Genomic DNA, 230,686 nt, shown 5'->3' on the forward strand with positions numbered 1-230,686 from the left:
GCCTGCCGAACGCGGCGACGCCGGTGCCGCTGGACCTGCCGGCCGACAAGACCCGCAGTATTTTCCGCAGCCAGAGTAGTCCCGGCGGTGGGGGCTACAACGAATTGCGGATCGAAGATCGCAAAGGCGCCGAGGAAATCTACCTGCGGGCCCAGCGAAACTGGACGCAGCATGTGTTGAATGATCAGCAAGTTCAGGTCGACAACCAGCGCAGCGTCGTTGTCACGGGCCTCGCCAAGCATGAGCTGAAGGCCGATGAGCAGCACATCACCCACGGTCAGCGTCAGACCGAAGTGAAGCAGGACGACCACCTTACGGTGACCGGCGACCGGCACATCCGCGTAAGCAATCAGGCGATCAACGCCAGTGCTCAATTCCACGTCAGCGCCGGCCAGCAAGTGGTGATCGACGGCGGGGCGAGCGCGACGATTCAGGCGGGCGGGCAGTGGATCAACATTGGCCCCGGCGGGATCTTCAGCAGCGTGCCGATTGTGGTGGGTGGCGCGCCGATGGCGGCGATGAGCGCGGCGCCGACCGTGCCGGGGTTGCCGGAGAAACTGGTGGCTGCACCGGCTGCGATTCTGACTGCCGCGCAAATCATGAGCCTTAAAGGAGACGCACCGTTCTGCGAAGAATGCGAGCGCTGCAAGGACGGTGTCTGTGCAGCCTGAACAATGGTTGAAGGATGTGCCGCTGAAGCCGTCGGAGCAGGTGTTCGCGATTTTCAGTAGCGCCAGTGCGGTGGATCCGCTGAAGGTTTGGCCTCTGAGTGCGCAGTTGCCGAGTCCGGTCTGGGCGGAAACGATCTATGCCGAGTGGGATGCGGTGATGCCCTACGTGGGAATCGTCGACGCGGACAGTGAGTTTCTGGATTGGGTGGCGACCACGGAGTCTCGCGACTGGGGTTGGCTGGCGGTTTCTTCGGCGGGGCTTGAGGCGGTGGTCGAGCACTTTCGCAGTTTGACCCAGGTGCTGATGCCGGACGGGAAAGCGGTGTTCTTCCGGTTTTGGGATGGGCGGTTTTTGTTGCCGATCCTTGAGTCGCCCGAGGTGGATGCCGGTCAATTGCTGCCGGTCCTCACGCGAGGCTTGATCAACGGTCAGGCCGTCGAGATCGGGGGAAGGGCGCGGGTCTCGAATCGGGAATTTCCTTGGTGGTCGGTGCCGGAAAAGCTGCTGGCGCAGTTCGGCGGTGATGCCCGGATCAACAACGCCTTGCAGTGGTTGAGCGAGGAGCAGCCGGCGTTGTTCGAGGCATTTCCCGCCGATGTCTTGCGGTGCAAGGTTGTCAGGTTTTTTGCGGTTTCAGCGTCGGACGAATCGTCGGCTTCGGCGTTGCTGGACTACTTGCGGGACGAGTCAGAGTGAAATTTCCGGGCAAAGGCTTCGGACGTTTCCTGCGAGTTGCGGCGGTTTGCGTGAACTGGTGGGCGCGGTGGTGCGGGGATAGTCTTTGGCTGTCTCCGCAAGTGTGGAGACAGGGCGTAGGAGCCCTGATTTCAGAGCAGTGCATAAGCGTCGTTGCCAGATTTGCGGCAGTTTTCACGCGACCGTAAGATCCTTTGCGGCGGTTATGCGCGGGCACGCTTCGGCGTGGCTGAGTGCTCTGGTCTCAGTCCTCCTACCCCGCGCATGGCTGCCACCCAATCCTGTAGGAGGGAAATGGTGTGCGCCTCTTTCACTGCCAGAGGATTAAACAATGAGCACGCTTCATCCAGATCCACCCTACGAACCATTCATCCCTCACCCCAACAACCGCCTCATGGCGCTGACCAGCAACTGCAACGATATGCCCACGTTGTTCATCGACACCCATGCCCCACTCGACATCCTGATGGACGCCGCCAACTACCGCATCCGCGCCGTGATCCAGGTCCTGGAAAACATGTGCATGCGCGGTTCGGTCGAGTGCGACTCGGTCATCCTCAGCGACTTCGCCCAGCTCTGCGTGATTCCGCTGCGTGACGGCTGTGATGTCTTGGATGTGATTGGCAAGCGCCTACACGCCATACCGTCCTGACTCGATCGTTCCCACGCTCTGCGTGGGAATGCAGCCCGTGACGCTCAGCGTCACATGGGGTATCAGCCACAACTGCGGTGGACGCCTGGAACGCGGAGCGTCCCTGTAGGTATTCCCACGCGGAGCGTGGGAACGATCATTAGCAAGACCTCACTCTCAGCCCTTTCCAGAGATTCTTCCAGCATCGGTTTGAAAGGATCATTTAGTCAGGCGAGAAGATTTCAGTTTTGCAGATACTGATCCTGCGACTTGATGAAAGCGTCAAACTCTGGGGAGTTATAAATTTCCAGACAAGAATAGAACACTATGTTTTTACCAGTCTGTTTACTGGTTGAGGACGTTTTGAGGTATGCACCTGCCATGTATTTCTCAGTCTCAGCATACGGATCATGCGTGACCTCCAGCGTATCTTCATTCTGCAGTATCACGTGTTGCCCCTTACCCATGGCCGAGTAGGCGCCAATAGCGAGTCCAAGATCCGATTTTATGTCGGACTCAGACTTGAATTGATTCGATATGCAGTTGGCGAGACCGTAATTCTTCAGTGAGACTCTTGCACTGTTTACTGCAGCCTCACCTGAAAGGGCGCTTCCGGAAATACCCAGAATGCCTATTGCGACGAGTAGCTGGAATTTCATCCCTTTAACTCCCAGAAGTTGATTTTTTCCAGCTTTACGTCTGGCCGGTCATAGGTATGGCTATCGGGACGATGGTAGTCGCTGTTGTCTCCAGTGGCGCTACCATTCCATAAAGTCGCATGGCCCGTCGCATCGCTCCATCCCGTGATCTCCATGATAATGACGCCCTTCTTGCCATTGATGAAGTCTGCGTTGCTCAGCGTCAACTCGTGATCGGGAGCCCCCCAATTGTGTTTCAGGAAAGCCAGAAAGTCCGCGACTTTCATGATGTAGGGGAGCTGATCAGCGCCGGCCAGACGATAGATGGATTTGCTGGGAATGATCGTTCCTTTCGGGATTTTGTAACCGCCGTAGTTGAATCCTCTGCTTATCCTCAAAGCACAGGCGTTTGCATAGGCGTCCGGTTTTTCTGCTCTGGCAGCCTCGACATTGCCCCCGACAAGCGCATAAACATCTATTGAGCTTTTAAGGCCGACCTCTGCGTAGGCAGTCCACAGCGTGCTGAATTTTGGCCTTTTGACGACGATGTTGGAGCTCACGCCGCCTGAACTGATATTGACCTGGGCCATTAGATCTCTCCTTCCATATCAAATGCTTCCCCTTGAAAAGCATTCGGGATGATCGCGATTCCTTTCGCTCCGACAGTGCCCGACAACGTCTTTTCTGTCGCGCCACTGATCGTGACAGTTACCGTTTCACCGGGTGAATAGCCGGATGTTTTTACGTGAATATTGAGGTCGGTATAGAAACGCGACACAGAGTCCACGGGAGTTTGGCTTTCCCCGTACGAGAAGGTTATTCGTTGTATGGTTTTGGGCTTTGGAATAAGGCTGCTTATCGCAGAGAAGCTCGCAGCACTATGTTCACCGCCACCATAAACAGACGATTGACCGAACAAGAGCGTGTTGGATTTTGGTGGACAGCCGCAGGCGATGTAATCACCTTCGAGTGCGACCGGTCCGGCGGGTAATGTAACTGTTCGAGGGCCGACTGCCACAATAGGGCCTTTGCCTGCACTGCATGCCGGACAGCTGGCCATGTGGCCGATGGAGGATGTGCTTACGGCGTAATCAATGTTGATTCCGGCGTTCCCTTCCAGCACTGCGCCACCGGTTGAGGTCGGAGCGCCGATTCCGATCACCTTTCTTCCCATGTAAATGTCCCTCTTTACAGGTTTTAAGTGCGACCGATCTTCGCATTCCCTTTGTTCAAGAGATGAAGAGTATCTATGGCGAGTTGTTTCTTGATGTTGCTTTTGCCTTAGATCCCATCTATCTCAGGGGGCTCTCACGGATGTACCCGACAGCAAGACCACCCACTCAGCCCCCAACCCCTGACTTGCCGCCCGGTAAAAGGTAAACTTCACGGCCCTCGCAGGAGCAGCCATGAATTATCGTCACGCCTTCCATGCCGGCAATCACGCCGATGTGTTCAAACACCTGACCTTGACCCGCCTCATCGCCCTGATGTCGCGCAAGGAGCAGCCGTTTGCCTATCTCGACAGCCACGCCGGCATCGGTCTGTATGACCTGCAGGGCGATCAGGCCAACCGTACCGGCGAGTACCTGGAAGGCATCGCGCGCTTGTGGGATCAGCCGGATCTGCCCGCGCTGACCGCGGACTACATGAAAGTGCTGCACGAGATGAACCCGGATGGCCAGTTGCGCTATTACCCGGGCTCGCCGGAGCTGGCGCGGCGTCTGACCCGGCCGCAGGATCGGGTGATGCTCAACGAAAAGCACCCCGAAGACGGCGTCCTGCTCAAGGACAACATGGCCGGTGATCGTCGGGTGAAAGTGCATCTGGGCGAGGGCTGGCATGTGGCCCGTGCGATGTTGCCGGTGCAGGAGAAACGCGCGGTGATGCTGATTGATCCGCCGTTCGAACAGCTCGATGAAATGCAGCGCTGTGCGGCGTCGATGAAAGAGGCCATCGGCCGGATGCGTCAGACCGTGGCGGCGATATGGTATCCGGTGAAGGATCAGCGTGCGCTGCGTCGTTTCTATCAGGATCTGGCCGGCACCGGTGCGCCGAAGTTGCTGCGGGTCGAGCTGCTGGTGCATCCGCTGGACACGCCGAACAGCCTGAACGGCTCTGGCCTGGCGATTGCCAATCCGCCGTGGGGGCTGGAGGAAGAATTGCGTGAGCTGCTGCCGTGGCTGTCCAAGAAACTTGGGCAGACCCAGGGTGGGTGGCAGATGGATTGGTTGATCGCCGAGAGCTGATCAACCGTCAATGATCGTTCCCACGTCGAGGCGTCGAACCGTCAGCGTGGGAATGCCTCAATGGACGCTCTGCGTCCGCTGTTGGGACGCTCTGCGTCCCGGGCTGCATTCCCACGCGGAGCGTGGGAACGATCAGTGGTCGCGGTCAGACGACGCGGTCAGTTACCCGCCAGGCTTGGTGGCATGCAAACGCCAGTGCCGCCAATCCCGCAGTAGCCTTCCGGATTTTTCGCCAGATACTGCTGGTGATAAGTCTCGGCGAAGTAAACGGTCGGTGCCTGTTCGATTTCGGTACTGATTTCACCCAGACCCGCCTTCGACAGCTCAGCCTGATAGACAGCCTTGCTCTTCAGCGCCGCATCCAGTTGCTCCGGATGGGTCGCGTAAATCACCGAGCGGTACTGAGTGCCGATGTCATTGCCCTGGCGCATGCCCTGCGTCGGGTTGTGCAGTTCCCAGAACATCGCCAGCAGCTCTTCGTAGCTGACCTTGGCCTTGTCATACACCACCAGCACCACTTCAGCGTGGCCGGTCAGGCCCGAGCAGACTTCTTCGTAGGTCGGGTTCGGCGTGTAACCGCCAGCGTAGCCGACCACGGTGCTGACCACGCCTTCGCGCTGCCAGAAGCGGCGTTCTGCCCCCCAGAAGCAGCCCAGGCCGAAGATCGCGAAATCGACGTCTTCGAAAAACGGGCCGAGCAGCGGCGTGTCTTCGAACACGAAGTGCTTTTCAGGCAGGGTCATTGCGGTTTCGCGGCCAGGCAGAGCTTGTTCTTTTGTCGGTAGCACGTTTTTGTTCACCAGAATTTCCGAGCGCAGAACCATGATCGTTCCTCTCAGTCAGGATGGGATGTAAAAAGTCTGACCGCCAGTGTGCCCAATGATGCCCGGTTAATCACTAGGCAAAATGTGCGGGTACTGTCTTGGGGTTTACAGGCAGAGCGGGCCGCGCGGGTAGCGCTTGAGCGCCTGGATCAGCTCGCCGCCCGGAATCGGCCGGTCGAACAGGTAGCCCTGGCCGACGTCGCAGCGGTGTCGGCGCAGGAACGCCAGCTGCTCGGCGGTCTCGATGCCTTCGGCCACGACCTTGAGTTTCAGGTTGTGGGCCATGGCGATCACGGCGGAGGTGATTTCCATGTCGTCCTGGTTGTCCGGGATTTCATGGATGAAGCTGCGATCGATCTTGATGATGTCGATCGGGAATTTCTTCAGGTAACTGAGCGACGAGTAACCGGTGCCGAAGTCGTCCATGGCCAGGGTCAGGCCCAGACGCTTGAGCTGGTCGAGCTGCAAGTGGGTGTCTTCAGTGGCTTCCAGCAGCAGGCCTTCGGTCAGTTCCAGCTCCAGCAGATTGGCCGGCAGCGCTTCTTCCTTGAGGATGTTGGCGATCGAGGCCACCAGATCCGGGTCGGAGAACTGCTTGGGCGACAGGTTGATCGCCACTTGCAGATTGCCCATGCCGGCGGCGGTCAGCGCCTTGCTCATGCGGCAGGCCTGGCGGGCGATCCACTTGCCGATCGGAATGATCAGGCCGGTTTCCTCGGCGACGCTGATGAATTGGTCCGGGCGGATCATGCCGCGCTCCGGGTGGTTCCAGCGCAGCAATGCTTCCATGCCGAGCAGGCGACCGCTGCGCAGGCACAGCTTCGGCTGGTAGAACACATCCAGTTCGTTCTGGGTCAGGGCGCGGCGCAGGTTGTTCTCGACGAACAGTTTGTAGCTGGCCTCGGCGTTCAGCGCTTCGGTGAACACCTGGACCTGATGTTTGCCGTTGGCCTTGGCCTTGTGCAGGGCCAGACCGGCGTTGCGCATCAGGGTCTGCGGGTCGCGGCCGTGCAGCGGCGCGCAGGCCAGGCCCACGGAGCCGGTGACGCTGATCAACTGGTTGTCGACGAACATCGGTTTGTCGAGGGTCATCAGCAGCTGGCTGGCGATCTGTTGGCCGGCTTCGAGGTCGGTGTTGTCGAGCAACACCGCGAATTCATTACTGGCGAACCGCGCCAGGCTGCCGCTCGGGCTGAGGCTGTTGCGCAGGCGCCGGGCCAGGCTGATCAACAGTTTGTCGCCGGTCTGGTGGCCGAGGCTGTCGTTGATCCGTTTGAAGTTGTCGATGTCCACCAGCAGCAGACTGATCGGGGTATCGCTATCTCGGGCGAAGCGTTCATCCAGGTTGCGGATAAATGCAGGCCGATTGCCGAGGTTGGTCAGGTTGTCGGTGTAGGCCAGGCGCTCGATGCGCTGCTGCGCCAGTTTGGTCTGGGTGATGTCTTCGTAGATGCCAATGTAATGCGTCAGCTCACGGTTGTCGCCATAGACCTTGGAGATCGACAACTGACCCCAGTAGGGTTCGAGGTTCTTGCGGCGGCTCTTGAACTCGCCCTGCCAGCTGTTGCTCTTGGCCAGCGCCGAGGGCGCGTCGAACAGCAGCTCGCTTAAGTTTTCCAGGGCTGGCAACTCCGACAGGCGCTGGCCGTGGACTTCCTCGGTGGTGTACTGGGTGATCGCGGTGAAGCTCGGGTTGACGTACTCGACCACGCCGTCGCAGTTGACCAGCAAAAAGGCGTTGGCACTCTGCTCGACCGCGCGCTGGAACAGGTGCAGCGCGCTGGTGGCAGTGCGGCGGTTGTGATTGTTGATGACTTGGGCGAACTGGTCGGCGAGTTCACCGGCAAAGGCGATTTCGTCGGACTGCCAGGCGCGGGTGACGCCGGTCTGCTCCAGGCACAACACGCCGACCACCTGGCCGTCGACGCGGATGCTGGCGTCGAGCATGGCGTTGACGTCACGCGGGCGCAGGGCTTCGGCCATTTCCCGGGTACGCGGGTCGCGCATCGCATTGTGCGCGTCGATGGCGCGGCTGCCGTGCAGGGCTTCCATGTAATCGGGGAAGCCGCTGACGTCGATCACGTCCGGCAGGATGTATTCCTGGGTGGCGCGGTGGTACGCCGAGATCGGCACCAGTTTCTGGCCTTCGAGATTCCACAGGCTGGCGCAGTCGATTTCATAGATATCGCAGGCGCAACGGGTAATCAGTTCGGCGGCTTCTTGCAGGGAGTTCTGGCTGCTGTAGCGCTGGCGGGCCAGCAGCAGGATCAGGTCCTGCTGGGCGCGCACCCGCTCCAGATGCTGCAGTTGTTCCTGCTGGGCACGCTGATTGAGCTCAAGGGCGATTTGCAGGCGTGAATTCTGGGTTTCCAGGTCGACTGACGGCAGCGTCGGTGCTTCGTCGAACACGTTGTCGACCGCCAGCAGGTAACCGCGCAGCAAGTGGCGGTTGTGCTGTCTGTAGGCTTCGCCGAGTTCAAGAATGCTCAGCGCGCCGGCGGCGGTGTGCAGGGTGTAGCGCACCAGATAATGCGGGCTTTCGCCGAGTTGTTGCTGGATCGCGTCGTGCAACTGATAGCGCGCTTCGGGCTCCATCAGGCTGGCGTAGGGCGAGCCGACCAAAGCGCAGAGTTCGACGGCAGGCTGGCCGAACTGGCGTTCACAGTTGGGATCGAGAAACAGCATCGCCCAGCTGGCTTCATTCAGGCGCTCGAAACGCAGCATGCCGAGCCGCGAGGGCACAGGCAACTGCGTCACTACCTCGGCCACCATACGGCTGGCGGCATCGGGTTGGCTCTTCATGAAGGGAACTCGCTTGGAAATTTGCTGAACGCGCCGGGCTCTCGCCCTCTTTACTGTTGCCTGCGGCAAGGTTGCATCATTGCGGCACCGACTGACAAGAGACATGAAGGCCAAGTGCTATAAGAATATGTCGGCTGCAGTGAACATTTCTCCAGCACTTGCCGGAAACTAATGCTATCAACCGTGGAGATGGCCGTTCCAGAGCCTTCGGGCATCCGGAACGGTCGTGCCGCTGGATTCATCGCAACGGAATATCGATGGATTGCAGGTGCCTGCCATCCCGGTCGTGATAGTTGACCTGGATCCGCCCGGCCTCGACCACCATGTGCGCAAAGTTGTCCTGGCTGATGACCTGGCTGGTCAGCGCGTGCCGGTATTCGCCTGCCTCGGTCTGCGCCAGCGGTTGATCTAGCGTGAAGGTCGCGGCGGTGGCGTAGGGCAGCAGTTTGCTGTTGCTCAGCGGTGAAGACACGACGGTGTGTACTTCAAAGTCCGGGTCTTCGCTGTGGCTCAGGCGACTGGTCAGCGAACCATGCACATCGCCGGAAATGAACACGACGTTCCTGAGCCGATGTTGGCGAATGGTTTCCAGCAAGCGCAGGCGCTGTTCGGGGAAGCCCGCCCAGGCATCATCGCCGTTCATTTTGCGGTCGGGGTAGAACATGACGCTGGTGACCACGAACTTGACCCGTGCCGTGCTTTCGACCAGCCACGTGCACAAGGCCTGTTCCTGTTGTTCATCGAGGATGCGACGGTTGTTGTTCGACAAGTCGCGGCGAGTTCGACTGTCCGTCACAAACCATTCGATATCGCCGTCGCTGAATTGATACCAGTAGTGCTTCAGTGAAGTGCAGTCGATTGTGCCGTTAGTTGTTGATGAATAAGCAGGGCTATGACTGGCTTGATAGAGTTCGTAAGCCTTCATCGCATTGCTAAACAGTGTTTCATCGGACTCGTGGGCGTTCATTGGCCAGTTATCTTCTATTTCATGATCATCCAGAATCATGTAAGTCGAAGTCTCCGACATCAGTCGTCGGATATTGGGCAGGGAAAACGCCGCACGGTACTTTGCAATGAAGTCGTCATAGTCACGGTCCGGGGCGAACAGGTTCAAATCGTCCGCGTAGATCTGATCGCCACACATCATGATGGCGCTGATCGCCGGTTGTGCGCCTTCGATCAGTTGGCTGATGGACGCGAAGATCCGGTCGCCCAGGTGCGGGAGCACCGGGATGCCGGAGGTCATGCGCAGGTAGCGACAGGAACCAAGGATGTAGGCGCGCGGCTGCAAAAGCTGGCTGCTGCGGGTGCGCAGGCGATAGATATCCCGTGGCCATTGCAGCGGCAGCTCCGCCACGCTGTGGATAGTGTGGACGGGACTCATCGGGCTGAACCAGCCGGTTTGGTATTCGTACTCGGTGTCGGCTTGCAAATGATCGAGCACCAGCACTTCAGTCATGTCGCGGGTTGAATCCAGTTTTACAAACTGGCCCGTCTGCCATTGTTGCGAATCCAATATCCGGTAACGGATGCCGGCAAATACGGCAGCGTTATGTTGCAGTCCGCCACGAATGAAAATTCGCGCCTGATTAGTTGTTGTGTGGCCAACGATCGGGCCGACAGTAGGTTTCAGCATGTTCGAATCCATTCGAATAAGTGTTGGTGATTGATAAAGTTGCCTGGCTTTTCGGTGCAACTTTGATGCGCCAAGGTTAGTTGCCTGTCGCTGAAAAATATCGATTTGAAGTGGACTAAAGTCGTGGCCTATATCAGCGCAAGTTGTGGGAAAAGTGCAGGCGAACGTTATTTCAGGCAAAAAAAAGCCCCGCCAAACTGACGGGGTTGAGGTACGAGCGTGTGGCGCTCGAAAACGTGGAACACGGTCGGCCCTCCGTTGCCGGAGGGCCGAGCGCTTTACAGCAGGATGGTGCGGATGTCCGCCAGCAGGTCGCTCAGACGCTTGGTGAAGCGTGCAGCAGCGGCGCCGTTGATCACACGGTGATCGTAGGACAGCGACAGAGGCAGCATCAGTTTCGGCTGGAAGGCTTTGCCGTCCCAGACTGGCTGGATGGTTGCCTTGGAAACACCGAGGATCGCCACTTCCGGCGCGTTGACGATCGGCGTGAAGCCGGTACCGCCAATGTGGCCGAGGCTGGAAATGGTGAAGCAGGCGCCTTGCATCTCGTCCGACGAGAGCTTCTTGGTCCGGGCTTTTTCAGCCAGGGAAGCGGCCTCGGCGGCCAGTTGCAGCAGGCTCTTCTGGTCGACGTTCTTGATGACCGGTACGAGCAGGCCATCCGGGGTGTCGACGGCGAAGCCGATGTTCACGTATTTCTTGCGGATGATCGCCTTGCCGCTTGGTGCCAGCGAGCTGTTGAAGTCCGGCAGTTCCTTGAGCAGGTGTGCGCAGGACTTGAGCAGCAGCGGCAGGATGGTCAGCTTCACGCCGGCCTTCTCTGCGACAGCTTTCTGTGCGGTTCGGAACGCTTCCAGCTCGGTGATATCCGCCGAGTCGAATTGCGTTACGTGCGGCACGTTCAGCCAGCTGCGGTGCAGGTTGGCGGCGCCGACCTGCATCAGGCGGGTCATCGGCACTTCTTCGATTTCGCCGAAACGGCTGAAGTCGACGACCGGAATCGGCGGGATGCCCGCGCCACCGGTTGCGCCAGCAGCAGCGGCCGGTGCTTCCTTGGCCTTCTGCATCATGGCTTTGACGTAAACCTGCACGTCTTCTTTCAGGATGCGACCGTGCGGACCGCTGGCGCCGACAGCGCTCAGCTCGACGCCGAACTCTCGAGCCAGTTGACGCACGGCAGGGCCGGCGTGAACCTTGGCGCCCGGCTTGGCTGGAGCAGCAACTGGAGCGGCAGCAGCAGGTGCAGCGGCAGCCGGAGCAGCAGCGGCTGGTGCCGGAGCGCTCGGAGCAGCAGCGGCAGCTGGAGCCGGGGCAGCAGCCGGAGCGGCGCCTTTGACTTTCAGCTTGAGGATCAGGTCGCCGGTGCCGACTTCGTCATCCAGCTTGATGGAAACGCTTTCCACCACGCCAGCGGCAGGCGACGGGATTTCCATGCTCGCCTTGTCGGATTCCAGAGTGATCAGCGACTGGTCGGCTTCAACGCTGTCGCCAGCCTTGACCAGCACTTCGATGATCTTGGCCTTGCCGGCCGAACCGATGTCCGGAACGTGGATGTCCTGAACGCTGTCGGCAACCGGTGCGGCCGGAGCAGCGGCAGGCGCCGGAGCAGCGGCAGCGGCCGGAGCAGCAGCCTGGGCCGGAGCGGCCGCAGCAGGGGCCGCAGCACCCGCCACTTCCAGATCCAGGATCAGGTCGCCAGTGCCGACTTCGTCGTTCAACTTGACGCTGATGGCCTTGACCACGCCAGCGGCAGGCGACGGGATTTCCATGCTCGCCTTGTCGGATTCCAGGGTGATCAGCGACTGATCAGCCTCGACGGTGTCGCCGACCTTGACCTGGATCTCGATGATCTGGGCCTTGCCCGACGAACCGATGTCCGGCACGTGCACTTGCTGAACCGAAGCGGCAGCAGGGGCAGCAGCTGGTGCAGCCGGTGCAGGAGCGGCAGCCGGTGCAGCTTCGGCCTTGGCGGCAGGAGCAGCAGCCGGAGCAGGGGCCGCAGCTGCGGCGCCCTCGACTTCCAGTTCCAGCAGTTCGTCGCCTTCTTTCAGGCGATCGCCCAGCTTCACTTTCAGGCTCTTGATGACGCCGGCTTTCGGGGCCGGCACTTCCATGCTGGCCTTGTCCGATTCCAGAGTCAGGATGCTCTGGTCGGCTTCGATACGGTCGCCGACCTTCACAAACAGTTCGATTACTTCACCTTCACCGCTGCCGATGTCAGGTACGCGAATGAGTTCGCTCACAGAGTTTCTCCTCAGCAGTCTAGTGGGTTGCGTTTTTCCGGGTCGATGCCGAACTTGGTAATGGCCTCGGCCACGACTTTAGGTTCGATATCACCACGGTCAGCCAGTGCTTCCAGGGCTGCCAACACCACGAAATGACGGTCGACTTCGAAGAAATGACGCAGTTTCTTGCGGCTGTCGCTGCGGCCGAAACCGTCGGTGCCCAGGACTTTGAATTCCTTGGACGGTACCCACTGACGGATCTGCTCGGCGAACAGTTTCATGTAGTCGGTAGAGGCGATGACCGGACCTTTACGGCCGCTCAGGCATTCTTCGACGTAGCTGCGCTGAGGCTTCTGGCCAGGTTTCAGACGGTTGCTGCGCTCTACGGCCAGGCCGTCGCGACGCAGTTCGTTGAAGCTGGTGACGCTCCATACATCGGCGCCGATGTTGAACTCTTCACGCAGGATCTTCGCCGCTTCACGGACTTCACGCAGGATGGTGCCGGAGCCCATCAGCTGTACGTGGTGCGCCGCATCGCGGGTGTCTTCTTCCAGCAGGTACATGCCTTTCTTGATGCCTTCTTCGGCACCGGCCGGCATCGCTGGCTGCTGGTAGGACTCGTTCATCACGGTGATGTAATAGAAGATGTCCTGTTGCTCTTCGGTCATCTTCTTCATGCCGTCCTGAATGATCACCGCCAGCTCGTAGCCGTAGGTCGGATCGTAGGTGCGGCAGTTCGGGATGGTGGCAGCCAGCAGGTGGCTGTGACCGTCTTCGTGCTGCAGGCCTTCACCGTTCAGGGTGGTACGGCCGGCGGTGCCGCCGATCAGGAAGCCACGGGTGCGGCTGTCGCCAGCGGCCCAGGCCAGATCGCCGATACGCTGGAAGCCGAACATCGAGTAGAAGATGTAGAACGGCAGCATTGGCTGGTTGTGGCTGGAGTACGAAGTACCGGCAGCGATGAAGGAGCTCATGGCGCCTGCTTCGTTGATGCCTTCTTCAAGGATCTGACCTTTCTGGTCTTCCTTGTAGAACATCACCTGGTCTTTATCGACTGGCTCGTAGAGCTGGCCGACGGACGAGTAGATGCCCAGCTGACGGAACATGCCTTCCATACCGAAGGTACGGGCTTCGTCCGGGATGATCGGAACGATGCGCGGGCCGATTTCCTTGTCCTTGACCAGTTGCGCGAGGATTCGCACGAACGCCATGGTGGTGGAAATTTCACGGTCGCCGGAACCGTCAAGGATCGCCTTGAGGGTGTCCAGATCCGGAGTCGGTACGCTGAAGCTCTGTGCGCGACGCTGAGGTACGAAACCGCCCAGTGCAGAGCGGCGCTCGGCCAGGTAACGGGCTTCGGCGCTGTTTGGCTCCGGCTTGAAGAACGGCAGGTTTTCCAGCTCTTCGTCTTTCACCGGGATGTCGAAGCGGTCGCGGAACAGCTTCAGGCTGTCGACGTCGACTTTCTTGGTGTTGTGCGCGGTGTTCTTCGCTTCGCCCGCACCGGTACCGTAACCCTTGATGGTCTTGGCCAGGATGACGGTCGGTTGTTCTTTGTGGTTGACCGCTTCGTGGTACGCCGCGTAGACCTTGTACGGGTCGTGGCCGCCACGGTTGAGTTTCCAGATCTCGTCGTCGGACAGATCAGCAACCATCGCCTTGAGTTCAGGCGTGTTGAAGAAGTGTTCACGAACGAACGCGCCGTCTTTGGCTTTGTAGTTCTGGTACTCGCCGTCGATGACTTCGTCCATGCGACGTTGCAGGATGCCGTCGACGTCCTTGGCCAGCAGTGGGTCCCAGAAACGGCCCCAGATGACTTTGGTCACGTTCCACTGAGCACCGCGGAACACGCCTTCGAGTTCCTGGATGATCTTGCCGTTGCCGCGAACCGGGCCGTCGAGGCGCTGCAGGTTGCAGTTGATGACGAAGATCAGGTTGTCCAGCTTCTCGCGGCCGGCCAGGGAGATGGCGCCCAGGGATTCCGGCTCGTCGCACTCGCCGTCGCCCAGGAAGCACCAGACTTTCTGTTTGCCCGGCTGGATGAAACCGCGGTGTTCCAGGTACTTCATGAAGCGAGCCTGGTAGATCGCCTGGATCGGGCCCAGACCCATCGAAACGGTCGGGAACTGCCAGAAGTCAGGCATCAGCCAAGGGTGCGGGTAGGACGACAGGCCCTGACCGTCGACTTCCTGGCGGAAGTTGTTCATCTGGTCTTCGGTGATGCGGCCTTCCATGAATGCACGGGCGTAAACGCCTGGCGAGGTGTGGCCCTGGAAGTAGATCAGGTCGCCGCCGTGTTCGTCGGTCGGGGCCTGGAAGAAGTAGTTGAAGCCGATGTCGTACAGGGTCGCACTGGAAGCGAAGCTGGAGATGTGACCACCCAGGTCAGAATCTTTCAGGTTCGTACGCATTACCATGGCCATCGCGTTCCAGCGTACCAGCGAGCGAATGCGGCGTTCCATGAACAGGTCGCCAGGCATGCGTGCTTCGTGGGTAACGGGGATCGTGTTGCGGTAAGGCGTGGTGATGGCGTAAGGGAGCTGCGAACCGCTGCGGGTCGCCAGTTCACCCATACGGGTCATCAGATAGTGAGCACGGTCTTCGCCTTCTTTGTCGAGAACCGATTCCAGGGCGTCCAGCCATTCCTGGGTTTCGACGGGATCGAGGTCTTGCATGGCTTGCTCCAGGGCGGAAAGGCTTCCAGAATCGGTTGCCTGAGTTTGCGACTGGCCTTGTGGGCAGACGATTTAAAATTCTTGGATTGCCGACAGGTTGTTCCGGCGGCGTGTAGTTTTACTACAAATCATCCGGCATTTCAGCCTTTCGAATGTATAGACGAGTAGTAAAACTACAGATGAAAGGCTTGTGGCCTCCGACTGCGTTGTGAGAATAATCGTTAAGGTTGGTCTTTATCCATCCGAAAAAGGTGAAAGTTTGATGCTGGCTGCCAAAGAAAAAGAAATTTCAGCTATTTCTCACTTTTGTTCGACAGTCCTTCGCGTAGCGGTTTTTCGATCATCACTACAAGCGGCCATTTACACGCCGATCAAGGATAGACCATGACCCTGCCCGCGCTTGCCGAACTGCCCGCCATTCTCCTGCCGTTGGTCAGCCGATCGGAGCAGTCGTTCCGTGCGGCCGTCGGTCAACTGGAAGACGATCACGGCTTCTCGTCCTGGACGCCGGAACGCTGGGCGCAGTTCGCCCGCGTCAGCGCCGCCAGCGATTTCGTCATTGAACAGAGCGTTCGTGACCCTTTGATGTTGTTGTCGCTGGTGCAGTCCGGCGAACTGGACCGGCCGTTCGCCAAAGGTGAGTTGTGCGGGCAGATCGCCGCCGCCGTCAGCCTCGCCCAGACCGAAGATGAACTGGGCCGGGCCCTGCGTCGTCAGCGCACCCGGCATCAGGTTCGCATCATCTGGCGCGACCTCAACCGCCAGGCCGATCTGGTGCAGACCTGCCGCGATCTCTCGGACATGGCCGACGCCAGCATCGATCAGGCCTATCAATGGTTGTACCGTCGCCATTGCGACCAGTTCGGCACGCCGACCGGCCGGCGCAGCGGCGAACCGCAGCAAATGGTCATCCTCGGCATGGGCAAGCTCGGCGCGGTCGAGCTGAACCTCTCTTCGGACATCGACCTGATCTTCGCCTACCCCGAGGGCGGCGAAACCGTCGGCGTGAAGCGCCCGCTGGATAACCAGGAATTCTTCATCCGCCTCGGCCAGCGCCTGATCAAGGCCCTCGACCCTATCACCGTCGACGGCTTCGTGTTCCGCGTCGACATGCGCCTGCGCCCGTACGGCTCGTCCGGCGCGCTGGTGCTGAGCTTCAATGCGCTGGAGCAGTATTACCAGGATCAGGGCCGCGACTGGGAACGCTACGCGATGATCAAATCGCGGGTGGTGGCCGGCGATCAGGTGGCGGGCGAGCAGTTGCAGGAAATGCTGCGGCCGTTCGTTTACCGGCGCTATCTGGACTTCTCGGCGATCGAAGCACTGCGCACCATGAAGCAGTTGATCCAGCAGGAAGTGCGACGCAAAGGCATGGCCGACAACATCAAGCTGGGCTCGGGCGGTATCCGCGAAGTCGAGTTCATCGCCCAAGCCTTTCAACTGATTCACGGCGGTCGCGACCTGAGTCTGCAACAGCGCCCTCTATTAAAGGTGTTGAGCACGCTCGAAGGGCAGGGCTATCTGCCGCCGGCGGTGATCAGCGAACTGCGCGAAGGTTACGAGTTCCTGCGTTACACCGAACACGCGATTCAGGCGATTGCCGACCGCCAGACCCAGATGCTGCCGGACAGCGCTCAGGATCAGGCGCGTATCGCATTCATGCTCGGTTTCCACGACTGGGAGGCATTCCACGAGAAGCTGATGTTCTGGCGCGGCCGGGTGGCGTGGCACTTTGCGCAAGTGATCGCCGATCCCGATGAGGACGAAGGCGTCGAGAGCGAAGTGGTGGTCGGCGGTGAATGGCTGCCGCTGTGGGAAGAGGCTCAGGACGAGGAAGCGGCCTGTCGCCAGTTGGAAGAGGGCGGTTTCGCTGACGCGACCAAGGCCTTGAAGGCACTGGCGAGCCTGCGTGCCAGCCCGCAGTTGCGGGCGATGCAGCGTCTGGGGCGCGAGCGTCTCGATGCCTTTATTCCGCGTCTGCTCGCCCAGGCGGTGGAGCATGAAAATCCCGATCTGGTGCTTGAGCGGGTGTTGCCGCTGGTCGAAGCGGTAGCCCGGCGCTCGGCTTATTTGGTGCTGCTGACGGAAAACCCCGGCGCGCTGCGGCGTTTGCTGACGCTGTGCGCCGCCAGTCCGTGGATCGCCGAGCAGATCACCCGTTTCCCGCTGCTGCTCGATGAACTGCTCAACGAAGGCCGGTTGTTCAAGCCGCCGCTGGCGCCGGAACTGGCCGCCGAGTTGCGCGAGCGCCTGACGCGGATCCCGGAAGACGACCTCGAACAACAGATGGAAGCGCTGCGCCATTTCAAACTGGCGCATCGCTTGCGCGTCGCCGCCTCGGAAATCGCTGGCAGCCTGCCATTGATGAAAGTCAGCGATTACCTGACCTGGCTGGCCGAAGCGATTCTGGAACAAGTGCTGGCCCTGGCCTGGCGCCAGACCGTGGCCAAGTACGGCACGCCGCTGCGCACCGATGGCACGCTGTGCGATCCCGGCTTCATCATTGTCGGTTATGGGAAAGTCGGCGGGATCGAGTTGGGGCATGGTTCGGATCTGGACCTGGTGTTCATCCACGATGGCGACCAGCAGGCCGAAACCGATGGCCCGAAACCGATCGATGGCACGCAGTTCTTCACCCGGCTCGGCCAGCGGATCATTCACTTGCTGACCGCGCAGACCAACTCCGGTCAGCTGTACGAAGTGGACATGCGCCTGCGTCCGTCCGGGGCGTCCGGGCTGTTGGTCAGTTCGCTCGGCGCGTTTGCGCGCTATCAGGAAAATGAAGCCTGGACCTGGGAACATCAGGCGCTGGTGCGGGCGCGGGTGCTGGTGGGCAGCAAGGATGTCGGCCAGGCGTTCGAGAACGTCCGGGCCCAGGTGCTGGGCAAGGCGCGGGATCTGGCGAAACTGCAACAGGAAGTGAGTGAGATGCGCGCCAAGATGCGCGACAACCTCGGCAGCAAGAGCACCGCCGCCGGTACCGGGGCGAATGCCTTCGAGGCCACGGCGCCGTTCGACCTCAAGCAGGACGCCGGAGGTATCGTCGATATTGAATTTATGGTGCAATACGCGGCTCTGGCGTGGTCGCAAACCCACCCGCCGTTGCTGCGCTGGACGGACAATATCCGCATTCTGGAAGAGCTGGAGCACGAAGGGCTGATGCCTGCCGAAGACGCCAGCCTGTTGCGTGAGGCCTACAAGGCCTATCGTTCCGCCGCCCACCGGCAGGCCTTGCAGAAGGACGCCGGGGTGATACCGGGCGATCAGTTCGCAGACGAACGGCGGCAGGTGATGCGGATCTGGCGTGAGCTGGGGCTAAGCTGATTCTCGAGACGGGGAGGCGTAAAGCCTCCCCGGTTCGTTTATGGAAACCACATGAATATTCTGATCGTTGGGCCCAGTTGGGTCGGTGACATGGTGATGGCGCAGACACTGTTTCAGTGTCTCAAGCAGCGCCACCCGCAGTGCGAAATCGACGTGCTGGCCCCCGAGTGGAGCCGGCCGATCCTCGAACGCATGCCCGAAGTGCGCAAGGCCTTGAGCTTCCCGCTCGGCCACGGCGCGCTGGAGCTGGCGACCCGTCGGCGGATCGGCAAATCCCTGGCCGGCCAGTACGACCAGGCGATCCTGCTGCCGAACTCGCTGAAGTCGGCGCTGGTGCCGTTCTTCGCCGGCATCCCGAAACGCACCGGCTGGCGCGGCGAATTCCGCTACGGCCTGCTCAATGACGTGCGCACGCTGGATAAAGAACGTTATCCACTGATGATCGAGCGTTTCATGGCGTTGGCCTACGAGCCGAACGCCGAGCTGCCGAAACCTTATCCGCGCCCGAGTCTGCAAATCGATCCGGTGACCCGCGAGGCCGCATTGGCCAAGTTCGGTCTGACCCTCGACCGTCCGGTGCTGGTGTTGTGCCCCGGCGCCGAATTCGGTGAAGCCAAACGCTGGCCGTCCGAGCATTACGCCAAGGTCGCCGAGGCGCGTATCCGCGAAGGCTGGCAGGTCTGGCTGTTCGGCTCGAAGAACGATCACGCGGTCGGCGAAGACATTCGCGCGCGGCTGATTCCGGGCCTGCGCGAAGAGTCAGTGAACCTCAGCGGCGGCACTTCGCTGGCCGAGGCCATCGACCTGATGTCCTGCGCCGACTCGGTGGTCTCCAACGATTCCGGCCTGATGCACGTGGCCGCCGCGCTGAATCGTCCGTTGGTGGCGGTCTACGGTTCGACCTCGCCGGGTTTCACCCCGCCGCTGGCCGAGCATGTGGAAATCGTCCGTCTGGGCCTCGATTGCAGCCCTTGCTTCGACCGCACTTGCCGTTTCGGCCATTACAACTGTCTGCGCCAGCTGATGCCGGACGCGGTCAACGATGCCTTGCAGCGTTTGCAGGGCTCTGTGGTCGAGGTTCATTAACTTGCGGGTATTGCTGATCAAGACTTCATCGCTGGGCGACGTGATTCACGCGTTGCCGGCGCTGACCGACGCCGCCCGGGCGATTCCCGGGATCAAGTTCGACTGGGTGGTGGAAGAAGGTTTCGCCGAGATTCCGACCTGGCACCCGGCCGTAGGCAAAGTGATTCCGGTGGCGATCCGCCGCTGGCGCAAAAACATCTGGAAAACCATCACCAGCGGCGAATGGAAGCGCTTCAAGCAATCCGTTCGGGCGAATAAATATGATCTGGTGATCGACGCTCAGGGCCTGCTGAAAAGCGCCTGGCTGACCCGCTACGTCAAAGCCCCGGTGGCCGGTCTCGACAAGGGCTCGGCCCGCGAGCCGATCGCCGCGCGCTTTTATGACCGCAAACTGGCGGTGGCCCGAGGTCAGCATGCTGTCGAGCGTGTGCGCCAATTGTTCGCTATCGCCTTGGGTTATGACTTGCCCAAAGGCCTGGGCGATTACGGCCTCAACGTCGAGCGTCTGGTCGAACTGCCGCGCAAAAATGCCTACGTGGTGTTCCTCCACGGCACCACCTGGGACACCAAGCACTGGCCGGAAGCCTACTGGCGCGAGCTGACCGAGCGGGTCGGCTACCTCGGCGTCGGGATCAAGCTGCCGTGGGGCAGCCCGCTGGAGAAGGCCCGGGCCGAGCGCATCGCCGCCGGTTTCAAACACGCCGAAGTGCTGCCGAAGCTGAACCTGGCCGGGGTCGGCAAGGTGCTCGCCGGCGCCCAGGCCTGCGTCGCGGTGGACACCGGCCTCGGTCACCTTGCCGCCGCTTTGGATGTGCCGACGATTTCCCTGTTCGGCCCGACCAATCCGGGCCTGACCGGCGCCTACGGCAAGCTGCAGATTCACCTCGGCAGCGATTTCCCGTGCGCGCCGTGCCTGCAAAAGAAATGTACGTATCAACCGACCGCGCAGGATGCCCGTCAGTTTGACCTGAAACGCGAGTGGCCCCTGTGCTTCACGCGTCTGAATCCCGAGCGTGTTGCCAGCCGACTGAGCACGTTGTTGATGGCTGAGGAGCTGCGCTGATGCAATTGGCTTTTGTCCTGTACAAATATTTCCCGTTCGGTGGCTTGCAGCGCGATTTCATGCGCATCGCCCTCGAATGCCAGAAGCGCGGGCACCAGATCCGCGTCTACACCCTGATCTGGGAAGGCGACGTGCCACCCGGTTTCGAAGTGCTGGTGGCGCCGGTCAAGGCGTTCTTCAATCACCGGCGCAACGAAAAGCTCAGCGCGTGGATGGAAGCGGACCTGGCCAAGCGCCCGGTGGACCGCCTGATCGGCTTCAACAAGATGCCGGGGCTGGACGTCTACTACGCCGCCGACGGTTGCTTCGAAGACAAGGCGCAGAACCTGCGCAATTCGCTGTATCGCCGCTGGGGCCGTTACCGCCACTTCGCCGAGTACGAGCGCGCAGTGTTCGCCAAAGACGCGAAGACCGAAGTGCTGATGATTTCCGAAGTGCAGCAGCCGCTGTTCATCAAGCATTACGACACGCCGCTGGAACGCTTCCACCTGCTGCCGCCGGGCATCGCCCAGGACCGTCGCCGCCCTGCGGATGCCGACCAGATTCGCGCCGGTTTCCGCGCCGAATTCAATCTCAAGGACGACGAACTGCTGCTGGTGCAGATCGGTTCCGGGTTCAAGACAAAGGGTGTTGATCGCAGCCTGAAAGCGCTGGCCGCATTGCCTGCCGAGCTGAAGAAACGCACCCGGCTGTTTGTAATCGGCCAGGATGACCCCAAATTGTTCCAGATGCAGAGTGCGACGCTGGGCCTGGGCGACAACGTGACGTTCCTCAAGGGGCGCAGCGATATCCCGCGTTTCCTGCTCGGCGCCGATCTGTTGATCCACCCGGCGTACAACGAAAACACCGGTACGGTGCTGCTTGAAGCGCTGGTCGCCGGGTTGCCGGTGCTGGTCAGCGCGGTCTGCGGTTACGCCCATTACATCGCCGAGGCCGACGCCGGGCGAGTGCTGGACGAACCGTTCGATCAGGCGCAACTGACGCAATACCTGACTGACATGTTGAACGACGACGCTGCACGGGCGGCCTGGAGCCGCAACGGTCTGGCCTTCGCCGAGACGGCCGACCTCTACAGCATGCCGCAGCACGCGGCCGATGTGATTCTGGCGGAGCACGCTTAAATGAAGTTGATGCTGGCTGAACCGTTCAAGAGCCTGTGGGCTGGCCGCGATGCATTCGTGGAAGTCGAGGGCTTGCAGGGCGAGGTGTACCGCGAGCTGGAAGCCCGCCGGACGTTGCGCACGGAAGTCGACGGCAATGGCTTTTTCGTCAAGATTCACCGGGGCATCGGTTGGGGCGAGATCTTCAAGAACCTGCTGACCGCCAAACTGCCGGTGCTCGGCGCGGGTCAGGAATGGAAAGCCATCCAGCGTTTGCAGGAAGTCGGCGTGCCGACCATGACCGCCGTCGCTTACGGCGAGAAGGGCAGCAACCCGGCGGATCAGCATTCGTTCATCGTCACCGAAGAGCTGGCGCCGACCATCAGTCTCGAAGACTTCAGCATCGACTGGGTCAAGCAACCGCCGCAGCCGAAACTCAAGCGGGCGCTGATCGCCGAGGTCGCGCGCATGACCGGCATGATGCATCGCGCCGGGGTCAATCACCGCGACTGCTACATCTGCCACTTCCTGCTGCACACCGACAAACCGGTCACGCCCGAAGATTTCAAACTCTCGGTGATCGACCTGCACCGCGCCCAGACCCGTCCGGCGATCACTCAGCGCTGGCGCAACAAGGATCTGGCGGCGCTGTACTTTTCCGCACTGGACATCGGCCTGACCCGCCGCGACAAGCTGCGCTTCCTCAAAGGTTACTTCCAGCAACCGCTGCGCCAGATCCTGGCTGAAGAAGCGCCGTTGCTGAGCTGGCTCGAAGGCAAGGCCAACAAGCTCTACGCGCGCAAGCAACGGTACGGGGATGCGCTCTGATGGCGGGTTGGAATCTGGAGCCTGAGTACAGTGAACTTGCGCAGTATTTCGGTAGCCTCGAAGCGGTATTTGCCCTTCAGGGCGAGCGCCTGACTCGCGATCCATTGTCCGAAGTCATTCGCGTGCAACTCAACGGCGTCAACTATTACGTCAAGCGCTACACCGGTGCCGGCAAGGGCCTGCGGCGTTATCTGGGCAAGCCCCGGGTGAAGATGGAATGGCAGAACCTCAAACGCTTCGCCAAGTGGGGCATTCCCACCGCCGAAGTGGTGGCGTGGGGGCTGGAGCGCAACGGCATGGCCTACGATCGCGGGGCGATGATCACCCGTGAACTGCCGCGCACCGAAGACTTGTCGGCGCTGGCCGAACGCAACGATCCCAAGCTCAAGGATCGTGCCTGGGTCGACGGCGTCAGTCGGCAGCTGGCTGCTTATACGCGTGTCATGCACGACCACCGCTTCACCCATAACGATCTGAAGTGGCGCAATTTGCTGATCGACGATCAGGCGCAGCTGTTTCTGATCGACTGCCCGAACGGCGATTTCTGGCGCGGTTTCTGGCTCAAGTATCGGATCACCAAGGATCTGGCCTGCCTCGACAAGGTGGCCAAGTATCACCTGTCGAACACCCAGCGCCTGCGCTTTTACCTGCAATACCGTGGACGTGATCGGCTGAATGCCGCCGACAAGCAACGGATTCGCCACGTGGTGAGATTTTTCGAGGGACGCGAATGACTGATTTTCTGGCCGCTGAAGACCGTGCGCTGCTGGAGCGCCACGGTCTCGGCACGTTCGATGCGCTGTGGTCCAAGCAGCTCGACGCCGTGGATGAGCCCAACACCGATGGCGGCGGCTGGAGCAGCGTGTTTCGTCTGGATCTGGAAGGGCATGGCTATTACCTCAAGCGCCAGTGCAATTACCTGACCCGCACCCTGCACGCGCCCTTCGGCGAGCCGACGTTCGCCCGGGAATTTCGCAACATCAGTCGTTACAACAAGCTCGGCATTCCGGCGTTGCAGGCGGCGTTCTTCGGTGAGCGCAAGGTCAACGGCGAAGTCCGTGCGATCCTGCTGACCCGGGCGCTGGACGGCTGGGACGATCTCGATTCGCTGTTGCAGCGCTGGTCGGACCTCGATGCCGCGCAGCAATCGGCGATTCTCAAGTCCTGCGGCCTGTTGGCGCGCCATCTCCACGGCATGCGTCAGGTGCATGGCTGCTTCTATCCAAAACACATTTTCCTGCGTGCCGAGGGCGACGGCTATCAGGCCCAGTTGATCGACCTGGAGAAGACTCGGCCGTTGCTGTTCGGTATGCGTGACCGGGTCAAGGATCTGGAGCCGCTGCTGCGCCGTGCGCCGGAGTGGAGCGAAGCGCAATTGCGTGAGCTGCTGGCGGCGTATCTCGATCAATCGACGGACAGTTCGCTGGTCGATAGCTGGGTCACGCGGCTGACCGCGCGGCGCAGTCGCAAGGAGACCCGCTGATGCAGCTGTCCGACCTGAAAAATGCCGGGCGTACGCCGAGTCTGCCGCTGACGGTTTCGCTGGCCGATGCGGCGGGCGCTGCCGATTTGCAGTTGCTCAGCCTGTTGCGGGTGTTGCCGGGGCAGCGTTACGTCGGTGCCGGTGTGTGGCGCGGGCGTCCGGTGCTGGCCAAATTGCTGGTCGGCAGCAAGGCAGCGCGGCATTTTCAGCGTGAACTGGAGGGCGTGAAACTGCTCGCCGCCCAGGGCATGACCACGCCGTTGCTGCTGGCCGATGGCTTGAAGGACGGCGAGGGTGGCTGGCTGCTGTTCGAGTTCCTCGAAGGCGCCGAGAGCCTGGGCGATGCCTGGAGCAAGGTCGAATCCTTGCCGGTGCTGGCCGACGAACAATCGGCGGTGCTGGCCGAAGCGCTTGGTGCCATCGGTCAGTTGCACGGCAAAGGCCTGTGGCAGGAAGACCTGCATCTGGACAACCTGCTGCGCCACGGTGGTCAGCTGTATCTGATCGATGGCGCCGGTATCTGTGCAGAAAATGCCGGCCAGCCGTTGTCCCGGCACAAAGTGCTGGAAAACCTCGGGGTGTTCTTCGCCCAGTTGCCCAAATCGCTCGAGCCGTTCACCGAAGAATTGCTGGTGTATTACCTGCTGAGCAACAGCGAACACGCGCTGCCGCTGGAAGCCCTGCAAAAGCAGATCGACAAGGTGCGCGCCTGGCGCTTGAAGGATTACCTGATCAAGGTCGGTCGTGAATGCACGCTGTTCAGCGTCAAGCGCGGCGCGTTCGGTCTGCGGTCGATCCGCCGCGAGGAAGAGCCCGCGATGCTGCCGGTGCTGGAACAGGCCGATGCCTTGCTCGATCAGGGCCATTTGTACAAGACCGGCGGCGCGGCCAGTGTCGGCAAGGTCGAGGTTGCCGGGCGTCCTCTGGTGATCAAGCGTTACAACATCAAGAATTTTGCCCATTGGCTGAAGCGCTTCTGGCGTCCAAGCCGCGCCTGGCATTCCTGGCGCGAAGGCAATCGCCTGGCGTTTCTCGGCATTGCCACACCAAAACCGCTGGCAGTACTGGAAACCCGGTTTTTCTGGCTGCGCAGCAAGGCCTATCTGATCACCGAACACTTGGCGGGGCCGGACATCATCGAGCGCTTTGCGCCATATGTTGAAAGCGGTGAAGCGCCTGAAAGCGAATTGCAGGCACTGGATCAGCTGTTTGCACGGTTGATCGCCGAACGCATCAGCCATGGCGACTTCAAGGGTCATAACCTGTTCTGGCAAGAAGACCGCTGGGCGCTGATCGATCTGGACTCGATGTGCCAGCACGGCTCGGTGGGCAGCTTCGCCCCGGCCTATGCCCGGGATCGCGCGCGGTTCATGCGCAACTGGCCTGAGAGCAGTGCGCTGTATCATGTGATCGATCAGCGATTGCCCAAGGATGTAGTGGGCACTGCATGATTGTTTTCGCCAGCGCGTAAGACATTTCTGCAGTTGAATTCGGGCAAGGCATGTGGCGACAAATCCTTGTGACTTGTCCTACGGCCTTCCCGGAACCCATGAACTGCCCCTCGCAAAACCCCGATGCTAGTTTGCCCCGACGTTCCCGGAGGGCAAATCTTGAGCATCAAAAACGCTATCACGATCGGCGCATTTTCCCTGGCACTGTCCGGCTGCGGCACCGCCGTCACGGTGTTGCAGGACGATGAAGGCGCCACGCGCGGCCTGCGCAAACAGAAGACCTACTGTCAGTCGATTCCGCGCATCTACAGCGGGCTCGCCCACGATTTCTGCCTGCTGCACGCGCCGCCCGATCCTACTGGCATTCTGGTGCCGGTCGTCCTGCTCGACCTGACCCTGTCCGGGGTGTTCGACACGGCGTTTCTGCCTTACACGATCTATCGCCAGGCAGTGGACGGGAATATCAGTGTTTATTGGCGACCAAGCCGTGGATAGGCCCATGGACAAGGGTTCTGTGGGTTGAACGACATGGGGCAATTCGCACAGGGTCATTCCCGCCACGTTTACGCTATAATCCCGCCCTTTAGCTGTCTCTCGCCCGGTGCGAGGGCACATCATTTTTCAAGGCGCATCGCGCCTGAATGCAGACTAAAGAGGCTAGACCCCTGTGGCATTGACGATTCTTGGCCTGTCCGGCGCCCTTAGCCATGATCCTTCAGCAGCCTTGTACATCGACGGCAAGCTGGTCGCGGCGGCTGAGGAAGAGCGCTTCGTACGCGATAAACATGCAAAGAACCGCATGCCCTACGAATCGGCGAAGTTCTGCCTGGAGCAGGCAGGCATCAAGCCGTCCGACGTTGACGTGGTGGCGATTCCGTTCGCCCCGATCAGCATTTTCGGCAAGGCTCGCTGGCAGTACGCCAAGCGTTACTGGTACGCCCCGGACCGCGCACTCGACGCGATCCTGATGGGCAACCGTCGCTACAAGCGCTATCGCAACAAGATCGTCTGGTGCCTGGAGCAACTGGGCTTCGATCCGAAGAAAATCAAGATCGAGCCGGTTGAACACCACCTGGCCCACGCTTCCAGCGCCTATCACTGCTCGGGTTTCAAAGAGAAAACCGCGATCCTCGGCATCGACGGCAAGGGCGAGTACGCCACGACCTTCTTCGGTTATGGCGAAAACGGCAAGATCCACAAGATCAAGGAATTCTTCGATCCGGACTCCCTCGGTGGCCTGTACGGCGCGATCACCGAGTTCCTCGGTTTCGACATGCTGGACGGCGAGTTCAAGGTCATGGGCATGGCGCCGTACGGCGACGCCAGCAAATACGATTTCTCGCGTCTGGCCTCGTTCGAGAACGGCGAACTGGTGATCAACACCGACTACGCCAACGTGATCGGCCTGCGTCGCTATAAAGAGAAGGGCAAGGGTTACTACTTCTCGCCGAAGCTGATCGAGTGGCTGGGTCCGAAGCGCGAAGGCGACATCGCCGACGAGCCGTACATCCACTACGCCGCCAGCATTCAGGCGCTGTTCGAAAAAATCGCGCTGCAGATGATCGACTACTACCTGGGCGACGTGCTCAAGGAAACCGGCAAGCTGGCCTACGCCGGTGGCTGTGCGTTGAACGTCAAGCTCAACCAGAAAATCATCGCCCGCGACGACGTCAAGGAGCTGTTCGTACAGCCTGCTTCCGGCGACGCCGGTACGGCGGTTGGCGCAGCGGCCTATGTGTCCAACGCCCGTGGCGTGCCGGTCGAGAAGATGGAACACGTCTACCTCGGCCCGTCGTACAGCAACGAAGACGTGATCGCCGCGTGCGCCCGTCACGAGAACAAGCCGACCTGGCGCAAGCTCGACAACATGCCGGAGCAGATCGCCAAGATCATGGTCGATGGCAACCCGGTGGCCTGGTTCCAGGGCCGCATGGAGTTCGGTCCGCGTGCACTGGGCGGTCGTTCGATCATCGGCTGCCCGAGCGTGGCTGGCGTGGCTGACCGGATCAACCACCAGATCAAGTTCCGCGAGCGCTGGAGGCCTTTCTGCCCGTCGATGCTCGACACCGTTGCGCCACAGATGATCAAGATCGATCACCCGGCGCCGTTCATGACCTTCACCTTCGAAGTGGCTGAAGAGTGGAAGACCCGCGTGCCGGAAGTCGTCCACGAAGACGGTACTTCCCGGGCCCAGGTGCTCAAGCGCGAATACAACCCGCGCTACTACGACATGATGAAGGCGCTCGAAGTGCTGACCGGCAACGGCGTGTCCCTGAACACCTCGCTCAACCGCCGTGGTGAACCGATGATCTGCTCGCCGACCGACGCCCTGAACATGTTCTTCGGCTCGGATCTGCAGTACCTGATCATGGAAGACATCCTGGTGGTCAAAGAAGGCGCAAACGCTTATGACACGCTCGGCTGAACGCCATGTGCTGCAGTTCTGTCACGGCTATGACGGGCCGTTCCTCGACTGCGCGCGGCAGTACGCCAGCCTGTTCGCGGGCACCGGTTATCGGGTCACCACGGTCTTTCTGACCGGGGCTGCCGATAGCGAGGTGGCCGCGGCCTGCGCCTCCGATGAAGTGTTGTTCATGGAATACAGCTCCAAGGCCATTCGTGGCCTGAAGCTGGGCGCCATCGGCGATCTGCGCAAGATCGCCGCTTCACGCAATTTCAGTTTCTGCATCGCCCATCGCTTCAAGCCGATCTACATCGCCTTGCTCGGCACTTCGCTGCCGGTGATTGGCGTGCACCACGCGTTTGGCGATTACAAACGCGGCTCGCGCAAACTCTTTGCGCAGATTTTCCGCAAGCGTCTGAGCCTGCTCGGCGTGTCCGATGCGGTGCGCGACGACATGCGCCACTGTCTGCCGAAATGGCCGGCGGCGCGTATCCAGACCCTTTACAACCGCATCGATGTCTCGGCGTTGCAGATGAGTCAGGTGTCCGCCCGTGAAGCCCGCGAGACCCTCGGTCTGTCGGCGGATGCGTTCATTGTCGGCAACGTCGGTCGTCTGCACCCGGACAAGGATCAGGCCACGCTGCTGCACGGTTTTGCCGCGGCATTGCCCGGTCTGCCGGCCAACAGCCAACTGGTGATTCTCGGCAAGGGTCGTCTTGAGGACGAACTCAAGGCGCAGGCCCGTGAGCTGGGCGTTGGTGATCGCGTGCTGTTCCTCGGTCAGGTGCCGGATGCGCGCAATTACTTCCGCGCGTTCGATGTGTTTGCCTTGAGCTCCGACCACGAACCGTTTGGCATGGTGCTGCTGGAGGCCATGGCCGCCGGCGTGCCGTTGCTGGCCACGGCGTGTGGCGGGGCGAAGGAAGTGGTCGAAGGCGTGGGCATTCTGTTCCCGCTGGGTGACGCAGAACATCTGGCCCAGGGCCTGAAACATCTGGCCGGTATGGACGAGCAGCAGCGTCGCCAATGCGCGGAGATGATGTTCGAACGCCTGCGCGAGCGCTTCTCCGACCGCGCCGTACGCGACACCTTCTGGCATTTGCCGCAAGTTACCGATCTGGCACCGAGGGGCTGATGCTCAACCGATTTCAAGGCTGGCGCGAACGTGGCTGGTCGCCCGTTGACGCCTCAACTTATGCACAGGCCTGGCAACGTTTCGGCGGCAGCGTCGCGACTCATCCCATGGTCGTCGAGCGTCTGGCGAATCTGGCCGGCATCCCGGTGCGCTATCTGGCCTGGGAACAGCAGGGCGAAATCAAAGCCGCGATCCCGACCTGGGGCCGCGACCTGGCCTTGTCCAAGGACGTGCTCAAACGCAACGGCAAGAAAGGCCTGTTCGACCTCGGCAACGCCGAGCTGATCCTGCCGGCCGCCGCCGATGCCCAGGCCCCGCTGCGCCATCGCGGGCGCTACCTGTCGGCGCTCAACGAAAACCGCTTCAGCGGCCTCAAGTTGCAGACCGAACAACTGGCCATGGCCCGCACTCCCGAAGAGCTGTCGAAGAAGTTTCGCTACAACCAGCGCCGTGAACTGCGCCTGCTGGAAGAGGCGGGCGGGGTGGTGCGGCCGGTCAGCGATTTTTCCAGTGCCGAACTGGCAGCCATTTATTGCGTCCTGTTTCAGCGCCGCTGGGGTTTCCCGGCCACTGGCGCGGCGCGCATGGCCGAAGTCATCGAGCTGTTGCGCGAGCTGTTGATCGGCTCGGTGATCTTCCTCAACGATGCACCGATCGCCATCCAACTGGTGTACCGCGTCGAAGCCCCGGAGTGGATCAGCGTCGAGTACATCAACGGTGGCGTCGATCCTGAAACCCGTGAATTCAGCCCTGGCAGCGTCCTGAGTTTCCTCAATACGCAATCTGCCTGGGAGCATGCGCGGGCACTGGACAAGCCGCTGCGCTTTTCCTTCGGTCGCGCCGACCGTGAATACAAGGATCGCTGGTGCAATCCTGTGCCGGTCTTCACCGTATGAGTCAGCCCATGAGCCGCAAACAGCAACTGCTCAAGCGTCACCGGCGCAATAAGCGCATCGGCCTGTTGATCGCACTGATCGTGTTGATCGCCCTCGGCGTGCTGGTGGCCTGGTGGTTGCCGCTGGTGCTGGCGGTGATTGGCTGGATCGCCCACGAAGCCTGGTTCGCCGATCACCTGTTCTATTCGCCGAAAGACGATTACCAATACAGCTTTCCGCCGTTCACACCGCAGCCAAAAGTGCATTTGAACGGCGAGCAATTGCGCCTCGACGAGGGTGTGATGCTGGTGGACGACGCCACGCTGATCCTCGCCGTGAAGGTCAAAAGCAGCTTTCTGGGACGCTTCTTCGATCCTCGGGTCGAGTTGGCTGGTGGCACCCATCCCGATGCGCAGACGTTCGAACGCGGCGTCAATGGCCTGCGTTATCTGAACCTCAGCGGTCAGGCGCAGGCCTTGTCACAAGGCCAGTTGCGTCTGCGCGGGCGCTTTTGCCGGGTGTCCGGTGAGCCGGTGCTGTGGGCGCTGGAGCAACCGGACTACCGCCAGCAGCGGGTGATGGTCATCGCCCCTCACGCCGACGATGCCGAACTGGCCGCCTACGGTCTGTACAGCCAGGCCAAAGAAGCCTGGATCGTGACCCTGACTGCCGGCGAGATCGAAGCCGAACACTATCAACAGATGGGCCTGAACAAGGTCGAGGCGGCGCGGCTCAAGGGCCGCTTGCGTGCCTGGGACAGTCTTGCCGTACCGCGCTGGGCTGGCGTGCCGCAGGAACATTGCGTGCAGCTCGGTTATTTCTGCCTGCAACTGGCGGCGATGCAGGCTGCGCCCAATCAACCGATTGGCTCGCGGGAAGCCGATCTGAACGACACGCGGATGTTTCGTCAGCTGAATCCGTTTGCCTTGCCCGGCGATGCCGACGGCGCGCCGACCTGGAACAACCTGCTGGCCGACCTGCGTGACGTACTGGCCCGCGCGCGCCCGGATGTGATCGTGTTGCCGCACCCGACGCTGGATCCGCATCCCGACCATATCTGCGCCCAGGAAGCGGTGCTGGAAGCCTTGCGCGGTCTCGATTACCAACCGACCCTGCTCGGTTACGCCAATCACTTGCACGACAATGACCGCTGGCCGATGGGCGACAGTGGGCAGGGCATTGCCTTGCCGCCGACGTTCGACGCAGGCGTGGCGATGCAGCCGCTGTGCCTGCCGCTGTCGATCGAATTACAACGGGACAAGGCCATGGCGCTGAGCATGATGCATGACCTGCAGCCACCGGCCCCGTTCAAGCGTCGCCTGCGCCGGCTGTTTCAGCGACTGCTGGCCGGTCGGATGCCGTCGGTCTACGGCGAGAACGAATTTTTCAGAAAAGCGGTCAGGCGCCAGGAGCTGTTCTGGCTACTCAAACAGGGCGAAACGGGCGTCAACCGGGGAGATTTATGAGTCAACGGTCAAAGGTGTTGCAGCTGCAGCCCGACTACAACGTCAAATCCCATGATTTCGCCGACCTCGCCGAGCAAATCGTCAAGGCGCTGCCGACCGATCGTTACGAAGTGACCGCCGCTTTCCTGCGCGGCAAGCCAGGGCCGGGCGAAGCCGTCAGCCGTGCTGACCGTTCGGTGTATTTCGAGTTTTCCGACAAGTCCCTGAAGGGCATGCGCCTGCGGGCGATGTGGCAGCTGTACAAGTTCTGCCGCCGGGAAAAATTCGACGTCGTGATCTGCAACCGCTTCAAACCGGTGAACATGATGCTGACGCTGAACCGCTGGTTGAAAGTGCCGCTGTGCATCGGCATTTCCCACGGTTTCGGCGAGTACGACCGCTTCTACCGTCGTCGCCAGACTCAGCGCCTGATCGATCGGCACTGGCGCTTCGTCGGCGTGTCGCCGGCGGTCAAACAGTATTTGCTGGACTGCGATTGCGGTTTCACTGACCAGAACACGTACGCGATCACCAACGCCATCGACATCGAGCAGGCCGAAGGTTTGCAGCACAGTCGCGAACGCGCTCGCGAGTTGCTGGGCATCGACCCGAAGGTGCGGCTGATCGGGGCGCTGGGGCGACTGGTATCGGTCAAGGGCCACACTTACCTGTTGCAGGCTTTCGCCCAACTCAAAGACAAATACCCGAACACCCAGCTGGCAATCATCGGTGCCGGGCGCCTGCAGGCGCCGCTGGCCGCCGAGATCGAACAGTTGGGCCTGAGCGGTCGGGCGCACCTGCTGGGCTTCAAGGAAAACGCCCTGCAGTACGTGCGCGCGTTCGATATCTGGACCATGCCGTCGCTGGCCGAAGGCCTGGGCCTGGCCTTGCTGGAAGGCATGAGCGGGCATCTGCCGGTGATCGCCTCGAACGTGCCGGCCATGCTGCCGCTGATCGAAGGTGCCGGTGGCTTGTCGATCACGCCCAGGGACGTACCGAGCCTGGTTGCGGCGCTGGACACCTACCTCGCGCTGTCGGATGACGAGCTCAAGGCCAAGGGCGAGCAGGCCTACCGTTATTTGCAGGAGCAGCACGACATCGAGGTCTTCCGCCAGGAATACCTGAACCTGATCGACTCCGGCCTGGAGCAGGCCCGCAAGGAACAGCCGTGAGCGAAGAAAGAGCCATGAGCGAAGAAAGAGCCTTCAGCGAGTCCGCAGTCGTGAGCGGTGAGCAACCTCTCGTCACTGTCATCATCGCCTCCTATAACCATGGCCCGTACATCGAGGAAAGCATCCTCAGCGTCATCAACCAGAGCTACCAGAACATCGAGCTGCTGGTGGTCGACGACGGTTCGAAGGACGACAGTGTCGAGCGCATCACTGCCTTGCAGGCCAAGCACGGCTTCGACTTCCGGGTGCAGCAGAACCAGGGCCTGACCAATACGCTCAACGGCGCGATCGCACGGGCCAAGGGCAGCCTGATCGTGCCGTTCGGCTCCGACGACATCATGTACCCCGACCGGATCGCCACTCAGGTCGCTTACATGGACGGCAAACCGGAAGTGGGCATCTGCGCCGGCAACATCGAGCTGATGGACGCCGACGGCAATCTCTACCCGGAAAAGCGTCAGCGCCGGGACGTGCCGTTCCGTCGCGCGGATTTCGATGACATGTTCCTGGAACGCAAGCCGTATCCGCCGGCACCGACCCTGATGATCCGTCGTGAGGCTCTGGACAAGGTGGGCGGGTTCGACCCGACGATTCGTCTTGAGGATCTGTACATCGAGCTGAAAATTACCCGCGCCGGGTACTTCATCGATGGCCTGAACGTGGTGATGGCGCGCTACCGCAAGCACGCCACCAACTCCTACAAGAATCACCGTTTCATGATCGAGAACATCCTGCGCACCTACGCGCTGTTCAGCGATCATCCGCTGTACGACGAAGTGCGCTACAAGTCGCTCAACTCGATGTTCCTGAAAACCGCCAACCGCGATCGCAAACTGGCGCGGGAGCTGTTGGCGCAAATCCCGTTCAAGGCCTGGAACAAGAAAACCTGGCGCGGGTTGGGCCGGTTGCTGTTTTCACCGTTGGAAAAAGACTGAGCCATGGGCTGGATTCAGCGCTGGCGCGAGCGACGCGCGAAACGGGCTATTCGCAAATTGCCGAAGATCGAACGCGGCACGGCGCGATTCCGGCAGGCCTACCCTGACTATGGTTTCGGTCGGGGCAGTTATGGCTTGCCGCTGGTGCATGACTGGAAGGAAGGCTCGACGCTGAACATCGGCGCCTATTGTTCGATTGCCGAAGGCGTGCAGATTTTTCTCGGTGGGCATCACCGTGCCGACTGGGTGACCACGTTTCCGTTTCCGGCGATGCTGCCGGAGGCGGCCCACATCAGCGATTACAGCGGCACCCATGGTGACGTGACCATCGGCAACGATGTCTGGCTGTGTTCCGGTTGCACGATCCTGTCGGGCGTCACTGTCGGCAGCGGTGCAATCATCGCGGCGGGTGCGCTGGTTACGCGGGATGTCGAGCCCTACGCGGTCATGGGGGGCAATCCCGCGAAGTTCCTGCGTTGGCGGTTCCCCGAGGAACAGCGTCACCAGCTGTTGCAGAGTGCCTGGTGGGACTGGCCGGAAGCCGAATTGAACGGGCTGGCCGGCACGCTGTGCAGCGATGACGTCGAGGGATTCCTCAGTTACGCCCGACAGCGTCGATCGACATAGCTGCTCAGCGATCCTGAACGGCTTTCTCGGCCAGCTTCTTCGACCCGGACCTTTTCTGGCGCAACCACTGCAGAAATGTCCTGCCCGCTTCAATGCCCGGTTTTTCGATGTACAGGAATGTCAGGCTGGCGATGACGATCAGCAGGCAACTGCACACGGCCATCAACAGCAGATAGAGGATCGGGTTTTGCGGGTTGAAGGGTATGAAGTGCGGCAGTTGCTGCACCATGATCCAGAGCACATAACCGTGTAGCAGGTAGGTGCTGTAGCTGATCTCTCCCAGCCAGCGGACACTGCGCAGGCGCAGGGCGCCAAACAGCGGATTGCCCGAGGCCACGATCAGGAAGAACACGGTCAACAGCAGCAACGGCATCAGGTTGAAGGCGCGTTTGTACAGCGTCATCACCAGGACCAGAGCCAGCAGGGCTATTACGGTGGCGAGACGTGTCTGACCCCATGCCGCCAGCTGCGGGCGACGCACCCAGTAGGCTGCGGCAATCCCTCCCAGAAAACTCGCCAGGAAGTGCTTTTTCAGCGAATGTTCCCAACCGACCACCTGATACAGGGTGTAGATCCCGATCAGGCAGAGCACCACTTGCAGCCAGTGTCCACGATAGATGAACACCAGCCCCAGCAGCGGCAGTGCCAGGTAGAAAAACACCTCATAGGCCAGCGTCCAGGTCACGTTGGAAATCAACATCCCGCTCTGCGGGTACTGATTGATGTCAGGTCGGTCGAAGGTCAGCCAGGCCAGTATCTGCCCGGCCAGTTGTGTACCGGAATCCTTCAGTTCCCAGCCTTGCAGGTAGAACACCGTGACAAACACGATCAGCATCAGCGGCAGATACAGTGGGTAAAGCCGAAATACCCGTGACACCGCAAAGGCCTGCCAGTCGTGATCACGGCCCTGTTTGAGCAGACGACTCCAGAACAGAAAACCGGTGATCATGAAAAACAGCGCAACGCTGGCCTGACCCAGTTGCGAGTAGAAGTTGCTGGGCGGAAAGTCGATCACACCGGTACGCAGGTAAAACCAGGTGATGATGGCGTGATGGATGAATACGCCAAAAGCCAGGTAGCCACGCAGGCCGTCAATACTGCCATAGCGGCTTTCGCCGGCATGTTGCAGATGCGTGGCCGCTTTGGGTAGCAGGCGAAGGAGCAGAGCCGAAGTCGCGATAGCAATCAGATACGCTATCGCGGCATAGACTGGGTTTGTATCCGTCATGATCAATGGGCCCGGACCGGGCGACCTCCCTGTTGCACCTGCCGGTGCAGATTGTCGACCGCAGCTTTGGAGGCCGTCACCGAATAACCCTGGAGCAGGGCATCGAAGTGATCCTCGAACAGCCAGCGCTTGTCTTCCGTGTAGCGCTGCATGTGACGCAAGTTGCGTTGGCGCAATGAAAGGCTCAGGGGCGACGGATAGATGCGCAGGTCGGCCAGATCGATCAATCCGAATTCGCCATCCTCCAGCACCAGTACGTTGCCCAGGTGCAACGAGCGGAAATACACGCCCTGTTCATGCAGTTGGGCCATGAACTTGCCAAAGCGTTCCACCAGGGCCTGGCGTACTGCGGGAGCCGTGATGCCTTGCAGCACCTGACGCAGGGTATGGCCCGGCAAAGGCGAATAATGGACGGCACTGCTGCCGTCTTCGAGACGATAAAGACCCAGTATCTCCGGGGTCGGGATGCCTGCCCTGCGCAATTGCTCGCTGTTCACGGCAAATCGCTCGGAGTAGGGATTGAAGGTGCCGGAGGTGTACCAGCGGCGACGGCGGAATAGTTTCAGGAAACTGCCATCTTCCAAGCGCAGAACTTTGGGCCCCAGGCCGTCTTCTTCGATGATCCGGGCATTTTGGCTCAGCTGCTGCATGTCGGCTGCCGAGCGTTTTACCACCGGCCTGTCCAGCAGGCGGCGGGCACGCAGGTTAACGCTCAGTGCGGCAATCAGTGCCAGCGGTATCCACAGCAGGAACCAGTGCTCCTTGGGCCGCGAAAGGATGCCGCCACCCTCGGTCAGTCCCGCACCGATACCGAATACCAGCAGGGTCGAGGCGATGATCAGCAAGGGCTGTACACGCTGGCGCCAACTGCTCAGCAGTCCCCAGGCGAGGAAGAACAGCCACGGCAGCAGGCCCAGCAGGCCGACGTAATAGAGGACACCCAGCGCAAAACTGTGCGGCTCCTGAAAGTTGTATCCGACACCGGGATCGATCGACAGGTTGGCGTTATAGCCGTGGCCGATCCACGGATGATCGGAAATCTTGTTCAAGGCCAGTTGCCAGATTTCGAAGCGATAGGAGTCGCCACGTTCGATGATCATTTGCGAAAACACGGCCATGACCACCGCACCGCTGGTGGCCAGCGCGCCCAGCAGCAGCAGCGAACGACGGTTCCAGCAGATGAAGCACAGCCAGAGTGCCGCCGCGGTCAGGGCGACCAGCGGGGTTCTGGAACCGGTGCCGATCACCGCCGCGAACATGATCGCCATCGCCGGCATACTGAGCCAGAGCAGCTGGCGACGCTTGCAGGTCATGCTGATGCTGAGCCAGTAGGCACAAAAGAAACCGAACAGATGAGAACTGAGCAGCGGGTTGTCGAAGGCGCCACCACCGACCAGGCGCATCCCGGGCTCATAGGTGCGGGCAAAATGGATCAGGAAGACACTGGTGGCCACTAGCGCAACCAGTGCCGCCGTGAACAGCAAGGGCTGGAGGATATCGTTGCGATAGCGCACCAGCAGGTAGCAGCCGGCGAACAACAGCAAGGTGTGCAGCGGCGGCTTGAACATACCGCCGATCGGTTCATCCCCCGGTCCCCAGCACAGGCTGAGCAGCGCCCAGGCGACGAACAGCAGCAGTGCGATGATCAGTGGCTCCTGGAGCAACTCCTTGAACGCCCGCGGGCGCAAGCAGATGGCGATCAGCGTCGGAATGCTGAACAAGCCGTAAAACAGTTTGTGATGCAGGCTGCGACCCGGCAGGAAAAACAGTGCGCACAAGAGCAGGAAGTAGCCGGCGGGGAGTATCCACAGACTAATGAAATCGAAAATTCGATTGGACGTACTGCTGAAGCCGCGAAGTTGCATGCTGAGAGATTCAATCCTGAAGTTGATCGGCCATTTCGATGATGGCTATTTGATGCTGAAAAAGATGCCTAACAATAGCAGCCTTTGCCCGATTGCCAGAACCCTGAAGAAGCTGTGCTAAAGTCAGCGTCCTTTTTATCGACTTTCGCGTGATATGACCGACTCCAGTCCCGCCGCAAGCCCTTCGAGCTTGAAAATCTACTTCCGCCTGCTCGGCTATGTCCGGCCGTACATCAGTCTGTTCCTGATCAGCATCGTCGGTTTTCTGATTTTTGCCTCGACCCAGCCGATGCTCGGCTACATCCTCAAGTACTTTGTCGACGGTCTGTCCAATCCCGAGGCGGTGCTGTTTCCCACCGTGCCTTACCTGCGCGATCTGCAACTGTTGCAGGCCGTACCGCTGCTGATCATTCTGATCGCTGCGTGGCAGGGTCTGGGATCTTATCTGGGCAACTATTTCCTGGCCAAGGTTTCCCTGGGCCTGGTGCACGACCTGCGGGTGCAGTTGTTCAACAACCTGCTGGTCCTGCCCAACCGTTATTTCGACAAGCATAACTCCGGTCACCTGATTTCGCGTATCACCTTCAACGTGACGATGGTCACGGGGGCGGCAACAGATGCGATCAAGGTCGTAATCCGTGAAGGCATGACGGTGATCTTCCTGTTCGCCTCCCTGCTGTTCATGAACTGGAAGCTGACGCTGGTGATGGTCGCGATCCTGCCACTGATCGCCGTGATGGTGCGCACCGCCAGCAAGAAATTCCGCAAGCAGAGCAAGAAGATCCAGCTGGCCATGGGCGACGTCACCCACGTCGCCTCGGAAACCATCCAGGGCTATCGCGTGGTGCGCAGCTTCGGTGGTGAAGCTTACGAGGAGAAACGCTTTCTCGACGCCAGCCAGAGCAACACCGACAAGCAACTGCGCATGACTCGCACCGGCGCGATCTACACGCCGATGCTGCAACTGGTGATCTACAGCGCCATGGCGGTGCTGATGTTCCTGGTGCTGTTCCTGCGCGGTGACGCGTCGGCCGGTGACATGGTCGCCTATATCACCCTGGCCGGCCTGCTGCCCAAGCCGATCCGCCAGTTGTCCGAAGTCAGTTCGACCATCCAGAAGGGTGTGGCCGGTGCCGAAAGCATTTTCGAGCAACTGGACGTCGAGCCGGAAGTCGATACCGGCACGGTCGAGCGCGATTCGGTCAGCGGTCGCCTCGATGTGCGCAACCTGAGCTTCACCTACCCGGGCACCGAACGTCAGGTACTCGACGACATCAGCTTCTCGGCCGAGCCTGGGCAAATGGTGGCGCTGGTGGGGCGTTCGGGCAGCGGCAAGTCGACCCTCGCCAACCTGATTCCGCGCTTCTATCACCACGACAAGGGCGAGATCCTGATCGACGGTGTGGAAGTCGAGCAGTACAAGCTGCTCAACCTGCGCCGCCACATCGCCCAGGTGACCCAGCATGTCACGCTGTTCAGTGACACTGTGGCCAACAACATTGCTTACGGTGACCTGGCCGGGGCGCCGCGTGAAGACATCGAGAAAGCCGCGCGTGATGCGTATGCGATGGACTTCATTGCGCAGTTACCGGAAGGCCTCGACACCCAGGTCGGAGAGAACGGCGTGCTGCTTTCCGGTGGCCAGCGCCAGCGCCTGGCAATCGCACGCGCCTTGCTCAAGAACGCGCCGGTGCTGATCCTCGACGAGGCCACCTCGGCTCTCGACACCGAGTCCGAGCGGCACATCCAGGCCGCCCTGGATCAAGTGATGAAGGGCCGTACCACGCTGGTAATTGCTCACCGCCTGTCGACCATCGAGAAGGCCGATCTGATTCTGGTCATGGATCAGGGCCGGATCGTCGAGCGCGGCACTCACGACGACCTGCTGGCACAGAACGGCTACTACGCGCGTCTCAACGCCATGGGCCTCGACGCCCCGGCCGAAGACATCGCCTGATCCCGCCGAAAACCCCGGGCGCGCAATGCGCCCGGCGATTTGTATCCAGTCCTATACCCTTCTTGACCAAACCGGCATAAAACCGGCCATCGCGCTTGTTAAGGTTCCTGAACGAACTCTGACTTCAAATCGAAGGGGCCATCCTCTTCGCGCGGGTGCTGGCATGCTGCAACGTTATCTCTGGAAATTGCTGCCCAAGCCGCAGCGGGCCTTTCTGCTGGGGCGCCTGTCGGTGGTCGACCGGCAAGTGGTGAACAAGTCGATGTCGGCCAGTCTGGCCTTTCCCGCTGCCTTCGAGCAGCGCGACTGTCTGTTTATCCACGTGCCCAAATGCGCCGGCAGCAGCTTGTGCGCGGCGATGTTCGACGGCTGGCGTCCCGGACACTTGCCGTTGTACTGGTACGAAGAGCAATTTCCCGAGCAATATGCCGCGGCCTACAAATTTGCCTTTGTGCGCGATCCGCTGGAGCGCGCCTATTCGGCTTACGCCTTTTTGCATGGCAACACCTTGGGCGGGCGCGATCACGCCGCTCAGCAGATGGTTCGGCAATATCGGGATTTCGACGATTTTGTCGCACGCTGGCTGCATCCGGAGACGATCTCGCGGCAGCTGCACTTTGCCCCACAGACCGACTTTCTCACCGATTCACTGGGTCATCTGGCCCTGGACTTCATCGGTTACCAGGAACATCTGGAACAGGATTTCAAACAGGTTTGCGACCGCTTGGGGATGGTGTGTCAGTTGCCGCACGTCAACAGCTCCCGGCAGCGCCAACCGCTGAAGGCGCGGGAGTTCTGCTCGACGCGAACCCGTCGGTTGGTGCGTCGGGCCTATCAGCGCGACTACGAGTTGCTCGGTTATGAATGAGGCGCTGCACAGTCTGGTGACACGGCCTGCCATCAGCCCCTACAGCCTTGCGCTGTCCCGCCAGGCGCGAGCCGCGCTCAAGGGACAGCGGTCGCGTTGCCTGTGGCTGACCGGGTTGTCCGGCGCCGGCAAGTCGACTCTGGCCAATTCGCTGGAGCTGCACCTGCATCAATTCGGGATGCACACCTTTCTGCTCGATGGCGACAACGTGCGCAATGGTCTGTGCCGGGACCTGGGCATGGACGATGCCGGTCGCCGGGAAAACATCCGGCGCATGGCCGAAGTCGCCCGGCTGATGGTTGATGCGGGGCTGATCGTCATCGTCGCGGCGATCTCGCCGTTTCGGGCCGAGCGGGATGCTGCGCGGAAACTGTTTGCCGAGGGCGACTTCATCGAAGTGCATGTGAGCACTTCGCTCACGGTGTGCGAGCGCCGTGATCCGAAAGGTTTGTATCAGGCAGTGCGCCAGGGTCGTATCCAGCATTTCACTGGCATCGACAGCCCTTACGAGGCGCCGTTGGCGGCGGAGTGCCGGATCGACACGGAAGCGGTCGAGCCGAGCGAGGCCTGCGAGCGGTTGGCGGCTTTTCTGCTTAAAAAATGAGCAAAAAAGCCAGCTGTTTCATCCTGTTGCAGCCGCCGCACAAGCCTTCGCCAACCCTGTGTTAATATCGCGCCCCTGTTCATTTTGTATGTGGGTTGCTCCATGAAGTTGTCCATGCCGCGATTCGATCAAGCCCCTGTCTTGGTGGTCGGCGATGTCATGCTCGACCGTTACTGGCATGGTGGTACCTCACGGATTTCCCCTGAGGCGCCGGTTCCTGTCGTTAAAGTCGAGCAAATCGAAGACCGCCCGGGCGGTGCCGCCAACGTTGCCTTGAACATTGCCGCGCTGGGTGCGCCGGCGTCGCTGGTCGGTGTGACCGGTGACGACGAAGCCGCCGACAGCCTGAGCAACAGCCTCAAGGGTGCGGGCGTGCGAGCCTTGTTCCAGCGCATCGCGCACCAGCCGACCATCGTCAAGCTGCGGGTCATGAGCCGGCACCAGCAATTGCTGCGTATCGACTTCGAAGAACCGTTCGCCACCGACGCACTGGCCCTCGGCGCGCAGGTCGATGATCTGCTCGAAGGCATCAAGGTGCTGGTGCTGTCCGACTACGGCAAAGGCGCCCTGAAAAACCATCAGGCGCTGATCCAGGCCGCGCGTGCCAAAGGCATTCCGGTGCTGGCCGACCCGAAGGGCAAGGATTTTTCGATCTACCGTGGCGCAAGCCTGATCACCCCGAACCTCAGCGAATTCGAGGCCATCGTCGGCGGCTGCGCCGATGAGCACGAGCTGGTGACCAAGGGCGCGACGCTGATGCACGACCTGGATCTCGGCGCACTGCTGGTGACCCGTGGCGAACACGGCATGACCCTGCTGCGTCCGGATCATCCGGCGCTGCATTTGCCTGCGCGGGCCCGTGAAGTGTTCGATGTGACCGGTGCCGGCGACACAGTGATTTCCACTCTGGCGGCTGCGATTGCCGCTGGCGAAGAACTGCCGCACGCGGTAGCGCTGGCCAACCTGGCGGCGGGCATCGTGGTCGGCAAGCTGGGTACCGCGGCGATCAGCGCCCCGGAACTGCGTCGCGCCATTCAGCGTGAAGAAGGTTCCGAGCGTGGCGTGCTGGGTCTGGAGCAACTGCTGCTGGCAGTCGCCGATGCCCGGGCGCACAATGAGAAGATCGTGTTCACCAACGGCTGCTTCGACATCCTGCACGCCGGCCACGTGACCTACCTCGAGCAGGCGCGGGCCCAGGGCGATCGCCTGATCGTCGCGATCAACGACGACGCCTCGGTCAGCCGCCTGAAAGGGCCGGGCCGGCCGATCAACAGCGTTGACCGGCGCATGGCGGTTCTCGCCGGTCTCGGTGCGGTGGACTGGGTGATCAGCTTCGCCGAGGGCACCCCGGAAAACCTGCTGCGCGAGGTCAAGCCGGACGTGCTGGTGAAGGGCGGCGATTACGGTATCGATCAAGTGGTCGGCGCCGATATCGTCAAAGCCTACGGTGGCACCGTTAAAGTGCTGGGGCTGGTGGAAAACAGCTCGACCACGGCGATTGTGGAAAAAATCCGCAAGTCCGAGTGATGCAAACATGAAGACCGCGCCTGCGACGACTCTCTGGAGTCACTCGCAGGCGCGGTCTTTTGCCGTTCAGGAGTTCACTTTCTTGCGCGGCACGATCTTCTTCAGCAGTTGCTTCGCCTTGCCGCGCAACCGTGCCAGCCCCGTGTCCTTGGGCGGCGGGGTCAAACCCTGCTGGCGCAGCCAGTCCTTCCAGCGAATCCGCTCATCGCGCACCAGCCAGCCGTCCTGCCGGGCGAAACTTTCCGCCAGGTACAGGCCGCGAGTGCCCGCCGGGTACAACTGACCTTTCTTCAGCGTGTACAGCTCGGGCAGCGGTTCGCTGTCCTGCAACGGCATCAAGTACAGATCGGGGCGTTTGCGGTCGAGCCGGGCGACCAGTTGATCGCCTTCCAGCCGTTCATCGACATGAAACAGGCTGAGGTTCTTGGCTTCCTTGGGCACGTCCAGCCGCAAGTCGTAGATCAATTGCAGCGACGCGGTCGGCAAATGCACGTAGGCCCTCGGCCGTTCGAGCAATTGCAGATTGGCGCAGCGCACCGGCCGGGCCGAACCGGACAGCGGCGTCAGGCGAAAGGGCAGGGCCTCGCGATAATGCAGCGCCGAGGCGTACGGCGCCGGCAGCCAGGTGTCGTTGAAGCGCCCGCCGAGCCAGCCTTCCGGGGTTTCCAGCAGGCACTCTTCGGCAATCTCCTGGATCGCCGTGTGCAGCGGAATGTTCAGCTCATGGGCTGGTACGTAACCGGAAATCAACTTGAGCACCACATCGCCGCGATCCTGCCGACGCTGGCGCACCAGCACCCAGTAATCGCGATTCTGCCAGTGCAGGGTCAGGCGTACCGAGACGCCGAGGTTGGCCAGCTCCAGCGCAAACCGCTCGGCGTCGGCCACGCTGACCGGTTTGCGCCGCTGCAGGGTCTGGGCGAAATTCAGCGGCATGCCCACGCTCTGGTAGGTCAGGCCTTCCGGCGTGGCTTCGACGAACAGCGGCAGCGTCTTGAAGTTGCTCGGGTTCTTTCTGATGAGCGTACGCGGCATGTCGGCTCCTGCTTAAGGCCGCGAGGCGGCGTCAGTGACCACGAAGGACCTGGGCAACGGTCGCAACGTTATGGGCGAGGTGCAGCGGATTGATTGTCCCGACGATGGCACTGGCCACGCCGGGCTGGGCGAACAGCAACTCGAAGCTGGCGCGTACCGGATCCACGCCGGGACTCAGGCACACATGACCGCTGGCCAGGGCCTTCTTCACCAGAATGGCTTTGCCGTGGGCAGCAGCATAGTCAATGACCGCCTTCTCGTTTTGTTCGTTCAGATTGTAGGTGACCATCGCGCAGTCGCCTTGCTCCAGTGCTTTGAGGCCACCGTCGACGGTTTTGCCGGAAAAGCCGAAGCCGCGAATCTTGCCCTCGGCCTTGAGTGCCGCGAGGGTTGCGTAGACTTCGCTGTCGTTGAGGATCGCCAGATCGTTACCGTCGGAGTGCACCAGCACCAGGTCGATAAAATCGGTTTCAAGACGTTGCAGGCTGCGCTCCACCGACATTCGTGTGTGAGCGGCGCTGAAGTCGTGGGTCGACTGGCCGTCGACAAATTCTTCGCCGACCTTGCTGACGATCACCCAGTCCTGACGCTGACCGCGCAGCAGCGGGCCGAGGCGTTCTTCGCTGCGGCCGTAGGCCGGGGCGGTGTCGATCAGATTGATACCCAGCTCCCGCGCCTGTTTGAGCAGCATGCGCGTTGCATCGTCGTCGGGGATCTGGAAGCCGTTGGGGTATTTCACGCCCTGGTCGCGACCGAGTTTGACGGTGCCCAGGCCCAGCGGCGAAACCAGCAGGCCGGTGCTGCCCAGCGGGCGATGCAGATCGTGCAGGGTCGGCAGGCTCATGGCAGCAGTTGCTCCCAGGCGGGAACGCCCATCGGTGGTTTTGGCAATTCTGGTAGCGGAGCCGAGTGGCTCGGCTGGATGCCGTCGCGTTGCAGGGACGCGATCACCCGGTCAGCGAAGTCCGGCGCCAGGGCCAGTTTGGTTGGCCAGCCCACCAGCAGGCGACCTTCTTCAGCGAGGAAGGCGTTGTCCGGACGGGTCAGGCCGGTTTGCAGTGGTTCGGCGCGATCGACGCGCAGGGTCGCCCATTGCACGGTGCTCAGGTCGATCCATGGCAATAGCTGACCGAGTTCTTTCTGGGCGGTGGCGATCTGTTCGGCCGGCTCACGGGCCACGCCTTCGGATTCGGCAATGTCGCCGCCCAGATACCAGACCCACTGACCGTCGGCGGCCGGGTGGGTGGTCACGGTGATGCGCGGCTTGGTGCCGCCACCGAGGCAGTGCGCGTACAGCGGCTTCAGGCCCGGGCCCTTGGCGATGATCATGTGCAGTGGCCGGCGTTGCATGGCCGGATGAGTCAGGCCCAAAGCAGTCAGCAGGTCGGCGGTACCGGCACCGGCACTGAGCACGATGCGCTGGGCGCAGATCTCGCGGCCATCGACTTTCAAGCCAACCAGCACGCCGCTTTCCAGCAGCGGCTCGATGGTCTGGCCGGCCAGCAGACCGTCACCCGACAGGTCGGCCAGACGCTGGATCAGGCTCGGTACATCGATCACCAGTTCGGCGAGGCGGTAGACCTTGCCCTTGAAGCGTTTGTCTTGCAGGGCCGGCGGCAGTTGATCGCCCTTGACCTGATCGACCCGGCCACGCACCGCTTTGCTGGCGAAGAAACTGGTGAGGTTGCCGGCCAGGGTGCCCGGCGACCACAGGTAATGGGCTTCGGACAGCAGGCGCACGCCGCTCAGATCCAGTTCGCCGTTACCGGCCAGGGCTTCACGCCAGCGGCGCGGCATGTCGGCGATGGCTTCCGAGGCGCCGGTCAGCGCACCGTGCAACGCGTACTTGGCGCCGCCGTGAATGATGCCCTGGGACTTCACGCTCTGCCCGCCGCCGAGGCTGGCGCTTTCCACCAGCACGGTCGAGAAACCCTGGCGACGCAGGCGCGCGTTCAGCCAGAGACCGGCGACACCCGCGCCGACAATCAGCACGTCGGTGGAAATTGGAGATGGCATGCAACGACCTCAGTGTTCAAGACGAGGGCGCAGTATACAGACTCGGGGAAAAGGGGATTTGTCGATGATCAACAGAGGGAAGGCATGAGCCCTTGCCGGCACGATTGCCTGCAAGGGCTTAGGTCAGGATTAATGGCCGGCGGTTTTCGAGAACAGCTGAATCACCACCACGCCGAGCACGATCAGCGCCATCCCGAGCATTGCCGGGACATCCAGCTTCTGCCCATAAATGAAAAGCGCCGCGACGCTGACCATCACGATGCCCATGCCGGCCCACACCGCGTAGGCCACGCCCACCGGCACGCTGCGCACCACCAGGGTCAGCATCCAGAACGCGATGGCGTAGCCGACGATGACCAGCACCAGTGGCAAAGGCGTGCTGAAACCTTTGACGGCTTTCATCGAAACGGTCGCGATCACTTCGGCACAGATGGCGATGGCCAGGTAGACGTAAGCGTTCATGTTCAAATCCTCGTGTGTAGCGTTGCTTTCTGAGGCGGCATTCTAGTGATTCACCAGATGGGGTAAAGTCATTACCTATCTGTTTACAAGATGGGTTGGCCGATGAGCATGCAGTGGAATCTGGAGCAGTTGCGGGTGTTTGTCGCGGTGGCTGAACAGCGTTCGTTTTCCGCCGTGGCGCGTCAGCAACGCAAGGCGCAGTCGGCGATCAGCAGCGCGATTGCCATGCTCGAGGACGACCTCGGTGTCAGTCTGTTCGAGCGTAGCAGTGGTCGCCAGCCGAGTCTTACCGAAACGGGTGAAGCTTTGCTTGAAGAGGCGCGTGAAGTGTTGCGCCAGTGCGAGCGCCTGAACGGTCGGGCCGTGGCCATGATGCGCGGGCAGGAAGCGCAACTGCGGGTGGCCCAGGACGAGGCGATGCCTTATCAGGCGCTGGTGGAAAGCTTCGGCGCGCTGGCCGAGCAGTTTCCGAGTCTGGAGGTGCAACTGACCAGCGCCGCCCAGGGTGAAGTCTCGCGCAAACTGGTGGCGCGTCGGGCCGATCTCGGGCTGCTGTTCTATCACGACGAAATCCCCGAAGCGCTGGAGCGTCGGGTGCTGGGCAGCGTGGAAATGGTCACGGTCTGCGGTGTCAATCATCCGCTGGCAGCGCAATCCCGGGTCAACTGCCAGCAGCTTGCTCAGCATCGGCAATTGCTAATGTCGACTCAGACCAGCGTCTATCCCGGCAGCGAACCGGCCAGTCCACAGGTGTGGCGCGCCGACAGTTTCTACGTGATGGCCGAATGGCTGGTGCGTGACCTCGGCTGGGCCTGGCTGCCACGCCACGTGGTGCAGTACTCGGCGTATCAAGGTTTGATGGTGGAACTCGACAGCGAATGGACGCCGCCGGCGCTGGTGGTGGAACTGGTCTGGCGCCGCGACGAACCCCTCGGGCCGGCCGCCCGTTGGCTGGCGGAGCGATTTGCCATACACCTGCGGGCGATCGGCGGCAAAAGCCGATAAACTCCGCCGCCATGAATAGAACTCTCTACACCGCGCTGTTTTACCTGGGGCTGCCATTGGTGGCGATTCGGCTGTGGCTGCGTTCGCGCAAGGCGCCGGCGTATGCCAAACGGATTGGCGAACGTTTCTCCTACGGCATGCCGACGCTGCAACCTGGGGGCATCTGGGTTCACGCCGTGTCGGTGGGCGAAAGCATCGCCGCCGCGCCGATGATTCGCGCGCTGCTGCAACGTTATCCACAGCTGCCAATCACCGTGACCTGCATGACGCCGACCGGTTCGGAACGCATTCAAGCGCTGTTCGCCAACGAGCCGCGCATCCAGCATTGCTACTTGCCTTACGATTTGCCCTGCGCGGCGGCGCGTTTTCTGGATCGCGTGCAGCCGAAACTGGCGGTGATCATGGAAACCGAACTGTGGCCCAACCACATTCACCAATGCGCCAAACGCGGGATTCCGGTGGCGCTGGCCAACGGGCGCCTGTCCGAACGTTCGGCCAAGGGCTATGGCCGATTCAGCAAACTGACCGCGCCGATGCTCGCCGAGATGAGTCTGTTCGCCGTGCAGACCGAGGCCGAAGCCCAGCGCTTCCGCGATCTCGGTGCGCGTGCGGAGACAGTCGAAGTCACCGGCTCGATCAAGTTCGACCTGACCATCGACCCGCAACTGCTGCAACGCGCTGCTGAACTGCGTGGCCAATGGCAGGCGCTGGAGCGACCGGTATGGATCGCCGCCAGCACCCATGAAGGCGAAGACGAGGTGGTGCTGAACGCTCACCGTCGTTTGCTGGCCAACCATCCCGATGCGCTGCTGATTCTGGTGCCACGCCATCCGGAGCGTTTCAACTCGGTATTCGAGTTGTGCCAGCGTGAAGGTTTTGCCACGGTGCGTCGCTCTACTGGCGCAAGCGTCGATGCACAGACTTCGGTGCTGCTCGGCGACACCATGGGCGAATTGCTGTTTCTCTATGCCCTGGCCGACAGCGCGTTCGTCGGCGGCAGTCTGGTGCCCAACGGCGGTCACAACCTGCTGGAACCGGCAGCGCTGGCGAAGCCGGTGATCAGCGGCCCGCACCTGTTCAACTTCCTCGACATCGCCGCGCAATTGCGCAGCGCCGGGGCGTTGGCCGAGGTCGATGACGCCGAAGGTCTGGCGACAGAAGTGCAGCGTCTGTTCGAACTGCCGCGCGATGCACAGCGCATGGCAGAAGCCGGGCTGAGTGTGATGCGCCGCAATCAGGGCGCGTTGCAACGTTTGCTCGATGGCCTGGGAAGGTTGATCGACCGCCCATAAAAAAAACGCAGCCTCAGGGCTGCGTTTTTTGTTTAAGGCCGGGCCTTGAGCTGGGCTTCCGCAGCCTTGGCCAGATCTGGCGGCAGGAAATCCTTGTCCGGGTTGTAGTCGGCTTTCAGATAACGCGTCAGGTCCTGCAAGTCGCCAGGGTTCAAAGTCCCCGCTGCCTGCTTCAGGCGCAGGTTGTCGAGGATGTAGTCGTAGCGGGTGTTGTTGTAGTTGCGCACCGAGGTGTACAGCTGACGCTGGGCGTCGAGTACGTCGACGATGTTGCGCGTCCCCACCTGATAACCGATTTCCGTGGCTTCCACCGCGCTCTGGTTGGAGATGATCGACTGCCGGCGCGCCTGTACCTGCTCGACGTCGGTGTTCACCGCGCGGTGCAGGTTGCGGGTGTTCTCGACGATCTGCCGGCGCAGGCCTTCACGTTGCTGTTCGGTCTGATCCAGTTGCGCGTAAGACTGGCGCACCTGGGAACTGGTCAGCCCGCCGTTGTAGATCGGGATGTTCACCTGCAACGCCAGGGTGCGTTGTTCGACGTTGCCGCCATACGGCGTGCCGAAAGCATTCGGGTTGCTGAAGCCAAACGAATCGTTGTCGCCTTTCTCGTATTTCGCCACGGCGTCGAGGGTCGGCAGGTGGCCGGCCTTGCGCTGTTTCAAGGTCTGTTCGGCGGAGCTGACCGCGTAGTTGCTGGCCAGCAGATTGAGGTTCTGTTTCGCGGCGGTATCGACCCAGGCCTTGGCGTCGTTCGGCGCCGGCGGCAGGATCGGCAACGTGTGGACGATGCCCTGGATCGAGTTGTACTGACGGTTGGTCAGGGTGATCAGCGCTTCGAACGCATCATCGACCTGACGCTGGGCGACGATCCGGTTGGCGCGGGCGGTGTCGTAACTGGCTTGCGATTGCAGCACGTCGGTCTTGTCCGACAGGCCCACATCGAAGCGCTCGTTGGACTGGTCGAGCTGGCGCTTGAACGCGGCTTCCTCGGCCTTGGTCGAGGCCAGGTTGTCCTGGCTGCGCAGCACGTTGAAGTAGCTTTCGGCGGTCTGCAGGATCAGGTTCTGCTCGGTGGCCGAGAGTTGCAGCGCGGCCTGCTCGTTGACGTCCTTGGCGGCCTGGTACTGGAACCAGCGATCGGCGCGGAACAGCGGTTGCGCCAAGGTCGCCTGATACGACTGGGCGCTGCGGTTGGCGACGGCCGACGGCTGATCGATGTCGGTGCGCACATTGGCGACCTGGGCGCCACCGGACAAGTTCGGCAGCAGCCCGGCGCGGGCCTGGGGCACGACTTCTTTCTGCGCGCCGTACTGGGCGCGGGCGGCGGCCAGGTCGGCGTTGTTGTCGACCGCTTCCTGATAGACGCTGACCAGATCAGTCTTGGTCGATAAAGGCGCTTCTGCTGCCCAGACCGTGGCGGTGGACGCACAAGACACGGCAACAGCCAGTGAGAGTTTGCGCAGCATGAGGCGATCCCTAGCATGAATATTATGGAAATAATCCGGGCGCCAAAGGTAAGGCGCGGCCCATGCAGCGTCAAGGCGCAGCATGGCGTAGCGAGTGTAGTTGCGCAGGCGGCAGGCAACAATCTGCCAATTGCGCCATTCATCATGGTGTTTGCAGCGGTGTTGGCGTTCTTTGCCGGTTGTGTCTAGACTGGCCGGGTTCTTGTCGGGGTGCCTTGCTATGAGGCTGAGATCGAATAATTTCGGATCCCGTTGAACCTGATCAGGTTAGCGCCTGCGTAGGGAACAAGATTTCTCGTCACCCGGCGAGTCCTCTTGTGCTTCGTCCGGGATATTGTTCGACAATCGAACGCTCGACGACGATGCACAGCACCAGTCCTGGTGCGTCCGTGCCTTTCAGGTTCTGCTCCGACAATCCACTGCCTGGATGCTGTCTGGAGAGCCCGTGATGACTACAAAATCTAAAAACGCGATCAACCTGAGTGACTCGGCCAAGGTCGACGAGCAGTCGGTTAAGCCGTTCACCCGTTCGCAAAAAGTCTACGTTCAGGGCTCCCGCCCGGACATCCGCGTGCCGATGCGCGAAATCACCCTCGATGTGACCCCGACCGACTTCGGCGGCGAAATCAACGCGCCGGTCACCGTCTACGACACCTCCGGCCCTTACACCGATCCGAACGTGGTGATCGACGTGCGCAAAGGCTTGGGCGACGTGCGTTCGGCGTGGATCGACGACCGTGGCGACACCGAGCGCCTGCCAGGCCTGAGCTCGAACTTCGGCCAGGAGCGTCTGGCCGATCCGGAGCTGACCAAGCTGCGCTTCGCCCACGTCAACAACCCGCGCCGCGCCAAGGCCGGGGCCAACGTCAGCCAGATGCACTACGCGCGCAAAGGCATCATCACCGCCGAGATGGAATACGTCGCCATCCGCGAAAACATGAAGCTGCAAGAGGCCCGCGCTGCCGGTCTGTTGAAGCAGCAGCACGCCGGCCACAGCTTCGGCGCGAGCATCCCGAAAGAAATCACTCCTGAGTTCGTGCGCGAAGAAATCGCCCGTGGCCGCGCAATCATTCCGGCCAACATCAACCACGTCGAACTGGAGCCGATGATCATCGGCCGTAACTTCCTGGTGAAGATCAACGGCAATATCGGCAACAGCGCGCTGGGTTCGTCCATCGAAGAAGAAGTGGCGAAACTGACCTGGGGCATTCGCTGGGGCTCGGACACCGTGATGGACTTGTCCACCGGCAAACACATCCACGAAACCCGCGAATGGATCATCCGTAACTCGCCAGTGCCGATCGGCACCGTGCCGATTTATCAGGCGCTGGAAAAGGTCAACGGCGTGGCCGAAGACCTGACCTGGGAGCTGTTCCGCGACACGCTGATCGAGCAGGCGGAGCAGGGCGTCGACTACTTCACCATCCACGCCGGCGTGTTGCTGCGCTACGTGCCGCTGACCGCCAAGCGCGTGACCGGCATCGTCTCCCGTGGCGGTTCGATCATGGCCAAGTGGTGCCTGGCGCACCACAAAGAGAACTTCCTCTACACCCACTTCGACGAAATCTGCGAAATCATGAAGGCCTACGACGTCAGCTTCTCGCTGGGCGACGGCCTGCGTCCGGGCTCGATTGCCGACGCCAACGACGAAGCGCAATTCGGCGAACTGGAAACCCTCGGCGAGCTGACCAAGATCGCCTGGAAGCACGACGTGCAATGCATGATCGAAGGCCCGGGCCACGTGCCGATGCAGTTGATCAAAGAGAACATGGACAAGCAACTGGAGTGCTGCGACGAGGCGCCGTTCTATACCCTCGGCCCGCTGACCACCGACATTGCGCCGGGCTACGACCACATCACCTCCGGTATCGGTGCGGCGATGATCGGCTGGTTCGGTTGCGCGATGCTCTGCTACGTGACGCCGAAGGAGCACCTGGGTCTGCCGAACAAGGATGACGTGAAGACCGGGATCATCACCTACAAGATCGCCGCTCACGCAGCGGACTTGGCCAAGGGGCATCCGGGCGCGCAGATCCGCGACAACGCCTTGAGCAAGGCGCGGTTCGAATTCCGTTGGGAAGACCAGTTCAACCTGGGTCTGGACCCGGACACTGCCCGTTCGTATCACGATGAAACCCTGCCGAAGGACTCGGCGAAGGTCGCGCATTTCTGTTCGATGTGCGGGCCGAAATTCTGCTCGATGAAGATCACTCAGGAAGTCCGCGAATACGCAGCCAACCAGCGGATCGACGCGGTCGACGTGGACGTCGCCCAGGGCCTGGCGGAACAGGCCGAGCGGTTCAAGAAGGAAGGCAGTCAGCTGTACAAGAAGGTTTGATCTGACCTGAATTCTGCGGCGTCTGTGCTGGCCTCTTCGCGAGCAAGCCCGCTCCCACACTGGATCTCCTGTGAACACAGATTTTGTGAACAGCGGGATTTGAATGTGGGAGCGGGCTTGCTCGCGAAGGCGTCAGAACTGGTGCCAAAGATCTCAATGACAAAAAATACTCCTCCGAGATAACACCCTTGAGCATTCAACCCGGTACTTATTCCCCCGACCTCGCCGTGCCCGCCAACCAGCGTGTGTTCGGCGGTCGCGATCTGTTTTCCCTGTGGTTTTCCCTCGGCATCGGCCTGATGGTCTTGCAGACCGGTGCATTGCTGGCGCCGGGGCTGGGCCTGTCGGGATCGCTGCTGGCGATCTTCCTCGGCACCCTGGTCGGGGTCCTGTTGCTGGCCGCCGTTGGCGTGATCGGCAGCGACACCGGCCTGTCGTCGATGGCCGCGCTGAAACTCAGCCTCGGCAGCAAAGGCGCGAGCCTGCCGGCGCTGCTCAACCTGCTGCAACTGATCGGTTGGGGTTCGTTCGAAATCATCGTCATGCGCGATGCGGCCAGCCTGCTCGGCACCCGTGCGTTCAGCGAAGGTTCGCTGTGGGCCAGTCCGATGCTGTGGACTTTGTGCTTTGGTGCGCTGGCGACCTTGCTCGCGGTCAGCGGGCCATTGACGTTTGTGCGCAAGATTCTACGCAAGTGGGGCATCTGGCTGATTCTGGCCGCGTGCATCTGGCTGACCTGGAACCTGTTCGCCAAGGCAGACCTCGCCGCCTTGTGGGCACAGGCCGGGGATGGCTCGATGCCGCTCGCCGTGGGCTTCGACATTGCGATTGCGATGCCGCTTTCGTGGCTGCCACTGATCGCCGACTACTCGCGTTTCGGCCAGCGGGCGAAGAACGTATTCGGCGGCACGGCAATCGGTTTCTTCATCGGCAACTTCTGGCTGATGAGCCTCGGCGTGGCCTACACCCTGGCCTTCGCGCCGAGCGGTGAAGTCAACGCGCTGCTGCTGGCGCTGGCCGGCGCAGGTCTGGGCATTCCGCTGTTGCTGATTTTGCTGGACGAGTCGGAAAACGCTTTCGCCGATATTCACTCGGCCGCGGTTTCCAGCGGGATTCTGTTGCGCCTGAAAGTCGAGCATCTGGCGCTGGCCATCGGCGTGATCTGCACCCTGATCGCCTTGCTTGCGCCATTGGCGCAATACCAGAACTTCCTGCTGCTGATCGGTTCGGTGTTTGCGCCGCTGTTCGGCGTGGTGCTGGTGGATCACTTCATCCTGCGCAAGCGCAGTGCCCAGGTGGCGTCCGCCGCGTTGCGCTGGCCGGCACTATTGGCCTGGCTGGGTGGCATCAGCACCTATCACTTGCTGGCCAATCTGTATCCGGATGTCGGTGCGACCCTGCCGGCGCTGGTGCTGGCAGGGCTGCTGCAACTCGTGCTCGGTCGGGCTTTCAGTTACGGCCGGGAAACAGCTCGGGTTTGAGAATGCCGTTCAGGCGCGGGTAAGGGATCTTCAGTTCGACGTGGCCCAGCGCATACGGCGCGATGGTGGTCACGTCGTACTTGAGGATCACGCCGCCGTAGGTCAGCGCCACGTTCGGGGTTTTGACGAATGGCCAGCTCTTCACGAACTCCGGTTCCTGATCGAGCTTGGTGCTGATCAGCCAGCTGTTGTGCGCCACCTGCGCGGCTTTCCAGAACGCCTCTTCCTGACCCGGCAGCAGCATGTCCGACAGGGTCAGCACCTTGTGCTGCTGACGCGAATAGTTGATGAAACCGCGTCCCGGCGTACCGTGGGCACCGCCGGTGTCCAGGTAGCTCGAGGTTTCGATGATCACCAGACCGTCATGCTGCTCGCGTACTTTCGCCTGCAAATAGCTGCTGTTGCGCGGGCCGGCGTTGGCCAGGAACTGCTCGCGATACGCTGCCAGCGTCGGCGCCACCGGCGCGTTCGGTGCGGTGCGGGTCATTTGCAGCAGGCGTTTTTCGATGATGCCGTCCAGCGCCGGTTCTGCCGGGAAGCGCAACGTATCGATGTTCACCAGCGGGCAGTCCGGGTTGGAGCAACCGGGTTTCAGCGTTTCCGAGGCGTCGCGGGTGGTTTCCAGCGGCGTGCGGTAGTTGGGCTGGAACAGACTGGCGCAAGCGCCCAGGGTCAGGGCGATGGCGGCCACGGAGGCGATTTTGAAAAGCGACATGGGCGTCCTTTCTGAAGCAGGGGAAGGCAAAAAGTTACCGCTTCGACTCTCAACGAAGCGGTCAGTTCGCCACTAAGCTAATTAGAGTGGGTTTCGCCTCCACCGTCCATCCCGCTGACAGTAAAGGGGCTGCATCAAACGTCACGGGCGCGTTAGGATGGCGCGAAGTCGAGGTCGCAGGTAAGGCGCCTCGTATTGGATTTGCAGTAAAGAGGATGCTCATGACCGATTTTGCCAAAGCCATTCCGACCGCCGTCGATATCGTGCGACGCGAGCAGTGCTACAAGGGCTTCTACAAGCTCGACCGTCTGCACTTGCGCCACGAACTGTTCGCCGGTGGCATGAGCCGCGAAATCAATCGTGAAGTGTTCGTGCGCCACGATGCGGTGTGCATGCTGCCCTACGATCCGCAGCGCGACGAAGTGGTGCTGATCGAGCAGTTTCGCGTCGGCGCTCTGGGCAAGGCGGACAACCCTTGGCTGGTGGAACTGGTCGCCGGTCTGATCGACAAGGACGAACAGCCGGAAGAAGTTGCTCACCGGGAGGCACAGGAGGAAGCTGGGCTGGACATCAAGGCCCTGTGGCCGATGACCAAATACTTTCCATCGCCGGGCGGCAGCAACGAATTCGTGCATTTGTATCTGGGGCGTTGCAGCACCGAAGGCGCGGGCGGCCTGCATGGGCTGGAGGAAGAAGCTGAAGATATTCGCGTCACGGTCTGGGCTTTTGAAGATGCCTTGCAGGCCGTACGTGACGGACGGATTGCCAATGCGGCGAGCATCATCGCCTTGCAGTGGCTGGCGCTCAATCGCGCCGAAGTGAGGGGGCTATGGTCGTAAACAAGCTGCGCGATCGCTACCGCGTCGACCTCGTGGGCCTGCAAGCCGCCTGCGAGGCGAACTACGCGCGCCTGATGCGACTGTTGCCGGACATGCGCAGCGACCCGGAGGCACGGCGCATCGCCGTGACCCAGGGCGACCAGATGCTCGGCGTGCTGACCCTGGAAGTGCTGCAGGCCTGTCCGTACACCACGACCCTGCAAGTGCGTCAGGAACACAGCCTGCCGTGGCTGCCGGTGCCGCAACTGGAAGTGCAGGTCTATCACGACGCGCGCATGGCCGAGGTGATCAGCGCCGAGCATGCGCGACGTTTTCGCGGCGTCTATCCTTACCCGAATGCGGCCATGCATCAGCCGGACGAAAAGGCCCAGCTCAATCTGTTCCTGGGCGAATGGCTGAGTCATTGCCTGGCGTGCGGACACGAATACGCGGCGGTCCGATAACCGCCGCAAGTTGTGAACTGCGTCCGGTTCGCCGGTTTCTCTTTGCGCTGTCCCCCCGCATAATTGCCGCACCTATCCAGTCCCGCGATCCCGGGGGAGAACGCCTTGCCGAGCGTATCGACTTTGACCACCGCCGACACGGCGTTGCTGGTGCAACTCTCTGACAGTCATCTGTTCGCCGAGGCGGACGGAACGCTGCTGGGCATGAACACCCGCGAGAGCCTGCAAAAAGTCATCGAGCTGGTGCTCGAACAGCAACCGCGGATCGACCTGATCGTTGCCAGCGGCGACCTGTCCCAGGACGGTACGCTGGAGTCCTACCAGCAATTCCGGCAGATGACGGCACAGATCGATGCGCCGGCCCGCTGGATCCCCGGTAACCACGACGAACCGCAGATCATGGCTCAGGCGACTGTGAAGAGCGCGCTGCTGGAGTCCGTGGTGGATGTCGGCAACTGGCGCGTGACCCTGCTCGATTCGGCGGTGCCCGGATCGGTGCCGGGGTATTTGCAGGATGACCAACTGCAATTGCTCGCCCGCTCCCTGAGCGAAGCGCCGGATCGCCATCATCTGGTGTGCTTCCACCATCATCCCGTGTCGATCGGTTGCGCCTGGATGGAGCCGATCGGCTTGCGCAATCCCGAGGCGTTTTTCGAAGTGCTCGACCGTTTCCCGCAGGCCCGTGCGGTGCTGTGGGGACATGTCCATCAGGAGATCGACCGCGAACGCAACGGCGTAAGGCTGATGGCGTCGCCGTCGACCTGCATTCAGTTCGAGCCAGGCAGCGAAGACTTCAAGGTCGGCGAACAGGCACCGGGGTATCGCTGGTTGCGATTGCTGCCGGATGGGCGGATCGAGACCGGTGTAGAGCGTGTCACGGGTTTCGATTTTCAGGTTGATTACGGCTCCGACGGTTACTGATTTCTTCGTCCGTGCGGGTTCACCTCAGGTGCGGATCAATCGAAGCACTTGCGTCACGAGACCGGCTGCATATCGTTGGGCTCGAATGCGCTGCTCTGAAGTTTCCTCATCGTTGCCGTAGATGAACTGGCCATACAGCACCGGGCCGGTCAAAAGGTATCCTTCCACACCATTTCCTTCCGCAAATTTTCTTTGCAGAGCGTCCAGGCCTGCTTCCAGAGCATCAGCATGTTTGCCACTTTGGAGCTTGATCAGGAACTGATCGGATATGTATTGCGCAGGGCCGGCGTATTGCATGACGTGAATCAGATCGCCTGCGTCCTTGGGTTCTCCACGGCTGTCGAATGCAAGCGCCTTGAGGATGATGAACGCTACCAGATCCGCATACCGGACATCTTCAATCGCAATGCCTTTGCCATCCAGCAGCGTTGCGGTCACGCGTTTTTCTTCGAACCAGTCATGAGTGATTTCCGCATGCTCTATAGCGAGGGCGGAAACCTCTTCACCATCGATGGATATCGTCGAGAACGGTTTTTGCTCGATAGCGCCTCTGAGAAACTCGACGAGTACAACATGCCGGTCGGAAATACGCCGTTGCCAGCGCCAGGCGGATGCCCACCCATTGTCTTCCGTGAAGCGTTCAAAGCCCCGTTCGGCCAACTGCTGGGCCAATGATGCATAGCCTCCGCCCTCGGCGATCACTTGAAGGTTGAGGACCACGTCTACATCCGATGTGCCTGCATGTGGCGGAATGTTCGGAGGCGCTTCGGGCGTGAGGTAACGCGGGACGAGGCCGCCAACCAGTCGAATCGTTGCTTTAAGGGTTCCGAATGCGCCCAGCAGCGTGACGAGAACCTGCTCGCAAGCATTGGTATGGTCGCTGGAGTAGCCTTCAGCGGTTTTAGGCTTGGGGGCCACAGCCATCATCAGATCCTTAGAATGTCTGCACGAAACCGGGCGGCCAGTTCCTTGTTTCTTCCGCGACCATTCAGCAGGTCGATGTATTGAATAAAGGGGCTGGCAAACCATGTTCCCTCATGCTTTTGGCGGAACAGCATTTCTGCGCCGCTGCGCTCAATCAGTACGATGTTCGAGCCTTTCTCGGCGGGTTTCAGTGCCAAAGCTGCCACAAAATCGCTGACGGACTCCGAAGGGATTGCGATCTCGGCGACATCGACTCCGGTCAAAAGAGGTGATAGTGCGTTTGCAGCAGTCGCCCCCGTCACTGCCCAGTCGTCCGGGATGCCTGACTTCATCGCTGTCAGCGAGACTTGAGTGAGGAGATTTTCAGGGCTCGAGGAGAATAGATACCAGCGAGATTTCGTTTCTTTGGATTTCTGGCGGGCGGCAGCCCAGGCGTCGAGCAGCTTTCCCGGTTGGCTGAGTTTACGGCGCTGGTCCCGGCCGCGTCCGTCGGATGTAACCAGCCATTCGAGTTTTTCGAGCTCCTTGAGTACAACGGAGACCGAGTAGACGGATGTTTCAGATGCCTCAGCAAGCTGATAGCCGGTGAACCAGTCTCCCTTCAGGTGGAGAAGAGCGTGTATCACTTTCTCTCTGGAGCGGCTGAAGAGAGAGAAGGTGCCCACCTCTTTTTTGCCTGCGTAAGGGCGCTCGATGTGGATCAGCCACCGATCATGGCGTAGATGCATGGAGCCGCTTGAGTCGTAGTAACCGATGTTTCTTACTTTCAACTCTTCGCGGGCACCTTTGCTCAGGTGTTTCGCAATAACCATGGGTATCACGTTTTTTTCATGAGCATTTGCGCGAAGCCGGGCGCGATAACCCTCCAGTGTCCACGCCGCATCTCGAACATCGCGGGGATAGCCTTCGTTCAGAATCTCGATCGGGACATGCCACTGTTCTTCAGATGCAGTGGCTTCTACTACGGCATCCAGCACGCTTCCTTCGCTTTGAGCCTGCTCGCAGATGCGTATGACCGAAACACCGGTCGCTTCCTCAAGCGCCGAAACGAAACCGGCCAGCAGGCTCTTTTCGTGATGATCAGATACTTTGTTTTGCATGCTTGATCCCAATTTTTTCGGGGGTGATCAGCCAAGGTTATCGATGCAGAATAGGTTATCAGTACGGATAAACAACGAAAGTTCCTTATTTGTTATCAAATTTTGCTTTGTTATCTGATCAGCTAACAAGGCTATTTTTGATAACGAATGGACAGCTGGCCCAACCCACCAAGACTCCCTGTAAACTCCGCTATCTTCAGCCGACGCCCAGGGAGCTCAAATGTCCGGTTCGATTCTCTATATCCATGGTTTCAACAGTGCGCCGGCCTCGAAAAAGGCCTGTCAGCTGGTCGAGGTAATGGAGCGGCTGGGTTTGAGCGATCAACTGCGTGTGCCGGCGCTGCATCACCACCCGCGCCAAGCCATCGGTCAGCTGGAACAGGCAATCGCCGAACTCGGCCGGCCATTGCTGGTGGGAAGCTCGCTCGGCGGCTACTATGCGACTCACCTGGCCGAGCGCCATGGCCTGAAAGCCCTGCTGGTCAACCCGGCCGTCAGTCCGCACCGGATGTTCGACGGATACCTGGGCACCCAGAAAAACCTGTACACCGACGAAACCTGGGAGCTGACCCACGACCACGTGACGGCTCTGGCCGAGCTGGAAGTGCCGGCGCCGCAGGATCCGCAGCGTTATCAGGTATGGTTGCAGACCGGGGATGAAACGCTGGATTATCGCCTTGCCCAGCAGTATTACCGGGCCTGTGCCTTGCGCATCCAGGCCGGCGGCGATCACAGTTTCCAAGGATTTGTTACACAATTGCCGGCATTGCTCAGCTTTGCCGGGATTGGCGCCGATACCTATCAGGCAATCGATTTCACCGCACTGTGAAGTCTTGCCCCATTTTCATTGAATCACTGACGACGAGACCCTATGGCCACTCCCAGCGCTAGCTCCTATAACGCCGACGCCATCGAAGTCCTCTCGGGCCTCGACCCGGTGCGCAAACGCCCCGGCATGTACACCGACACCAGTCGGCCGAACCACCTTGCCCAGGAAGTCATCGACAACAGCGTCGACGAAGCCCTGGCCGGCCACGCCAAATCGATCCAGGTCATCCTCCACGCCGATCACTCGCTGGAAGTCTGCGACGACGGCCGTGGCATGCCGGTCGACATCCACCCGGAAGAGGGCGTTTCGGGCGTCGAACTGATCCTCACCAAGCTCCATGCGGGCGGCAAGTTTTCCAACAAGAACTACCAGTTCTCCGGCGGTCTGCACGGGGTGGGTATTTCGGTGGTCAACGCCTTGTCGACCCAGGTACGGGTGCGGGTCAAACGTGACGGCAACGAATACGAAATGACCTTCGCCGACGGCTTCAAGGCCACCGATCTGCAAGTGATCGGCACCGTCGGCAAGCGCAATACCGGGACCAGCGTGTATTTCGCGCCGGATCCGAAGTACTTCGATTCGCCGAAATTCTCCATCAGCCGCCTCAAGCACGTACTCAAGGCCAAAGCCGTTCTGTGCCCGGGGCTGTTGATCAGCTTCGAAGACAAAGGCACCGGCGAAAAGGTCGAGTGGCATTACGAAGATGGCCTGCGCTCCTACCTGGTAGACGCGGTGAGCGAATTCGAGCGCCTGCCGGACGCGCCGTTCTGCGGCAACCTGGCCGGCACCAAGGAAGCGGTCGAGTGGGCCCTGTTGTGGCTGCCGGAGGGCGGCACTTCGGTCACTGAAAGCTACGTCAACCTGATCCCGACGGAGCAGGGCGGCACCCACGTCAACGGTCTGCGTCAGGGCCTGCTCGATGCGATGCGCGAGTTCTGCGAATTCCGCAGTCTGCTGCCGCGTGGCGTGAAGCTGGCGCCGGAAGACGTTTGGGAGCGCATTGCTTTCGTCCTGTCGATGAAGATGCAGGAGCCGCAATTCTCCGGCCAGACCAAAGAACGTCTGTCGTCCCGTGAAGCGGCGGCTTTCGTTTCCGGTGTGGTCAAGGACGCGTTCAGCCTGTGGCTCAACGCCAATCCTGAAACCGGTCTGGCGCTGGCCGAACTGGCAATAAGCAACGCCGGCCGTCGCCTGAAAGCGAGCAAAAAGGTCGAGCGCAAACGCATCACCCAGGGGCCGGCATTGCCGGGCAAGCTGGCCGATTGCGCCGGGCAGGATCCGATGCGTTCCGAGCTGTTCCTGGTGGAAGGTGATTCCGCCGGCGGTTCTGCCAAGCAGGCGCGGGACAAGGAATTCCAGGCGATCCTGCCGTTGCGCGGCAAGATCCTCAACACCTGGGAAGTCGACGGCAGCGAAGTGCTGGCCAGTCAGGAGGTGCACAACATTGCCGTGGCCATCGGTGTCGATCCGGGCGCCGAGGACATGAGCCAGCTGCGCTACGGCAAGATCTGCATCCTCGCCGACGCCGACTCCGACGGTCTGCACATCGCAACATTGTTGTGCGCCTTGTTCGTCCAGCATTTCCGCCCGCTGGTGGATGCCGGTCACGTCTACGTGGCGATGCCGCCGCTGTACCGCATCGACCTGGGCAAAGAGATTTTCTACGCCCTGGACGACGCCGAGCGCGACGGGATCCTTGACCGTCTGGTGGCCGAGAAGAAACGCGGCAAGCCGCAGGTCACCCGATTCAAAGGTCTGGGTGAAATGAACCCGCCGCAGCTGCGTGAAACCACCATGGACCCGAACACCCGCCGTCTGGTGCAGTTGACCCTCGGGGACGACTTCGCCGAGACCTCGGAAATGATGGACATGCTGCTGGCGAAGAAACGCGCCGGCGACCGCAAGACCTGGCTTGAATCCAAGGGCAACCTCGCCGAGGTTCTGGCCTGATGCGGTTTGGCTGGGCCTTGGCGGGTGCGTTGCTGCTGGGTTCGATGACGGTGTCGGCAGAGCCTGTGCAAGAGCTGCGCGTGCTCGCCGAACACCCGGTCGAAGGCATGCGCGGCGGCAACCTGTCGGGGCTGGCCTTGTGCGGCAATGACCTGTGGACGGTTTCGGACCGCGACGATGATCAGATCTACCGTCTCGATATCCGCGACCGGGTCTGGCAGGCCACGGCCGTGCGCATCGATCCGCCGAAAGTGCCGGACAGCGGCTTGCCGTGGGGCATCAGTTCGCGCACCTGGGCGGCGTCGTTCATTCGGGGCGGCGATCTGGATTTCGAAGGCATCAGCTGCGACAGCGCCGGCAACCGCTACATCGTCAGCGAAGCTCACGCGGCCGTGCTGCAAGTGCCGCCGCAGGGGCCGTCGTCGTGGCTGAAAATCTCGCCGATGATGGTTCGCGAGGCGCGGGCCAGCGGGATGCTGCTGCAATTCAACGCGATATTCGAAGGCCTGGCGATCAACCCGGCGGGCGATCAGATGTGGCTGGCTGCCGAGCGGCAAAGCCGTGGCTTGTTGCTGATCAAGCGCCAGCAGACAGTGTGGGATTGTGACGGTCGCTGCGTGCTGCTCAGCGAAGGCGGGATGGAAATGCAGCCGCCACAGTTCCCGAAAGCCCGTCCGGTCAATCGGGATTTTTCCGATATCTCCCTGTTCAACGGCAAGCTGTTTACCCTTGAGCGCAACGCGTACCAGATCTGTCGACGCGATGCGCAGACGGCCAAGGTCGAGCTCTGCTGGTCATATGCGGCCGAGCTGTTGCAGGCCAATCGTCGTTACGAGCAGAACTTCGGGCTGGAAGAGGCACTGGTGGTCGATGCTCAAGGTGCATGGATCGGCGTCGACAACAATTTTGGCCCGCGCGCCGATGGCGAGGTTCGCCCGATCATCTGGCGTTTCGCCGCGCCTGAGGGTGGCTGGAGCGCCAAGCCATGAGCCAGCAACCACCGGGCAAACGCACCGGTCGGGTGCTGATGATTCTGGCGTGGTGCGCGGCGCTGTTTCTGGCCACGCGGTTTTTCGGCCAGTGGGAAGAACGCCAGCGCAATCCCAATGTGGAAGTGGCTTCGCAGCAGGGCAATGGTTTTATCGAAGTGAAACTGATCGGCAACGCCCAGGGACATTTTGTCGCCAGCGGCCTGATCAACGGTCGGCCGGTGGAGTTCATGCTCGACACCGGCGCGACCGACGTGGCAATCCCGGCCGAGGTGGCGAAAAACCTCCGGCTGGAAGAAGGTTTCGGTGTGACCCTGAGCACGGCCAATGGCCTGAGCCAGGGCTATCGCACCCGTATCGACCGCCTGCAACTGGGCGACATCGTGCTGCGGGACGTCCGCGCACTGGTGGCGCCGGGGTTGCATGGCGATCAGGTGCTGCTCGGCATGAGCGCCCTGAACAAACTTGAATTTACTCAGCGCGGCGGCACCATGCTGCTGCGCCAGACAACGAACCGATGAGGCCCGCATGAGCGACAACCTTGCAGACAGCTTAGATGGCGTAGAACGCCGGTCGCTGGCTGACTTCACCGAAAATGCCTACCTCAACTACTCCATGTACGTGATCATGGACCGTGCCCTGCCGCATATCGGCGACGGTCTGAAACCGGTACAGCGGCGTATCGTCTACGCCATGAGCGAGCTGGGGCTGGATGCCGATTCCAAGCACAAGAAGTCGGCGCGTACCGTCGGCGACGTGCTCGGCAAGTTCCACCCGCACGGCGACTCGGCGTGCTACGAGGCGATGGTGCTGATGGCCCAGCCGTTCAGCTATCGCTACACGCTGGTGGACGGCCAGGGTAACTGGGGTGCGCCGGATGATCCCAAGTCCTTCGCCGCCATGCGTTACACCGAAGCGCGGCTGTCGCGTTATTCCGAAGTGCTGCTCAGCGAACTGGGCCAGGGCACCGCGGACTGGGGCCCGAACTTCGACGGCACCCTGCAGGAACCGCTGGTGTTGCCGGCACGTTTGCCGAACATCCTGCTTAACGGCACCACCGGTATTGCCGTGGGCATGGCCACCGACGTGCCGCCGCACAACCTGCGCGAAGTTGCCACTGCGTGCGTGCGCCTGCTCGACGAGCCGAAAGCCACGGTCGAACAGCTCTGCGAGCACATCCAGGGCCCGGACTACCCGACCGAAGCGGAAATCATCACCCCGCGCGCCGACCTGCTGAAAATGTACGAAACCGGCAAGGGCTCGGTGCGCATGCGCGCCGTGTACCACGTCGAGGACGGCGACATCATCGTTACCGCGCTTCCCCACCAGGTCTCCGGGGCCAAGGTGCTGGAGCAGATCGCCGCGCTGATGCAGGCCAAACCGTCGAAAGCGCCGCAGATCGCCGATCTTCGCGACGAATCCGACCACGAAAACCCGTGCCGCATCGTGATCATCCCGGTCAACAGCCGCGTCGATCACGAAGCGCTGATGCAGCACCTGTTCGCCAGCACCGAGCTGGAGTCGACCTACCGGGTCAACGTCAACATCATCGGTCTGGACGGCAAGCCGCAGCTGAAAAACCTCCGTGCGTTGCTGGTGGAGTGGCTGGAATTCCGCGTGCTGACCGTGCGTCGCCGCCTGCAATTCCGCCTCGACAAGGTCGAGCGTCGCCTGCACCTGTTGGACGGTTTGTTGATCGCTTACCTCAACCTGGATGAAGTGATCCACATCATCCGTACCGAGGAGCATCCGAAAGCCAGGCTGATCGAGCGTTTTGACCTCAGCGAAATCCAGGCTGACTACATCCTCGACACCCGTCTGCGTCAGTTGGCGCGACTGGAAGAGATGAAGCTGCGCGACGAGCAGGACGAACTGCTCAAGGAACAAGCCAAGCTGCAAGCCCTGTTGAGCAGCGAAGCCAAGCTGAAGAAGCTGGTTCGCAGCGAGCTGCTGAAAGATGCTGAAACCTACGGCGATGACCGTCGGTCGCCAATCGTCGAGCGCGCTGAAGCCAAGGCGCTGACCGAGCACGATCTGCTGCCGAACGAGAAAGTGACTGTTGTGCTGTCGGAAAAAGGCTGGATCCGTTCGGCCAAGGGCCACGAGATCGATGCGACCGGCCTGTCGTACAAGGCTGGCGACGGCTTCAAGACCTCGGCGGCGGGGCGTTCGAACCAGTCCGCTGTGGTCATCGACTCCACGGGTCGCAGTTATTCGCTGGCCACCCACACCCTGCCATCGGCACGGGGCCAGGGCGAGCCGTTGACCGGTCGCCTGACGCCGCCGCCGGGCGCCACGTTCGAATGCGTGCTGATGCCTGAAGAGGACTCGCTGTACGTGATCGCCTCCGATGCCGGCTACGGTTTTGTGGTGAAAGGCGAAGACCTGCAAGCCAAGAACAAGGCCGGCAAGGCCCTGTTGAGCCTGCCGAACAACGCCAAGGTGATCGCGCCGCGTCCGGTCGCCGACCGCGAGCACAACTGGCTGGCCTCGGTGACGACCGAGGGTCGCCTGCTGATCTTCAAGATCAGCGATCTGCCACAATTAGGGAAGGGCAAAGGCAACAAGATCATCGGTATTTCCGGTGAACGTGTGGCCAGTCGCGAAGAATATGTCACGGACATCGCCGTTCTTCCGGAAGGCGCCACCTTGGTGCTGCAGGCCGGAAAACGTACCTTGTCGCTGAAAGCCGACGACCTCGAACACTACAAAGGTGAACGTGGTCGCCGTGGTAACAAACTGCCACGTGGCTTCCAGAGGGTGGATGCGCTGCTCGTCGAAAACCTCAATTAGGCGTCCTAGAGCGCCGTATCTACGATTTAACCCGTAGATCGGCGCTTTGGCGCTGGAGTCGGAACGCATATTCACGGATGATATGGCCTTTCCAAGCGCCGGCGTGGCCGAGCGTTCTTCATATTTATTGAGTATTTTCACTGTGGTCAGCCTTGTGGCGGCCACCTGGACGGGATGATGACTTCTCTGCGCCCCCTTATTTTCCTGCTCGCCGGCGTTCTTGGCCTGGCGGGTTGCAGCGTTCACCAGCCGGTGTCGCTGTATCAGCTGGACAGCGGAAGTCCGGCTCAGCCTGCGCAAAGCTCAGGCATGGCAGTTTTGCTGGGCCCTGTGATCGTTGCCGATTACCTGCAACGTGAAACCCTGTTGCAGCGTCAACCGGACGGCAGCCTGCAAGCCTCGGTCGATGGCCGCTGGGCCGGCAGCCTGTCTTCGGACATCGATCAGTTGCTGTTGCGTCAGGTCGCCGGGCATCTGGACAGTCAGCGCGTCGTGCTGGCGCCGGCCACCGTGGGCTTCACCCCTGACGTGCAGGTGCTGTTGACCATTACGCGTCTGGACTCGGGTCAGTCGCAACCGGCGATCCTCGACGCGCAATGGCGTCTGATCGACCGCCGTGGTCAGGTGCGCGACAACCGCATCGTCCATCTGCAGGAACAGCATGCCGGCACTACCGCCGCGCAGGTGCAGGCGCAAGGCGTGTTGTTGCAGCGTCTGGCGGAGCAGCTGTCGGTAGCGCTCAAGCCGTTGGCCAATCAGCCACCGGTCGCCGAGGCGCCGCGCAAACCGGCACCGAAACCGGCAGCACCGGCGGCGGAAGCCGAAAAGCAGCCGAAGATACCGATGGCTTCGCCGATTCGTACGGATATGGAAGTGTTCCGCTTCTAGGACTGGATCGAGTCAGAACAGAGCCCGCCTTGTGCGGGCTTTGTTGTGTCTGGGATTCTGGGTAGAAGATCAAAAGCTCCCTCACCCCAGCCCTCTCCCGGAGGGAGAGGGAGCCGACCGAGGTGTCTGGCGTCATACATCGACCTGAAAGATCTTGGCGATAATGGATTTTGCGCAGTGCGGTATTACGATTATGGATTCGGCACAGCACGCTCAGGTCGGCGTAGATCCCGAGCATCCCCCGATCGGTCCCCTCTCCCTATGGGAGAGGGCTAGGGTGAGGGGGCTCTCAAGGCCAGGCGCGATCATGAAAACGCCACGCACAAAAAAGCCCGCAGGCAATCACTCGTCTGCGGGCTTCGTTGTAACTGGTCTAAGGCTTAAGCCCGACGCTCATGCATCCGCGCCAGCTGCCGCTCAAGCATCGACGGATAAGGCTCCATCAACCGCTCCACACAGCAAGCCCCCTCAGGGCTGGCAATCGGCCGGATTCGTGCACGCTGGCGGATCAGCGCGTCGTCACCGATCTTGCGTTCCACCAGCAGCAGGTTGCGGCTGTGTTGCGACAGGGCCAGGGCGTCCTGGGCGGAGTCGGTCAGCAACAAGTCGATCTGGCTCAGACCAAACAGCTCATCGCCGAGGGTCAGGCCCAGCTGCAATTGCAGGGTGATGCCGCTGTCGGCGACTTCGATCTGCAACTGGTGGCCCAGCGCCCGCAGCAGCTCGCCGCAGCAGATGGCGTTGGTCAGGTAATCGTCGCCGCTGTCTTCGGTGTGGAACAGCATCAGCGTACTGCCGTCGTTCAGGGTTTCGATTTCGCCCTGATACAGCGACGCGGCCTGTTCCAGGCAGTCGCGATAGCGATCCTGCAACTCTTCCAGACGTGCGCGCGGCAAACGGCGAAGTTGTTCCTGCGAACCCAGTTGCACCGCCAGCACCGCCGTATGTTGCGGCACGCTTGGGGTCGGTCGGCGCACTGCCGGTTGCGCTGCTTCGTCCAGCGACTCGTCACGCAGATCGGCGAACGGGTCTTCGTCATCGTCGTCTTCAACGGTGCTGACCACATGGCGTGGCGCAGGCTTCTGCGCGGCCATCGGGCGGCTCTCGTCGAAACTCGGATCACGCAGGTTGCGCACTTCGAATTCCGGCTCGTCGTCCTCGAACTCGGGTTCCGGCTCGGGCTCCGGTTCAGCCGGCTCCGGGGCATAGTTGGCGTGCAACTGGCGGGCAAGATCACCGATCTCGTCCTGACGCTCGATCCCCGGCGTGTATTCGTCGATCCGGCGCAGCCACACACGCAATTGCAGCAGCGGCGTGGAAATGTGCCGGCCCAGACGCAGGCTCAGGGCCAGGGACAGTGCCAGCAGGATCGCACTCAGGATGCCCATGCTTTGCAGGCTGATGGTCATCGGCTGCTGGAACTGATCCATGTCCAGGCTGATGCGCAGTTGCCCGGCGGTCACGTCCTGGAAGGTGATCTTGCTCTCGTACATGCCCTCGGCTTCGCCGAGCAGGCCGTGCTTGGGCCGCTGACCGGACTCGGCGAGGATGCGGTTGTCCACGCTGTAGATGGCGGCGTGGGCCACCAGCTTGTTCTTGGTCAGGTTGTTGAGCAGCACGTTGAGGCTGAGGATGTCGTTGGACACCAGCAGCTCGGTGGCGGAGGTGGCGGTCTGCGTGGTCAGGCTTTCGCCCAGCGCATCGGCCTGCTCGTGCATGGCCTGCTTGAACTGCAGGCCCATCACGCAGGCATAGATCACCAGGGCCAGGGCGACCAGGATCACGTTATGGCTGGCAATGCGCAATGCAATCGGTACACGGCGGTGGCGCAGTGCACGGAAGATCAGCAGGAAGAAGTTATCGGTTTTAACTGGCGTGGGCCGGTTCACTGAGCTCGGCTCTTTTGTCCGTGAAGTTGACGCGCAGTATAGCGACAGGCCCTAGACCGGCAAAGCGCTGGCGGTGCCCGATGGTCACTGAAAGTGGGTAGAATGCGGTTTTTTTTCCAGTTGCGGGGGTGCGCGTTGCGCGAAATCGTCCTGATTAACATCACGGGAGTCGACCGTCCGGGTCTGACAGCGGCCATTACCGGTGTTCTGGCCCAGGGTGGTGTGAATATCCTCGACATCGGTCAGGCGGTGATCCACGACATGCTGTCGTTCGGCATCCTCGTGGAAATCCCCGACTCCGAGCAAGGCAAGTCGGTGCTCAAGGACATCCTGTTCAAGGGCTATGAGCTCGACCAGCAGGTGCGCTTCACCCCGGTGTCCGAAGAGGATTACCAGCAATGGGTGGGCAATCAGGGCAAGAAACGCCACATCGTTACCCTGCTGACCCGCAAGGTCACCGCCGGCCAGTTGCAGGCCGTGAGCTCGATCACCGCCAAATACGGCCTGAACATCGACCATATCGACCGTCTGTCGGGTCGCATGCCGCTGGACACCCCGGCTGACAAGGGTAAGGGCTGCATCGAGTTCTCCGTGCGTGGCGAAGCGGCCGACCCGCAGGCGCTGCGCGCCGAGTTCCTCAGCGTGGCTCAGGAACTGAACGTCGACATCGCCTTCCAGGAAGATTCGCTGTTCCGTCGCAACCGTCGTCTGGCGGTGTTCGACATGGACTCGACCCTGATCGAAGCCGAAGTCATCGACGAGCTGGCGAAAGCCGCCGGCGTCGGCGATCAGGTTTCGGAAATCACCGAGCGGGCAATGGCCGGCGAGCTGGATTTTCGCGCCAGCTTCAAAGAGCGTCTGGCGCTGCTCAAGGGGCTGGATGTCAGCGTGCTCGACTCGATCGGCGCCTCCCTGCGTCTGACCGAGGGTGCCGAAACCCTGTTCGCCGAACTCAAGCGTCTGGGCTACAAGACCGCGATCCTGTCGGGCGGCTTCACCTACTTCGCCAAACAGTTGCAGGCCAAACTCGGCATCGACTACGTGTTCGCCAACGAACTGGAAGTGGTCGACGGCAAGTGCACCGGCGTGGCGATCGAGCCGATCGTCGATGCCCAGCGCAAGGCCGATCTGCTGAAGCAGTTGGCTGAAAAAGAAGGTTTGCGTCTGGAGCAGACCATCGCCGTGGGCGACGGCGCCAATGACCTGCCGATGCTGGCGATTGCCGGTCTGGGCGTGGCGTTCCGCGCCAAGCCGCTGGTCAAGCAGTCGGCGAAGCAGGCGATCTCGACCCTCGGTCTGGATGGCGTGCTGTACCTGCTGGGCTTCCGGGATCGCGACGGGCAGCTCTGAAAGCTCTGCCGCCTGAGCTGCCCCCTTCGCGAGCAAGCCCGCTCCCACATTGGAATGCATTTCAAATGTGGGAGCGGGCTTGCTCGCGAAGGGGGCGCCCCGGATTATCAGACTCCACTCAAAGGGACTTCCACAACGAGTCGAAATCCTCCTCGCTCCCGCCATTCCTGGCCGCCTCCAGCGAGCGATAGGCAAACTGATTGAAACTGTGAGTGCTGGCCACCCGCCGATCCAGCCCGGCGCGGTGCTCTTCGCCCTGGGTGTTGATCAGCACTTTATTGCCTTCCTGAAACGGCAGCCGTGGCGCGAGTAATGTCGCCGGCAAATCGATCGCACTGATCTCCGGCAACAGCAAACCGCGCAGATACTGGCTGTGATCATCCCGCGAACGCACCAGTTGCAACCCGCACGGCCGGGCATGGGGCGCCACCAGTTCGATGCCCATTTGCGTGCCGGCGCCGCGCACCTGGCGGATCCAGCGCACCACGGCAATGCTCCAGCCCTGGTTGAGGCTGTCCTGAATCCCGACCATTTCCCCAGCCTGCAATTCGGCCGGTACGTCCTTTGGCCAAGCAAGGCAATAACCGCCGGGGCTGTGGTTGATCACCGGCAAGGCATAGGTCGGGTAATGCGGCGGACTGTCGGCGTCGCCTTCATCGTCGATCAGCGGTTCGTAGCGGATTTCCTCGTAGGGCAACAATTCATCGGACGTGCTCTGTGGTGCGGCATCGAACGCCTGGCTCCAGCTGTCCTTTTCGCCCTGAACCACCGCGCGGCTGAAATTCGCCGCACGGGCGCCGGGGTGCTTGAGCAGTTCGCTGAAGGTGCGTTCGCCGCCGAGGTAGAAGTGCAGGGCGCTCATGCCGACGCACACGGTCAGGTTGCCCTGGCCGACGGTGCGCTGGAAGCTGCGCTCGGCGGCTTCGCCCCAGGTCGCGTGCAGGTGTTGCAGGGTGTCGAGGGTCAGGCCGGCCGGCACGGGCAGCGGCGTCGTTGTGTCCTGATGCTGAAGGTGCGCCTCGATGGCATTCACCAGCGGTTGCGGATCAAAACCGAGCAACCCTGCCTGTTGCTCGCTGCGAAACTGCGAGCGGTAACGCGGGCCGGCGTCGATGTCTGCCGAGACAGCGAACAAGCCCGCGCCCGGATTGGCGGGCTGCAGTTTAAGCCACGCGCTCCACGGTTCCACTACTTGGGCCAGGCGCGCGATCTGATTCTGGCGCAACTGATTGCAGCGGGCGCTGCCCAGCAACAGGGCGGCGAGGTAGGTCTGCTCGACGCTCAGCTCTGCGGTCAGACTGGCGAGGTCGTCGCGCACCCGGCGATGTTGCAGTTGCAGCTCGCAGGCACAGCGAAACAATTGATGCAGTTCGAACCACAGCTGTTCCGGTGCGGCGCTGTACAGCTGCGTGGCGCGAACCAGTTGCCCTTTCAGCGCATGAGTCGCCCGTTGCAGCGCTTCGCTCACCAGCGCTGCGCGATCCCGGGAATACTTGGGCGCGATCCGCCCAATGATCTGTTTGTAACCGATGGCCAGCTGACTTTGCAGGGCCTGGCACAGGTTGCTGATCTTGCGTGAGCGCTCATCGAGCATGATTGCCTGATGCAGAAAGTGCCGTTCCAGATGCTGGCAGACGAAATAAACCTCAGGCCGCAGAAGCTCCAGCAGATGCAGGCGATTGTCGCTGGGGGTCAGCAGTTGATTGAGTTCGCCGAGGCCTTGATACAGCAGGCGCGCGGTTTCGCCGATGTTGGCCTTGGGCAGGCCGGCGATCCAGCGCTTGAGGTCGCGCGGGGTGGCTTCACAGAACGACAGGCGCAACTGCGTGGGTGTCGGGGCGCTCAGTTTTGGTTGGGATCGTGGCTCACTCATGCCGTGACCAGCTCCGGCGGCGAATAGGGCAATGCCAAAAACTCTAGCAGTTATGCTCTGTTTCGCAGGCGATTGTCAGGCTTTTTTACCGCTGGTCTGCTGGCCTGGTGCCATTTCGGCAGGCGCTACTAGGCTCTCAGGCGTGCGATCGGAAACGCACGGTTGCACGGCTTGCCGCAACGTCGGGCAGGTCTCTGAAAAACTTCAAGGAGATGAGGTTCATGTCTAAATACGCAGTGGCAAATCAATGGGGCGGTAGTTCGGCACCTTGGCATCCGGGTGGAACCTGGGTGTTGGGCGCGCGGGACAACCAGAACGTCGTCGCGATCGAGATCAAGTCCGGCGACGGTGGCAAAAGCTTCACCGGCACCATGACCTACGCCGGCGAAGGCCCTATTGGCTTCAAGGCTCAGCGCACTGGCCAGAACCAGTACAACGTTGAAAACCAGTGGGGTGGCAACGATGCCCCCTGGCATCCAGGTGGCAAGTGGGTGATCGGCGGGCGGGATAACCAGAACGTTATCGCGTTGAGCGTCACGTCCAGTGACGGAGGGAAAAACCTCAGCGGCACCAATACCTACGCCAACGAAGGGCCGATCGGCTTCCGTGGGCAGATAGAGTAACGGCGCCACTCAGGTCGTGTCCGCCCCTTCGCAGACGTGCGAAAGGGCGGATCAACAGGTTCAGGCGTTCGACTGTGCCAGGGTCTGACCCATCTGTACCGGCGAGCCGGCTTTCAATTCTTCAACCCATTTCACCTGATCCGGCCCGAACAGCACGATCGCGGTCGAACCCAGCTTGAAGCGACCCAGTTCCGCACCTTTTTCCAGATGAATCGGCGCACGGGCGGCTTCGTCGTAGCGGAAGGTTTTCAGTTCGCGCTTCGTTGGTGTGACCAGACCGGCCCACACGGTTTCGATCGATGCCACGATCATCGCGCCCACCAGCACCACGGCCATCGGCCCGCGCTCGGTGTCGAAGATGCACGCTACACGCTCGTTGCGGGCAAACAGCTCCGGAACGTTTTCCGCGGTGGTCTGGTTGACCGAGAAGATCCGGCCCGGGATGTAGACCATTTCGCGCAGGGTGCCGGCCAGCGGCATGTGCACGCGGTGGTAGTCCTTTGGCGACAGGTAAACAGTCGCGAATTCACCGCCCATGAACGGCGCCGCATTGGCCGCGTCGCCACCCAGCAGTTCCAGCACGCTGAAGCTGTGGCCCTTGGCCTGGAAGATGCGACCGTGTTCGATCGGGCCGAGCTGGCTGATCGCACCGTCGGCCGGGCTGAGGATCGCGCCCGGGGTCTGATCCAGCGGGCGTGCGCCGTCTTTCAGGGCGCGGGTGAAGAAGGCGTTGAAGTGCTCGTAAGCGGTGACGTCTTCAACCAGTGCCTGCGACATGTCCACCTGATAACGCTTGGCGAACCAGGTGGTGAAGGCATTCTTGAACCAGCGCACGCGGCACTCGGCGACGCAGCCGGCCAGGCGCGACAGCAGGTGATGAGGCAGCAGGTATTGGCTGATGATAAACAAACGCTCTTTCATGACTGTCCTTAAAAATCCTTAAAGCTCGACGGGGGTGTCGGGGTGGTTGCCCCATTCGCCCCAGGAACCGGCGTAGCCCTTGACCCGCGGATAACCGAGGGCCTTGGCCACCAGATAAGTGAAACCGGACCGGTGATGGGTCTGGCAGTGGGTAATGATTTCTTTGTCTTTGGTGATCCCGAGGTTTTCGAGGATCTGCGGCATGTCGGTACGGATGCGCAGCTGACGCGCCTGATCCATGCCCGCCGTCCATTCGAAATTGACCGCGCCGGGGATGTGCCCGCCCTTGGCCGCCAGGACTTTCTCGCCGGAATATTCCAGCGGTCCGCGAGCGTCCCAGATGGCCAGGTCAGCAGCGCCGAGACGGCTTTGCAGGTATTCGCGGGTGGCGGTCGGTTCCTCGTGCAGCGTCAGGGCAACCGGGCCGCCCGCCGCCGGAGGAATCTGGATCGACATCGGCGAGCCTTCCGCCAGCCACGCCGGCAGACCGCCGTCGAGGTAGTGGTATTTGTCATGGCCGATCACGTCGAGCAGCCAGATGAAGCGCCCGGCCCAGCCACCGCCTTCGTCGTCATAGACCACGTAGACCGCGTCTTTGCGATGGCCCAGCTCACCGAACAGTTCTTCGAGTTTTTCCTTGCTCGGCAACAGGCCCGGAGCCGGCGCCTGACCCAGCTGGGTGCGTTTCGGATCAACAAAACGTGCGCCGGGAATATGTCCCTCGGCGTAGCGGGCGGCACTGGTCAGATCCACCAGAATCAGATCGCGGGATTCGAGGCGCGGCAGCAGGTCGCTCGGCTCGATCACCAGGGCCAGGCCAGAGAAATCAGACATGTGAGGTCTCCAGAGCACAAAGGGGAAGGATTGTAGCTGTCATTGGCCGCGCTGGCTAAAACTGTGCAGGGCTTTCTCGATGCACTGCGCGGTTTTGCCGAAGGCCTGCACAGTGATGTCGGCGAACGGCCCGCCGCCCTGGTCGGCGACCACGATCATGATCACCCGGCCGTTGTTCACCAGCGAGCGCAGGAATAGATGTTCGCCACGAAACAGCGTGCGCAGCGAGGGTGGCAGCAGGGCGGAAAACTGGGCGTTGTTGTCCGGGGTGATCCGCACTTGCGCCTGCTGCGCGAGCAAGCGTTGCAGCACCGAACTCTGGCTGACGACGAAATTGAGCGCAGCGGCTTCCTTCGGCAATCCCGAGGTTTGATGGACGCGCAGATTGGCGTGGCTGCGGTCGGCCATCAGGATCATCACCCGGCGCATACCGCTGGCGACCAGCGCATCGCGGGCGGCGACGGTCAGGCTCATGGCATTGGTGAAGCGGCTTGGCACAGCCAGCAACTCGGCGCATTGCCGGCGCCACTGGGTCAGGTCTTCAGCGGAAGGCGCCGCAGCCGGGAGCATTCCGGCGGGCAGGCGACGGGTGCCCCACGGCCACAGCAGCGAAACCGCCGGGTGCCACAGGTCCGGCATGGAATGATGGCGAGCGCTGACGGCGGCCTGTTGGTGCAGCTGCTGTTGCACCTCGTCCATCGAGATTTGCAGGTAGAGGCTGGTCAGGAATTGCCAGCGCTCACTGTGCGGACTGTCCCAGGCCTGTTGCGCCGAGAGCGCCAGACCGTTGGCCAGCAGCACGGTGTTGGCCGGCTGGTTGAGCCAGCGGCGCAGGGTCGGGTCGTCGTCGAGGCGGTTTTGCTGGCGCAGCGGATGATCGACGTCGCGGGCAATGCGCAGGACTTTGACCAGTTCGCGCTGCTCGGTCAGCAGCAGGCGATAACCTTGCTGGACCCAGATCGGCAGACGCCAGGCTTCGACCAGCGCTTCGCCGATTTTCAGCAGGCGCACACCGAATAGCTGCTTTTCCACGACTCGCGCTGATTCGCCCTTGTGGATAACCCGCACTTCCCACTCTTCAAGCAATTTGGGAAAGGTCAGCGCCAGCGGCCACAGCGGCGACAGAAACAGCAGGCTGCCCCAATGAATGTCCTGCCACAGGCGCGCGAGACGGCTGGCGAAAAAACCGTTGGCCTGTTGCGTGGCGTGCTGGCTGATCATCTGCAACTGGCGCAGGGCCTGGGGGATCTGTGCGGCAGGTTCGGCGGGCAGGCGAGCGAGCAGTTCTTCGGTACGGCCAAGGCCGAGACGATTGATCGCCACTTCGAGGTTTTCCGCAGGCGCGGTCATGTTGCCGTGGGTGTGGCGGTTGGCTTCGCGGATGATGCTCAGGGCCAGCGCCGGACTGTCCTGCATCAGGTCGGCGATGTCGCGCAACGAGCTGCGGTCATCGCGAATCGCCCGGCAGACCCGGTCATGGGCGTCTTGCGGCACCGGCAGGCGAACGCTGTCGAGCAGCTTCACCCAGCCATCGAGTGTGGTCGGTTTTACGTGTGGGACGTTCGTTTCATTAGCCATGTCTGGACGAGATCTTCACTGACTGTAGACGCGCCCGGCATGGGCTAAATTGGCTTTTCGCCTGAACTGGCTATAGTCTGGCGCAGTTTTGCCGATAAGTAGAAGAAGAGATTTTTTAACTTCCGAATATGACCTTGAACCCGACTTAAATAAGTACTTTCTACCTATGGCTAAAATTATCGGCATCATCGTCGTATTCGCGAGCGTGCTCGGCGGATACGTGCTCTCCCACGGCAAGATTGCCGCTCTGATCCAGCCCTTCGAGGTGATGATTATCGGCGGTGCTGCACTCGGTGCATTCCTGCAGGCCAACCCCGGCTACATGACGATGCACGTGCTCAAGAAATCCCTGAGCATGTTCAGTTCGCGTTTCAGCCACACGTTCTATCTGGAAGTGCTGGGCCTGATCTACGAGATCCTCAACAAGAGCCGCCGCGAAGGCATGATGGCCATCGAAGGCGACATCGAAGACGCCGCCGCGAGCCCGATCTTCGCCAAGTACCCGGCGGTACTGAAAGACGAACGCATGACCGCGTTCATCTGCGATTACCTGCGCATCATGTCCTCCGGCAACATGGCTCCCCACGAGCTGGAAGGTCTGTTCGACATGGAACTGTACAGCCTGAAGGAAGACCTCGAGCATCCGTCCCACGCGGTGAACGGCATTGCCGACGCCATGCCGGGTTTCGGTATCGTCGCGGCGGTACTGGGTATCGTGGTGACGATGGCCTCGCTGGGTGAGGGCGATCAGAAGTCCATCGGTCTGCACGTAGGTGCGGCACTGGTCGGTACCTTCTTCGGTATTCTCGCGGCGTACGGTTTCTTCGGCCCGCTGGCGCACTCCCTGGCGCACGATGCCAAGGAAGAGCTGAACGTCTACGAAGCCATCAAGGCCTCGCTGGTGGCTTCGGCTTCCGGCATGCCGCCATCGCTGGCTGTCGAGTTCGGTCGCAAGGTTCTGTACCCGGCTCACCGTCCAAGCTTTGCCGAGCTGGAACAAGCCGTTCGCGGTCGTTAAGTCATGGAAAATAACCAGCCGATAATCATCAAGCGCGTCAAGCGCATCGCCGGCGGGCATCACGGCGGAGCGTGGAAGATCGCCTTCGCCGACTTCGCGACGGCGATGATGGCGTTCTTCCTGGTGTTGTGGCTGCTGTCCACCGCGACCCCGGAACAGAAGATCGCCATCGCCGGTTACTTCAAGGACCCGGTCGGTTTCTCCGAGAGCGGCACGCCGTACATCATCGATCTGGGCGGTACGCCGACCCTCGCGCCGGAAAACACCCTCAACCCTGAAGTGAAGTCGCAGCCGCAGCCGGACAAGGTCACGGTCGACACCGAACAGGTTGAAGGCATGGCCGAGCAGGTCGAGAAGGAACGCCTGGAACTGCTGCTGCAAGAACTGCAGAACAAGGTCGACGAGAACCCGCAACTGCAGAAATTCAAGGACCAGATCCTGTTCGAGATCACGCCGAACGGCTTGCGCATCCAGATCATGGACGCCGAGAACCGGCCGATGTTCGACTCCGGTTCTGCACGCCTGAAACCGTACTTCGAAGACATCCTGCTGGCCATGGCCGACACCATCAAAGCGGTGCCGAACAAGATCAGCATCAGCGGTCACACCGATGCCAAGCCTTACGTGGGCAATGGCGACTTCGGCAACTGGGAGCTTTCGGCCAACCGTGCCAACGCCGCCCGGCGTGCACTGGTGGCAGGCAGTTATCCGGATGCTCAAGTGGCGCGGGTTGTTGGTTACGCCTCGTCGGCGCTGTTCGACAAGGAGAACCCGTTCAACCCGGTCAACCGCCGCATCGACATCGTGGTGCTGACCAAGAAGGCCCAGGCGGCCATCGAAGGTTCGCAAGGTGCCGACCCGTCGCAACCGGCAGATCAAGGCCAGAACGGCGCCGCGCCGGCCACCCCGGCCACCCCGGTCGACCCGAACGCCTTGCCGGCGGATCAGCAGCCGGTACCGGCCCACGAGTTGCGCGAACGGCTGAACCTGTTCGACGACCCGCTGCCGAAACCGACGGAACCGGGTGCAGCGGCACCAGCCCCGGCGCCTGCTGCACCGGCTCCCGCGCCGAAACAGTGACCCACAAAAAAGCCGCGAGATGATCGCGGCTTTTTTGTGTCTGGCTACTTAATGGTTCAGTAGCCGTTTTCCGGCAAACTGGCGATGATCGAGCGGTAGCTGTTCATTCGCTGCTGCTGCACGCGGCCGTCTTCCAGGGCCTTGAGCAGTGCGCATCCCGGTTCGCGGTCGTGTTTGCAGTCGCGGAAGCGGCAGGTGCCGAGCAAGTCGTTGAACTCGATGAAACCGGCTTCGACGTCGGCGCGGCTGACGTGGCCGAGGCCGAATTCACGGATGCCCGGGGAGTCGATCAGTTCGCCGCCGCCGGGGAAGTGGAACAGGCGTGCGGTGGTCGTGGTGTGCGTGCCCTGGCCGGACAGCTCGGACAGCGGGCCGACGCGGGTTTCGACTTCCGGCAGCAGGCTGTTGACCAGCGACGACTTGCCGACACCGGACTGGCCGACGAACACGCTGATGCGCCCGTCGAGCTGCTTCTGCAATTGCTCCATGCCGTTGCCGTGGTGCGCCGAGACTTCCAGCACCGGGTAACCCAGCGTGCGATAGACCGCCAGCAGGGCATTCAGCGCCGGGGCGTTCTGCTCGTCGATCAGGTCGAATTTGTTCAGCAGCAGCAACGGGCGGATGCCGGCGTGCTCTGCGGCGACCAGATAGCGGTCGATCAGGTTCGCATGGGGCTCGGGCAGCGGGGCGAAGACGATGACGATCATGTCGACGTTGGCGGCCACCGGTTTGAGCTGGCCACGGCTGTCCGGGCGGCAGAGTTCAGTAGTGCGCGGCAGTTGCGCGACGATCACGCCGATGCCCTGGTTGCCGGCGCGCCAGACCACTTGATCGCCGGTCACCAGCGCTGGCAGGTTGGCCCGCAAGTGGCAGCGGAAGACCTGGCCGGCCAGTTCGCCGTCAACGGCCTCGACCTCGACCTGCACGCCGAAGTGGGCGATCACCAGGCCGTGCTGTTCCGGGCCCAGATCGCCGCCTTCGAGCGCCTCGACAGCCGAGGACTCGCGTTTGGCGGCGCGGGCGGCGCGCTCGCCCTGAATCTTTTCGATGCGCCAGTTTTGACGACGATTGAGTTGGCGTTTGGCCATGGGTGTTCCGTCTGAAGAATGCAGCGATTAGGTAAAACGGCCGCGAGTTTAGCACGCCCGGCAGGCTGCCTAGGCTAAACTGCGCAGCATTGCTCAGGAGCCGAAATATGCAAAACCCGCAGAATCTGATCTGGATCGACCTCGAAATGACCGGTCTGGATCCGGAAAACGACGTGATCATCGAAATGGCCACCATCGTCACCGACAGTGACCTGAACACCCTGGCCGAAGGCCCGGTGATCGCCATTCACCACAGCGACGAAGTCCTCGCCCGCATGGACGAGTGGAACACCCGCACTCACGGCAACTCGGGCCTGACCCAGCGCGTGCGTGAAAGCCGCGTGAGCATGGCCGAGGCTGAAGCCGAAACCATCGCCTTCCTGGAGAAGTGGGTGCCGAAGGGCAAGTCGCCGATCTGTGGCAACAGCATCTGCCAGGATCGTCGCTTCCTTTATACCCACATGAAGTCGCTGGAAAGCTACTTCCACTACCGCAACCTCGACGTCTCCACACTCAAGGAACTGGCCGCGCGCTGGGCGCCGGACGTGCGTGACAGCTTCAAGAAGGGCAGCACTCACCTGGCGCTGGACGACATCCGCGAATCCATCGCCGAGCTGCAGCACTACCGCAAGCATTTCATCAAGTTCTGAGATCGGCACCCACGCCGAGGTGCCCTCTTTTGGTGCCTCGGCGAAGTGAGTAGACTGCGCGCCTTCCTGCCAGGATCGCCACCATGTTGCTGATGCTCTACCTCGTCGCCATTACTGCCGAAGCCATGACCGGCGCCCTGTCTGCGGGCCGTCGCGGCATGGACTGGTTCGGCGTGGTGCTGATCGCCTGCGTCACGGCTTTAGGCGGCGGTTCGGTGCGCGATGTGCTGCTCGGGCATTATCCGCTGACCTGGGTCAAACACCCGGAGTACCTGGTGCTGACGACTGTCGCGGCGATGATCACTGTGTTCACGGCTCGCTGGATGCGTCACCTGCGTTCGCTGTTTCTGGTGCTCGACGCGGTCGGTCTGGTGGCATTTACCCTGATCGGCTGCATGACTGCCCTTGAAATGGGCCACGGCATGCTGGTGGCCTCGGTCAGCGGCGTGATCACCGGGGTATTCGGCGGCATTCTGCGCGATATCTTCTGCAACGACATCCCGTTGATCTTCCGTCGCGAACTGTATGCCAGCGTCTCGTTCGCTGCGGCGTGGTGCTACATGCTCTGTCTGTTCCTGAACGTGCCGAGCGAGCAGGCGATTCTGATCACGCTGTTTGGTGGCTTCCTGTTGCGCCTGCTGGCGATTCGTTTTCATTGGGAAATGCCAAAGTTTGTCTATAACGACGAGCATTGAAACCTTGCGCAAATGAACCCATAGCTGGTCTGCCAGCAAATGACTTCTTTGCTATCTGGATTGTCCGGGGCGGCCGCGTTACGTTCTTCGAGAGCTTTTTTCTTTGGATTTACATTTTATGATGAATGTATCTCGAAGTTAATATGGCCGATTTTTTAGAATTGCCGATTCTGTATTGGTTTTAGCTACAGGTTCTTACACTTAACTTTTTGCCGGTTTGGGGTTGCATGTTATTCATGGCTTACTTCGTTTTTGCTTTGCGAGGTATGGAATGACATCAAGCACAAGGAGTAAAAGTATGAGTGAGCTTAACGAAGTATCAGGAAATCAGTTGGCCGGTCCTGGAAGACTGGACAGTATTGACTTGAAAGTGAAGTTGAATTCTTCCTCGTCCACGCGAAATAAAGTGCTGTACGGCAACGGCCGCATGCAAGTAAAGGTTCAGGTGCTGGTGTCAGGTTATGATGAAAACGGGGATCGCATTCTGGTTCCAGGAGACGTCATGAATACGGTTGAACTTATTCACTACAACACCGGGAGAGCCTTGCGCGACGGCTGGAGTGCCAGTATCGATCAAGGTCGATATACGCTGGAAGCGCCAGTGATTAAGGATGAGCCGGATAACGGTATCCATCCGCAAGTGCGCACATTCTGGGTATCGTCCTCGGGTAGCGGCTCGACGCAAATCGCGGCAAGCGTTTTTTTGAACGGAGTGACTATCCGAAGCAATGCAACCGGTCTTTCCGGTTTTCAGGACAGCAGTGTCACTCTGGACGCTCAGGTGCCGGTTACCTATTCGGTCGACCAGTTTCGCTGGACTTCGACCAGGCGCGGCAATGAGGAGCCGGGAAACCGGATCTGGAACTACTATCTCGGACTTGTTTATCAGGGACAGCAGATCAATCTGGTGGACTGGGTTGCTTCAAAAGGTACGGATGATGTCATGTTTGCCTATGGTAACTGGGTACATGCGTGGAAAACCAACTATCTGAAGGGAGTCATGGTAAGGCCGAACAAGACTGATATCACTGTGGCGCTACCTGTTAATGACAATACTTTTGTAAATTATACATTTCGAGATCACGCTCTGGATTCTTCGTCAAAGACCAAAGAGTATGTCGTGATAGTCAATGATCGTCACGGCGAGTTGACCGTCGTGCAGGCGCTTTCCGAGTTTGCGTACACTGCGGCAGATTCCAGCGCCGATGGCGTGTTTCCGTTTGTCGCAATCGATCAATATGGCACAGAGCACAAGTTGGCCATTCGGACCGACTCTGAAAAGCGTGAGTTCTTTCTGGAACGGGGATAAGTCCGCGGCGAGTGCAGTCACTGCTTGAGTTCTTTTCGTCGAGACCTTGCCGATTAAAAATACAACGGTGTCGACTCCTGTATTGGTTGATGGTGAGCGTGGCAGCGCGCACGTCTGATGTCGCCCGATTTGTTTTACGGTTAATGCAGCCGTTTTTTCGCAGTTTTAAATGATTGCGGAAAAGCGGTTCTTTATTGTGCGTAATTGATTCGATTTTGAAACAAATGACAGGATGTTATTTATGAGTAACCACTCTCCGGAATCCGTGCATTCGAATGCTTTCAATTTTGGTGATTTTGTAGCCGGCGGGGTCGATCCCAGAACCGGCGTTTATACCTGTTCGTTATCCCTTGGGTCTATTCAGTCCGTCGATCTCAACGGCCCTTCATTCAATCTTGCGCTGAATTTCAATCCCTTGAATTCACACAATGCCGGTTATGGCGCCGGCTGGTCCTTGTCGATCACCCGTTATGACTTGCGCAGCAGAGTCATGACGTTCTCTAGCGGCGAGAGCTACAAAGCTGTGGAGTCGCGGGGAGCCTTGCATTTCAAGGAAATGAAGCTGGAAAGTGCCAAGGTTCTGAAAACTGCTGATGGACGATACGAGATCCGATACAAGGATGGTCGACGTGAAGTGCTCAAGGTCCATGGGGCGACTAATATCGCGGTTCCCGAGACGATATTCGCAGCCAATGGCGTGAGTATTTCCCTGAAGTACAGGACGTTCAATGAGCAGCCGATGCTGATCGAGATCAGCGACTTCCAAAGAACGTTGCTCAAGATCGCCCGCAAAGACACAAGAGTGATTCTGACCCGGCATCCGGAGACGCCCTCCAGCGCTGAGTTTGCTCTGACGCTCAGAAACAATCAGGTCAACGCCATCGATTTGCCGGAAGGTGGGGGCTGGAAGCTGCAGTACGCAGACGGTTATCTGACCCGAGTTGAATCGCCCCTGGGTGCCGTGGAAAACATTCGCTACAAGGAAGTCGGCCATCGATTCCCGACCGTCGAGGGCGATCAAAGCCTGCCGTGCGTCATTGCCCACGATATCTACGCCAGACACGGGCAACCGAAGGTCAGCAAGATTTACACCTACTCGGACCATAATTACCTTGGGCACGGCGTTGCAGCGGATCCCCAGGACGATGGCGATCCTCTTTTCCGCGCCGTGGGGGGCTATCAGTATTCCAGCGAAGAGCGGCTGATTGTCGGGAACAAAGTCCACACCCGTATCAAGCGAACCTATAACAAGTTCCATTTGTTGATTTCCGAGGTGACCACTTGCGGTAATGCGCAAACGTCGGTTTCAACCCGATATTACTGTGACGTAAAGCTACCTTTCACTCAGCAGCCTGCGCAGTTCCGGATGCCTCAAGTCCAGACCCTGACTTACGAGGACCTGACGACAAAAGAGAAGCGTTCCGAGACCTCTGTCACTGAATACGATGCCATCGGCAACCTGCTCAAACAGGTTGGGGTGGACGGGGTGACAACGCGGTTTGAATACTATCCGGCGACCCAGACTCCCGATTGTCCGGCCGATCCGCTGGAGTTTGTCCGCTTCCTGAAGCAGAAAACCGTGGCCCCCGCGACGGGTGGCGGTGCGTCCACCGTCACACGTTACCGCTATGCCTTACTCCCCATGCTCGAGGGAGGGACGCTGGCCAGTGTGGTGCCTGTGGAGGAAAACTTCTTCGAGTGGGTCGCAGATCGCGAAGTCCATCGTTCGACCATTGCGCTGACTTATCTGGAAACGCCGGACAACCCGCTTACACACGGCCTCCTGAAGCAGCAGAAGGTCACCCGTAACGGCACGACGACTTGTATCAACTATGCCTACGCGACCGACGATTTCTCCCTGAGGCTGAAGACAACCTTGCAGGGTTTCGACGGTACCGCGAGTTCGACCGAGCAAACGCTTTCCACCCTGAGCGGTTTGGCGCTGTCAGAGCGCGATGCCGACGACAGTGTGGTTACATTCGAATACGACAAGCTCGGGCGTCGTGTCCGCAAGACGCTTGTCTCTGGCACGGCGCATGTCGCGTCGTACCAATGGCGTCACGAAACGGCCAAGGTAGACGTGCCGGCCACGGTGGTTCTGACCGATCCGTCGGGAGGTATGCAAAAAGTTACCTACGACGCGTTGGGGAGGGTCATCGGCGTTGAAGAAATGGATTGTGACAACCCGGATCCGGCAGGTGCATTTCCAATGCGAGTGTTCTATGCCGCGCTCCATGATCAGGTCGGACGATTGACTGAGCAGACCCGCACCGATTGGTGGGACGGTGTTGCGCGCCCTGTGAAGTCGCAGCTGTTTTACGATAACTGGGGTCAGGTCAAGGAGACTCGCCATGCCGACGGACGAGTCGAGTACAACGAGTTCGATCCGGTGAAGCGCCAGCGCAAGCATTGGCAGCAAGGCCTGGGTAAAACCGTCACTGTCTTCAATGCCTTCGGCAAGCCGGACAGCCTTGAAGTCTTCGACCTCAAGGCGCAAAGCCTGGGCAAAACCGTCTTTGAGTACGACGGATTGGGGCGCACCATCAGTCAAACCGATCCGGCGGGGAACAAGACCAGTTATGAGTACGATGCGTACGATCGTCTGTTTCGCAGTGTTTTGCCTGACGGGCATGCGGTACAGACCGAGTTTGCCGTCCATAGCTCCGAGGCATTGCCGGTCGCCATCAGGGTCGCCGGGAAACTGTTGGGGCAGCAGGTCTTCGATGGTTTGAACCGGCTGACAGAGCATTCGGTGGGCGGGCGCAAGTCGGTTGCGGTTTATTCGGCCGGCAAGACTCAGCCCGCATCGCACACGAGCGCCGCAGGGGAAACGACCGGGTTTGTCTATTCATCGGGACCGGGTGGGGCCTTGATTGAGCGCAAAGCGCTAACAGGCAGCGGAGTACTCACCCGTTTCACCTATGACGAACGAAACGGCAGAATGGAAAGTTGCGTCGAGCAAGGACGTGAGAATCTGTTCGAATACTTTCCTTCCGGGCGCCTGAAGTCGGAAACAACCCGCTTTGCCGAACGGCGCCAGACGACCTCCCAAACCTACTCGCTGGCGGGGCGCCCTCTGGAATACGTGGACGTGGTGGGCACGCGGCACAAAACCGAGTACGACATCTGGGGGCGCGAAACCTTGCACAGGCAAGGCCCGGTAGAAACTCGATACTTCTATGGCAAGGCTGGTTTGCTTGAGCGGATCGAAACCCGGGATACCCTGTCCCGGCATCAGCTCCTCACGCATCTGACTTACGATGATATCGGTCGTGAGCTGACCCGCCGTTTCGAAGTCAACGGATTGCCCTCGCAAACACTGACCTCCAGTTACACCGTGGCGGGCAAGCTGGCGCAGAAGGTTCTCAGACGCGGCTTCATGGTGTTGCGCGATGAGCGGTTCTCTTACGACGCACGCGGGCGAGTCATCCAGTACGACTGTGAAGGGCTCCAGCGACCGCGAGACCCTTATGGCAAGGAAATTATCCAGCAAACATTCACGTTCGATGCGCTGGATAACATTCTCGCCCTGCAAACCACGTTCCCTCTGGGCGTCAACGTGACGACGTTCAGTTTCAGCGAACAGGATCCGGCCCAGTTGGTCGGGGTTCAACATTCTCATGCCGACTATCCGGCACCGGTCACCCTGGAATACGACGCCAACGGCCGGATGTTCAAGGACGATAAGGGCCGTACTCTGGCCTACGACACGTTTGGCCGCCTGACTCAGGTTATCGATTCACGTGGGGAGGTCCTGCGTGGTTACCGATACGACGGCTTCGATCGGCTGGTCGAGCTGTCGCAATCCGGAAAGTCGGCGGTGCAGCGCTTCTATCACCACAACAAAATGAGCAACGAAGTCAGTGGTCCTGAATCACGCAGTGTCGTGCGACACGGCCGTCTGATATTGGGACAGCAGCAACTGGGAGCGGATGCGGGTATCCGGCTTTTCGGGGTTGACCAGCAGCAGAGCGTGCTGAGTCGCTCGCATGGCGAACAATCGCTCGACAGCGCCTACAGTCCCTACGGGCATCGGCCTGTCGAGGGAGGCCTGTTCAGTCAGGCGGGTTTCAATGGCGAGCAACTGGATGAGGTCACCGGTCTGTATCTGCTGGGCAATGGTTACCGGGCCTACAGCCCGACACTGATGCGCTTCATCAGCCCGGACAGCCTGAGCCCGCTCGATGCAGGCGGCTTGAATGCTTACGCGTATTGCCTTGGCGATCCGGTTAACCGAGTGGATCCCACGGGGCATGTTTCCTGGCAGTCGATTGCCGGGATTGCGCTGGGGTTTATCGGGAGTATTGCAAGTATCGCGACACTGGGGGCGGCCACGCCATTGGCATTACTGGCCGTGGGACTGGGAGTCGCCTCGGGCGTTACGGCCATTGCCAGCGAGTTGGCGCATGAACTGGATCCGCACTCTTCGGCTGGCGACATTCTGGGTTACATCAGCCTGGGGCTTGGGTTGGCATCTCTTGGCGCCGGGCTGGCGGGTCAGGCTATCAGAGGTGCCAGCAGGTTGGCGGGGGCTTTCAAGTCAGGATTGAGCAACAATCCGCGCGAGGCCGCCAGAGCCATGGCGAGTGGAATGGGGGGGCGAAGCACTTCAGGAACGAGTGCGGGGGCACGAAAATGGACATACAAGACCCAGGGCTTCAGGGGGACGGTGGATGGGCAAAAAACAGGAAGAGGCGCCATTCCCGGTTTTGAAGAGCTTGATGACATTTCAAGGGATAAATTCTTCCGTTTCAAGGATGCAATCAAGGACGCAGGAAAGTCTCCAAGCGAAGCTGCCAATGGGCTTGGGGGCAAGACTTATTACAATGAGATGGTCCCTTTCAAGTCTCCCAATCCGCGTCAACTCCGCGACCCAGGTTACTTCAATGACACGGGTTACACAGAAATCAGACTTAACCAGGCCACGCGCCTGTTTTTCTTTGCGAACCATGACACCCGTACGGTGACCATGCATGCGTTTGGTCATACCGTGAGAGGCGCTTGATGGGCGTGGCATGCCATGGCCGGGAGAGCAACGCTCACTCGTGCTTTTGCCGGACATATTCTGAGGAATGATCCGGTCGCGCCTTCAACGGTTCCAGCAGGAATCGCTGAAGGCGCCTTTTCATTTTCTGGTCAGGCAGTCAACGCGCCGCGGGGTGGCGGTCTGGGCATGCAGGCTCATGCGGTAGACATACATACGACAGCCCGCAGCAAGCGCAGCGGTATGATGGTTTTCTCGAGGGCCAGACAATTCAGGTTTGGCTGACTGACCTGCGCGTTCGATACGGTTCGCGTAGAACTCCGTTATCAGTGCAACCCAATCTCAAGGATGAGAGTTTCATGGCTGACAAATCACCCAGGATCAAACCTGGCTCCAGCAAAATAAATGACTCCGCTGCCGATGGTTCTCATCGGGTGCCCAGCGGGGATTCTCCCCCCTCAGCCCTGCCGCATCGCCCGGATCCGCTACCGTCTCTTTTCCTGCCGGATCCTGTCACGACGGCGCAGATAACCAATCCCAGGCCGAGCGTGGAGCTTTTCGCGATTAATGAAGTGGCGGGAGTTGCCTCGCCCACTTCTTTCGCGGACTACCGGGTGCCCGCCCGAAAAAATCTCGGCGAGGTCGATGCGCAGGGCGTTCGTGAGTTCAAACACCGCCAGTATGTGGCTGTTTCCGACGATCATTTCGTACAAGTGGTTCGGGATGCCGAAAGCGGTCTTTTTCGCGCCACGGTCGCCAGAGAACTCAAGGCTTCCGGTCCGCTGATGGAGCCGGACGCCGAGGGCAGGTACTGGCACCCTATAGCATCAGGGAGCCCGTTGGATCGAGGCGATGCCCCGTCGGGGCTGGCGCGCAGTGTAGATGAGCGTCTGGCAACGTTGTTTCCGACCATGGCCCAGGATGCTCGGACTTCCATGCACCGCGAGCGATTGACGGGTGATCCGCTGCTGGCAGTGGCCCGGCTGGAAGCGCAACACTTCACTCTGGTGAAGGATCTTGGCGCGTGGACCGGGCAGGTGCCGTCCCGGCACCCGGTCACGGGTTTGCCTCTGACAAATACCGAAATTGCTGCGCAGACAGCAAGCCGAGAGCGTTTTGCTCAGGAGCTTCAGGACAATTGGTCCCGGAAGGCAACCAGCGCCAATCCGTACACTCCATCGACGCTGGATTACGATCTCGATGTACTTGGCAGCCTGCCTCGTTTGTCGGCGGATTTCAGCCATGTTCGCGAGTTGAGTCTGACCAGCACTGCCCCGTTGGAAGCCAGCGCCTTTCTCGCGAGTTTTCCGGGTGTGCGGTATCTCACCCTGTCCGGCTTTGCGTTGAAATCGTTTCCCGCTGAGGTGTACCAGATGAGGGAACTGGTGACGCTGACCTTGGACAACTGTGACATACGGCTCAGCGAAGCCAGCGTTGAAGGCCTTGCCCACATTGAACAACTGACACTGTTGGACTTGAGCAACAACCCGCTCGGACTGTCGCCCGATCTCAGATTCATGAGGCGCCTGGACAGTCTTTATCTCTCGGATACAGGGCTGAACGAGGTGCCTGTCGGGCTATTTGAAAGCGAAAGTCTGGCATTTGCCGATCTGCGCAATAACGAAATTGCACACTTGCCAGACGAACTCTTCGAGGTGCCGGATGTTCGGCAAGTCAATTTCAACTTTCGAAACAATCCGCTGGATGAGGCTACGCTGCAGCGAGTCAGTGTCTATATGGAGGCCGCTGGCCTGGACAGGAAAGTCCTGATTCAAGTTGATGGAGAAGTCCAGATGCAGCCACAAATTGCAGCATTCGAGGGTGAGGACAGTGGTGTGGAGAGCTCGTGAAGGAAAGCTTTACGGCTTTTTATCCAGATGCTGGCGCAGTGCCCATTCGACATGTTCTCTAACCAACTCTGACGGATGATCCCGTCGCGCCTGCAATGCTTCCAGCACCGGAATCGTTGAGGGCGCATTTCCCAGCCCCACCGCCAGATTGCGCAGCCAGCGTTCATAACCGGCACGGCGCAGCGGCGAACCCTCGGTGCTGCTGAGGAATTTGTCTTCATCCCACAAGAACAGCTCGGCCAGTTCGGCGTTGTCCAGATTGTGCCGTGGCTTGAAATCGCTTTCGCCGGACGGGCGGGCGAAGCGGTTCCACGGGCAGCAGATCTGGCAGTCGTCGCAGCCGAACACCCGGTTACCGATCAGCGGTCGCAGGTCTTCGGGGATGGCGTTCTTCAGTTCGATGGTCAGGTAGGAAATACAACGTCGCGCGTCCAGCACATACGGGCCGACGAAGGCATTGGTCGGGCAGATGTCGAGGCACGCGGTGCAGCGTCCGCAATGCTCGGTGCTGTGGGGTTCATCCACCGGCAGGGGCAGGTCGACGAACAGTTCGCTGAGAAAGAAGTAACTGCCGGCCTTGCGGTTAAGCACCAGGGTGTTTTTGCCGATCCAGCCCAGCCCGGCCTGTTCGGCGATGGCCTTTTCCAGCACCGGGGCGCTGTCGACGAAGGCGCGGAAGCCGAACGGGCCGATCTCGGATTGAATCCTGTCCGCCAGTTGTTGAACGCGTTTACGGATCAACTTGTGATAATCGCGGCCCAAGGCATAACGGGAGATATAGGCCTTTTCCGGTTTCGCCAGCAATTGCGCCATTTGCGTGTCGCCCGGCAGGTAGTCCATGCGCAGCGACACCACGCGCAAGGTGCCCGGCACCAGCTCCTCGGGGTGCGAGCGTTTGCTGCCGTGAGCGCCCATATACTCCATTTCGCCGTGGTAGCCGGCCTCGAGCCAGCGTTGCAGGTGCTGGTCGTGCTCGGCCAGGTCCAGACCGCTGATACCGACTTGCTGGAAGCCCAGCTCGCGGCCCCAGTCCTTGATGGATTGGGCGAGGGCAGGCAGATCTGTGGTGATGGCGGACATGAGGCGAGAGAAACCGGAGCTGAGGTGCGTATAATTCTGCCAGACATCGGAGCCCGAAGACGCATGCCGCACACTAAAGATCAATTACCCGACGCGCTGTACCGTGCCGCGCAGGTGCGTGAACTCGATGCACGACTGATCGCCGCGGGCACGCCGGGCTTCGAATTGATGCAGCGTGCCGCCCATGCCACGTGGCGCGCACTGGTACGCCAATGGCCGGCCGCGAATGAAATGACGGTGCTGGCCGGGCACGGCAACAACGCCGGCGATGGTTATCTGGTGGCGGCGCTGGCCCACCGTGCGGGTTGGCAGGTTCAGGTGCTGGCTGTCGGCGAGCCGCAGCGTTTGAAGGGCGATGCCGCCGTGGCGCACGCCGAAGCCGTAGCCGACGGCGTCTCGATTGCCCAGTGGGATCTGTCCTGCGAGTTGCGCGGCATCGTCGTTGACGCGTTGCTCGGCACCGGCCTGAGCGGCGAGGTGCGTGAGCCTTACGCCGCTGCGATTGCGGCGATCAATGCCAGCGGACTGCCGGTGGTGGCGGTCGATATCCCTTCTGGATTGTGCGCCGATACCGGTCATGCGCTGGGTGAGGCGGTGCACGCCGACCTCACCGTGACTTTCATCGGCCTGAAACTCGGGCTGTTCACGGGCGCGGCGGCGGATCACGTCGGCGAACTGCTGTTTAACGATCTGCAGGCCTCGGCCGAAAACTTCAGTGACATTCCTGCCGCCGCTCAACGGCTCAACGCGGTTAACCTGCCGCGTCTGGCGGCCCGCGCGCCGGCCGCGCACAAGGGGCGTTTCGGCCATGTGCTGCTGATCGGCGGCGATCACGGCTTTGGCGGGGCAATTCTGTTGAGCACCGAAAGTGCTTTGCGCAGTGGCGCCGGTATGGTGTCGCTTGCGACCCGTCCGGAACATGTGCCGGCGGCGCTGAGCCGAGTACCGGAAGCCATGGCGCTGGGCACTTCTTCGGCCAATCAATTGATGGGGCTGCTGGAAAAGGTGTCCGTGTTGGTGGTCGGGCCGGGGCTGGGTCAGGCGAGTTGGGGAAGGGCGCTGCTGTCGGCTGCTGCCAATGCCTCGCTGCCGCAGGTGTGGGATGCCGACGCGTTGAACCTGTTGGCCTGCGGTTTCGTCAGTCTGCCCAAGGATTGTGTGATCACGCCGCATCCGGTTGAGGCGGCGCGCCTGCTGGGGATCAGCACCGCCGAGGTGCAGGCAGATCGTCCGGCGGCGGTGCTGGCATTGAGCAAAAAATATACAGCTGTGGTGGTGCTCAAGGGGGCGGGCAGTCTGATTGCTCATCCCGATGGTCGTCTGGCGCTGTGTCATCAAGGCCATCCGGCGATGGCCACCGCCGGGCTCGGCGATGTATTGGCCGGTCTGATCGGCGCGCTGCTGGCCCAGGACATGAAAGCGTTCGACGCGGCTTGTCTGGCGGTCTGGCTGCACGCCAACGCTGGGGCGCAACAAGGTAAATTCGGCCGTGGGCTGGCGGCCAGTGATCTGATTCCAGCCATTCGTCAGTTGTTGGAGGAGCATGCACCGTGTCTGAAGTAACCCTGTACCTGGCCGATGAACAGGCCATGAGCGACTTTGGCGCACGCATCGCCCGTATCACCCAGGGCCATGGTCTGATCTTTCTCGAAGGCAATCTCGGGATGGGCAAAACCACGCTGTCGCGGGGCATCATTCGCGGTCTGGGGCACGTGGGGGCGGTGAAAAGTCCGACCTTCACCCTGGTCGAGCCCTACGAGATCGGTGACGTCCGGGCGTTTCACTTCGACCTGTATCGTCTGGTCGATCCGGAGGAGCTGGAGTTTCTCGGGATCCGCGACTATTTCGAAGACGACGCCCTTTGCCTGATCGAATGGCCCGATAAAGGTGCAGGCTTTTTGCCAAAGCCTGACCTGACCATTACCATTAGCCCGCAAGACAGCGGACGCTCGCTGACCATTTTATCCCAGGGCTCGCGCGGCGAGGCCTGGTGTGCCGCTTTGGCATTGGAAACCAATTGAATGATGGGGTTAGGTATGCGCTTTCGCGCGTTGGTGGCTGCCGCTGGACTGATGTTGATGGCAGTAACCGTCAACGCTGTGGCCGAGACGAAGGTCAACAGCGTGCGCCTGTGGCGGGCGCCGGACAACACGCGACTGGTGTTCGACCTGACAGGCCCGGTGCAGCACAGCGTCTTCACGCTGACCGCGCCGGATCGTCTGGTGATCGACATCAACGGCGCCACCCTCGGCGCGCCGCTGAATGTGCAGACCGCCAACACGCCGATCACCGCCATGCGCTCGGCCCAACGTACGCCGACCGACCTGCGGGTGGTCATCGACCTGAAAAAAGCCGTCACCCCGAAAAGCTTCTCGCTGGCGCCGAATGCGCAGTACGGCAACCGTCTGGTCGTCGACCTGTTCGACAACCCGGCTGACGCCGCACCAGCGCCGACGCCTGCGCCGACCCCAACGGTTGCGACCGTGCCTGCGGTGCCGGTCACCCCGGCCGAGCCTGCAATCAAACTGCCGCCGGCCCCGGCCGGCAAGCGCGACATCATTGTGGTCATCGACGCCGGCCACGGTGGCGAAGACCCGGGTGCGTCCGGTTCTCGCGGTCAGCGCGAGAAAGACGTGGTACTGCAGATCGCCCGTGAATTGCAGCGTCAGGTCAACGGCATGAAAGGCTTCCGCGCCGAACTGACCCGTACTGGCGACTATTTCATCCCGCTGCGCGGCCGTACCGAGATTGCCCGCAAGAAAGGCGCCGACCTGTTTGTCTCGATCCACGCTGACGCCGCGCCGTCTGCGGCGGCGTTCGGTGCGTCGGTGTTCGCCCTGTCCGACCGTGGTGCCACCTCGGAAACCGCCCGTTGGCTGGCCGACAGCGAAAACCGTTCCGACCTGATCGGCGGTGCCGGCAACGTCAGCCTCGACGACAAGGACCGGATGCTGGCCGGCGTTCTGCTCGACCTGTCGATGACCGCCTCGCTGACCTCCAGCCTCAACGTCGGCCAGAAGGTCCTGACCAACATTGGCCGGGTCACTCCGCTGCACAAACAGCGCGTGGAGCAGGCCGGGTTCATGGTGCTGAAATCGCCGGACATCCCGTCGATCCTGGTGGAAACCGGCTTCATCTCCAACGCCAACGAAGCGAACAAGCTTTCGGCCGCGAGCCACCAGCAGGCGCTGGCGCGTTCGATCAGCAGCGGCGTGCGTCAGTTCTTCCAGCAGAATCCGCCACCGGGCACTTACATCGCCTGGCTGCGTGATTCGGGCAAGATCGCTCAGGGCCCGCGTGATCACCGGGTGGGCCCGGGTGAGACCGTGGCGATGATTGCCGTGCGGTATCAGATTTCGCCGGCCACGCTGCGCAGCGCCAACAATCTGAAAAGCGATGATCTGAAAGTCGGTCAGCACCTGACCATTCCCGGCACCGAACTGGCGTCCAAAGAATGAATCAGGTCCTGAACGCTGCCCGCATTGAACTGCTCAGCCCGCGGCTGGCGAACCAGATCGCCGCCGGTGAGGTGGTCGAACGCCCGGCCTCGGTGATCAAGGAGCTGCTGGAAAACAGCCTCGACTCCGGCGCCAAACGTATCGACGTCGATGTCGAGCAGGGCGGCGTCAAACTGCTGCGTGTGCGTGACGACGGCAGCGGCATTTCCGCCGATGACCTGCCGCTGGCGCTGGCGCGTCACGCCACCAGCAAGATCCGCAACCTGGAAGACCTTGAGCAAGTAATGAGCCTGGGCTTCCGGGGCGAGGCTTTGGCATCGATCAGCTCCGTGGCACGTCTGACCCTGACCTCGCGCACCCGCGATGCCGATCAGGCCTGGCAGGTCGAGACCGAAGGCCGCGACATGGCGCCCCGCGTGCAGCCGGCGGCCCATCCGGTCGGCACTTCGGTGGAAGTCCGTGACCTGTTCTTCAACACCCCGGCGCGACGCAAATTCCTCAAGACCGAAAAAACCGAATTCGATCACCTGCAAGAAGTGATCAAGCGTCTGGCGCTGGCGCGTTTCGACGTGGCGTTCCATCTGCGCCACAACGGCAAGACCATCCTCAGCCTGCACGAAGCCCACGATGACGCGGCCCGCGCCCGGCGTGTGGCGGCAATCTGTGGTTCGGGCTTCCTTGAGCAAGCGCTGCCGATCGAGATCGAACGCAATGGCCTGCATTTGTGGGGCTGGGTCGGTCTGCCGACCTTCAACCGCAGTCAGGCGGATTTGCAGTATTTCTTCGTCAACGGCCGAGCGGTGCGCGACAAACTGGTGGCCCACGCGGTGCGTCAGGCTTATCGCGATGTGCTGTTCAATGGCCGGCACCCGACGTTCGCGCTGTTTTTCGAGGTCGACCCGGCAGCAGTAGACGTCAACGTACACCCGACCAAACACGAAGTGCGTTTCCGTGACGGACGCATGGTGCATGACTTCCTGTATGGCACTTTGCACCGTGCCCTCGGCGATGTGCGACCGGAAGATCAGCTTGCCGGATCGGTCACTACCGCGATCGTCCGGCCAACCGGCCTTGAAGCTGGTGAATTCGGTCCGCAGGGCGAAATGCGTCTGGCGGCCAATGCGCTGCTGGAGCAGCCGCAGGCGCAACCGGTGTTCAATACCTCGTCGGGTGCCAGCGCCGGCGGCGCTTATCAGTATCAATACACGCCGCGTCCGCAATCGACCGTGCCGGTTGCCGAGGCGCAGGCTGCGTACCGCGAGTTTTTTGCGCCGCTGCCCGAAGCGAACGCCAATGCGCTGCCGGCCGGTCAGGAAGACATTCCGCCGCTTGGCTACGCGCTGGCGCAGCTCAAGGGCATCTACATTCTGTCCGAGAACGCCCAAGGCCTGGTTTTGGTGGACATGCACGCCGCTCACGAGCGCATCATGTACGAACGTCTGAAGATCGCCATGGCCAGCGAAGGCCTGAGCGGTCAGCCGCTGCTGGTGCCGGAGTCGCTGGCGGTCAGTCAGCGCGAGGCTGATTGCGCTGAAGAACATGCAGCTTGGTTCCAGCGCCTCGGTTTTGAATTGCAGCGCCTTGGCCCGGAAACCCTGGCCATCCGGCAGATCCCGGCCTTGCTCAAACAGGCCGAAGCCAACCGTCTGGTCGGCGATGTGCTGTCGGACTTGATGGAATACGGCACCAGCGACCGGATCCAGGCGCATCTGAACGAACTGCTCGGCACCATGGCCTGCCACGGCGCGATCCGCGCCAACCGGCGCCTGGCCCTGCCGGAAATGAACGGCCTGCTGCGTGACATGGAAAACACCGAGCGCAGCGGTCAATGCAACCATGGCCGGCCGACCTGGACCCAATTGGGCCTGGACGATCTGGACAAACTGTTTCTGCGCGGTCGTTGATGAGCCAGCTTCCTCCAGCGATTTTCCTGATGGGCCCGACCGCTGCGGGCAAGACCGACCTGGCCATCGAGCTGACCAAGGTGCTGCCGTGCGAGCTGATCAGCGTCGATTCGGCGCTGGTCTATCGCGGCATGGACATCGGCACCGCCAAACCGTCCAAAGAACTGCTGGCCGAGTTTCCGCACCGGTTGATCGACATTCTCGACCCGGCCGAAGCCTATTCGGCAGCGGATTTCCGCCGCGATGCACTGGAGGCCATGGCCGAGATCACCGCGCGTGGAAAAATTCCGCTGCTGGTGGGCGGCACGATGCTCTATTACAAGGCTTTGATCGACGGTCTGGCGGACATGCCAGCGGCTGATCCCGAAGTTCGCGCGCAGATCGAAGAAGAGGCTGCACGCCTTGGCTGGCAAGCCCTGCACGATCAGCTGGCGGCAATCGATCCGGAGTCGGCGGCACGCATCCATCCGAACGATCCACAACGACTGAGTCGTGCGCTGGAAGTTTACCGGGTCAGCGGTCAGAGCATGACTGAACTGCGGCTGAAACAATCTGTACAAAGTACCGAAGCGGCCGCATCGGGACTGCAACAATTGCCCTATACTGTCGCGAACCTGGCGATTGCTCCAACTAATCGGCAGGTACTGCACGAGCGCATTAAACAAAGATTCACAAATATGCTGGAACAGGGATTCATCGACGAGGTCGTAGCCCTGCGTAATAGAAGTGACCTGCATGCCGGGTTGCCGTCTATACGTGCGGTAGGCTACCGCCAGGTCTGGGACTTCCTGGATGGCAAGCTGACGTCGGCCGAGATGCAGGAACGGGGCATTATCGCCACGCGCCAATTGGCCAAACGCCAGTTCACCTGGCTGCGCAGCTGGAAAGATTTACACTGGCTCGACAGTCTGGATTGCGACAATCTGCCACGCGCCTTGAAATACCTTGGGACGATCTCCATATTGAGCTGAGTCCTTGCAATTGCCGTCTATCCTTGGGGGTGTGGCGGCAAAAGCCATCTGTTTACCTATTTTTTATATTGAATCCTTAAAGGAGTGCGGCACATGTCAAAAGGGCATTCGCTACAAGACCCTTACTTGAATACTTTACGTAAAGAGAAAGTGGGGGTTTCCATCTACCTGGTGAACGGGATCAAACTGCAAGGCACGATCGAGTCGTTCGACCAGTTCGTTATCCTGCTGAAGAACACCGTCAGCCAGATGGTTTACAAACACGCTATCTCTACAGTCGTGCCGGTTCGTCCAATTCGTCTGCCAAGCGCAACCGAATCCGAAGCAGGTGACGCTGAGCCAGGTAACGCCTGATAGGAGTCTCCTTTGTTCTTTGAGCGCCACGGTGGTGGTGAACGAGTCATCCTCGTTCACTTGGATGGACAGGACCCTGAGGCGCGCGAAGATCCGCAGGAGTTTCAGGAACTGGCAAATTCGGCTGGCGCCGAGACCGTTGCGTTTTTTAACGTGCCGCGTCATCGGCCAACCGCCAAATACCTGATTGGCAGCGGCAAGGTCGAGGAATTGCGCGACCTGGTCCACGCCGAAGAAGCCGATCTGGTGATCTTCAATCACGTCCTTACGCCCAGTCAGGAACGTAACCTCGAACGTGTTTTCGAGTGTCGCGTGATCGACCGTACCGGTCTGATTCTCGATATTTTCGCCCAACGCGCCCGTACCCATGAGGGCAAGCTCCAGGTAGAACTGGCCCAGCTTGACCACATGAGCACCCGGCTGGTTCGCGGCTGGACTCACCTTGAGCGTCAGGGTGGCGGTATCGGCATGCGCGGCCCGGGTGAAACCCAGCTCGAAACCGACCGGCGACTGCTGCGGGTTCGCCTGCGTCAGATCAAGGGCCGGCTGGAAAAAGTGCGCAGCCAGCGCGAACAGTCGCGTCGCGGCCGCTCCCGTGCGGATATCCCTACCGTGTCTCTGGTGGGATACACCAACGCCGGTAAATCCACGCTGTTCAATAACGTGACCAAGTCCGACGTGTACGCGGCTGACCAGCTGTTCGCCACGCTCGACCCGACCCTGCGCCGTCTGGATCTGGACGACCTGGGGCCGATTGTCCTGGCCGACACGGTGGGTTTCATCCGCCACTTGCCGCACAAACTGGTCGAGGCATTTCGGTCTACGCTCGAAGAGTCGAGCAACTCCGACCTGCTGTTGCACGTGATCGATGCGGCCGAACCGGATCGCATGTTGCAGATCGAGCAGGTGATGGTGGTGCTGGGCGAGATCGGTGCCCAGGACTTGCCGATCCTCGAGGTCTATAACAAACTCGATTTGCTTGAAGGCGTTGAGCCACAAATCCAGCGCGATGAAAACGGCAAACCCCAGCGGGTCTGGCTGTCGGCGCGTGATGGCACCGGTCTGGAATTGCTCGAGCAGGCGATTGCCGAGTTGTTGGGCAGTGACCTGTTCGTAGGAACCTTGCGCCTGCCTCAGCGGTTCGCGCGTCTGCGTGCGCAGTTCTTCGAACTGGGCGCGGTACAGAAAGAAGAACACGACGAAGAAGGGGTCAGCTTGCTGGCCGTTCGATTGCCACGCTCGGAGCTCAATCGACTGGTGAGTCGTGAAGGCGTTGTGCCGACGGAGTTCATCGAGCAACACACTTTGCAATAAAAGCCTGGCAAAGCGGTTGTGCCGCAACGGCAGGCATTCTGTAGCATTGGTCGGCGCGCCGTGGGTGCGTCTTTGCTTTATCAGATGGAGAGCGCTATGGCTTGGAATGAGCCGGGTGGCAACTCGAACAATCAGGATCCTTGGGGTGGCAAGCGTCGCAACAACGGCGACCGCAAGGGACCGCCGGATCTCGACGAGGCCTTCCGAAAGCTGCAGGAAAGCCTGAACGGGTTGTTCGGTGGTGGAAAAAAACGCGGTGATGACGGTGGTGGCTCGGGCAAGAGCGGCGGCTTCGGCGGCCTGCTCGGCATCGGCCTGGTCGTGCTGGCGGCCGTCTGGCTGTACAGCGCGGTGTACGTCGTGGACGAGCAGGAGCAGGCCGTGGTGCTGCGCTTCGGCAAGTACTACGAGACTGTCGGTCCCGGCCTGAACATCTACTTCCCGCCGATCGACAAGAAGTACATGGAGAACGTCACGCGTGAGCGTGCCTACACCAAGCAGGGCCAGATGCTGACCGAAGACGAGAACATCGTCGAAGTGCCGCTGACCGTGCAGTACAAGATCAGCAACCTGCAGGACTTCGTGCTGAACGTCGACCAGCCGGAAATCAGCCTGCAACACGCGACCGACAGTGCGCTGCGCCATGTGGTGGGTTCCACCGCGATGGACCAGGTGCTGACCGAAGGTCGTGAGCTGATGGCCAGCGAGATCAAGGAGCGTCTGCAACGTTTCCTCGATACCTATCGCACCGGTATCACCGTCACCCAGGTCAACGTACAGAGCGCAGCGGCACCGCGTGAAGTGCAGGAAGCCTTCGATGACGTGATCCGCGCCCGTGAAGACGAGCAGCGTTCGCGCAACCAGGCTGAAACCTACGCCAACGGCGTGGTGCCGGAAGCCCGTGGTCAGGCACAGCGCATCCTCGAAGATGCCAACGGTTACCGTGACGAAACGGTCTCGCGCGCCAAGGGTGAGGCAGATCGCTTCACCAAACTGGTCGCCGAGTATCGCAAGGCGCCCGAGGTCACTCGCCAGCGTCTGTACCTGGACACCATGCAGGAAGTCTTCAGCAGCACCAGCAAGGTACTCGTGACCGGCAACAAGAACGGCCAGAGCAACCTGCTTTACCTGCCGCTGGACAAGATGATTCAGAACAGTTCGGGCAGCAATGCACCGGTCACCGGTTCGGCTGCCGTCAGCAACAACACGGATGCTGCGCCGCATGTCACTGACCTGCCGCAGTCGCGTACAAGGGAGACCCGCTGATGAGCAATAAATCGCTGATCGCCCTGATCGTTGGCGTTGTTGTGGTACTGGTTGGCTGGAACTGCTTCTACATCGTTGCTCAGACCGAGCGCGCGGTGTTGCTGCAATTCGGTCGCGTGGTTCAGGCTGACGTTCAGCCGGGTCTGCACGTGAAGGTTCCTTACGTTAACCAGGTGCGTAAATTCGACGCACGTCTGATGACGCTGGACGCACCGACACAACGCTTCCTGACGCTGGAAAAGAAAGCCGTGATGGTCGATGCCTACGCCAAGTGGCGCGTGAAAGATGCCGAGCGCTTCTACACCGCAACGTCCGGCCTCAAGCAGATCGCCGACGAGCGTCTGTCCCGTCGTCTGGAATCGGGCCTGCGTGACCAGTTCGGTAAGCGCACCCTGCACGAAGTGGTGTCCGGTGAGCGCGATGCGCTGATGGCTGACATCACCGCGTCGCTGAACAAGATGGCGGAAAAAGAGCTGGGTATCGAAGTGGTCGATGTCCGGGTCAAGGCCATCGATCTGCCGAAAGAAGTGAACCGCAGCGTGTTCGAGCGTATGAGCACCGAGCGTGAGCGTGAAGCTCGCGAGCACCGCGCCAAGGGTAACGAGCTGGCCGAAGGCATCCGTGCCGACGCCGATCGTCAACGCCGCGTGCTGCTGGCTGAAGCCTATCGTGAATCCGAAGAGATTCGCGGTGACGGCGACGCCCAGGCCGCTGCGATCTACTCCAAGGCCTACGGTCAGGATCAGGAGTTCTACGGTTTCTACCGTAGCCTGCGTGCCTACCGTGAAAGCTTCGCGAACAAATCCGACGTCCTGGTCCTCGACCCAAGCAGCGACTTCTTCCGTTACCTGGAAAAGTCCAAGCCTTGATACGACGTTGACCTGAATCATTCCGCCCGGCGGCTAAAACCTCGGGCGGGGTGATCCTTTGGGAAAACGTGTGTATGATGCGGCAGCCGGGAAATTCCCGGCTTTTTTGCGTCTGCACGTTTGATTGCTGTTTTTGTTGCAGAAGATCGGGTTGAATGGCCCGACAGTTTTTCGAGGAAAGTGATGGGCGAAGCCGGTAACAGGCCTTTCGCCGCGTCGTTCATGCGCGTGCGTTTTGAACGGGCCGGTCATTTTCTGCTTCACTCAAGGCTCGCCCTCGGGCTGGCCGCCCGGATCTAAGGGGAATGGCGTAATGGCAACGGTAGACCGCTGGCTGCTGCCAGATGGCATCGAAGAAGTACTGCCACCGGAAGCGGCGCGCATTGAAGTCGCGCGTCGTCAGGTGTTGGATCTGTTCCAGAGCTGGGGTTACGAGTTTGTCGTGACTCCCCATATCGAGTACCTGGAATCCCTGCTGACCGGCGCGGGCCAGGACCTGGATCTGCGTACCTTCAAGGTCATCGACCCGCAATCGGGCCGGCAGATGGGTTTCCGTGCCGACATCACGCCGCAAGTGGCGCGCATCGATGCGCACACCCTGCGTCGCGAAGGCCCGAGCCGTCTGTGCTACGCCGGCAGTGTGCTGCATGCCCAGCCGCGTGCCTTGTCGTCCTCGCGCAGCCCGATCCAGTTGGGCGCCGAGTTGTACGGCGATGCCAGCCCGAGCAGCGACGTCGAAGTCATCAGCCTGATGCTGGCCATGCTGCAACTGGCCGACGTGCCGGACGTGCACATGGACCTCGGACATGTCGGCATCTACCGCGGTCTGGCCCAGGCGGCCGGCCTGTCGGGTGAAGTCGAGCAGCAGTTGTTCGATGCGTTGCAACGCAAGGCCATCGACGAGGTCATTACCTTGACCGAAGGCCTGCCGGCCGATCTGTCCGGCATGCTGCGTGCGCTGGTCGACCTGTGCGGCGGTCGTGAAGTACTGACCGCTGCCCGCGAGCGTCTGGCCAATGCGCCGGCCCCGGTACTGGCGGCACTGGAAGACTTGCTGGCGATTGCCGAGCGTCTGTCGGTGCGTTTCCCGGAGCTGCCGCTGTACTTCGACCTCGGCGAGCTGCGCGGTTATCACTACCACACCGGTGTGGTGTTCGCGGTGTTCGTGCCGGGTGTTGGCCAGTCCATCGCCCAGGGCGGTCGCTACGACGACATCGGCGCCGACTTCGGTCGCGCCCGTCCGGCCACCGGCTTCTCCACCGATTTGAAAACCCTGGTGACCCTGGGGCGTGCTGAGATCGAGCTACCGTCTGGCGGTATCTGGATGCCTGACAGTACGGATGCGGCACTCTGGCAGCAGGTTTGCCAGTTGCGCAGTGAGGGTCAGCGTGTCGTTCAGGCGTTGCCTGGACAACCTTTGGCCGCCGCCCGTGATGCGGACTGCGACCGGCAATTGATCCAGCAGAACGGGCTTTGGCAAGTATCGCCACTGGCTTCTTGAGTTTTCCTGCCGGCTGACGCCGGCACCAAGTTTGCGCGAATGAGGACAAGTGTTATGGGTAAGAATGTCGTAGTCCTGGGCACCCAATGGGGTGATGAGGGCAAAGGCAAGATCGTTGATCTGCTGACCGAACATGCTGCCGCCGTAGTGCGCTACCAGGGTGGCCACAACGCCGGTCACACTCTGGTGATCGACGGTGAAAAAACCGTCTTGCACCTGATCCCGTCGGGCGTGCTGCGCGAAGGCGTGCAGTGCCTGATCGGCAACGGCGTGGTGGTTGCACCTGACGCCCTGCTGCGCGAGATCACCAAGCTGGAAGAGAAAGGCGTACCGGTGCGCGAGCGCCTGCGCATCAGCCCTTCCTGCCCGCTGATCCTGTCCTTCCACGTGGCGCTGGACCAGGCCCGTGAAAAGGCCCGCGGCGAGCTGAAGATCGGTACGACCGGTCGCGGCATCGGCCCGGCTTACGAAGACAAGGTTGCACGTCGTGGCCTGCGTGTTGGCGACCTGCTCAACATGCCGCGCTTTGAAGACAAGCTGCGTGAACTGGTGGACTACCACAACTTCATGCTGGTCGGTTACTACAAAGAGCCTGCCATCGAGTACGAAAAGACTCTGGCCGAGTGCAAGGAATACGCCGAGCTGCTCAAGCCGCTGATGCTGGACGTGACTGCCGAGCTGCACGACCTGCGTCGCGCCGGCAAAGACATCATGTTCGAAGGCGCCCAGGGTTCGTTGCTCGACATCGACCACGGTACCTATCCGTACGTGACCAGCTCCAACACCACCGCGGGTGGCGTTGCGACCGGTTCGGGCGTTGGCCCGATGTTCCTGGATTACATCCTGGGCATCACCAAGGCTTACACCACTCGCGTAGGTTCGGGTCCATTCCCGACCGAGCTGTTCGACGAAGTCGGTGCGCACCTGGCCAAGCAAGGTCACGAGTTCGGTGCTACCACCGGCCGTGCCCGTCGTTGCGGCTGGTTCGACGCCGTTATCCTGCGTCGCGCTATCGATGTGAACAGCATCTCGGGCATCTGCCTGACCAAGCTGGACGTACTCGACGGTCTGGAAACCATAAACATCTGCACCGGCTACAAGGATGCACAAGGCAACGCTGTTGCCCCGACTGACGCTGACAGCTACGTAGGTCTGCAGCCTGTGTACGAAGAAGTGCCAGGCTGGACCGAATCGACCGTGGGTGCCAAAACCCTGGAAGAGCTGCCGGCTAACGCTCGTGCCTACATCAAACGCGTTGAAGAGTTGATCGGCGCGCCGATCGACATTATTTCGACGGGTCCGGACCGCAACGAAACCATCGTTCTGCGCCATCCGTTCGCTTGATAAGTCGTTGATGTAAAAACACAAAGGCCCCTTCATCGGGGCCTTTGTCGTTTATGCCTGTTGGACGGCATGACCTTTGCTGTGATTCTGTCTACAAGAGTGCCATCAAATTAATGGCGTCAGAAGTAGAGGGATTCAAAGTGTCAGCCGTTCTCTCACTGTTACAAAGCCGTCTGTTGCGGCCCGTGTTCGTTACCCTTGGTATCGCCCTTTTGGTGCAAGTGCTGGTGGCCGTCGCCCTGACGCGGAGCACCGTCACCGCGCTGGAAGCCGATCTCGGCACTCGCCTGGGCGCCGACAGCCAGAAGTTGTCCGGTGAGCTTGAGCAGGCCGGGCGCGAAGTCACGTCGAGCCTCGACAACCTCTCCTCAAGTACTCGTCAGCGTCTTACCGCCGGTCTTTCCTCGCGTCTGAAGGAAGAGCAGGCGCAGCTGCGTGCGACTCTGGAAAAAGACCTGAAGGATTCGGCCAATGACATGGCCCAGTTGCTGGCCTCGGTGGCGCCTCGCGCCATGTGGGACAGCGACGTGCCGACCCTGTCCGAGTTCGCCCGCCGGGCCCAGCGCAATCCCAACGTGCTGTTCGTGGTGTATGACGACGCCACCGGCCAACATCTGACCCGCTACCTCAACCGCGAAAACCCGATCAACAAGGCCCTTTTGGAAAAAGGCCAGGGTGAGCGGGCGCTGGATAAAGTGCTGGATGCGGCGAAGAACGATCCGTCGGTCTACTACCTCGAAGCCTCGATCAATCCCAATGGCGTGGAAATCGGCAAGGTGCTGATGGGCGTCTCGACCGCCTCGGTTGAAACCGATCTGGCGGCGCTCGATCAGCGCTTCACGGCGTTGATTGCCAGCAGCGATCAACTGGTCGGCGACAGCCTCAAGGGCGCCGCTGCCGACAGTGCCACCGCCATGCGTGCGCGCCTGCAATCGGCGCAATCCACGGCTGCCGAAATGAAGGCCAACACCACCAGTACCGTGCAGGACGCAGCAGCAACCCTGCGTTGGCGTATCGGCATGGGCCTGGCGCTGGTCGGTGCCGGCGTGCTGTTGCTGCTGGCGGTGGTGCTCGGTCATCGAGTGGTCAATCGCCTGAAAATGCTTAACGCCGCCATGGATGATCTGGCAGCAGGCGAGGGCGATCTGACCAAGCGCGTGCAGATCAACAGCAAGGACGAAATCGGCGACATGGCGTCGGCGGTCAACCGCTTTGTGGACAAGTTGCAGCCGATCGTGCGCGAGGCCGGGGATGTGGCTCAGCGTACCGGTCTGGAAATCGGCGCCATGACCCTGCGCAACGCCGGTGCCGATGCTGCGGCCGGGATGCAGCGTGATGAAGTGGCCGAAAGCCTGCGGGCGCTTTCGCAAATGGCCGACGAAGCGCAATCGGAAAGTCATGCGATGCAGGCGGCGCTGAAGCAGGTGGTGGATATTCGCCAGGCCACTGACGAGAACACTCGCACCTCGGCCAAGGTCGGCAGTCTGATCGAGGCGCTGGCGGGGCAGGTCGATACCGGGGCGAAAGTTATCGAACGGCTGGCGCAGCAGAGCGAGCAGATCGAAGTGGTCCTGACCGTGATTCACGGAATCGCCGAGCAGACCAACCTGCTGGCGCTCAACGCGGCCATCGAAGCGGCCCGAGCCGGCGAGACCGGTCGCGGGTTTGCGGTAGTGGCGGATGAAGTCCGTGCGTTGGCGAGCAAGACCCAAAGCTCCACCGGCGACATTCAGGCGCACATCGTGGCCTTGCAGCAGGGTGCCCGTGAGGCGGTGGAGGCGATCGGCCAGGCCGGGCGTCAGGCCAGCGAAGGCTTGCTGGTACTGCGTGACAGTGCGCGGTTGCAGCAGTCGGTGCAGGCGTCGGTCGAGCAGGTGCATGCGGCGATTGGCCTGGCGACTCAGGCAGCGGCGCATCAGGCGCAAGGCGCGCAGGCTGTACGTGGGCGGGTCGAGACGATTCATGCCCAGGCCGAGAAAGCCGCCCAGGCGGTGGTCGAGACCACGGCCAGCGGCAAGGTGCTGGATGGTCTGGCGGCGCAGCTCAAGGCGAGTCTGGGGCAGTTCCGGGCCTGATAGTCCGGGCAAAAAAAATCGCAGCCTCGGCTGCGATTTTTTTATCGGCTCAAATACATTCGGGTCGTCAGCAGATACACCGGCAGCCCGGACACCACAATCAACAACGCCGCATAAGGCGCCGCCGCTGCGAACTCGACATTCGCGGTGTGCGCCCAGACTTCGGTCGCCAATGTGTTGAGCCCGGTCGGGCTCAGAAGCAGCGTCGCCGTCAGTTCTTTCATGGCATCCAGAAACACCAGCGCAAACGCCGCGCCAAGTGCCGGAAAGATAATCGGCAGGGTCACTCGGCAGAACGCCGTGAACGAAGAGGCGCCCAGCGTGCGGGCGGCTTCTTCGAGTTGCGGTGCGGCCTTGTTCAAAGCCGTGCGGATCGGCGCCTGAGCCAGCGGCAGAAACAGCAGCGCATAAGCGATCAGCAATAGCGCGGAGGTCTGGTACAGCGCCGGCACGTAATGCAGGGCGAAATACACCAGCGTCAGGGCGATCACTAATCCCGGCAGGGCGTGCAGCAGATAGGGCAAGCGCTCGGCCCAGATCGCCAATTGGCCTTTGTAGCGCACCACCAGCAACCCGACCGGCACCGCCAGTACCAGACACAATCCCGCGCCACCCAGCGATAGCGCCAGCGACGACAGCAAAGCTTCGGTGATCGCCGCAACCGGGAATGCCGCTGACGATCCCACGGCAAGCCAGTAAGCCAGCATGCCCAGCGGAATCCCGCTGCCGACAATCGCCAGCATCAGGCAATACAGCTGACCGGCAATCGTCCAAGGCCCGAGTCGCACTTGTTCAGCCCGACGCGCCGCTCCCTGGCCAGTGCGCACATGACGGCCCTTGCCGCGCACGCGCAACTCCAGCCACAACAGCATCAGGCACAGCGCCAGCAACACTGCCGACAGCATTGCCGCGTTGGCATTGCTGAATTCCAGTTCGAATTGCTGATAGATCGCGGTGGTGAAGGTTTGCAGACCAATGATCGACAGTGCGCCGAATTCCACCAGCATGTGCAATGCGATCAGCAAGGAACCGGCCAGCAGCGAAGGCCAGAGCAGGGGCAGGGTGACCCGGAAAAACACGCCCCAGCGATTCTGGCCCAGCGTCCGTGCCGATTCCTCAAGAGAGGGATCGAGATTGCGCAGGGTTGCCGCGACCGGCAGAAAGATCAGCGGGTACTTCGACAGGCTCATCACCAGGATCGCCCCGCCGAGTCCTTCGAACTGCGCACTGAGCGAAACCCAGGTGAAGCTGCTGACAAATGCCGGCACCGCGAACGGCAGGCAAAGAATCACGCCCCACAGCCGTCGGCCCGGCAGATTGCTGCGCTCCAGCAACCACGCCAGCGACAGGCCGATCAGGCCACAGGTCACGGTTACGCCAACCATCAGCGCTAGCGTATTGCGCAGCAGGCCGAACACATACGGGCGCCACAGCAAGTGCAGCGCCTCGGACCAGCCCGCCTGCCAGGCTTTGAGCCCGACGTAGGCCAGCGGCAACAGGCTCATGACCACCAGCAACAACACCGGCAGCATCAGCCAGATCGACGGCCGCTTGCGCCGTGGCACGTAACCCCCGCGTGTAGCGGGGGCGGATAACGATGCGGTCATCAGTTCAGGCCAACTTCGCGTTCCAGCTCCAGCGCTTCCTCGGCATTACCCAGATCGGCCGGCGTGACGTCCGGCGCTTCCAGTTCACTGAAAGGCTTGAGGCCGCGATCCGATTCCATGCCTTTGTGCAGCGGGTATTCGGCGGTGGTCTGGGTGATCACGCGCTGGCCTTCTTCGCTGGCCATGTAGGCGAGGAATTGCTGGGCTTCTTTTGGATGTTTGCTGGATTTCAGCACGGCTGCGCTGGACACGGTGATCAGGCCGCCAACGTCACCGCCGGTGAAGTAATGCAGTTTCGAATCAAGCTGGCCTTTTTCCCGTTGCAGGGCGAACCAGTAATAGTTGTTCACCAACACGGTGGCGACTTCGCCGTTTTCCACAGCCTTGAGGGCGACCATGTTGTTGCTATAGGTCTTGCCGAAGGCACGCAGACCGGTCAGCCATTCTTCGGCGGCTTCGCGGCCGTGTTTTTTGATGATGGCGACAGCCTGTTCCTGGAACGCGCCGCTGGTCGGTACGAAACCGACCTTGCCTTGCCACTGCGGGTCGGCGAAATCCAGCACCGATTTCGGCAGGTCCTTTTCGTCGATCAGTTTCGGGTTGAAAGCCACCACGCGAACCCGGGCGGTAACGCCGATCCACGTGCCGTTGCCGGCGACGTATTCTTTCGGCAGAACAGCCAGGGTCGCGTCGTCGGCCTTGGCCAGCAGGCCTTGCTCGCCGAGGTTGTTCAGCGGCGGGGATTCTTCGGTGTAGATGACGTCGGCGGGGGAGCGGTCGCCTTCTTCGATGATCTGGCTGGCCAGCTGATTGCTGCTGCCCTTGCGTACATTGACGTGAATGCCGGTCTTGGCTTCGAAGGCTTTGGCGATCGCGTCGCCGACTTCCTTGTGTTGACCGTTATAGAGAGTCAGGGAAACCGCGTCGGCAGCCTGGGTGAGGGGGGTGGCGAGTGCCAGGCCGAGCAGGGTGAAGGTCAAGCCGCGGCGCAGGGTATTTCGAAACATCATTCGCAGGGTTCCTCACTGTCGCATTGCAAAAACTTGCAACAATGATAAACGATATTGTTTCTCAAGTGCGCCTTGCGGGGAGGAGGTGGGTCTGGTAGGCGTTGGGGCTCAGACTTTTCCAAACCCCGGAAACGCAAAAACCCGCTTTCGCGGGTTTTTGTGAAATTCAAGATCGTGACCTTGAATTTGAATTGGTGCCCAGAAGAAGACTCGAACTTCCACGACCGTAAGGTCACCAGCACCTGAAGCTGGCGTGTCTACCAATTTCACCATCTGGGCTTCATCTTCAGCGTTGCCGCTGTTGATGTGGCGCACTATACGGAGCGCCTTTTGATCTGTAAACCCCTGATTTGATTTTAATAAATCATTTTCAGAAAAAAGGCGGGGCGCAGAATGCAAAAAAACCGCTTTCGCGGGTTTTTGTGTGAGTCTTGAAACTGATCTAGTCTCAAACTCGAAATTGGTGCCCAGGAGAAGACTCGAACTTCCACGACCGTAAGGTCACCAGCACCTGAAGCTGGCGTGTCTACCAATTTCACCACCTGGGCATCTCGTCAACGTGTGTACGTCGTCGATGGCGCGCACTATACGGAGCGCCTTTTTAACTGTAAACCCCTGCCAGCAAAAAAAAATGATTTTTTTTACCAGCGGTGTTCAAAACGCCCTCCAGGCGTCGATACAAGGCTCCAGACGCGCCTTATATAGTCGGAAATTTCCCGTTTGATGGCGCCTATGCCAAACTAACCCGCATATAGACAAGGTGAAAACTCTCTAATGGCCGATTGGCAGTCCCTCGATCCCGAGGCCGCTCGTGAAGCGGAAAAATATGAAAACCCTATTCCCAGCCGCGAACTGATCCTTCAGCACCTTGCTGATCGAGGTTCGCCTGCTGCCCGCGAGCAACTGGTCGAAGAGTTTGGTCTGACCACAGAAGACCAGATCGAAGCCCTGCGCCGCCGCCTGCGCGCCATGGAGCGCGACGCTCAACTGATCTACACCCGCCGTGGCACGTATGCGCCGGTGGACAAGCTCGACCTGATCCTCGGTCGCATCAGTGGTCACCGCGACGGCTTCGGCTTCCTGGTGCCGGATGACGGCTCCGACGACCTGTTCATGAGTCCGGCGCAAATGCGTCTGGTGTTCGATGGCGACCGTGCCCTGGCCCGTGTGTCCGGCCTGGATCGTCGTGGTCGTCGCGAAGGCGTGATCGTCGAAGTGGTGTCCCGTGCCCACGAAAGCATCGTCGGCCGTTACTTCGAAGAAGGCGGTATCGGCTTCGTCGTTGCGGACAACCCGAAGATCCAGCAGGAAGTGCTGGTTACCCCGGGCCGCAACGCCAACGCCCAGATCGGTCAGTTCGTCGAGGTGAAAATCACCCACTGGCCGACTCCGCGCTTCCAGCCGCAAGGCGACGTGATCGAAGTCGTCGGCAACTACATGGCGCCGGGCATGGAAATCGATGTCGCCCTGCGCACCTACGACATTCCGCACGTCTGGCCTGAAGCCGTTCTGAAGGAAGCCGGCAAGCTCAAGCCGGAAGTCGAAGAGAAAGACAAAGAGAAGCGCGTCGACCTGCGCCATCTGCCGTTCGTCACCATCGACGGCGAAGATGCCCGCGACTTCGACGACGCGGTCTACTGCGAAGCCAAGCCAGGCAAGCTGCGCCTGTTCTCCGGCGGCTGGAAGTTGTACGTGGCGATTGCCGACGTTTCCAGCTACGTGAAGATCGGTTCGGCCCTGGACAACGAAGCCCAGGTGCGCGGCAACTCGGTGTACTTCCCCGAGCGCGTGGTGCCGATGCTGCCGGAGCAGCTCTCCAACGGCCTGTGCTCGTTGAATCCACATGTCGATCGTCTGGCCATGGTTTGCGAGATGACCATCTCCAAGTCCGGCGAAATGACCGACTACTGCTTCTATGAAGCGGTGATCCATTCCCACGCTCGTCTGACCTACAACAAGGTCAGCGCGATGCTGGAAACGCCGAAGGCTACCGAAGGTCGCAAGCTGCGCGGTGAATACACCGACGTCTTGCCGCACCTCAAGCAGCTCTACGCGCTGTACAAGGTGTTGCTGGCTGCCCGTCACGTGCGCGGCGCGATCGATTTCGAAACTCAGGAAACCCGGATCATCTTCGGTTCCGAGCGCAAGATTGCCGAAATCCGTCCGACCACCCGTAACGACGCGCACAAGCTGATCGAGGAATGCATGCTGGCGGCCAACGTGGCCACTGCCGAATTCCTGAAGAAGCACGAAATCCCTGCGTTGTACCGCGTCCACGACGGCCCGCCACCGGAGCGTCTGGAAAAACTGCGTGCGTTCCTCGGTGAGCTCGGCCTGTCCCTGCACAAAGGCAAGGATGGTCCGTCGCCGAAGGACTATCAGGCCCTGTTGGCCAGCATCAAGGACCGTCCGGATTTCCACCTGATCCAGACCGTGATGCTGCGCTCCCTGAGCCAGGCGGTGTACAGCGCTCAGAACGAAGGCCACTTCGGCCTGAATTACGAAGCCTATACCCACTTCACCTCGCCGATCCGTCGTTACCCGGACTTGCTCACGCACCGGGCGATCCGCAGCGTGATCCATTCGAAACAGGACACCCCGCACGTTCGTCGTGCCGGTGCGATGACCATTCCGAAGGCGCGCATCTATCCGTACGACGAAGCAGCGCTGGAGCAGCTCGGCGAGCAGTGCTCGATGAGCGAGCGCCGCGCCGACGAAGCGACCCGCGACGTGGTGAACTGGCTCAAGTGCGAGTTCATGAAGGACCGCGTGGGCGAATCGTTCCCGGGCGTGATCACTGCCGTGACCGGTTTCGGGCTGTTCGTCGAACTGACCGATATCTACGTCGAAGGTCTGGTGCACGTCACCGCACTGCCGGGCGACTACTACCACTTCGACCCTGTGCACCACCGCCTGGCGGGCGAGCGCACCGGTCGCAGCTTCCGTCTTGGCGATACCGTTGAAGTGCGCGTCATGCGCGTCGATCTCGACGAGCGCAAGATCGACTTCGAGATGGCTGAAAAAACCATCAGCGCGCCGATCGGCCGCAAGAAGCGTGGCGCCGAGACAGCCGCTCCAGCAGCGAAGGTTGTGGAAGAAAAGGCTCCGGCAAAAACCGCCAGCCGTCGCCCGGCCAAGGAAAAGGTTGCCGAGGCTTATCGTCCAAGCGATGCCGTGGCGAAAAACGCCGAACTGCGCAAAAGCCGTGAAATGAAGAAGGCCTTGCTGGCCGACGCCAAAAACGGTGGTAAAGCGGCGTCCGGGGAAAGACCGGACGGTCGGCGCCTGAAAAGGCCTCCGGCGGCAAGCCAGCCAAACCGAGCAAACACCGTAAAGGCCCGCCGAAAGCGGGTTCCGCTCCAGCCAAAAGTGGCGGGGCGCGTAAACCGAAGGCGAAGTCATGAGTCAGTTGGAAAAAATCTACGGCGTTCACGCGGTAGAAGCGTTGCTGCGTCACCACCCTAAACGCGTCAAGCAGATCTGGCTGGCTGAAAGCCGCAACGATCCGCGCGTGCAGACGCTGATCGAACTGGCCAACGAAAACCGGGTCCAGATCGGTCAGGCCGAGCGCCGCGAAATGGACGCCTGGGTCGAAGGCGTGCACCAGGGCGTGGTGGCGGACGTCAGTCCGAGCCAGGTCTGGGGTGAAGCGATGCTCGACGAGCTGCTCGATCGCACCGAAGGCGCGCCGCTGTTGCTGGTGCTCGACGGCGTGACCGACCCGCATAACCTGGGCGCCTGCCTGCGTTCGGCGGATGCTGCCGGTGCGCTGGCGGTCATTGTGCCAAAAGACAAGTCGGCCACCCTGACACCTGTGGTGCGTAAAGTGGCTTGCGGCGCGGCGGAAGTGATTCCGCTGGTGGCCGTCACCAACCTTGCGCGCACCCTGGAAAAGCTCCAGCAGCGTGGTCTGTGGATCGTCGGCACGGCGGGTGAGGCCGAGGTCAGCATCTATGACCAGGATCTGACCGGCCCGACCATCCTGATCATGGGCGCCGAAGGCAAAGGCATGCGTCGCCTGACCCGTGAGCATTGCGATTACCTGGTGCACCTGCCGATGGCCGGTAGCGTCAGCAGTCTCAACGTTTCTGTTGCGACCGGCGTGTGCCTGTTCGAAGCCCAGCGCCAGCGCGGCGCCAAGGCCAAGGCGACTGTCAAAAAGGCTTAAGCCTTACGCCGATTCAAATGTGGGAGCGGGCTTGCTCGCGAAAGCGGAGTGTCAGTCGACAAAAATGTTGCCTGATGTATCCCCTTCGCGAGCAAGCTCGCTCCCACAGCGTTTTATGGCGGGGCAAAATTTTGGTGACTGTTCAAATAATCACCAATTGCCTTGCACCTCTTCAGTCCCTTCTCTACAATTGCGCCCCTTGCTGTGGCGGCAGGCATGCATGTGCCCCGCGCCAGCAAGTCCATAAGTGTCATTCACTCCTTGTCTGACCGTTTTTGAGCGGCAGGCTACAACCCGTAAGGAGCATTCATGCGTCATTACGAAATCATCTTTCTGGTCCACCCTGACCAGAGCGAGCAAGTCGGCGGCATGGTTGAGCGTTACACCAAGCTGATCGAAGAAGACGGCGGCAAAATCCACCGTCTGGAAGACTGGGGCCGTCGTCAACTGGCCTACGCAATCAACAATGTTCACAAGGCTCACTACGTGATGCTGAACGTTGAGTGCACCGGCAAGGCCCTGGCCGAGCTGGAAGACAACTTCCGCTACAACGATGCAGTGATCCGTAACCTGGTCATCCGTCGCGACGAAGCCGTTACCGGCCAGTCCGAGATGCTCAAGGCTGAAGAAAACCGCAGTGAGCGCCGTGAGCGTCGCGAACGTCCTGAGCACGATGGCAGCGCCGATGGCGATGACAGCGATAGCGACAGCGACAACAGCGATAACGCTGACGAGTAATCCACGGACCTTTTAAGGAGCCTATCAAATGGCACGTTTCTTCCGTCGTCGTAAATTCTGCCGCTTCACCGCTGAAGACGTGAAGGAGATCGATTACAAAGATCTCAACACTCTGAAAGCCTACGTATCCGAGACCGGCAAAATCGTTCCAAGCCGCATCACCGGTACCAAAGCTCGTTATCAGCGTCAGCTGGCCACCGCTATCAAGCGCGCCCGCTTCCTGGCCCTGCTGGCCTACACCGACAGCCACGGCCGCTGAGACCGGGCAGTCGACAAGTAGCAAAGGATTGAATGCATGCGTGCCTTAGCTGAGTTCATCATGCGCGGCCGTATGCAGGCCACTCTCGTAGTGGCCGGGTTTGCAACATTGCCGTTGTTGTATTGGTTGGGTGCCGCCGCCGGGAGCCTGGTGCTTCTGCGGCGCGGATTGACCGACGCCCTGGGCGTCGTGTCGCTGGGACTGCTGCCGGCATTGATCTGGTGGTTGTATGCCGATGACCCACGGGCACTTCTCGTGCTGCTGGGTTCTTCGGGGCTTGCGCTGGTGTTGCGCGCAAGCGAGTCCTGGGTCCGTACGCTGCTGGTCAGCGTAGCCATGGGGCTGGTGTTTTCAGTGGTGCTCGGGGCGGCGTTTGCGCCCCAGATCGAGATGCTGGCGCAGGCCTTGGTAAAGGTCATGCCCGCGCTTCTCGGTGATGCCTACCAACAATTGTCGGTAGACGAGCAGGCGCATTTCGCGTCGCTGATCGCACCGGTCCTGACCGGCCTGATTGCGGCTTTGTTGCAGATCGTCAGCGTGCTGAGCCTGATTGTCGGGCGTTACTGGCAGGCGTTGTTGTACAACCCGGGTGGTTTTGGTCGCGAGTTTCGCGCCATCCGGATCCCGCTGGGGCCGGCGATGTTACTGCTGGCGTTGATGCTTCTGGGCCCGAATCTCGGTGCACAGATGGCCATGTTGACGCCGTTGTGCAGTGTACCGCTGGTGTTCGCCGGGCTGGCCCTGATTCACGGGCTGGTGGCGCAAAGGCGACTGGCCGGTTTCTGGCTGGTGGGGTTGTACGTGACGCTGTTGCTGTTCATGCAGCTGATCTATCCGTTGCTCGTGGTTCTGGCCATTGTCGACAGCCTGATTGATTTTCGCGGTCGGGTGTCGAAAGACACCGATAACGCGAACGGTGAAGGTTAAAAGTTAAGAGGATTTCCACATGCAACTGATCCTTCTGGAAAAAATCGCCAACCTGGGCAACCTGGGCGACAAAGTAAACGTTAAGGCCGGTTACGGCCGTAACTACCTGCTGCCTTTCGGCAAAGCCACCGCTGCGACCGCTGCCAACCTGGCTGCGTTCGAAGAGCGTCGCGCTGAGCTGGAAAAAGCCGCCGCAGACCGTAAAGCATCGGCTGAAAGCCGTGCTGCCCAACTGGCCGAGCTGGAAGTGACCATCACTGCCACCGCTGGCGACGAAGGCAAGCTGTTCGGTTCGATCGGTACTCACGACATCGCTGACGCACTGACCGCCTCCGGCGTTGAAGTTGCGAAAAGCGAAGTTCGTCTGCCGAACGGCACCATCCGCAACGTGGGTGAATTCGACGTGGCTGTGCACCTGCACGCCGAAGTTGAAGCCACCGTACGCGTTGTCGTGGTAGCAGCTTAAGCAACACCCTGATCGACTGGCGGCTTGTCCGTCAGACGGTTAACATCGGGCACGATCCTGTTTACAGGTCGTGCCCTTTGTCTTTCTGCACTCCCTGCTTTTCCTGATTAAAAAGTGGCCATGAACGAAATCTCCGCTCCCGAGCAATACGATCTGCAAACCGCCGCGCTGAAGGTGCCGCCGCATTCCATCGAGGCCGAACAGGCCGTGCTCGGTGGTCTGATGCTGGACAACAACGCCTGGGAACGCGTGCTCGATCAAGTCTCCGACGGCGATTTCTACCGACATGACCACCGTCTGATTTTCCGTGCGATCGCCAAACTGGCCGATCAGAACATGCCGATCGACGTCGTGACCCTTGCCGAGCAACTGGACAAGGAAGGTCAGACCTCGCAGGTCGGCGGCCTCGGTTACCTTGGCGAGCTGGCGAAGAACACGCCGTCTGTCGCCAACATCAAAGCCTATGCGCAGATCGTCCGCCAGCGTGCGACGTTGCGTCAGTTGATCGGTATCAGCACTGAAATTGCCGACAGCGCCTTCAACCCCGAAGGTCGCACCGCCGAGGAAATCCTCGACGAAGCCGAGCGGCAGATCTTCGCGATTGCCGAGGCCCGGCCAAAAACCGGCGGCCCGGTGGGCGTGAATGACCTGTTGACCAAGGCCATCGACCGCATCGACACCCTGTTCAACACCGCCGACTCGATCACCGGCCTGTCCACCGGCTACACCGACCTCGACGAGAAGACCAGCGGCCTGCAACCGGCCGACCTGATCATCGTCGCCGGCCGTCCGTCGATGGGTAAGACCACCTTTGCGATGAACCTGGTGGAAAACGCCGTGTTGCGCAGCGACAAGGTGGTGCTGGTGTACTCCCTCGAGATGCCAGGTGAATCGCTGATCATGCGTATGCTGTCGTCCCTCGGTCGTATCGACCAGACCAAGGTGCGTTCCGGCCAGCTGGAAGACGACGACTGGCCGCGCCTGACCTCGGCGGTCAACTTGCTCAACGACCGCAAGCTGTTCATTGATGACACCGCCGGCATCAGCCCGTCGGAAATGCGCGCCCGGACCCGGCGTCTGGTGCGCGAGCACGGCGACATCGGCCTGATCATGATCGACTACCTGCAGCTGATGCAGATCCCGGGTTCCAGCGGTGACAACCGGACCAACGAGATTTCCGAGATCTCCCGATCCCTGAAAGCCCTGGCCAAGGAATTCAACTGCCCGGTAGTCGCCCTGTCGCAGCTCAACCGCTCCCTGGAACAACGTCCCAACAAGCGTCCGGTGAACTCCGACTTGCGGGAATCCGGAGCGATCGAGCAGGACGCCGACGTGATCATGTTCGTGTACCGGGACGAGGTGTATCACCCGGAAACCGAACACAAGGGCATCGCCGAGATCATCATCGGCAAGCAGCGGAACGGCCCGATCGGCTTCATCCGCCTGGCCTTCATCGGCAAGTACACCCGCTTCGAAAACCTCGCGCCGGGCAGCTATAACTTCGACGACGACGAGTAAGTCTGTCGTCGTCTGAAAGCCCCTGATATTTCCGACCACAGCCGTCGGAATTGGTCATTTTTTGTGCTATATTCCGCGCCCGCGATTTTGCACCTCAACACCGGTCATCGACATGCAAGCAGCCAAGCCGTTATTTGACTATCCAAAATACTGGGCCGAATGTTTCGGGCCGGCGCCATTCCTGCCGATGAGCAGGGAGGAGATGGATCAGCTTGGCTGGGATTCCTGCGACATCATCATTGTTACGGGAGATGCCTACGTCGATCACCCGTCGTTCGGCATGGCGATCATCGGCCGGCTGCTGGAGTCGCAAGGCTTCCGCGTCGGGATCATCGCGCAGCCGAACTGGCAGTCCAAAGACGACTTCATGAAGCTTGGCGAGCCGAACCTGTTCTTCGGCGTCGCGGCCGGCAACATGGACTCGATGATCAACCGCTACACCGCGGACAAGAAAATCCGTTCCGACGACGCCTACACCCCGGGTGGCATGGCCGGCAAACGTCCGGACCGCGCGAGCCTGGTTTACAGCCAGCGCTGCAAGGAAGCCTACAAGCACGTGCCGATCGTGCTCGGCGGCATCGAAGCCTCCCTGCGCCGCATCGCCCACTACGACTACTGGCAGGATCGCGTGCGCAACTCGATCCTGATCGACGCCAGCGCCGACATCCTGCTGTACGGCAACGCCGAGCGGGCGATTGTCGAAGTCGCCCAGCGTCTGTCCTACGGTCACAAGATCGAAGACATCACCGATGTGCGCGGCACCGCGTTCATCCGTCGCGACACGCCGGCGGGCTGGTACGAAGTCGACTCCACGCGCATCGACCGTCCGGGCAAGATCGACAAGATCATCAACCCGTACGTCAACACCCAGGACACTCAGGCTTGCGCGATCGAGCAGGAGAAGGGCCCGATTGACGATCCGGAAGAAGCCAAGGTCGTGCAGATCCTGGCCAGCCCGAAAATGACCCGCGACAAGACCGTGATTCGCCTGCCGTCGATGGAAAAGGTGCGTAACGACCCGGTTCTGTACGCCCACGCCAACCGCGTGCTGCACCTGGAAACCAACCCGGGCAACGCCCGTGCGCTGGTGCAGAAGCATGGCGAGATCGACGTCTGGTTCAATCCGCCGCCGATTCCGATGACCACTGAAGAAATGGACTACGTGTTCGGCATGCCTTACGCACGTGTTCCGCACCCTGCGTACGGCAAGGAAAAGATCCCGGCCTACGACATGATCCGTTTCTCGGTGAACATCATGCGTGGCTGCTTCGGCGGCTGCACCTTCTGCTCGATCACCGAGCACGAAGGCCGGATCATCCAGAACCGTTCCGAAGAGTCGATCATTCGCGAAATCGAAGAGATCCGCGACAAGGTGCCGGGTTTCACCGGCGTCATTTCCGACCTCGGCGGCCCGACCGCGAACATGTACCGCATCGCCTGCAAGAGCCCGGAAATCGAATCCGCGTGCCGCAAGCCGTCCTGCGTGTTCCCGGGCATCTGCCCGAACCTGAACACCGACCACTCGTCGCTGATTCAGCTGTACCGCAGCGCCCGTGCGTTGCCGGGTGTGAAGAAGATCCTGATTGCCTCCGGCCTGCGTTACGACCTCGCGGTCGAGTCGCCGGAGTACGTCAAGGAACTGGTGACCCACCACGTCGGTGGTTACCTGAAGATCGCCCCGGAACACACCGAGGAAGGTCCGCTCAACCAGATGATGAAACCGGGGATCGGTACCTACGATCGCTTCAAGCGCATGTTCGAGAAGTACACCAAGGAAGCCGGGAAAGAGCAGTACCTGATTCCGTACTTCATCGCCGCGCACCCGGGCACCACCGACGAAGACATGATGAACCTGGCCCTGTGGCTCAAGGGCAACGGCTTCCGTGCCGACCAGGTGCAGGCGTTCTACCCGTCGCCGATGGCCACCGCCACCGCGATGTACCACTCCGGCAAGAACCCGCTGCGCAAGGTCACCTACAAGAGCGACGGCGTGACCATCGTCAAGAGCGAGGAGCAGCGTCGTCTGCACAAGGCGTTCTTGCGTTATCACGACCCGAAAGGCTGGCCGATGCTGCGTGAAGCGCTGACCCGCATGGGCCGCGCCGACCTGATCGGGCCGGGCAAGAACCAGTTGATCCCGCTGCACCAGCCGGCCACCGACAGCTACCAGAGTGCCCGTCGCAAGAACTCGACACCGGCTGGCAGCCACAAGGTCGCGAAAGAGAAGACCACCAAGATCCTCACCCAGCACACCGGTCTGCCTCCACGCGCCAGCGACGGCGGCAATCCTTGGGACAAGCGTGAACAGGCCAAGGCCGCGGCATTCGCCCGCAACCAGCAGGCCGCCAAGGAGCGCAAGGAAGCCGCGAAAGGCAAAGGGCCGAAACCGGCACGCAAGCCGGTCGTACCGCGCTAAAACGCACTTGAGCTGAACAGAACGCCAACCTTCGGGTTGGCGTTTTGCTGATCGTTCCCACGCTCTGCGTGGGAATGCCTCTAGGGACGCTCCGCGTCCAGTGACGCAGAGCGTCACGGGCTGCATTCCCACGCAGGAGCGTGGGAACGATCACGGGAGAGGGTCAGGGGAAGGGGCTCTTCGCAACATTTGCGTGCAACTGTGCCAAACCATTTCACCGCATCGCCCGATTTTGGTGCTGTACTGCCCTAAGCATTCCGGGAAAGCGCCCAAGCCTCTGCATGGCATAAGTCTTGCGCGCTTTCGAATACGCTTGGGCTCGCAGGAGGCACGCCGTGTCGATTCATGTCGCATTGCATCACGTCACGCATTACCGCTACGACCGCGCTGTCGAACTCGGCCCGCAGATCGTGCGGCTGCGCCCGGCTGCTCACAGCCGCACGCGGATTCTGTCTTATTCACTGAAAGTCTCGCCCGAGCAGCACTTCATCAACTGGCAGCAGGACCCTCAGGGCAACTACCTTGCACGGCTGGTGTTCCCCGAGAAAACCGCCGAGTTGCGAATCGAGGTCGATCTGCTGGCCGAGATGGCGGTGTTCAACCCGTTCGACTTTTTCCTCGAGCCCTACGCCGAGAAAATCCCCTTCGCCTACGCCGCCGATGAACGCAAGGAGCTGGCGCCGTACCTCGAAACCCTGCCGCTGACGCCGAAATTCAAGGCCTATCTGGACGCCATCGACCGCACACCGCTGCCGGCCGTGGATTTCCTGGTGGCGCTCAACCAGCGTCTGAGCGAAGACATCAATTACCTGATCCGCATGGAGCCGGGCGTACAAACCCCGGAACACACTCTTGAACACGCCTCCGGCTCCTGCCGCGATTCGGCGTGGCTGTTGGTGCAACTGCTGCGCAATCTCGGGCTGGCGGCGCGTTTCGTCTCCGGTTACCTGATTCAACTGACCGCCGACGTGAAAAGCCTCGACGGCCCGTCCGGCACCGAAGTGGACTTCACCGACCTGCACGCGTGGTGCGAGGTGTATCTGCCCGGCGCCGGCTGGATCGGCCTTGATGCGACCTCCGGATTGTTCGCCGGGGAAGGGCATATCCCGCTGGCCTGCAGTCCCGATCCGTCCTCGGCGGCGCCGATCAGCGGTCTGGTGGAGCCTTGCGAATGCGAGTTCAGCCACGAAATGTCCGTGGAGCGGATCTGGGAAGCACCCCGGGTCACCAAGCCCTACACCGATGAGCAATGGCTGGCGATCCAGGCGCTGGGCCGGCAGATCGATGCCGACCTGCTGGAAGGCGACGTGCGCCTGACCATGGGCGGCGAACCGACCTTTGTGTCCATCGACGACCCCGACGGTGCCGAATGGAATACCGCTGCGCTGGGCCCGGACAAGCGTCGGCTATCCGCCGAACTGTTCCAGCGCATGCGCAAGCATTACGCGCCCAAAGGGCTGGTGCATTTCGGCCAGGGCAAGTGGTATCCGGGGGAGCAGCTGCCGCGCTGGTCGCTGAATTGCTACTGGCGCCGCGACGGCGTGCCGATCTGGCACAACAACGCGTTGATCGCCGATGAGCAGCAGGATTACGGCGCCACGGGAGAACTGGCCGGGCGCTTTCTGGCGAGTGTCGCCGAACGCCTGAAACTGCCGACACGCTTCGTATTCCCGGCCTACGAAGACAATTTCTACTACCTCTGGCGCGAAGGCGCCTTGCCGGGCAACGTCAGCGCCGAAGACTCGCGCCTGGAGGAACCGCTGGAACGTGCGCGACTGCGCAAGGTGTTCAGTCAGGGGCTGGACAAGGTCATCGGCCAGGTGCTGCCGCTGGCGCGCACCGCCAAGGGCGATCAATGGCAGAGCGGGCGCTGGTATCTGCGCGATGAGCATTGCCGGCTGGTGCCGGGGGATTCGCCGCTCGGCTATCGTCTTCCATTGGGTTCGCAGCCCTGGGTGAAAGCGGCAGAGTATCCGTTCATTCATCCGAACGATCCGAATCAGGACTTCCCCGAACTGCCCGAAACATCGCAGCTCAACGAACACGGCGAGCCCGCTCTGGCGGACGAGCGTGTGCCGAAGATCGACGAGTCCGCCGACTGGCTGACCCGCACCGCGTTCTGCGCCGAGGCCAGGGAAGGCCGGTTGTACCTGTTCATGCCGCCGCTGGAGCGGGTCGAGGATTATCTGGAGCTGGTGGCCGCCATCGAAGCCACCGCCGAGGAGCTGCACTGTCCGGTGTTGCTGGAAGGCTACGAGCCGCCGAGCGATCCGCGCCTGAGCAATTTCCGCATCACCCCGGATCCCGGCGTGATCGAGGTCAACGTGCAGCCGTCGGCGACTTGGGACGAGTTGGTCGAGCGCACCGAATTTCTGTATGAAGAAGCGCGCCAGACCCGACTGTCAACCGAGAAATTCATGGTCGACGGTCGACACACCGGCACCGGTGGCGGCAACCACTTCGTGCTCGGCGGTGCGACACCGGGCGATTCACCGTTTCTGCGCCGTCCGGACCTGCTGCGCAGCCTGATCAGCTACTGGCACAACCATCCTTCGCTGTCCTACCTGTTTTCCGGCCTGTTCATCGGCCCGACCTCTCAGGCGCCACGAGTCGATGAAGCGCGCAACGATGCGCTGTATGAGCTGGAAATCGCTTTCGCGCAGATGCCGGCGCCGGGAGAAGAGTGCGCGCCATGGCTGGTGGATCGGCTGTTGCGCAATCTGCTGATCGACGTCACCGGCAACACCCACCGCGCCGAGTTCTGCATCGACAAGCTGTATTCACCGGATGGCGCCACCGGGCGCCTCGGTCTGCTGGAGTTGCGTGCGTTCGAGATGCCGCCCCATGCGCGCATGAGTTTGGCTCAGCAGCTGTTGTTGCGGGCGCTGGTGGCGCGGTTCTGGCGCGAGCCTTATGCGCCGCCGAAACTGGTGCGCTGGGGCACGGAACTGCACGACCGCTTCCTGCTGCCGCATTTTATCGAGCAGGACTTTGCCGACGTCATCGTCGAACTCAACAACGCCGGTTATCCACTGCGCGCCGAATGGTTCGCGGCGCATCTTGAGTTTCGTTTCCCCAAGGTCGGCGACTACGCCGTCAACGGTATCGAGCTGGAATTGCGTCAGGCCCTTGAACCCTGGCATGTGCTGGGCGAGGAGGGCGCGGCGGGCGGTACGGTGCGCTACGTCGACTCATCGCTGGAGCGATTGCAGGTCAAGCTTACGGGGCTGCCGCCGCAGCGTTATCTGCTGACCTGCAATGGCATCCCGGTGCCGTTGCAACCGAGCGGGCGGGTGGGCGAGTTTGTCGCCGGCGTGCGTTTCCGCGCGTGGCAACCGGCCAACTGCCTGCAACCGACGATCCCGGTGCATGCACCGCTGGTGTTCGACTTGCTTGATACCTGGATGCAGCGCTCGCTGGGCGGTTGCCAGTACCACGTCGCGCACCCGGGCGGGCGCAATTACGAGACGCTGCCGGTCAACGCCAACGAAGCGGAGAGTCGACGCATGGCGCGTTTCTTCCGCATCGGACATACGCCGGGGAAACTTCCGATACCCAATGTCGAAGCGAACGACGAACTACCGATGACACTCGATTTACGACGTTTCTGAATCAGGCACGACGCCCGGATTTTTCGTATATCCGGGCGTCATGTGCCTGCGTTAGTCTGACCGCTCCTTGCCGGCTGCCGAGCTTTCCATGCCTGACCTGCTTGACCGCTACCCGCTGACAGCGGGCACCTATCACGAACTGCTCGACGACAGCGGGGCGGTGCGCCCGCACTGGCGGCGACTGGTCGACCAATTGCAGCGCAGCACCCCGGCGCAACTGGTGCAGCGTCAGGCGTTGCTGACCCGGCAGATCCAGGAAAACGGCGTCACCTACAACGTCTATGCCGACCCCAAGGGCGCGGACCGTCCATGGGAGCTGGATCTGTTGCCCCACGTAATCGCCGCCGATGAGTGGCAACAGCTGTCGGCCGGGATTGCCCAGCGTGCGCGGCTGCTCAATGCGGTGCTGGCGGACCTGTACGGCCCGCAGCGGCTGATCAGCGAAGGGCTGCTGCCGGCGGAGCTGGTGTTCGGTCACAACAACTTTCTCTGGCCCTGTCAGGGCATTGCGCCACCGGACGGGGCCTTTCTGCATCTGTACGCCGTGGATCTGGCGCGCACGCCGGACGGGCGCTGGTGGGTGACGGCGGATCGTACCCAGGCGCCATCGGGCGCCGGTTATGCGCTGGAAAACCGCACTATCGTGTCCCGCGCCTTCCCCGAGTTGTATCGGGATCTGAAAGTGCAGCACCTGGCCGGCTTCTTCCGCACCTTGCAGGAAACCCTGGCCCGTCAGGCCCCCTGCGACGATGACGCGCCCCTGGTGGTGTTGCTGACCCCAGGTCGTTTCAACGAAAGCTATTTCGAGCATCTCTATCTCGCCCGCCAGCTCGGTTATCCGCTGGTGGAGGGCGGCGACCTGACAGTGCGTGATGCCACGGTCTACCTGAAAACCCTCAGCGGCCTGCGCCGGGTGCACGCGATCATGCGTCGGCTCGACGATGACTTCTGTGATCCGCTGGAGCTGCGCACGGATTCGGCGCTCGGCGTTCCGGGATTGCTGGAGGTGGTACGTCAGGGACGGGTGCTGGTGGCCAACGCCCTGGGCAGCGGCGTGCTGGAGTCACCGGGGCTGCTGGGCTTCCTGCCGAAGATCAATCAGTACCTGTTCGGCGAAGAGCTGATCCTGCCGTCCATCGCCACGTGGTGGTGCGGCGAAGCGCCGGTGTTGGCCCAGGCCCTGGAGAAACTGCCTGAGCTGTTGATCAAACCGGCGTTCCCGTCGCAAAGTTTTGCGCCGGTGTTTGGTCGGGATCTGAGCGAAAAACAGCGTGAAAGTCTCGCCGCGCGCATGCAGGCCCGCCCTTATGCCTATGTCGCGCAAGAACTCGCCCAGTTGTCCCAGGCGCCGATCTGGCAGCCCGAGGACGGGCAACTGCAACCCCGGGCAATCGGCATGCGCATGTACGCAGTGGCCAGTCACGATGGTTATCGGGTGCTGCCCGGTGGCCTGACCCGGGTCGCCGCGGAAGCCGATGCCGAAGTGGTGTCGATGCAGCGCGGTGGCGCGAGCAAAGACACCTGGGTGCTGGGGGATCGACCGCCGAGCGGTGAGCAGTGGAAAGCCCAGCGCAACATCGGCGTGCCCGATCTGGTGCGCCGTGATCCGTATCTGCCGTCGCGGGTGGTGGAAAACCTGTTCTGGTTCGGACGTTACTGCGAGCGTTGCGACGACAGCGCGCGGCTGTTGCGCATCATGCTCGCGCGTTACGTCGACGGCGATGACCCGCAAGCCTTGCAGGCCGCCGTGGATCTGGGCGAGCGGCTGATGCTGCTGCCGGATGAGGGTGAGCTGCCGGAGCGTTTGCTCGCGGCACTGCTCGGCGAGGACTGGTCGTTCAGCCTGCGTTCCAACCTGCAACGCTTGCAGTGGGCGGCATCGCAAGTGCGCGGCAAGCTGTCCCGGGAAAACTGGCAGGCGCTGGTGGAGTTGCAGCGAGAGGCTTCGGAGCTGGACACCGACGAGCCGGATTTCGGCGAGCTGCTGGATTTTCTCAACCGGTTGGTGATGTCGCTGGCGGCGTTGTCCGGGTTTGCCCTCGACGACATGACCCGCGACGAAGGCTGGCGCTTCCTGATGATCGGCCGGCGGATCGAGCGCCTGCAATTTCTCAGCAGCAGCCTCGCGGGTTTCCTGCGTGGCGCCGGGGCGTTCGATCAAGCGGGGCTTGAATGGTTGCTGGAGCTGGGTAACAGCAGCATCACCTATCGCTCGCGTTATCTGGCGGTGGCGCAGTTGATTCCGGTACTCGACCTGTTGCTGCTGGACGAGCAGAACCCTCATGCGGTGCTGTTCCAGTTGAAACTGGTGACCCGCACCCTCAAGCGGCTGAATGATGATTTCGGTGTGCCGAGGGAGGTGGGGTTGCCGCCGCTGGTCGAGCGTCTGGCGCGTTTCGACCTGAGCTGTCTGGAGAATCCGCTGTTTGGTGAATCCAGCGTGCGCGCGGCCCTCGACGGTCTGGCGGACTTGCTGCAGGAAGTCGCCGACGCCAGCAGTCAGGTGTCGGATCGTCTGGCCCTGCGCCATTTCGCCCATGTCGATGATGTCAGCCAGCGCACGGTGTCCGTCTGATGAGCGCCCATTACCAGATCCTTCACGACACCTGCTATCGCTACGACAGTCCGGTGTCCCTGGCCCAGCAACTGGCGCATCTGTGGCCGCGCGAATGCGAGTGGCAGCGCTGCACCGAGCAGCAATTGCTGATCAGTCCGGAGCCGACCACCCGCCGTGACGAGCAGGATGTCTTCGGCAATCCGCTGACTCGCCTGGCTTTCGAACGGCCTCACGATGAGTTGCAGGTCAACGCACGGCTGACGGTCGAAGTGCTGGCGCGGCCCGTGGTGGATTTCCATCAGTCACCGGCCTGGGAATTGACCCGTAACGCGCTGACCTACAGCAGCCAGCCGCTGTCCGCCTCGCTGCTGGAAGCCTGTCGCTATCGATTCCAGTCGCCTTACGTGCATCTGAAACGCAGTTTCGTCGAGTTCTCGGAAAGTTGTTTCCCGGTCGGCAGACCGTTGATGTTGGGTGTGCAGGCCCTGATGCAGAAGATCTTCAGCGAATTCACCTTCGATGCCGAAGCGACGCAAGTCGCGACGCCGCTGGTGGAGGTGCTGGAGCGCCGGCGCGGGGTCTGTCAGGACTTCGCGCACCTGATGCTCGCCTGTGTGCGATCACGCGGGTTGGCGGCGCGTTACGTCAGCGGCTACCTGCTGACTCAACCGCCACCGGGGCAGCCACGGTTGATCGGCGCCGATGCGTCCCATGCCTGGGTTTCGGTGTTTTGCCCGGTGCTGGGCTGGGTGGATTTTGATCCGACAAACAACGTGCAGCCGGCACTGGAGCACATCACCCTGGCCTGGGGCCGGGATTTTTCCGATGTCTCGCCGTTGCGCGGGGTGATTCTGGGTGGTGGCAATCACGACCCGGAAGTCCGCGTCACCGTGTTGCCCTTGGAGGAGTGAAGATCAAATGTGGGAGCGGGCTTGCTCGCGAAAGCAATTTGTCAGTCACATCCATAGTGAATGTCACGACGCTTTCGCGAGCAAGCCCGCTCCCACAGGGATTGTGTTCAGTGGTCCTGCAGTGTTGCTCAGGCGTCGGGTGCCTGGTCTTTCGGTGCCTCAACATCATCATCGGTCGCCACTTCACCATCAGGGTTCAGTGCCGCTTCTTCAGCCATCTGTTTCTTGCGCTGAAGCTTTTCCTCTTTCTTCTGTTCCTTGGCCAGATCACGTTGACGTTTGGCGAAGGAGTAATTGGGTTTGGCCATGGGCGATCCTCTGGGGTCGAAGGTGAGGTTGAGCGGCGCGTATTCTGCCCTGTATCGGTGCCCGGCGGTTAACCGGGTTTCTGGTCGACCCATTTTGGGGTGACGGTGGGCTTCCAGTTGTCGAGGGCTTCGAGCAGCGTTTGCGGCGATTCACTCACTTGCAGCATGTCACGGTGCGGCGCACGAACGAAGCCTTCGCCGACGATGTGATCGAGAAATGCAGTGAGTTTGCTGTAGAAACCGTTCACTTCCAGCAGGCCCAGCGGCTTGCCGTGGTAGCCGAGCTGGCCCCAGGTCCAGACTTCGAACAGCTCCTCCAGGGTGCCAAGGCCACCGGGCAGGGCGATGAACGCATCGCTGAGTTCAGCCATCCGCGCCTTGCGCGCGTGCATGCCGTCGACCACTTCCAGACGCGTCAGGCTCTTGTGACCGATTTCCTTGTCCATCAGGCTCTGCGGGATGATGCCGATCACTTCGCCACCGGCCGCCAGCGCGGCGTCGGCGACAATCCCCATCAGGCCGACGGCGCCACCGCCGTAGACCAGCGTCAGCTTACGCTCGGCGATAGCCGTGCCGAGGGCGATCGCGGCTTCGGTGTACGCCGGGGTGGTGCCGGCGTTGGCACCGCAAAATACACAAACGGATGTGAGAGACATGCCTTCCTCCTGGGTCAATCGGTCACAGGGTAAAGGCTGGCACGCCTTGATCCAAGGGCTAAACTTCGCGTTTCGGGGTTTCATAGGTGCCGCTGGCACCACAGGCGTAGGCGGCGAGCAGACTGCACAACAGGCTGTTGAAGGACATGACGGATGCTCCAGATGAACGTTGAGCCCTGAAGATACGGCCCGGCCAAACGTCTGGCTGTTAGATTGTTTCGATGAGTGTCATAGCCTGAAAGTTGTATACAATTTTTGACTCAAGTCATAGGAACTTGCGAAGATTTCAGGCAGTCTTCCAACCATTCGTGTTTTTGTTAACCCTGCCTTGGAGATTCACCATGTTTTCCAAAGTTGTTGCGGTATCCCTGCTGGCGCTGGCCAGCAGCCAATTGATGGCTGCCGAGTGCAAAACCACCGTTGATTCCACCGACCAGATGTCCTTCAACACCAAGGCCATCGAAATCGACAAGAGCTGCAAGACCTTCACCGTCGAGCTGACCCACTCCGGCAGCCTGCCGAAGAACGTCATGGGCCACAACCTGGTGATCAGCAAAGAAGCCGACATGCAGCCGATCGCCACCGACGGCCTGGCCGCCGGCATCGACAAGAACTACCTGAAGGACGGTGACGAGCGCGTTATCGCTCACACCAAGATCATCGGCGCCAAGGAAACCGACTCGGTGACCTTCGACGTGTCCAAGCTCAAGGCTGACGAGAAGTACGGCTTCTTCTGCTCGTTCCCGGGCCACATCTCGATGATGAAAGGCACCGTGACCCTGAAGTAAGCAACACAAGGTCAAAAAAAAGCGTCCCGAAGGACGCTTTTTTTATGCCCTGGATTCAAGGCGCAAACGGCATGACCCGTTTGTGATGGGTCTTTTTGTAGGTGTTGACGATGATGTCGAACGCCTCCTGACGCACCGGCTCGCCGTGCAGGAAAGCGTCGATCTCGGCGTAGGTCACGCCGTGGGACGCCTCGTCCGGCTTGCCTGGCGAAAGGTCTTCCAGATCCGCCGTCGGCACTTTTTCCACCAGCGATTCCGGTGCGCCGAAGCTGCGGGCGATGGCCCGGACCTGGTTTTTCACCAGACCGCTGAGCGGGGCCAGGTCGCAGGCGCCGTCACCGAACTTGGTGAAGAAACCCATCACCGCTTCCGCCGCGTGGTCGGTGCCGATCACCAGGCCGTGAGCCGCGCCGGCGATGGTGTACTGGGCGACCATGCGCATCCGCGCCTTGGTGTTGCCGAGCACGAAATCCACCGACACCGCATGCTTGCCTTCGAAGGCTGCGACTTCGCTGGCCAGGGATTTCACCGCCGGGCCAATGTTGACGGTGTGGCGCTCGTCCGGGGCGATGAAGTCCACCGAGGCCTGGGCGTCGTGTTCGTCGAACTGCACGTCGTACGGCAGGCGCACGGCGATGAACTTGTAGGCCTCGTCGCCGGTGCGCTCGCGCAGTTCACGCATGGCGCGCTGGGCCAGCAGCCCTGCGGTCAGCGAATCGACCCCGCCGCTGATGCCCAGCACCAGGGTCTTGAGCCCGGAACTGGTCAGGCAATCCTGGATGAAGGTGATGCGTCGGGCGACTTCCGCTTCGAGGGCCTGGTAATCGGCGAACGGCGGCTGAACGTTGAGCTGTTCAGCAATCTCACGCTGTACGGCTTGCATGAATTCACTCCTTGCTAGAAAGGCTGGAAACGGCAGGAACCTGGAAAACGTGTCGCAAATAGGCGACGAAATTCGGGTCTTTGCAGTGGGTCTTGCCCGGCTCGTCGGAGATCTTCGCCACCGGTTGGCCGTTGCAGGCGGTCATTTTAAGCACGATGCTCATCGGTTCGACACCCGGAATGTCACAGGTCAGGTTGGTGCCGATGCCGAAGCTGACATTGATCCGGCCGCGCAGCGCCCGGAAGATCTCCAGCGACTTGGGCAGCGTCAGGCTGTCGGAGAAGACCAGGGTCTTGCTCATCGGGTCGATGCCGAGCTTGTGATAGTGGGCGATGCATTTTTCGCCCCACTGCACCGGATCTCCGGAGTCATGGCGCAAACCGTCGAACAGCTTGGCGAAGAACAGATCGAAGTCGCCGAGGAACGCGTCGGTGGTGATGCAGTCGGTCAGGGCGATCCCCAGCAAGCCGCGATACTCGCGAACCCAGCAATCGAGGGCGGCGATCTGGCTGTCGATCAGTCGCGGGCCGAGTTGCTGGTGCGCCATGATCCATTCGTGGGCCATGGTGCCCAGCGGTTTCATGTCCAGTTCGCGGGACAGGTGCACGTTGCTGGTGCCGACGAAACGCCCGGGGAAATCGTGCTTGAGCACGTTCACCACTTCTTCCTGCACGCGGTAGGAAAACCGTCGGCGCGTGCCGAAATCGGCTACTTGCAGTTCAGATAATTCATCGGCCGAGGCGTTGGCCGTCAGCCAGTCGAACTTGCGGTAAAGCTGTTCGCGGGCCTGTTCCAGCACTGTTTCACGGTAGCGATAGCGGTTGCGCACTTCGCTGACGATCGCCAGCAGCGGCACTTCAAACAGGATCACATGCAGCCACGGCCCGCGCAGGCGGATGAACAGCTCGCCGTTCTCGATGCCGGTGTGCAGGTAGCGCAGGTTGAAGCGGAACAGACCGAGGAAGCGCAGGAAATCCGGCTTGAGGAACGAGATGCGCTCGAGAAAGCTCAACTGATCGGCGCTCAGGCTCAACTCGGCCAGACGCTCGACCTGGAAGCGGATCTCCGCCAGATACGGGCGCAGATCTTCACTGTTACGGCAACGGAACTCCCATTCGACTTCGACGTTGGGGTAGTTGTGCAGCACCGCCTGCATCATCGTCAGTTTGTAGAAGTCGGTGTCGAGCAGGTTCTGCACGATGCGATCGGCAAACACACTCTCGCTCATAACGGGGTCTCCAGACGGGCCGCGCGTTGGCGCGGTATCAATCAATGGCGCTAGTGGCGCATATCCGGGGTGGGGATTGCCAGCGATTTTTATCCCGGCGCAGCGCCTCAGACCGCATCAGGACTGTCGATCTGCTCCAGCATCCACTTCACGAAATCCCGCACCTTGGGCACTTCTGCCGCGTGTTCCGGGTAGGCCAGGTAATAGGCATCGGTGCTGGGCATTGCATGCTGCCAGGGAATGACCAGTTTGCCGTCGGCCAATTCCTCTTCCACCAGAAACCTCGGCAACAGGGCGACGCCGCAGCCGACCTGCGCGGCGCGGATGCACATATAAAAGGTTTCGAAACGCGGGCCGTGGTAGCTGTGTTCGGTCTGGTAGCCCTGGCTGTCGAACCAGTCGTGCCACGCTTGCGGGCGCGAAGCATTCTGCAGCAGGACCAGATCGGTGAGTTGCGTTGGATCAGTCAACGGAGTGTCCGGCAGGCTGCTCGGCGCGCAGACCGGCACCAGCTCTTCGCCGAACAGCTTCAGGCATTCGGTGCCGGGGCGTGAACCCTGGCCGAAATAGAACGCCAGGTCGCTGCGCCCTTGCAGCAGGTCATCGGCCTCTTGCTCGTTGCACAGGTCCAGATGAATCGACGGATGACGCAGGCGCCAGCCCTTGAGGCGCGGCACCAGCCAGCGCGCGCCGAAGGTCGAGGGCGTGGAGACGCGCAGGACTTCGGTTTCGCCGCCGTAGGAACGCAGGTAATGGGTCGACATCTCGACCTGGGTCAGGATTTTTCTGACTTCCACCAGATACAGATCGCCAGCCGGGGTCATCTGCAAACGGCGGCGTACCCGACGAAACAACAAGTGCTGCAGCAATTCTTCGAGCTGCGCCACCTGCTTGCTGACAGCGCTCTGGGTCAGGTTCAGTTCCTCGGCGGCCCGGGTGAAACTCAGGTGTCGGGTCACGGCCTCGAAGCACTGCAACGCGGTGATCGACGGCAAGTGGCGTTTGTTCAGCATGGGCGATCCTTTTCTTGTCTTTCTGCGCAGCATGAATAAACGGAATGATATCTCGCGTAAAGGTCGTTTGTTGCACAGCCTTCCTGACGCTACAACTAAAGGTCTGCCCGGTCGTGAAAACGCGCCCGCACACATTCAGTTTTTTGCTCGAGGAGTGACCCATGGTTGCCGCATTGCTTGATCGTCTAGGTGTGAACCCGGCCCTGTACCAGAACGGCAAAGTGCCGGTGCATTCGCCCATCGACGGCAGCCGCATCGGCGCCGTGAACTGGGAAGGCCCGGCCGAAGTCGAGCAGCACATCAGTCGCGCAGATCATGCGTTCGAACAATGGCGCAAGGTGCCGGCCCCGCGTCGCGGTGAGCTGGTGCGTCAGTTCGGCGAAGTGCTGCGTGAATACAAAAATGATCTTGGCGAACTGGTTTCCTGGGAGGCCGGCAAGATTACTCAGGAAGGCCTCGGTGAAGTGCAGGAGATGATCGACATCTGCGACTTCGCCGTCGGCCTGTCCCGCCAGCTTTACGGTTTGACCATCGCCTCCGAGCGCCCGGGCCACCACATGCGTGAAACCTGGCACCCACTGGGTGTGGTCGGCGTGATCAGTGCGTTCAACTTCCCGGTCGCGGTGTGGGCGTGGAACACCACGCTGGCGCTGGTCTGCGGCAACCCGGTGGTGTGGAAACCATCGGAGAAAACCCCGCTGACCGCTCTGGCCTGCCAGGCGCTGTTCGAGCGCGTACTGAAGAATTTCAGCGATGCTCCGGCGCACTTGAGCCAGGTGATCATCGGTGGCCGCGATGCCGGCGAAGCGCTGGTGGATGACCCGCGTGTCGCGCTGATCAGCGCCACGGGCAGCACCCGCATGGGCCGTGAAGTGGCGCCGAAAGTCGCCGCGCGTTTCGCCCGCAGCATTCTCGAACTGGGCGGCAACAACGCGATGATCCTCGGCCCGAGCGCCGATCTGGACATGGCTGTGCGCGCCATCCTGTTCAGCGCCGTCGGCACCGCCGGTCAGCGTTGCACCACGTTGCGTCGTCTGATCGCCCATGAATCGGTGAAAGAAGAAATCGTCACCCGCCTGAAAGCCGCGTACGCCAAGGTCCGTATCGGTCACCCGCTGGAAGGCAACCTGATCGGCCCGCTGATCGACAAGCACAGCTTCGAAAACATGCAGGATGCGCTGGAGCAGGCGTTGAGCGAGGGCGGTCGGGTGTTCGGCGGCAAGCGCCAACTGGAAGATCAATTCCCCAACGCCTACTACGTATCGCCGGCCATCGTTGAAATGCCGGAGCAGAGCGACGTGGTGTGCAGCGAGACTTTCGCACCGATCCTGTACGTGGTCGGTTACACCGATTTCGAAGAGGCGCTGCGCCTGAACAACGCCGTGCCGCAAGGCCTGTCGTCGTGCATCTTCACCACTGATGTGCGCGAGGCCGAGAAATTCATGTCGGCGGTTGGCAGCGACTGCGGCATCGCCAACGTCAACATCGGCCCGAGCGGCGCGGAAATCGGCGGGGCGTTTGGCGGTGAAAAAGAAACCGGTGGTGGTCGTGAGTCGGGCTCGGATGCATGGCGCGCGTACATGCGCCGTCAGACCAACACCGTGAACTACTCGCTGGAGTTGCCGCTGGCGCAGGGCATTACCTTCGACTGACAGTTTTCTCAAAGCTATTGATCGTTCCCACGCTCTGCGTGGGAATGCTGCACCGAACGCTCCGCGTTCGCTTTCGGGACGCAGAGCGTCCCTGACTGCGTTCCCACGCAGAGCGTGGGAACGATCTTTTAGGTGTGTTTGGCAGGTTTCTGTTGGAGTCTGGCAATGCCGTTACGCGAAGAATGTCTGTGGGAAAAACTCACGCCGCAACGACCGGATAACACGGCGCTCAGGGGCGAGGTCAAAGTCGATGTCTGCGTGATCGGCGCCGGGTTTACCGGGCTGTCGGCGGCGCTGCATCTGCTGGAAAAGGGCAAGAGCGTCTGCGTGCTCGAAGCCCATCGTGCCGGGCATGGTGGCTCCGGGCGCAACGTCGGGCTGGTCAACGCCGGGATGTGGATTCCGCCGGACGAGATCGAGGCCGGCTTCGGCGAGGCGGTCGGCAGTCAGCTCAACCGCATGCTCGGTGCGGCGCCGGCGCTGGTGTTCAGCCTTGTGGATAAATACAACATCGATTGCCAGTTGCGCCGCGAAGGCACCCTGCACATGGCGCACAACGCCAAGGGTGAAGCGGATCTGCGCAGTCGCGAAGAACAGTGGAAACGCCGGGGTGCGCCGGTCGAACTGCTGACCGGCAAGGCCTGTGAACAGGCAACCGGCACGCAGAAGATTGCCGCCGCGTTGCTCGACCGGCGTGCCGGTACGCTCAATCCGATGGCTTATGTCACCGGGCTGGCCAACGCTGTCATCGGCCTTGGCGGGCAGATGTTCGATCACTCCCCGGTCGCGCGTCTCGAACGCCAGGGCCAGCAATGGTCGGTGCAGACCGAGCAGGGTTCGGTGCTCGCCGAACAAGTGGTGATCGCTTCCAACGCCTACACCGAAGGCGACTGGACCGAACTCAAGCGCAACTTCTTCCCCGGTTACTACTATCAGGTCGCTTCGGTGCCGCTCACCGAAGACGCCGCCCATGAAATCCTTCCGGGCGGGCAGGGCTCGTGGGATACCCGTCAGGTGCTGAGCAGTATTCGCCGTGACAAGGATGGGCGTCTGTTGCTGGGCAGCCTTGGCAACGGCAATCAGAAACCGGCCTGGTTTCTCAAGGCTTGGGCCGACCGGGTGCAGCAGCATTACTTCCCTAATCTCAAATCCGTGGAGTGGGAATGCACCTGGACCGGGCGCATCGCTTTCACTCCCGATCACCTGATGCGCCTGTTCGAGCCGGCCCCCGGACTGGTGGCCGTCACCGGTTACAACGGTCGTGGCGTGACCACCGGCACCGTGGTCGGCAAGGCGTTCGCCGACTACCTGTGTAACGGAAATCCTCAGGCGTTGCCGATTCCCTTCGCACCGATGCAGCCCCTGGCGGGTGTGGGCTTGCGCAGTTGTCTGTACGAGGCCGGGTTCTCGCTGTATCACGCGGGCCAGTGCCTGCGGATCGTCATTTGAGTGTTGAAATATGTTGCCGGAAGCGGCGCTTTTCGATGTAGCGACTAGCCTGTAATGGTGCGGGTTGTAGCAGTCCCGCACCAGCAGTGTGCAGTTCGGTGACGCGGGCTGTTACAGGCTGGTTGCACGTCGTTTGGCGCCGCGGTTGCAATGATGGCGCGTGCTGGTTGCGCCTGAAAAAATAATTGGTTTCACCTTCCGCGGTTTAGACGGTTGCACGCCCAATGAAAATGGGAACGAAACAGTCGAAATAACAAGAAAGCAGCGACTTTTTGAAGAATAAAAAACCGATGGCACGGCCCTTGCTCTGAGCATTCAAGTGAAGTCGCAGTGCCAACTAAAAAAAACCTTGGAGCACCACCTCATGTCCCAGACGTTTTACAAGAAAGGCTTTCTGGCCCTCGCAGTGGCTACTGCGCTGGGTGTTTCTGCGTTTGCACAAGCTGATGTGAAAATCGGTGTGGCGGGTCCGATGACGGGCGCCAACGCGGCATTTGGCGAGCAATACATGAAAGGGGCACAAGCGGCAGCCGACGCGGTCAACGCGGCGGGCGGCGTCAACGGGGAGAAGATCGTCCTGGTCAAGGGCGATGACGCTTGCGAGCCGAAACAGGCGGTGACGGTCGCCAAGGACCTCACCAACCAGAAGGTCGCCGGTGTGGTCGGCCACTTCTGCTCGTCCTCCACCATTCCTGCGTCCGAGATCTACGACGAAGCCGGCATCATCGCGATCACCCCGGGTTCCACCAACCCGCAAGTGACCGAGCGCGGCCTGAGCGCCATGTTCCGTATGTGCGGCCGTGACGACCAGCAAGGCATCGTGGCCGGCGACTACATCGTCGACGTGCTCAAGGGCAAGAAAGTGGCCGTGCTGCACGACAAAGACACCTACGGTCAGGGCCTGGCCGATGCGACCAAGGCTCAACTGGAAAAACGCGGCGTGAAGCCGGTGCTGTACGAAGGCCTGACCCGTGGCGAGAAAGACTTCAGCGCCGTGGTCACCAAGATCCGCGCGGCCGGTGCCGACGTGGTCTACTTCGGTGGTCTGCACCCGGAAGCCGGTCCACTGGTCAAGCAACTGCGTACCGAAGGCCTGAAAGACGTGAAGTTCATGTCTGACGACGGCATCGTGACCGACGAACTGGTGACCACCGCTGGCGGCCCGCAATACGTCGACGGCGTGCTGATGACCTTCGGCGCCGACCCGCGCCTGCTGCCGGAAAGCAAGACTGTAGTGGATGCCTTCCGCAAGGCCGGCACCGAGCCTGAAGGCTACACCCTGTACGCCTACGCTTCGGTTCAGGCACTGGCCGCCGGCTTCAACGGCGCCAAGTCCAACAAGGGCGAAGACGCTGCCAAATGGCTGAAAGCCAACCCAGTGAAAACCGTGATGGGCGAGAAGACCTGGGACGCCAAGGGCGACCTGAAAGTCTCCGACTACGTGGTTTACCAGTGGGACGCGACCGGCAAATATCACCAGCTGGAAAAACAGAAGTAAGGGCTGACGCGATCGGCTGACCTCTGCAGAACACCTGTGGGGGCCAGCCCGGTCGTGGCTGACATTGCTCCGACGTAAATCTGTATTTTTCCTAGAAGAACCGCGCGCCCCAGGGTGTGCAGGTTCTCACTGCGTGAGATTGCGTTATGGATGGTATTTTCCTGCAGCAACTGGTCAACGGCCTGACCCTCGGGTCGGTCTACGGCCTGATCGCCATCGGCTACACAATGGTCTACGGCATCATCGGCATGATCAACTTCGCCCACGGCGAGGTTTACATGATTTCCGCTTACCTGGCGGCAATCAGTCTGGCTCTGCTGGCTTACTTCGGTATCGAATCCTTCCCGCTGCTGATGCTCGGCACACTGGTCTTCACCATCGTCGTCACGGGGGTGTATGGCTGGGTCATCGAACGCATCGCCTACAAACCACTGCGCAACTCCACCCGACTGGCACCGCTGATCAGCGCCATCGGTATCTCCCTGATCCTGCAAAACTATGCCCAGATCAGCCAGGGCGCCCGTCAACAGGGTGTTCCGACGCTGCTCACCGGTGCCTGGCGCATCGACGTCGGCTCGGGCTTCGTCCAGCTGACCTACACCAAGATCTTCATTCTCGTCGCGGCGTTCGTCGGGATGGGCCTGCTGACCTACGTGATCAAGTACACCAAGCTCGGCCGCATGTGCCGCGCCACCCAGCAAGACCGCAAGATGGCTTCGATTCTGGGGATCAACACCGACCGGGTGATTTCCTATGTGTTCATCATCGGTGCAGCGATGGCGGCCCTGGCCGGCGTGCTGATCACCATGAACTACGGCACGTTCGACTTCTACGCAGGCTTCGTCATCGGCATCAAGGCGTTCACCGCCGCGGTGCTCGGCGGGATCGGCTCGCTGCCTGGCGCCATGTTGGGCGGGATCATCCTCGGGATCTCCGAGTCGCTGTTCTCGGGCCTGGTCAACTCCGACTACAAAGACGTGTTCAGCTTCTCGCTGCTCGTACTTGTTCTGGTCTTCCGGCCTCAGGGCCTGCTGGGCCGTCCTCTTGTGTCGAAGGTGTAAGCGATGTCTTCAACCACTACAAAATCCATTGATGTCAAAAAAAGCCTGGTTGAGGCGATTCTCGCCGGTCTGATTGCCCTGATCGTGTTCGGGCCGATTGTCGGCGTGGTACTCGACGGCTACAGCTTCAACCTCGAACCGACCCGCGTGGCGTGGATCATCGCCATCGTCATGGCTGGCCGTTTTGCCCTCAGCCTGTTCCTGCAAACCCCCAAGGGCCTGCGCATTCTCGAAGGATTCGAGAGCACCGGTTCCGGCGTGCATGTGTTGCCCGCCGATCACAAATCCCGCCTGCGCTGGATCATCCCGCTGCTGATCGTGCTGGCCGTGGCCGTGCCGTTCGTGTCCAACTCCTACCTGCTGGGCGTGGTCATCCTCGGTTTGATCTACGTGCTGCTGGGGCTGGGACTGAACATCGTGGTCGGCCTGGCCGGCCTGCTCGACCTCGGTTACGTGGCGTTCTACGCCATCGGCGCCTACGGTCTGGCGCTCGGTTATCAGTACCTCGGCCTGGGCTTCTGGACCGTGCTGCCGCTGGCGGCGATCACCGCTGGCCTTGCCGGTTGCATCCTCGGTTTCCCGGTGCTGCGCCTGCACGGCGACTACCTGGCGATCGTGACCCTGGGCTTCGGTGAAATCATTCGTCTGGTGCTCAATAACTGGCTGTCCCTGACCGGCGGCCCGAACGGCATGCCGGCGCCACTGCCGACCTTCTTCGGCCTGGAATTCGGCAAGCGGGCGAAGGATGGCGGGGTGCCGTTCCACGAGTTCTTCGGCATCGCCTACAACCCGGACGTGAAGTACTACTTCATCTATGCGGTGCTGTTCCTGGTGGTACTGGCCGTGCTGTACATCAAGCATCGTCTGGTGAAGATGCCGGTCGGCCGCGCCTGGGAAGCCCTGCGTGAAGACGAAATCGCCTGCCGCTCGATGGGCCTCAACCACGTGCTGGTCAAGCTCTCGGCGTTCACCATCGGTGCGTCCACGGCGGGCCTGGCGGGTGTGTTCTTCGCCACTTACCAAGGCTTCGTCAACCCGACCTCGTTCACCTTCTTCGAATCGGCATTGATCCTCGCCATCGTGGTGCTCGGCGGCATGGGCTCGACCATCGGTGTGGTGATCGCAGCGTTCGTGCTGACCGTCGCTCCGGAACTGCTGCGCGGCTTCGCCGAATACCGCGTGCTGCTGTTCGGGATCCTGATGGTGTTGATGATGATCTGGCGACCTCGCGGGCTGATCCGCATCAGCCGTACCGGGGTCACTCCACGCAAAGGTGCCATTCACTATGAGAGGACTGCGCCATGAGTGAAGTCGTACTCTCTGTTGAAAAACTGATGATGCACTTCGGTGGCATCAAGGCCTTGAGCGATGTCAGCCTGAAGGTCAAACGCAACTCGATCTTCGCCCTGATCGGCCCGAACGGCGCCGGCAAGACCACGGTGTTCAACTGCCTGACCGGGTTCTACAAGGCTTCCGGCGGCAAGATCGAACTCAACGTGCGCGGCCAGCAGACCAACGTCATCCAGTTGCTGGGCGAGTCGTTCAAACCGACCGACTTCGTCTCGCCGAAAAACTTTGCCAGTCGCCTCTACTACAAGATGTTCGGCGGCACTCATCTGGTGAACCGCGCGGGCCTGGCCCGGACGTTCCAGAACATTCGCCTGTTCAAGGAAATGTCGGTGCTGGAAAACCTGCTTGTGGCCCAGCACATGTGGGTCAACCGCAATATGCTGGCCGGCATCCTCAACACCAAGGGCTATCGCAAGGCTGAAAGCGACGCGCTGGACTGCGCGTTCTACTGGCTGGAAGTGGTGGATCTGGTGGACTGCGCCAACCGTCTGGCCGGTGAGCTTTCCTACGGTCAGCAACGCCGTCTGGAAATCGCCCGGGCCATGTGCACGCGGCCGCAGATCATCTGCCTCGACGAACCGGCCGCCGGCCTCAACCCTCAGGAAACCGAAGCGCTGAGCGCGATGATCCGGCTGCTGCGCGACGAGCACGATCTGACCGTGGTGCTGATCGAACACGACATGGGCATGGTAATGAGCATTTCCGATCACATCGTGGTGCTGGACCACGGCATCGTCATCGCCGAGGGCGGACCGGATGCCATTCGAAACGATCCGAAAGTGATCGCTGCCTACCTGGGCGCCGACGAAGAGGAAGTCGTATGACGCAACCCATCCTCGAACTCAAGGATCTGGACGTGTTCTACGGCCCGATCCAGGCCCTCAAAGGCGTTTCGCTGCAGATCAACGAAGGGGAAACCGTCAGCCTGATCGGCTCCAACGGTGCCGGCAAATCCACCCTGCTGATGTCGATCTTCGGTCAGCCACGGGCGGCGGGCGGGCAGATCCTGTATCAGGGCGTGGACATTACCCACAAGTCATCGCACTACATCGCCTCCAACGGCATCGCGCAGTCGCCGGAAGGGCGGCGGGTATTTCCCGACATGACCGTCGAGGAAAACCTGCTAATGGGCACCATTCCGATCGGCGACAAGTACGCCAAGGAAGACATGCAGCGCATGTTCGAGCTGTTCCCGCGGCTCGAAGAGCGCCGCACGCAGCGCGCGATGACCATGTCCGGCGGCGAGCAGCAGATGCTCGCCATCGCCCGGGCGCTGATGAGCCGGCCCAAGCTGTTGCTGCTGGATGAGCCGAGCCTGGGCCTGGCGCCGATCGTGGTGAAACAGATCTTCGCCACCCTGCGGGAACTGGCGAAAACCGGCATGACCATTTTCCTCGTCGAGCAGAACGCTAACCATGCGTTGAAACTGTCCGACCGGGCGTACGTGATGGTCAACGGCGAGATTCGCCTGACGGGCACCGGCAAGGAGCTGCTGGTGAACGAGGAAGTGCGTAACGCTTACCTCGGCGGTCACTGATCGTTTGAAGTTGTCCACAAGCCCCGATGCGTGAGTGTCGGGGCTTTTTTGCGTCTGCTTGTTCGCTGAAAACCAGGACTTTCGGAAAATTGTGGAAAACAAAATCGCCAACCTGCCAAAGCGCGACATAAAGCCGCTGCAAATGGCTGTTTTTCCACAGTTTTGACTTGTCCCCGTTTGCTGTGGAGCTGGCTGTGAATAACGTGGGTGTAGCTGGCTGAAAGCCTTTGAATTCGTGGCTTGCAGCGCTGTGGTTGTTTTTTGAGCAGTGTGTTTTTGCTGAGAGGAAGGCCTGTTTGTCAACCTTTTTATGGGGGCGCAAAACAGCGCTGATGGCTGTGGTCAATCCTGTGGATAAGTCTGTGATTAAACTCTGGAAAGACTCGGCTAAGGGCCGTAATTGCTGGCCTCGCGCAATCATGGCCATGACCGGCCGGTCGTGCAAAATGCCCTGCCCGGCACAACTGGTTGTTCAGGGTCAAGCAAAAAACTTTCCAGATCGCCCGCAAAGCCTTGTGTGGCGCGGCTTTGCGCTTTTCCACTTGCCCCGGAAACTGTGGAAGGGCTTGTGGATAACGTGCGTGCACATGGCTGCAGGCCACGGCGCGTATAGCGTAGCGGCCGTTGATCAATTAATGAGCAGGATTCGGTGGTTGCCGGTTAAAGCGGGGCCGGGCATGCTGCCCGCTGATTTTCTATTCCAATGGCTGCCCCGGCGGCCGAAGCAAGGAGAACACGATGTCCAACACCCTGTTTATCACCGGCGCGACCTCCGGTTTTGGTGAAGCCTGTGCCCGTCGTTTTGCCGAGGCCGGCTGGAAACTGGTGCTGACCGGTCGTCGTGAAGAACGCCTCAACGCGCTGTGCGCCGAACTGTCGAAGCAGACCGAAGTGCATGGCCTGGTGCTGGACGTGCGAGATCGCAAGGCGATGGAGGAGGCGATTGCCAACCTGCCGCCGTCGTTCGCCAAACTGCGCGGCCTGATCAACAACGCCGGGCTGGCGCTGGGCGTGGACCCTGCACCGAAGTGCGACCTCGACGATTGGGACACCATGGTCGACACCAACGTCAAAGGCCTGATGTACAGCACTCGTCTGTTGCTGCCACGCCTGATCGCCCACGGTCGCGGCGCTGGCATCATCAACCTCGGCTCCATCGCCGGTAACTATCCGTACCCGGGCAGCCACGTTTACGGCGCGACCAAGGCGTTCGTCAAACAGTTCTCGCTGAACCTGCGTTGCGACCTGCAGGGCACCGGCGTGCGTGTCAGCAACATCGAGCCGGGCCTGTGCGAGAGCGAGTTCTCGCTGGTGCGTTTCGCCGGTGATCAGGCGCGTTACGACGCGACCTACGCCGGTGCCGAGCCGATCCAACCGCAGGACATCGCCGAGACGATTTTCTGGGTGCTGAATGCGCCGGCGCACATCAACATCAACAGCCTGGAGCTGATGCCGGTGAGCCAGACCTGGGCCGGTTTTGCCATCGAGCGTAACAAGGCTTGATACGATTTTGCCCTCTTCGCCAGCCGGCTGGCGAAGAGGGCAAATCGGCCAAATTCTGGCAGTAAGGTAGACTCACCCCTCAACAACCCCACCGCACCCAGCGGTTTTCAAGGTTTTGCGAGGAGTCAAAGTGAGTAACCGAGGTGAGCAGTCGCTGCTCAAACAATCGACCATCCTGATGTTGGCCGTGTCGATCGCCGGGATCGTCACCGGTTTTGTTTCGGGTTCCCAGTCCATCCTGTTCGATGGTTTTTTTTCGCTGATCGCAACCTTCATCAAAGTCCTGATGCTGATCACCGCGAAGCTGATCGCCAAGCAAAGCAACCAGCGTTTCCAGTTTGGCTTCTGGCATCTGGAGCCGATGGTGCTTTTGATCGAGGGCAGTTTCCTGCTGTTGATCGCGATCTACGCTTTTCTCAACGGTGTGTTCGGCATCATCAACGGTGGTCGTGAGATCGAACTGGGGCTGGTGATCATCTACGCGGCGGTATTCACCGTTGTCGAGTTCGCCTACTTCTTCTACGTCCGGCACCGCAATCGCAAGCTCAAGTCGAGCCTCATCCAGTTCGACAACATCAGCTGGCTGGTGGACGCGATGTTGTCGGTGGGCCTGTTGATCAGTTTCCTCGCGGCGTTGCTGCTCAAGTCCCAGGGTTATGGCGAGTGGGCGAAGTTCGTCGACCCGCTGATTCTCATCGTGCTGGCTCTGACCATGCTGCCGCCGGCGTTCAAGATCCTCGGCCCGGCGCTGCGGGACGTGCTCGGCATTGCGCCGGACACGCTGGACGATCAGGTGCGCCAGGTGATGGACGCCGCGAAGGTCGAGCATGGTTTCGACGATTACGTGTCCTACGTGCAGAAGCACGGGCGGGCGCGGTTCATCGAGATTCATGTGGTGTTGCCGGCGGATTACCGGCTGCAGAGCGTCGGCCAGCTGGATGTGCTGCGTGAGGAGATTTCCGCGAAGCTGGGCAAACCGGACGCGGCGCGTTGGCTGACCATCAGCTTCACTGGCGACCGGAAGTGGATTGCCTGAGGACCAATCGCCAGCAGGCTGGCTCCCACATTGGAATGCAAATCCTGTGGGAGCCAGCCTGCTGGCGATTGCGGAGGGTCAGTTAGCGTAGATATTCAGTCAGACCGGCATAACACGTCGCCAGGTGATACGGCGTGGTCGACGGCATGTCCTTGCGGCTGACCTCACCCTGATCGTCACGGCACTCGTGCCAGCCGCCGACATGCAGGAAACGCTGTTGCAGCGCCTGCAACTGGCGCAGCACCGCGCTTTCACTGCCCGGACACAAGGTCAGGGCGCGCAGGTATTCGGCCTGGGCCCAGATGCGCTGGGTCGAATCCTTCCCGTGTCCTTGCGGATCAAGCATGGCCAGCACCGCACCGGTGTCGGCCTCGACGCCCTGTTGTTCGGTGAAGGCAAACGCACGATCCAGTGCCGCGTGCAGCTTCGACCCGCGCAACAGCGGCGAGGATTCGAGCAGGAAGTACCATTCAAACTGATGCCCTGGCTCAAACCAGTTATCCACAGCCCCCAGCGGCTTTTCCATCAACACGCCCTGTTGCGGTTCGATGAAGCGCTTGTGCATGGCTGTGCATAACTCGCTCAGCGCCTGCTGGGTCTGGGGATCTTCGCGCACGGCCAACGTGGCCAGGAAGGCTTCGGCCAGGTGCATCAGCGGGTTTTGCAGCGGGCCGGTTTCCAGCGTGATCCAGTCGCGGTCGAGGCAGGCTTCGTAGAGGCCGTCGCCCGTTGCGAATCGTCGGCCGATAACTTCGAGCGCGGCGTTCAGGGTCGATTCCACCAACGGTTCACGGGATTTGTCCCAATAGTGGGCGCAGGCGAACAGGATGAAGGCGTGGGTGTAGAGATCCTTGCGCTGATCCAGCGGTTTGCCCTGCGGATCGATGCTGTAGAACCAGCCGCCGTGCTCGGCATCATGAAAGTGCCGTTGCAGGGAACGGAACAGAGCAGCCGCGCGGGCTTCGGCGTTATCCACAACCCCGATCAGGCTGGAAAACAGGTACAGCTGTCGTGCGCAGGCCATCGCCCGGTAGCGCTGCGGTGGCAGCGGCTGATGCGCGGCGTCCAGCGCCTCGTAAGGCAACGCCATGTCGGCGTTCCAGCCCGGTCCTTGCCAGAGGGGCACGATCACGTTCAGAAAGTGCTGTTGCACTTCGCCGAACAGGGCGGTCAGTTCAGGCAGGGAGGTGGAGCGGGAAGCGTGGGGCATGGGCGGACGTCGTCACGGCAGGGGCGATTGCGCGACATGGTAGCAGAGAGTGGCGATCGATCGTTCCCGCGCCATGCGCGGGAACGATCAGAGGTGCCATTCAGCCGGCCAGCAACCACGCGCCGGTCACCGCCGAAGCCGCTCCGGCCAGTCGAACCAGCGGCGCGGCCGCCTGAGGCAGAAAACGCACGACGGCATAACCCGCCGCATGCAGCGCAGCTGTCGCGACCACGAAACCGGCGGCATACGCCCAAGGGCTCGACATGTCCGGCAGCTCCAGGCCATGGGCCACGCCATGGAACAGCGCAAACAGCGCCGTTGCCGCCACCGCCATCACCAGTGGCGGACGCACGGCCAGCGCCACCGCCAGACCCAGCGCCAGCACCGAGGCGGCAATCCCGCTTTCCAGCGCCGGCAACTCCAGCCCTTCAAAGCCGAGCAGGCCGCCGATCAGCATGGTGCCGACGAAGGTGCAGGGCAGCGCCCAGCGCGCCGCGCCTTGCTGCTGCGCCGCCCACAAACCGACGGCCACCATCGCCAGCAAATGGTCGAGGCCGCCGATCGGGTGGCTGATGCCGGCCACCAGGCCAGAGTCGCCGTGGCCGGGGTGGGCGAAGGCCAAGGCCGGTGTCAGCAGCAGTGCGACGGCGCCGAGAATGCGTTTGAGTGTCATGGATAAGCTTCCTTGTTGATCAGTGAATCAGGCTGCGGTCAGCAGGCCCTGGCGTTCGATGAAGGCAATGATTTCTTCCAGGCCCTGACCGGTTTTCTGGTTGCTGAACACGAACGGCTTGCCGTTGCGCATGCGTTGGGTGTCGCTGTTCATCATCTCCAGCGAGGCGCCGACCAGCGGCGCGAGGTCGATCTTGTTGATCACCAGCAGGTCGGATTTGCAAATGCCGGGCCCGCCCTTGCGTGGGAGTTTGTCGCCGGCCGAAACGTCGATCACGTAGATGGTCAGGTCGGACAGTTCCGGGCTGAAGGTGGCGGAAAGATTGTCGCCACCGGACTCCACCAGAATCAGGTCCAGCCCCGGAAAGCGCCGGTTCAGTTGATCCACCGCTTCGAGGTTGATCGAAGCGTCTTCGCGGATCGCGGTGTGCGGGCAGCCACCGGTTTCCACGCCGATGATGCGTTCCGGTGCCAACGCTTCGTTGCGCACCAGAAAGTCGGCGTCTTCGCGGGTGTAGATGTCGTTGGTCACCACTGCCAGGTTGTAGCGTTCGCGCAGGGCCAGGCACAGGGCCAGGGTCAACGCGGTCTTGCCGGAACCGACCGGGCCGCCGATGCCGACGCGCAGGGGTTGTGTGTTCATGTGATTCTCCAGATAAAAGGCCCTAGGAACGGAACAGGCGGCTGTACTGGCGCTCATGGGCCATGCACGCCAGGGACAGACCGAACGCGGCGCTGCCGAGGTGTTCGGGATTGATTCGGGTGGCATCCTGCTGCGCCTGTTGCAGCAGCGGCAGCAGTTCACTGGTCAGGCGCTGGGCGGCTTGCTGGCCCAGCGGCAGGGTTTTCATCAGCACCGCGAGCTGGTTTTCCAGCCAGCTCCACAGCCACGCGGCGAGGGCGTCCTGCGGGCTGATCTGCCAGGCGCGAGCCGCCAAGGCCCAGCACAGGGCCAGGTGCGGCTCGGCGCAGTGTTCGAGAAAGTCCCGCGCGGGCTGATCGAGTTCGGGCAGGCCGTTGAGCAATTGCTGCAACGAGTAGCCCATCTGCCGGCTCTCCAGATGCAGTTCGCGGGTTTCGCGGCTGGCGCGGTGGCTTTCGCAGAGCTTGCGCAACTCATCCCAGTTTTCATCCGCGGCGGCCTGGCAATGGGCGAGCAGCATGGGCGCCTCGAACCGCGCGAGGTTGAGCAGCAATTGATCGCTGATCCAGCGACGGGCGCTGTCCGGGCTGTCGACGCGGCCGTTATCCACCGCCATTTCCAGGCCCTGGGAATAGCTGTAGCCGCCAATCGGCAATTGCGGACTGGCCAGGCGCAGCAGCGCCCAGGCCGGGTTCACAAACGGACGCCGAACTGGTGGAGTTTCGGCGCGTAGTTGAAGTCTTCGTCACCGTGTCGCGAGTGATGATGGCCGCCGCCGTAGGCGCCGTGTTCCGGCTGGAACGGCGCTTCGATCGATTCCACGGCGGCGCCGAGCTGTTCGAGCATCGCCTTGAGCACGTAATCGTCGAGCAGGCGCAACCAGCCGTCACCGACTTGCAGCGCTACATGGCGATTGCCCAGGTGATAGGCGGCGCGGGTCAGTTCAAAGGCGTTGGCGCAGGTGACGTGCAGCAATTGTTCGGGACGGGCGCAGACCCGGACGATCCGGCCATCTTCGGCTTGCAGGCATTCGCCGTCATACAGCGGCGGCTGACCGCGCTCCAGAAACAGTCCGACGTCTTCGCCTTCGGCACTGAAACAGCGCAGGCGGCTTTTGCTCCTGGCTTCGAAGGTCAGGTGCAACTCGGCGGCCCAGACGGGTTGGGGGTCGATTCTGCGATGAATCACCAGCATCGGAAAGCTTCCAGCAGTGGACAATGCTCAGGCTAGAGCAAGGGGCTTGCCAATCGGACGAAGCGTAGGAAAACCCTGTCGGAGACTAGTGGATGTTTCAAGATGTTGCAGGATTGTGGGGTGTTTTGGTGCATGAAGTTTTTTACATGCACCAAACCGGAGCCAGTGTGGGAGCGAGCCTGCTCGCGATGGCGTGCGCTCAGTCAGCATCGAGTTGACTGATACACCGCTATCGCGAGCAGGCTCGCTCCCACAGGGTGATTGGGGGGCTGGAGGATTACTCGGTACTGCCGAGCCCTTGCCAATGCTTCAACCCGATAAAGATGAAGCGCAACTGCTGGGTGATCTTCGCCTGGGGCGTCAGATGCTCGGGCAGGGCTTCGGCGGGCGGGTCGATGATGTCCGGCAGGGTGGCGAACACCGATTTGACGATCAGGTCGGCCATCACGCTCAGGCCCTCGCGATTGAGGTGCTGCAGCTTGGGCATCAAGGCCAGGTCCGCCGCCAGGTCGGAGCTGATGTCCTCCCGCAAACGGCCAATGGCCTGACGCACCGGCAACGATCCGCCGTACTGCTCGCGGGCCAGAAACAGAAATTGCGAACGGTTGGCGCTGACCACATCGAGAAAGATTCGCACCGACGCATCGATGATGCCGCCCATGACAAATTCGTTGTGGCGTACCAGGCGGATGGTTTCGCGGAAGGTCTGGCCGACTTCACTGACCAGCACCAGGCCGAGTTCGTCCATGTCGGCGAAATGCCGGTAGAAACCGGTGGGCACGATGCCGGCGGTTTTCGTCACTTCACGCAGGCTCAGGCTGCCGAATCCTCGGCCGCTTTCCATCAGGTGGCGGGCAGCGTCCATCAGGGCGTTGCGGGTCTGTTGTTTCTGTTCGGCGCGGGGCAGCATCGCAAGGGAGTGTTCTTAGGCAAGACAAGCGCCGCACTCTAGCAAATCGGCTTTGTCGGCGTCGAACGGCAGGGGGGGATGAAAGCGGGAAATCGCGACTTCTTTATACAGGCTGCTGAAAAGTCAAAAGCCCAATCCGGGGATTGGGCTTTTTTTCCAGGCCGCCATGGGCTTAGCTCAAAGCGCTGTTGCGTTCGATCACACGGTCACCACCACCTTCGGCCAGCGTTTGACCTTGTGGGGTTTTGTCGTAGCCGTCAGCAGCCAGGGTTTGACCTTGTGGGGTACGGTCGCCACCGTCAGAAGCCAGGGTTTGACCTTGTGGAGTGCGATCCGAACCGTCTTGAACCAGACCTTTCTCTTCCAGACGATCACGGCCGCCTTCAGCTACGCTTTGACCTTGTGGGGTTTTGTCATAGCCATCTTGAACCAGACCTTTTTCTTCCAGGCGGTTGCGACCGTTTTCAGCCAGGGTCTGGCCTTGTGGAGTGCGGTCCGAGCCATCAGCGGCAACAGTCTGGCTGAACACCGAGTGGCTGGATTTCACTTGCGGGGTAGCCTGTTCGGCAGCTGGCAGGGCGAAAGCGGTGCTGGCCAGCATCGAGAGGGTAAGACTGAACAGAAGTTGGCGTTTCATGATGGGTTGCTCCTTGGGAGGGCGATAAAGTGGGTACGAGGGCAATGCTACTCTCGATAAGTCGATATAAAAGTTCATAAACACAATGGTAATAATCAACAGAATTGATTGTTCGCTTGGGAGGCTCTAGCTCGGGCGTTTCAGGCGGGCGGTTTTGCACTGCGGTGGGTATTTTCCACCCACTCGCGCCCCGCAAAAGTGCGGGTCCGGTAACGCCAAATCGACCGATCGGTCAGAATGACGACCGTTTTTTCCCCTCGCTGGGGCTTTGGATTAAACCTGCGGGCTGTTTGTCAGTCACAGATTTCATGAGGGCCATCACGGCCCGTCGTTTCAGCTGCGTCGTGCCAATGGATGCAGTCGTCTTCAGGAGCTTTGTGCAATGACGCGCACGCGTAAAATCTTCGCCTGGACCTTCGCCACCCTCGTGCTGCTTCTGGCAGTGCTGGTGTTGATTATCGTGTTCTTCGACTGGAACCGGATCAAACCGCCGCTCAACGCCAAAGTTTCGGAAGAACTGCATCGACCGTTCGCCATCAACGGCAACCTGTCGGTGGTCTGGCGGCGTGAACTCGACGAGGGTGGTTGGCGCGCCTGGGTGCCGTGGCCGCATGTGGTGGCCGAGGACCTGACGCTGGGCAATCCGGACTGGTCGAAACAGCCGCAGATGGTCACCCTCAAACGGGTCGAGCTGCGCATTTCGCCACTGGCTTTGCTGGCGCAGCGGGTGACGATTCCACGGATCGACCTGACCGAACCCAACGCGCAATTGCAGCGCCTGGCCGACGGCCGCGCCAACTGGACCTTCAAGTTCGACCCCAAGGACCCGAATGCCGAGCCGTCGAACTGGGTGGTCGACATCGGCGCCATCGGCTTCGACAAGGGCCACGTCACCCTCGATGACCAGACCCTCAAGACCAACCTCGACCTGCTGATCGACCCGCTGGGCAAGCCGATTCCGTTCAGCGACATCGTCGGCGACAAAGCGGCGAAAACCGCACAGGACAAGGGCGGTGCACCGCAGGATTACGCCTTTGGCCTGAAAGTCACCGGCCAGTATCACGGCCAGAAACTCGCCGGCCAGGGCAAGATCGGCGGCTTGCTGGCCCTGCAGGACGCGAGCAAACCGTTCCCGTTGCAAGCCCAGGCGAAGATCGGCGATACCAGCGTCGAACTCGCCGGCACCCTGACCGATCCGCTGAATCTCGGCGCCCTCGACCTGCGCCTGAAACTGGCGGGCGCCAGCCTCGGCAATCTGTATCCGCTGACCGGCGTGACCCTGCCGGACACCCCGCCGTACGCTACCGACGGCCATTTGATCGCCAAGCTGCATGAGCCGGGCGGCGCGCAGTTCCGCTATGAGCAGTTCAACGGCAAGATCGGCAGCAGCGACATCCATGGCGATCTGGCCTACGTCGCCAGCCAGCCACGGCCCAAGCTGAGTGGTGCGTTGCTGTCCAATCAACTGTTGTTTGCCGACCTCGCGCCGCTGATCGGTGCCGACTCCAATGCCAAGCAGAAAGCCCGTGGCGGCGAAAGCAAACAGCCGGCGGACAAAGTCTTGCCGGTGGAAGAATTCAAGACCGAGCGCTGGCGTGACATGGACGCTGACGTCGAATTCACCGGCAAGCGCATCGTCCACAGTGAGGAACTGCCGTTCACCGACCTCTATACCCATCTCAAACTCAACGACGGCGAACTGAGTCTGGAGCCGCTGCGTTTCGGCGTGGCCGGTGGCAACCTCGACGCGCAGATTCGCCTCAACGGGCGCACCGAGCCGCTGGAAGGCCGGGCCAAACTGACCGCGCGCAAGTTCAAGCTCAAGCAACTGTTCCCGACCTTCGAACCGATGAAGACCAGTTTCGGCGAGCTCAACGGCGATGCCGAGATCGCCGGTCGCGGCAACTCGGTGGCCAAACTGCTGGGCGGCGCCAACGGCAATCTGAAGATGCTGATCAACGACGGCGCGATCAGTCGCGAGTTGATGGAGCTGGCAGGGCTCAACGTCGGCAACTACGTGGTCGGCAAGATCTTTGGCGACAAGGAAGTGAAGATCAACTGCGCGGCGGCGGACTTCGACATCAAGACCGGCCTGGCGAGTACGCGGCTGTTTGTGTTCGATACCGAGAACGCAATCATCTACATCGATGGCACAGCGAACATGGCCACCGAGCAACTGGATCTGACGGTGACGCCGGAGTCCAAGGGCTGGCGTCTGATTTCCCTGCGTTCGCCGCTGTACGTGCGTGGCAAGTTCATCAAGCCGGATGCCGGGGTGAAAGCGGTGCCGCTGATTCTGCGCGGGGCGGGGATGGTGGCGTTGGGCGTGATCGCTGCACCGGCGGCGGGACTGCTGGCGCTGGTGGCGCCGAGTGGTGGCGAGCCGAATCAGTGCGCGCCGTTGCTGGAACAGATGAAGGCGGGCAAGGCGCCGGTGACCGTCAAACCCACCAAGTAATCGCTGCAACCCGATCGTTCCCACGTCGAGGCGTCGAACCGTCTGCGTGGGAACGCCGCAATGGACGCTCTGCGTCCGCTCTTGGGACGCGGAGCGTCCCGGGATGCATTCCCACGCAGAGCGTGGGAACGATCGGTCAGCGGGGGAGCGGGGATTAGAGGTCTTTCAGGATATCGGCCATGTCATCCGCATGCTCTTCTTCCTGAGCCAGGATGTCTTCGAAGATCCGGCGCGTGGTCGGATCCTTTTCACCGATGTACTGGATGATCTCGCGATAGCTGTCGATGGCGATCCGTTCGGCCACCAGGTCTTCGTAAACCATTTCCTTCAAGGTGTTGCCGGCCACGTATTGCGCGTGGGACATCTTCGACAGCAGGTCAGGATTGAACTCGGGCTCGCCGCCCAGTTGCACGATGCGCTCGGCCAGACGATCGGCGTGTTCGGCTTCCTGAGTGGCGTGCTCGAGGAACTCGTCGGCGGCGACGTTGGCTTTCAGGCCGTTGGCCATGAAGTAGTGGCGCTTGTAGCGCAGGACGCAGACCAGTTCAGTGGCCAGCGATTCGTTGAGCAGGCGCAGCACTTCTTCACGGTTGGCGCTGTAGCTTTCGGTCACTGCGCCATTTTCCACGTGCTGGCGTGCGCGCTCGCGCAGGGTTTGAACATCAGACAAATGCAGGTCACTCATTTCAGTCTCCTGGAGGCTAATCCGATTGGCGTCACGTTCTGCTGACGTGATCGTTACCAGGTTGTGAGTGATGAACGCTGCAAAAAGTTTTGTCGGATTCAGCGCGGGACATGCCCGGAAAGCTGCGCCTCTTCACGCAGCCAGGCAAAAAACGCTTTCACCGGTGGATGCCGCTCGCGGCCCGGCACACACAGCGCGCTGTAACCGGCGCCGTCGACCTGCACCTCGCCCTTGTACGGCACCAGCAGACCGCTGGCGACGCTCTCCGAGACGAGGATGTTGCTCGCCAGCACCAACCCCTGACCGGCGATGGCCGCTTGCAGGGCGTAATGTTCTTCGTCGTATTCGCGGACGGCCGGTTGCTGATTCAACCAGTTCTCGCCTGACTGCGCGCACCACGCCTCCCAGCCGTGGGCGTAGAGCTTTGAGTTGTGCCAGCGCACGCTGATCAGCGCCGGGGTGCGACGGGCGGCCAGCGCCACCTGTTCCGGCGAGCCGTACACGCCGAACGATTCATCGAACAGGCACAGCCCGTAGAGGTTCGGGTAATCGTCGAGGCTGTAGCGCAACACCAGATCGACGCTGGCGTCCTGATGCAGGTCGATCACTTCGCAATGGGTGTCCAGCCGCACATTGATGTTCGGGTGTTTAGCGTAAAACCGTCCCAGACGTGGCACCAGCCACAACGCAGCGAACGCGGCGGTGGTCGACAGCGTCAGGCTGCTGCCACTGCGTTGCGGGCGCAGGGTATCAACGCTTTGCGCCACTTCCAGAAATGCCCCATGCAGGCTGCGAAACAGCCGCTCGCCGCCCTCGGTCAGGCGCACCTGACGCGGCAGGCGTTCGAACAGCGCCACGCCGAGCCAGTCCTCCAGCGAGCGGATCTGATGGGAAATCGCCGTCGGCGTCACCGCCAGTTCTTCGGCGGCCGCCTTGAAGCTCAACAGGCGCGAGGCTGATTCGAACGCGCGCAGGGCGGTCAGGGGCAAGGCAGCGAACATGAAAACTCCACGGATGAAATCAATTCATCCCGACTGATTTTTGCTCATTTGAGGCGGCGACTTAATGGCAGCAATCTGGCGCCACACAGTCACTCAAGTCTAGTCCCAAGGAGATTCAGATGAGCAAGATTCTTGCGATCCATGCCAGCCCACGCGGTGAACGCTCCCATTCGCGTCGTCTGGCGGAAAGTTTTCTCAGCGCCTGGCAAGTCCGTCATCCACAGGCTCAGGTCACTCGCCGTGAAGTCGGGCGGGCGTTGATTCCGGCAGTGAATGAAGCGTTTGTCGCAGCGGCGTTTTACCCGGAGCCCGAGGCTCGGCCGCTGACGATGCAGGCCGATCTGGCGCTCAGCGATCAACTGGTGGGCGAGTTGTTCGATCACGACCTGCTGCTGATTTCCACGCCGATGTACAACTTCAATGTACCCAGCGGCCTCAAGGCCTGGGTCGATCAGATCGTGCGGTTGGGCCTGACGTTCGACCATACCCTGGACAATGGCATCGCCCAGTACACGCCGCTGTTGCACGGCAAGAAGGCGCTGATCGTCACCAGTCGCGGCGGTTTTGGTTTCGGCCCGGGTGGCGAGCTGGAGGCGCTGAACCACGCCGATCCATGGCTGCGCACCGCGCTGGGCTTCATCGGCATCAACGACGTCACGGTGGTCGCGGCCGAGGGCGAGGAATCCGCCGAACGCACCTTCGCGGTGTCGGTGGCCGAGGCCGAGCAGCGCTTGCTCGACCTCGCCCGGGAGTTCTAGGTGGCCTGGCTGTTTCTGCTGATCGCAGCCGGGTTCGAGGTCACCTTCGCCATGGGCATGAAGTACGCCGAGGGTTTCACCCGGCTGTGGCCGTCGCTGATCACCGTGGTTGCGGCGGTGGGCGGGATCTATTTCCTGACCCTGGCGATGCGCGAGTTGCCGGTGAGCATCGCCTATCCGATCTGGACGGCCATCGGCTCGCTCGGCACGGTGTTTCTCGGTTTCGCGCTGCTGGGCGAGAGCCTGACGCTGGTGAAGTTGTTGTCGGTGGGACTGATTGTGGCGGGGGTGGTGGGGCTGAAGTAGGCTGGTCGTGGAGTTGTCATCATCGAGGAGGATGCTTGGCGGGCGTTTTGCAGGCCCTGCATCCACTCACCGACCACAAGGATGTTTGCCCATGTCGCAAGATTCGGCCACACGTTACCCACTGGTGCTGGTGCCGGGAATGCTCGGTTTCATCCGTCTGGTGCTGTACCCGTACTGGTACGGGATCATCAAAGCGTTGCGCCGGGGTGGTGCGACGGTGATTGCGGTGCAGGTGTCGCCGCTCAATTCCACCGAAGTGCGCGGCGAGCAGTTGCTGACGCGCATCGATGAAATCCTGCGCGAGACCGGTGCGGCCAAGGTCAATCTGTTCGGCCATAGCCAAGGCTCGCTGACGGCGCGTTATGCGGCGGCCAAGCGTCCGGATCTGGTGGCATCGGTGACCTCGGTGGCCGGGCCCAATCACGGTTCGGAACTGGCCGACTATCTGGCGAAGCATTATCCGGCGGACAGCGCCAAGGGCCGAATCCTCGAGGCGCTGTTGCGTTTTGTCGGCTGGCTGATGGCGCTGCTGGAAACCGGCTACCACGGGCCGAAACTGCCGGTGGATATCCATGCCTCGCACCATTCCCTGACCACTGAAGGCGTGGCGCTGTTCAATCAGCGTTATCCACAGGGCCTGCCTGATACCTGGGGCGGGCACGGGCCGGAAGAGGTCAACGGCGTGCGTTATTACTCGTGGTCCGGCACCTTGCAGCCGGGCAAGACCGATCGTGGTGGCAACCTGTTCGATGGCACCAATCGCAGTTGCCGGTTGTTTGCCAAGACCTTTGTGCGCGAGCCTGGGCAGTGCGATGGCATGGTCGGACGCTACAGCTCGCACCTGGGCACGGTCATCGGCGATGACTACCCGATGGATCACTTCGACATCGTCAACCAGTCGCTGGGACTGGTCGGCAAAGGCGCGGACCCGGTGCGGCTGTTCGTCGAGCATGCCGCGCGGTTGAAAGCCGCCGGGGTCTAGCAGTCAGACCGCGTCATCGTTCTTCGCGAGCAAGCCCGCTCCCACAGGGGAACGCATTCCAAATGTGGGAGCGGGCTTGCTCGCGAAGAGGCCAGATCAGGCGACGCTGAGTTTGCGGCCGAGCACCGTCGTCCAGCGCTCGGAAAGAATCACCCCGCCCAGCGTCAGCAAGCCACCGACCAGGTGATACATCGCCAGCTGTTCCTTCAATACCACCGCTGCAATCAGCGCGGTGATCAACGGCAGCAGGTTGAAGAACAACGTGGTCCGGCTCGGGCCCAGGCGCTGTACGGCCTGCATCCAGGCCAGCGGCGCGAGCATCGAGGCCAGCAGGCACGCGTACAGCACCAGCGGAATGTTCTGCAGGGTCAGGCCGGTTTTCGGCGACATGACGTACAGCGGAAACAGCACCACTACCGCCACCAGCACCTGCAAATACAGCAACACCAGCGGCGGCAGGCGCAGTTGCCATTTTTTCAGCAGGGTGCTGTAGATCGCGTAGGCGAGGGTGGCGACCAGCATCATCGCGTCACCCAGGTTCACCCCGTGTTGCAGCAGTGCGCCGAGGCTGCCGGACGACACCACCACCAGCACACCGGCGAATGACAGCACCGCACCGACCAGCGCACCGGCGGTCAGGCGCTGGCCGAGGCTGATGATCGCCATGGCCAGCGACATCAACGGCATCAGCGACAGGATGATGCCCATGTTGGTGGCGCTGGTCATGGTCGCGGCGAAGTACGCCAGGCTCTGATAGACCGCCATGCCCAGCACGCCAAGGATGAAAATCTTGCCCAGGTTCGGGCGGATCTGCGGCCAGTGCGCGATTACCTTCCTGAGCATGAACGGCGTGAACAGCAGGCCGGCGAGCAGCCAGCGGTAGAAGCCGATCTCGGCGGGGAAGATCGCGCCAACGGCCAGCTTGTTGATCACGGTGTTGCCGGCCCAGATGAAAATCGCCAGCAGGGGAAACGCGTATTGCATGGGAGGAGAAACCAGTACGTTGATGAACGGTGATTATCCCCTGTCTGGATGCAGGCCTATACTGCGAACCGGACAACCCGCCCCTGATTCCGGACAGCATGAACAGTAAACACATCGATCTGCTGGATTTCAGCGAACTGCCGTCAGCGGTGTATTTCCGCTATGCCGACTTCAACGCCCATGAATACGCCGCGCCGCACCGCCATCCGTGGGGCACGCTGGAGTACGCGGCCCACGGCGTGCTGCACATGGATGTCGACGGCAGCCGCTTCATGTCGCCGCCGCAATACGCGGTGTGGGTGCCGCCGCAGGTGGAGCCCAGTTTCTACAGCCATCAACCGGTCAACTATCGGGCGGTGTGTCTGGCGCCGGATGTCTGTTCCGATTTGCCGGCGCAGGCCTGCACCCTGGCAATCAGCGATATTCTCAAAGCGATCCTCAAGGACTTCGCCGCCCGTGATGTGAAGATTCCCGCGTTCGAAGCCGACCAGCGCCTGGCCCAAGTGTTGGTGGATCAATTGCGCCAGGCGCCGGTTCACCAATGCTATCTGCCCTACGCCAGCAGCCCCGGATTGCTGACCATCCTCGAAACCCTGCAGGCCGAGCCCGGCAACAACCAGCCGCTGGCGCACTGGGCGGCGCAGGTGCATGTCAGCGAGCGCACCCTGGCCCGGCAATTCGTGCGGGAGCTGGGGATGAGTTTCGGCGAATGGCGTCAGCGGCTGCGTTATCTTGCGGCGATCGAGGCGCTGGAGTCTGCGCGCAGCGTGCAGGAAATCGCTTTTGATCTCGGCTACAGCAGCGGCTCGGCCTTCATCGCCATGTTTGCCCGGCAGGCTGGATGTACCCCGGAGCAGTATCGGCGCAGCCATCTTGAGGCTAGGAAGGTGTAACAAGCTTTGACTACACTCCAGCAGAGGCCACCTCCATCGAGGCGGCGCCAAGGAGAAAACTCCATGAAGATGCTGCGTGTCCCTTTGTTGATGATCGGTCTGCTGCTGTGCTCCCAGGGTTTCGCCGCCACGGCGCAACAGAACAAGATGACCACCTGCAACGCCGACGCCACGGCCAAGAGCCTCAAGGGCGACGAGCGCAAAGCCTTCATGAGCACCTGCCTCAAGGCAGCCCCGGCGGCCAACGACGCCAAGGCCCTGACCCCGCAGCAGGAAAAGATGAAAACCTGTAATGCCGATGCCAAGACCAAGGCGCTGACGGGTGATGCGCGCAAGACGTTCATGAGTGATTGTCTGAAGAAAAAATAAGATCGACAGATCGCAGCGAGCGGCAGGGCATCCGCTCGCTTCGGCGCCGGATCGCTGGCAGACTGCCAATCCTTTTACGCCGTTCGTTTTGAGGCTGTATGCCAACGTTTTCTGAGCGTCATGTAGTGTTCTGGGTCAGTTGCATCATCATTTTCGGCGGTCTGTTGCTGGTGTTGCCATTGCGTTTGCTGCCCAGTCTGCTGGCCGGCTTGCTGGTGTTCGAACTGGTCAACATGCTCACCCCGCAACTGCAACGTCTGATCGAAGGCCGGCGCGCGCGCTGGCTGGCGGTGGCGCTGCTGGGCACGCTGGTGGTGAGTGTGCTGGCGCTGATCTTTGCCGGGGCCATCAGTTTCCTGCTGCACGAGGCGGAAAACCCCGGGGCTTCCCTCGATAAATTCATGGGCGTGGTCGACCGCGCGCGCGGGCAACTGCCGCCGTTTCTCGACAGCTACCTGCCGGCCAGTGCCGCCGAGTTCCGTGTGGCCATCGGTGAATGGGCGAGCAAACACCTGTCCGACCTGCAACTGGTGGGCAAGGACGCGGCGCACATGTTCGTGACGCTGCTGATCGGCATGGTGCTGGGCGCGATCATCGCCTTGCAGCGCGTGCCGGACGTCACCAAGCGCAAGCCGCTGGCGGCCGCGCTGTTCGACCGTCTGCACCTGCTGGTTCAGGCGTTTCGCAACATCGTGTTCGCGCAGATCAAGATTTCCCTGCTCAACACCTTCTTCACCGGGATTTTCCTGGCGGTGATCCTGCCGATGTTCGGGATCAAGCTGCCGCTGACCAAGACCCTGATCGTGCTGACCTTCCTGCTCGGTCTGCTGCCGGTGATCGGCAACCTGATGTCGAACACGCTGATTACCATCGTCGGTCTGTCGCTGTCGATCTGGGTGGCGATTGCGGCGCTGGGCTACCTGATCTTTATCCACAAGCTGGAATACTTTCTCAACGCGCGCATCGTCGGCGGGCAGATCAGTGCCAAGTCCTGGGAGTTGCTGCTGGCAATGCTGGTGTTCGAGGCCGCGTTCGGCCTGCCGGGGGTGGTGGCGGGGCCGATCTATTACGCGTATCTGAAGAGTGAGTTGAAGCTGGGCGGGATGGTTTGATCCAGGCTTGATCGTTCCCACGCTCTGCGTGGGAATGCCTCAATGGACGCTCTGCGTCCGCTTTGGGACGCAGAGCGTCCCGGGCTGCATTCCCACGCAGAGCGTGGGAACGATCTTCGTGCGGTGTCAGTTCACCGAGCCATAGCGTTTCATGGCCTCGATCGCCAGACCGCTACCGATACTGCCAAAGATATTCCCTTCAACATGCCGCGCGTTCGGCAGCATCGCCGAGACGCTGTTGCGCAGTGCCGGAATACCGCTCGAACCACCGGTGAAGAACACCGTATCAACCTGACCCACCGCCACATTGGCGTCCGCCAGCAACCGGGTGACGCTGCCGCGCACGCGCTCGAGCTGCGACTCGATGGCCGACTCGAACAGCGCCCGGGTCAGTTCCACGCTCAGGCCCGACTCGATGCGGTCCAGCGGCACATGACGGCTGTCGTTGTGGGTCAGCTGGATCTTGGTTTCTTCCACTTCCATCGCCAGCCAGTGCCCGGCGCGCTGCTCGATCAGCTTGAACAGACGGTCGATGCCGCCGGTGTCTTCGATGTCGTAGCGCATGCTGCCCAGGGCCAGGGTCGATTTCTGCGAGTACACCGAGTTGATGGTGTGCCAGGTCGCCAGGTTCATGTGGTGGCTGGTCGGCATGAATGCACCGCTCTTCATGCGGCTGCCGTAGCCGAACAGCGGCATCAGGCCTTGCAGGCTCAACTGTTTGTCGAAGTCGGTCCCGCCGATGTGCACGCCGCCGGTGGCGAGAATGTCATCGTGACGGTTATCCACACCGCGACGCTCGGGCGACAGGCGCACCAGCGAGAAGTCCGACGTACCACCGCCGATGTCGACGATCAGTACCAGCTCTTCCTTTTCGATGGTCGACTCGTAGTCGAAGGCCGCGGCAATCGGCTCGTACTGGAACGAAACGTCCTTGAAGCCGAGCTTGCGCGCCACTTCCACCAGGGTGTCTTCGGCTTCCTGGTCGGCCAGCGGATCGTCGTCGACGAAGAACACCGGACGGCCCAGCACCACCTGCTCGAACTCACGACCGGCGGCCGCTTCGGCGCGGCTCTTGAGCTGGCCGATGAACAGCCCGAGCAAGTCCTTGAACGGCATCGCGGTGCCGAGGACGCTGGTGTCGTGTTTGATCAGCTTGGAACCGAGCAGGCTCTTGAGCGAGCGCATCAGCCGGCCTTCGTAGCCTTCCAGGTACTCGTGCAGCGCCAGACGGCCGTAAACCGGGCGGCGCTCCTCGATGTTGAAGAAGACCACCGACGGCAGGGTGATCTTGTCGTCTTCCAGCGCGATCATCGTTTCCACGCCGGGGCGCAGCCAGCCGACGGTGGAGTTGGACGTGCCGAAGTCGATGCCGCAGGCACGGGCTGGAGAGGCGTCTTTCATGGTCTTTCGGTTCCGGTCAAAAAAACGGCCGCGCAGTGTATGTCAGTGCGCGACAGATTCGAAGGCCGGTCATCTGCTATTTCACGTCTAAGCTTGCTTGAAACTCGCCGCTTTGCCCCAAACTTGCTGGCATGGGCCGGCAGACATACCGGCGGTCGCAAGAACCGCCGTCCACTGCCGATAAACTTCTGCTGCGCCACCCGGTCACAACCTTGAGATCGGTCAACCAGCCTTGCGCGAATCGGCGCATGCTGGCATCGGCGCGAAATCGATAACGGATGGTGATTCCTTCGATGGACTTCAAAGACTATTACAAGATACTCGGCGTGGAGCCGACGGCTGACGACAAGGCAATCAAGGCTGCCTATCGCAAGCTGGCGCGCAAATACCACCCCGATGTCAGCAAGGAAAAGGACGCCGAGGCCAAGTTCAAGGACGCCTCGGAAGCCTATGAAGCGCTGAAAAGTGCCGACAAACGCGCTGAATACGATGACCTGCGCCGTTACGGCCAGCACGGTCAGCCGTTCCAGGGTCCACCGGGTTGGCAGAGCCGTGGCGGCTTTGGCGGCGGCGGTGGCGACACCGGTGACTTCTCGGACTTCTTCAGTTCGATCTTCGGCAATCGCGGCCCCGGTTTCGGTGGCGGCGCTGGCCGGCAATCCCGCAGCGCCGGACGGCGAGGGCAAGACGTGGAACTGGAACTGCCGATCTTTCTGGAAGAGACGCTTTCGAACGAATCGAAAAAGATCAGCTTCCAGGTGCCGCAATACAACGGCTCAGGCCAGCACGTCAGCAACACCAGCAAGAGCCTGAACGTGAAGATCCCGGCGGGCGTGACCGACGGCGAGCGCATTCGCCTCAAGGGCCAGGGCGCACCGGGCATCGGTGGCGGCGCCAATGGCGATCTGTACCTGACCATCCGTTTCGCGCCGCACCCGAAATTCGACGTTGAAGGCGAAAACCTGATCATCACCTTGCCGCTCGCTCCCTGGGAGCTGGCGCTGGGCGCCGAAGTGGCCGTGCCGACCCTGACCGGCAAGATCAACCTCAAGGTCCCGGCCGGCAGCCAGAACGGCCAGCGCATGCGCGCCAAGGGCCATGGCTTGCAGAACAAGGCCGGCGAACGCGGTTATCTGTTCGTCCAGCTCAAGGCCGTGATGCCGAAAGCCAACGGCGATGACGTCAAGGCGCTGTGGCAGGAACTGGCGAAGAAGGCCGCCTTCAATCCGCGAGAGAACTTCTGATACTGACGACGGAGTAGCCCATCATGAGCAGCCCCCTGATCGTTCAACTGGACATGGCAGAATTCTGTGAGGCGGCCGACCTGTCGGACGTCTACGTGATCGAAATCGTCGAACACGGCATCCTCGAACCTCAGGGCACGCAGCCCAGGGAGTGGCGCTTCACCGACTACGAACTGGCCCTGGCCAAACGCGCCGCCAAGCTGCGGCGCGACCTTGACCTGGAATGGGAAGGCGTCGCCCTGGCGCTGGACCTGCTGGAAGAAGTGCAGGAGCTGCGGGCCGAGAACCGCATGCTCCGTCAGCGTCTGGCGCGGCTGGTGGTCGAGTAGCGCTTCAAACCTGTCTGGGCAGCGTCACGCTGAACAGCGTTCCGTCGGCTTCGCTTGAACTGACTTCGATCGCCCCGCCGTGGGCGGTCACCACTTCCTTGACGATGAACAGGCCCAGACCGAGGCTGGTCGACGGTTGGCCGAGTTCTTCGTCGGCACTGCGCACCAATGGATCGAAAATCGTGCCGATGGCCTCTTCGGGGATGGGGTTGCCGTAGTTTTGCACGCTCAGGTGAACGCTTCCCGAATCGCCCCGCAGCGTCACCAGAACTTCCCGCGGGTCTGAACCATGCTGCAAGGCATTGCCGATCAGATTTTGCAGCAATTGATCGATCCGTCCGGCATCCCAGACGCCGCGGGTGTCGCCCTCGGTTTTCAGTGTTGGATCACATTCCGGATTGCCGGCGCAGGCTTCGGCGATCGCCGCTCGCGCCGCGTCGGCCAGGTCCATCGGTGCCGGTTCGATCGGCAGGCTTCTGCCCAGGCGGCTGCGCACCAGTTCCAGCAGGTCGCTGACCATCGCCGCCATGTGCCGCGCGCCTTGCTTGATGTTCAGCGCACAGGTCAGCGCATCGCCTTCAAGCGCTGTTTTGCGCATCAGCAATTCGGTGGACATGCTGACCGCTTGCAGCGGCGCGCGCAGGTCGTGACCGAGGATCGCGAGGAAAATGTCCCGCGAGCGGTTCACCTGCTCGGCGTAGGCGGCCGTCGATTCGGCCAGGGCTTCGTCGATGGCTTCGTTGAAGCGGATCATGTCCTGAAAATACGCCATGTCCGGGGATTCCAGACTGTTGACCCAAAGGCGAATCACACAGGCCCGCAGATGGCGGAATTCCGATGTCATCTGCACCAGATCAAACCCGACGGTATGCCGCAACTCGCCATGGCTGGCGCCGGCCTCGTCCAGGCTTGGGGTTTTCTCCGGGCCTTCGCCCTTGGCCTTGGCGATTTGCTCGCTGGCGGTCTGTGCGGTGTCCATGTCGCGCGCGGCGGCCAGCAGGATCGCCCGGGCATGATCACGCAACGCTGCCCGATCCATGGTGTCGGCCGCCGGAGTGATGGTCCTGGCGAACTGTTCCCACTCCTCGACGATGTGATCCGCGTGTTGCCGGATGAATTCGGATAAACGCATGTCCGGGTTCCTGGAAATTCAAGGCGGGGCGTTCGAATATTAGCCCCTTTGCACGGGAATGAAAGCGCCGCTTGGAGCTGAAATTTTCGCTGACAACTTGCCGTGCCACGATACATATCTACCGCAGCCACAGAGGCTTGGCATGGTCTGCTTTCGCTCCATTTCAAGGAGTGAAACTATGCCCGGAATCCCTGTCACCCGATCATCACCCGATAACGCCCCCCTCCCGCCAGTTCCGCGCGCGACGCAAAGTCTGCACGCCGATTTCCTTCAGAAGGCCAGCCCGGACTGGCTGATCAACGCCTCGGCTCGGCAGCGGGAAGGGGTGAACAGTGTCGATCCCGCCAAACCTGACTGGTACAGGCGCGCATCGCGCGATCAACGCAAGGCGGTGGGCGATGCCGTGACCGCCAGCCTCGCCGCCCAGACCCGTCTGGACAAGGCCATGTCAAACTTTCAGGACATCGACAGCTTCGCCGCGCCGTTGCTGACCAAGGCCCTCAAGGACCGCTTCAACGTGACGCTGGACGTCAGCAAGACCTGGCTGGTGCTGAACAAACCGGTGGAGATCGGGATTTTTTCCATCGATATCGATTTCTTCGAAGTCCTGAAGCTGCCCTTGCTGCAAGCGGCGCTGCACAACTTCGAAGCCCGCGAGTGTAAAAGTGGGGCTTTTCATGAAACATCGGGATTTCGCAGTGAAACCTCGAAACCCGGCACGCTTGCGCCGTTGAACACGCACCTGACCGTCGAGCAATTCACCGGCCTGTGCCGCTCGCTGGACATCGGGGAGAAATACCAGGCTTACCTCAAGGATTTCCTGCGCCCCAAAGACGCGGTGGCCGAGCACGTGCTGCGCGACAAATTCATCGACGCCCATAAAACCGCATTGCGTGCAGCTGCGGAACTGGCGTTAGTCAAGGGTGATATCGGCCGTGAGGATTACGCCTCGATTCGTTCGATCCTCAACGGCGAACTGGCACCGCGTCAGGGCCAGCGGCAGATCTGGTTCCGTGATCTGGGCCTGATGGGCCGGCGCATGACCGGCTGTGTAATGTTCACGATCTGCGAGAAGTATCGCTACAGCGACGACGCGATCCTGTACATCCCGGGTGATCCCTACCACCCGCTCAAACGCTACAAGGGGCGGGAAATCGCGACGATGTTCAAGCAGCGGTTCACCGCTCCCGATGCGACTCAGGCTCATCCTGCAGACCCCAATAGCTACCAGCGGTTTTTCAGCCAGTTCGTCGCGTATGCCGACCGACCGCGCTACTTCGGCCAGTTCACCGACGACACGCCGAACCGCACGTTTTCGCAAAAACTCGCTCCTTACGAGCCGCTGCTCAATGAGTTTTTCAAGGCACTCAATCCGATCAACGCGGCACTGATCGGCATTCACGAGTTACCGCCTGCGCCGCCGGTCGAACAGGTGCCCAACGCAGATCCGTATCTGAACCCGGTTGACCTGTCGCGCAAGGGCGGCGGGATCTGGTCGGACAACATCGACCTGTGGAATTACCAGTTCGAGCAGCATCGTGACCGTTTGATCGCCGATGCCCGTAGCCATGCCGTGCCCACGGCGGATGTCGACGCCAAAGTGCGCTCGGAGAAGCTCGCCACATTGTTGAACATCGGCATGCTGGTGCTGATGGGCGTCTCGATGTTCGTGCCGGTATTGGGCGAAGTGATGATGGTGGTGATGGCCGGGCAACTGCTCGAAGAAACCCTTGAAGGCGCCATCGAGTGGAGCGAGGGTGATCGCAAGGCCGCCAAGGCGCATCTGATCGATGTCGCGCAGAATCTGGCGTTGATTGCCTTGATGGCGGGCGCCGGCAAAGGGCTCGCCCGGCTGACCGCCGCCCGATCGACACCGGTCATCGAGCACCTGCACCCGGTGGAAATGCCGGACGGCACGACTCGCTTGTGGAAGCCTGATCTGAGTGGCTACGAGAGTCCGGTCACACTGGACGAGAATGCTGTACCGAATGCGCTGGGGCAGTACGAGTCGGGAGAAAAAACCTGCATACGCCTCGATGGCAAGACTTATCAGCAGACTTACGACGAGTCGCTCAAAGCCTGGCGCATCCAGCATCCGAGCGATCCGCAGGCCTATCAGCCGCCCTTGACGCACAACGGCGCCGGCGCATGGCGGCATACTCTGGAACGACCGCAGGACTGGGACCGGTTGACGCTGTTGCGGCGTATCGGCCACCGCACTGACCCGTTTGCTGACGAGCAATTATTGACGATGGCCGATGTGGCGGGTGTCAGCGACAACGCCTTGCGCAAGATGCACCTGGACAACGCCTTGCCGCCGCCGGAACTGGCGGATGCCATGCAACTGTTCAACGCCGAGCGCGATGCCGGATTGATCGTCGAACAGGCAGCCGGCACTCAGGCAGTCGACAGTCGACTCATGCATCTGTTGCCGCTGCTTCCCGACATGCCGCGCTGGCCGTTCGGGCGCAGGCTGCAGATCTTCGACAGCCCGGACTTCTCGGGGCGGGCAATCGGTTACGGGACGAAACGCGGCGGCAAGGCGCCGATTCGCATCAGCCGGGCCGAGGTGCTGAACGGTGAGCTACCGGCCCGGATACTCGCGGCACTGGATGAGGCAGAGACGGTGCGTCTGCTGGGTGGCGAGCCTGCACGGGTTCGCGCATCGAGGGCACAGGAGTTTTCCAGACAGATTGCCGACTACGCCCGCGCGCACCAGCCCGCGTTGTTCGACCGTCTTCTCAAGGCAAACGATCCAGTCGACCCTCGGGCGGTAAAGCTGCAACGAGTCGTCCCCGGGTTGACCGGGCGAGAGGCAACGGCTGCATTGGGACAGGCCGATGCCGAAGAGCTGGCGCGACTGGACAGCGCCGCTAAGGTCCCGTCGCATTTGCAGGAACTCGGTCGCTGGTATCGCCAGCAGGGACGCCTGACCCGGGCTCTGGCCGGGTTGCGCAGTGAAACCATGGCCTCGCCCGACAGTCGTCATCTCGCGTTGCAGACATTGGGTCGGCTACCGGGATGGTCCGATGACGTGCGTCTGGAAATCCGCGAGGGCAGCATCAGCGGGCCGATGCTGGATGCCATCGGCAGCGAAACGGCCTCTGCGCACAAGTATCTGGTCAAGCATGGAGATGCCTTTCAAGCCGACAATGAGCGTGGTGAGCCGCTCAATAGTATTCCCCACACGGGTGATAACTTTTTCAGCTCGTTGATGCATGCCTTGCCCGATCCGGCACGTCATGCGTTGGGTTTTCCGAGTGTCGGGCAGAGCATCGAGTTGCAAAACGCGATCATTGAACGAGCGCTCGCCGAGCGCAGTCAGTCGGCCTGGATTCTGCGTGCGGGCGCGGCAGAAAAACCATGGTTCAAACCGCCGCAACGCATTGCCCCCAAACTGCTCGGTTATCCCGCCAGCGGCGATGGACCGGGGCCGAACCCGGCATTGACCGGTCATGTCCAGAGCGTCTACCCGGGGCTGACCGATGTTCAGGCTCGCGGCTTCATTCTCGAGCAATGGCGGCTGGGCAAGACCGACCAACAGATCTTTCATCTGCTCAATAACCGGTTGAGCGAGTGGCGGGAACTGGAAACAGCACTCGATCAGTGGATGATGTCGCAGAACCTGCGCCTGCGCAGTGCCCGCGACGAGTTCGTCAGCGTGGTGCAAAACATCAAGGACTGTTGGCGCAATGCACCGTTGGTCGAACACGATCCGCGAGCGGCCCGCCTGACGCTGATCAGTGACGCGCCGCTGCCGTCATTCGCGGCGGACTTCTCCCATGTTCGCGAACTGACGTTGCGCGTTCCGGTCGTGGGCGACACGCTTGCGGCGTTTCCCAATGTCGAGAAACTGGCACTGACCGCGCGCGTTGCGGAATTCGACAAAGTGCTCGCGACCTTGAAAACCCTGCGTCACATGACCCGTCTGAAGCTCTCGACACCGATTACCGGCCAGGTGGCGACGCGTCTTCGCGAGTTGACCCGACTTGAAGAACTGGAGCTGCACTGTACCGCCAGCGGCATGAGCCCGGTCGTACCCATGACGCTTGAGGTCGGCGGCCTGCGCCAACTGCGCAGGCTGGAAATCGGCAGTCCGCATATGCACCAATGGCCACACGGTGTTCTGGATTTGCCACGGCTGGAGCGCCTGAACCTGCGATCAACGGCAATCAACACCCTGCCGATGGAAATCTATGAGGGCCATCAGCGGCTGTTGTCCGGCCTGTCACTGGACTGGTCGAGGTTCCCGCGTCGGGTGTTCAAACCGATCTACGAATTTGTCCGCAACCAGCCCCGGCATCTGCTCGATCTGGACGAAATGGTCGCGGATTATTGCCGCGGCGAACTCAAGCGTTTTGTCGGCATGGAGCCGAGCCTGTTCGATGTCTTGAGTACGGGTTTCAAGGCGCAATGGGCTGACGTCGGCAGCCGCTTTGCGGCGATCGAAACCTTGAGTGAACAGTTCAGTGAACTCAACCGTCTGGACGGGTGGTTCGGCGCCGAACCGACGCTTCAAAATGGCGGGACCGCGCGGTTGGCGGTCGCCGATGCGCTGAAGGCCAGTTGGCGCAGCGGATTGTTCCAGCGTTACGGCGCGCGGACCGAAAGTATATTTTTCAACCTGTACGTCAGCTTGCCCAACGATGCGTCGGTGCTGGATATTCTCGGCTCGCCGGTGGACAGTCTGCCGACGCTTTCGGCAGAAGGATTCACCCACGTCAGAAGTCTGCATCTGGCCGGATTGCAGGCACCGGTCGAGCAGTTGTGTGGTTTCATCAGCACCTTTCGCGGGGTCGATACCCTCGATCTGAGCCATTGTGGCTTGAGTGAATTGCCGTTGGATGCAGATACCCTGCCGGCACTCGAAACCCTGAACCTGCACGACAATCCGCTGAGCAGTATCGACGTGCGCGGGATGAATCGCCTGATGGCGCTGGATCTCAGCGCGACGGCCCTGCGCGAATGGCCGGTGGGGGCAGAGCTTCTGCCGGAGCTGACCTGGCTGGATCTCAGCAACAGTCAGTTGACCTCGCTGCCGGAGGCGTTGCTGGCGCGTGACGCGTTGTTGCTCGATACCAGCCTGGTCGGAACACCGCTGACCGAGCAGGCCAACCTGTTGCTGGTCATCGCACGTCAGCGCATCGAACAGGCCAGAGGCCTGCTGCCAGGATCGTTGCAGCGCTTTGCGCTGGAAGAACCGCGCCATCGCACGCCGCCTGTCGAAAGTGGCTCGGTGATCGCTCGACGTTTGTTGCCGCTGCCGCCGCTGTCGACAGGCGAAGGTCCGGCCGGGTGGGTTGCCCGTATCCAGCGCCTGCGCTCGCGGTACGACAGCGCTCAGGCGCAGCTGGCGATTGAACGGCTGCGAGGCGCGGGGCTGACCGAAGTTGAGATCGGTGCACGAATCGACGCTTGGGAGCAGACATTCGAGTCGCTGACGCGACGTCTGAACGATTGGTTGTTCACCCATGAAACCCGGGGCATGGATTGGGTCGTGTCATCGCGCACTCGTCAGCTCGCCGCACAGCGGATCATCGAATGCTGGCGTGAGGGCACGGTCGACTGGAATGGCGTGGTTGACCGAGAGCTGAATCTCGACGGCCTGCAGGTGGGCAACCTGCCCGCACTGGACGCAACGTTCGCGGCGGTGCGGACCCTGAATCTTGCGGGAGTGAAGCTCACCACCGATGGCTCCAATGACTTTCTCAGGGCCTTCACGCAGGTGCGAAGGCTCAACATCGGCGGCAATCACTTGCTGGCAATTCCCGAGCCAGTGGGGCACATGCTGCAAATTGAGCGACTGGAGCTGTCATTCACCGGGCTTGTGGATTCCGCAGCGCTGGATCAAACGCTGGCGGGCCTGCCGCAGCTGCAGCGGCTGGACCTGAGCCACAACGGCCTGCGCACGTTCAGCGTCGCCCGACTGGAGCGACTGGAGCGGCTGAACCTGCGTGACAACCTGCTCACGGCATGGCCGGAAGGGGTGCTGCAAGCTCCCCGATTGCAAGCGATCGATCTGAGCAACAATGAAATCTCGTCGATTCCCGTCGAGTTGTACGACAGCGACCATGCCGGTTTGCTAGCCGGCAGCAATCTGTCGGAGAACTACGAAATGTCGCAACAAAGTCTGATCCAGCTGCGTGATTACGCCGATACCCATGGGCGTGGCGACGTGCTGGGCCTGACGTATGCCGACATCGACCGGATGATCGATGACATGGACAGTACGACCGAAAGTGACGGTGATGGCGCGGGCTTCGAGAGTGATGCAGAACCGGATGAAGTGGTTCCGACACTTGCTGAAAGCGTGCTTGAACTCCAGGCCACACCCTGGATTGAAAACATTCCTCATGAGGATGCCGCTCGCTGTCGGGCGATGTGGCAGCGGTTGGCCGCCGAGCCCGACAACGCCGCCTTCTTCCATCTGCTTTCGCAGATGCCGCATACAGAGGAGTTCCGGGTGTTTCGCGCCGATCTGACACGACGCATCTGGGAAATCGTCGAAGCGGCCGATGGCAGTCAGGAGCTGCGCGACACACTGTTTTCCATGGCGACCACGCACACGACATGCGTCGATGGCCGCACCCTGGCGTTCAGTGAAATCGAGGTCAAGGTGTTCGAGTACAACGCCTTGCGACATTTGCAACCCGGCCTCTTGGCGAAGGGGCGCGCCTTGCTCGACTTGTCGCGGCAGCTGTTCCGCCTGGGCGAGGTGGAAAAACTTGCTGCCCGCAACATGGGACGTCATGCCGATCCTGCGGAAGTTCGATTGCAATATCGAATCGGTCTGACTTCAGGTTGGGAGGACGGCCTGCAACTGCCCGGGCAGCCAAGGCACATGCGATTTGCCCGACCCATCAGGGGCGAGGAGCTGGCGACGGCGCGTGACGCCGTCGTGACGGCGGAAAAAAGCGAGCGGTTCTATGAAGAGCTGATCAGTCGCGAATACTGGGTGCAGTACCTGACCGAGAAGTACCCGGACGAACTCGGCGCACTCAAGCGCAGTGCGGATGAAAAGCTGCAACGACTCGAGGATGAATATGAAGACGTGACCAGCACGGCGTATCAGGAGGCGGTGCAGATGCTCGAGATCGAGCGCGGTATCGAGCGCAACCAGCAACTGATTGCCCTGTCGCACCTGGAAACAGGCGAACCGCTGACGGTCACTCTCGACGAGGAGCAGCCTGGCTCTTCACGTTATTCGATGGACACTTCAACCCGCTGAAGTGTCGGCAGTCCCGGTCATCGAAAGCCTCGACGACCGGGGCGCTGACTCAGAACAGAAAGTAACGTTGCGCCATCGGCAGGGTTTCGGCCGGTTCACACCAGAGCAACACGCCGTCGGCCTTGACCTGATAGGTCTGCGGGTCGACGTCGATGTTCGGCAGGTAGTCGTTGTGGATCAAGTCGGTTTTCTGCACGTCGCGGCAACCTTTGACCACGGCGATTTTCTTCTTCAGGCCCAACGCTTCGGGCAATCCGGACTCCTGCGCTGCCTGACTGATGAAGGTCAGGCTGGTGGCGTGCAGCGAGCCGCCGTAGCTGGCGAACATCGGGCGGTAGTGCACCGGTTGCGGGGTCGGGATCGACGCGTTGGCGTCGCCCATCAGGCTGGCGGCGATGGCGCCGCCCTTGAGGATCAGCGTCGGTTTCACGCCGAAGAATGCCGGGCGCCACAGCACCAGATCGGCCCACTTGCCAACTTCCACCGAACCCACTTCATGGCTGATGCCGTGGGTGATCGCCGGGTTGATCGTGTACTTGGCGATGTAGCGTTTGGCGCGGAAGTTGTCGTTGCCTTCGCCGTCCTGAGGCAGCGGGCCGCGCTGCTTTTTCATCTTGTCGGCAGTCTGCCAGGTGCGTGTGATGACTTCGCCGACGCGGCCCATGGCCTGGCTGTCGGAGCTGATCATCGAGAACGCACCGAGGTCGTGGAGGATGTCTTCGGCGGCAATCGTTTCGCGGCGGATGCGGCTTTCGGCGAACGCCACGTCTTCGGCAATGCTCGGGTCGAGGTGGTGGCAGACCATCAGCATGTCGAGGTGTTCGTCGATGGTGTTACGGGTGAATGGCCGGGTCGGGTTGGTCGAACTCGGCAGCACGTTGGCGAAACCGCAGGCCTTGATGATGTCCGGCGCATGGCCGCCACCGGCACCTTCGGTGTGATAGGTGTGGATGGTCCGGCCCTTGAACGCGCCGAGGGTGGTTTCGACGAAACCGGACTCGTTGAGGGTGTCGGTGTGGATCGCCACTTGCACGTCGTACTGGTCGGCGACGCTCAGACAGTTGTCGATGCTCGCCGGGGTGGTGCCCCAGTCTTCATGCAGCTTGAGGCCAATGGCGCCGCCCTTGACCTGTTCGATCAACGGCTCCGGCAGGCTGGCGTTGCCCTTGCCGGTGAGGCCGATGTTCATCGGGAACGCATCCGCTGCCTGAAGCATTCGCGCCAGGTGCCACGGCCCCGAAGTGCAGGTCGTTGCATTGGTGCCGGTGGCCGGCCCGGTGCCGCCGCCGATCATGGTGGTGACGCCGCTCATCAGTGCTTCTTCGATCTGTTGCGGGCAGATGAAGTGGATGTGCGTGTCGATGCCGCCGGCGGTGAGGATCATGCCTTCGCCGGCGATCACTTCGCTGCTGGCGCCGATGGCGATGGTCACGCCGGGCTGCACGTCGGGGTTGCCGGCCTTGCCGATGGCGGCGATGCGCCCGTCCTTGAGGCCGACGTCGGCTTTGACGATGCCCCAGTGGTCGATGATCAGGGCGTTGGTGATGACGGTGTCGACCACTTCAGCGGCCAGCAACTGGCTCTGACCCTGGCCGTCGCGGATCACTTTGCCGCCGCCGAATTTCACTTCTTCGCCGTAGGTGGTGAAGTCCTGTTCGACCTCGATCCACAGCTCGGTGTCGGCCAGGCGCACCTTGTCGCCGACGGTGGGGCCGAACATGTCGGCGTAGGCTTGACGCGAGATCTTCATGTGTTCGCCTTGGAATTCAATTGGTTTTGAGATCGTTCGCTGCGCTCACTTTCGCGAGCAGGCTCGCTCCCACAGGGGATCGGATTCCAGCTGGAGGAACTCGGTTTAATGTGGGAGCGAGCCTGCTCGCGATGGAGACACCGCAAATTTCAGAGGTCACCCATGACCCGCCCGGCAAACCCGAACACCCGCCGGTGCCCGGCGTAATCCACCAGTTCCACCTCGCGGCTCTGGCCCGGTTCGAAGCGCACGGCCGTGCCCGCCGGGATGTTCAGGCGCATGCCACGGCTGGCCGCGCGGTCGAAGGTCAGGGCGTCGTTGGTTTCGAAAAAATGGTAGTGCGAGCCGACCTGGATCGGCCGGTCGCCGCTGTTCGCCACTTTCAGGCTGACAGTGCGACGACCGACGTTGAGTTCGATGTCGCCGGGCTGGATTTTGTATTCGCCGGGAATCATCAATTCGCTCCTTGCAGGACTTTGTAATAGAGGGCCGTCGGGCGATAGGTACCGTTCGGGTCGCAGGCGTAATCGGGAATTTCCCCGGCGCGGGTGTAACCCAGGGCCTTGTAGAAATCTTCAGCCGGGGAGCCGGCCTCGGTGTCGAGGTAAAGCATGCCGCGCTTGTACTGACGCGCGGTCTGTTCCAGCGCTTGCATCAACTGCTGACCGAGGCCGCGCCGCCGGGCGTGTTCGCGCACCAGCAGTTTCTGCACCTCGGCGCGGTTCAGGCCGTTGGCCTTCTGGCACAGGCTCAACTGGACGCTGGCCTGCACCTGTTCGTCCTTGACCACCACCCACAGCAAGACGCTGCCCTTGTTCAGGTTGTCCTGCACATCGTCGAAATAAGCGCGGGCCTGTGTGGCATCGAGATTGGCCATGAAACCGACGCTGGCGCCATAACCCACGGCGTCGAGCAGCAGGTCGATCAGACCCTGACGATAGTGCGCAAAACTTTCAGCATTGACGCGTCGCAGTTGGGCGGGGTTCATCGGTGTCACTCCTTGTGGGCGGGCGGCGGCTCCGCGCCAGGATTGAGGGTCAGTTGCATGAAGGTCAGGTCGAGCCAGCGGCCGAACTTGGTGCCGACTTGCGGCATCTGCCCGGTGGTGATGAAACCGGCGCGCTCGTGCAGGCGAATCGACGCGGCGTTGCCGCTTTCGATGGCGGCGACCATGACGTGCTTGTCGCAGGTTTTCGCGCGTTCGATCAGCGCGGTCATCAGTTGCGGGCCGAGGCCGTTGCCGCGCTGGTCGCTGCGCACGTAGACCGAGTGCTCGACGGTGTGGCGGAAACCGTCGAACGGCCGCCAGTCACCGAACGAAGCGTAGCCGAGGGTGGTGTTGTCGGCGTCGACGATCACCAGGATCGGATAACCCTGAGCCTGACGGGCGCTGAACCAGGCCTGACGGTTGCCGAGGTCGACGGCGGACTCGTTCCAGATCGCCGTGGTGTTGAGCACGGCGTCGTTGTAGATGTCACGGATCGCCGGCAGGTCAGCGTGCAGGGCATCGCGGATGGTGTAGGTCATGGCACGGCCTCAGACGATCGGTTGGTGGACGGTGACCAGTTTGGTGCCGTCGGGAAACGTCGCTTCGACCTGGATCTCCGGGATCATTTCCGGGATGCCTTCCATCACCTGATCGCGGGTCAGCAGGGTGGTGCCGTAGTGCATCAGTTCGGCCACGGTCTGGCCGTCACGAGCGCCTTCGAGCAGCGCTGCCGAGATGTAGGCCATGGCTTCCGGGTAGTTGAGCTTCACGCCACGGGCCAGTCGCCGCTCGGCCACGAGGCCGGCGGTGAAGATCAGCAGCTTGTCTTTTTCGCGTGGGGTCAGGTCCATCGTTTGAAATCCATTTGGGCAGATTTGTGTGGTTCTTTCGGTTTGAGGGGTGTCAGTTGGAACCGCCCCTCACCCTAGCCCTCTCCCGGAGGGAGAGGGGACTGATCTCGGTCGTTTTCAGTGGCCAGTTCAGTCAGTAATTTTTTTGAGACTGCAAAATTCTTTCCAGACAGCTCGGTCAGGCTCCCTCTTCCCTCCGGGGAGAGGGCGGGGGGTGAGGGGCTGGCCCTCAAGTACTCCAGATTCTCGGCGGCTGAGCTTCACGGCCGAGCAACACAGGCCTGAGCAATCGCCACAATTCAATAAGCCACGCTCGCGCAAGCAACGCTTCACCGGCCAGGCAACGAGCGACCAACAGACCGGGCAATTGCGTCAGATCCCCGCGCACCTCGTGGCCCAGCGAGCGGCATCGCTCCAGCAGTTCAGCATCAATCTCACCGGTGACCAGCAACGTCGCAAACACCGGATTGCCATCCAGCCCAATCGGCGAATCAAGCAAGCCGTCATCGCCGACGATGCGCTGGCGCTCATGCCACAACAACCGCCCATCACGGCGAATATCCAGATGCGCCTGGAAGTGCCCGAGGTCGAAACGCTCGCCACTGGCCGGACGCCCGAGGGCCACCACGTCCCAGTAAAACAGTCGCGCATCACCTTCAAGCTCGATCGAGGTCGTGAGTTCAGCCTGGGCGGCGCTGTAGACGATGGTCTCCTGAGGCAGCCATTCCAGTGTCGCGCCATCAGCGACATGCAGGTCCAGCGACTGATAAGCGGGGCCCGCCGCGCGATACCACTTGGCCGCGCCGGGGCTGGTGATCTGTGCCCAGGCGCCTTGTTCGACGCGGGCGCTGATGTCCAGCCGGTCACCGCCGGCGATCCCGCCCGGCGGGTGGACGATGATGTGCTGGCAGACCTCGGGCCCTTCGGCGTACAGGTGCTTTTGCACCCGCAACGGGCCGAGGTGCCGGCGTCGGGTCGGCCGCGTGCAATCGCCGAAGCGGGCGTAGGCCAGCTCCAGCTCGGCGTGCCAGCTCGGGGTAAACAGGGCAGTCGCAACAGGTAAGTTCATGTTTTCTAATTATCGTTAGGACGCTACAGATTAGACCGTAACCTCAAATAGTCACCAGCCCGCGCACACCTTCGGCTTCCATATTTTCGCCACGGCCCTGCTGCACGATCTCGCCCCGGGACATCACCAGGTACTGATCGGCCAGTTCGGCGGCGAAATCGTAGAACTGCTCCACCAGCAGAATCGCCATGTCGCCCCGGGCGGCGAGCTTCTTGATCACTGCGCCGATTTCCTTGATCACCGACGGCTGGATGCCTTCGGTGGGTTCGTCGAGGATCAGCAGACGCGGACGGCTGGCCAGTGCGCGGCCGATGGCGAGCTGCTGTTGCTGACCACCGGACAAGTCGCCGCCGCGCCGCTGTTTCATTTGCAGCAGCACCGGGAACAGCTCGTAGATGAACGCCGGAACCTCTTTGGCTTCGCTGCCGGGGAAACGCGACAGACCCATCAGCAGGTTTTCTTCCACGGTCAGCCGGCCGAAAATCTCCCGTCCCTGCGGCACGTAGGCGATCCCGGCGTGCACCCGCTGATGCGGCTTGAACGTGGTGATCGGTTTGCCTTCCCAGTTCACCGCGCCTTCCTTGGCCGGCAACAGGCCCATCAGGCACTTGAGCAACGTGGTCTTGCCCACGCCGTTACGGCCGAGCAGGCAGGTCACTTCGCCGACCTTCACGTCAAAGCTCAGGCCGCGCAGGATGTGGCTACCGCCGTAGTACTGGTGCAGCTTGTCGACTTGCAGCATGTTCAAACTCTCCCCGGTGATCGTTCCCACGCGGAGCGTGGGAACGATCGGATTCCTCTTCAGCGGCCGAGGTAAACCTCGATCACGCGCTCGTTGTCCTGCACCTGTTCCAGTGATCCTTCGGCCAGCACGCTGCCCTGATGCAACACGGTGACGTGGTCGGCAATCGAGCCGACGAAACCCATGTCGTGTTCCACCACCATCAGCGAGTGCTTGCCCGCGAGGGACTTGAACAGCTCGGCGGTGAACTCGGTTTCGGCGTCGGTCATGCCCGCTACCGGTTCATCGAGCAGCAGCAATTGCGGGTCCTGCATCAGCAACATGCCGATTTCCAGAAACTGCTTCTGCCCATGAGACAGCAGCCCGGCGGGGCGATTGACCGAAGTGGTCAGGCGAATCGTGTCGAGCACTTCGCTGATCCGGTCTTTCTGCTCGCCGCTCAACTTCGCCCGCAGACTGGCCCACACCGACTTGTCGGTTTTCTGCGCGAGCTCCAGGTTCTCGAACACGCTCAACGCTTCGAACACCGTCGGTTTCTGGAACTTGCGACCGATGCCGGCCTGGGCGATCTGCACTTCGCTCATCTGCGTCAGGTCGAGGGTTTCGCCGAACCACGCCTTGCCGTGGCTCGGCCGGGTCTTGCCGGTGATCACGTCCATCAGCGTGGTCTTGCCCGCGCCGTTGGGGCCGATGATGCAGCGCAGTTCGCCGACGCCGATGTACAGGTTCAGGTTGTTCAGCGCCCGGAAGCCGTCGAAGCTGACGCTGATGTCTTCCAGGGTCAGGATCGTGCCGTGACGGGTGTCGAGGCCCGGACCGACGCGTTGCCCGAGGCCGATCGAGTCGCGGCTGGTGCCTTCGTCCTTGTTCGGCTCCACCGGGAAAAAGGCCGGTTCCAGCATGAATTCAGCGCTCGCCGTGACTCTCATGATTCACCTCGTTTCTTCAGCAGACCGATCACGCCTTTGGGCAGGTACAACGTCACGACGATGAACAGCGCGCCGAGGAAGAACAGCCAGTATTCGGGGAAGGCCACGGTGAACCAGCTCTTCATGCCGTTGACCACGCCGGCCCCGAGCAGCGGGCCGATCAGGGTGCCGCGCCCGCCAAGGGCCACCCACACGGCGGCTTCGATCGAGTTGGTCGGCGACATTTCGCTCGGGTTGATGATCCCCACTTGCGGCACGTACAACGCACCGGCCAGACCACACAACACCGCGCTCAAGACCCAGACGAACAGCTTGAAACCGCGCGGGTCGTAGCCGCAGAACATCAGGCGATTTTCCGCATCACGCAGCGCGGTCAGCACCCGGCCGAACTTGCTGCGGGCCAGGCGCCAGCCGATGAACAGGCTCGCCACCAGCAACAGCACCGTCGCCAGAAACAGCACCGCACGAGTGCCGGGTTCGGTGATGCCGAAACCGAGGATCGTGCGGAAATTGGTGAAGCCGTTGTTGCCGCCGAAGCCGGTCTCGTTGCGGAAAAACAGCAACATCCCGGCGAAGGTCAGGGCCTGGGTCATGATCGAGAAATACACGCCCTTGATCCGCGAACGGAAGGCGAAGAAACCGAACACCAGCGCCAGCAACCCCGGGGCCAACACAACCAGGCACATCGCCCAAAGGAAGTTGCCGGTGCCGCTCCAGTACCACGGCAATTCGGTCCACGACAGGAAGGTCATGAACGCCGGCAAGCCATCACCGGCGGCCTGACGCATCAGGTACATGCCCATTGCATAACCGCCGAGGGCGAAGAACAGGCCGTGACCCAGCGACAGCAGACCTGCGTAACCCCAGACCAGATCCAGCGCCAGGGCGACGATGGCGTAGCAGAGAATCTTGCCGACCAGCGTCAGGGTGTAGGCCGAAACGTGCAGCGCACTGTCCGCCGGCAACAGCGACAGCAGCGGCAGGGCGATCAGCAACGCGAGAACCACCACGCCGACAGCGAGGGTGACTTTCGGGCCGGCCTTTTGTGTGGCCGTGACTAGTAGAGGCTGGTTCATCAGTCGATCACCCGTCCTTTCAGTGCGAAGAGGCCTTGCGGACGTTTCTGGATGAACAGAATGATCAGCGCGAGGATCAGGATCTTGCCGAGCACCGCACCGATCTGCGGTTCGAGAATCTTGTTGGCGATGCCCAGGCCAAATGCGGCGAACACGCTGCCGGCCAGTTGGCCGACACCGCCGAGCACCACCACCAGGAACGAGTCGATGATGTAGCTCTGGCCGAGGTCAGGGCCGACGTTGCCAATCTGGCTCAGGGCCACGCCACCGAGCCCGGCGATGCCCGAGCCGAGGCCGAAGGCGAGCATGTCGACGCGCCCGGTGGGCACGCCGCAGCAGGCGGCCATGTTGCGGTTCTGGGTGACGGCGCGCACGTTCAGACCCAGGCGGGTCTTGTTCAGCAGCAGCCAGGTCAGCACCACTACGAACAACGCAAAGGCGATGATCACGATGCGGTTGTACGGCAGCACCAGATTCGGCAACACCTGAATCCCGCCGGACAGCCACGCCGGGTTCGCCACTTCAACGTTCTGCGCACCGAACACCAGACGCACCAGCTGAATCAGCATCAGGCTGATGCCCCAGGTGGCGAGCAGGGTCTCCAGTGGGCGGCCGTAGAGGTGACGGATCACCGTGCGCTCCAGAGCCATGCCGATGGCAGCGGTGACGAAGAACGCCACCGGCAGCGCGATCAGCGGATAGAACTCGATGGCATTCGGCGCGTAGCGCTGGAACATCAACTGCACGACGTAGGTCGAGTAGGCACCGAGCATCAGCATCTCGCCGTGGGCCATGTTGATCACGCCGAGCAGGCCGAAGGTGATCGCCAGCCCCAGCGCCGCGAGCAACAGAATCGAACCGAGGGACATGCCGCTGAAGGCCTGTCCGAGCAGTTCGCCGACCAGCAGTTTGCGCTTGACCTGGGCCAGGCTGGTTTCGGCGGCGGTGCGCACATTGGCATCGGTCTCGACGCCGGGTTCGAGCAAGCCTTCGAGGCGGGTGCGGGCCAGCGGGTCGCCGGTTTCACCAAGCAGGCGCACGGCCGCGAGGCGCACCGCCGGGTCGGTGTCGACCAGTTGCAGATTGGCCAGCGCCAGGCTCAGGGCGGCGTGGACGTTTTCGTCTTGTTCGCCAGCCAGTTGCTGGTCGAGGAATTTCAGCTGCGCCGGTTTGGCGCTTTTCTGCAATTGCTGCGCGGCGGTCAGACGGGTTTTGGCGTCGGCGGCGAGCAATTGGTGGCTGGCCAGTGCGGTGTCGATCAGACCCCGCAGGCGATTGTTCAGGCGCAGGGTTTTGGGTTGGCCGTCGACGGTCAGTTCGCCTTGTTGCAGGGCGTTGATCAGTTCGACACGGGCCGGATCGGGCTGCGCGGCCCAGGCTTCCAGCAATTTGGCTTGTTGCGTGGGGTTGGCGGCGACGAAGTCTTCGGCGTCGCTGGCGTGGGCGGCTATCGGCAGCAAAAGTGCGAGGGCCAGGATCAATCGGTAAAGGGCAGTGGGCATATGAAATGGCCTTGCGTAGTGATCGTTCCCACGCTCCGCGTGGGAATGCAGCCCGGGACGCTCCGCGTCCCAAAAGCGGACGCAGAGCGTCCATTGAGGCATTCCCACGCAGAGCGTGGGAACGATCAGGTTGAGCGGGTTAACTCAGTTGCTCTTCACCGCATACTCCGGCTTCTTGTCGTTACCCGGAATGAACGGGCTCCAAGGCTGCGCCCGAATCGGCCCCTCGGTCTGCCACACCACGTTGAACTGACCGTCGCTCTGGATCTCGCCGATCATCACCGGTTTGTGCAGGTGGTGATTGGTCTTGTCCATGGTCAGGGTGTAGCCGGATGGCGCGGCGAAAGTCTGGCCGCCGAGGGCTTCGCGGACCTTGTCGACGTCGGTCGATTTGGCTTTTTCCGCCGCCTGCGCCCACATGTGGATGCCGACGTAAGTGGCTTCCATCGGGTCGTTGGTCACCGCTTTGTCGGCGCCCGGCAGGTTGTGTTTCTTCGCGTAGGCTTTCCAGTCGGCGACGAATTTCTTGTTCGCCGGGTTATCCACGGACTCGAAGTAGTTCCACGCCGCGAGGTTGCCCACCAGCGGTTTGGTATCGATGCCGCGCAGTTCTTCTTCGCCCACCGAGAACGCCACCACCGGTACGTCGGTCGCCTTCAGGCCCTGGTTGGCCAGCTCTTTGTAGAACGGCACGTTGGAGTCGCCATTCACGGTCGAAATCACAGCGGTCTTGCCGCCGGCCGAGAATTTTTTGATGTTGGCTACGATGGTTTGATAGTCGCTGTGGCCAAACGGGGTGTAGACCTCTTCGATGTCCTTATCCGCGACGCCTTTGGAGTGCAGGAATGAGCGCAGGATCTTGTTGGTGGTGCGCGGGTACACGTAGTCGGTGCCCAGGAGGAAGTAGCGCTTGGCGCTGCCGCCTTCTTCGCTCATCAGGTATTCAACCGCCGGGATCGCTTGCTGGTTTGGCGCGGCGCCGGTGTAGAACACGTTCGGCGACATCTCTTCACCTTCGTACTGCACCGGGTAGAACAGCAGGCCGTTGAGTTCTTCGAACACCGGCAGCACCGATTTGCGCGACACCGAGGTCCAGCAACCGAACACCACCGCGACCTTGTCCTGAGTCAGCAACTGCCGGCCCTTTTCCGCGAACAGCGGCCAGTTCGACGCCGGGTCGACCACCACCGGTTCGAGCATCTTGCCGTTCACCCCGCCCTTGGCGTTGATCTCGTCGATGGTCATCAACGCCATGTCCTTGAGCGACGTTTCGGAGATCGCCATGGTGCCGGACAACGAATGCAGAATCCCGACCTTGATGGTCTCGGCGGCCTGTACGGTCCAGGTCATGCCCATCGCGGCAATGGATGCCGTGAGTGTGAAAGCCTTGATCAAACTGCGACGCTTCATTGTGCGATCTCCATGAACGTTAAAGTTTTTTATGGTTGGCAGATGCGAACGACTGAAGGGTGTTTTGCAAGGGCTGTGCCCGGTCGGGTTTGGGCAGGGAAATGTCGGTTTAGAGCGGTTGCGCGCAGAGTCGGCGCACCATGAGGGGACGTGTTGCATGCAAAGGTGCAGCGGGGTGCGCCAGATTGGGGCGCACCCGGAGGATTCAGCGGCGGCGCATCAGGCCGATGAAGAACAGCCCGCCGAGGGCGGCGGTGGCGACGCCGATAGGCAGGTCTTCGGGGGCGATCAGCGTCCGCGCGGCGACGTCGACCCAGACGAGGAAAACGCTGCCGAGCAACACGCACACCGGCAGCAGGCGACGGTGCTCGGCACCGATCAGACGCCGGGCAATGTGCGGCACCATCAGCCCGACAAAACCGATGGAGCCGCTGATCGACACCAGCACCCCGGTCATCAGTGAAGCAATCACGAACACCCGCAGACGCACCGCCCGGGCATTCAGGCCGAGGGTGACGGCGGTCTGTTCGCCGGCCATCAAGGCATTGAGCGAACGGGCCATGCCGATCAGCAGAATCAGTCCGAGCAACACGCTCAGCGCCGGCACCGCCAACAACTCCCAGCGCGCCAGACCCAGGCCGCCGAGCATCCAGAACATCACCGCCGAACTGGCACGGTGATCGCCCATGAACAACAGCAGATTGGCGATCGCCATCATCACGAACGACACCGCCACGCCGCACAGCAGCAGCCGATCACTGTCCAGCCGACCCTGGCGGTTGGCGATGCCCAGCACCAGAAACATGCTCAACAACGCGCCGATGAACGCGGCAATCGGCAACGTCAGCAGGCCGACGATTTCACCGACGTGCAGTACCACGATCACTGCGCCAAGCGTGGCACCGGAGGTGACGCCGAGCAGGTGCGGATCGGCCAGCGGATTGCGCGTGACTGCTTGCAGCACCGCGCCGATCAACGCCAGCCCGGCGCCGACCAATGCACCGAGCAACATGCGCGGCACGCGGATCAGCCAGACGATGTGTTCCTGGCCGGCGCTCCAGTCCGGCACGCCGAGGCCGAACAGTTTGTGCAGCAGAATCCGCCACACCACGTCCACCGGCACCCGCGCAGGGCCGAAGCCCAGCGACACCACGCACGACACCAACAGCACCGCGCCGAGTGCGATCAGCAGCCAGCCGTAGCGACGATTGTTCATTCGCCGTGGAACCCTTTGGCCAAGGTTTCAACTGCGAGCACGTTGTCGATCCCCGGCGTGGCCTGCACGTAAGGGATGACGATGAAGCGCTGGTTCTTGATCGCGTCCACCGATTGCAGCGCCTTGTTCTTCAGCAGGAATTCAATCTTCTGCTCGGCGGTGATTTCGCTGTAGTCGACGATCACGATCACCTGCGGATTGCGCTCGACCACGGTTTCCCAGTTGACCCGGGTCCAGCTCGCTTCGACGTCATCGAGAACGTTGCGCCCACCGGCCGCGTCGATCAGCGCTTGCGGCATGCCGAGGCGGCCGGAGGTCATGGCGCGGTCTTCGCCGCTGTCGTACAGGAACACCCGTGGTTTTTCAGCGGGCAGGTCTTTGCGGATTTCGGCGACCTGACTTTGCATGTCAGCGATCAGCGCGTTGGCGCGATCCTGCACGTCGAAAATCTTTCCGAGGTTGCGCAGGTCGTTGTAGGTGTCGTCTAGCGTGGCGGCGGGGCGCTTCATCACGAAGGCGCAGGATTCGGTCAGCTCATAGACGTTGATGCCCAGCGGTTGCAAGGTCTGCGGCGTGAGATCGCCACCGACGCGCATGCCGTAGTCCCAGCCGGCGAAGAAGAAATCGACGTTGGCGTTGAGCAGGGTTTCCACCGACGGGTACTTGGCTGCCAGCTCCGGCAGACCGTCGAGAAGATTCTGCATTTCAGGCGTTACCGACTTCCAGCCACTGACGCCGCTGTAGCCGGCCATCTTCGACTTGAGGCCGAGGGCGAGCATCATCTGGGTCATGTTGATGTCGTGGCTGACCGCGTGTTTCGGCGCTTCCTTGAAGGTGACTTCACGGTTGCAGCTCTGGATCGTCAGCGGGTACTGGGTGGCCTCGGCGAAGGCGTGGGTGGTGCCCAGCAACAGGGCGAGGCAAAGCAGGGAGCGCACAGTCATGGTCGGGTTATCCAGGTGATTCGCGGGTAGCCGTGGAGGGGGTGTGGGTCGATCAATGCTTCGACGCCGAACACGTCGCGCAGCAGTTCGACGGTCAGGACTTGTTGCGGGGTGCCGCTGGCGACGATGCGACCGTGATTGATCACATACAAACGATCGCAGAACGCGGCGGCCAGGTTCAGGTCGTGGATGCTCGCCAACGTGCCAATCTGCAGGCGCTTGACCAGTTGCAGCAGTTCCAGCTGATAGCGCGGGTCGAGGTGGTTGGTTGGCTCGTCGAGGATCAGCAGTTGCGGTTGCTGGGTCAGGGCTCGGGCGAGGATCACCCGCTGTTTTTCTCCACCGGACAGGGTGGCGAACGCGTGGTCTTCGAAGCCTTCGAGGCCCACGGATTTGAGGGCCTGGGTGGCGAGATTGCGGTCTTCCAGCGTGTCGCCGTCGAACAGGCCTTTGTGCGGCGTGCGGCCCATGGCGACCACTTCTTCGACGGTCAGGCCGAAGGCGTCGGGGAATTCCTGCAGCACCACGGCGATGCGTTGCGCGCACCAGCGTGAGGATTGTTTCCACACGTTGTGGTGATCGAGTCTGACCTCACCGTGTTCCGGCTGACTGAAGCGATAGGCGCAGCGCAACAGGCTGGTCTTGCCGCTGCCATTGGGCCCGATCAGCCCGACGAACTCACCGGAGGCCACTTGCAACGAGGCGTCACGCAGCTGGAACTGGTGATGGCAGTGGCCGTGGCCCAGAGGTGTCCAGGCGAGATGGGTGAGGGACAGTGAGGTCATTTCGTTCCTGTTCTAGAAGGTGTAGTCAGCTGTGACAAAGAACGAACGAGGCTCACCCAGAATCCACTGCTGGCCCTCATTGTATTGGCTTTGCGCGTACGTCCGGTCAAACAGATTGTTCACCTGCAACCCCAGCGTGGTGTTGCGCAGGGCTTTCCACGACAGCGTCGCATCGACCACGGTGTAGCTCGGCAGCTCGTTGCGGTTGGCCATGTCGGCGTAGCGCGCATCGACGTAACGCACACCAGCACCGGCCTTCAGATCATCGGTCAGCGCCTTGCTCAGCCACAGATTGGCGGTGCGCCGTGGTACGTCCACCGGACGATTGCCATTGCGCGACACCGGCACGCCGCCGACTACCTCTTCAAAATCGTCGTATTTGGCTTTGACGATCGCCGCGTTGGCTTGCAGTTGCCAGGCGTTCGGCAGTTGCAGATCGAGGCTGGCTTCCAGGCCGTTCGACGATTGCTGCCCGACCTGCTGCTTGAGGGTCGGGTTGCCCGGGTCGTCGGTCAGCAGCTTCTTCTTCACGATGCGATACGCCGCCAGCGTGAATTCGCCGCGCTGATCCCAGAACAGCTGCTTCAGGCCGATCTCGGTTTGCCGGGCGGTCGACAGGTCATATTGCTGCTGGCTCGGGCTCAGGGAAATCAGGCCGCCGATGCCATCGGTGCTGGTGGCGACCTGGCCGTAGAACGAGGTGTCCTGCGTCAGCGCGAACACCAGGCCGGCCTTCCAGTTGTTGCCGGTCAGGGTCTTGTCGCTCTGGCTGCCGTCGACCAGGTTGTTGCGATCCACGTGCACGTAGTCGCGGCGCACGCCGGTCACCAGCGACCAGCGCTCGCTCAGTTGCGTGCGGTTTTCGGCGAACACCGACATCTGTTTTGTGGTGCTGTCGAACTGATCGCGATACGGATCGGCGCTCTCGAAATAACCGGTTTGCGGGTGATACCGATCCAGCGGCTGACCGTTCGGCAATACGTCGTTGAACGGCGAGTTGCTGTCGAGCTGGAAGCGGATGCGGTTGTAATCGACGCCGGTTACGGTCTGGCTGTCGAGGCCGAACAGCGAGTGCTTGAAGGTGAAGGTCTGGCGGTCGCCGACCTGTTCCTGTTTGTGGCCGATGCCGAAGTAGCCGCTGCGGCTGAGCTGCTGACTGTCAGTGTCGAAGTTGTAGTTCTCTGCGTTCTGCCAACGGCGCTGGGCTTTCAGGTAGTACAGCTCGTTGCTGGCGCTGACCGCATCGTTGATCTGCCAGTCACTGGTCAGGCGCGTCCATTGATCGTTGTAGTGCTGCTTGTCGTCGCGCACGTTGTAGTTCTTTTTGCGCAGGCTGTCTTTCAACTGGCCGTTGATCAGTGGCGTGCCGAAATAGTTCTGCGGGCGCTGATCGCCGTAATCGTGAGCGAGGGTGAAGGTCAGATCGTCCGTGGCCTGCCAGCGCAGGGCGGCGCTGATGAAGTCGCTGGATGAATCGCCGCGATCGACCCAGCCGTTGCTGCGCAGGCGATTGAGATTGAGGCGATAGCTCAGGGTATCCGTCAGCGAACCGCCGCTGTCGAACGCCTGCTGCTGGCGGTCGAACGAGCCGTAACCGATCCGCACATGGTTTTCGATTTCGCCGTCGAACGGCTTTTTCGGGATCACGTTGACCACCGCGCCGGTCGCGCCTTCGCCGTACAGCACCGAGGCCGGGCCGCGCAGGACATCGACGCGTTCTACCGACCAGGTGTCGACCGGGAACGTCACGGTGCCCATGCCGGTGTACATGCGGTTGCCGTCATACAACTGCATCACCGAGCTCTGCCCGGTAAAGCCCCGGGCCTGCAACGAAGTGCCGCCGTCGCCCGGCGTGCCGGTGCGACTGATGCCGGTGCTGCGCGACACCGCGTCCTGCACGCTGCGATCGCCACGGGCGCGGACTTGCTCGCCGCTGAGGCTTTCGACGCTGGCCGGGGTTTCCATCGCGCTGAGGTTCAGACGCGAGCCAGCGCTGGTCGGCGTGGTCAGGCTGACGGTCTGGTCGTCATTGGCCGGAGCGGTGATGGTGCCGGTGGGCAGCGTCAGCGGGGCGTTGTCGGCGTGGGCGCTGTTGTTCAGGGCGAACAGACAGAGGCTGGACAAGAGGTACTTGTTCATCGGGGCGGTGAATCACTTCTTCAAAAGAAAAGCCCGCAGGCTCATGACAGTGCATGGCTGCGGGCAGAGCAGCAAATTTGCGTTATACAGTAACACTAAAAATTGCCGGAGTTTAAGCCCCGGCAGTTTAAAGATCTGTCTAAATCGCGCATCTCGCCTGTTTCATGATGAAGTTGAGGCAGATTCAGCTTGTCGGCCCAGACGCGACAACAGCAGCCGATCCAGCAACCACACCACCACCAGCGAAGCCCCCACCAGCGGAAACACCACCGCCAGCACCAGCATGATCGCCACCCCGGTTTTCCACTTCGGCAGGTCGTGGCGCAGCGGCGGCACGCCGAACTTGCCCTGTGGCCGGCGCTTCCACCAGATCACCACGCCGCTGACGGCGCTGAGCAGGATCATCAGGCAGATCAGCAGCACGACGATCTGATTGAAGGTGCCGAACATCTTGCCTTCGTGGAGCATCACGCCGATCTCGGTGGCCCGGGCAACAGCGCCGTACTGCTCGAATCGCACGTCGGCCAACACCTTGCCGGTGTACTGATCGACGTGCAGGGTCGCATCGTTGCGCGGATCGTCGGCGAACACGGCGATGGTGAACACGCCGGTGGCGGTGGTCGGCAGGGTGATGCTGTAGCCCGGCTCGACCTTGCGCTCAACGGCGATGTCCTGCACGTCCTGCAGGCGGATGGTCGGGGCGGCGGGGCCGTGTTGCATGCCGCCGTGGGCCATGTGTTCGGCGTGGTCGCCGGACATCGGCATCGGGGTGTTTTCCATCGCCCACGGTACGGTCTGGCGCGCGGCGTTGTTGAGGCTGCCGGCCTCTACGTCGGAGGTCGGCACGTTGTCCCACATCGCCGCCGGGAACACGTTCCACACCTGGGCGTATTGCTTGCCCCAGAAGCCGGTCCAGGTCATGCCGCTGAGCAGCATCACCAGCAGCAATGCGGCGCCCCAGAAACCGGTGACGGCATGCAGGTCACGCCACAGCACGCGGCCGCGACTGCTCAGGCGTGGCCACAGAATCCCCGCTGCCTGACCCCGTGGCCACCACAGGAAAACCCCGGACACCACCAGCACCACGCCCCAGCCGGCGGCCATTTCGATCAGTCGGTCACCGACGGTGCCGATCATCAGCTCGCCATGGATCGCCCGGGCGATGGCTTGCAGGTTCTGCTTGGCATCCTGCTCGCCGAGGATGTCGCCGTGGTAGGGATCGACGAACACGTTCAGCTCATGGCCGGCATTGGCCACGACAAACTGCGCGCTGCGCTCGGCATTCACCGGCGGCAGGTACTGGGTGACCTGGCCCTGTGGATAAGCGCTTTTGACCTTTTGCAGCAAGTCGTCGGCCGGCACGGTGTGATGCCCGGCGGGGACGTTCAGCAGACTGCTGTACATCAGCGAATCGAGCTGCGGCTTGAACAGGTAAATGATGCCGGTCAGGGCCAGCATCATCATGAATGGGGCGACGAACAATCCGGCATAAAAATGCCAACGCCAGGCCAGGTTGTAGAAATTCGGTTTGGGCTGTTTCATCACGTGTGCTCCGCTTGGCTTGGATCTTCTAGTTGTCTGTTGCCGCCCGCTCCCTGAAGGGAGCGAGCGCCCTTGAGGGTTAGAAACTCATGTCCACCTTGGTCCAGAGCGTGCGCCCCGGTTCATTGATCGCTTGCGGGTCGTTGGCCGGGTAGCCGAACCCGGCGTTACCCGCCAGGTTCAGGTGTTCGGCGTAAGCCTTGCCGAACAGGTTGTCGACGCCGGTACTGACCTTCCAGTTTTTGTTGATCCGGTAGGCACCGTTGAGCGAGAACACGCCGAAGCCCGAACTCTTGTCGTAATCCTTGCCGACCACGTTGCCCTTGTTCTGGTCGATACGGTTTTGCGCGGCGACCACCCTCCACAGTGCGCCGGCGCTCCAGTTGTCTTCGGTATAGGTCAGACCGAAGCGCGCATCCAGCGGCGGCATCTGCGGCAGGGCCTTGCCGTCGCTGCTGTTCTTGCCCCAGGCGTAGGCCAGGGTCGCATCGGCTTTCCAGTTGTCGGTGAGTTTGTAAGCGGCACCGAGTTCACCGCCCATGATCCGCGCGTCGATGTTCTCGGCGCGGGAAGTGCTCATGCCCATCATCCCCGGGGTGTAATCGAACAGGATGTAATCGCGCACCACACCGATGTAACCCGAGGCCCAGGCTTCGAGCTCGGCGCTCTTGTAGTTCACGCCGAAGTCGAGCTGAGTGGTCTTTTCCGGCTTGATCGAATCGAACGCATTGACCGAACCGGCCGGGCCGGACTTGGGCGAAAACAGCTCCCAGTAATCCGGGAACCGCTGGGCGTGGCCGAGACCGGCGTAGAGCGTGGTCGGGCTGTCGGCCAGGTCATGCTCGTAACGGACGAAGCCGCTCGGCAGGGTGTCGGCGCGGGTATCGCCTGCGGTCGGGTTCGGACGGGACATCATTCCCGAGCCGGTGGTCTGCCGGAAATCCTTGGCCGAGGCACGGTCGACCCGGGCGCCGGTGATCAGCCGGTCGCGGTCGGCGGCGTACCAGGTCATCTCGCTGAACACCCCGTAGTTATGGAAGTCGGCGTCCTTGGTGTACGGCTGATCCTTGTAGGTATCGATGCCCATGCCGCTGCGCTGCCGGTGTTCGTTGGTCTGCGCGTCGAGGCCGGTGATCAGCTGGATATCGGCCCAGCGCCAGGTGGCCTTGATCCGCGCGCCGAGGGTGCGGCGGTCGACGTTGGACGCCATGGGACCGGCCATCATCCCGGTGCCGGACGGCGTGCGCAGGGTGTAGTTGTCCATCACGTGGTCGGCGTAGTTGTAGTAGACCTGCGCTTCGAGCTTCTCCAACACGTCGGTGATGTTGGATTTCTCGACGCGCAGACCGAGGCTTTCGCGCAGGAATTGCGAACCGTCCATGCCGCGTCCGGCGTAGCGTGCTTCGCCGTCGCCCTTGCCGGCGGTGAGTTCGATCAGGGTGTCGGCATCCGGGGTCCAGCCCAGCGCAACATCGCCGTTCCACTTGTCATAGCGCGAGGCAACGATGTCGTTGTTGCCGTCGCGGTAGTCGTCGGAATGCGCGGTGTTGCCGATCACTCGCACGTAACCCAGCGAGCCGCCGGCCGCCGCATCGACGACCTTGTCGAAGCGCCCGTGAGAGCCAGCCAGCACGCTGGCGTTCACGCGGGTGCCGAGTTCGCCGAAGCTTTCCGGCTCGCGGTCGAACAGGATCGTGCCGGCCGACGCGCCCGGCCCGTAGAGCACGGTTTGCGGGCCTTTGATCACGGTGAGTTTGTCGTAGGTCTCGGGCGAGATGTACGAGGTCGGCGCGTCCATCCGGCCGGGGCAGGCGCCGAGCATCATGCTGCCGTTGGTGAGGATGTTCAGGCGCGAACCGAACATGCCGCGCAGCACCGGGTCACCGTTGGTGCCGCCGTTGCGCACCAGAGCGAAGCCGGGAATGGTCTTCAGGTAGTCGCCGCCGTCGCTGGCCGGCACCGGTTGGCGCGGGTCTTTCGGGTTGGTGACGATGGTCAGCGGGGAGCTCGGGGCGATGGCGGTGATCACCGTCGGGCTCAGTTCGTCAGTGTGGCCGGCGTGTTCGTCGGCGTGAACCAGCGGGGACAGCAGGACGCCGCAAAGGACGGCGGTAGCGTGCCTGAAACGAACGCGGGATTCGTTCAGGGCAAAGGACGCCGGGGCAGAACCCGGGCGTGGGACAGCAGAAAACCTGGACATGACAATTTCCATCAAACAGTCGTAAACGACACGGCCGGCAGCCTGAGGCTGTCTTCTCAACCGTGTGCAATCAGAGGTGGGTGTTTACGCTGCGACGGGCGGGGCGCGGGTGCGGGCGCCGGGGAAGAAGGTCTGCCGGGCATGGCCCAGACGCGGGGAGGGTGGGGTGAAGGTGTTGACGAGTGGAATGCTGAAAGTGGCGAAGCTGCCGCCACCGGTCAGCGCCGGGCAGTTGAACAGCAGGCTGCAATAACCGCACTTTTCCCACAGCACATGGTGCGAGGATTGCGGCGGGCAGTGTTCGGCCGAGGGTTTTGCTTCATGCGCGGAATGATCCATGCCCGCCATGTCCATCGACATGTCCATGCTCATCGGCATGGAGGTCGAGGCGTGCTGATCCATCGGCATCGACTGGGAAATCAGCGGGCCGATGAAGATCATCAACATGGCGAACAGGGCGATCCAGCTGCCGCGGGTCAGGTGTTCAGTCTGACGGCGTTGCAGGGAGGGCCTGGCGCTCAGGGGGCGCATGGGCGGAGTCTGCCGGAACGGTTACTGGGCGTGCGCGTGGGCTTGTGTGGCTTCCGGCGGCTTCTTCTGCACGGCGACTTCGACAGTCACGTCACCGGCCTTTTCGAAGTGCAGGGTCAGCGGGAAGCGCTTGCCGTCGGTCAGCAGACTGCGGTCAGTCGGATTCATCAGCATCACGTGATAGGCCATCGGCGCGAAGGTCACGTTTCCACCGGCCGGGATGGCCACGTTCGGCACCTGTTGCATCTTCATCAGATCACCCTGCATCACATGCTCGTGCAGTTCGGCCGTCGGGGCGATCGGCGAGTCGACACTGAGCAGGCGGTCATCCGTCTTGCCGGCATTGTGAATGATGAAATACGCGGCAACGGTCGGCGCGTTCGGCGGCAGTTCCTGCGACCACGGGTGGGCGATTTCCAGCTCGCCGGCCTTGTATTCGTGGGCATGGGCGAAGCACGCAGGCAGCAACAGCGCAGCGATGACGATGAATTTGTTCAACATGGCAGTTCTCCAGAACGATTTGAAACGCAGGTCAAATGCGGGAACAAATCAGACCAGAGGAGAGGCGCGGGGATTGAGGCTCGGCCATTGCTGGCGCGGTGTCGGAGTTTGCAGCAAGGCGGGCGCCACGCTGCGATTGCTTTCGTATCGAGCGAAATACAGCTGCGGCGAATGCCCCGGCAACGCCACCACCGGCGCCGATCCGGAACAGCACCAGCAATGCTGCATGGTCGAATGATTGTCACCGCTCTGCGGCGCTTTCTGATCGAGGCTGCCGATGTCGATCGCCACCATCTTCGTCCCGCTGCCGGTGCAGAAACTGCTCCACAGCAACTGCTCGGCCGGCGTCTGCGCCGCCTGCGCCATCGCTCCCGTCAACGGCATGGCGAGCATGTTGAACAGCACTGCAAAGCAGGCGATCCAGGCAAATGCGAGCCGGTGTCGGTTCATGGGACAGATCCGTAGGGTGGGCGATCAGGCGCGGCTATTTAGCCTGATCAGGGCCGATAAGTAAAAAAGCGTCGTGCGGTTTGGTGTCGCAGCGCTACATGCAATTGTGCGAGTAGCATGCTTGCCAGTTCCGTCTCGCCGTTATGAAAGAGTGTAGCGGCTTCGATTCGCAATGCCTGTGCGAAATCCGGATCAGATTGAATTCTCAATCGGATGGTCTGCTTATAGTCTCGGAGCGCCACGCGGTTGAATCGTCCATCGCCTGAGTCCAGTTCCGAACATGCCTTGACGTAGTGCACCAGTTCAGCAGGCGTGTGGAGAAAGTCCTTGATGTCGAAGCGGGTGAATTTTCCGGTCATTGGAACGTGCTCACAAATTCGATGAAACGCTAAACGTAAGCCAGGGCCGCTCGTGCAGATAGTCAGCGATTCTTTAAGTTCTTGTGGGCAGTGTCCTAGCACTCAGTAGGACTTGAGCTTTTTGTTTTTCACGGTCGGACTCCGGCCGCGAGGGCCGCGATGGCTTCATCAACCGTCCAAAACTCCCGATCAACCCCCGCCAACTCCGGTCGCCTCAACACCATCACCGGCACCCCAAGCGCCCGCGCCACTTCCAGTTTCGGCTCGGTTGCGGTGCTGCCGCTGTTCTTGCTGATCAGCACGTCGATCTGCCGGCGTTCGAACAGCGCCCGTTCATCCTCCAGCAGAAACGGCCCACGGGCGCCGATGACTTCGCAGCGTTCGTTGCCGGGGTAGACGTCGAGGGCGCGCAGGGTCCAGAACTGGTGCGCAGGGATTTCGTCGAGGTGTTGCAGCGGTTCGCGGCCGAGGGTGAACAGGGGGCGGCGGAAGGGTTCGAGGGCGGTGATCAGTTCGGCCCAGTCGGCGACTTCGCGCCAGTCATCGTCGGGTTGCGGTTGCCACGCCGGGCGGCGCAGGGCCCAGCAGGGAATGCCGGTGAGTTGCGCAGCGATGGCTGCGTTCTGGCTGATTTGCGCGGCGTAGGGATGGGTCGCGTCGAGCAAAAGTGTGATGCCTTCGTCGCGAATGAACTGCGCCAGACCTTCGGCGCCACCGTAGCCGCCGACGCGCACCTGACACGTCAGATCGGTCGGCACCCGGCCCACTCCGGCCAGGCTGTAAATGTGTTCCGGCCCCAAAGTGCGCGCGATGGCCAGTGCTTCAGTCACGCCGCCCAGCAACAGAATCCGTTTCATACAAAAGCCCCCGCGTGGCCGACGATGCCGCCCTGACGATCAATCGCAAACACCTCGACCTGGACCTGCGCCGGCACCACGCTACGGGCGAATTCCAGAGCATGGCGACAGACCTCATCACCGAGGGCAACGCCCGCTGCACTGGCCATCGCCAACGCCTGCTGACTGGTGTTCGCCCCGCGAATGGCTTGCTGCAACGCATCGTCCGCACCAATCGCCGCCGCCCACTCGGCCAATTGCGGCAGGTCGATGCTCGAATGGCGCGAGTGCAGATCCATGTGCCCGGCCGCCAGTTTGCTGACCTTGCCGAAGCCGCCGCACAGGCTGAGTTTATCCACAGGCACTTTGCGCAGGTGCTTGAGCACGGCGCCGACGAAGTCGCCCATTTCGATCAGGGCGATTTCCGGCAGGTTGTAGACCCGGCGCATGGTGTCCTCGCTGGCGTTGCCGGTGCAGGCAGCGATGTGCAGATAGCCGTTGGTTTTCGCCACGTCGATGCCTTGATGGATCGAGGCGATGTACGCCGCGCAGGAAAACGGCCGGACGATGCCGCTGGTGCCGAGGATCGACAACCCGCCGAGAATCCCCAGGCGCGGGTTCATGGTTTTCAGCGCCAGGGCTTCGCCGCCCTCGACATTGACCGTCACCTCGAAGCCGCCGCGATAGCCGGTTTCTTCGGCGAGCAGCGTCAGGTGATCGCTGATCATCTTGCGCGGCACCGGGTTGATCGCCGGCTCGCCGACGCCCAGCACCAGCCCCGGGCGGGTGACGGTGCCGACACCTTTACCGGCAATGAAGCGGATTCCCGGCTCGGCCATCAGTTGCACGCGGGAGTAGAGCAGGGCGCCGTGAGTCACGTCCGGATCATCGCCCGCATCTTTGATCGTCCCGGCTTCAGCGCCTTCATCAGTCAGCCGACAGAACTCCAGGCGCATCTGCACCTGCTTGCCCTTGGGCAACACGATCTGCACGGCGTCCGCCACCACGCCGCCGAGCAGCAGGCGGGCAGCGGCGAGGCTGGTGGCCGTGGCACAGCTGCCGGTGGTCAGGCCGCTGCGCAGGGGCGCGGGTTGTTCGGCGGTTTCGTCACGCATCGAGGGGTTTGACCAGATCGAGCAGGGTGATCGGCAGGGCCTGGCGCCAGGTGTCGAAATCGCCCAGCGGCTGCGCCTGGGCAATGTGGATGCGAGTCAGCTCGCCGCCGTGGCGTTCGCGCCAGCTCATCAAGGTCATTTCGCTTTGCAGGGTTACGGCGTTGGCGACCAGTCGGCCGCCGGGTTTGAGTTGTTCCCAGCAGGTGTCGAGCACGCCTTCGCGGGTCACGCCGCCGCCGATGAAAATCGCGTCCGGACGCTCAAGACCGGCGAGGGCCTGAGGAGCACTGCCGCGAATCAGTTGCAGACCGGGAACGCCCAAGGCGTCACGGTTGTGTTCGATCAACTGTTGTCGGCCGTCATCGGCCTCGATAGCCAGAGCGCGGCAGCTCGGGTGAGCGCGCATCCACTCGATGCCGATCGAGCCGCTGCCGGCGCCGACGTCCCACAACAGTTCGCCCGGCGTCGGGGCGAGGCGAGCGAGGGTGATCGCGCGCACGTCGCGCTTGGTCAGTTGCCCGTCATGTTTGAAGGCTGAATCCGGCAGGCCGGCGAGGCGCGACAGGCGCGGTGTCTGCGGATCGGCCAGGCACTCGATGGCGATCACGTTGAGGTCGGCAATGAGCGGATTGTTCCAGTCGTTGGCTGTGTCGTCGATCCGGCGCTCGGTGTCGCCGCCCAGATGTTCCAGAACACTCAGACGACTGGCGCCGAATCCTCGCTCGCGCAGCAATGCCGCAACCTCCGCCGGACTTTGTCCGTCATTGCTCAGCAGCAACAGGCGCACGCCGCTGAACAGTTGTGCGTTGAGGGCCGCAAGCGGGCGAGCCACCAGCGACAGCACGCTGACATCCTGCAACGGCCAGCCCAGTCGGGCCGCCGCCAGCGAGCAGGACGACGGCGCCGGCAGAACCAGCATCTCGGCCCCCGGCACCTGCCGCGCCAGACTCGCGCCAACGCCGTAGAACATCGGATCACCGCTGGCCAGCACACACACCGCTTCGCCACGGCGTTCGAGCACCGGGGCCAGGGAAAACGGGCTCGGCCACAACTGGCGCTCGCCACGGATGCACACCGGCAACAGATCCAGCTGACGCTGACCGCCGATGATCCGCGAAGCACCCAGCAAGGCGCGCCGGGCATTCTTGCCCAGGCCCTTGAAGCCGTCTTCACCGATTCCTACTACTGTCAGCCAGGGTGACATCTGTAGCCCCTCAAAAAAGTGTCCGCAAACGCGCCGTTCCGACGGGCAGACTTTTCATGCCGTCGGACAAAGCAGGCATAATACCGCGCCTTCGCCCGCGAAGCGCCTTTCCCACAGAGCTGCCAGCCCTTGAACGAACGTCCGATGTCCAACGCCATACGCCCCTCGGCCTGTCCGGGGTTGCTGCGTATCGTCCAGGCACTGGATGGCGGGATCTGCCGGATCAAGCTCGATGGCGGTTCGATTACGGCCGATCAGGCCGATGCGGTCGCCAACGCCGCCGAGCGGTTTGCCGGCGGGGCGATCGAGGCGACCAACCGGGGCAATCTGCAGATTCGCGGGATCGGCGAGCAGTCCGCCGCGCTGATCGACAGCCTGTTGGCCGCCGGTCTCGGGCCGCGAACCGCAGCGGGTGACGATGTGCGCAACCTGATGCTCAGCCCCTCCGCCGGCATCGACCGGCAGATGCGTTTCGATACTCGTCCACTGGCCGGGCAGATCCTCGAAACCCTGCAAAGTCATCTGCGCTTCCACGAGCTGAGCGCCAAGTTCGCCGTGCTACTGGACGGCGGTGAAGCGCTGGCGATGCTCGAACATCCCCACGATCTGTGGTTGTCGGCATTCGAAGATCGCGGCGACACGCTGCTGGCGTTCGGCCTGGCGGGTTGCCCGACGGATCGACCGCTGGCCGCTGTGGCGCTTGAGCACGGACATGCGCTGGTGGTCGCGGTGTTGGAACTGTTCCTCGAACTGGCCCGTCCGGAGCAGGCGCGAATGCGCCATCTGCTGGATGAATGCCCGGCGCCGGTGTTCCTGGAAAAACTCGCTCAGCGAATCAACCTGAAGTCAGCCGCTGATTGGCAGCGCGAAGCCGGACCGGAAGGTTTGCACCTCGGCATCCACCCTCAGCAATCGTCCGCTCAGGTCTATGTCGGTGCCGCACCGGCGCTCGGTCGCCTCGATCCGGACATGCTGCGTGGCGCCGCACAACTGGCCAGAACCTTCGGCGACGGCAGCCTGCGTTTCACCCCTTGGCAGAGTCTGTTGCTGCCCAATGTGCGGGAAACTGATGCGGTTCAAATGCTCGACGAATTGAGCAAGCTGAACCTGCTGACCCGCATCGAAGATCCCTTGGCGCACCTGATCGCCTGCACCGGCGCCAACGGCTGCGGCAAAGGCCTGGCCGACACCAAACACGATGCCCGCCTGCTGGCTACGCTGTTGCCACACGCCGTGGATGTGCACCTGTCCGGCTGCCCGCGTTCCTGCGCGGCCGCGCACCGGGCTGCGGTGACTCTGCTGGCGGTCGGCCCCGGTCACTACGATCTCTATTTTCGCGATGCAGCCCTGCCGGGTTTCGGCGCGCTGCACGCTCACAACCTTACTATCGAAGCGGCGGCGAAATTGCTCGCCGCCCGCTCACGGAGCCCCCTTGATGCTTGATTACATCCGCGACGGTCAGGAGATCTATCGCAACTCCTTCGCGATCATTCGCAGCGAGGCCAACCTGGCTCGCATCCCGGCCGACCTGGAAAAACTCGCGGTGCGGGTGATCCACGCCTGCGGCATGGTCGAGGCTATCGACGGGCTGCAATTCTCCGAAGGCGCGGGCAAGGCCGGGCGCGATGCGCTGGCTGCCGGCGCGCCGATCCTGTGCGATGCGCGGATGGTTTCCGAGGGCGTGACCCGTGCGCGCCTGCCGGCCAACAACGAGGTGATTTGCACCTTGCGCGATGACAGCGTGCCGGAGTTGGCGCGCGAGCTGGGCAACACTCGCTCCGCTGCCGCACTGGAACTGTGGCGTCCGCATCTGGAAGGCAGCGTGGTGGTGATCGGCAACGCGCCGACCGCGCTGTTCTATCTGCTGGAAATGCTCGACGCCGGCGCCCCGAAACCTGCGCTGATCCTCGGCTTCCCGGTGGGCTTCGTCGGCGCCGCCGAATCCAAGGCCGAGCTGGCCGCCAACAGCCGTGGCGTGCCGTTCGTGATCATGCAAGGCCGCCTCGGCGGCAGCGCCATGGCCGCCGCTGCAGTCAATGCCCTCGCCACGGAGATCGAATGATGCAGGCTCAAGGACGTTTGATTGGCCTGGGCGTCGGCCCCGGTGATCCGGAACTGATTACCGTCAAGGCCCTGCGCCTGCTGCGCGAATCGCCGGTGGTGGCGTACTTCGTGGCCAAGGGCAAGAAGGGCAACGCCTTCGGCATTATCGAAGCGCACCTGCAGGACGCGCAGAATCTACTGCCGCTGGTGTACCCGGTGACCACCGAAGTGCTGCCGGCGCCGCTGTCCTACGAACAGGTGATCAGTGATTTCTACGATGACGCTGCCGAGGAAGTGGCCGCGCATCTGGATGCCGGTCGCGACGTGGCGGTGATCTGCGAAGGTGATCCGTTCTTCTACGGCTCCTACATGTACCTGCACGATCGCCTCGCCAGCCGTTACGAAGCCGAAGTGGTGCCGGGCGTCTGCTCGATGCTCGGCGGCGCTTCGGTGCTGGGCGCACCGCTGGTGTATCGCAATCAGAGCCTGTCGGTGCTGTCCGGCGTGCTGCCTCACGATGAACTCAAGCGCCGTCTGGCCGATGCCGACGCGGCGGTGATCATGAAGCTGGGGCGCAACTTTCCGAAAGTGCGCGACGTGTTGGCAGAGCTGGGCCTGGCTGAGCGTGCGCTGTACGTCGAGCGCGCGACCATGGCCAACCAGAAGATCGTACCGCTGGATGAGGTCGAGCCGATGTCGTCGCCGTACTTCTCGCTGATCATTGTTCCCGGCGAACGGTGGCAAGGCTGATGACTCACTCCACACCGGCCATCGTCATCCTCGGCCAGGGCGCACTGGGCACGGCCCGTCGCCTTCAGCAGGTTTATCCGGCTGCGCAGATTCACGGCCTCTCCGGGCGCGTCGATGGCGCCGACCTGACTTACAGCGACTTCGGCGCGACCCTGCGCGAGCTGTATCAACAGGACACGCCGATCATTGCCCTGTGCGCGGCCGGCATTGTCATCCGCACCCTGGCGCCGCTGTTGCTGGAAAAAGGCGTCGAGCCAGCGGTGCTCGCCGTGGCTGAAGACGGCAGCGCTGTGGTGCCACTGCTCGGCGGCCTGGGCGGAGTGAATGTCATGGCCCGCGAGATTGCGGCTGCGCTTGAAGTGGCAGCGGCGATCACCACCAGCGGCGAGTTGCGCTTTGGCACTTGCCTGCTCAATCCTCCCGGCGGTTATGCCCTTGGCGATCTGGAGCAGGGCAAGCGCTTTGTCTCCGACTTGCTCGCCGGCCACAGCGTGCGCATCGACGGTGCTGCGCCGTGGCTTGAGCAGGCGCAACTGCCGGAAGATCCACAGGCGCAGCGCTCGATTCATGTCGGCAGCGATGCCCGCGTGGCGAGCGCCAGTGAGTTGCTGATTTATCCGCGCAGCGTGGCGGTGGCGGTCGGTGCCGATGTGGCCGGTCTGCCGGATGCAATTCGCGATGCGTTGCAGCAGGCCGGTGTGGCGATTCAATCGCTGGCCTGTCTGGTGGCGGCCGATACTCAGATGGCCAGTCCGGCGTTGCGTGACGCCGCGCTTGAACTGGCTGTGCCGTTGCGCTTTGTCGCGCCGGCGAGTGACATCGGTGAGCTGGTTCGCGATGCAGTCCCCGACGCTCGAATCATCACAACATCCCGCGACCTTGCCATCGCCGTGGCCGAACAGCCGCTGGATATTTCGCAGGTCGGTCGTCCGCGTGGACGCCTTGCCGTCATCGGCCTTGGCCCCGGTGCTGCCGAGTTGATGGTACCGGCGGTGAAAGCCGAACTGGCCCGTGCCACCGACGTGCTGGGTTATGAAACCTACGTGCGCATGGCCGGTCCGTTCCGCGACGATCAGGTGCAGCATTGCACCGACAACCGCGAAGAAATGCAGCGTGCCCGTCACGCCTTCAGGCTGGCCGCTCAGGGTCGTTCGGTGATTGTGGTTTCGTCCGGCGATCCGGGCGTGTTCGCCATGGCGGCGGCAGTGCTCGAAGCGTTGCACGAGTCGACGGACCCGGCGTGGCACAGCGTCGATCTGGAAATCCTGCCGGGTGTTTCGGCGTCGCTCGCCACCGCCGCTCAGGCCGGTGCGCCGCTGGGCCACGACTTCTGCGTGATGTCGCTGTCGGACAACCTCAAGCCGTGGTCGATCATCGAAAAACGTCTGGATCTGGCCGCCGAGGCGGATCTGGCATTGGCCTTCTACAACCCGATCTCCCGTGCCCGTCCGTGGCAACTGGGGCGAGCGCTGGAAATCGTCGCGCAACACCGCACGCCGCAAACGCCGGTGGTGTTGGGCCGCGATATCGGCCGTCCCGGACAGGCGTTACGCACCACCACGTTGGGCGCATTGACTCCGGATCAGGTCGACATGCGCACCATGGTCCTGATCGGTTCGTCCACTACGTGCACCTTCCCTCGCCCGGAAGGCGGGGAGTGGGTGTATACACCGAGGTGGTACGGGGACAAGCCCGTAGCCTGATACCGTTATATTAGTTTTCGATAAAACCCAAAAAGGCCGCGAATTCGCAATTCGCGGCCTTTTTGGTTTGTGCGCTTTCTGAAGTTTGTATTTGTTTCAATAGCGTTTGTTTGAATGGTCTAGTGTTGTTGGATGTTTCGTTGGACATTGTTTGAATGGCTTTGTGTTTGTCTTTGGGTATTGTTTTGCACTAGTTTCGGTTATGTGAAGTTTGTTCGGGTTTTAGTGTTTGCTTGTTGCAAGTTGTTTGCTCTCGCGGCGTCGGCGCGCGCGTGTAATTTATTATGTCGAGGAAATGTTTCAATGCAGGAAGCTAAAGTTCATGGCGGGTATGTAAAGTTTGTCAATCTGTTCAAATTGTCTGATCTTGAACAAGCGCTGTTACCCTACAAGAATACCGTTCGTTATGACGAGGTGATCCGTTACTACTTTGCCTGTGTCGGTTTGCTCGACTCGCCACGGCTCTTGCAACCCCTCGCGCTGTTAAAGCGGGCGCTTGGAGAGTTCGACGGGCATCGGGTGCGACGTGAAGTTGAAAAAGCACCTGCGCCGAGCCCGAAGACGGAAACAGCGCCCGATCTTTCAGAAATCAGCGCCAGGGTCAGCGACTTCGAGTCGCGGCTGAACTACAGCGTTGAACTGATGAAGACACCTGCTACGCAGGTGCCGAAGATCCTGCACTTCGTCTGGCTGGGTGGCGGAGTCGGTGACATCCAGCGCGATTACATCAATGTCTGGAAACAGGTATTGGCCGGTCAGGGTTATCAGATCAACGTCTGGTATGACAGTGATGCGTTGCTGGCCTGGCAGGCCAATCGCTTGATGGTCGAGGCGGCCAAGGCGGACGCCATGGAGCACGGGGGCGTCGACAGCCTCTCCGACAAGGTTTTGGGCGAGATGTATGTCGCCCGCGCTATCGCTTTGAAGCAACAGATGAGCGAACACATTGATGCGGCGGTTGCGAGGGGCGAATCCGCCGATGAAGCAAGATTGCAGTTGTTGAGCCGTGCTTATGGGCAGAACGTTCAGGATTTAAGGGCGTTGAAAGCAAAGAACCGTGAAAGTATCGATGCGCTGGTCGGAGGTAATATTCGAGTGCGCGATCTGGCGGGTTCGGAAATACCTTTGAAGTTGCGGGATGTTTACCAGCGGGAAATGCGCATGCGGGGCAACCTGGCGGCTGCGTCGGATATCGTAAGAGCAGAGGTCTTGCACTTCGAAGGTGGCAGCTACAGCGATGTTGATAATTTGCCGCCGTTGCTGAAGGAAATTGCAGGTATCGATATCAGCGACTTTGGTGCTGATGCGCGCCTCGGTGTCTTGCAGTTGATGCTGGATCAGAATCCCGACTGGATGCCCGGTCGACAGGCGCTACGGGGGCGGTACAGAGACAAGCTGCTGCAAATACCCGAAGAGCATCGCCCGGTGCTGCAGGCGTTTGCCAAAAGCCGGCCGCTTTTGACTCAGGTGTTTCAGCCTCCGCAGGATCTGCTTGTCCGACCGTATGCGCTGCGCGCAGTGGCAATGGAAAACACGATCAGCAATGCCTACATGATGGCTCATGCCGGTTCGGCGGTACTTGAGTCCGTGCTCAAGCGCTTCAGGTTCAACTACGAACTGCTCGATGACACCACCCGGTTGGCGATTGAAAGAGATATCAGACTTCAAGAGCATGAAGCGATGAGTCCGCTGGCCAACGAAGTACTGGAACGATCTTACGGGCCTTTGGTTGAGTTGCCGGGAATGGAGTCCCTTTTTGCGGCTTATCTGGCGGATGCCGTTGCCGGATACCACAACGAAGGTATCCGTCCGGGAAACGAGGGGACGATCTATTTGACCGGACCCGCCGGAATCAAGGATGGCACCAGCGATTTCGAAAAGACATTTTTAACGCCCGAAGGGGCGCAGGCGTCACGGCGGGAAATGGCCATCGCACCTCTGCAGACGGTCAATCAGGTCACTGAAGAGGAGCTGGATCACTCCTGGAAAGAAAACGAAACCGATACCCGAAAGTGGCTCGATACTGAACAGCAAAGCTGGCGCGACGGCCGATACAAAACCCGCTACGCCGGGAATGTCGCCGAATTGCTCAAGCAGACCACCGTCGAATTCGAACTCGGCTGGCCACTGGTCGAAGGACGTCATGTCCTGAATACCGAGCTGTTGCAGCGTATGGCCGATCACCTCGGGGAACCGTTTACCAACGCGATGATGAGCGGCCATGATGGGCCGGTCGTGTTCGCCGACAGATTGCCGCTGAGCTTCGATGATCGTCAGGCCATACGTCATCAGAACACTCGCCTGCGGCCACCGGCATTCCCGAAAAATCCGATTGCCCAGAGTATCGCGCTGGATGAACTGCTGATCGGGCTGGGTACCCGTTCCTGGCAACTCGCGCAGCTCAACCCGCTGCAGCGTTTGACGATCGGCGCGTTGCTGGGCGCCGATTCACTGGATGCCCAGCGATTTTCCGCATTGAACGGTGCGCTGGACAATCTGATCAACAGCGTCAGTGAGCGCGGTACGTCCGGGCGTTACGCGGTAATTGAACAGCAGCTCTATCAGCACCGGGCACCTGCGTTCATGGCAGGCATGTCCAGTGTGGGTGATGAATTGCCCGCACATTCGGTCAACGCACTCAGCCTGAAAAAGAACGCGCTGGCCAACGCTGCGACGCTGTTTGACTGGGGGCGCCGGGTAGCGCAGATCCAGCGGCTGGCCACTCAGGAGCATCGCGATCAAATCCAGGAGCGGGCGGAGCAGGTGCTCAATCAGTTCGCGGCCGGCACCGTCAAACTGGTGCCTCAGGATTTGTTGATGCACGGGCTGGGTGATACCGCCGCCGGACGTTGTTTTCCGCTGGCGCTGGCGATGAGTGCCGCCCTCACTGAGGGCGAGGGGGCCACCCGACAGTTACGCGAGCGATTCTATCTGGCGGTGCTTGAGCCGGAACATCCGGACTCGAAGGCGTTTCTGGCCGCGCTGGAGGAAATGCGTGGCGTGAACGCCGCAGAGGTGGGCACGGCGCTGGGGCGGGTCGATCTGGACAACATGGTCGCGACTCTCGAGGCGTCCGCGGGGCCTCGAACCCTGATGCTCAACTCGGACAACCACTCGATGCTGGTGGCCCGGACCGTAAACGGGAGTACGGCCGTTTACCACTTTTACGATCCGAACTTCGGCCTGTTCGAATTCGACAGCCCGGCGACCTTCCGGATGGCCCTGAAGCAATTTTTCAAGAACACGCATATCGCCCGTCATTATGCCGTGTACGGCAAACCCGGCCGACCCCAGTTCGATCTGATCGATGTGCAAGGCGAAAAGGTTGCCGCCCTGAACCTGTCGAACGGCATCAAGGTAAGTCAGTTGCTCAGGGATGAACCGCTGCCGGACAAACCGTTCAGGTCCGTTCGCCAAAGGGTGAACAGTGCTCACGGTCGATCGCTCATGGAGAATTCGCGCCTGGGCAGTGCATTGCTGTCTTCAGAAAATGACTGGTGGGCCGAGCAGATTGCCGACGTCACTGCACGCTTGCAGGAGGGCCATGAGTCGGTCACTCCGCTGGTGCCGTTGTTCGACTCGCTGGAGGTGACCCCCGAGGGCGGTTACCGGGTACACATGCTCGACCCGCAAAGTGGCGAGACGGTCGCCGTGGTCACCAGCCGGGATGATCGCCTGGTGCGGATCAGGAATTACCTGACGGATCTGTTTTCGACGCTGGGGCACAAACCTGCGACCGGCGCGGTGGTGGATCCGACAGAGGCGGCGGCCGTGCACACGCTCAATGCCGGTTTTGCGGTACAGGCGCTGATGAATGCGTTGCGCGGGCGCGAGGGCGAAGATCGCACTGTGAGCACCGCGGTGCAGTGGCATGCCTACGTCAACTACGCACAACTGGTGCATGGCAATGTGGTCGACGTAGCGGGGCTGATCGGTCTGGTGCAAGCCGCGTTGCGTGATGAAAAGCTGATCGCCCGCACCAGTGCGAAAGTGGTCGGCGAAGCGCTTGAGCCGTTGACCGGCAGAACCCTCGGCGCGGTGGCCGGGCATGTGGCCAACGAGGGCGTCGGTGCCGTACTTGGGCTGGCGAATGTCGGCTTCGATATCTATCAGTTGGCGAATGCCCGCAACGATGTCGAGATCGCCACCTACGCCACCCAGCTGACGTTCGACGCCAGCAGTCTGGCCCTGACCGGTGCGGGACTTGGCGCAGCGGCCGCTGGCGCGGGTACGGCGGCTGCGGTGCTGGGAGGCGCCGGGGTGATTCTGGGTGGCCTTGCCGTCGGCGTGACTGCGCTGGCGCAGAACTTCGCGACCATCGCTGAAGAAGCGAAGGCGGTCGGACTGTTTTTCGCGGAGCTGGAGCAGGCACATCACGGCGCCGGATTTCACTACAGCGACGAGCAAGGTGCCTGGTTGCCGCGACCGTCGCTGATCATCAACGGACTGGATCTGAGCGCCGGCAAACTGCTGCTCGACAGTTCCCGGCTGTATCCGCTGCGTGATCATTTCGGTGTGCCGGACTTCGACGTCGACTACCCGCGAGCCATCCACCTCAGTAAAGAGCTTGGCTACCCCGCCGAAATGACGTTCGCACCATCGGCCGAGCAGGCCATTGTCCTGCCGTGCACGCCGCTCACTTGCTACGGCTACGAGTACCAGATCCTGCCGTTTTCATCGCAACGCCACGACAAGGGTTTCGACATCGCGCGGCGTCTGGAGAAGAAAAAAACGGACGGCCAATGGCTGTTTCTTTTTTCGTTCTACTCGTTCCCCAGCCATTACATTGTTCATCGGATGTACCCCGATTATCGCCTGACCGAGATCAGCATCACGCTCGATGCACAGGCGCGCAAACTGGTTGTGCCGGTGATTCCCAAGCCCTGGCACGAGCAGATCAGTTATCGGATTCAGGGTGGGGGAGGCGCTTGCACGCTGGTGCTCAATCCAGGTGTCAACGTCGAACTGGTGTCCGTGGGGGCGCAAAAGAACCGCTGGACCATCGTCGCACCCTGGGCCCGAGAGTCGGAGATCGTGTTCAGCCAGGACGGGCAGTTCAGTGTCAAAGGCTGCCAGTTCAAGGTGACGGCGAACAGTGCGCCGGAGATCTCCCTGCTGATCGAAAATGGCCGGCTCTTCAGGATCGCCGACGGCAAACGGCACGAGCTGGAGCTGCTGCAGGAACAGGCGCCCAAAGGGCTGGATGACCAGACCCTGCAGGATCATCTGCAAGCGCTGGCACGGGCGCATCGACTGGCGCTGCGCTATACGCCGATCCACAACTACCGGGTTCCTTTTGAAAACCCCAAGGCGCCGCGTTACACCAACGGCTGGTACGACGCCATGGAGGATCGGGTCCTCTATATCCGCAATGATGAAGTGTTCGACGATGAGGGATTGTTCTCGGTGGTCACCGGCGGCTCGGCGTTTTTCCATGATCAGAGTGGCTACGATATCTGCCAGGTCGATGCCGACACCGGGCTGCTGAGCCATCGTTATCGATTGATCTTCCGACACGAGGGCGCGAGCTCGATTCGCAGTGTTGAAGCCGATGGCCAGGGTGTCATCCATGTGGTGCAGGAATATACGTATGAAGACGGCACGTTTGAGCGCCTCAACTACCTGATACACCAAGGTGAGCTGTGGTTGAGCTCCGTCACTCGCGGGCTTGAACCGACTTACGCAGCGCTGTTCGATGACAGCAAAAGCCTGGCAGATTGGGCTCCGGTGCTGGGTGATCGGGCGAAGCGCATGCCGGTTCATGCGGACAAAGACTTTGCCACGGTCGACTGGCAGTTCGCGCCTTATGTTTCGGTCTGCTGGATGATCGAAGAGAACGAGCGGGACATGGCCTGGGTCCGTACCCGTGACAACCTGATCGTGCGCCCGGTACCGCGACGTCACCATGCGCGCGCCTGGCCCGATTCGATCCAGAACCTGAACGAGCTGATGCTGCTGACGCCGGCCGATGACGGCGACGTGTTTGTCATTTACGACCGACCGTTCCAGAGCCTGTGCCGGGTGCAGCGCACTGTGGCGCAGGAGCAGAATCAATGGTCGCACCGCTGGGTGCAACCCGAGCGCCTGAAGCAGGTGACGGCTGAGCACAATGGCTATCAGGCCCGCACCGAGGACGGGTTGTCATTCGGGATCGGCGCTGATGGTGAGCTGCATTTTGCCGGCCTGGCAGAACCCTGGCTCAAGGGACGCAAGCAATGGTGGCTGGCGCTCGAAGCGATCGCCCGGCAATACGCCGTCGAGCAATTCCCTATTGTCGGCATTGCCAATGCTGCCGGGGATGCGCGCTTGCACGCCTGGTACGTGGACAACCGCTTGTTGTTGTGTGAAGCGCAGCAAACGCAGCTCCGGTTGCTGGGCATGACACCGGACAATCTGTCGGCATGGCTGTTCGAGCCCGAGAGTGGTGAGGTCTGGCGCCAGACGTTTATCGATCCGCAACATCTGCAGTCGGCGTTCGGAGAGGGCACGCAGTTGTTGCAGACCCGGATGCTGACCAGGCCAGAACGACTCTGGACGGCGTGGCGCTTTGCCGATGTGCGGGTCCACGGTGCGGGTCTCGTGGGCACGACGCGCGAAGGTGTGGTGCTGCAACTGGAGCATCAGGAGCCACCGCAGATCATCGGTGTGCAACAGAATTGGCTGGCGGCCCATGGCGAACATCTGATCAGCGACTTGCAGGCCTTGCTGGCGAACGAAGCGCATCGTCCGTTCATTTCGATCGCCGCACAGGACGCCAGTGTGCAGTGGTACATCGCTGACAGCGCGCGGCTGGTTCAGATCCCCGCTGCCGACCTGCCTGAGGATTACCAGCTGCTCGGAACCCGGCGGCATGCCGATGTCTTGCTGCATGATCCGCAGGATCGAGTTGTGCAGGGTTATCCGAGCCTGCGCCAGATCAAGCCGCTGGATTACGTCCAACGCACGGGTGACGTGCTGGTGCTCGAAGGACGGGTGGATGCCTACGATCTTCTGCCGGTGATCCCGGACGATGTGCGCACGCTCGTTTTGCGGGTAGGGCGCGGTGCGATGAAATGGCACCTGTCGGAGGCGCTCATGCGCAAGCTCGACTCGCTGGTGGTGGACTGTCGTTATCCGCTGGGGGCCCGCCCGCTGGTCATGAGCCGTTTGATCCTGACGCTGACTGTCCCTCAGAAGCTGGAGGTGGCGATGGTCGAGGATCATCTGGTACTGATCGACCCCGACAGTGAGCACTGCGTTCTGGTGCGCAATGCGGATGCGTCAGATCCCTCGCAGCGGGGTGATGCGATGCTTGAGATCAATGGCCTGCGTCCGTGCCAGGTGTCGACGCTGGTGCGCTGGTTGAAGGCGCGCAAGGAAGGCGCCGAGGGCGTGACGCTGAAAGCGTTGATCGATCAGGCGGATGCGAAGAAAGCCGTCGAGTCGGCGGGTTGACGGTCCGCGGTTACTGACGAAAAAAGACCGCCGACGTTACCGTCGGCGGTCTTTTCGTTTCAGGGTTCAAGGCACCAGATAGCCTTTGACCCCGGTAAAGATGATCTGCGCCGCCAGTGCACACACGAACAACCCCATCAGGCGGCTGACGATCTGCAAACCCTGATCGCCGAGAATGCGTTCGATGCGGTTCGACAAGTAAAGCACCACACCCACCGTGAAGCTGGCGAGGGCGATACTCATGATCGCAAACAGTTTGTCATCCCAGTGCGGCTGGCTGACGCCCATCACCAGCAGTGCCCCGATGGTGCCGGGGCCGACAGTCAGCGGAATGGTCAGCGGAACGATCGTCACATCCTGCTGCACGTTGTCGGTCTGCACGGCCGACTTGCCCTGCGCCATGCCCAGCGCCGAGATGAACAGCACGCTGCCGGCACCGATGCGGAATGCATCCACCGTGATGCCGAACACATCGAAAATCACCCGCCCGAACAGATACAGCAACACGCTCGAGACCAGGGTGGCGACTGCCACTTTCCAGGCCAGGCGGCGTTGTTCCTTGCGCGAGTAACCGCGGGTCAGGCTGATGAAGCAGGACAACACGAAGAACGGGCTGTAGAGCACCAGCATCTTCAGGTAAACACTGAATAACACGTGGAGCATGGCGCGGGCTCGCTGGCGGGGAAAGTCGGGGGAGTCTAACAGGCGCTATCGTGTCTGTCGGCTCACGACGGTTGCGTCGTCGCGCGGTTCTGTTGATCACGCTGGGCCACCCAGTGCTCGATCAGCTCACGCAGTTGCGACAGCTCCACCGGTTTGGCCATGTGCCCGTCCATTCCGGCCTGGCGCGCGCGTTCCTTGTGCTCGGCGAGGATGTGCGCGGTCAGCGCCACGATCGGCGTGCGGATGCGCTGATTGCCGACTTCCCACGCCCGCAGTTGCTGGGTGGCGGAGAAGCCGTCGAGGATCGGCATTTCGCAGTCCATCAGCACCAGGTCGTAACGCTGGGCTTTCATCGCCTGCAAGGCTTCTTCGCCATTGCTGGCGGTGTCTGGCTGCAGGTTGAGTTTGCCGAGCATGCCCCGGATCACCTTGGTCGAAATGGTGTTGTCTTCGGCCACCAGAATGCGGAAATCGCTCGGCACCTTGACCGGCGCAGCGGGGCTCGCGACCTGTGGCTGGAACACCACCTGACCACGGTTGCGCTGGTTGAGTTCGTCGGCGAGCGTGGTCTTGAGGGTGTAGCCGGCCACCGGTTTGGCCAGGATGCGTTTGATCCCCGAGTTGCGCGCGATGATCTTGCTCGGCGCATTGCTGATGCCGGTGAGCATGATCAGCAGGATGTCGTGGTTCAGGCTCGGGTCTTCCTTGATCTTGGCGGCCAGTTGCATGCCGGTCATGCCGGGCATGTTCTGGTCGAGCAGGACCACGTCGAAGTAATCACGCAAATGCGCCTTGGTGCGCAGCAGGGCCAGCGCTTCCTTACCCGACGGCACGGCGCTGACGTTCAGGCCCCAGGCGCTGCATTGCTGCACCAGCACCTTGCGGCAGGTGTCGTTGTCGTCGACCACCAGCACGCGTGCGCCTTGCAGCGGGCTGTCGAGGTCCGAGGTCGGGTGCTCCAGACGATCAGGGTCCAGCGGCAGGGTCAGCCACAGCGTACTGCCTTGGCTGGCGCCGCTCTTGATGCCGAACTCGCCCTGCATCAAACGGATCAATTGGCGGGCGATCACCAAGCCGAGGTTGCCGCCCAGACGGTTGGCCGACAGGAAGTGCTTGCTGTGCAACTCGGCGTGCATCAGCGCGTCGCGTTCTTCCTGATCCATCGGCTGGCCGCTGTCCTGCACGGCAATGCGCAGGCGTGGCCCGGCGCTGCGTTCGTCGAGGGCGACGACTACCAGCACTTCGCCTTCTTCGGTTTTCTTCAGGGCGTTTTCCAGCAGGCTCAGCAACGTCTGGCGCAGGCGCGTCGGGTCGCCACTGATGACCCGTGGCACTTGCGGCTGGATAAAACTGATCAGCTCGACGTTCTGCTGTTCGGCCTTGGCGCGGTAGATACTCAGACAATCGTCGATCAGCGCGTTGAGGTCGAACTGCACGTCGTCGAGTTCGATCTGCCCGGACTCGAGTCGCGAGATGTCGAGGATCTCGTTGATCAGGGTCAGCAGTTCGTTACCGGCGCTGTGGATGGTTTGCACGTAATCGCGCTGTTTCACCGACAGCGGCGTGCCGAGCAGCAGTTCGGTCATGCCCAGTACGCCGTTCATCGGCGTGCGGATTTCGTGGCTGATCTTGGCCAGGAACTCGGCCTTGGCATTGATCTCGGCGTTGCTCGCCGCGAGGTCGCGGCTGATGCTGAAACGGCTTTCGGTGATGCTGCGCTGACGCTCGCCGAGGGCGATGCTCATCAGCAGGCCACTGATACAGATGAAACCCATCAGGGTCATGATCAGGCCTTGCGGCGCGACCAGGGTCAGCCCCAGCAGGGCCGGGAGGATGATCAGCGTGCCGATGTTGAACACCACCATCGCGGCGACGAACAAGCGGGCAGGGCGGTAGCCTTTCTGCCAGTGATAGAACGCCACCAGCAACATGCTCAGCCCGGCCAGGGCCACCAGCGCGTAGGTGATGATGTTCAGCGGCAGGGTGTTGACGAACAACAGCAACAGACTGCAGATCACGATGAACAGGATGTCGCCGATCAACAGCTTGTTCAGCGGATGCGGGCCGAGCGGGGCGAAGAAGCGGTAGGCGAACATCAGGCCGGCCGGAGCGGTCAGCAGCAGGGCCAGATAGGCGCCGGGAGTCTGGATCGCGTGCCAGTTCGGCAGCCACGGCCCGGCGAGATTGAGCAGCAGCAACAGGCTCAGGCTCAACAGGCCTTCACACACCGCGAGCCACAGGCTGCTGCGCGAGCGGGTGTAGGCGTAGCGGATCAGGTTATGCAGGATCAGCATCGCCAGACAGCCGAACAGCAGGCCGTAGATCAGCGTCTGGTTGTGATTGGCCGCGGCCATCACTGCCGATTGCAGAGTGATGTACGGGCGCAACTGGTGATCGGAGACCAGTCGCAGGTAAACGTCGAGGGGTTTGTCGCTTTGCGGTAGCGGCAGCATGAAGTCGCTGCTGGGCAGCGGTCGTTCCACCTGGGGCTGGGTAGTGCCGGTGTCGCGTTGTTCGATCAGGCGATCGCCGTCGAGGACATACAGATTGAGGTGCGACAGGTCAGGGGCGAAGATCCGCAGCACTTGTTCGTGCTTGCCGGGCGCCAGCCTGAAGCGCAGCCACAAGGCGCCATCGGGTTCGGCCGCGGTGAGGCGGTCAAGCTCGATAGGGCTGAATTGATTGGTGTAGCGAGCGGAGCGGATGTCGCTCAGCTGGAGGTTGCCCTGATCGTCAAGCAATACCGACCAGCCACTGCCTTGCGCGGCCTGGGCCGGGAGCATGCAGAGCAAGGTCAACAGCGTGACGGTGAAGCCTATGGCAATCCTGAGCCAGCGCACGGCGAAATCCCTTCGTAGGTTGATGCCAGAATATAACGATGCGCAGCGTCGGAACAGTCCGGCAAGGGCGATGAGCCCCTGCCGGAAACACAGCGTAGCTTATTACTGAGACTCACCGCGTTCACGGGCAATGGCGCGGTAGCCAATGTCGGTGCGGTAGAAGCAGTCTTCCCAGTCGATGGCCTTGGCCAGTTTGTAGGCCTGCTCCTGCGCAGCGCCAACGCTGGCGCCCATGGCAGTGGCGCACAGCACCCGACCACCGGCCGTCACGACCTTGCCGTCCTTGAGCGCAGTACCGGCGTGGAAGACCTTGCCTTCCAGTGCGGCGGCTGCGTCCAGACCGTTGATCGGCGCGCCCTTGGCGTAGTCGCCCGGGTAACCGCCGGCGGCCAGCACGATGCCGACGCTCGGACGTGGATCCCACTGTGCTTCAACCTTGTCCAGCGCCTGGGCCAGTGCGGCTTCGACCAGCAGCACCAGGCTCGATTGCAGACGCAGCATCACCGGTTGGGTTTCCGGATCGCCGAAACGGCAGTTGAACTCGATGACCTTCGGATTGCCGGCCTTGTCGATCATCAGACCGGCGTACAGGAAACCGGTGTAGACGTTGCCTTCGTCGGCCATGCCGCGCACGGTCGGCCAGATCACCTGGTCCATCACGCGCTGGTGCACGTCGGCGGTGACCACTGGTGCAGGGGAGTAAGCACCCATGCCGCCGGTGTTCGGGCCGCTGTCGCCGTCGCCGACGCGTTTGTGGTCCTGGCTGGTGGCCATCGGCAGAACGTTCTTGCCGTCGACCATGACGATGAAGCTGGCTTCTTCGCCGTCGAGGAATTCTTCGATGACAACGCGCGAACCGGCGTCGCCAAAGGAATTGCCGGCGAGCATGTCGCGCACGGCGTCTTCGGCTTCGGCCAGGGTCATGGCAACGATCACGCCTTTACCGGCGGCCAGGCCGTCGGCCTTGATCACGATCGGTGCGCCTTTTTCACGCAGGTAAGCCAGGGCCGGCTCGATTTCGGTGAAGTTCTGGTAGTCGGCCGTCGGGATCTTGTGGCGCGCCAGGAAATCCTTGGTGAAGGCTTTCGAGCCTTCCAGCTGCGCGGCGCCGGCGGTCGGACCGAAGCAGTCCAGGCCACGGGAGCGGAACAGGTCGACGACGCCGGCCACCAATGGCACTTCCGGACCGACGATGGTCAGGGAAACGTTTTTCTCGGCGAAGTCAGCGAGCTGCTCGAGGGCCAGCACGTCGATGGCGACGTTTTCGCACTTGGCTTCAATCGCAGTGCCGGCGTTGCCCGGTGCCACGAAAACTTTCTGCACACGCGGATCCTGAGCCACTTTCCAGGCCAGTGCGTGTTCGCGGCCACCGCTGCCAATGATCAAAACATTCATTTCAAAAACCTCAAAATTCTGTCAGGCGCTGCTGGAGCGCTTTATGTGGGAGCGAGCCTGCTCGCGAAAGCGGTGTGTCAGTCAACGTCAACGTCGCTGGCAGATTGCATTCGCGAGCAGGCTCGCTCCCACATTTGAATCTGTGTATCAGTGACGGAAATGGCGCATGCCGGTGAATACCATGGCAATGCCTGCTTCATCGGCAGCAGCAATCACTTCAGCATCACGCATCGAACCACCCGGCTGGATCACCGCCGTGATACCGACCTTGGCCGCATTGTCCAGACCGTCGCGGAACGGGAAGAACGCGTCCGACGCCATTACCGAACCCGCCACTTGCAGGCCGGCGTGCTCAGCCTTGATCGCCGCGATACGCGCCGAGTTCACGCGGCTCATCTGGCCGGCGCCGACACCGATGGTCTGACGGTTCTTGGCGTAGACGATGGCGTTGGATTTGACGAACTTGGCCACTTTCCAGGCGAAGATCAGGTCGTGGACTTCCTGTTCGGTCGGGGCGCGCTTGGTCACCACTTTCAGGTCGTCGGCGCCGATCATGCCGATGTCGCGGCTCTGTACCAGCAGACCGCCGTTGACGCGCTTGTAGTCCCAGGCCGGAACGCGATCGGCCGACCACTCGCCGCAGGCCAGCAGGCGCACGTTGGCCTTGGCTGCAACGATGGCGCGGGCTTCTTCGCTTACGCTTGGGGCGATGATCACTTCAACGAACTGACGCTCGACGATCGCCTTGGCGGTCTCGGCATCCAGTTCACGGTTGAAGGCGATGATGCCGCCGAACGCCGATTCGGTGTCAGTGGCGTAGGCCAGTTCGTAGGCCTGACGGATGCCGCCTTCGGCGTCCGGGCTCACGGCCACGCCGCACGGGTTGGCGTGCTTGACGATCACGCAGGCCGGTTTGACGAAGCTCTTCACGCATTCCAGCGCGGCGTCGGTGTCGGCCACGTTGTTGTACGACAGTTCCTTGCCTTGCAGTTGGGTCGCGGTGGCGATGCCGACTTCGGCAGGCTTGGCTTCAACGTAGAACGCCGCGCTCTGGTGCGGGTTCTCGCCGTAGCGCATTTCCTGGGCCTTGATGAACTGGCTGTTGAAGGTGCGCGGGAATTCGCTGCGGCCTTCGGTGCTGAGGGTGTCAGCGGCCTGGTTCACGGTGCCCATGTAGTTGGCGATCATGCCGTCGTAGGCGGCGGTGTGTTCGAACGCCTTGAGCATCAGGTCGAAACGCTGAGCGTAGGTCAGGCCGCCGGCCTTGAGGTTTTCCAGGACGTTGGCGTAATCGCTGGCATTCACCACGATGGCCACGTCTTTGTGGTTTTTCGCCGCCGAACGGACCATGGTCGGGCCGCCGATGTCGATGTTCTCGATGGCGGTCGGCAGGTCGCAGCCTGGCTTGCTGATGGTGGCTTCGAACGGGTACAGGTTGACGGCTACCAGATCGATCGGCTTGATGCCGTGCTCGTTCATGATGGCGTCGTCGATACCGCGACGACCGAGGATCCCGCCGTGGATTTTCGGGTGCAGGGTTTTCACCCGACCGTCCATCATCTCTGCGAAACCGGTGTAATCCGCGACTTCCACTGCGGCCACGCCGTTGTCCTGCAGCAGCTTGAAGGTCCCGCCGGTGGAAAGGATTTCCACGCCCAGGGCTTCCAGCTCCCTGGCGAATTCGAGGATCCCGGTCTTGTCGGAAACACTGATCAAGGCGCGGCGGATCGGCAGGCGGGTAGTCTGGTCGGTCATCTCAATTTCCATCAAAAGCAAGGGAAGTCAGCAAAAAAGGCGACCGGTTTTACGCGGGCGCCTTTCTGGTTTGATTGAATGCTTACAGCAGATCGTACTGCTTGAGTTTCTTGCGCAGCGTGCCGCGGTTCAGTCCGAGCAGCTCGCTGGCCTTGGTCTGGTTGCCCTTGACGTAGTTCATCACGCTTTCGAGCAGGGGAGCCTCGACTTCGGAGAGCACCAGGTTGTACACGTCCGTGACGGACGCGCCCTCAAGGTGGGCGAAATAATTGTGCAGCGCCTTCTCGACACTCCCGCGAAGGGTCTGGCCTTCTTCGCTCGGGGTATTGAGGTGCTGTTTCAAATTCACGTTGTCGCTCACGGGTGTTGTTCCACTCACTAAAGTCTCGGTCATCATCGTCATGCGGCCACCCCTTCTCCGTCCCCTGTCAGGCTCTTGTAACGTTCGGCGAAGAACTCCCGAACGTTGGCGCATTGTGTTTCCGTACCATCCAAACGATTGAAGTGGGCGCGAAACTCCCTGGCGCCCGGCAAGGTTGCGAGATACCAGCCCACATGCTTGCGGGCAATTCGCACGCCCATCACGTCCCCATAGAAGGTGTGAAGGGCGGCCAGATGCTCAAGCAGAATGCGTTCCACCTCGATCAGCTCCGGCGCCGGCAGTTTTTCGCCGGTACGCAGGAAGTGTTCGATCTCGCGAAAAATCCATGGCCGCCCCTGGGCAGCTCGGCCGATCAACAGGCCATCGGCACCGGTCGCGTCGAGCACGTAGCGGGCCTTTTCCGGCGATACGATGTCGCCGTTGGCAAAGACCGGAATCGACACCGCCTGCTTGATCGCGGCAATGGTGTCGTACTCGGCTTCGCCGGTGTACAGGTCGGCGCGGGTGCGGCCATGCACCGCCAGCGCCGTGATCCCGGCCTGCTCGGCGATCTTCGCCACGGTCAGGCCGTTCTTGTTGTCGCGATCCCATCCGGTGCGGATCTTCAGGGTCACCGGCACATCAACTGCCGCCACGACGGCGTTCAGGATCTCGGTAACCAGTGCCTCATCCTTCAACAACGCGGAGCCGGCGGCCTTGTTGCAGACCTTCTTCGCCGGGCAACCCATGTTGATATCAATAATCTGTGCGCCCAGTTCGACGTTGGCCCGGGCAGCATCCGCCAGCATCTGCGCATCGCCACCGGCGATCTGCACCGAGCGTGGCTCGGGATCGCCTTCGTGGATCATGCGCATGCGCGACTTGCGGGTGTTCCACAGGCTCATGTCACTGGTGACCATTTCCGAGACTACAAGCCCTGCGCCCAGACGCTTGCACAGCTGACGAAAGGGCTGGTCGGTGACACCCGCCATCGGGGCGAGGATCAAGCCGTTCTGCAATGTATATGGGCCGATGCGTACCGCCGACATAGGACTTCCCTGAAGTGGGGCCGGATCATGAGAGTTCGAAAAAGGGTTGGCATGATACCCGCTCTCGATGACTGGATAAAGGCTGAATTGAACAAAATCTGAACAGTTATTCTGTTATTACCGCCGGTTTGGTCGTGCGCTGCGCAGTCAGAAAACTGTCGTCAATCCGGGAGCGGTGAAGCGTTTCACTCGGGCGAGTGGAAACTCAGGCTGTAGTTCACGGCTTTCGGGCCTGGATCGAGGATGTCCAGGGCGATGTGGATCGGCGTCTGCGGCGGCATTTCCGCCATGCCTTCGAGGTCGCCGTTGAGGTATTCGCCGGGTTTGAAGCGACGACTGGCGATCAGGTGACCGTTGAGGTCGGCGAAGCGCAGCTCCAGCAGCGGAAACGGCTGCGAGAACGGCGCGCGGTTATAAATGATCGCGTCCACCACCAGCGCACCGCTGAATTCCGGGTGGCTGCGCACCACCAGATTGCTGCTCTTGATCTTGGCGATATCGACCTTGGACGGCACCGTGCAGCCGATTTGCGGGCACAGTTGCTGGAACCACGGCCGGTATTGATCCTGACGCGCCAGTTCATCGAAGTGATAGGCGATGTACTGTCCGCCCAGGCCGGCAGCGGCGAGTACGATCAGCAACAGCCAGAGCAGGCGGCGGCCCCAGGGCGAGCGGCGTTTCTGCCAGTCCAGTTGCAGCGGATCATCGGTCAGATCCTGCAAGGCTTCGGCGCGAACACTGGATTCGACACGTTCGCGTTTTTTGCGCGCAGGTTCGATCAGTGGCAGTTCGTCGTCGACGTCGTCGCTGGCCGACAGGCGTTCGCGGCGGGCATTCGGGTCGATCGGATCGTGCAGACGCAGTTGCGGGATCGGCGGTTCGTCATCGAGATCCACCGGCTCCAGCGACAGCGAAGGTTCAGTGCGCTCCGGTTTGATCGGCTCGGGCTCGACGACGTCGGGTTCATCTTCGACTTCGGGTGCGCGCTCATCTGCCGGTTCGCTGAACAGGCTGTCCGGCCACGTCGTGTCTTCCGGTTCGTGGCTATCGCGGCGAGCGCTCAGGGCGTCTTCGCGCGGGCGACCGAACTCGGTGGTCGGCTGGATTTCCCGTTGTTCGAGGCGGGCCAGTTCTTCGTCCAGATCCAGGCTGTCCAGATCCAGCTCGGCGGCGCTCCATTGCTTCTGGCTGGTGGCGCGCGGCTCGGGCGCTTCGACGATGGCCGGCGGCTCGACAGGCGCAGGCTCGCTGATCGGCGGTGGTTCGCTGATCAACGGCGCCACTGGCGTGACCGCTTCCTTGCCTGCGTGTTGCTCCAGCAATTGCTTGGCGGCATTGAACACTTGCAGGCAGGAGCCGCAACGAACCACCCCGCGGGCCACGCTCAACTGAGCGTGGCTGACACGGAAACTGGTTTGGCAATGCGGGCACTGGGTGACGAAGCTGTCGGTCATGCGGCGATCCGGATTGAGCAGGCGGTCATTCTAGCGCCGACGGCCGGTGATGCGCACCCAGCCATCACGATTGGCGATCGGGTCGAGATCGAAGTCCTGCGCGTAGGCGGCAGCGACTTCGTCACCTTGTTCGGCGAGGATCCCGGACAGCGCCAGGCGCCCGCCGGACTTGACCAGGCCGGACAGTTGCGGCGCCAGGGAAACCAGCGGACCGGCCAGAATGTTGGCGACCAGTACGTCGGCTTTGACCTGCGGCAGGTCTTCCGGCAGGTACAGCGGGAACAGTTCGTCAGCGATGTTGTTGCGCCCGGCGTTGTCGCGGGAGGCTTCGAGTGCCTGCACGTCGATGTCGGTGCCGACGGCTTCTTTCGCGCCGAGCAGCAGGGCGGCAATCGCCAGAATCCCCGAGCCGCAGCCGAAGTCCAGCACGTTGCAGTCTTTCAGGTCCTGGCCGTCCAGCCATTCCAGGCACAGGGCGGTGGTCGGGTGGGTGCCGGTGCCGAATGCCAGGCCCGGGTCCAGCAGCAGGTTGACCGCGTCCGGCTCCGGTGCGGCGTGCCAGCTCGGCACGATCCACAGGCGCTGACCGAAACGCATTGGCTGGAAACCGTCCATCCAGCTGCGTTCCCAGTCCTGGTCTTCGATCACTTCGCTGTGGTGCTCGGGCAGCGGGCTGCCAGTCAGCAGTTCCAGATGGGCCAGTACCGGAGCGGCTTCGGTGCCGCCCTCGAACAGGGCCAGCAGGTGGGTGTGCGCCCACAGCGGGGTGGTATTGAGTTCCGGTTCGAAGATCGGCTGATCTTCGGCGTCCATGAAGGTCACCGAAACGGCGCCCACTTCAAGGAAAGCGTCTTCGTAGGTTTCGGCTTGTTCTGGGCTGATGGCGAGACGGACTTGCAGCCAAGGCATGGCGGGCACCTGTGAAAAAGATTGATTGCAGCCTAGCGGCCTGCGAGAAGCGCGCAAGTTTACGCGAGCGCGACGGTTTTGTGGGAGCGGGGAATGTGTGAGCAGATGAAACCTTCGGAAACAACAAAGCCGCCCGAAGGCGGCCTTGTCTGGTGCGGGCTGAAGCTTAGTGCTTCTCGCCAGCCAGCTTGTGCTCGAGGTAGTGAATGTTCACGCCCCCTTTGCAGAAGCCTTCGTCACGGGTCAGATCACGGTGCAGCGGGATGTTGGTCTTGATCCCGTCGACCACGATTTCGTCCAGGGCATTGCGCATGCGGGCCATGGCTTCGTCGCGGGTCGCGCCGTAAGTGATCAGCTTGCCGATCAGCGAGTCGTAGTTCGGCGGAACGGCATAACCGCTGTACAGGTGCGAATCGACGCGAACGCCGTTGCCGCCTGGAGCGTGGAAATGCTTGACCGTACCCGGGCTCGGCATGAAGGTCTTTGGATCTTCAGCGTTGATCCGGCATTCCAGCGAGTGACCGCGGATGACCACATCATCCTGGGTATACGACAGCTTGTTGCCAGCGGCGATGCTGAGCATCTCCTTGACGATGTCGATACCGGTGACCATTTCCGAAACCGGGTGCTCCACCTGAACACGGGTGTTCATTTCGATGAAGTAGAAACGACCGTTCTCGTACAGGAACTCGAAGGTGCCGGCGCCACGGTAGCCGATGTCGATGCACGCCTTGACGCAGCGGGCCAGGACTTCCTTGCGCGCGTTCTCGTCGATGCCCGGTGCCGGCGCTTCTTCGAGAACCTTCTGGTGACGGCGTTGCAGCGAGCAATCGCGGTCACCCAGATGGATGGCGTTGCCCTGGCCGTCGGACAGAACCTGCACTTCGACGTGACGCGGGTTGGTCAGGAATTTTTCCAGATAGACCATCGGGTTGCCGAACGCCGCGCCTGCTTCGGAGCGGGTCAGTTTCGCCGAGGCGATCAGGTCTTCTTCCTTGTGCACCACGCGCATGCCGCGACCACCACCGCCGCCGGCGGCCTTGATGATCACCGGGTAGCCGACTTCACGACCGATGCGCAGTGCCGTTTCCTCGTCTTCCGGCAGCGGGCCGTCGGAACCTGGAACGGTTGGCACGCCCGCTTCGATCATCGCGTGCTTGGCCGATACCTTGTCGCCCATCAGGCGAATGGTTTCGGCTTTCGGGCCGATGAAGGCGAAGCCGGAGTTCTCGACCTGCTCGGCGAAATCAGCGTTTTCCGCGAGGAAACCGTAGCCTGGGTGAATGGCGGTAGCGCCAGTCACTTCGGCGGCCGCGATAATGGCCGGGATGTGCAGGTAGGACTGAGCGGCAGAAGCCGGGCCGATGCAGACGGATTCGTCTGCCAGACCCAGGTGCATCAGCTCTTTGTCGGCCTTGGAGTAAACGGCGACGGTCTTGATGCCCATCTCTTTGCAGGCACGCAGAATCCGCAGGGCGATCTCACCGCGGTTAGCGATCAGAACTTTTTCCAACTTCGCAGTCATCAAAGGCTCTCCGCAGTTCAAACGATGGTGAACAGCGGTTGGTCGTACTCAACCGGCTGGCCGTCTTCGACGAGGATGGACTCGATCACACCGCTGGTTTCAGCTTCGATGTGGTTCATCATCTTCATGGCTTCGACGATGCACAGGGTGTCGCCTTTCTTCACGGTCTGGCCGACTTCAACGAAGGACGGCGAGGTTGGTGAAGATTTGCGATAGAAGGTGCCGACCATCGGCGAACGGGCAACGGTGCCGTTCAGCGCTGGAGCAGCAGCGGCAGCCGGAGCTGCTGCAGCAGCAACCGGAGCGGCAGCGGCGGCAGGTGCAGCGGCCGGAGCCTGCATCGGAGCCGGTGCGTAATACTGCTGCGCCGGGGTCTTGCTGTGACGGCTGATGCGTACGGACTCTTCGCCTTCCTTGATCTCGAGCTCGTCGATGCCGGACTCTTCCAGCAATTCGATCAGTTTCTTAACTTTACGGATATCCATGAATCATCAACTCCCAAGGGTCGGTCAGGGGCGTATAGCTTGTTGTTCAAGCTGCTCTAGTGCAGCCTCCAGGGCCAGTCGATAACCGCTGGCGCCAAGGCCGCAGATCACTCCTACCGCTACGTCGGAGAAGTAAGAGTGATGGCGGAAAGGTTCGCGTTTGTGCACGTTGGACAAATGCACTTCGATGAATGGGATGCTCACTCCCAGCAGCGCGTCACGTAATGCGACACTTGTGTGTGTAAATGCTGCCGGGTTGATCAGAATGAAGTCCACGCCCTCGCCGCGTGCGGCGTGGATGCGGTCGATCAATTCGTACTCGGCGTTGCTTTGCAGATACAGCAGATGATGGCTGGCTTCACGGGCGCGGCGTTCCAGATCCTGATTGATCTGCGCCAGGGTGGTCGACCCGTAGGTCCCGGGTTCCCGGGTGCCGAGCAGGTTCAGGTTGGGGCCGTGCAGCACCAGTAGCGTTGCCATCTGCGTGTTCCTTGTTATGGGTGAGCCTTCGTCAGAACCCGGCGACTATGCCGCAAAGACTTTGTGACTGTCCAGTTCTCTGCAATAGCCAGCACGATGACCGATGTTTGCGCAAAATATGTGACTGACTGATTAAATCCGGTCATTCGCTTTGGCGACACGTTCGGCGAAGTCGCTGGCGTTGATCTCGCCGATCACCCGCACATCGCGACGTTCCACCCCGTCCTTGCCGAAGAACATCAGCGCCGGTGGGCCAAACAGGCTGTAGCGGTCGAGCAGGGTGCGCTGTTCGGCGTTGCTCGCGGTGATATCGAAGCGGATCAGCCGATAGCCCTTGAGCCGATCGACGACTGTCGCGTCATTGAGCACTTCGTGTTCGATGACTTTGCAGCTGATGCACCAGTCGGCGTACCAGTCGAGCAGCAGCGGGGTGCCGGCGGTTTTCGCTTCGAGCAGCACTCGATCCAGTTCCGCCGGGGTGCTGACGGTCTGCCACGAACCGCTGTTTTGCGCGGTCGAGCCACTGTCGGCAAGGCGTGCCGGGGCTATCGGATTCAGCGGGTCGGTCTGCCCGCTGAACGCGCCGTACCAGCAGGCCAGCGCATAAAACAGCAGGAACATGCCGAGCAACTGGCCGAGGCGTTTGCGCGGCGGTTTGTAGACGAATTCCAGAGCGCCGAGGAACAGGCCGACACCGCCGGCCAGCAGGCCGATCAGCAGCAAGGTGATCTGCCCCGGCAACACCCGGCTGAGCAACCCGATGGCCAACCCGAGCAGCAACACGCCGATGCCGTTCTTCACGTACATCATCCACGGCCCGCTTTTCGGCAGCCACGCTGCGCCGCCGGTGGCCACCAGCAACAGCGGCGCGCCCATGCCCAGCCCGAGCATGAACAGCTTCAGGCCGCCGCCCAGCGCATCGCCGCTGGCGCTTATATAAAGCAGCGCGCCGGCCAGCGGGGCGGAAACACACGGGGATACCAGCAGACTCGACACCACGCCCAACACCGCCGCGCCCCACAGCGAGCCGCCTTCAGTACGCCCGGCGATCCGGTCGAGGCGGCTGCTGATGAAGTGCGGCAGTTTCAGCTCGAACACGCCGAACATCGCCAGCGCGAACACCGCAAAGAACATCGCAAACGGCACCAGCACCCACGCCGATTGCAGCCGCGCCTGCAAATTCAGTTGCGCGCCGAACAGCCCCATCAGCGCGCCAAGCAGCGCGAAGCACGCCGCCATCGGCAGCACATAAGCCAGCGACAGATTGAAGCCGCGCCAACCGCCGACCTGCCCGCGCAACACCACGCCGGACAGGATCGGCAGCATCGGCAACACACAAGGCGTGAAGGTCAGGCCCAGGCCCGCCAGGAAGAACAGCGCCAGATCACGCCAGTCCCAATCCGTCACCGGAGCGGACGCGTCACTTGCCGCTGCGTTGCCCTCGATGCTCAGGCGTTCGGTTTCCGGTGGGTAGCACAAACCCTTGTCGGCACAGCCCTGATAGGTGACGGCCAACGTAAACGCCCGGGAATCATTGCGCGGCAGCTCCACATCGAGAATGCCGTGGTAGACCTCGACGTCGCCGAAATACTCGTCGTGTTTCTGTTCGCCTTGGGGCAGTTGTGCGGCGCCAAGTTTTACCTCGGCAGGCTCGGCACGAAACTGGAAGCGATGGCGGTAGAGGTAATAGCCTTCGGTGGCGACGAAGCGCAGTTTGACCGATTGCGGCGTGCTCTCGACCAGGCTCAGTTGAAAGGCTTCGCGCACCGGCAGGAAATCGGCGCTGTTGTTGACCGAGCCAAGCGTGGCGCTGGGTTTGCTGTCGAACAGACCGGCGGCGCCGGCCGGCAGGGCGAAGACGAAAAACAGCAGGCAGAGCAGACGGCGCATGACAATCTCGCGAATCAAAGGTGCGGGAATGATAGCGGACTTGGCCCTGCGCTGTGTGTCACACGCGGAACGCCTGCACGGCGGTGTGCAGCTGACCGCCCAGTAACAGCAGGTTCTCGCCTTGCTCGCGGCCCTGACCGATGCGCAGCAGATTGTCCCCGCCCAATTGGTGAATACGCTCGCTGTGATCGCGGATCTCGCTGACCGCGCCGCTCTGTTGGGCGGTGATGTCGGCGATGCGGACGGCCGTGTCGGAGATGGTCTGGATCGCGCCGACAATCTTGTCCAGTGCCCCGTCCGCCGATTGCGCCTGATTGGCCGTGGCCTCGGCGTGTTCGACCTGCGCGCGCATGCCCTCGACCGATTGCCGGGCGGCGGTTTGCAGGCCGGCAATCAGGGTCTGGATTTCCGCGGTGGCGCCGGCGGTGCGTTGCGCCAGTGATCGGACCTCTTCGGCCACCACGGCAAAACCACGGCCCATCTCCCCGGCGCGGGCGGCTTCGATCGCCGCGTTGAGCGCCAGCAGGTTGGTCTGGTCGGCAATCGAGCGGATCACCGTCAGCACGCCGCCGATGGTTGCCGACTCTTCGGCCAGGTGTTCGATCATCTGCGCGTTGCCTTGCACTTCGCCGACCAGTGCGTGCAGACCAGTGAGGCTCTGGCCGATCACTTGTTGCCCATGTTCGACGGCCAGTCCGGCATGACGACTGGCGTCGGCGGCCTGGCGCGCATCGCCGGCCACTTGCTGGATGGTCGCTTCCAGTTCGCCGAGGGAATCACGGATCAGCGCGGTATCGCCGGCCTGATGTTCGGCGCCGCTGTGCAAGTCATTGCTCAGTTCGGCGAGGGTGCGGCTGCTGCCGGCCACTTGCTCGGCATTGCCGCGAATCGTCCCGACCAGATCCACCAGATAGGCACGCAGACGATTGAGCGAGGCTTCGATGTCGTGCAGTTCGCGGTTGGTCTTACCCAGATGAATGTCGCGGCTGAAATCGCCTTCGGCCCAGGTCGACAGCGCTGGGGCGAGGTTGGTCAGGGTGCGGGCCAGGCGTCGCTGCAGGGTGTCGATCAGCAGCGCGATCAGCAGGATCAGGCCGATCATCACGCCTTGCATCAGCCGCACTTCGCCCTGGATCTGCCCGTGCTGGGCACGCACCACGGGTTCGAGACCAGCGATGGCCTGCTGCACGGCAGCGATTTTCTGGTGGGTCGCGGTGCTCAGGTCGGTGCGTTTCTGGATCTGCTCGCGGGTGCGCGCCAGCTCGGCCGGGTAACGGCCGAGCAAACTGTTGAGCTCGCGTTTGAGGCCGACGCCGGCGTCTTCGGCAGCGGCTTTTTCCGTGCTTTCAATGCCCATCATCGCGGCGAAATCGTCGCTGCCGGACTCACTGCTGGCGACCACGCCGAGCAAGGGCAGGGCGTCGATCGTCTGGGCCTGGGTGCGGATGTTGCTGACTTCGCGCTCGACATCGGCGGCCAGTTCACTGCGTCCGCTGCTGACCAGTTTGTCCCGGGCCAGCGACAGTTTGCCCAGATGCTGAGATGCGACCAGCAGGGGCGTCAGGTAGGTCGCGTTGCCGCCGGCGTAGGTGCTGAGCTGGTCGAGGCTGGCGCTCAATTCGCGCTCAGCCTGCAACAGCAGGGCCTGCGGATCACCGGCCAGTTTGCCGGCGGCCAGCAGGTCGGTCTTGCTGAATTCGTCGAGGCCGGTGAGGCTCGGGCGCAGTGTGTCGGCCAGCGCGGGCGGCAGCTCGCCGAGTTCTTTCTGCAATTGATCGATGGCCTGGCTGGCGCTGCTCAGGCGCAGGGCGTCGCCGCTGGCGAGGTAATCCTCGACGTTGCGTGCCACGTCATTCTGAAATTGCTGCGACAGTCCCAGGTAACGCTCCATCAACAGATACGGGCGCTCCAGGGCTTTCTGCGACCACCACAGCGTGGCGCCGAGGGCCACGCAGACGGCGACCAGCAACAGAGTATTGAGATTGGTGAGCAACTTCAGGCGCATGACGGCTACCAACGGCAGAATGGTAAGCGCCTGAATTTATTGCGGTTCTGTTACAGGGTTATGACCGATTGGGTCGAATCCGATGAAAAAGTGGCACTTTGCTTTGAGTCGCGCGCGGTCTGCACCCGGTTGCGTCCTTCGCCCTTGGCGCGGTACAGCGCCTCGTCGGCCTGGCTGGCCATCATCAGGCTGTCGGAGTCGTCGTGCATTTCCACCACGCCGGCACTGAAGGTGCACCACAGATCCTGCGGCTGGGCCGGATAGTGAATTTCGGCAAAGCGCTGGCGGATTTCGTCGAGCACTTTGTGCGCCGCTTCTATATCGGTGTCCGGCATGACGATGGCGAATTCCTCGCCGCCGTAACGGCCGATGAAGTCGGTCTTGCGCAGACGCTGCTTGAGAAACAGCGCCAGGCTCTTGATCACCCGATCGCCCATGGGATGGCCGTGGCTGTCATTGACCCGCTTGAAGTGGTCGATGTCGAGCATCGCAAAGCTCAGCGGCTTGTTCTCACGGCGGGCGCGGAACGAGCAGTCTTCGAGCAATTGCAGAATGTGCGTGTGGTTGTACAGGCCGGTGAGGCTGTCGCGGACCATCCGTGCCTTCAAGTTGCGCGCGCGGGCGGCGCGGTTGCGCACAGTGGTGATCAGGTGGCGCGGCTTGATCGGCTTGGTCAGGAAGTCATCGCCACCTTCGCTCATGGCGTCGAGTTGCTTGTCCAGATCGTCTTCGGCCGACAGGTAAATGATCGGCACGCTGACGTAGCGGTCGTTGTGGCGGATGACCTTGGCCAGCTCGGTGCCGGTGCAAGCCGGCATGTACATGTCGAGGATGATCAGATCCGGCTGGAAGTCCGCCAGCTCGGCCATGGCCTGGATCGGTTCGATCAAGGTGCGGGTGACGATCCCGGCGCTGTTGAGCAGGCGTTCGGTATGCAGGGCCTGGGCGCGGGAGTCGTCGATGATCAGCACTTTATAGGGTTCGTACTGGGCGACGCAGGTCAGGACTTCGATCTTCTCCAGCAGGCTCGAGGCTTCGAGGGTGCCGGTGAGGAATTCCTGGCCACCGGCGCGCACCGCCGCGAGGCGGGTCGGGGTGTCGGTTTCGTGCAGGCTGAAGAACAGCAGCGGCAGCGGTTCTTCCAGACCTTGCTGAGCTTCGGCGGCCAGTTTCAGGCCGACGCCGGCGCCGCTGAAATCCACGTCCATGACAATCGCGGCCGGCAGGCGCTCGACCATCGAGGAGCGAAACGCCGACACGCTGTCCAGCGCCTGGGCGCTCAGACCGAAAAACTCCAGCTGCTTGGCCAGCCGCTCGGCGCGGTCGTGATCCTGCAGCATCACGTAGATCGGTTTGCGCAGGGGCGGCAGAAAGGTCTGATCAAGCTGATCGCCATGGCGCAGGCCGGTGCGCGACAAGCGCTGCATCAAACGGTTGAGATCGGTGATCAGGCCGCTGCTCAGGCGCCCGCGATTGGCGTCCACCGCTTCCAGCGACTGGCTGATGTGGCGGGCCAGCTGCGTGTGTTCGGGCTGTTCGAAGCGCTCGGCAAAACGCAGCAGGCGCAGATTGGCCTCGCTCAGTTCGGCGAGATCGGCAGTGGACCACTCACTGCGTTGCAGGCGCTGCCATATCTCAAGAATCTGACGTGCCTGATGAATTACCCGCTGGGCAAAGTGGTGCTTGAGGCGCTCGCGGCTGGGGTCTTCTGGCTCGGTCATATCCTGACTACTAGTTAGGGTGCATGCTGAGATCGACTGGTGGCTCTATGCTAGCACCTCTTTTCCCTTACATGAGTGTCGTACGTCAATAATCTGCGGTACGACGTCATTCAGTTTCTGACTGCCGGGTTTCAATTTGAACCTGATCGTCGGGGAAGTCCCATCTACCGGGCATTTGCCGATCTGTGCGCCGGTGAATTTCTCGGAGGATGAGAAAGGTGGGGCAGGGTGTTTGTGCTGTCGCGTTGCGGGTATCGGCATCGAATTGGTGGTGAATCGGATATCGGGGAATCCCTTAGGGCGGCCTGTCCGGGCCTCGTGTCGGGTGGCGAGACAACGCCTGTCAATATTGACGGGTGCCCGGTCGAGGCACGTTGTTGTATGGTTGTGGTCGAACCGTTGAACCCAAGATTGAAAGGATATCGCCATGCTGGACTGGAAGAACCGCGCGGGCAGCGCGCCTGAACGTGCCGCCGAGCCCAAGTCGGCCGCCCGCAGCTATGTCGGCGGGCTGTTGTTCAGCCGGGCGCTGGCCACGCTGGTCGCCATTTACCTGTTGGTGACCATCGGCCTGGGCTGGTACTGGAGCCAGGAGCCGGCGCTGTTTCCCGTGGCGCAGAACGCCCAGGTTGCCGCCGAGAAAGAGGGCAAGCAGATGGTGGTCGGCTACACCACCGTCGAAACCCTGAAAACCGTGGCCGGCACGTTGCTCGACAAGCCGGGCGGTTACATTTCCAACGACCGTTTCCCGCCAGGCCTGTGGATGGACAACATGCCGAGCTGGGAATACGGCGTGCTGGTGCAGGTCCGCGATCTGACCCGTGCCCTGCGCAAGGATTTCGCCCGTTCGCAGTCGCAATCGGCTGAAGACGCCGACCTGGCCAAGGCCGAGCCGCGCTTCAACTTCGACAACAAGAGCTGGATCCTGCCGTCCAGCGAGTCGGAATATCAGGAAGGCATCAATTCCCTGAGCCGTTATCAGGCGCGCCTCTCCGACCCGACCCAGAAAAACGCGCTGTTCTACGCCCGCGCCGACAACCTGAACAACTGGCTGGGCGATGTGGGCACCCGTCTCGGTTCGCTGTCGCAACGCCTGTCGGCCAGCGTTGGCCGGGTCAAGCTCAACACCGCGCTGAAAACCGAAGTGCCGGCGGTGGGTGAAGTGCCGCAGGTCGACGAGGAAGTCGTCGAGACTCCGTGGATGCAGATCGACAACGTGTTCTACGAAGCCCGCGGCCAGGCCTGGGCGCTGTCGCACCTGCTGCGCGCAATCGAGGTCGATTTCGCCGACGTGCTGGCGAAGAAGAACGCGACCGTCAGCGTGCGTCAGATCATTCGTGAGCTGGAGGCGTCGCAGGAGCCGATCTGGAGCCCGATGATCCTCAACGGCAGCGGCTTCGGTGTGCTGGCCAACCACTCGCTGGTCATGGCCAACTATATTTCCCGAGCCAACGCCGCCGTGATCGATTTGCGTCAACTGCTCAATCAGGGCTGAGTCATGGACGAGAGCGCCAAAGAGGCGGCCCACCGCGCCGCCTCGGATGCCGAACAGATCGCCTGGGTCGACGAGCAGGACAACCTGCTCGGCGCCCTGGTGCGCTCCGACCTGCGCGAGCGCGGACTGATCGGCCGTGGCACCTACATCATGCTGTTCAACTCCGCCGGTGAACTCTGCGTGCATCGGCGCACGTTGAGCAAAGCCATCTATCCCGGTTACTGGGACGTGGCGGCAGGCGGTATGGTGCAGGCGAACGAGACCTACGCCGAGTCGGCGGCCCGTGAACTGGAAGAAGAATTGGGAGTGAGCGGCGTCGAGCTGACGGCCCACGACCATTTCTACTTCGCAGACACCGGCAATCGCCTCTGGTGTTCGGCGTTTTCGGCGGTGTGGGACGGGCCGCTGATCCTGCAGCCGGAAGAAGTGCTCGAAGCGCGCTTTATTCCGGTCGAGCAGGTCATGCTGGAAATCCAGCAAAAGCCTTATTGCCCGGACTCTCTGGCCGCGTTGAAACGCTATCTGAAGGCTCAGCAAAGCGACGTCGCAAAGAACACATAAATTGGCGCCGATTGGCACTTAGCAATCGGCGTTTTTGCCGTTACACTGCGCGACCTTTTCAAGCTGTGCCGGCCCGCTTTCAGGAGCTCATGGCACAGTAGCGCTGCCCCTGCCTGAGTGGGGCTTCGCGGTCGATAGCCTTGCCCAAGGCTGCGATCAGTCTTTGTCCTCCCGAGAGGATTGCCGGTGGCCAAAAAAGCCGCATCCTTCGCCGCCCTGGGCGGCCTGGTATTTTCCACCGACGCAGGTCGTCATTGCCCGGAATGCAGCAAGCCGGTGGACGCCTGTATCTGCAAACAAACCGTGATCCCGGCCGGCGACGGCATTGCCCGCGTGCGCCGCGAGAGCAAGGGCCGTGGCGGCAAGACGGTGACCACCATCACCGGCGTGCCTCTGGCCGAAGACGCGCTCAAGGAGCTGGCGACAACGTTGAAGAAACGTTGCGGTACCGGCGGTGCGTTGAAAGACGGGATCATCGAGATTCAGGGCGACCATGTCGAGCTGCTCCTGGCCGAGTTGGTCAAGCACGGTTTCAAGGCGAAGAAGTCCGGCGGCTAGCAGCCTCTGTGAAACCCACCGGCGGCTTGATTCAGCTCCAGAGTTCCTGGGCCTGACGTCGTTTCCATGGTTTTCACAGAGCCTGTTCATGACCGGTTTCTAAACTCAACGCTGTCAGCGCGGTCTACCGCCCCGCTGACGAACCGTCATTTTCATTCTTTAGACTGCGCCGGCCTGAGATCAGGCGACGCACTATGACTTCTTTATAGGGGACTTCGATGTCCGTACGACGCACACGCAAAGACGATGGCAGCCAATGGACAGTTGCGGACAGCCGCAGTGTTTACGGGATTCGCCATTGGGGGGCCGGGTATTTCGCGATCAATGACGCCGGTCGCGTCGAAGTTCGTCCGAACGGCCCGAGCAGCTCGCCCATCGATCTGTTCGAACAAGTCGACCAGTTGCGCAAAAGTGGCTTGTCCCTGCCGCTGCTGGTGCGTTTCCCCGACATTCTGCAAGACCGCGTCCGTCAGCTGACCGGCGCTTTCGATGCGAACATCGAGCGTCTGGAATACCAGAGCAAATACACCGCGCTGTACCCGATCAAGGTCAACCAGCAGGAAGCGGTGATCGAGAACATCATCGCCACCCAGAACGTTTCCATCGGTCTGGAAGCCGGCTCCAAGCCTGAGCTGCTGGCGGTGCTGGCGCTGGCGCCGAAGGGCGGCACCATCGTCTGCAACGGTTACAAGGACCGCGAGTTCATCCGTCTGGCGCTCATGGGCCAGAAGCTCGGTCACAACGTGTTCATCGTGATCGAGAAAGAATCCGAAGTCGGTCTGGTGATCGAAGAAGCCGCCTCGCTGAAGGTCAAGCCGCAGGTCGGCCTGCGCGTGCGTCTGTCGTCGCTGGCATCGTCGAAGTGGGCGGACACCGGTGGTGAGAAATCCAAGTTCGGCCTGTCGGCGGCGCAACTGCTGTCCGTGGTCGAGCGCTTCCGCGCGGCGGGCCTGGATCAGGGCATCCGCCTGCTGCACTTCCATATGGGTTCGCAGATCGCCAACCTCGCTGACTACCAGCACGGCTTCAAGGAAGCGATCCGTTACTACGGCGAGCTGCGCAACCTCGGTCTGCCGGTCGATCACATCGACGTCGGTGGCGGCCTGGGCGTCGACTACGACGGTACCCACTCGCGCAACGCCAGTTCGATCAACTACGACATGGATGACTACGCCGGTGTCGTGGTCGGCATGCTCAAAGAGTTCTGCGACGCGCAGGCCTTGCCGCATCCGCACATCTTCTCCGAAAGCGGCCGCTCGCTGACCGCGCACCACGCCATGCTGGTGGTGCAGGTGACCGACGTCGAGAAGCACAACGACGACGTGCCGCAGATCGAGAACAAGGAAGCACTGCCGGAAACCGTGCAGTGGCTGGTTGACCTGCTCGGTCCGACCGACATCGAAATGGTCACCGAAACCTACTGGCGCGCCACCCACTACATGAGCGACGTGGCCGCCCAGTACGCCGACGGCAAACTGACCCTGGCCGAGAAAGCCCTGGCCGAACAATGTTACTTCGCGGTGTGCCGTCGCCTGCACAACTCGCTGAAGGCGCGTCAGCGTTCGCACCGTCAGGTGCTGGACGAACTCAACGACAAGCTGGCCGACAAGTACATCTGCAACTTCTCGGTATTCCAGAGCCTGCCGGACACCTGGGCGATCGATCAGGTCCTGCCGATCATCCCGCTGCACCGTCTCGACGAAGAGCCGCTGCGTCGTGCCGTTCTGCAAGACCTGACCTGCGACTCCGACGGCAAGATCAACCAGTACGTCGACGAGCAGAGCATCGAAACCAGCCTGCCGGTGCATGCGCTGAACGAAGGTGAAGATTACTTGCTGGGCGTGTTCCTGGTCGGCGCCTATCAGGAAATCCTCGGCGACATGCACAACCTGTTCGGTGACACCGACTCGGTGAACATCTACCAGAACGCCGACGGCAGCGTGTACCACGCCGGCATTGAAACCCACGACACCATCGAAGACATGCTGCGCTACGTGCACCTGTCGCCGGAAGAGCTGATGACCCACTACCGCGACAAATGCGCCAGTGCCCGCATCAGCGCCAGCGAGCGCACCCAGTTCCTCGATGCATTGCGCCTGGGTCTGACCCGTTCCTCCTACCTGTCTTCCTGAGGCCAGGTTCCGCTTTCATCGGGTTGTCTGAAATTGTTCCGCTCACCGCGGACGTTTCAGACAACCAGGTGAGACGCTTCTTTTTCTCTTCGCGAAACGGCTTGCTTCCAGGCGAGCAAAGTGACGTCGTCTGCTTTTCGCGTAGGTCATTTCCGAATTTGTAGTTCGGCCCTCTACTCGGCCATGGGTCTCGGCGAGAATCCCCGCCCGCCCCCCTGTAGAGAATTCCCCCATGTTCGATCCAGCCGACGAGCCGTCGTTTCGTCTCGATGTAGCGGGCCTGTCCGACTCGCTTGAAGTCCTGGCATTCACGGGTTGCGAAGCCATCAGCGAGCCTTTTTCATTCGAGATCGACGTGCTGGTCGATGATCCGCACCTGGACCTTGCCGGCCTGATGTACCGTTCGGCGCGCCTGTGTTTCGGGCCTTGTGGCAATGGTGTTCACGGGCAGTTGCACAGTCTTGTCCAGCATGAACAGGGGCGCGGTGCCCGGTTGTTTCGGGCGCGACTCGGGCCTCGGTTGAGCTGCCTGGGCCTGCGTTACAGCCAGCGCATCTTCAGTGATCTTTCGATACCACAGATTCTTGATCAGGTGCTCAGGGAGCACGGCATCAGTGGCAACGGGCGCCGGTTTGATTTGCAGAACGCCTATCCGCCCCGCACGTTCTGCACCCAGTACGGCGAGTCGGATCTGGAATTGATGCAGCGGTTGTGCGGCCAGGCACGCATTCACTATCACTTCGAACATGGGGGCAGGGGGCATTGCCTGGTGTTCGGGGATGACCCGGCTCGACTGCCACGCGCCGGGAACCTGCGATGCGAGGGCGAGGATGTGAGCCGCTGGCAACTGGGCGAACACGCGCGCCTGCATGCAGCAGGTTCGCGGCGGACACGCACGGCGCAGGGGCACTCCGATTCGCCAACCCTGCGCAGTGGTCACTGGCTGACGATTTCCGGCCAGCCCCTGGCAGACGCGAATGCGCACTGGCTGGTGAGCCGAATCGAGCATCGGGCCGATCAGTCGCTTGAGCCGCCCTACAGCAACCGGATCTTTGCCGCTGACCAGTTGCCGATGCCCCGATCATCCGTTGAATACCGGGGCGCGCGCATGTGCAGCCCACAACGCGCGTGGGTGGTCTCGGTCGAGGAGGCGCAACCGGATGCCGTGCGGCCGGTGGCCGTTCAGTTCGACTGGCTCTATCAGGGGGAAGGGGCCCGTCCCAGCCACTGCTGGCTGCCGCTGGCTCCGGCGTTGGCCGATACGCCGATGGCATCATTGAAGGACGGGGTGGAGGTGGTGGTGAGCTTTCTGGAAGGTGACCCAGAGCAGCCCGTGATCAGCGGCGTCTTGCAGGTTCCGGCACTCACCGAAGCCATCGAGGATGATGCACCGTCAGCACTGCCCGAGCGTCTGGCGAGCGCGGGCCTGCCTCAATGGCTGAAAGCGGCCGAGCCGTTATTGTTGTTGTGCCTGATACCGGGCGGTGGCAGTTATCGGCATTGCGCGGCGTCACTGTGCAGCTGTCGATTGGTCGCCGGGCTCAAAACGAGCGACGGAAGATGAGCGTCGCGGCCCCCGGACAGCGCGCTCAATGGTTGTTGCTGGATATCGCACAGGCACCACAGGCCGTGCAGACGTTACGCCAGGGATTTGCCGGTGTGCACAGCCTGAAGCTGTTTGACGGTACGGAGTTCCAGCCGGTCAGTGAACAAGGCCCGTGGCTGATCGACCTGCATGACAGCCCGGCGCTGTCGGCGCTCTGCCACGCCGATCCGCTGACCTGGCAAGGGCTGCTGCTGGGCAGCGAGGCCTCGGCGCCGTTATTGCGCGAACACTTGCAGCGGATGTTGACCGTGTCCGTCGGCCTGAATCACCGGGCACTGCTCAATTTCTACAATCGGCAGACCGCCAGCTACTTTTTCGATGCCTGCGATGCCCGGCAGTTGAGCTGCTGGCTCGGGCCGATCGGGTGGCTGCGCTGGTTCGGCGGGACGTGGGCCGATCTGGCCGGTGGCAGTCAGGGCTGGCAGCAACTGCGCAATCCGGGGCTGGCCGTGGAGCCGCTGCGGATCGAACAAAGCCTGACCCGCCGACAGCGCGAACGCCTGCACCGTTGCCTGCTGGATCAGCATGTCTGGCGCTGGAGTCAGGCGACAGGGAACGACTATCGGCTGATGTCTTCCTTTCAAGAGCAAGGCCTGGAACTGGGGTTCAGCGAGCAGGCGCTGCTGGACGACTGGTTGTGGCTGCGTTTGCAGCATCCGCGTGCCGAGCTGACGCCGCTGCCGCAAGGATTGACCCCACGGGAGCGGCTTGAGCTGTTGCGTCGGCGTTGGCTGAACGACCCGTCGTGAAACGCCGCTTCAGTGAGCGGCACCGTTGAACCAGCCATCGGTGCGCCGCAGCCACCACGCCAGTCCCCCGAGGGTCAGGCTGCGCAGCACCATGAACAGCAGGAAAGATATCCACAGGCCGTGATTGCCCAGACCTTGCAGCGCCCAGGCGACCGGCAGCAGCAGGATCACGGTCGCCAACATGCCGTTGCGCATTTCCCGGGCGCGGGTGGCACCGATGAACAAGCCGTCGAGCAAGTAGCTCCAGACCGCGATCAACGGCAGGATGGCCAGATAGGGCAGGTAGATGAAGGCGGTGTCGCGCACGCTTTGGATGTCGGTCTGCATTTCGATGAACAAGTGGCCGGCCAACAGAAACAGCGCGGCAAAGCCCAGGCTGGCCAGCAACGACCAGCCACCGGCAACCACCAGCGAACGGCGCAGGGCCAGCCGATCGCGGGCGCCGATGGCGTGCCCGCACAGGGCTTCGACGGCGTGGGCCAGACCGTCCAGCGCGTGAGCGGTCAGCAGCAGGCCGTTGAGCAGCAGCGCGTTGGCCGCGACTGTGGCATCGCCGAGTCGCGCGCCCTGCACAGTAATCAGGAAAAACACCGATTGCAGGGCCAGGCTGCGGATGAAAATGTCACGGTTGACCGCCAGCAGCGGGCGCCAGCTCTGCCAGACCTTCAGGGCCGCCCAGGCGATGTGACCGGGATAGGCGCGCAATGCCTTGCGAGTCATCCACAGGCCGAGCAGGGCGCCGCTCCATTCGGCGATCACCGATGCGCGGGCCGAACCGACCACGCCCCAGTCCAGGCCTATAACGAACCACAGGTTGAGCACGATGTTGATCAGGTTGGTGCTCAAAAGAATGGCCAGCGGCGCCCGGGCGTTCTGGGTGCCGAGGAACCAGCCGACCAGCGCATAACTGGCCAGCGCCGCCGGCAGCCCGAACAGCCGGGTGTGGAAGAAGTCGCGGGTCAGTTGATCCAGCTCCGCCGACGGTTGCATGAAGTGCAGCGCGACGCCGCTCAGCGGTACGCCCAGGGTTCCGAGCAGCAGCGCCAGCCCCATCGCCAGCAACAGGCCCTGAAGCAGAATCTGCCGCAAGGCCGCACCGTCGCTGCGCCCGGCGGCCTGCGCGGCGAAACCGGTGGTGCCCATGCGCAGAAAACCCATGGCCCAGGCCAGAAAGGTGTACAGGCTGGCGCCTACCGCCACTGCGCCCAGTTGATGGGCGTGGGGCAGGTGACCGATGACGGTGCTGTCGACCAGCGCCACCAGCGGCACGGAAATGTTGGAGAGGATCATGGGGGCGGCGAGGGCCCAGACCCGGCGATGGGTCGGGCGGTCGCGCCAGTCGGCGATCAGGTTGGACATGCGGGCTCCTTGGGGAGCGGCATTGTAGCGGGAGGTGTCAGTGAATGATCCAGCTCAGCAGCCACAATCCCAGCAGCAACCAGATGATCCCGGCAATGATCGAGGCATTCATGAACGCGCGGATTGCCGACCACAGCAGCATCAGGCCGACGATCAGCGCGATGATGCTGATGATCGACGTGTCCATCCCCAGCGCCTTCGACAGCCCGTCGACAAAGTTGCCCCCGGCGTTGCCCAGCAGATTGAACAGGCCGCTGAGGCCGTCGACGATGAAGCGGATGATCGAGCCGAGCGCCTGGCCCAGCCATTCGAAAAAGCTTTCTACCTGCATGTCTGTTTCCTGATGAAAGAGCTGAGCCTTGGGCCGCAGCGGGTGCGGTCGAGTTCCCTGCAAGCATAGAGGGTTTTAACGGGCGACTGGCGCTTGCCTTCGCTCCGCATCCCCCCGAAGCTATACGCCTTCAGGAGAGCCCGATGAACCTTGTTGAACTGACCGAACGCCTGCACGCCATTCGCGACCGCAATGACTGGCGGCAATTTCACAGCCCGAAAAACCTGGCCATGGCCGCCAGCGTGGAAATGTCCGAACTGGTGGAAATCTTCCAGTGGCTGACCGAAGACCAGTCCCGCCAATTGCCGGCGGACAAACTCGCCCACGCCGGGCAGGAAGTCGGCGACATCGTTCTGTATCTGTTGCTGCTGTGCAGCGAACTGGGGCTGGACATGAATGAAGTGGTGCGCAGCAAGCTCGCCGACAGCGAACGGCGGTTCAGCTGATGAGCGACCGTCATTTCGATCAGTTGGCGACCCGTTTCGCCGAAAAAATCTACGGCGGTGCCAAAGGCGCGATCCGCCTCGCGGTGCTGCAGGCCGACCTTGCCGAAGCCTTGCCGGATCGTCCGTTGCGGGTGCTGGACATCGGTGGCGGCCTGGGCCACATGTCGCTGTGGCTGGCCGAGCGCGGGCACCAGGTGACCTTCACCGAGCCGGCCGAGCCGATGCTCGAAGGCGCACGCCAGCGATTTGCCGAAGCCGGGCAAGCCGCGACATTCATTCAGGCGCCCTGGCAGGAACTGCTCGGCCAGCTCACCGAACCCTACGACCTGGTGCTGTGCCATGCGGTGCTTGAATGGCTGGCCGAACCCCACGCGATCCTGCCGGTGCTGCATCAGTTGACCAAACCCGGCGGTTGGCTGTCGCTGGCGTTCTACAACCGCGATGCACTGATTTACCGGAACCTGCTCAAAGGCCATTTCAAGAAAATGCGCAAGAACGACATGGCCGGTGAAAAACAGAGCCTGACCCCGCAGCAGCCACTCGATCCACGGGAACTGGCAACGCAACTCGCCGGGTTGTGGCAGGTCGAAACCCAGAGCGGGGTGCGGGTTTTCCACGATTACATGCCGGTGGAATTCCAGGCCCGCGCCGAATTGATTGATTTGCTCGAGATGGAGCTCGCCCACCGTCGTCACCCAAGCTTCGCCGGGCTTGGGCGCTACTTGCACTGGATCTGCCGGCCGATCTGATCGGAGCGAGAAATGAAAGGTCATTCAGGGTTACTGCTGATCTGTCTGGGGTTGGCCGCCTGCCAGGGCAGCAACCCTTACGTGGCGCAGTCGCGACCGTTGCCGCCGGCACCACCGCAAGCGGCGACCACCTTCGACCGCAGCGCTTATCCCGCGCCGCCTCGTGACTACGGGCGCTACCGCAGCTGGGCGTGGCTCAACGGTCAGCTGCCGCCGGGCACGGCCTGGGCGGATTCGGCGCAAGTGGCCGAAGCCGTGAGCAGTGCTCTGGACCAGCGCGGATTGCGCCCGCTGCATGACAATCGTCCGGCTGATCTGCTGGTCAGTGCCAACCTGAGCCTGGAAACCCGCCTGCGTCAGGTGCAGGACGATTACGGTTACTACGGCGGCGGCTATGGTGGTTATGACCGTTACG

187 protein-coding genes, 2 tRNA genes and 1 riboswitch (2 of these 190 only partly in view) are annotated in these 230,686 nt (G+C 61.5%); of the genes, 103 read left to right on the plus strand and 86 right to left on the minus strand.

Annotated elements, in window-relative coordinates; translation table 11 throughout:
- From LOY31_RS02320 to LOY31_RS02330, 3 genes are all read left to right on the plus strand, one after another.
- Positions 1 to 671, plus strand: the 3' portion of a protein-coding gene (locus tag LOY31_RS02320; protein WP_221533682.1) for a type VI secretion system tip protein VgrG. It extends 1,345 nt beyond the left edge of the window; the window shows 671 of its 2,016 coding nt (coding positions 1,346–2,016); the start codon falls outside the window, past its left edge; its stop codon occupies positions 669 to 671.
- Complete coding sequence (locus tag LOY31_RS02325) at positions 661 to 1,368, plus strand: DUF4123 domain-containing protein (RefSeq protein ID WP_221533683.1); 708 nt, start codon at positions 661 to 663, stop codon at positions 1,366 to 1,368. Before LOY31_RS02320 ends, LOY31_RS02325 begins: the two co-directional genes overlap by 11 nt.
- A gap of 331 nt (positions 1,369 to 1,699) precedes the next feature.
- Entirely contained in the window at positions 1,700 to 2,020 is a 321-nt protein-coding gene (locus LOY31_RS02330) for a hypothetical protein (RefSeq protein ID WP_085608455.1), read from the plus strand.
- A 221-nt stretch (positions 2,021 to 2,241) separates the two neighbouring features.
- Here the strand turns inward: LOY31_RS02330 and LOY31_RS02335 are convergent, their stop codons facing one another.
- Genes LOY31_RS02335 through LOY31_RS02345 form a run of 3 tightly spaced genes read right to left on the minus strand, consistent with a single transcriptional unit; the run spans position 2,242 to position 3,811 of the window.
- Positions 2,242 to 2,658 (minus strand): hypothetical protein, encoded by a 417-nt coding sequence (locus tag LOY31_RS02335; RefSeq protein ID WP_127796709.1) that lies wholly within the window; start codon positions 2,656 to 2,658, stop codon positions 2,242 to 2,244.
- Complete coding sequence (locus LOY31_RS02340; protein ID WP_127796710.1) at positions 2,655 to 3,227, minus strand: type VI secretion system amidase effector protein Tae4; 573 nt, start codon at positions 3,225 to 3,227, stop codon at positions 2,655 to 2,657. The genes LOY31_RS02335 and LOY31_RS02340 overlap by 4 nt, the downstream gene beginning before the upstream one ends.
- Positions 3,227 to 3,811, minus strand: coding sequence for a PAAR domain-containing protein (locus LOY31_RS02345; protein WP_127796711.1), 585 nt, complete (start codon positions 3,809 to 3,811; stop codon positions 3,227 to 3,229). The genes LOY31_RS02340 and LOY31_RS02345 overlap by 1 nt, the downstream gene beginning before the upstream one ends.
- Before the next feature lie 232 nt (positions 3,812 to 4,043).
- Between LOY31_RS02345 and LOY31_RS02350 the strand changes: the two genes are divergently transcribed.
- Positions 4,044 to 4,883 carry a 23S rRNA (adenine(2030)-N(6))-methyltransferase RlmJ gene (locus tag LOY31_RS02350; RefSeq protein WP_007952304.1) on the plus strand — a complete coding sequence of 280 codons (840 nt, stop codon included), beginning with the start codon at positions 4,044 to 4,046 and terminating at the stop codon, positions 4,881 to 4,883.
- A 158-nt stretch (positions 4,884 to 5,041) separates the two neighbouring features.
- Here LOY31_RS02350 and msrA read toward each other — a convergent pair whose 3' ends face one another.
- The 5 genes from msrA to aceE form a co-directional block, all read right to left on the minus strand.
- The gene (gene msrA, locus LOY31_RS02355) at positions 5,042 to 5,707 is read right to left on the minus strand and encodes a peptide-methionine (S)-S-oxide reductase MsrA (RefSeq protein WP_007952303.1); all 666 of its coding nucleotides are present in this window, start codon (positions 5,705 to 5,707) and stop codon (positions 5,042 to 5,044) included.
- 105 nt (positions 5,708 to 5,812) lie between these two features.
- Complete coding sequence (locus LOY31_RS02360; protein ID WP_085608456.1) at positions 5,813 to 8,509, minus strand: bifunctional diguanylate cyclase/phosphodiesterase; 2,697 nt, start codon at positions 8,507 to 8,509, stop codon at positions 5,813 to 5,815.
- Positions 8,510 to 8,747: 238 nt separating this feature from the next.
- Entirely contained in the window at positions 8,748 to 10,145 is a 1,398-nt protein-coding gene (locus LOY31_RS02365) for an alkaline phosphatase D family protein (RefSeq protein ID WP_085608457.1), read from the minus strand.
- Positions 10,146 to 10,423: 278 nt separating this feature from the next.
- Positions 10,424 to 12,388, minus strand: coding sequence for a dihydrolipoyllysine-residue acetyltransferase (aceF, locus tag LOY31_RS02370; protein ID WP_240872119.1), 1,965 nt, complete (start codon positions 12,386 to 12,388; stop codon positions 10,424 to 10,426).
- An 11-nt stretch (positions 12,389 to 12,399) separates the two neighbouring features.
- The gene (gene aceE, locus LOY31_RS02375) at positions 12,400 to 15,045 is read right to left on the minus strand and encodes a pyruvate dehydrogenase (acetyl-transferring), homodimeric type (protein ID WP_007952295.1); all 2,646 of its coding nucleotides are present in this window, start codon (positions 15,043 to 15,045) and stop codon (positions 12,400 to 12,402) included.
- 384 nt (positions 15,046 to 15,429) lie between these two features.
- Between aceE and glnE the strand changes: the two genes are divergently transcribed.
- The 16 genes from glnE (at position 15,430) to LOY31_RS02455 (ending at position 33,973) form a co-directional block, all read left to right on the plus strand.
- Entirely contained in the window at positions 15,430 to 18,369 is a 2,940-nt protein-coding gene (gene glnE, locus LOY31_RS02380) for a bifunctional [glutamate--ammonia ligase]-adenylyl-L-tyrosine phosphorylase/[glutamate--ammonia-ligase] adenylyltransferase (protein ID WP_085608459.1), read from the plus strand.
- 51 nt (positions 18,370 to 18,420) lie between these two features.
- Positions 18,421 to 19,455 (plus strand): lipopolysaccharide heptosyltransferase II, encoded by a 1,035-nt coding sequence (waaF, locus tag LOY31_RS02385; RefSeq protein WP_039766536.1) that lies wholly within the window; start codon positions 18,421 to 18,423, stop codon positions 19,453 to 19,455.
- A 1-nt stretch (position 19,456) separates the two neighbouring features.
- Positions 19,457 to 20,518 carry a lipopolysaccharide heptosyltransferase I gene (gene waaC / locus LOY31_RS02390; RefSeq protein ID WP_221533685.1) on the plus strand — a complete coding sequence of 354 codons (1,062 nt, stop codon included), beginning with the start codon at positions 19,457 to 19,459 and terminating at the stop codon, positions 20,516 to 20,518.
- The gene (locus LOY31_RS02395) at positions 20,518 to 21,639 is read left to right on the plus strand and encodes a glycosyltransferase family 4 protein (RefSeq protein WP_085685321.1); all 1,122 of its coding nucleotides are present in this window, start codon (positions 20,518 to 20,520) and stop codon (positions 21,637 to 21,639) included. Before waaC ends, LOY31_RS02395 begins: the two co-directional genes overlap by 1 nt.
- Positions 21,640 to 22,446, plus strand: coding sequence for a lipopolysaccharide core heptose(I) kinase RfaP (rfaP, locus tag LOY31_RS02400; RefSeq protein WP_085608461.1), 807 nt, complete (start codon positions 21,640 to 21,642; stop codon positions 22,444 to 22,446).
- Entirely contained in the window at positions 22,446 to 23,180 is a 735-nt protein-coding gene (locus LOY31_RS02405) for a lipopolysaccharide kinase InaA family protein (RefSeq protein WP_007952281.1), read from the plus strand. The genes rfaP and LOY31_RS02405 overlap by 1 nt, the downstream gene beginning before the upstream one ends.
- Positions 23,177 to 23,929: a lipopolysaccharide kinase InaA family protein gene (locus tag LOY31_RS02410; RefSeq protein ID WP_007952279.1), complete on the plus strand. Its 753-nt coding sequence runs from the start codon at positions 23,177 to 23,179 to the stop codon at positions 23,927 to 23,929. Before LOY31_RS02405 ends, LOY31_RS02410 begins: the two co-directional genes overlap by 4 nt.
- On the plus strand, positions 23,929 to 25,380 hold the full coding sequence (locus tag LOY31_RS02415) for a lipopolysaccharide kinase InaA family protein (protein WP_258712786.1): 1,452 nt from the start codon (positions 23,929 to 23,931) through the stop codon (positions 25,378 to 25,380). The genes LOY31_RS02410 and LOY31_RS02415 overlap by 1 nt, the downstream gene beginning before the upstream one ends.
- A 159-nt stretch (positions 25,381 to 25,539) precedes the next feature.
- On the plus strand, positions 25,540 to 25,875 hold the full coding sequence (locus LOY31_RS02420) for a YceK/YidQ family lipoprotein (protein WP_258712787.1): 336 nt from the start codon (positions 25,540 to 25,542) through the stop codon (positions 25,873 to 25,875).
- Positions 25,876 to 26,047: 172 nt separating this feature from the next.
- On the plus strand, positions 26,048 to 27,805 hold the full coding sequence (locus LOY31_RS02425) for a carbamoyltransferase (protein WP_007952261.1): 1,758 nt from the start codon (positions 26,048 to 26,050) through the stop codon (positions 27,803 to 27,805).
- Complete coding sequence (locus LOY31_RS02430) at positions 27,789 to 28,919, plus strand: glycosyltransferase (RefSeq protein ID WP_221533688.1); 1,131 nt, start codon at positions 27,789 to 27,791, stop codon at positions 28,917 to 28,919. The genes LOY31_RS02425 and LOY31_RS02430 overlap by 17 nt, the downstream gene beginning before the upstream one ends.
- On the plus strand, positions 28,919 to 29,815 hold the full coding sequence (locus tag LOY31_RS02435; RefSeq protein WP_258712788.1) for an antimicrobial resistance protein Mig-14: 897 nt from the start codon (positions 28,919 to 28,921) through the stop codon (positions 29,813 to 29,815). Before LOY31_RS02430 ends, LOY31_RS02435 begins: the two co-directional genes overlap by 1 nt.
- An 8-nt stretch (positions 29,816 to 29,823) precedes the next feature.
- Positions 29,824 to 31,260 (plus strand): PIG-L family deacetylase, encoded by a 1,437-nt coding sequence (locus LOY31_RS02440; RefSeq protein WP_258712789.1) that lies wholly within the window; start codon positions 29,824 to 29,826, stop codon positions 31,258 to 31,260.
- Positions 31,257 to 32,411: a glycosyltransferase gene (locus LOY31_RS02445; RefSeq protein WP_085608467.1), complete on the plus strand. Its 1,155-nt coding sequence runs from the start codon at positions 31,257 to 31,259 to the stop codon at positions 32,409 to 32,411. Before LOY31_RS02440 ends, LOY31_RS02445 begins: the two co-directional genes overlap by 4 nt.
- A 14-nt stretch (positions 32,412 to 32,425) precedes the next feature.
- Entirely contained in the window at positions 32,426 to 33,346 is a 921-nt protein-coding gene (locus LOY31_RS02450; RefSeq protein ID WP_258713584.1) for a glycosyltransferase, read from the plus strand.
- Positions 33,347 to 33,349: 3 nt separating this feature from the next.
- Positions 33,350 to 33,973 (plus strand): CatB-related O-acetyltransferase, encoded by a 624-nt coding sequence (locus tag LOY31_RS02455; RefSeq protein WP_085608468.1) that lies wholly within the window; start codon positions 33,350 to 33,352, stop codon positions 33,971 to 33,973.
- A gap of 4 nt (positions 33,974 to 33,977) precedes the next feature.
- Here LOY31_RS02455 and LOY31_RS02460 read toward each other — a convergent pair whose 3' ends face one another.
- On the minus strand, positions 33,978 to 35,201 hold the full coding sequence (locus LOY31_RS02460) for an acyltransferase (RefSeq protein ID WP_085608469.1): 1,224 nt from the start codon (positions 35,199 to 35,201) through the stop codon (positions 33,978 to 33,980).
- 2 nt (positions 35,202 to 35,203) lie between these two features.
- Positions 35,204 to 37,066 carry a bifunctional O-antigen ligase/aminoglycoside phosphotransferase family protein gene (locus LOY31_RS02465; protein ID WP_258712790.1) on the minus strand — a complete coding sequence of 621 codons (1,863 nt, stop codon included), beginning with the start codon at positions 37,064 to 37,066 and terminating at the stop codon, positions 35,204 to 35,206.
- A gap of 154 nt (positions 37,067 to 37,220) precedes the next feature.
- On the opposite strand from LOY31_RS02465, the gene msbA reads away from it, so the two are divergent.
- From msbA to hldE, 4 genes are all read left to right on the plus strand, one after another.
- On the plus strand, positions 37,221 to 39,023 hold the full coding sequence (gene msbA / locus LOY31_RS02470; protein WP_221533692.1) for a lipid A export permease/ATP-binding protein MsbA: 1,803 nt from the start codon (positions 37,221 to 37,223) through the stop codon (positions 39,021 to 39,023).
- A 163-nt stretch (positions 39,024 to 39,186) separates the two neighbouring features.
- The gene (locus tag LOY31_RS02475) at positions 39,187 to 39,891 is read left to right on the plus strand and encodes a sulfotransferase family protein (RefSeq protein ID WP_258712791.1); all 705 of its coding nucleotides are present in this window, start codon (positions 39,187 to 39,189) and stop codon (positions 39,889 to 39,891) included.
- Entirely contained in the window at positions 39,884 to 40,495 is a 612-nt protein-coding gene (gene cysC, locus LOY31_RS02480; RefSeq protein WP_258712792.1) for an adenylyl-sulfate kinase, read from the plus strand. Before LOY31_RS02475 ends, cysC begins: the two co-directional genes overlap by 8 nt.
- 102 nt (positions 40,496 to 40,597) lie before the next feature.
- Positions 40,598 to 42,022: a bifunctional D-glycero-beta-D-manno-heptose-7-phosphate kinase/D-glycero-beta-D-manno-heptose 1-phosphate adenylyltransferase HldE gene (hldE, locus tag LOY31_RS02485; protein ID WP_007952241.1), complete on the plus strand. Its 1,425-nt coding sequence runs from the start codon at positions 40,598 to 40,600 to the stop codon at positions 42,020 to 42,022.
- A 66-nt stretch (positions 42,023 to 42,088) separates the two neighbouring features.
- Here hldE and LOY31_RS02490 read toward each other — a convergent pair whose 3' ends face one another.
- From LOY31_RS02490 to LOY31_RS02505, 4 genes are all read right to left on the minus strand, one after another.
- On the minus strand, positions 42,089 to 43,057 hold the full coding sequence (locus LOY31_RS02490; protein WP_221533693.1) for a metal ABC transporter ATPase: 969 nt from the start codon (positions 43,055 to 43,057) through the stop codon (positions 42,089 to 42,091).
- Between the two features lie 31 nt (positions 43,058 to 43,088).
- Positions 43,089 to 43,901, minus strand: coding sequence for an aldo/keto reductase (locus LOY31_RS02495; RefSeq protein WP_258712793.1), 813 nt, complete (start codon positions 43,899 to 43,901; stop codon positions 43,089 to 43,091).
- Positions 43,898 to 45,073: an FAD-binding oxidoreductase gene (locus tag LOY31_RS02500; protein WP_258712794.1), complete on the minus strand. Its 1,176-nt coding sequence runs from the start codon at positions 45,071 to 45,073 to the stop codon at positions 43,898 to 43,900. The genes LOY31_RS02495 and LOY31_RS02500 overlap by 4 nt, the downstream gene beginning before the upstream one ends.
- A gap of 129 nt (positions 45,074 to 45,202) precedes the next feature.
- Positions 45,203 to 45,535, minus strand: a complete 333-nt coding sequence (locus LOY31_RS02505) for a multidrug efflux SMR transporter (protein ID WP_085608473.1) — start codon at positions 45,533 to 45,535, stop codon at positions 45,203 to 45,205.
- Positions 45,536 to 45,637: 102 nt separating this feature from the next.
- Between LOY31_RS02505 and LOY31_RS02510 the strand changes: the two genes are divergently transcribed.
- Complete coding sequence (locus LOY31_RS02510) at positions 45,638 to 46,540, plus strand: LysR family transcriptional regulator (RefSeq protein WP_258712795.1); 903 nt, start codon at positions 45,638 to 45,640, stop codon at positions 46,538 to 46,540.
- A gap of 11 nt (positions 46,541 to 46,551) precedes the next feature.
- A complete protein-coding gene (gene waaA / locus LOY31_RS02515) occupies positions 46,552 to 47,832 on the plus strand; it encodes a lipid IV(A) 3-deoxy-D-manno-octulosonic acid transferase (RefSeq protein WP_085608474.1) in 1,281 nt (426 codons plus the stop codon).
- A 32-nt stretch (positions 47,833 to 47,864) separates the two neighbouring features.
- On the opposite strand, the gene LOY31_RS02520 is transcribed toward waaA, so the two are convergent.
- Positions 47,865 to 49,298 carry a TolC family outer membrane protein gene (locus LOY31_RS02520; protein ID WP_258712796.1) on the minus strand — a complete coding sequence of 478 codons (1,434 nt, stop codon included), beginning with the start codon at positions 49,296 to 49,298 and terminating at the stop codon, positions 47,865 to 47,867.
- Positions 49,299 to 49,494: 196 nt separating this feature from the next.
- A riboswitch (TPP riboswitch) is annotated at positions 49,495 to 49,600 on the plus strand.
- Positions 49,601 to 49,746: 146 nt separating this feature from the next.
- On the opposite strand from LOY31_RS02520, the gene thiC reads away from it, so the two are divergent.
- Positions 49,747 to 51,636, plus strand: a complete 1,890-nt coding sequence (gene thiC, locus LOY31_RS02525) for a phosphomethylpyrimidine synthase ThiC (RefSeq protein ID WP_085608476.1) — start codon at positions 49,747 to 49,749, stop codon at positions 51,634 to 51,636.
- Between the two features lie 188 nt (positions 51,637 to 51,824).
- Positions 51,825 to 53,117, plus strand: coding sequence for a putative hydroxymethylpyrimidine transporter CytX (cytX, locus tag LOY31_RS02530; protein ID WP_085608477.1), 1,293 nt, complete (start codon positions 51,825 to 51,827; stop codon positions 53,115 to 53,117).
- Here the strand turns inward: cytX and LOY31_RS02535 are convergent.
- Positions 53,086 to 53,832 (minus strand): RsiV family protein, encoded by a 747-nt coding sequence (locus tag LOY31_RS02535; RefSeq protein ID WP_085608478.1) that lies wholly within the window; start codon positions 53,830 to 53,832, stop codon positions 53,086 to 53,088. The genes cytX and LOY31_RS02535 overlap by 32 nt on opposite strands.
- Positions 53,833 to 54,053: 221 nt before the next feature.
- Between LOY31_RS02535 and LOY31_RS02540 the strand changes: the two genes are divergently transcribed.
- The 3 genes from LOY31_RS02540 (at position 54,054) to cpdA (ending at position 56,035) form a co-directional block, all read left to right on the plus strand.
- Positions 54,054 to 54,671 (plus strand): NUDIX domain-containing protein, encoded by a 618-nt coding sequence (locus tag LOY31_RS02540; RefSeq protein WP_007952223.1) that lies wholly within the window; start codon positions 54,054 to 54,056, stop codon positions 54,669 to 54,671.
- Positions 54,662 to 55,114, plus strand: coding sequence for a DUF1249 domain-containing protein (locus tag LOY31_RS02545; RefSeq protein ID WP_007952222.1), 453 nt, complete (start codon positions 54,662 to 54,664; stop codon positions 55,112 to 55,114). Before LOY31_RS02540 ends, LOY31_RS02545 begins: the two co-directional genes overlap by 10 nt.
- Positions 55,115 to 55,219: 105 nt before the next feature.
- Positions 55,220 to 56,035 carry a 3',5'-cyclic-AMP phosphodiesterase gene (gene cpdA, locus LOY31_RS02550; protein WP_085608479.1) on the plus strand — a complete coding sequence of 272 codons (816 nt, stop codon included), beginning with the start codon at positions 55,220 to 55,222 and terminating at the stop codon, positions 56,033 to 56,035.
- Positions 56,036 to 56,059: 24 nt separating this feature from the next.
- Here cpdA and LOY31_RS02555 read toward each other — a convergent pair whose 3' ends face one another.
- Together LOY31_RS02555 and LOY31_RS02560 are read right to left on the minus strand one after the other, a co-directional pair.
- A complete protein-coding gene (locus LOY31_RS02555) occupies positions 56,060 to 56,959 on the minus strand; it encodes a hypothetical protein (protein WP_258712797.1) in 900 nt (299 codons plus the stop codon).
- 2 nt (positions 56,960 to 56,961) lie between these two features.
- Positions 56,962 to 58,059 carry a type IV toxin-antitoxin system AbiEi family antitoxin gene (locus LOY31_RS02560; protein ID WP_085608481.1) on the minus strand — a complete coding sequence of 366 codons (1,098 nt, stop codon included), beginning with the start codon at positions 58,057 to 58,059 and terminating at the stop codon, positions 56,962 to 56,964.
- Positions 58,060 to 58,279: 220 nt separating this feature from the next.
- On the opposite strand from LOY31_RS02560, the gene LOY31_RS02565 reads away from it, so the two are divergent.
- From LOY31_RS02565 to LOY31_RS02590, 6 genes are all read left to right on the plus strand, one after another.
- On the plus strand, positions 58,280 to 58,888 hold the full coding sequence (locus LOY31_RS02565; RefSeq protein WP_085608482.1) for a YqiA/YcfP family alpha/beta fold hydrolase: 609 nt from the start codon (positions 58,280 to 58,282) through the stop codon (positions 58,886 to 58,888).
- A 42-nt stretch (positions 58,889 to 58,930) separates the two neighbouring features.
- Positions 58,931 to 60,838, plus strand: coding sequence for a DNA topoisomerase IV subunit B (gene parE / locus LOY31_RS02570; protein ID WP_085608483.1), 1,908 nt, complete (start codon positions 58,931 to 58,933; stop codon positions 60,836 to 60,838).
- The gene (locus LOY31_RS02575) at positions 60,838 to 61,827 is read left to right on the plus strand and encodes an esterase-like activity of phytase family protein (RefSeq protein ID WP_085608484.1); all 990 of its coding nucleotides are present in this window, start codon (positions 60,838 to 60,840) and stop codon (positions 61,825 to 61,827) included. The genes parE and LOY31_RS02575 overlap by 1 nt, the downstream gene beginning before the upstream one ends.
- Positions 61,824 to 62,348 (plus strand): TIGR02281 family clan AA aspartic protease, encoded by a 525-nt coding sequence (locus LOY31_RS02580; protein ID WP_085608485.1) that lies wholly within the window; start codon positions 61,824 to 61,826, stop codon positions 62,346 to 62,348. The genes LOY31_RS02575 and LOY31_RS02580 overlap by 4 nt, the downstream gene beginning before the upstream one ends.
- Before the next feature lie 7 nt (positions 62,349 to 62,355).
- The gene (gene parC, locus LOY31_RS02585) at positions 62,356 to 64,620 is read left to right on the plus strand and encodes a DNA topoisomerase IV subunit A (protein WP_085608486.1); all 2,265 of its coding nucleotides are present in this window, start codon (positions 62,356 to 62,358) and stop codon (positions 64,618 to 64,620) included.
- A gap of 177 nt (positions 64,621 to 64,797) precedes the next feature.
- Complete coding sequence (locus tag LOY31_RS02590; RefSeq protein WP_007952202.1) at positions 64,798 to 65,508, plus strand: membrane integrity-associated transporter subunit PqiC; 711 nt, start codon at positions 64,798 to 64,800, stop codon at positions 65,506 to 65,508.
- Between the two features lie 380 nt (positions 65,509 to 65,888).
- On the opposite strand, the gene LOY31_RS02595 is transcribed toward LOY31_RS02590, so the two are convergent.
- A complete protein-coding gene (locus LOY31_RS02595) occupies positions 65,889 to 67,397 on the minus strand; it encodes an AhpA/YtjB family protein (protein ID WP_085608487.1) in 1,509 nt (502 codons plus the stop codon).
- Between the two features lie 135 nt (positions 67,398 to 67,532).
- On the opposite strand from LOY31_RS02595, the gene serB reads away from it, so the two are divergent.
- Positions 67,533 to 68,747 carry a phosphoserine phosphatase SerB gene (gene serB, locus LOY31_RS02600; RefSeq protein ID WP_007952163.1) on the plus strand — a complete coding sequence of 405 codons (1,215 nt, stop codon included), beginning with the start codon at positions 67,533 to 67,535 and terminating at the stop codon, positions 68,745 to 68,747.
- Positions 68,748 to 68,865: 118 nt separating this feature from the next.
- On the opposite strand, the gene LOY31_RS02605 is transcribed toward serB, so the two are convergent.
- Positions 68,866 to 70,620, minus strand: coding sequence for a molecular chaperone (locus LOY31_RS02605; RefSeq protein WP_221535367.1), 1,755 nt, complete (start codon positions 70,618 to 70,620; stop codon positions 68,866 to 68,868).
- A 221-nt stretch (positions 70,621 to 70,841) separates the two neighbouring features.
- On the opposite strand from LOY31_RS02605, the gene LOY31_RS02610 reads away from it, so the two are divergent.
- Positions 70,842 to 71,243 (plus strand): hypothetical protein, encoded by a 402-nt coding sequence (locus LOY31_RS02610; protein WP_011332171.1) that lies wholly within the window; start codon positions 70,842 to 70,844, stop codon positions 71,241 to 71,243.
- A 60-nt stretch (positions 71,244 to 71,303) separates the two neighbouring features.
- On the opposite strand, the gene asd is transcribed toward LOY31_RS02610, so the two are convergent.
- The 3 genes from asd to LOY31_RS02625 are packed head-to-tail and all read right to left on the minus strand — an operon-like array spanning position 71,304 to position 74,576.
- Entirely contained in the window at positions 71,304 to 72,164 is an 861-nt protein-coding gene (gene asd / locus LOY31_RS02615; RefSeq protein ID WP_258712798.1) for an archaetidylserine decarboxylase, read from the minus strand.
- Positions 72,165 to 72,182: 18 nt separating this feature from the next.
- A complete protein-coding gene (locus tag LOY31_RS02620) occupies positions 72,183 to 72,998 on the minus strand; it encodes a rhodanese-like domain-containing protein (RefSeq protein WP_064379082.1) in 816 nt (271 codons plus the stop codon).
- 39 nt (positions 72,999 to 73,037) lie between these two features.
- Entirely contained in the window at positions 73,038 to 74,576 is a 1,539-nt protein-coding gene (locus LOY31_RS02625; RefSeq protein ID WP_258712799.1) for an HDOD domain-containing protein, read from the minus strand.
- Between the two features lie 166 nt (positions 74,577 to 74,742).
- Here LOY31_RS02625 and motA point away from each other — a divergent pair, with 166 nt between their 5' ends.
- Together motA and motB are read left to right on the plus strand one after the other, a co-directional pair.
- On the plus strand, positions 74,743 to 75,594 hold the full coding sequence (gene motA / locus LOY31_RS02630; protein ID WP_007952169.1) for a flagellar motor stator protein MotA: 852 nt from the start codon (positions 74,743 to 74,745) through the stop codon (positions 75,592 to 75,594).
- A gap of 3 nt (positions 75,595 to 75,597) precedes the next feature.
- Positions 75,598 to 76,674 carry a flagellar motor protein MotB gene (gene motB / locus LOY31_RS02635; RefSeq protein ID WP_258712800.1) on the plus strand — a complete coding sequence of 359 codons (1,077 nt, stop codon included), beginning with the start codon at positions 75,598 to 75,600 and terminating at the stop codon, positions 76,672 to 76,674.
- Positions 76,675 to 76,730: 56 nt separating this feature from the next.
- Here the strand turns inward: motB and rsgA are convergent, their stop codons facing one another.
- Entirely contained in the window at positions 76,731 to 77,762 is a 1,032-nt protein-coding gene (gene rsgA / locus LOY31_RS02640; protein ID WP_007950741.1) for a small ribosomal subunit biogenesis GTPase RsgA, read from the minus strand.
- A 107-nt stretch (positions 77,763 to 77,869) separates the two neighbouring features.
- Between rsgA and orn the strand changes: the two genes are divergently transcribed.
- From orn to LOY31_RS02665, 5 genes are all read left to right on the plus strand, one after another.
- The gene (orn, locus tag LOY31_RS02645) at positions 77,870 to 78,412 is read left to right on the plus strand and encodes an oligoribonuclease (RefSeq protein ID WP_065258764.1); all 543 of its coding nucleotides are present in this window, start codon (positions 77,870 to 77,872) and stop codon (positions 78,410 to 78,412) included.
- Positions 78,413 to 78,495: 83 nt separating this feature from the next.
- Positions 78,496 to 79,107 (plus strand): trimeric intracellular cation channel family protein, encoded by a 612-nt coding sequence (locus LOY31_RS02650; RefSeq protein ID WP_064593093.1) that lies wholly within the window; start codon positions 78,496 to 78,498, stop codon positions 79,105 to 79,107.
- Between the two features lie 298 nt (positions 79,108 to 79,405).
- Complete coding sequence (locus LOY31_RS02655; RefSeq protein ID WP_221535370.1) at positions 79,406 to 80,416, plus strand: hypothetical protein; 1,011 nt, start codon at positions 79,406 to 79,408, stop codon at positions 80,414 to 80,416.
- A gap of 241 nt (positions 80,417 to 80,657) precedes the next feature.
- The gene (locus LOY31_RS02660; RefSeq protein WP_258712801.1) at positions 80,658 to 85,421 is read left to right on the plus strand and encodes an RHS repeat-associated core domain-containing protein; all 4,764 of its coding nucleotides are present in this window, start codon (positions 80,658 to 80,660) and stop codon (positions 85,419 to 85,421) included.
- Between the two features lie 338 nt (positions 85,422 to 85,759).
- On the plus strand, positions 85,760 to 87,250 hold the full coding sequence (locus tag LOY31_RS02665) for a leucine-rich repeat domain-containing protein (RefSeq protein WP_221535371.1): 1,491 nt from the start codon (positions 85,760 to 85,762) through the stop codon (positions 87,248 to 87,250).
- Between the two features lie 9 nt (positions 87,251 to 87,259).
- Here the strand turns inward: LOY31_RS02665 and queG are convergent, their stop codons facing one another.
- A complete protein-coding gene (gene queG, locus LOY31_RS02670) occupies positions 87,260 to 88,330 on the minus strand; it encodes a tRNA epoxyqueuosine(34) reductase QueG (RefSeq protein WP_221535372.1) in 1,071 nt (356 codons plus the stop codon).
- 63 nt (positions 88,331 to 88,393) lie between these two features.
- Between queG and LOY31_RS02675 the strand changes: the two genes are divergently transcribed.
- From LOY31_RS02675 to LOY31_RS02730, 12 genes are all read left to right on the plus strand, one after another.
- Entirely contained in the window at positions 88,394 to 89,893 is a 1,500-nt protein-coding gene (locus tag LOY31_RS02675) for an NAD(P)H-hydrate dehydratase (protein ID WP_221535373.1), read from the plus strand.
- Complete coding sequence (gene tsaE, locus LOY31_RS02680; protein WP_007950729.1) at positions 89,881 to 90,351, plus strand: tRNA (adenosine(37)-N6)-threonylcarbamoyltransferase complex ATPase subunit type 1 TsaE; 471 nt, start codon at positions 89,881 to 89,883, stop codon at positions 90,349 to 90,351. The genes LOY31_RS02675 and tsaE overlap by 13 nt, the downstream gene beginning before the upstream one ends.
- A 51-nt stretch (positions 90,352 to 90,402) precedes the next feature.
- Positions 90,403 to 91,788 carry an N-acetylmuramoyl-L-alanine amidase gene (locus tag LOY31_RS02685; RefSeq protein WP_371915873.1) on the plus strand — a complete coding sequence of 462 codons (1,386 nt, stop codon included), beginning with the start codon at positions 90,403 to 90,405 and terminating at the stop codon, positions 91,786 to 91,788.
- On the plus strand, positions 91,785 to 93,692 hold the full coding sequence (gene mutL, locus LOY31_RS02690) for a DNA mismatch repair endonuclease MutL (RefSeq protein WP_007950727.1): 1,908 nt from the start codon (positions 91,785 to 91,787) through the stop codon (positions 93,690 to 93,692). Before LOY31_RS02685 ends, mutL begins: the two co-directional genes overlap by 4 nt.
- A complete protein-coding gene (gene miaA / locus LOY31_RS02695) occupies positions 93,692 to 94,663 on the plus strand; it encodes a tRNA (adenosine(37)-N6)-dimethylallyltransferase MiaA (protein WP_007950726.1) in 972 nt (323 codons plus the stop codon). The genes mutL and miaA overlap by 1 nt, the downstream gene beginning before the upstream one ends.
- Before the next feature lie 93 nt (positions 94,664 to 94,756).
- Complete coding sequence (gene hfq / locus LOY31_RS02700) at positions 94,757 to 95,017, plus strand: RNA chaperone Hfq (protein WP_007902656.1); 261 nt, start codon at positions 94,757 to 94,759, stop codon at positions 95,015 to 95,017.
- A gap of 12 nt (positions 95,018 to 95,029) precedes the next feature.
- The gene (hflX, locus tag LOY31_RS02705) at positions 95,030 to 96,331 is read left to right on the plus strand and encodes a ribosome rescue GTPase HflX (protein ID WP_007950725.1); all 1,302 of its coding nucleotides are present in this window, start codon (positions 95,030 to 95,032) and stop codon (positions 96,329 to 96,331) included.
- 96 nt (positions 96,332 to 96,427) lie between these two features.
- On the plus strand, positions 96,428 to 97,597 hold the full coding sequence (gene hflK / locus LOY31_RS02710) for an FtsH protease activity modulator HflK (RefSeq protein ID WP_085608500.1): 1,170 nt from the start codon (positions 96,428 to 96,430) through the stop codon (positions 97,595 to 97,597).
- Positions 97,597 to 98,466, plus strand: a complete 870-nt coding sequence (hflC, locus tag LOY31_RS02715; protein WP_007950723.1) for a protease modulator HflC — start codon at positions 97,597 to 97,599, stop codon at positions 98,464 to 98,466. The genes hflK and hflC overlap by 1 nt, the downstream gene beginning before the upstream one ends.
- A gap of 313 nt (positions 98,467 to 98,779) precedes the next feature.
- Positions 98,780 to 99,967 (plus strand): ATP phosphoribosyltransferase regulatory subunit, encoded by a 1,188-nt coding sequence (locus tag LOY31_RS02720; protein WP_007950716.1) that lies wholly within the window; start codon positions 98,780 to 98,782, stop codon positions 99,965 to 99,967.
- Between the two features lie 54 nt (positions 99,968 to 100,021).
- Positions 100,022 to 101,311 (plus strand): adenylosuccinate synthase, encoded by a 1,290-nt coding sequence (locus LOY31_RS02725; protein ID WP_007950715.1) that lies wholly within the window; start codon positions 100,022 to 100,024, stop codon positions 101,309 to 101,311.
- 140 nt (positions 101,312 to 101,451) lie between these two features.
- Entirely contained in the window at positions 101,452 to 103,386 is a 1,935-nt protein-coding gene (locus tag LOY31_RS02730; protein WP_007950714.1) for a methyl-accepting chemotaxis protein, read from the plus strand.
- Positions 103,387 to 103,427: 41 nt separating this feature from the next.
- Here the strand turns inward: LOY31_RS02730 and LOY31_RS02735 are convergent, their stop codons facing one another.
- The 4 genes from LOY31_RS02735 to LOY31_RS02750 all read right to left on the minus strand — a co-directional run bounded on the left by LOY31_RS02735 (position 103,428) and on the right by LOY31_RS02750 (position 106,551).
- A complete protein-coding gene (locus LOY31_RS02735) occupies positions 103,428 to 104,993 on the minus strand; it encodes an iron ABC transporter permease (protein ID WP_221535374.1) in 1,566 nt (521 codons plus the stop codon).
- A complete protein-coding gene (locus LOY31_RS02740; protein ID WP_085608502.1) occupies positions 104,993 to 106,003 on the minus strand; it encodes an extracellular solute-binding protein in 1,011 nt (336 codons plus the stop codon). The genes LOY31_RS02735 and LOY31_RS02740 overlap by 1 nt, the downstream gene beginning before the upstream one ends.
- Before the next feature lie 192 nt (positions 106,004 to 106,195).
- Positions 106,196 to 106,282: transfer RNA gene (locus tag LOY31_RS02745), tRNA-Leu, on the minus strand.
- A gap of 182 nt (positions 106,283 to 106,464) precedes the next feature.
- Positions 106,465 to 106,551: transfer RNA gene (locus tag LOY31_RS02750), tRNA-Leu, on the minus strand.
- 226 nt (positions 106,552 to 106,777) lie between these two features.
- Between LOY31_RS02750 and rnr the strand changes: the two genes are divergently transcribed.
- The 11 genes from rnr (at position 106,778) to LOY31_RS02805 (ending at position 123,574) form a co-directional block, all read left to right on the plus strand.
- A complete protein-coding gene (gene rnr / locus LOY31_RS02755; protein ID WP_408980462.1) occupies positions 106,778 to 109,468 on the plus strand; it encodes a ribonuclease R in 2,691 nt (896 codons plus the stop codon).
- Positions 109,404 to 110,171 carry a 23S rRNA (guanosine(2251)-2'-O)-methyltransferase RlmB gene (gene rlmB / locus LOY31_RS02760; RefSeq protein ID WP_085608504.1) on the plus strand — a complete coding sequence of 256 codons (768 nt, stop codon included), beginning with the start codon at positions 109,404 to 109,406 and terminating at the stop codon, positions 110,169 to 110,171. Before rnr ends, rlmB begins: the two co-directional genes overlap by 65 nt.
- 309 nt (positions 110,172 to 110,480) lie before the next feature.
- A complete protein-coding gene (rpsF, locus tag LOY31_RS02765; protein WP_007950702.1) occupies positions 110,481 to 110,909 on the plus strand; it encodes a 30S ribosomal protein S6 in 429 nt (142 codons plus the stop codon).
- 28 nt (positions 110,910 to 110,937) lie between these two features.
- The gene (rpsR, locus tag LOY31_RS02770; RefSeq protein ID WP_002551829.1) at positions 110,938 to 111,168 is read left to right on the plus strand and encodes a 30S ribosomal protein S18; all 231 of its coding nucleotides are present in this window, start codon (positions 110,938 to 110,940) and stop codon (positions 111,166 to 111,168) included.
- 36 nt (positions 111,169 to 111,204) lie between these two features.
- Positions 111,205 to 112,095, plus strand: coding sequence for a hypothetical protein (locus tag LOY31_RS02775; protein ID WP_221535376.1), 891 nt, complete (start codon positions 111,205 to 111,207; stop codon positions 112,093 to 112,095).
- 19 nt (positions 112,096 to 112,114) lie between these two features.
- Positions 112,115 to 112,561, plus strand: coding sequence for a 50S ribosomal protein L9 (rplI, locus tag LOY31_RS02780; RefSeq protein WP_003186385.1), 447 nt, complete (start codon positions 112,115 to 112,117; stop codon positions 112,559 to 112,561).
- Between the two features lie 120 nt (positions 112,562 to 112,681).
- Positions 112,682 to 114,079 (plus strand): replicative DNA helicase, encoded by a 1,398-nt coding sequence (gene dnaB / locus LOY31_RS02785; protein WP_007950700.1) that lies wholly within the window; start codon positions 112,682 to 112,684, stop codon positions 114,077 to 114,079.
- A 112-nt stretch (positions 114,080 to 114,191) separates the two neighbouring features.
- Positions 114,192 to 116,495, plus strand: a complete 2,304-nt coding sequence (locus tag LOY31_RS02790; RefSeq protein WP_085608506.1) for a YgiQ family radical SAM protein — start codon at positions 114,192 to 114,194, stop codon at positions 116,493 to 116,495.
- A 335-nt stretch (positions 116,496 to 116,830) separates the two neighbouring features.
- Positions 116,831 to 120,106 carry a DUF2126 domain-containing protein gene (locus LOY31_RS02795; protein ID WP_258712802.1) on the plus strand — a complete coding sequence of 1,092 codons (3,276 nt, stop codon included), beginning with the start codon at positions 116,831 to 116,833 and terminating at the stop codon, positions 120,104 to 120,106.
- A gap of 88 nt (positions 120,107 to 120,194) precedes the next feature.
- The gene (locus LOY31_RS02800) at positions 120,195 to 122,681 is read left to right on the plus strand and encodes a circularly permuted type 2 ATP-grasp protein (RefSeq protein WP_258712803.1); all 2,487 of its coding nucleotides are present in this window, start codon (positions 120,195 to 120,197) and stop codon (positions 122,679 to 122,681) included.
- Positions 122,681 to 123,574, plus strand: a complete 894-nt coding sequence (locus LOY31_RS02805; RefSeq protein ID WP_258712804.1) for a transglutaminase family protein — start codon at positions 122,681 to 122,683, stop codon at positions 123,572 to 123,574. The genes LOY31_RS02800 and LOY31_RS02805 overlap by 1 nt, the downstream gene beginning before the upstream one ends.
- Positions 123,575 to 123,702: 128 nt before the next feature.
- Here LOY31_RS02805 and LOY31_RS02810 read toward each other — a convergent pair whose 3' ends face one another.
- Both LOY31_RS02810 and LOY31_RS02815 read right to left on the minus strand, forming a co-directional pair.
- Positions 123,703 to 123,882, minus strand: coding sequence for a hypothetical protein (locus LOY31_RS02810; RefSeq protein WP_007950694.1), 180 nt, complete (start codon positions 123,880 to 123,882; stop codon positions 123,703 to 123,705).
- Positions 123,883 to 123,950: 68 nt separating this feature from the next.
- Complete coding sequence (locus tag LOY31_RS02815; RefSeq protein WP_039766689.1) at positions 123,951 to 124,538, minus strand: TIGR00730 family Rossman fold protein; 588 nt, start codon at positions 124,536 to 124,538, stop codon at positions 123,951 to 123,953.
- Positions 124,539 to 124,879: 341 nt separating this feature from the next.
- Between LOY31_RS02815 and azu the strand changes: the two genes are divergently transcribed.
- Positions 124,880 to 125,326 (plus strand): azurin, encoded by a 447-nt coding sequence (azu, locus tag LOY31_RS02820; protein ID WP_064593127.1) that lies wholly within the window; start codon positions 124,880 to 124,882, stop codon positions 125,324 to 125,326.
- Positions 125,327 to 125,381: 55 nt separating this feature from the next.
- Here azu and nadE read toward each other — a convergent pair whose 3' ends face one another.
- The 3 genes from nadE to LOY31_RS02835 all read right to left on the minus strand — a co-directional run bounded on the left by nadE (position 125,382) and on the right by LOY31_RS02835 (position 128,450).
- The gene (gene nadE / locus LOY31_RS02825; protein ID WP_007950678.1) at positions 125,382 to 126,209 is read right to left on the minus strand and encodes an ammonia-dependent NAD(+) synthetase; all 828 of its coding nucleotides are present in this window, start codon (positions 126,207 to 126,209) and stop codon (positions 125,382 to 125,384) included.
- Between the two features lie 4 nt (positions 126,210 to 126,213).
- Complete coding sequence (pncB, locus tag LOY31_RS02830; RefSeq protein WP_085608510.1) at positions 126,214 to 127,437, minus strand: nicotinate phosphoribosyltransferase; 1,224 nt, start codon at positions 127,435 to 127,437, stop codon at positions 126,214 to 126,216.
- A gap of 107 nt (positions 127,438 to 127,544) precedes the next feature.
- Positions 127,545 to 128,450 (minus strand): LysR family transcriptional regulator, encoded by a 906-nt coding sequence (locus tag LOY31_RS02835; RefSeq protein ID WP_007950669.1) that lies wholly within the window; start codon positions 128,448 to 128,450, stop codon positions 127,545 to 127,547.
- 161 nt (positions 128,451 to 128,611) lie between these two features.
- On the opposite strand from LOY31_RS02835, the gene LOY31_RS02840 reads away from it, so the two are divergent.
- The 9 genes from LOY31_RS02840 (at position 128,612) to LOY31_RS02880 (ending at position 139,536) form a co-directional block, all read left to right on the plus strand.
- A complete protein-coding gene (locus tag LOY31_RS02840; protein WP_258712805.1) occupies positions 128,612 to 130,102 on the plus strand; it encodes an aldehyde dehydrogenase family protein in 1,491 nt (496 codons plus the stop codon).
- Between the two features lie 165 nt (positions 130,103 to 130,267).
- Positions 130,268 to 131,551, plus strand: coding sequence for an FAD-binding oxidoreductase (locus LOY31_RS02845; protein ID WP_258712806.1), 1,284 nt, complete (start codon positions 130,268 to 130,270; stop codon positions 131,549 to 131,551).
- A gap of 364 nt (positions 131,552 to 131,915) precedes the next feature.
- Positions 131,916 to 133,049, plus strand: a complete 1,134-nt coding sequence (locus tag LOY31_RS02850) for an ABC transporter substrate-binding protein (protein ID WP_127796765.1) — start codon at positions 131,916 to 131,918, stop codon at positions 133,047 to 133,049.
- A 146-nt stretch (positions 133,050 to 133,195) separates the two neighbouring features.
- Positions 133,196 to 134,110 (plus strand): ABC transporter permease subunit, encoded by a 915-nt coding sequence (locus tag LOY31_RS02855; protein ID WP_007950661.1) that lies wholly within the window; start codon positions 133,196 to 133,198, stop codon positions 134,108 to 134,110.
- Between the two features lie 3 nt (positions 134,111 to 134,113).
- On the plus strand, positions 134,114 to 135,415 hold the full coding sequence (livM, locus tag LOY31_RS02860) for a high-affinity branched-chain amino acid ABC transporter permease LivM (RefSeq protein ID WP_007950660.1): 1,302 nt from the start codon (positions 134,114 to 134,116) through the stop codon (positions 135,413 to 135,415).
- On the plus strand, positions 135,412 to 136,284 hold the full coding sequence (locus tag LOY31_RS02865; protein WP_007950657.1) for an ATP-binding cassette domain-containing protein: 873 nt from the start codon (positions 135,412 to 135,414) through the stop codon (positions 136,282 to 136,284). The genes livM and LOY31_RS02865 overlap by 4 nt, the downstream gene beginning before the upstream one ends.
- Complete coding sequence (locus LOY31_RS02870; RefSeq protein WP_007950655.1) at positions 136,281 to 136,997, plus strand: ABC transporter ATP-binding protein; 717 nt, start codon at positions 136,281 to 136,283, stop codon at positions 136,995 to 136,997. The genes LOY31_RS02865 and LOY31_RS02870 overlap by 4 nt, the downstream gene beginning before the upstream one ends.
- 738 nt (positions 136,998 to 137,735) lie before the next feature.
- Entirely contained in the window at positions 137,736 to 138,500 is a 765-nt protein-coding gene (locus LOY31_RS02875) for an SDR family oxidoreductase (RefSeq protein WP_011332209.1), read from the plus strand.
- 130 nt (positions 138,501 to 138,630) lie between these two features.
- Positions 138,631 to 139,536, plus strand: coding sequence for a cation diffusion facilitator family transporter (locus LOY31_RS02880; RefSeq protein ID WP_221534727.1), 906 nt, complete (start codon positions 138,631 to 138,633; stop codon positions 139,534 to 139,536).
- 82 nt (positions 139,537 to 139,618) lie between these two features.
- Here the strand turns inward: LOY31_RS02880 and LOY31_RS02885 are convergent, their stop codons facing one another.
- From LOY31_RS02885 to LOY31_RS02915, 7 genes are all read right to left on the minus strand, one after another.
- Positions 139,619 to 140,746 carry an AGE family epimerase/isomerase gene (locus tag LOY31_RS02885; RefSeq protein WP_258712807.1) on the minus strand — a complete coding sequence of 376 codons (1,128 nt, stop codon included), beginning with the start codon at positions 140,744 to 140,746 and terminating at the stop codon, positions 139,619 to 139,621.
- Between the two features lie 100 nt (positions 140,747 to 140,846).
- Positions 140,847 to 141,419: a HupE/UreJ family protein gene (locus tag LOY31_RS02890; RefSeq protein WP_064379124.1), complete on the minus strand. Its 573-nt coding sequence runs from the start codon at positions 141,417 to 141,419 to the stop codon at positions 140,847 to 140,849.
- A gap of 27 nt (positions 141,420 to 141,446) precedes the next feature.
- The gene (gene ureG / locus LOY31_RS02895) at positions 141,447 to 142,061 is read right to left on the minus strand and encodes an urease accessory protein UreG (protein ID WP_008001031.1); all 615 of its coding nucleotides are present in this window, start codon (positions 142,059 to 142,061) and stop codon (positions 141,447 to 141,449) included.
- A 22-nt stretch (positions 142,062 to 142,083) separates the two neighbouring features.
- Entirely contained in the window at positions 142,084 to 142,758 is a 675-nt protein-coding gene (locus LOY31_RS02900; RefSeq protein ID WP_258712808.1) for an urease accessory protein UreF, read from the minus strand.
- On the minus strand, positions 142,755 to 143,255 hold the full coding sequence (ureE, locus tag LOY31_RS02905) for an urease accessory protein UreE (protein WP_007950631.1): 501 nt from the start codon (positions 143,253 to 143,255) through the stop codon (positions 142,755 to 142,757). The genes LOY31_RS02900 and ureE overlap by 4 nt, the downstream gene beginning before the upstream one ends.
- Before the next feature lie 277 nt (positions 143,256 to 143,532).
- Positions 143,533 to 144,165 (minus strand): TetR family transcriptional regulator, encoded by a 633-nt coding sequence (locus LOY31_RS02910; protein WP_007950628.1) that lies wholly within the window; start codon positions 144,163 to 144,165, stop codon positions 143,533 to 143,535.
- Positions 144,166 to 144,337: 172 nt separating this feature from the next.
- Entirely contained in the window at positions 144,338 to 144,802 is a 465-nt protein-coding gene (locus LOY31_RS02915) for a hypothetical protein (RefSeq protein ID WP_258712809.1), read from the minus strand.
- A gap of 382 nt (positions 144,803 to 145,184) precedes the next feature.
- Between LOY31_RS02915 and LOY31_RS02920 the strand changes: the two genes are divergently transcribed.
- Positions 145,185 to 147,260, plus strand: a complete 2,076-nt coding sequence (locus LOY31_RS02920; RefSeq protein ID WP_258712810.1) for an AsmA family protein — start codon at positions 145,185 to 145,187, stop codon at positions 147,258 to 147,260.
- A gap of 154 nt (positions 147,261 to 147,414) precedes the next feature.
- On the opposite strand, the gene LOY31_RS02925 is transcribed toward LOY31_RS02920, so the two are convergent.
- Complete coding sequence (locus LOY31_RS02925) at positions 147,415 to 147,945, minus strand: bacterioferritin (protein WP_064379129.1); 531 nt, start codon at positions 147,943 to 147,945, stop codon at positions 147,415 to 147,417.
- Between the two features lie 98 nt (positions 147,946 to 148,043).
- Positions 148,044 to 148,946, minus strand: coding sequence for a LysR substrate-binding domain-containing protein (locus LOY31_RS02930; RefSeq protein ID WP_115076369.1), 903 nt, complete (start codon positions 148,944 to 148,946; stop codon positions 148,044 to 148,046).
- 119 nt (positions 148,947 to 149,065) lie between these two features.
- On the opposite strand from LOY31_RS02930, the gene LOY31_RS02935 reads away from it, so the two are divergent.
- From LOY31_RS02935 to LOY31_RS02945, 3 genes are all read left to right on the plus strand, one after another.
- Positions 149,066 to 149,704, plus strand: a complete 639-nt coding sequence (locus LOY31_RS02935) for an FMN-dependent NADH-azoreductase (protein WP_085609212.1) — start codon at positions 149,066 to 149,068, stop codon at positions 149,702 to 149,704.
- A complete protein-coding gene (locus LOY31_RS02940; RefSeq protein ID WP_007950617.1) occupies positions 149,705 to 150,010 on the plus strand; it encodes a multidrug efflux SMR transporter in 306 nt (101 codons plus the stop codon). It abuts the gene before it with no gap.
- A 91-nt stretch (positions 150,011 to 150,101) separates the two neighbouring features.
- Entirely contained in the window at positions 150,102 to 150,992 is an 891-nt protein-coding gene (locus LOY31_RS02945; RefSeq protein WP_258712811.1) for a triacylglycerol lipase, read from the plus strand.
- A 96-nt stretch (positions 150,993 to 151,088) separates the two neighbouring features.
- On the opposite strand, the gene LOY31_RS02950 is transcribed toward LOY31_RS02945, so the two are convergent.
- On the minus strand, positions 151,089 to 151,976 hold the full coding sequence (locus LOY31_RS02950) for a DMT family transporter (protein ID WP_085609214.1): 888 nt from the start codon (positions 151,974 to 151,976) through the stop codon (positions 151,089 to 151,091).
- A gap of 98 nt (positions 151,977 to 152,074) precedes the next feature.
- On the opposite strand from LOY31_RS02950, the gene LOY31_RS02955 reads away from it, so the two are divergent.
- The 3 genes from LOY31_RS02955 (at position 152,075) to LOY31_RS02965 (ending at position 154,350) form a co-directional block, all read left to right on the plus strand.
- Positions 152,075 to 152,869, plus strand: a complete 795-nt coding sequence (locus LOY31_RS02955) for a helix-turn-helix transcriptional regulator (RefSeq protein WP_258712812.1) — start codon at positions 152,075 to 152,077, stop codon at positions 152,867 to 152,869.
- A gap of 63 nt (positions 152,870 to 152,932) precedes the next feature.
- Positions 152,933 to 153,238, plus strand: coding sequence for a PsiF family protein (locus LOY31_RS02960; protein ID WP_064379136.1), 306 nt, complete (start codon positions 152,933 to 152,935; stop codon positions 153,236 to 153,238).
- A gap of 98 nt (positions 153,239 to 153,336) precedes the next feature.
- Positions 153,337 to 154,350, plus strand: coding sequence for an AI-2E family transporter (locus LOY31_RS02965; protein WP_007950612.1), 1,014 nt, complete (start codon positions 153,337 to 153,339; stop codon positions 154,348 to 154,350).
- 126 nt (positions 154,351 to 154,476) lie between these two features.
- On the opposite strand, the gene LOY31_RS02970 is transcribed toward LOY31_RS02965, so the two are convergent.
- Positions 154,477 to 155,751, minus strand: a complete 1,275-nt coding sequence (locus tag LOY31_RS02970) for an Hsp70 family protein (RefSeq protein WP_221534721.1) — start codon at positions 155,749 to 155,751, stop codon at positions 154,477 to 154,479.
- Positions 155,752 to 156,044: 293 nt separating this feature from the next.
- Between LOY31_RS02970 and LOY31_RS02975 the strand changes: the two genes are divergently transcribed.
- Together LOY31_RS02975 and LOY31_RS02980 are read left to right on the plus strand one after the other, a co-directional pair.
- The gene (locus LOY31_RS02975) at positions 156,045 to 156,995 is read left to right on the plus strand and encodes a DnaJ C-terminal domain-containing protein (RefSeq protein ID WP_007950610.1); all 951 of its coding nucleotides are present in this window, start codon (positions 156,045 to 156,047) and stop codon (positions 156,993 to 156,995) included.
- A 23-nt stretch (positions 156,996 to 157,018) separates the two neighbouring features.
- Positions 157,019 to 157,324, plus strand: coding sequence for a chaperone modulator CbpM (locus tag LOY31_RS02980; protein ID WP_085609217.1), 306 nt, complete (start codon positions 157,019 to 157,021; stop codon positions 157,322 to 157,324).
- 4 nt (positions 157,325 to 157,328) lie between these two features.
- Here LOY31_RS02980 and LOY31_RS02985 read toward each other — a convergent pair whose 3' ends face one another.
- Entirely contained in the window at positions 157,329 to 158,456 is a 1,128-nt protein-coding gene (locus tag LOY31_RS02985) for a sensor histidine kinase KdpD (protein WP_085609218.1), read from the minus strand.
- A 178-nt stretch (positions 158,457 to 158,634) separates the two neighbouring features.
- On the opposite strand from LOY31_RS02985, the gene LOY31_RS02990 reads away from it, so the two are divergent.
- Positions 158,635 to 165,684 (plus strand): NEL-type E3 ubiquitin ligase domain-containing protein, encoded by a 7,050-nt coding sequence (locus LOY31_RS02990; RefSeq protein ID WP_258712813.1) that lies wholly within the window; start codon positions 158,635 to 158,637, stop codon positions 165,682 to 165,684.
- Between the two features lie 49 nt (positions 165,685 to 165,733).
- Here LOY31_RS02990 and ureC read toward each other — a convergent pair whose 3' ends face one another.
- The 24 genes from ureC to cbiE form a co-directional block, all read right to left on the minus strand.
- Positions 165,734 to 167,434, minus strand: coding sequence for an urease subunit alpha (gene ureC, locus LOY31_RS02995; protein ID WP_221534718.1), 1,701 nt, complete (start codon positions 167,432 to 167,434; stop codon positions 165,734 to 165,736).
- A 149-nt stretch (positions 167,435 to 167,583) separates the two neighbouring features.
- Entirely contained in the window at positions 167,584 to 167,889 is a 306-nt protein-coding gene (locus tag LOY31_RS03000; protein ID WP_007950605.1) for an urease subunit beta, read from the minus strand.
- Positions 167,889 to 168,422, minus strand: a complete 534-nt coding sequence (locus tag LOY31_RS03005; RefSeq protein ID WP_221534717.1) for a GNAT family N-acetyltransferase — start codon at positions 168,420 to 168,422, stop codon at positions 167,889 to 167,891. The genes LOY31_RS03000 and LOY31_RS03005 overlap by 1 nt, the downstream gene beginning before the upstream one ends.
- Before the next feature lie 5 nt (positions 168,423 to 168,427).
- Complete coding sequence (locus LOY31_RS03010; protein ID WP_007950603.1) at positions 168,428 to 168,961, minus strand: GNAT family N-acetyltransferase; 534 nt, start codon at positions 168,959 to 168,961, stop codon at positions 168,428 to 168,430.
- Positions 168,962 to 168,970: 9 nt separating this feature from the next.
- Positions 168,971 to 169,273, minus strand: a complete 303-nt coding sequence (ureA, locus tag LOY31_RS03015) for an urease subunit gamma (RefSeq protein WP_039766748.1) — start codon at positions 169,271 to 169,273, stop codon at positions 168,971 to 168,973.
- Between the two features lie 229 nt (positions 169,274 to 169,502).
- A complete protein-coding gene (locus LOY31_RS03020; RefSeq protein WP_221534715.1) occupies positions 169,503 to 170,342 on the minus strand; it encodes an urease accessory protein UreD in 840 nt (279 codons plus the stop codon).
- A 43-nt stretch (positions 170,343 to 170,385) separates the two neighbouring features.
- Positions 170,386 to 171,084, minus strand: coding sequence for an urea ABC transporter ATP-binding subunit UrtE (gene urtE / locus LOY31_RS03025; protein ID WP_007950600.1), 699 nt, complete (start codon positions 171,082 to 171,084; stop codon positions 170,386 to 170,388).
- A gap of 59 nt (positions 171,085 to 171,143) precedes the next feature.
- Positions 171,144 to 172,013 (minus strand): urea ABC transporter ATP-binding protein UrtD, encoded by an 870-nt coding sequence (gene urtD / locus LOY31_RS03030; protein WP_007950599.1) that lies wholly within the window; start codon positions 172,011 to 172,013, stop codon positions 171,144 to 171,146.
- Positions 172,010 to 173,089, minus strand: a complete 1,080-nt coding sequence (urtC, locus tag LOY31_RS03035; RefSeq protein ID WP_221534712.1) for an urea ABC transporter permease subunit UrtC — start codon at positions 173,087 to 173,089, stop codon at positions 172,010 to 172,012. The genes urtD and urtC overlap by 4 nt, the downstream gene beginning before the upstream one ends.
- Positions 173,089 to 174,591 carry an urea ABC transporter permease subunit UrtB gene (urtB, locus tag LOY31_RS03040; RefSeq protein WP_085609223.1) on the minus strand — a complete coding sequence of 501 codons (1,503 nt, stop codon included), beginning with the start codon at positions 174,589 to 174,591 and terminating at the stop codon, positions 173,089 to 173,091. The genes urtC and urtB overlap by 1 nt, the downstream gene beginning before the upstream one ends.
- Positions 174,592 to 174,735: 144 nt before the next feature.
- On the minus strand, positions 174,736 to 176,001 hold the full coding sequence (gene urtA / locus LOY31_RS03045; RefSeq protein WP_007950596.1) for an urea ABC transporter substrate-binding protein: 1,266 nt from the start codon (positions 175,999 to 176,001) through the stop codon (positions 174,736 to 174,738).
- A 205-nt stretch (positions 176,002 to 176,206) separates the two neighbouring features.
- Positions 176,207 to 177,217 (minus strand): iron ABC transporter permease, encoded by a 1,011-nt coding sequence (locus tag LOY31_RS03050; protein ID WP_221534711.1) that lies wholly within the window; start codon positions 177,215 to 177,217, stop codon positions 176,207 to 176,209.
- Positions 177,214 to 178,161 carry an ABC transporter substrate-binding protein gene (locus LOY31_RS03055; protein ID WP_258712814.1) on the minus strand — a complete coding sequence of 316 codons (948 nt, stop codon included), beginning with the start codon at positions 178,159 to 178,161 and terminating at the stop codon, positions 177,214 to 177,216. The genes LOY31_RS03050 and LOY31_RS03055 overlap by 4 nt, the downstream gene beginning before the upstream one ends.
- Positions 178,158 to 178,946, minus strand: a complete 789-nt coding sequence (locus LOY31_RS03060) for an ABC transporter ATP-binding protein (protein ID WP_221534707.1) — start codon at positions 178,944 to 178,946, stop codon at positions 178,158 to 178,160. Before LOY31_RS03060 ends, LOY31_RS03055 begins: the two co-directional genes overlap by 4 nt.
- Before the next feature lie 12 nt (positions 178,947 to 178,958).
- On the minus strand, positions 178,959 to 181,085 hold the full coding sequence (locus LOY31_RS03065; RefSeq protein WP_221534705.1) for a TonB-dependent siderophore receptor: 2,127 nt from the start codon (positions 181,083 to 181,085) through the stop codon (positions 178,959 to 178,961).
- A 162-nt stretch (positions 181,086 to 181,247) separates the two neighbouring features.
- Positions 181,248 to 182,627, minus strand: a complete 1,380-nt coding sequence (locus tag LOY31_RS03070; protein WP_221534703.1) for a PepSY domain-containing protein — start codon at positions 182,625 to 182,627, stop codon at positions 181,248 to 181,250.
- Positions 182,628 to 182,706: 79 nt separating this feature from the next.
- The gene (locus LOY31_RS03075) at positions 182,707 to 184,827 is read right to left on the minus strand and encodes a TonB-dependent copper receptor (protein WP_221534701.1); all 2,121 of its coding nucleotides are present in this window, start codon (positions 184,825 to 184,827) and stop codon (positions 182,707 to 182,709) included.
- 84 nt (positions 184,828 to 184,911) lie between these two features.
- Positions 184,912 to 185,358: a DUF2946 domain-containing protein gene (locus LOY31_RS03080; RefSeq protein WP_221534699.1), complete on the minus strand. Its 447-nt coding sequence runs from the start codon at positions 185,356 to 185,358 to the stop codon at positions 184,912 to 184,914.
- Positions 185,359 to 185,379: 21 nt separating this feature from the next.
- A complete protein-coding gene (locus LOY31_RS03085; protein WP_221534697.1) occupies positions 185,380 to 185,859 on the minus strand; it encodes a copper chaperone PCu(A)C in 480 nt (159 codons plus the stop codon).
- A 48-nt stretch (positions 185,860 to 185,907) separates the two neighbouring features.
- On the minus strand, positions 185,908 to 186,309 hold the full coding sequence (locus tag LOY31_RS03090) for a DUF2946 domain-containing protein (protein ID WP_192563337.1): 402 nt from the start codon (positions 186,307 to 186,309) through the stop codon (positions 185,908 to 185,910).
- A gap of 47 nt (positions 186,310 to 186,356) precedes the next feature.
- Entirely contained in the window at positions 186,357 to 186,668 is a 312-nt protein-coding gene (locus LOY31_RS03095; protein WP_039772019.1) for a hypothetical protein, read from the minus strand.
- A 128-nt stretch (positions 186,669 to 186,796) separates the two neighbouring features.
- On the minus strand, positions 186,797 to 187,525 hold the full coding sequence (locus LOY31_RS03100; RefSeq protein ID WP_221534695.1) for a cobalt-precorrin-6A reductase: 729 nt from the start codon (positions 187,523 to 187,525) through the stop codon (positions 186,797 to 186,799).
- Complete coding sequence (locus LOY31_RS03105) at positions 187,522 to 188,619, minus strand: cobalt-precorrin-5B (C(1))-methyltransferase (protein ID WP_221534693.1); 1,098 nt, start codon at positions 188,617 to 188,619, stop codon at positions 187,522 to 187,524. Before LOY31_RS03105 ends, LOY31_RS03100 begins: the two co-directional genes overlap by 4 nt.
- On the minus strand, positions 188,612 to 189,823 hold the full coding sequence (cbiE, locus tag LOY31_RS03110) for a precorrin-6y C5,15-methyltransferase (decarboxylating) subunit CbiE (protein ID WP_258712815.1): 1,212 nt from the start codon (positions 189,821 to 189,823) through the stop codon (positions 188,612 to 188,614). The genes LOY31_RS03105 and cbiE overlap by 8 nt, the downstream gene beginning before the upstream one ends.
- Before the next feature lie 144 nt (positions 189,824 to 189,967).
- On the opposite strand from cbiE, the gene cobG reads away from it, so the two are divergent.
- The 5 genes from cobG to LOY31_RS03135 all read left to right on the plus strand — a co-directional run bounded on the left by cobG (position 189,968) and on the right by LOY31_RS03135 (position 201,753).
- Positions 189,968 to 191,266: a precorrin-3B synthase gene (gene cobG / locus LOY31_RS03115; protein WP_309475632.1), complete on the plus strand. Its 1,299-nt coding sequence runs from the start codon at positions 189,968 to 189,970 to the stop codon at positions 191,264 to 191,266.
- A complete protein-coding gene (locus LOY31_RS03120) occupies positions 191,259 to 191,885 on the plus strand; it encodes a precorrin-8X methylmutase (protein ID WP_085609238.1) in 627 nt (208 codons plus the stop codon). Before cobG ends, LOY31_RS03120 begins: the two co-directional genes overlap by 8 nt.
- Positions 191,882 to 192,616, plus strand: a complete 735-nt coding sequence (locus LOY31_RS03125; protein ID WP_007951035.1) for a precorrin-2 C(20)-methyltransferase — start codon at positions 191,882 to 191,884, stop codon at positions 192,614 to 192,616. The genes LOY31_RS03120 and LOY31_RS03125 overlap by 4 nt, the downstream gene beginning before the upstream one ends.
- The gene (gene cobJ, locus LOY31_RS03130) at positions 192,616 to 194,319 is read left to right on the plus strand and encodes a precorrin-3B C(17)-methyltransferase (RefSeq protein ID WP_221534688.1); all 1,704 of its coding nucleotides are present in this window, start codon (positions 192,616 to 192,618) and stop codon (positions 194,317 to 194,319) included. The genes LOY31_RS03125 and cobJ overlap by 1 nt, the downstream gene beginning before the upstream one ends.
- A 303-nt stretch (positions 194,320 to 194,622) precedes the next feature.
- Positions 194,623 to 201,753 (plus strand): TcdA/TcdB pore-forming domain-containing protein, encoded by a 7,131-nt coding sequence (locus LOY31_RS03135; RefSeq protein ID WP_258712816.1) that lies wholly within the window; start codon positions 194,623 to 194,625, stop codon positions 201,751 to 201,753.
- 66 nt (positions 201,754 to 201,819) lie between these two features.
- Here the strand turns inward: LOY31_RS03135 and LOY31_RS03140 are convergent, their stop codons facing one another.
- The 14 genes from LOY31_RS03140 to gcbA all read right to left on the minus strand — a co-directional run bounded on the left by LOY31_RS03140 (position 201,820) and on the right by gcbA (position 220,285).
- Positions 201,820 to 202,416, minus strand: coding sequence for a MarC family protein (locus tag LOY31_RS03140; protein ID WP_007951032.1), 597 nt, complete (start codon positions 202,414 to 202,416; stop codon positions 201,820 to 201,822).
- A gap of 62 nt (positions 202,417 to 202,478) precedes the next feature.
- Positions 202,479 to 205,256: a hybrid sensor histidine kinase/response regulator gene (locus tag LOY31_RS03145; protein WP_007951031.1), complete on the minus strand. Its 2,778-nt coding sequence runs from the start codon at positions 205,254 to 205,256 to the stop codon at positions 202,479 to 202,481.
- Between the two features lie 102 nt (positions 205,257 to 205,358).
- Positions 205,359 to 206,651 carry a phosphoribosylamine--glycine ligase gene (purD, locus tag LOY31_RS03150; protein ID WP_221534683.1) on the minus strand — a complete coding sequence of 431 codons (1,293 nt, stop codon included), beginning with the start codon at positions 206,649 to 206,651 and terminating at the stop codon, positions 205,359 to 205,361.
- Between the two features lie 147 nt (positions 206,652 to 206,798).
- Positions 206,799 to 208,406, minus strand: coding sequence for a bifunctional phosphoribosylaminoimidazolecarboxamide formyltransferase/IMP cyclohydrolase (gene purH / locus LOY31_RS03155; protein ID WP_102688348.1), 1,608 nt, complete (start codon positions 208,404 to 208,406; stop codon positions 206,799 to 206,801).
- Between the two features lie 82 nt (positions 208,407 to 208,488).
- Complete coding sequence (fis, locus tag LOY31_RS03160; RefSeq protein ID WP_002555375.1) at positions 208,489 to 208,809, minus strand: DNA-binding transcriptional regulator Fis; 321 nt, start codon at positions 208,807 to 208,809, stop codon at positions 208,489 to 208,491.
- Positions 208,806 to 209,816, minus strand: a complete 1,011-nt coding sequence (dusB, locus tag LOY31_RS03165) for a tRNA dihydrouridine synthase DusB (protein WP_221534681.1) — start codon at positions 209,814 to 209,816, stop codon at positions 208,806 to 208,808. Before dusB ends, fis begins: the two co-directional genes overlap by 4 nt.
- A gap of 185 nt (positions 209,817 to 210,001) precedes the next feature.
- The gene (locus LOY31_RS03170) at positions 210,002 to 211,270 is read right to left on the minus strand and encodes a DUF3426 domain-containing protein (protein ID WP_221534680.1); all 1,269 of its coding nucleotides are present in this window, start codon (positions 211,268 to 211,270) and stop codon (positions 210,002 to 210,004) included.
- A gap of 30 nt (positions 211,271 to 211,300) precedes the next feature.
- On the minus strand, positions 211,301 to 212,179 hold the full coding sequence (prmA, locus tag LOY31_RS03175) for a 50S ribosomal protein L11 methyltransferase (protein WP_007951025.1): 879 nt from the start codon (positions 212,177 to 212,179) through the stop codon (positions 211,301 to 211,303).
- 166 nt (positions 212,180 to 212,345) lie between these two features.
- The gene (accC, locus tag LOY31_RS03180; protein ID WP_064593229.1) at positions 212,346 to 213,704 is read right to left on the minus strand and encodes an acetyl-CoA carboxylase biotin carboxylase subunit; all 1,359 of its coding nucleotides are present in this window, start codon (positions 213,702 to 213,704) and stop codon (positions 212,346 to 212,348) included.
- Between the two features lie 17 nt (positions 213,705 to 213,721).
- The gene (accB, locus tag LOY31_RS03185; protein WP_007951023.1) at positions 213,722 to 214,189 is read right to left on the minus strand and encodes an acetyl-CoA carboxylase biotin carboxyl carrier protein; all 468 of its coding nucleotides are present in this window, start codon (positions 214,187 to 214,189) and stop codon (positions 213,722 to 213,724) included.
- A gap of 24 nt (positions 214,190 to 214,213) precedes the next feature.
- Positions 214,214 to 214,669 (minus strand): type II 3-dehydroquinate dehydratase, encoded by a 456-nt coding sequence (gene aroQ, locus LOY31_RS03190; RefSeq protein ID WP_221534678.1) that lies wholly within the window; start codon positions 214,667 to 214,669, stop codon positions 214,214 to 214,216.
- Between the two features lie 132 nt (positions 214,670 to 214,801).
- Positions 214,802 to 216,559, minus strand: a complete 1,758-nt coding sequence (locus LOY31_RS03195) for a protein-disulfide reductase DsbD (protein ID WP_221534676.1) — start codon at positions 216,557 to 216,559, stop codon at positions 214,802 to 214,804.
- A 58-nt stretch (positions 216,560 to 216,617) separates the two neighbouring features.
- Positions 216,618 to 218,564, minus strand: a complete 1,947-nt coding sequence (locus tag LOY31_RS03200; protein WP_221534674.1) for a methyl-accepting chemotaxis protein — start codon at positions 218,562 to 218,564, stop codon at positions 216,618 to 216,620.
- A 50-nt stretch (positions 218,565 to 218,614) separates the two neighbouring features.
- A complete protein-coding gene (gene gcbA / locus LOY31_RS03205) occupies positions 218,615 to 220,285 on the minus strand; it encodes a diguanylate cyclase GcbA (RefSeq protein ID WP_085609200.1) in 1,671 nt (556 codons plus the stop codon).
- Between the two features lie 427 nt (positions 220,286 to 220,712).
- Between gcbA and LOY31_RS03210 the strand changes: the two genes are divergently transcribed.
- The 6 genes from LOY31_RS03210 to LOY31_RS03235 all read left to right on the plus strand — a co-directional run bounded on the left by LOY31_RS03210 (position 220,713) and on the right by LOY31_RS03235 (position 227,386).
- Complete coding sequence (locus LOY31_RS03210) at positions 220,713 to 221,780, plus strand: DUF2333 family protein (RefSeq protein WP_039772049.1); 1,068 nt, start codon at positions 220,713 to 220,715, stop codon at positions 221,778 to 221,780.
- A gap of 3 nt (positions 221,781 to 221,783) precedes the next feature.
- Positions 221,784 to 222,341 carry an NUDIX hydrolase gene (locus LOY31_RS03215; RefSeq protein WP_221534671.1) on the plus strand — a complete coding sequence of 186 codons (558 nt, stop codon included), beginning with the start codon at positions 221,784 to 221,786 and terminating at the stop codon, positions 222,339 to 222,341.
- Positions 222,342 to 222,527: 186 nt separating this feature from the next.
- Positions 222,528 to 222,899 (plus strand): translation initiation factor Sui1, encoded by a 372-nt coding sequence (locus LOY31_RS03220; protein WP_007951016.1) that lies wholly within the window; start codon positions 222,528 to 222,530, stop codon positions 222,897 to 222,899.
- A gap of 218 nt (positions 222,900 to 223,117) precedes the next feature.
- The gene (gene speA, locus LOY31_RS03225) at positions 223,118 to 225,031 is read left to right on the plus strand and encodes an arginine decarboxylase (RefSeq protein ID WP_011332271.1); all 1,914 of its coding nucleotides are present in this window, start codon (positions 223,118 to 223,120) and stop codon (positions 225,029 to 225,031) included.
- Between the two features lie 232 nt (positions 225,032 to 225,263).
- Positions 225,264 to 226,595, plus strand: coding sequence for a type VI secretion system Vgr family protein (locus LOY31_RS03230; RefSeq protein ID WP_221534669.1), 1,332 nt, complete (start codon positions 225,264 to 225,266; stop codon positions 226,593 to 226,595).
- Positions 226,592 to 227,386, plus strand: coding sequence for a DUF4123 domain-containing protein (locus LOY31_RS03235; RefSeq protein ID WP_258712817.1), 795 nt, complete (start codon positions 226,592 to 226,594; stop codon positions 227,384 to 227,386). Before LOY31_RS03230 ends, LOY31_RS03235 begins: the two co-directional genes overlap by 4 nt.
- Positions 227,387 to 227,395: 9 nt before the next feature.
- Here the strand turns inward: LOY31_RS03235 and LOY31_RS03240 are convergent, their stop codons facing one another.
- Entirely contained in the window at positions 227,396 to 228,745 is a 1,350-nt protein-coding gene (locus LOY31_RS03240; protein WP_258712818.1) for an MATE family efflux transporter, read from the minus strand.
- Positions 228,746 to 228,782: 37 nt separating this feature from the next.
- The gene (locus tag LOY31_RS03245; RefSeq protein WP_007951010.1) at positions 228,783 to 229,076 is read right to left on the minus strand and encodes a hypothetical protein; all 294 of its coding nucleotides are present in this window, start codon (positions 229,074 to 229,076) and stop codon (positions 228,783 to 228,785) included.
- 143 nt (positions 229,077 to 229,219) lie between these two features.
- Here LOY31_RS03245 and LOY31_RS03250 point away from each other — a divergent pair, with 143 nt between their 5' ends.
- The 3 genes in view from LOY31_RS03250 to LOY31_RS03260 are tightly spaced (at most 12 nt apart) and all read left to right on the plus strand, a layout consistent with a single transcriptional unit that may run on beyond the window.
- Positions 229,220 to 229,522 (plus strand): MazG-like family protein, encoded by a 303-nt coding sequence (locus LOY31_RS03250; protein WP_007951009.1) that lies wholly within the window; start codon positions 229,220 to 229,222, stop codon positions 229,520 to 229,522.
- Positions 229,522 to 230,271 (plus strand): methyltransferase, encoded by a 750-nt coding sequence (locus LOY31_RS03255; protein ID WP_127796807.1) that lies wholly within the window; start codon positions 229,522 to 229,524, stop codon positions 230,269 to 230,271. Before LOY31_RS03250 ends, LOY31_RS03255 begins: the two co-directional genes overlap by 1 nt.
- A 12-nt stretch (positions 230,272 to 230,283) precedes the next feature.
- Positions 230,284 to 230,686 carry the 5' portion of a DUF4136 domain-containing protein gene (locus LOY31_RS03260; protein ID WP_007951007.1) on the plus strand. 212 nt of this gene lie beyond the right edge of the window, so the window shows 403 of its 615 coding nt (coding positions 1–403); its start codon is at positions 230,284 to 230,286; its stop codon lies beyond the right edge, outside the window.

It is taken from the genome of Pseudomonas sp. B21-021 (assembly GCF_024749205.1).
GTDB classification, from domain to species: Bacteria; Pseudomonadota; Gammaproteobacteria; order Pseudomonadales; family Pseudomonadaceae; genus Aquipseudomonas; species Aquipseudomonas paraglycinae.

Bases quoted from the DNA above. Each gene is read 5' to 3' on its own strand.
- LOY31_RS02330 (WP_085608455.1), top strand. From the start codon at position 1,700: ATGAGCACGCTTCATCCAGATCCACCCTACGAACCATTCATCCCTCAC.
- LOY31_RS02335 (WP_127796709.1), bottom strand. From the start codon at position 2,658: ATGAAATTCCAGCTACTCGTCGCAATAGGCATTCTGGGTATTTCCGGA.
- LOY31_RS02340 (WP_127796710.1), bottom strand. From the start codon at position 3,227: ATGGCCCAGGTCAATATCAGTTCAGGCGGCGTGAGCTCCAACATCGTC.
- LOY31_RS02345 (WP_127796711.1), bottom strand. From the start codon at position 3,811: ATGGGAAGAAAGGTGATCGGAATCGGCGCTCCGACCTCAACCGGTGGC.
- LOY31_RS02350 (WP_007952304.1), top strand. From the start codon at position 4,044: ATGAATTATCGTCACGCCTTCCATGCCGGCAATCACGCCGATGTGTTC.
- msrA (WP_007952303.1), bottom strand. From the start codon at position 5,707: ATGGTTCTGCGCTCGGAAATTCTGGTGAACAAAAACGTGCTACCGACA.
- LOY31_RS02360 (WP_085608456.1), bottom strand. From the start codon at position 8,509: ATGAAGAGCCAACCCGATGCCGCCAGCCGTATGGTGGCCGAGGTAGTG.
- LOY31_RS02365 (WP_085608457.1), bottom strand. From the start codon at position 10,145: ATGCTGAAACCTACTGTCGGCCCGATCGTTGGCCACACAACAACTAAT.
- aceE (WP_007952295.1), bottom strand. From the start codon at position 15,045: ATGCAAGACCTCGATCCCGTCGAAACCCAGGAATGGCTGGACGCCCTG.
- glnE (WP_085608459.1), top strand. From the start codon at position 15,430: ATGACCCTGCCCGCGCTTGCCGAACTGCCCGCCATTCTCCTGCCGTTG.
- waaF (WP_039766536.1), top strand. From the start codon at position 18,421: ATGAATATTCTGATCGTTGGGCCCAGTTGGGTCGGTGACATGGTGATG.
- LOY31_RS02395 (WP_085685321.1), top strand. From the start codon at position 20,518: ATGCAATTGGCTTTTGTCCTGTACAAATATTTCCCGTTCGGTGGCTTG.
- rfaP (WP_085608461.1), top strand. From the start codon at position 21,640: ATGAAGTTGATGCTGGCTGAACCGTTCAAGAGCCTGTGGGCTGGCCGC.
- LOY31_RS02405 (WP_007952281.1), top strand. From the start codon at position 22,446: ATGGCGGGTTGGAATCTGGAGCCTGAGTACAGTGAACTTGCGCAGTAT.
- LOY31_RS02410 (WP_007952279.1), top strand. From the start codon at position 23,177: ATGACTGATTTTCTGGCCGCTGAAGACCGTGCGCTGCTGGAGCGCCAC.
- LOY31_RS02415 (WP_258712786.1), top strand. From the start codon at position 23,929: ATGCAGCTGTCCGACCTGAAAAATGCCGGGCGTACGCCGAGTCTGCCG.
- LOY31_RS02430 (WP_221533688.1), top strand. From the start codon at position 27,789: ATGACACGCTCGGCTGAACGCCATGTGCTGCAGTTCTGTCACGGCTAT.
- LOY31_RS02435 (WP_258712788.1), top strand. From the start codon at position 28,919: ATGCTCAACCGATTTCAAGGCTGGCGCGAACGTGGCTGGTCGCCCGTT.
- LOY31_RS02440 (WP_258712789.1), top strand. From the start codon at position 29,824: ATGAGCCGCAAACAGCAACTGCTCAAGCGTCACCGGCGCAATAAGCGC.
- LOY31_RS02445 (WP_085608467.1), top strand. From the start codon at position 31,257: ATGAGTCAACGGTCAAAGGTGTTGCAGCTGCAGCCCGACTACAACGTC.
- LOY31_RS02450 (WP_258713584.1), top strand. From the start codon at position 32,426: ATGAGCGAAGAAAGAGCCTTCAGCGAGTCCGCAGTCGTGAGCGGTGAG.
- LOY31_RS02455 (WP_085608468.1), top strand. From the start codon at position 33,350: ATGGGCTGGATTCAGCGCTGGCGCGAGCGACGCGCGAAACGGGCTATT.
- LOY31_RS02460 (WP_085608469.1), bottom strand. From the start codon at position 35,201: ATGACGGATACAAACCCAGTCTATGCCGCGATAGCGTATCTGATTGCT.
- LOY31_RS02465 (WP_258712790.1), bottom strand. From the start codon at position 37,066: ATGCAACTTCGCGGCTTCAGCAGTACGTCCAATCGAATTTTCGATTTC.
- msbA (WP_221533692.1), top strand. From the start codon at position 37,221: ATGACCGACTCCAGTCCCGCCGCAAGCCCTTCGAGCTTGAAAATCTAC.
- LOY31_RS02475 (WP_258712791.1), top strand. From the start codon at position 39,187: ATGCTGCAACGTTATCTCTGGAAATTGCTGCCCAAGCCGCAGCGGGCC.
- cysC (WP_258712792.1), top strand. From the start codon at position 39,884: ATGAATGAGGCGCTGCACAGTCTGGTGACACGGCCTGCCATCAGCCCC.
- hldE (WP_007952241.1), top strand. From the start codon at position 40,598: ATGAAGTTGTCCATGCCGCGATTCGATCAAGCCCCTGTCTTGGTGGTC.
- LOY31_RS02490 (WP_221533693.1), bottom strand. From the start codon at position 43,057: ATGCCGCGTACGCTCATCAGAAAGAACCCGAGCAACTTCAAGACGCTG.
- LOY31_RS02495 (WP_258712793.1), bottom strand. From the start codon at position 43,901: ATGAGCCTGCCGACCCTGCACGATCTGCATCGCCCGCTGGGCAGCACC.
- LOY31_RS02500 (WP_258712794.1), bottom strand. From the start codon at position 45,073: ATGCCATCTCCAATTTCCACCGACGTGCTGATTGTCGGCGCGGGTGTC.
- LOY31_RS02505 (WP_085608473.1), bottom strand. From the start codon at position 45,535: ATGAACGCTTACGTCTACCTGGCCATCGCCATCTGTGCCGAAGTGATC.
- LOY31_RS02510 (WP_258712795.1), top strand. From the start codon at position 45,638: ATGAGCATGCAGTGGAATCTGGAGCAGTTGCGGGTGTTTGTCGCGGTG.
- waaA (WP_085608474.1), top strand. From the start codon at position 46,552: ATGAATAGAACTCTCTACACCGCGCTGTTTTACCTGGGGCTGCCATTG.
- LOY31_RS02520 (WP_258712796.1), bottom strand. From the start codon at position 49,298: ATGCTGCGCAAACTCTCACTGGCTGTTGCCGTGTCTTGTGCGTCCACC.
- thiC (WP_085608476.1), top strand. From the start codon at position 49,747: ATGACTACAAAATCTAAAAACGCGATCAACCTGAGTGACTCGGCCAAG.
- LOY31_RS02535 (WP_085608478.1), bottom strand. From the start codon at position 53,832: ATGTCGCTTTTCAAAATCGCCTCCGTGGCCGCCATCGCCCTGACCCTG.
- LOY31_RS02540 (WP_007952223.1), top strand. From the start codon at position 54,054: ATGACCGATTTTGCCAAAGCCATTCCGACCGCCGTCGATATCGTGCGA.
- LOY31_RS02545 (WP_007952222.1), top strand. From the start codon at position 54,662: ATGGTCGTAAACAAGCTGCGCGATCGCTACCGCGTCGACCTCGTGGGC.
- LOY31_RS02555 (WP_258712797.1), bottom strand. From the start codon at position 56,959: ATGGCTGTGGCCCCCAAGCCTAAAACCGCTGAAGGCTACTCCAGCGAC.
- LOY31_RS02560 (WP_085608481.1), bottom strand. From the start codon at position 58,059: ATGCAAAACAAAGTATCTGATCATCACGAAAAGAGCCTGCTGGCCGGT.
- LOY31_RS02565 (WP_085608482.1), top strand. From the start codon at position 58,280: ATGTCCGGTTCGATTCTCTATATCCATGGTTTCAACAGTGCGCCGGCC.
- parE (WP_085608483.1), top strand. From the start codon at position 58,931: ATGGCCACTCCCAGCGCTAGCTCCTATAACGCCGACGCCATCGAAGTC.
- LOY31_RS02575 (WP_085608484.1), top strand. From the start codon at position 60,838: ATGCGGTTTGGCTGGGCCTTGGCGGGTGCGTTGCTGCTGGGTTCGATG.
- LOY31_RS02580 (WP_085608485.1), top strand. From the start codon at position 61,824: ATGAGCCAGCAACCACCGGGCAAACGCACCGGTCGGGTGCTGATGATT.
- parC (WP_085608486.1), top strand. From the start codon at position 62,356: ATGAGCGACAACCTTGCAGACAGCTTAGATGGCGTAGAACGCCGGTCG.
- LOY31_RS02590 (WP_007952202.1), top strand. From the start codon at position 64,798: ATGACTTCTCTGCGCCCCCTTATTTTCCTGCTCGCCGGCGTTCTTGGC.
- LOY31_RS02605 (WP_221535367.1), bottom strand. From the start codon at position 70,620: ATGAGTGAGCCACGATCCCAACCAAAACTGAGCGCCCCGACACCCACG.
- LOY31_RS02610 (WP_011332171.1), top strand. From the start codon at position 70,842: ATGTCTAAATACGCAGTGGCAAATCAATGGGGCGGTAGTTCGGCACCT.
- asd (WP_258712798.1), bottom strand. From the start codon at position 72,164: ATGAAAGAGCGTTTGTTTATCATCAGCCAATACCTGCTGCCTCATCAC.
- LOY31_RS02620 (WP_064379082.1), bottom strand. From the start codon at position 72,998: ATGTCTGATTTCTCTGGCCTGGCCCTGGTGATCGAGCCGAGCGACCTG.
- LOY31_RS02625 (WP_258712799.1), bottom strand. From the start codon at position 74,576: ATGGCTAATGAAACGAACGTCCCACACGTAAAACCGACCACACTCGAT.
- motA (WP_007952169.1), top strand. From the start codon at position 74,743: ATGGCTAAAATTATCGGCATCATCGTCGTATTCGCGAGCGTGCTCGGC.
- motB (WP_258712800.1), top strand. From the start codon at position 75,598: ATGGAAAATAACCAGCCGATAATCATCAAGCGCGTCAAGCGCATCGCC.
- rsgA (WP_007950741.1), bottom strand. From the start codon at position 77,762: ATGGCCAAACGCCAACTCAATCGTCGTCAAAACTGGCGCATCGAAAAG.
- orn (WP_065258764.1), top strand. From the start codon at position 77,870: ATGCAAAACCCGCAGAATCTGATCTGGATCGACCTCGAAATGACCGGT.
- LOY31_RS02650 (WP_064593093.1), top strand. From the start codon at position 78,496: ATGTTGCTGATGCTCTACCTCGTCGCCATTACTGCCGAAGCCATGACC.
- LOY31_RS02655 (WP_221535370.1), top strand. From the start codon at position 79,406: ATGAGTGAGCTTAACGAAGTATCAGGAAATCAGTTGGCCGGTCCTGGA.
- LOY31_RS02660 (WP_258712801.1), top strand. From the start codon at position 80,658: ATGAGTAACCACTCTCCGGAATCCGTGCATTCGAATGCTTTCAATTTT.
- LOY31_RS02665 (WP_221535371.1), top strand. From the start codon at position 85,760: ATGGCTGACAAATCACCCAGGATCAAACCTGGCTCCAGCAAAATAAAT.
- queG (WP_221535372.1), bottom strand. From the start codon at position 88,330: ATGTCCGCCATCACCACAGATCTGCCTGCCCTCGCCCAATCCATCAAG.
- LOY31_RS02675 (WP_221535373.1), top strand. From the start codon at position 88,394: ATGCCGCACACTAAAGATCAATTACCCGACGCGCTGTACCGTGCCGCG.
- LOY31_RS02685 (WP_371915873.1), top strand. From the start codon at position 90,403: ATGTTGATGGCAGTAACCGTCAACGCTGTGGCCGAGACGAAGGTCAAC.
- mutL (WP_007950727.1), top strand. From the start codon at position 91,785: ATGAATCAGGTCCTGAACGCTGCCCGCATTGAACTGCTCAGCCCGCGG.
- miaA (WP_007950726.1), top strand. From the start codon at position 93,692: ATGAGCCAGCTTCCTCCAGCGATTTTCCTGATGGGCCCGACCGCTGCG.
- hfq (WP_007902656.1), top strand. From the start codon at position 94,757: ATGTCAAAAGGGCATTCGCTACAAGACCCTTACTTGAATACTTTACGT.
- hflK (WP_085608500.1), top strand. From the start codon at position 96,428: ATGGCTTGGAATGAGCCGGGTGGCAACTCGAACAATCAGGATCCTTGG.
- hflC (WP_007950723.1), top strand. From the start codon at position 97,597: ATGAGCAATAAATCGCTGATCGCCCTGATCGTTGGCGTTGTTGTGGTA.
- LOY31_RS02720 (WP_007950716.1), top strand. From the start codon at position 98,780: ATGGCAACGGTAGACCGCTGGCTGCTGCCAGATGGCATCGAAGAAGTA.
- LOY31_RS02725 (WP_007950715.1), top strand. From the start codon at position 100,022: ATGGGTAAGAATGTCGTAGTCCTGGGCACCCAATGGGGTGATGAGGGC.
- LOY31_RS02735 (WP_221535374.1), bottom strand. From the start codon at position 104,993: ATGACCGCATCGTTATCCGCCCCCGCTACACGCGGGGGTTACGTGCCA.
- LOY31_RS02740 (WP_085608502.1), bottom strand. From the start codon at position 106,003: ATGATGTTTCGAAATACCCTGCGCCGCGGCTTGACCTTCACCCTGCTC.
- rnr (WP_408980462.1), top strand. From the start codon at position 106,778: ATGGCCGATTGGCAGTCCCTCGATCCCGAGGCCGCTCGTGAAGCGGAA.
- rlmB (WP_085608504.1), top strand. From the start codon at position 109,404: ATGAGTCAGTTGGAAAAAATCTACGGCGTTCACGCGGTAGAAGCGTTG.
- rpsF (WP_007950702.1), top strand. From the start codon at position 110,481: ATGCGTCATTACGAAATCATCTTTCTGGTCCACCCTGACCAGAGCGAG.
- rpsR (WP_002551829.1), top strand. From the start codon at position 110,938: ATGGCACGTTTCTTCCGTCGTCGTAAATTCTGCCGCTTCACCGCTGAA.
- LOY31_RS02775 (WP_221535376.1), top strand. From the start codon at position 111,205: ATGCGTGCCTTAGCTGAGTTCATCATGCGCGGCCGTATGCAGGCCACT.
- rplI (WP_003186385.1), top strand. From the start codon at position 112,115: ATGCAACTGATCCTTCTGGAAAAAATCGCCAACCTGGGCAACCTGGGC.
- dnaB (WP_007950700.1), top strand. From the start codon at position 112,682: ATGAACGAAATCTCCGCTCCCGAGCAATACGATCTGCAAACCGCCGCG.
- LOY31_RS02790 (WP_085608506.1), top strand. From the start codon at position 114,192: ATGCAAGCAGCCAAGCCGTTATTTGACTATCCAAAATACTGGGCCGAA.
- LOY31_RS02800 (WP_258712803.1), top strand. From the start codon at position 120,195: ATGCCTGACCTGCTTGACCGCTACCCGCTGACAGCGGGCACCTATCAC.
- LOY31_RS02805 (WP_258712804.1), top strand. From the start codon at position 122,681: ATGAGCGCCCATTACCAGATCCTTCACGACACCTGCTATCGCTACGAC.
- LOY31_RS02810 (WP_007950694.1), bottom strand. From the start codon at position 123,882: ATGGCCAAACCCAATTACTCCTTCGCCAAACGTCAACGTGATCTGGCC.
- LOY31_RS02815 (WP_039766689.1), bottom strand. From the start codon at position 124,538: ATGTCTCTCACATCCGTTTGTGTATTTTGCGGTGCCAACGCCGGCACC.
- azu (WP_064593127.1), top strand. From the start codon at position 124,880: ATGTTTTCCAAAGTTGTTGCGGTATCCCTGCTGGCGCTGGCCAGCAGC.
- nadE (WP_007950678.1), bottom strand. From the start codon at position 126,209: ATGCAAGCCGTACAGCGTGAGATTGCTGAACAGCTCAACGTTCAGCCG.
- pncB (WP_085608510.1), bottom strand. From the start codon at position 127,437: ATGAGCGAGAGTGTGTTTGCCGATCGCATCGTGCAGAACCTGCTCGAC.
- LOY31_RS02835 (WP_007950669.1), bottom strand. From the start codon at position 128,450: ATGCTGAACAAACGCCACTTGCCGTCGATCACCGCGTTGCAGTGCTTC.
- LOY31_RS02840 (WP_258712805.1), top strand. From the start codon at position 128,612: ATGGTTGCCGCATTGCTTGATCGTCTAGGTGTGAACCCGGCCCTGTAC.
- LOY31_RS02845 (WP_258712806.1), top strand. From the start codon at position 130,268: ATGCCGTTACGCGAAGAATGTCTGTGGGAAAAACTCACGCCGCAACGA.
- LOY31_RS02850 (WP_127796765.1), top strand. From the start codon at position 131,916: ATGTCCCAGACGTTTTACAAGAAAGGCTTTCTGGCCCTCGCAGTGGCT.
- LOY31_RS02855 (WP_007950661.1), top strand. From the start codon at position 133,196: ATGGATGGTATTTTCCTGCAGCAACTGGTCAACGGCCTGACCCTCGGG.
- livM (WP_007950660.1), top strand. From the start codon at position 134,114: ATGTCTTCAACCACTACAAAATCCATTGATGTCAAAAAAAGCCTGGTT.
- LOY31_RS02865 (WP_007950657.1), top strand. From the start codon at position 135,412: ATGAGTGAAGTCGTACTCTCTGTTGAAAAACTGATGATGCACTTCGGT.
- LOY31_RS02870 (WP_007950655.1), top strand. From the start codon at position 136,281: ATGACGCAACCCATCCTCGAACTCAAGGATCTGGACGTGTTCTACGGC.
- LOY31_RS02875 (WP_011332209.1), top strand. From the start codon at position 137,736: ATGTCCAACACCCTGTTTATCACCGGCGCGACCTCCGGTTTTGGTGAA.
- LOY31_RS02885 (WP_258712807.1), bottom strand. From the start codon at position 140,746: ATGCCCCACGCTTCCCGCTCCACCTCCCTGCCTGAACTGACCGCCCTG.
- LOY31_RS02890 (WP_064379124.1), bottom strand. From the start codon at position 141,419: ATGACACTCAAACGCATTCTCGGCGCCGTCGCACTGCTGCTGACACCG.
- ureG (WP_008001031.1), bottom strand. From the start codon at position 142,061: ATGAACACACAACCCCTGCGCGTCGGCATCGGCGGCCCGGTCGGTTCC.
- ureE (WP_007950631.1), bottom strand. From the start codon at position 143,255: ATGCTGGTGATTCATCGCAGAATCGACCCCCAACCCGTCTGGGCCGCC.
- LOY31_RS02910 (WP_007950628.1), bottom strand. From the start codon at position 144,165: ATGCTGCCCCGCGCCGAACAGAAACAACAGACCCGCAACGCCCTGATG.
- LOY31_RS02915 (WP_258712809.1), bottom strand. From the start codon at position 144,802: ATGAAACGCCAACTTCTGTTCAGTCTTACCCTCTCGATGCTGGCCAGC.
- LOY31_RS02920 (WP_258712810.1), top strand. From the start codon at position 145,185: ATGACGCGCACGCGTAAAATCTTCGCCTGGACCTTCGCCACCCTCGTG.
- LOY31_RS02925 (WP_064379129.1), bottom strand. From the start codon at position 147,945: ATGAGTGACCTGCATTTGTCTGATGTTCAAACCCTGCGCGAGCGCGCA.
- LOY31_RS02930 (WP_115076369.1), bottom strand. From the start codon at position 148,946: ATGTTCGCTGCCTTGCCCCTGACCGCCCTGCGCGCGTTCGAATCAGCC.
- LOY31_RS02935 (WP_085609212.1), top strand. From the start codon at position 149,066: ATGAGCAAGATTCTTGCGATCCATGCCAGCCCACGCGGTGAACGCTCC.
- LOY31_RS02945 (WP_258712811.1), top strand. From the start codon at position 150,102: ATGTCGCAAGATTCGGCCACACGTTACCCACTGGTGCTGGTGCCGGGA.
- LOY31_RS02950 (WP_085609214.1), bottom strand. From the start codon at position 151,976: ATGCAATACGCGTTTCCCCTGCTGGCGATTTTCATCTGGGCCGGCAAC.
- LOY31_RS02955 (WP_258712812.1), top strand. From the start codon at position 152,075: ATGAACAGTAAACACATCGATCTGCTGGATTTCAGCGAACTGCCGTCA.
- LOY31_RS02960 (WP_064379136.1), top strand. From the start codon at position 152,933: ATGAAGATGCTGCGTGTCCCTTTGTTGATGATCGGTCTGCTGCTGTGC.
- LOY31_RS02965 (WP_007950612.1), top strand. From the start codon at position 153,337: ATGCCAACGTTTTCTGAGCGTCATGTAGTGTTCTGGGTCAGTTGCATC.
- LOY31_RS02970 (WP_221534721.1), bottom strand. From the start codon at position 155,751: ATGAAAGACGCCTCTCCAGCCCGTGCCTGCGGCATCGACTTCGGCACG.
- LOY31_RS02975 (WP_007950610.1), top strand. From the start codon at position 156,045: ATGGACTTCAAAGACTATTACAAGATACTCGGCGTGGAGCCGACGGCT.
- LOY31_RS02980 (WP_085609217.1), top strand. From the start codon at position 157,019: ATGAGCAGCCCCCTGATCGTTCAACTGGACATGGCAGAATTCTGTGAG.
- LOY31_RS02985 (WP_085609218.1), bottom strand. From the start codon at position 158,456: ATGCGTTTATCCGAATTCATCCGGCAACACGCGGATCACATCGTCGAG.
- LOY31_RS02990 (WP_258712813.1), top strand. From the start codon at position 158,635: ATGCCCGGAATCCCTGTCACCCGATCATCACCCGATAACGCCCCCCTC.
- ureC (WP_221534718.1), bottom strand. From the start codon at position 167,434: ATGAAGATCTCGCGTCAAGCCTACGCCGACATGTTCGGCCCCACCGTC.
- LOY31_RS03000 (WP_007950605.1), bottom strand. From the start codon at position 167,889: ATGATTCCCGGCGAATACAAAATCCAGCCCGGCGACATCGAACTCAAC.
- LOY31_RS03005 (WP_221534717.1), bottom strand. From the start codon at position 168,422: ATGAACCCCGCCCAACTGCGACGCGTCAATGCTGAAAGTTTTGCGCAC.
- LOY31_RS03010 (WP_007950603.1), bottom strand. From the start codon at position 168,961: ATGACCTACACCATCCGCGATGCCCTGCACGCTGACCTGCCGGCGATC.
- ureA (WP_039766748.1), bottom strand. From the start codon at position 169,273: ATGGACCTGACCCCACGCGAAAAAGACAAGCTGCTGATCTTCACCGCC.
- LOY31_RS03020 (WP_221534715.1), bottom strand. From the start codon at position 170,342: ATGAACTTACCTGTTGCGACTGCCCTGTTTACCCCGAGCTGGCACGCC.
- urtE (WP_007950600.1), bottom strand. From the start codon at position 171,084: ATGCTGCAAGTCGACAAGCTGCACCAGTACTACGGCGGTAGCCACATC.
- urtD (WP_007950599.1), bottom strand. From the start codon at position 172,013: ATGAGAGTCACGGCGAGCGCTGAATTCATGCTGGAACCGGCCTTTTTC.
- urtC (WP_221534712.1), bottom strand. From the start codon at position 173,089: ATGAACCAGCCTCTACTAGTCACGGCCACACAAAAGGCCGGCCCGAAA.
- urtB (WP_085609223.1), bottom strand. From the start codon at position 174,591: ATGCCCACTGCCCTTTACCGATTGATCCTGGCCCTCGCACTTTTGCTG.
- urtA (WP_007950596.1), bottom strand. From the start codon at position 176,001: ATGAAGCGTCGCAGTTTGATCAAGGCTTTCACACTCACGGCATCCATT.
- LOY31_RS03050 (WP_221534711.1), bottom strand. From the start codon at position 177,217: ATGAACAATCGTCGCTACGGCTGGCTGCTGATCGCACTCGGCGCGGTG.
- LOY31_RS03055 (WP_258712814.1), bottom strand. From the start codon at position 178,161: ATGACTGTGCGCTCCCTGCTTTGCCTCGCCCTGTTGCTGGGCACCACC.
- LOY31_RS03060 (WP_221534707.1), bottom strand. From the start codon at position 178,946: ATGACCTCACTGTCCCTCACCCATCTCGCCTGGACACCTCTGGGCCAC.
- LOY31_RS03065 (WP_221534705.1), bottom strand. From the start codon at position 181,085: ATGAACAAGTACCTCTTGTCCAGCCTCTGTCTGTTCGCCCTGAACAAC.
- LOY31_RS03070 (WP_221534703.1), bottom strand. From the start codon at position 182,627: ATGAAACAGCCCAAACCGAATTTCTACAACCTGGCCTGGCGTTGGCAT.
- LOY31_RS03075 (WP_221534701.1), bottom strand. From the start codon at position 184,827: ATGTCCAGGTTTTCTGCTGTCCCACGCCCGGGTTCTGCCCCGGCGTCC.
- LOY31_RS03080 (WP_221534699.1), bottom strand. From the start codon at position 185,358: ATGCGCCCCCTGAGCGCCAGGCCCTCCCTGCAACGCCGTCAGACTGAA.
- LOY31_RS03085 (WP_221534697.1), bottom strand. From the start codon at position 185,859: ATGTTGAACAAATTCATCGTCATCGCTGCGCTGTTGCTGCCTGCGTGC.
- LOY31_RS03090 (WP_192563337.1), bottom strand. From the start codon at position 186,309: ATGAACCGACACCGGCTCGCATTTGCCTGGATCGCCTGCTTTGCAGTG.
- LOY31_RS03095 (WP_039772019.1), bottom strand. From the start codon at position 186,668: ATGACCGGAAAATTCACCCGCTTCGACATCAAGGACTTTCTCCACACG.
- LOY31_RS03100 (WP_221534695.1), bottom strand. From the start codon at position 187,525: ATGAAACGGATTCTGTTGCTGGGCGGCGTGACTGAAGCACTGGCCATC.
- LOY31_RS03105 (WP_221534693.1), bottom strand. From the start codon at position 188,619: ATGCGTGACGAAACCGCCGAACAACCCGCGCCCCTGCGCAGCGGCCTG.
- cbiE (WP_258712815.1), bottom strand. From the start codon at position 189,823: ATGTCACCCTGGCTGACAGTAGTAGGAATCGGTGAAGACGGCTTCAAG.
- cobG (WP_309475632.1), top strand. From the start codon at position 189,968: ATGTCCAACGCCATACGCCCCTCGGCCTGTCCGGGGTTGCTGCGTATC.
- LOY31_RS03120 (WP_085609238.1), top strand. From the start codon at position 191,259: ATGCTTGATTACATCCGCGACGGTCAGGAGATCTATCGCAACTCCTTC.
- LOY31_RS03125 (WP_007951035.1), top strand. From the start codon at position 191,882: ATGATGCAGGCTCAAGGACGTTTGATTGGCCTGGGCGTCGGCCCCGGT.
- cobJ (WP_221534688.1), top strand. From the start codon at position 192,616: ATGACTCACTCCACACCGGCCATCGTCATCCTCGGCCAGGGCGCACTG.
- LOY31_RS03135 (WP_258712816.1), top strand. From the start codon at position 194,623: ATGCAGGAAGCTAAAGTTCATGGCGGGTATGTAAAGTTTGTCAATCTG.
- LOY31_RS03140 (WP_007951032.1), bottom strand. From the start codon at position 202,416: ATGCTCCACGTGTTATTCAGTGTTTACCTGAAGATGCTGGTGCTCTAC.
- purD (WP_221534683.1), bottom strand. From the start codon at position 206,651: ATGAATGTTTTGATCATTGGCAGCGGTGGCCGCGAACACGCACTGGCC.
- purH (WP_102688348.1), bottom strand. From the start codon at position 208,406: ATGACCGACCAGACTACCCGCCTGCCGATCCGCCGCGCCTTGATCAGT.
- fis (WP_002555375.1), bottom strand. From the start codon at position 208,809: ATGACGATGATGACCGAGACTTTAGTGAGTGGAACAACACCCGTGAGC.
- dusB (WP_221534681.1), bottom strand. From the start codon at position 209,816: ATGTCGGCGGTACGCATCGGCCCATATACATTGCAGAACGGCTTGATC.
- LOY31_RS03170 (WP_221534680.1), bottom strand. From the start codon at position 211,270: ATGACCGACAGCTTCGTCACCCAGTGCCCGCATTGCCAAACCAGTTTC.
- prmA (WP_007951025.1), bottom strand. From the start codon at position 212,179: ATGCCTTGGCTGCAAGTCCGTCTCGCCATCAGCCCAGAACAAGCCGAA.
- accC (WP_064593229.1), bottom strand. From the start codon at position 213,704: ATGACTGCGAAGTTGGAAAAAGTTCTGATCGCTAACCGCGGTGAGATC.
- accB (WP_007951023.1), bottom strand. From the start codon at position 214,189: ATGGATATCCGTAAAGTTAAGAAACTGATCGAATTGCTGGAAGAGTCC.
- aroQ (WP_221534678.1), bottom strand. From the start codon at position 214,669: ATGGCAACGCTACTGGTGCTGCACGGCCCCAACCTGAACCTGCTCGGC.
- LOY31_RS03195 (WP_221534676.1), bottom strand. From the start codon at position 216,559: ATGCGCCGTCTGCTCTGCCTGCTGTTTTTCGTCTTCGCCCTGCCGGCC.
- LOY31_RS03200 (WP_221534674.1), bottom strand. From the start codon at position 218,564: ATGCGCCTGAAGTTGCTCACCAATCTCAATACTCTGTTGCTGGTCGCC.
- gcbA (WP_085609200.1), bottom strand. From the start codon at position 220,285: ATGACCGAGCCAGAAGACCCCAGCCGCGAGCGCCTCAAGCACCACTTT.
- LOY31_RS03210 (WP_039772049.1), top strand. From the start codon at position 220,713: ATGCTGGACTGGAAGAACCGCGCGGGCAGCGCGCCTGAACGTGCCGCC.
- LOY31_RS03215 (WP_221534671.1), top strand. From the start codon at position 221,784: ATGGACGAGAGCGCCAAAGAGGCGGCCCACCGCGCCGCCTCGGATGCC.
- speA (WP_011332271.1), top strand. From the start codon at position 223,118: ATGTCCGTACGACGCACACGCAAAGACGATGGCAGCCAATGGACAGTT.
- LOY31_RS03230 (WP_221534669.1), top strand. From the start codon at position 225,264: ATGTTCGATCCAGCCGACGAGCCGTCGTTTCGTCTCGATGTAGCGGGC.
- LOY31_RS03235 (WP_258712817.1), top strand. From the start codon at position 226,592: ATGAGCGTCGCGGCCCCCGGACAGCGCGCTCAATGGTTGTTGCTGGAT.
- LOY31_RS03240 (WP_258712818.1), bottom strand. From the start codon at position 228,745: ATGTCCAACCTGATCGCCGACTGGCGCGACCGCCCGACCCATCGCCGG.
- LOY31_RS03245 (WP_007951010.1), bottom strand. From the start codon at position 229,076: ATGCAGGTAGAAAGCTTTTTCGAATGGCTGGGCCAGGCGCTCGGCTCG.
- LOY31_RS03250 (WP_007951009.1), top strand. From the start codon at position 229,220: ATGAACCTTGTTGAACTGACCGAACGCCTGCACGCCATTCGCGACCGC.
- LOY31_RS03255 (WP_127796807.1), top strand. From the start codon at position 229,522: ATGAGCGACCGTCATTTCGATCAGTTGGCGACCCGTTTCGCCGAAAAA.